Annotated in this window: 225 protein-coding genes, 2 pseudogenes and 1 riboswitch (1 of these 228 only partly in view); of the genes and pseudogenes, 106 read left to right on the top strand and 121 right to left on the bottom strand. The window is 68.9% G+C overall.

The annotated features are described in order from the left end of the window. Positions 1–249: the 5' portion of a hypothetical protein gene (locus tag B0293_RS02325; protein WP_005155966.1), read on the bottom strand. It extends 207 nt beyond the left edge of the window; only the first 249 of its 456 coding nucleotides appear in the window; it begins with the start codon at positions 247–249; its stop codon lies beyond the left edge, outside the window. Between the two features lie 58 nt (positions 250–307). On the opposite strand from B0293_RS02325, the gene B0293_RS02320 reads away from it, so the two are divergent. Next, positions 308–916 (top strand): TetR/AcrR family transcriptional regulator C-terminal domain-containing protein, encoded by a 609-nt coding sequence (locus tag B0293_RS02320; protein ID WP_005155967.1) that lies wholly within the window; start codon positions 308–310, stop codon positions 914–916. 55 nt (positions 917–971) lie between these two features. On the opposite strand, the gene B0293_RS02315 is transcribed toward B0293_RS02320, so the two are convergent. Further along, positions 972–1,406 (bottom strand): hypothetical protein, encoded by a 435-nt coding sequence (locus tag B0293_RS02315; protein ID WP_005155968.1) that lies wholly within the window; start codon positions 1,404–1,406, stop codon positions 972–974. Between the two features lie 177 nt (positions 1,407–1,583). Between B0293_RS02315 and B0293_RS02310 the strand changes: the two genes are divergently transcribed. From B0293_RS02310 to B0293_RS02295, 4 genes are all read left to right on the top strand, one after another. Continuing rightward, positions 1,584–3,305 (top strand): TIGR03767 family metallophosphoesterase, encoded by a 1,722-nt coding sequence (locus B0293_RS02310; protein ID WP_005155970.1) that lies wholly within the window; start codon positions 1,584–1,586, stop codon positions 3,303–3,305. 112 nt (positions 3,306–3,417) lie between these two features. Next, positions 3,418–4,680 carry a C39 family peptidase gene (locus B0293_RS02305; RefSeq protein WP_005155975.1) on the top strand — a complete coding sequence of 421 codons (1,263 nt, stop codon included), beginning with the start codon at positions 3,418–3,420 and terminating at the stop codon, positions 4,678–4,680. 80 nt (positions 4,681–4,760) lie between these two features. Beyond that, complete coding sequence (locus B0293_RS02300) at positions 4,761–5,855, top strand: S-(hydroxymethyl)mycothiol dehydrogenase (protein ID WP_039917507.1); 1,095 nt, start codon at positions 4,761–4,763, stop codon at positions 5,853–5,855. Further along, complete coding sequence (locus tag B0293_RS02295) at positions 5,849–6,496, top strand: hypothetical protein (protein ID WP_039917510.1); 648 nt, start codon at positions 5,849–5,851, stop codon at positions 6,494–6,496. Before B0293_RS02300 ends, B0293_RS02295 begins: the two co-directional genes overlap by 7 nt. Here the strand turns inward: B0293_RS02295 and B0293_RS02290 are convergent. After that, complete coding sequence (locus B0293_RS02290; RefSeq protein WP_005155980.1) at positions 6,474–8,093, bottom strand: FAD-binding oxidoreductase; 1,620 nt, start codon at positions 8,091–8,093, stop codon at positions 6,474–6,476. The two genes, B0293_RS02295 and B0293_RS02290, sit on opposite strands and share 23 nt — an antisense overlap. Positions 8,094–8,190: 97 nt before the next feature. On the opposite strand from B0293_RS02290, the gene B0293_RS02285 reads away from it, so the two are divergent. Both B0293_RS02285 and B0293_RS02280 read left to right on the top strand, forming a co-directional pair. Then, a complete protein-coding gene (locus B0293_RS02285; protein ID WP_005155985.1) occupies positions 8,191–8,754 on the top strand; it encodes a TetR/AcrR family transcriptional regulator in 564 nt (187 codons plus the stop codon). Next, positions 8,751–10,292: a glycerol-3-phosphate dehydrogenase/oxidase gene (locus B0293_RS02280; protein ID WP_005155988.1), complete on the top strand. Its 1,542-nt coding sequence runs from the start codon at positions 8,751–8,753 to the stop codon at positions 10,290–10,292. Before B0293_RS02285 ends, B0293_RS02280 begins: the two co-directional genes overlap by 4 nt. 194 nt (positions 10,293–10,486) lie before the next feature. Here the strand turns inward: B0293_RS02280 and B0293_RS44625 are convergent, their stop codons facing one another. Then, positions 10,487–10,612, bottom strand: coding sequence for a hypothetical protein (locus tag B0293_RS44625; protein ID WP_005155990.1), 126 nt, complete (start codon positions 10,610–10,612; stop codon positions 10,487–10,489). A gap of 262 nt (positions 10,613–10,874) precedes the next feature. On the opposite strand from B0293_RS44625, the gene B0293_RS02275 reads away from it, so the two are divergent. The 6 genes from B0293_RS02275 to B0293_RS02250 are packed head-to-tail and all read left to right on the top strand — an operon-like array spanning position 10,875 to position 14,484. Then, on the top strand, positions 10,875–11,144 hold the full coding sequence (locus tag B0293_RS02275) for a helix-turn-helix transcriptional regulator (RefSeq protein ID WP_005155992.1): 270 nt from the start codon (positions 10,875–10,877) through the stop codon (positions 11,142–11,144). Next, entirely contained in the window at positions 11,141–11,686 is a 546-nt protein-coding gene (locus B0293_RS02270; protein ID WP_005155995.1) for a hypothetical protein, read from the top strand. Before B0293_RS02275 ends, B0293_RS02270 begins: the two co-directional genes overlap by 4 nt. Beyond that, positions 11,683–12,147 carry a hypothetical protein gene (locus B0293_RS02265; protein ID WP_005155996.1) on the top strand — a complete coding sequence of 155 codons (465 nt, stop codon included), beginning with the start codon at positions 11,683–11,685 and terminating at the stop codon, positions 12,145–12,147. Before B0293_RS02270 ends, B0293_RS02265 begins: the two co-directional genes overlap by 4 nt. Then, a complete protein-coding gene (locus B0293_RS02260) occupies positions 12,144–12,374 on the top strand; it encodes a hypothetical protein (RefSeq protein ID WP_005156003.1) in 231 nt (76 codons plus the stop codon). The genes B0293_RS02265 and B0293_RS02260 overlap by 4 nt, the downstream gene beginning before the upstream one ends. Continuing rightward, positions 12,371–13,297 carry an ABC transporter ATP-binding protein gene (locus tag B0293_RS02255; RefSeq protein WP_039917514.1) on the top strand — a complete coding sequence of 309 codons (927 nt, stop codon included), beginning with the start codon at positions 12,371–12,373 and terminating at the stop codon, positions 13,295–13,297. The genes B0293_RS02260 and B0293_RS02255 overlap by 4 nt, the downstream gene beginning before the upstream one ends. After that, the gene (locus B0293_RS02250) at positions 13,294–14,484 is read left to right on the top strand and encodes an ABC transporter permease (protein ID WP_005156005.1); all 1,191 of its coding nucleotides are present in this window, start codon (positions 13,294–13,296) and stop codon (positions 14,482–14,484) included. Before B0293_RS02255 ends, B0293_RS02250 begins: the two co-directional genes overlap by 4 nt. A 79-nt stretch (positions 14,485–14,563) precedes the next feature. On the opposite strand, the gene B0293_RS02245 is transcribed toward B0293_RS02250, so the two are convergent. After that, positions 14,564–15,913 (bottom strand): cryptochrome/photolyase family protein, encoded by a 1,350-nt coding sequence (locus B0293_RS02245; protein ID WP_039917517.1) that lies wholly within the window; start codon positions 15,911–15,913, stop codon positions 14,564–14,566. A 152-nt stretch (positions 15,914–16,065) separates the two neighbouring features. On the opposite strand from B0293_RS02245, the gene B0293_RS02240 reads away from it, so the two are divergent. Continuing rightward, the gene (locus B0293_RS02240; protein WP_005156007.1) at positions 16,066–16,479 is read left to right on the top strand and encodes a hypothetical protein; all 414 of its coding nucleotides are present in this window, start codon (positions 16,066–16,068) and stop codon (positions 16,477–16,479) included. Between the two features lie 93 nt (positions 16,480–16,572). Here B0293_RS02240 and B0293_RS02235 read toward each other — a convergent pair whose 3' ends face one another. The 3 genes from B0293_RS02235 to B0293_RS02225 all read right to left on the bottom strand — a co-directional run bounded on the left by B0293_RS02235 (position 16,573) and on the right by B0293_RS02225 (position 19,669). Further along, positions 16,573–17,889 carry a citrate synthase gene (locus B0293_RS02235; protein WP_005156008.1) on the bottom strand — a complete coding sequence of 439 codons (1,317 nt, stop codon included), beginning with the start codon at positions 17,887–17,889 and terminating at the stop codon, positions 16,573–16,575. A gap of 192 nt (positions 17,890–18,081) precedes the next feature. Further along, entirely contained in the window at positions 18,082–19,023 is a 942-nt protein-coding gene (locus tag B0293_RS02230; RefSeq protein ID WP_005156009.1) for a carbohydrate kinase family protein, read from the bottom strand. A 43-nt stretch (positions 19,024–19,066) separates the two neighbouring features. Continuing rightward, positions 19,067–19,669, bottom strand: a complete 603-nt coding sequence (locus B0293_RS02225) for a TetR/AcrR family transcriptional regulator (protein WP_005156011.1) — start codon at positions 19,667–19,669, stop codon at positions 19,067–19,069. 103 nt (positions 19,670–19,772) lie between these two features. Between B0293_RS02225 and B0293_RS02220 the strand changes: the two genes are divergently transcribed. After that, positions 19,773–20,918 carry an acyl-CoA dehydrogenase family protein gene (locus tag B0293_RS02220; protein ID WP_005156012.1) on the top strand — a complete coding sequence of 382 codons (1,146 nt, stop codon included), beginning with the start codon at positions 19,773–19,775 and terminating at the stop codon, positions 20,916–20,918. Positions 20,919–21,014: 96 nt separating this feature from the next. Here B0293_RS02220 and B0293_RS02215 read toward each other — a convergent pair whose 3' ends face one another. The 4 genes from B0293_RS02215 to B0293_RS02200 form a co-directional block, all read right to left on the bottom strand. Next, complete coding sequence (locus B0293_RS02215) at positions 21,015–21,578, bottom strand: hypothetical protein (RefSeq protein ID WP_005156013.1); 564 nt, start codon at positions 21,576–21,578, stop codon at positions 21,015–21,017. 67 nt (positions 21,579–21,645) lie between these two features. Beyond that, positions 21,646–22,875, bottom strand: coding sequence for an amidohydrolase (locus B0293_RS02210; protein ID WP_005156014.1), 1,230 nt, complete (start codon positions 22,873–22,875; stop codon positions 21,646–21,648). A gap of 11 nt (positions 22,876–22,886) precedes the next feature. Further along, the gene (locus tag B0293_RS02205; RefSeq protein WP_039917590.1) at positions 22,887–23,381 is read right to left on the bottom strand and encodes a GNAT family N-acetyltransferase; all 495 of its coding nucleotides are present in this window, start codon (positions 23,379–23,381) and stop codon (positions 22,887–22,889) included. Then, a complete protein-coding gene (locus B0293_RS02200) occupies positions 23,381–24,286 on the bottom strand; it encodes an aldose 1-epimerase family protein (RefSeq protein ID WP_005156016.1) in 906 nt (301 codons plus the stop codon). The genes B0293_RS02205 and B0293_RS02200 overlap by 1 nt, the downstream gene beginning before the upstream one ends. 103 nt (positions 24,287–24,389) lie before the next feature. Between B0293_RS02200 and B0293_RS44620 the strand changes: the two are divergent. The 4 genes and pseudogenes from B0293_RS44620 to B0293_RS02180 all read left to right on the top strand — a co-directional run. Then, positions 24,390–25,584 (top strand): annotated as a pseudogene (locus tag B0293_RS44620) (AMP-binding protein); the annotation flags it as partial. Positions 25,585–25,687: 103 nt separating this feature from the next. After that, positions 25,688–26,260, top strand: a complete 573-nt coding sequence (locus B0293_RS02190) for a TetR/AcrR family transcriptional regulator (RefSeq protein ID WP_005156019.1) — start codon at positions 25,688–25,690, stop codon at positions 26,258–26,260. Then, positions 26,260–27,090 (top strand): MBL fold metallo-hydrolase, encoded by an 831-nt coding sequence (locus tag B0293_RS02185; RefSeq protein WP_005156020.1) that lies wholly within the window; start codon positions 26,260–26,262, stop codon positions 27,088–27,090. The genes B0293_RS02190 and B0293_RS02185 overlap by 1 nt, the downstream gene beginning before the upstream one ends. Next, complete coding sequence (locus B0293_RS02180) at positions 27,087–27,914, top strand: MBL fold metallo-hydrolase (protein ID WP_005156021.1); 828 nt, start codon at positions 27,087–27,089, stop codon at positions 27,912–27,914. The genes B0293_RS02185 and B0293_RS02180 overlap by 4 nt, the downstream gene beginning before the upstream one ends. 5 nt (positions 27,915–27,919) lie before the next feature. On the opposite strand, the gene B0293_RS02175 is transcribed toward B0293_RS02180, so the two are convergent. The 5 genes from B0293_RS02175 to B0293_RS02155 all read right to left on the bottom strand — a co-directional run bounded on the left by B0293_RS02175 (position 27,920) and on the right by B0293_RS02155 (position 33,326). Then, positions 27,920–29,305 (bottom strand): APC family permease, encoded by a 1,386-nt coding sequence (locus B0293_RS02175; RefSeq protein ID WP_005156022.1) that lies wholly within the window; start codon positions 29,303–29,305, stop codon positions 27,920–27,922. A gap of 95 nt (positions 29,306–29,400) precedes the next feature. Then, positions 29,401–29,991, bottom strand: coding sequence for a DUF3558 family protein (locus B0293_RS02170; protein WP_005156023.1), 591 nt, complete (start codon positions 29,989–29,991; stop codon positions 29,401–29,403). A gap of 24 nt (positions 29,992–30,015) precedes the next feature. Then, a complete protein-coding gene (locus tag B0293_RS02165; protein WP_039917523.1) occupies positions 30,016–31,299 on the bottom strand; it encodes an MFS transporter in 1,284 nt (427 codons plus the stop codon). 374 nt (positions 31,300–31,673) lie between these two features. Then, positions 31,674–32,360 (bottom strand): pyridoxamine 5'-phosphate oxidase, encoded by a 687-nt coding sequence (pdxH, locus tag B0293_RS02160; protein ID WP_005156025.1) that lies wholly within the window; start codon positions 32,358–32,360, stop codon positions 31,674–31,676. Between the two features lie 594 nt (positions 32,361–32,954). Beyond that, the gene (locus B0293_RS02155) at positions 32,955–33,326 is read right to left on the bottom strand and encodes a hypothetical protein (protein ID WP_005156026.1); all 372 of its coding nucleotides are present in this window, start codon (positions 33,324–33,326) and stop codon (positions 32,955–32,957) included. 390 nt (positions 33,327–33,716) lie between these two features. Between B0293_RS02155 and B0293_RS02150 the strand changes: the two genes are divergently transcribed. The 7 genes from B0293_RS02150 to B0293_RS02120 are packed head-to-tail and all read left to right on the top strand — an operon-like array spanning position 33,717 to position 40,576. Continuing rightward, entirely contained in the window at positions 33,717–34,721 is a 1,005-nt protein-coding gene (locus B0293_RS02150; protein WP_005156027.1) for an ABC transporter substrate-binding protein, read from the top strand. Next, positions 34,718–35,677, top strand: a complete 960-nt coding sequence (locus B0293_RS02145) for an ABC transporter permease (RefSeq protein ID WP_005156029.1) — start codon at positions 34,718–34,720, stop codon at positions 35,675–35,677. Before B0293_RS02150 ends, B0293_RS02145 begins: the two co-directional genes overlap by 4 nt. After that, complete coding sequence (locus B0293_RS02140) at positions 35,674–36,462, top strand: ABC transporter ATP-binding protein (protein ID WP_005156030.1); 789 nt, start codon at positions 35,674–35,676, stop codon at positions 36,460–36,462. Before B0293_RS02145 ends, B0293_RS02140 begins: the two co-directional genes overlap by 4 nt. A 2-nt stretch (positions 36,463–36,464) precedes the next feature. Further along, positions 36,465–39,182, top strand: coding sequence for a sensor histidine kinase (locus B0293_RS02135; RefSeq protein ID WP_005156031.1), 2,718 nt, complete (start codon positions 36,465–36,467; stop codon positions 39,180–39,182). Beyond that, on the top strand, positions 39,179–39,604 hold the full coding sequence (locus B0293_RS02130) for a roadblock/LC7 domain-containing protein (protein ID WP_005156032.1): 426 nt from the start codon (positions 39,179–39,181) through the stop codon (positions 39,602–39,604). The genes B0293_RS02135 and B0293_RS02130 overlap by 4 nt, the downstream gene beginning before the upstream one ends. A 20-nt stretch (positions 39,605–39,624) precedes the next feature. Next, complete coding sequence (locus tag B0293_RS02125) at positions 39,625–40,005, top strand: DUF742 domain-containing protein (RefSeq protein ID WP_005156033.1); 381 nt, start codon at positions 39,625–39,627, stop codon at positions 40,003–40,005. Further along, positions 39,983–40,576: a GTP-binding protein gene (locus B0293_RS02120; protein WP_005156034.1), complete on the top strand. Its 594-nt coding sequence runs from the start codon at positions 39,983–39,985 to the stop codon at positions 40,574–40,576. The genes B0293_RS02125 and B0293_RS02120 overlap by 23 nt, the downstream gene beginning before the upstream one ends. A gap of 69 nt (positions 40,577–40,645) precedes the next feature. Here the strand turns inward: B0293_RS02120 and B0293_RS02115 are convergent, their stop codons facing one another. Then, positions 40,646–41,266 (bottom strand): TetR/AcrR family transcriptional regulator, encoded by a 621-nt coding sequence (locus B0293_RS02115; RefSeq protein WP_005156036.1) that lies wholly within the window; start codon positions 41,264–41,266, stop codon positions 40,646–40,648. 91 nt (positions 41,267–41,357) lie between these two features. On the opposite strand from B0293_RS02115, the gene B0293_RS02110 reads away from it, so the two are divergent. Further along, the gene (locus B0293_RS02110) at positions 41,358–42,449 is read left to right on the top strand and encodes a lipase family protein (RefSeq protein ID WP_005156038.1); all 1,092 of its coding nucleotides are present in this window, start codon (positions 41,358–41,360) and stop codon (positions 42,447–42,449) included. Here the strand turns inward: B0293_RS02110 and B0293_RS42865 are convergent. The 7 genes from B0293_RS42865 to B0293_RS02080 form a co-directional block, all read right to left on the bottom strand. Then, positions 42,335–43,603: a hypothetical protein gene (locus tag B0293_RS42865; RefSeq protein WP_143254458.1), complete on the bottom strand. Its 1,269-nt coding sequence runs from the start codon at positions 43,601–43,603 to the stop codon at positions 42,335–42,337. The two genes, B0293_RS02110 and B0293_RS42865, sit on opposite strands and share 115 nt — an antisense overlap. A 172-nt stretch (positions 43,604–43,775) precedes the next feature. Further along, positions 43,776–44,480 (bottom strand): urease accessory protein UreD, encoded by a 705-nt coding sequence (locus B0293_RS02105; protein ID WP_005156042.1) that lies wholly within the window; start codon positions 44,478–44,480, stop codon positions 43,776–43,778. Continuing rightward, positions 44,477–45,184, bottom strand: coding sequence for an urease accessory protein UreG (gene ureG / locus B0293_RS02100; protein ID WP_005156044.1), 708 nt, complete (start codon positions 45,182–45,184; stop codon positions 44,477–44,479). Before ureG ends, B0293_RS02105 begins: the two co-directional genes overlap by 4 nt. Beyond that, positions 45,174–45,848 carry an urease accessory protein UreF gene (locus B0293_RS02095; protein WP_005156045.1) on the bottom strand — a complete coding sequence of 225 codons (675 nt, stop codon included), beginning with the start codon at positions 45,846–45,848 and terminating at the stop codon, positions 45,174–45,176. The genes ureG and B0293_RS02095 overlap by 11 nt, the downstream gene beginning before the upstream one ends. Continuing rightward, complete coding sequence (locus B0293_RS02090; protein ID WP_005156046.1) at positions 45,848–47,569, bottom strand: urease subunit alpha; 1,722 nt, start codon at positions 47,567–47,569, stop codon at positions 45,848–45,850. The genes B0293_RS02095 and B0293_RS02090 overlap by 1 nt, the downstream gene beginning before the upstream one ends. Continuing rightward, on the bottom strand, positions 47,569–47,862 hold the full coding sequence (locus tag B0293_RS02085) for an urease subunit beta (RefSeq protein WP_005156047.1): 294 nt from the start codon (positions 47,860–47,862) through the stop codon (positions 47,569–47,571). The genes B0293_RS02090 and B0293_RS02085 overlap by 1 nt, the downstream gene beginning before the upstream one ends. 11 nt (positions 47,863–47,873) lie before the next feature. Continuing rightward, positions 47,874–48,176, bottom strand: a complete 303-nt coding sequence (locus B0293_RS02080) for an urease subunit gamma (RefSeq protein WP_005156049.1) — start codon at positions 48,174–48,176, stop codon at positions 47,874–47,876. A 291-nt stretch (positions 48,177–48,467) separates the two neighbouring features. Here B0293_RS02080 and B0293_RS02075 point away from each other — a divergent pair, with 291 nt between their 5' ends. Next, positions 48,468–49,619 carry a citrate synthase 2 gene (locus tag B0293_RS02075; RefSeq protein ID WP_005156050.1) on the top strand — a complete coding sequence of 384 codons (1,152 nt, stop codon included), beginning with the start codon at positions 48,468–48,470 and terminating at the stop codon, positions 49,617–49,619. Between the two features lie 51 nt (positions 49,620–49,670). Here B0293_RS02075 and B0293_RS02070 read toward each other — a convergent pair whose 3' ends face one another. Genes B0293_RS02070 through B0293_RS02060 form a run of 3 tightly spaced genes read right to left on the bottom strand, consistent with a single transcriptional unit; the run spans position 49,671 to position 53,512 of the window. Beyond that, the gene (locus B0293_RS02070) at positions 49,671–50,261 is read right to left on the bottom strand and encodes a TetR/AcrR family transcriptional regulator (RefSeq protein ID WP_005156051.1); all 591 of its coding nucleotides are present in this window, start codon (positions 50,259–50,261) and stop codon (positions 49,671–49,673) included. 23 nt (positions 50,262–50,284) lie between these two features. Next, complete coding sequence (locus tag B0293_RS02065) at positions 50,285–51,976, bottom strand: SDR family oxidoreductase (RefSeq protein ID WP_005156053.1); 1,692 nt, start codon at positions 51,974–51,976, stop codon at positions 50,285–50,287. A 36-nt stretch (positions 51,977–52,012) separates the two neighbouring features. Then, complete coding sequence (locus tag B0293_RS02060; protein WP_005156054.1) at positions 52,013–53,512, bottom strand: MFS transporter; 1,500 nt, start codon at positions 53,510–53,512, stop codon at positions 52,013–52,015. Between the two features lie 169 nt (positions 53,513–53,681). On the opposite strand from B0293_RS02060, the gene B0293_RS02055 reads away from it, so the two are divergent. Beyond that, on the top strand, positions 53,682–54,266 hold the full coding sequence (locus B0293_RS02055) for a TetR/AcrR family transcriptional regulator (protein ID WP_005156055.1): 585 nt from the start codon (positions 53,682–53,684) through the stop codon (positions 54,264–54,266). A gap of 60 nt (positions 54,267–54,326) precedes the next feature. Here the strand turns inward: B0293_RS02055 and B0293_RS02050 are convergent, their stop codons facing one another. Then, complete coding sequence (locus B0293_RS02050) at positions 54,327–55,220, bottom strand: endonuclease domain-containing protein (protein ID WP_005156057.1); 894 nt, start codon at positions 55,218–55,220, stop codon at positions 54,327–54,329. A 260-nt stretch (positions 55,221–55,480) separates the two neighbouring features. On the opposite strand from B0293_RS02050, the gene B0293_RS02045 reads away from it, so the two are divergent. From B0293_RS02045 to B0293_RS02025, 5 genes are read left to right on the top strand one after another with little or no spacing between them, the layout of a single operon-like run. Next, positions 55,481–56,308: an ABC transporter ATP-binding protein gene (locus tag B0293_RS02045; RefSeq protein ID WP_005156058.1), complete on the top strand. Its 828-nt coding sequence runs from the start codon at positions 55,481–55,483 to the stop codon at positions 56,306–56,308. Then, a complete protein-coding gene (locus tag B0293_RS02040) occupies positions 56,305–57,129 on the top strand; it encodes an ABC transporter permease (RefSeq protein ID WP_005156059.1) in 825 nt (274 codons plus the stop codon). The genes B0293_RS02045 and B0293_RS02040 overlap by 4 nt, the downstream gene beginning before the upstream one ends. Next, on the top strand, positions 57,126–58,286 hold the full coding sequence (locus B0293_RS02035) for a sensor histidine kinase (RefSeq protein WP_005156060.1): 1,161 nt from the start codon (positions 57,126–57,128) through the stop codon (positions 58,284–58,286). The genes B0293_RS02040 and B0293_RS02035 overlap by 4 nt, the downstream gene beginning before the upstream one ends. Further along, positions 58,283–58,903 carry a response regulator gene (locus B0293_RS02030; protein WP_005156061.1) on the top strand — a complete coding sequence of 207 codons (621 nt, stop codon included), beginning with the start codon at positions 58,283–58,285 and terminating at the stop codon, positions 58,901–58,903. The genes B0293_RS02035 and B0293_RS02030 overlap by 4 nt, the downstream gene beginning before the upstream one ends. 14 nt (positions 58,904–58,917) lie before the next feature. Beyond that, positions 58,918–60,264, top strand: a complete 1,347-nt coding sequence (locus B0293_RS02025) for a serine hydrolase domain-containing protein (RefSeq protein ID WP_039917591.1) — start codon at positions 58,918–58,920, stop codon at positions 60,262–60,264. Here B0293_RS02025 and B0293_RS02020 read toward each other — a convergent pair. Together B0293_RS02020 and B0293_RS02015 are read right to left on the bottom strand one after the other, a co-directional pair. Continuing rightward, positions 60,261–60,770, bottom strand: coding sequence for a hypothetical protein (locus B0293_RS02020; RefSeq protein ID WP_005156063.1), 510 nt, complete (start codon positions 60,768–60,770; stop codon positions 60,261–60,263). The genes B0293_RS02025 and B0293_RS02020 overlap by 4 nt on opposite strands. Next, positions 60,770–61,087, bottom strand: a complete 318-nt coding sequence (locus tag B0293_RS02015; RefSeq protein ID WP_005156064.1) for a hypothetical protein — start codon at positions 61,085–61,087, stop codon at positions 60,770–60,772. The genes B0293_RS02020 and B0293_RS02015 overlap by 1 nt, the downstream gene beginning before the upstream one ends. Positions 61,088–61,202: 115 nt before the next feature. Here B0293_RS02015 and serC point away from each other — a divergent pair, with 115 nt between their 5' ends. Continuing rightward, positions 61,203–62,330, top strand: coding sequence for a phosphoserine transaminase (gene serC / locus B0293_RS02010; protein WP_005156065.1), 1,128 nt, complete (start codon positions 61,203–61,205; stop codon positions 62,328–62,330). Between the two features lies 1 nt (position 62,331). On the opposite strand, the gene B0293_RS02005 is transcribed toward serC, so the two are convergent. From B0293_RS02005 to B0293_RS01985, 5 genes are all read right to left on the bottom strand, one after another. Continuing rightward, positions 62,332–63,531, bottom strand: a complete 1,200-nt coding sequence (locus B0293_RS02005) for a glycosyltransferase 87 family protein (protein ID WP_005156067.1) — start codon at positions 63,529–63,531, stop codon at positions 62,332–62,334. Positions 63,532–63,623: 92 nt separating this feature from the next. Continuing rightward, positions 63,624–64,838, bottom strand: a complete 1,215-nt coding sequence (locus B0293_RS02000; RefSeq protein ID WP_005156068.1) for an ABC transporter permease — start codon at positions 64,836–64,838, stop codon at positions 63,624–63,626. Next, complete coding sequence (locus B0293_RS01995; RefSeq protein ID WP_005156069.1) at positions 64,835–65,521, bottom strand: ABC transporter ATP-binding protein; 687 nt, start codon at positions 65,519–65,521, stop codon at positions 64,835–64,837. Before B0293_RS01995 ends, B0293_RS02000 begins: the two co-directional genes overlap by 4 nt. Next, a complete protein-coding gene (locus B0293_RS01990) occupies positions 65,518–66,618 on the bottom strand; it encodes a peptidoglycan-binding protein (RefSeq protein WP_005156070.1) in 1,101 nt (366 codons plus the stop codon). Before B0293_RS01990 ends, B0293_RS01995 begins: the two co-directional genes overlap by 4 nt. Next, positions 66,615–67,163 (bottom strand): hypothetical protein, encoded by a 549-nt coding sequence (locus B0293_RS01985; protein WP_005156071.1) that lies wholly within the window; start codon positions 67,161–67,163, stop codon positions 66,615–66,617. The genes B0293_RS01990 and B0293_RS01985 overlap by 4 nt, the downstream gene beginning before the upstream one ends. 230 nt (positions 67,164–67,393) lie before the next feature. Between B0293_RS01985 and B0293_RS01980 the strand changes: the two genes are divergently transcribed. The 4 genes from B0293_RS01980 to sepH all read left to right on the top strand — a co-directional run bounded on the left by B0293_RS01980 (position 67,394) and on the right by sepH (position 72,521). After that, positions 67,394–69,199 (top strand): alpha-L-fucosidase, encoded by a 1,806-nt coding sequence (locus B0293_RS01980; protein ID WP_005156073.1) that lies wholly within the window; start codon positions 67,394–67,396, stop codon positions 69,197–69,199. A 464-nt stretch (positions 69,200–69,663) separates the two neighbouring features. Beyond that, positions 69,664–70,323, top strand: a complete 660-nt coding sequence (locus B0293_RS01975) for a response regulator transcription factor (RefSeq protein ID WP_039917534.1) — start codon at positions 69,664–69,666, stop codon at positions 70,321–70,323. Next, positions 70,320–71,486, top strand: a complete 1,167-nt coding sequence (locus B0293_RS01970) for an ATP-binding protein (RefSeq protein WP_005156076.1) — start codon at positions 70,320–70,322, stop codon at positions 71,484–71,486. Before B0293_RS01975 ends, B0293_RS01970 begins: the two co-directional genes overlap by 4 nt. A 189-nt stretch (positions 71,487–71,675) precedes the next feature. Next, a complete protein-coding gene (gene sepH / locus B0293_RS01965; RefSeq protein WP_005156077.1) occupies positions 71,676–72,521 on the top strand; it encodes a septation protein SepH in 846 nt (281 codons plus the stop codon). A 36-nt stretch (positions 72,522–72,557) separates the two neighbouring features. Here sepH and B0293_RS01960 read toward each other — a convergent pair whose 3' ends face one another. Next, a complete protein-coding gene (locus B0293_RS01960; RefSeq protein WP_005156079.1) occupies positions 72,558–72,926 on the bottom strand; it encodes an MmcQ/YjbR family DNA-binding protein in 369 nt (122 codons plus the stop codon). 33 nt (positions 72,927–72,959) lie between these two features. Here B0293_RS01960 and B0293_RS01955 point away from each other — a divergent pair, with 33 nt between their 5' ends. From B0293_RS01955 to B0293_RS01930, 6 genes are read left to right on the top strand one after another with little or no spacing between them, the layout of a single operon-like run. After that, complete coding sequence (locus B0293_RS01955) at positions 72,960–73,778, top strand: hypothetical protein (RefSeq protein WP_005156080.1); 819 nt, start codon at positions 72,960–72,962, stop codon at positions 73,776–73,778. Between the two features lie 36 nt (positions 73,779–73,814). After that, a complete protein-coding gene (locus B0293_RS01950) occupies positions 73,815–74,708 on the top strand; it encodes a hypothetical protein (RefSeq protein WP_005156083.1) in 894 nt (297 codons plus the stop codon). A gap of 32 nt (positions 74,709–74,740) precedes the next feature. After that, entirely contained in the window at positions 74,741–75,196 is a 456-nt protein-coding gene (locus B0293_RS01945; RefSeq protein WP_005156085.1) for a hypothetical protein, read from the top strand. After that, entirely contained in the window at positions 75,193–76,404 is a 1,212-nt protein-coding gene (locus B0293_RS01940; protein WP_005156087.1) for a putative T7SS-secreted protein, read from the top strand. The genes B0293_RS01945 and B0293_RS01940 overlap by 4 nt, the downstream gene beginning before the upstream one ends. Positions 76,405–76,407: 3 nt before the next feature. After that, on the top strand, positions 76,408–77,034 hold the full coding sequence (locus B0293_RS01935) for a hypothetical protein (protein ID WP_005156088.1): 627 nt from the start codon (positions 76,408–76,410) through the stop codon (positions 77,032–77,034). Positions 77,035–77,036: 2 nt separating this feature from the next. Then, complete coding sequence (locus tag B0293_RS01930; RefSeq protein ID WP_039917548.1) at positions 77,037–77,390, top strand: hypothetical protein; 354 nt, start codon at positions 77,037–77,039, stop codon at positions 77,388–77,390. On the opposite strand, the gene B0293_RS01925 is transcribed toward B0293_RS01930, so the two are convergent. Beyond that, complete coding sequence (locus B0293_RS01925; RefSeq protein ID WP_005156090.1) at positions 77,387–77,989, bottom strand: DUF2537 domain-containing protein; 603 nt, start codon at positions 77,987–77,989, stop codon at positions 77,387–77,389. The genes B0293_RS01930 and B0293_RS01925 overlap by 4 nt on opposite strands. A 27-nt stretch (positions 77,990–78,016) precedes the next feature. Continuing rightward, entirely contained in the window at positions 78,017–78,832 is an 816-nt protein-coding gene (locus B0293_RS01920; RefSeq protein ID WP_005156091.1) for a TrmH family RNA methyltransferase, read from the bottom strand. Positions 78,833–79,048: 216 nt separating this feature from the next. Between B0293_RS01920 and B0293_RS01915 the strand changes: the two genes are divergently transcribed. The 3 genes from B0293_RS01915 to B0293_RS01905 all read left to right on the top strand — a co-directional run bounded on the left by B0293_RS01915 (position 79,049) and on the right by B0293_RS01905 (position 81,909). Continuing rightward, on the top strand, positions 79,049–80,548 hold the full coding sequence (locus B0293_RS01915) for a glutamate-cysteine ligase family protein (RefSeq protein ID WP_005156092.1): 1,500 nt from the start codon (positions 79,049–79,051) through the stop codon (positions 80,546–80,548). A gap of 24 nt (positions 80,549–80,572) precedes the next feature. Beyond that, positions 80,573–81,166, top strand: a complete 594-nt coding sequence (locus B0293_RS01910) for a TetR/AcrR family transcriptional regulator (protein ID WP_005156093.1) — start codon at positions 80,573–80,575, stop codon at positions 81,164–81,166. Positions 81,167–81,240: 74 nt separating this feature from the next. Next, positions 81,241–81,909, top strand: coding sequence for a biliverdin-producing heme oxygenase (locus B0293_RS01905; protein ID WP_005156094.1), 669 nt, complete (start codon positions 81,241–81,243; stop codon positions 81,907–81,909). A gap of 72 nt (positions 81,910–81,981) precedes the next feature. Here the strand turns inward: B0293_RS01905 and B0293_RS01900 are convergent, their stop codons facing one another. From B0293_RS01900 to B0293_RS01880, 5 genes are read right to left on the bottom strand one after another with little or no spacing between them, the layout of a single operon-like run. After that, on the bottom strand, positions 81,982–83,844 hold the full coding sequence (locus B0293_RS01900; RefSeq protein ID WP_005156095.1) for an HtaA domain-containing protein: 1,863 nt from the start codon (positions 83,842–83,844) through the stop codon (positions 81,982–81,984). A 1-nt stretch (position 83,845) separates the two neighbouring features. Then, entirely contained in the window at positions 83,846–84,670 is an 825-nt protein-coding gene (locus B0293_RS01895) for a hypothetical protein (protein WP_005156096.1), read from the bottom strand. Then, on the bottom strand, positions 84,667–85,497 hold the full coding sequence (locus tag B0293_RS01890) for a heme ABC transporter ATP-binding protein (RefSeq protein WP_005156097.1): 831 nt from the start codon (positions 85,495–85,497) through the stop codon (positions 84,667–84,669). Before B0293_RS01890 ends, B0293_RS01895 begins: the two co-directional genes overlap by 4 nt. Continuing rightward, on the bottom strand, positions 85,494–86,528 hold the full coding sequence (locus B0293_RS01885) for a FecCD family ABC transporter permease (RefSeq protein WP_005156098.1): 1,035 nt from the start codon (positions 86,526–86,528) through the stop codon (positions 85,494–85,496). Before B0293_RS01885 ends, B0293_RS01890 begins: the two co-directional genes overlap by 4 nt. Beyond that, positions 86,525–87,616 carry a heme/hemin ABC transporter substrate-binding protein gene (locus B0293_RS01880; RefSeq protein WP_039917551.1) on the bottom strand — a complete coding sequence of 364 codons (1,092 nt, stop codon included), beginning with the start codon at positions 87,614–87,616 and terminating at the stop codon, positions 86,525–86,527. Before B0293_RS01880 ends, B0293_RS01885 begins: the two co-directional genes overlap by 4 nt. Before the next feature lie 83 nt (positions 87,617–87,699). Here B0293_RS01880 and B0293_RS01875 point away from each other — a divergent pair, with 83 nt between their 5' ends. From B0293_RS01875 to B0293_RS01855, 5 genes are all read left to right on the top strand, one after another. Further along, the gene (locus B0293_RS01875) at positions 87,700–88,212 is read left to right on the top strand and encodes a hypothetical protein (RefSeq protein ID WP_005156100.1); all 513 of its coding nucleotides are present in this window, start codon (positions 87,700–87,702) and stop codon (positions 88,210–88,212) included. A gap of 226 nt (positions 88,213–88,438) precedes the next feature. Continuing rightward, a complete protein-coding gene (locus B0293_RS01870; protein ID WP_005156101.1) occupies positions 88,439–89,062 on the top strand; it encodes a superoxide dismutase in 624 nt (207 codons plus the stop codon). A gap of 90 nt (positions 89,063–89,152) precedes the next feature. Next, complete coding sequence (locus B0293_RS01865) at positions 89,153–89,911, top strand: arylamine N-acetyltransferase family protein (protein WP_005156102.1); 759 nt, start codon at positions 89,153–89,155, stop codon at positions 89,909–89,911. Positions 89,912–90,128: 217 nt separating this feature from the next. After that, positions 90,129–90,968, top strand: a complete 840-nt coding sequence (locus B0293_RS01860) for an SDR family NAD(P)-dependent oxidoreductase (RefSeq protein ID WP_005156103.1) — start codon at positions 90,129–90,131, stop codon at positions 90,966–90,968. 44 nt (positions 90,969–91,012) lie between these two features. Further along, positions 91,013–91,981, top strand: coding sequence for a hypothetical protein (locus tag B0293_RS01855; protein WP_143254456.1), 969 nt, complete (start codon positions 91,013–91,015; stop codon positions 91,979–91,981). 246 nt (positions 91,982–92,227) lie between these two features. Here the strand turns inward: B0293_RS01855 and B0293_RS01850 are convergent, their stop codons facing one another. Continuing rightward, the gene (locus B0293_RS01850; protein ID WP_039917554.1) at positions 92,228–92,743 is read right to left on the bottom strand and encodes a hypothetical protein; all 516 of its coding nucleotides are present in this window, start codon (positions 92,741–92,743) and stop codon (positions 92,228–92,230) included. Positions 92,744–92,900: 157 nt separating this feature from the next. On the opposite strand from B0293_RS01850, the gene B0293_RS01845 reads away from it, so the two are divergent. Both B0293_RS01845 and B0293_RS01840 read left to right on the top strand, forming a co-directional pair. Beyond that, complete coding sequence (locus B0293_RS01845) at positions 92,901–93,494, top strand: hypothetical protein (RefSeq protein ID WP_005156106.1); 594 nt, start codon at positions 92,901–92,903, stop codon at positions 93,492–93,494. A gap of 112 nt (positions 93,495–93,606) precedes the next feature. Continuing rightward, entirely contained in the window at positions 93,607–94,623 is a 1,017-nt protein-coding gene (locus tag B0293_RS01840) for a hypothetical protein (protein ID WP_005156107.1), read from the top strand. Here the strand turns inward: B0293_RS01840 and B0293_RS01835 are convergent. The 4 genes from B0293_RS01835 to B0293_RS01820 form a co-directional block, all read right to left on the bottom strand. Continuing rightward, positions 94,620–95,057, bottom strand: a complete 438-nt coding sequence (locus B0293_RS01835; RefSeq protein WP_005156108.1) for a hypothetical protein — start codon at positions 95,055–95,057, stop codon at positions 94,620–94,622. The genes B0293_RS01840 and B0293_RS01835 overlap by 4 nt on opposite strands. Next, on the bottom strand, positions 95,054–96,313 hold the full coding sequence (locus B0293_RS01830; protein WP_005156109.1) for an MFS transporter: 1,260 nt from the start codon (positions 96,311–96,313) through the stop codon (positions 95,054–95,056). The genes B0293_RS01835 and B0293_RS01830 overlap by 4 nt, the downstream gene beginning before the upstream one ends. A gap of 110 nt (positions 96,314–96,423) precedes the next feature. Then, entirely contained in the window at positions 96,424–96,855 is a 432-nt protein-coding gene (locus tag B0293_RS01825; RefSeq protein ID WP_005156110.1) for a MarR family winged helix-turn-helix transcriptional regulator, read from the bottom strand. A 67-nt stretch (positions 96,856–96,922) separates the two neighbouring features. Continuing rightward, the gene (locus B0293_RS01820) at positions 96,923–98,380 is read right to left on the bottom strand and encodes an NCS2 family permease (protein ID WP_005156111.1); all 1,458 of its coding nucleotides are present in this window, start codon (positions 98,378–98,380) and stop codon (positions 96,923–96,925) included. Positions 98,381–98,460: 80 nt separating this feature from the next. Between B0293_RS01820 and B0293_RS01815 the strand changes: the two genes are divergently transcribed. Continuing rightward, positions 98,461–98,688: a DUF2530 domain-containing protein gene (locus tag B0293_RS01815; protein ID WP_039917556.1), complete on the top strand. Its 228-nt coding sequence runs from the start codon at positions 98,461–98,463 to the stop codon at positions 98,686–98,688. Between the two features lie 377 nt (positions 98,689–99,065). On the opposite strand, the gene B0293_RS01810 is transcribed toward B0293_RS01815, so the two are convergent. Together B0293_RS01810 and B0293_RS01805 are read right to left on the bottom strand one after the other, a co-directional pair. Next, positions 99,066–101,876: a sacsin N-terminal ATP-binding-like domain-containing protein gene (locus B0293_RS01810; protein ID WP_005156113.1), complete on the bottom strand. Its 2,811-nt coding sequence runs from the start codon at positions 101,874–101,876 to the stop codon at positions 99,066–99,068. Further along, positions 101,866–102,912, bottom strand: coding sequence for a DUF3027 domain-containing protein (locus B0293_RS01805; protein WP_005156114.1), 1,047 nt, complete (start codon positions 102,910–102,912; stop codon positions 101,866–101,868). The genes B0293_RS01810 and B0293_RS01805 overlap by 11 nt, the downstream gene beginning before the upstream one ends. A gap of 49 nt (positions 102,913–102,961) precedes the next feature. Here B0293_RS01805 and B0293_RS01800 point away from each other — a divergent pair, with 49 nt between their 5' ends. The 3 genes from B0293_RS01800 to B0293_RS01790 are packed head-to-tail and all read left to right on the top strand — an operon-like array spanning position 102,962 to position 106,202. Continuing rightward, positions 102,962–103,726 carry a glutaminyl-peptide cyclotransferase gene (locus B0293_RS01800; RefSeq protein WP_005156115.1) on the top strand — a complete coding sequence of 255 codons (765 nt, stop codon included), beginning with the start codon at positions 102,962–102,964 and terminating at the stop codon, positions 103,724–103,726. A gap of 51 nt (positions 103,727–103,777) precedes the next feature. Beyond that, on the top strand, positions 103,778–105,709 hold the full coding sequence (locus tag B0293_RS01795; RefSeq protein WP_005156116.1) for an MFS transporter: 1,932 nt from the start codon (positions 103,778–103,780) through the stop codon (positions 105,707–105,709). A 28-nt stretch (positions 105,710–105,737) separates the two neighbouring features. Continuing rightward, positions 105,738–106,202, top strand: a complete 465-nt coding sequence (locus B0293_RS01790; RefSeq protein WP_005156117.1) for a DUF2771 family protein — start codon at positions 105,738–105,740, stop codon at positions 106,200–106,202. Positions 106,203–106,276: 74 nt separating this feature from the next. On the opposite strand, the gene B0293_RS01785 is transcribed toward B0293_RS01790, so the two are convergent. After that, on the bottom strand, positions 106,277–106,663 hold the full coding sequence (locus B0293_RS01785) for a cold-shock protein (RefSeq protein WP_007033367.1): 387 nt from the start codon (positions 106,661–106,663) through the stop codon (positions 106,277–106,279). 132 nt (positions 106,664–106,795) lie between these two features. On the opposite strand from B0293_RS01785, the gene B0293_RS01780 reads away from it, so the two are divergent. Beyond that, positions 106,796–107,041: a hypothetical protein gene (locus B0293_RS01780; protein WP_077241208.1), complete on the top strand. Its 246-nt coding sequence runs from the start codon at positions 106,796–106,798 to the stop codon at positions 107,039–107,041. Here the strand turns inward: B0293_RS01780 and B0293_RS01775 are convergent. Beyond that, the gene (locus B0293_RS01775; protein WP_005156119.1) at positions 106,977–107,630 is read right to left on the bottom strand and encodes an HAD family hydrolase; all 654 of its coding nucleotides are present in this window, start codon (positions 107,628–107,630) and stop codon (positions 106,977–106,979) included. The two genes, B0293_RS01780 and B0293_RS01775, sit on opposite strands and share 65 nt — an antisense overlap. 95 nt (positions 107,631–107,725) lie before the next feature. Here B0293_RS01775 and B0293_RS01770 point away from each other — a divergent pair, with 95 nt between their 5' ends. Both B0293_RS01770 and B0293_RS01765 read left to right on the top strand, forming a co-directional pair. After that, positions 107,726–108,337: a TetR/AcrR family transcriptional regulator gene (locus B0293_RS01770; protein WP_005156120.1), complete on the top strand. Its 612-nt coding sequence runs from the start codon at positions 107,726–107,728 to the stop codon at positions 108,335–108,337. Further along, entirely contained in the window at positions 108,334–109,305 is a 972-nt protein-coding gene (locus B0293_RS01765; protein WP_005156121.1) for a R2-like ligand-binding oxidase, read from the top strand. The genes B0293_RS01770 and B0293_RS01765 overlap by 4 nt, the downstream gene beginning before the upstream one ends. 204 nt (positions 109,306–109,509) lie before the next feature. Here B0293_RS01765 and B0293_RS01760 read toward each other — a convergent pair whose 3' ends face one another. The 5 genes from B0293_RS01760 to B0293_RS01740 form a co-directional block, all read right to left on the bottom strand. Beyond that, positions 109,510–110,652, bottom strand: coding sequence for a hypothetical protein (locus tag B0293_RS01760; RefSeq protein ID WP_005156122.1), 1,143 nt, complete (start codon positions 110,650–110,652; stop codon positions 109,510–109,512). A gap of 105 nt (positions 110,653–110,757) precedes the next feature. Next, positions 110,758–112,416: an AMP-binding protein gene (locus B0293_RS01755; protein ID WP_005156123.1), complete on the bottom strand. Its 1,659-nt coding sequence runs from the start codon at positions 112,414–112,416 to the stop codon at positions 110,758–110,760. Between the two features lie 122 nt (positions 112,417–112,538). Next, entirely contained in the window at positions 112,539–113,081 is a 543-nt protein-coding gene (locus B0293_RS01750; RefSeq protein WP_157376424.1) for a nucleoside deaminase, read from the bottom strand. Positions 113,082–113,130: 49 nt separating this feature from the next. After that, positions 113,131–113,910 carry a radical SAM protein gene (locus tag B0293_RS01745; RefSeq protein ID WP_077241206.1) on the bottom strand — a complete coding sequence of 260 codons (780 nt, stop codon included), beginning with the start codon at positions 113,908–113,910 and terminating at the stop codon, positions 113,131–113,133. Then, positions 113,897–114,709 carry a hypothetical protein gene (locus B0293_RS01740; protein ID WP_143254455.1) on the bottom strand — a complete coding sequence of 271 codons (813 nt, stop codon included), beginning with the start codon at positions 114,707–114,709 and terminating at the stop codon, positions 113,897–113,899. Before B0293_RS01740 ends, B0293_RS01745 begins: the two co-directional genes overlap by 14 nt. 1,357 nt (positions 114,710–116,066) lie before the next feature. Here B0293_RS01740 and B0293_RS01735 point away from each other — a divergent pair. Both B0293_RS01735 and B0293_RS01730 read left to right on the top strand, forming a co-directional pair. Then, entirely contained in the window at positions 116,067–116,837 is a 771-nt protein-coding gene (locus tag B0293_RS01735; protein ID WP_005156124.1) for a PhzF family phenazine biosynthesis protein, read from the top strand. After that, positions 116,837–117,211, top strand: a complete 375-nt coding sequence (locus tag B0293_RS01730; RefSeq protein ID WP_005156125.1) for a YccF domain-containing protein — start codon at positions 116,837–116,839, stop codon at positions 117,209–117,211. Before B0293_RS01735 ends, B0293_RS01730 begins: the two co-directional genes overlap by 1 nt. A 3-nt stretch (positions 117,212–117,214) precedes the next feature. On the opposite strand, the gene B0293_RS01725 is transcribed toward B0293_RS01730, so the two are convergent. The 7 genes from B0293_RS01725 to B0293_RS01695 all read right to left on the bottom strand — a co-directional run bounded on the left by B0293_RS01725 (position 117,215) and on the right by B0293_RS01695 (position 122,457). Continuing rightward, positions 117,215–118,030 carry a metallophosphoesterase family protein gene (locus tag B0293_RS01725; RefSeq protein ID WP_005156126.1) on the bottom strand — a complete coding sequence of 272 codons (816 nt, stop codon included), beginning with the start codon at positions 118,028–118,030 and terminating at the stop codon, positions 117,215–117,217. Between the two features lie 38 nt (positions 118,031–118,068). Beyond that, entirely contained in the window at positions 118,069–118,863 is a 795-nt protein-coding gene (locus B0293_RS01720) for an HAD-IIA family hydrolase (RefSeq protein ID WP_005156128.1), read from the bottom strand. Positions 118,864–118,873: 10 nt separating this feature from the next. Next, positions 118,874–119,938 (bottom strand): sulfate/molybdate ABC transporter ATP-binding protein, encoded by a 1,065-nt coding sequence (locus B0293_RS01715; protein WP_005156130.1) that lies wholly within the window; start codon positions 119,936–119,938, stop codon positions 118,874–118,876. Then, complete coding sequence (locus B0293_RS01710) at positions 119,935–120,702, bottom strand: ABC transporter permease (RefSeq protein WP_005156132.1); 768 nt, start codon at positions 120,700–120,702, stop codon at positions 119,935–119,937. Before B0293_RS01710 ends, B0293_RS01715 begins: the two co-directional genes overlap by 4 nt. A gap of 85 nt (positions 120,703–120,787) precedes the next feature. Then, positions 120,788–121,549, bottom strand: a complete 762-nt coding sequence (gene modA, locus B0293_RS01705) for a molybdate ABC transporter substrate-binding protein (protein ID WP_005156141.1) — start codon at positions 121,547–121,549, stop codon at positions 120,788–120,790. Further along, complete coding sequence (locus B0293_RS01700) at positions 121,546–121,950, bottom strand: TOBE domain-containing protein (protein ID WP_005156143.1); 405 nt, start codon at positions 121,948–121,950, stop codon at positions 121,546–121,548. Before B0293_RS01700 ends, modA begins: the two co-directional genes overlap by 4 nt. Before the next feature lie 33 nt (positions 121,951–121,983). Further along, positions 121,984–122,457 (bottom strand): MarR family winged helix-turn-helix transcriptional regulator, encoded by a 474-nt coding sequence (locus B0293_RS01695; protein WP_039917567.1) that lies wholly within the window; start codon positions 122,455–122,457, stop codon positions 121,984–121,986. An 89-nt stretch (positions 122,458–122,546) separates the two neighbouring features. On the opposite strand from B0293_RS01695, the gene moaA reads away from it, so the two are divergent. The 4 genes from moaA to B0293_RS01675 all read left to right on the top strand — a co-directional run bounded on the left by moaA (position 122,547) and on the right by B0293_RS01675 (position 125,948). After that, complete coding sequence (gene moaA / locus B0293_RS01690) at positions 122,547–123,611, top strand: GTP 3',8-cyclase MoaA (RefSeq protein WP_052014422.1); 1,065 nt, start codon at positions 122,547–122,549, stop codon at positions 123,609–123,611. Position 123,612: 1 nt separating this feature from the next. Then, positions 123,613–123,867, top strand: coding sequence for a MoaD/ThiS family protein (locus tag B0293_RS01685; protein ID WP_005156148.1), 255 nt, complete (start codon positions 123,613–123,615; stop codon positions 123,865–123,867). 100 nt (positions 123,868–123,967) lie between these two features. Continuing rightward, positions 123,968–124,855: a phosphatidylinositol-specific phospholipase C/glycerophosphodiester phosphodiesterase family protein gene (locus tag B0293_RS01680; protein WP_005156149.1), complete on the top strand. Its 888-nt coding sequence runs from the start codon at positions 123,968–123,970 to the stop codon at positions 124,853–124,855. Between the two features lie 454 nt (positions 124,856–125,309). Further along, positions 125,310–125,948, top strand: a complete 639-nt coding sequence (locus tag B0293_RS01675; protein ID WP_005156151.1) for a transglycosylase family protein — start codon at positions 125,310–125,312, stop codon at positions 125,946–125,948. A 328-nt stretch (positions 125,949–126,276) separates the two neighbouring features. Here B0293_RS01675 and B0293_RS44615 read toward each other — a convergent pair. The 5 genes and pseudogenes from B0293_RS44615 to B0293_RS01645 form a co-directional block, all read right to left on the bottom strand. Then, a pseudogene (locus B0293_RS44615) lies at positions 126,277–127,193 on the bottom strand (molybdenum cofactor biosynthesis protein MoaE). Next, the gene (gene moaC, locus B0293_RS01660) at positions 127,190–127,660 is read right to left on the bottom strand and encodes a cyclic pyranopterin monophosphate synthase MoaC (protein WP_039917570.1); all 471 of its coding nucleotides are present in this window, start codon (positions 127,658–127,660) and stop codon (positions 127,190–127,192) included. Before moaC ends, B0293_RS44615 begins: the two are co-directional and overlap by 4 nt. Before the next feature lie 17 nt (positions 127,661–127,677). Continuing rightward, entirely contained in the window at positions 127,678–129,225 is a 1,548-nt protein-coding gene (locus B0293_RS01655; protein WP_039917572.1) for an alpha/beta hydrolase, read from the bottom strand. A gap of 174 nt (positions 129,226–129,399) precedes the next feature. Next, on the bottom strand, positions 129,400–130,800 hold the full coding sequence (locus B0293_RS01650; protein WP_005156169.1) for an NAD-dependent malic enzyme: 1,401 nt from the start codon (positions 130,798–130,800) through the stop codon (positions 129,400–129,402). 262 nt (positions 130,801–131,062) lie between these two features. Beyond that, entirely contained in the window at positions 131,063–131,245 is a 183-nt protein-coding gene (locus tag B0293_RS01645; RefSeq protein WP_005156172.1) for a hypothetical protein, read from the bottom strand. Between the two features lie 93 nt (positions 131,246–131,338). Between B0293_RS01645 and B0293_RS01640 the strand changes: the two genes are divergently transcribed. Then, positions 131,339–133,582, top strand: a complete 2,244-nt coding sequence (locus tag B0293_RS01640) for a helicase-associated domain-containing protein (protein ID WP_005156175.1) — start codon at positions 131,339–131,341, stop codon at positions 133,580–133,582. Between the two features lie 34 nt (positions 133,583–133,616). On the opposite strand, the gene B0293_RS01635 is transcribed toward B0293_RS01640, so the two are convergent. The 7 genes from B0293_RS01635 to B0293_RS01600 form a co-directional block, all read right to left on the bottom strand. Then, positions 133,617–133,949, bottom strand: a complete 333-nt coding sequence (locus tag B0293_RS01635) for a hypothetical protein (RefSeq protein ID WP_005156178.1) — start codon at positions 133,947–133,949, stop codon at positions 133,617–133,619. Between the two features lie 522 nt (positions 133,950–134,471). Continuing rightward, the gene (locus B0293_RS01625; RefSeq protein ID WP_005156187.1) at positions 134,472–135,071 is read right to left on the bottom strand and encodes a DUF742 domain-containing protein; all 600 of its coding nucleotides are present in this window, start codon (positions 135,069–135,071) and stop codon (positions 134,472–134,474) included. Between the two features lie 6 nt (positions 135,072–135,077). Further along, positions 135,078–135,497 (bottom strand): roadblock/LC7 domain-containing protein, encoded by a 420-nt coding sequence (locus tag B0293_RS01620; RefSeq protein WP_005156190.1) that lies wholly within the window; start codon positions 135,495–135,497, stop codon positions 135,078–135,080. Between the two features lie 440 nt (positions 135,498–135,937). After that, a complete protein-coding gene (locus B0293_RS01615) occupies positions 135,938–136,546 on the bottom strand; it encodes a GTP-binding protein (protein ID WP_007033392.1) in 609 nt (202 codons plus the stop codon). Beyond that, positions 136,527–137,312, bottom strand: a complete 786-nt coding sequence (locus tag B0293_RS01610) for a DUF742 domain-containing protein (RefSeq protein WP_005156194.1) — start codon at positions 137,310–137,312, stop codon at positions 136,527–136,529. Before B0293_RS01610 ends, B0293_RS01615 begins: the two co-directional genes overlap by 20 nt. A 25-nt stretch (positions 137,313–137,337) precedes the next feature. Continuing rightward, complete coding sequence (locus B0293_RS01605; protein WP_085939650.1) at positions 137,338–137,796, bottom strand: roadblock/LC7 domain-containing protein; 459 nt, start codon at positions 137,794–137,796, stop codon at positions 137,338–137,340. A gap of 20 nt (positions 137,797–137,816) precedes the next feature. Then, on the bottom strand, positions 137,817–140,933 hold the full coding sequence (locus tag B0293_RS01600) for a sensor histidine kinase (protein ID WP_039917599.1): 3,117 nt from the start codon (positions 140,931–140,933) through the stop codon (positions 137,817–137,819). A gap of 674 nt (positions 140,934–141,607) precedes the next feature. Between B0293_RS01600 and B0293_RS01595 the strand changes: the two genes are divergently transcribed. From B0293_RS01595 to B0293_RS01575, 5 genes are all read left to right on the top strand, one after another. Continuing rightward, positions 141,608–142,624 (top strand): ABC transporter substrate-binding protein, encoded by a 1,017-nt coding sequence (locus B0293_RS01595; protein WP_005156204.1) that lies wholly within the window; start codon positions 141,608–141,610, stop codon positions 142,622–142,624. Positions 142,625–142,932: 308 nt separating this feature from the next. Then, positions 142,933–143,877 carry an ABC transporter substrate-binding protein gene (locus B0293_RS01590; protein WP_005156207.1) on the top strand — a complete coding sequence of 315 codons (945 nt, stop codon included), beginning with the start codon at positions 142,933–142,935 and terminating at the stop codon, positions 143,875–143,877. 8 nt (positions 143,878–143,885) lie between these two features. Beyond that, positions 143,886–144,656 carry an ABC transporter permease gene (locus B0293_RS01585; RefSeq protein ID WP_005156210.1) on the top strand — a complete coding sequence of 257 codons (771 nt, stop codon included), beginning with the start codon at positions 143,886–143,888 and terminating at the stop codon, positions 144,654–144,656. Next, complete coding sequence (locus B0293_RS01580; RefSeq protein WP_039917577.1) at positions 144,653–145,486, top strand: ABC transporter permease; 834 nt, start codon at positions 144,653–144,655, stop codon at positions 145,484–145,486. Before B0293_RS01585 ends, B0293_RS01580 begins: the two co-directional genes overlap by 4 nt. Positions 145,487–145,681: 195 nt before the next feature. Continuing rightward, positions 145,682–146,560, top strand: a complete 879-nt coding sequence (locus tag B0293_RS01575; RefSeq protein ID WP_005156212.1) for an ABC transporter ATP-binding protein — start codon at positions 145,682–145,684, stop codon at positions 146,558–146,560. A gap of 72 nt (positions 146,561–146,632) precedes the next feature. Here the strand turns inward: B0293_RS01575 and mdlC are convergent, their stop codons facing one another. The 3 genes from mdlC to B0293_RS01560 form a co-directional block, all read right to left on the bottom strand. Continuing rightward, positions 146,633–148,216, bottom strand: a complete 1,584-nt coding sequence (gene mdlC / locus B0293_RS01570) for a benzoylformate decarboxylase (protein ID WP_005156221.1) — start codon at positions 148,214–148,216, stop codon at positions 146,633–146,635. Positions 148,217–148,306: 90 nt separating this feature from the next. After that, a complete protein-coding gene (locus tag B0293_RS01565; RefSeq protein WP_005156223.1) occupies positions 148,307–148,984 on the bottom strand; it encodes a copper homeostasis protein CutC in 678 nt (225 codons plus the stop codon). A gap of 16 nt (positions 148,985–149,000) precedes the next feature. Next, the gene (locus B0293_RS01560) at positions 149,001–151,730 is read right to left on the bottom strand and encodes a sensor histidine kinase (protein ID WP_005156224.1); all 2,730 of its coding nucleotides are present in this window, start codon (positions 151,728–151,730) and stop codon (positions 149,001–149,003) included. 191 nt (positions 151,731–151,921) lie between these two features. Here B0293_RS01560 and B0293_RS01555 point away from each other — a divergent pair, with 191 nt between their 5' ends. Then, complete coding sequence (locus B0293_RS01555; RefSeq protein ID WP_005156227.1) at positions 151,922–152,881, top strand: ABC transporter substrate-binding protein; 960 nt, start codon at positions 151,922–151,924, stop codon at positions 152,879–152,881. Here B0293_RS01555 and B0293_RS01550 read toward each other — a convergent pair. Next, positions 152,878–153,513: an LppU/SCO3897 family protein gene (locus B0293_RS01550; RefSeq protein ID WP_005156230.1), complete on the bottom strand. Its 636-nt coding sequence runs from the start codon at positions 153,511–153,513 to the stop codon at positions 152,878–152,880. The genes B0293_RS01555 and B0293_RS01550 overlap by 4 nt on opposite strands. A gap of 86 nt (positions 153,514–153,599) precedes the next feature. Between B0293_RS01550 and B0293_RS01545 the strand changes: the two genes are divergently transcribed. The 3 genes from B0293_RS01545 (at position 153,600) to B0293_RS42860 (ending at position 156,609) form a co-directional block, all read left to right on the top strand. Beyond that, positions 153,600–155,246, top strand: coding sequence for a DNA repair helicase XPB (locus B0293_RS01545; protein WP_005156232.1), 1,647 nt, complete (start codon positions 153,600–153,602; stop codon positions 155,244–155,246). A 494-nt stretch (positions 155,247–155,740) separates the two neighbouring features. Then, complete coding sequence (locus B0293_RS01540; RefSeq protein ID WP_039919254.1) at positions 155,741–156,496, top strand: DUF4253 domain-containing protein; 756 nt, start codon at positions 155,741–155,743, stop codon at positions 156,494–156,496. Continuing rightward, entirely contained in the window at positions 156,493–156,609 is a 117-nt protein-coding gene (locus B0293_RS42860; protein ID WP_245192056.1) for a DUF72 domain-containing protein, read from the top strand. Before B0293_RS01540 ends, B0293_RS42860 begins: the two co-directional genes overlap by 4 nt. 144 nt (positions 156,610–156,753) lie before the next feature. Here the strand turns inward: B0293_RS42860 and B0293_RS01535 are convergent, their stop codons facing one another. Then, positions 156,754–159,573: an AfsR/SARP family transcriptional regulator gene (locus B0293_RS01535; RefSeq protein ID WP_039919252.1), complete on the bottom strand. Its 2,820-nt coding sequence runs from the start codon at positions 159,571–159,573 to the stop codon at positions 156,754–156,756. 57 nt (positions 159,574–159,630) lie between these two features. On the opposite strand from B0293_RS01535, the gene B0293_RS01530 reads away from it, so the two are divergent. Further along, the gene (locus tag B0293_RS01530) at positions 159,631–160,575 is read left to right on the top strand and encodes an o-succinylbenzoate synthase (protein ID WP_005164297.1); all 945 of its coding nucleotides are present in this window, start codon (positions 159,631–159,633) and stop codon (positions 160,573–160,575) included. A gap of 59 nt (positions 160,576–160,634) precedes the next feature. Here the strand turns inward: B0293_RS01530 and B0293_RS01525 are convergent, their stop codons facing one another. The 4 genes from B0293_RS01525 to B0293_RS01510 all read right to left on the bottom strand — a co-directional run bounded on the left by B0293_RS01525 (position 160,635) and on the right by B0293_RS01510 (position 164,051). Further along, complete coding sequence (locus tag B0293_RS01525) at positions 160,635–161,543, bottom strand: M23 family metallopeptidase (RefSeq protein ID WP_005164295.1); 909 nt, start codon at positions 161,541–161,543, stop codon at positions 160,635–160,637. Between the two features lie 157 nt (positions 161,544–161,700). Further along, positions 161,701–162,396 carry an RlpA-like double-psi beta-barrel domain-containing protein gene (locus tag B0293_RS01520; RefSeq protein ID WP_005164289.1) on the bottom strand — a complete coding sequence of 232 codons (696 nt, stop codon included), beginning with the start codon at positions 162,394–162,396 and terminating at the stop codon, positions 161,701–161,703. A gap of 78 nt (positions 162,397–162,474) precedes the next feature. After that, on the bottom strand, positions 162,475–163,269 hold the full coding sequence (locus B0293_RS01515) for a transporter substrate-binding domain-containing protein (RefSeq protein ID WP_005164286.1): 795 nt from the start codon (positions 163,267–163,269) through the stop codon (positions 162,475–162,477). After that, positions 163,269–164,051 (bottom strand): nucleotidyltransferase domain-containing protein, encoded by a 783-nt coding sequence (locus B0293_RS01510; RefSeq protein ID WP_005164284.1) that lies wholly within the window; start codon positions 164,049–164,051, stop codon positions 163,269–163,271. The genes B0293_RS01515 and B0293_RS01510 overlap by 1 nt, the downstream gene beginning before the upstream one ends. A gap of 117 nt (positions 164,052–164,168) precedes the next feature. Here B0293_RS01510 and B0293_RS01505 point away from each other — a divergent pair, with 117 nt between their 5' ends. Continuing rightward, positions 164,169–164,393 (top strand): PspC domain-containing protein, encoded by a 225-nt coding sequence (locus B0293_RS01505; RefSeq protein ID WP_007033414.1) that lies wholly within the window; start codon positions 164,169–164,171, stop codon positions 164,391–164,393. Positions 164,394–164,573: 180 nt separating this feature from the next. Further along, positions 164,574–166,220: a hypothetical protein gene (locus B0293_RS01500; protein ID WP_005164279.1), complete on the top strand. Its 1,647-nt coding sequence runs from the start codon at positions 164,574–164,576 to the stop codon at positions 166,218–166,220. Positions 166,221–166,535: 315 nt separating this feature from the next. On the opposite strand, the gene groL is transcribed toward B0293_RS01500, so the two are convergent. From groL to B0293_RS01475, 5 genes are all read right to left on the bottom strand, one after another. Continuing rightward, complete coding sequence (groL, locus tag B0293_RS01495; RefSeq protein ID WP_005164277.1) at positions 166,536–168,164, bottom strand: chaperonin GroEL; 1,629 nt, start codon at positions 168,162–168,164, stop codon at positions 166,536–166,538. Between the two features lie 440 nt (positions 168,165–168,604). Continuing rightward, a complete protein-coding gene (locus tag B0293_RS01490; protein ID WP_005164270.1) occupies positions 168,605–170,056 on the bottom strand; it encodes a serine/threonine-protein kinase in 1,452 nt (483 codons plus the stop codon). Positions 170,057–170,111: 55 nt separating this feature from the next. Next, entirely contained in the window at positions 170,112–170,318 is a 207-nt protein-coding gene (locus tag B0293_RS01485) for a cold-shock protein (protein ID WP_005164266.1), read from the bottom strand. Positions 170,319–170,432: 114 nt separating this feature from the next. After that, positions 170,433–171,056, bottom strand: a complete 624-nt coding sequence (locus B0293_RS01480; protein WP_005164264.1) for an AIM24 family protein — start codon at positions 171,054–171,056, stop codon at positions 170,433–170,435. Between the two features lie 4 nt (positions 171,057–171,060). Further along, positions 171,061–171,738 (bottom strand): TIGR00266 family protein, encoded by a 678-nt coding sequence (locus tag B0293_RS01475; protein ID WP_005164262.1) that lies wholly within the window; start codon positions 171,736–171,738, stop codon positions 171,061–171,063. A 75-nt stretch (positions 171,739–171,813) separates the two neighbouring features. Between B0293_RS01475 and moeA the strand changes: the two genes are divergently transcribed. Continuing rightward, positions 171,814–173,007, top strand: a complete 1,194-nt coding sequence (moeA, locus tag B0293_RS01470; RefSeq protein ID WP_005164259.1) for a molybdopterin molybdotransferase MoeA — start codon at positions 171,814–171,816, stop codon at positions 173,005–173,007. Between the two features lie 31 nt (positions 173,008–173,038). Here the strand turns inward: moeA and B0293_RS01465 are convergent, their stop codons facing one another. Continuing rightward, on the bottom strand, positions 173,039–174,283 hold the full coding sequence (locus B0293_RS01465) for an MFS transporter (RefSeq protein ID WP_005160593.1): 1,245 nt from the start codon (positions 174,281–174,283) through the stop codon (positions 173,039–173,041). Continuing rightward, positions 174,280–174,843 carry a winged helix-turn-helix domain-containing protein gene (locus B0293_RS01460; RefSeq protein WP_005160591.1) on the bottom strand — a complete coding sequence of 188 codons (564 nt, stop codon included), beginning with the start codon at positions 174,841–174,843 and terminating at the stop codon, positions 174,280–174,282. Before B0293_RS01460 ends, B0293_RS01465 begins: the two co-directional genes overlap by 4 nt. A gap of 80 nt (positions 174,844–174,923) precedes the next feature. On the opposite strand from B0293_RS01460, the gene B0293_RS01455 reads away from it, so the two are divergent. The 3 genes from B0293_RS01455 to pssA all read left to right on the top strand — a co-directional run bounded on the left by B0293_RS01455 (position 174,924) and on the right by pssA (position 177,382). After that, complete coding sequence (locus B0293_RS01455; protein WP_005160588.1) at positions 174,924–175,205, top strand: GlsB/YeaQ/YmgE family stress response membrane protein; 282 nt, start codon at positions 174,924–174,926, stop codon at positions 175,203–175,205. 476 nt (positions 175,206–175,681) lie between these two features. Then, positions 175,682–176,410, top strand: coding sequence for a phosphatidylserine decarboxylase (locus B0293_RS01445; protein ID WP_005160584.1), 729 nt, complete (start codon positions 175,682–175,684; stop codon positions 176,408–176,410). 3 nt (positions 176,411–176,413) lie between these two features. Next, the gene (gene pssA / locus B0293_RS01440) at positions 176,414–177,382 is read left to right on the top strand and encodes a CDP-diacylglycerol--serine O-phosphatidyltransferase (protein WP_005160582.1); all 969 of its coding nucleotides are present in this window, start codon (positions 176,414–176,416) and stop codon (positions 177,380–177,382) included. Positions 177,383–177,675: 293 nt separating this feature from the next. Here pssA and B0293_RS01435 read toward each other — a convergent pair whose 3' ends face one another. Then, the gene (locus tag B0293_RS01435; protein ID WP_005160579.1) at positions 177,676–178,317 is read right to left on the bottom strand and encodes a TetR/AcrR family transcriptional regulator C-terminal domain-containing protein; all 642 of its coding nucleotides are present in this window, start codon (positions 178,315–178,317) and stop codon (positions 177,676–177,678) included. An 81-nt stretch (positions 178,318–178,398) separates the two neighbouring features. Between B0293_RS01435 and B0293_RS01430 the strand changes: the two genes are divergently transcribed. After that, positions 178,399–179,013: a nitroreductase family protein gene (locus B0293_RS01430; protein ID WP_005160577.1), complete on the top strand. Its 615-nt coding sequence runs from the start codon at positions 178,399–178,401 to the stop codon at positions 179,011–179,013. A gap of 13 nt (positions 179,014–179,026) precedes the next feature. Next, positions 179,027–181,306: an AAA family ATPase gene (locus B0293_RS01425; RefSeq protein WP_005160576.1), complete on the top strand. Its 2,280-nt coding sequence runs from the start codon at positions 179,027–179,029 to the stop codon at positions 181,304–181,306. Between the two features lie 51 nt (positions 181,307–181,357). Here B0293_RS01425 and B0293_RS01420 read toward each other — a convergent pair whose 3' ends face one another. Continuing rightward, entirely contained in the window at positions 181,358–181,996 is a 639-nt protein-coding gene (locus B0293_RS01420) for a LytR C-terminal domain-containing protein (protein ID WP_005160575.1), read from the bottom strand. Continuing rightward, a complete protein-coding gene (locus B0293_RS01415; protein ID WP_005160574.1) occupies positions 181,993–182,304 on the bottom strand; it encodes a DUF3263 domain-containing protein in 312 nt (103 codons plus the stop codon). The genes B0293_RS01420 and B0293_RS01415 overlap by 4 nt, the downstream gene beginning before the upstream one ends. 157 nt (positions 182,305–182,461) lie before the next feature. On the opposite strand from B0293_RS01415, the gene B0293_RS01410 reads away from it, so the two are divergent. Then, positions 182,462–183,034, top strand: coding sequence for a peptide deformylase (locus B0293_RS01410; protein WP_005160573.1), 573 nt, complete (start codon positions 182,462–182,464; stop codon positions 183,032–183,034). Positions 183,035–183,145: 111 nt separating this feature from the next. Here B0293_RS01410 and B0293_RS01405 read toward each other — a convergent pair whose 3' ends face one another. Then, positions 183,146–185,314: a glycoside hydrolase family 15 protein gene (locus B0293_RS01405; protein ID WP_005160572.1), complete on the bottom strand. Its 2,169-nt coding sequence runs from the start codon at positions 185,312–185,314 to the stop codon at positions 183,146–183,148. 295 nt (positions 185,315–185,609) lie between these two features. Between B0293_RS01405 and thiC the strand changes: the two genes are divergently transcribed. Then, positions 185,610–187,253 carry a phosphomethylpyrimidine synthase ThiC gene (thiC, locus tag B0293_RS01400; protein ID WP_005160571.1) on the top strand — a complete coding sequence of 548 codons (1,644 nt, stop codon included), beginning with the start codon at positions 185,610–185,612 and terminating at the stop codon, positions 187,251–187,253. Beyond that, the gene (thiD, locus tag B0293_RS01395) at positions 187,250–188,065 is read left to right on the top strand and encodes a bifunctional hydroxymethylpyrimidine kinase/phosphomethylpyrimidine kinase (protein WP_005160569.1); all 816 of its coding nucleotides are present in this window, start codon (positions 187,250–187,252) and stop codon (positions 188,063–188,065) included. Before thiC ends, thiD (B0293_RS01395) begins: the two co-directional genes overlap by 4 nt. Before the next feature lie 70 nt (positions 188,066–188,135). On the opposite strand, the gene B0293_RS01390 is transcribed toward thiD (B0293_RS01395), so the two are convergent. Both B0293_RS01390 and B0293_RS01385 read right to left on the bottom strand, forming a co-directional pair. Beyond that, positions 188,136–189,653, bottom strand: coding sequence for an alkaline phosphatase family protein (locus B0293_RS01390; protein WP_005160567.1), 1,518 nt, complete (start codon positions 189,651–189,653; stop codon positions 188,136–188,138). A gap of 95 nt (positions 189,654–189,748) precedes the next feature. Continuing rightward, positions 189,749–190,147, bottom strand: coding sequence for a winged helix-turn-helix transcriptional regulator (locus B0293_RS01385; protein ID WP_209437309.1), 399 nt, complete (start codon positions 190,145–190,147; stop codon positions 189,749–189,751). An 88-nt stretch (positions 190,148–190,235) separates the two neighbouring features. Between B0293_RS01385 and B0293_RS01380 the strand changes: the two genes are divergently transcribed. Continuing rightward, positions 190,236–191,159, top strand: a complete 924-nt coding sequence (locus B0293_RS01380; RefSeq protein WP_005160562.1) for an NADP-dependent oxidoreductase — start codon at positions 190,236–190,238, stop codon at positions 191,157–191,159. A 78-nt stretch (positions 191,160–191,237) separates the two neighbouring features. Here B0293_RS01380 and B0293_RS01375 read toward each other — a convergent pair whose 3' ends face one another. After that, positions 191,238–192,257, bottom strand: coding sequence for a phosphatidylinositol-specific phospholipase C domain-containing protein (locus B0293_RS01375; protein WP_005160559.1), 1,020 nt, complete (start codon positions 192,255–192,257; stop codon positions 191,238–191,240). A 109-nt stretch (positions 192,258–192,366) separates the two neighbouring features. Between B0293_RS01375 and thiD (B0293_RS01370) the strand changes: the two genes are divergently transcribed. Together thiD (B0293_RS01370) and B0293_RS01365 are read left to right on the top strand one after the other, a co-directional pair. After that, entirely contained in the window at positions 192,367–193,197 is an 831-nt protein-coding gene (thiD, locus tag B0293_RS01370) for a bifunctional hydroxymethylpyrimidine kinase/phosphomethylpyrimidine kinase (protein ID WP_005160557.1), read from the top strand. Between the two features lie 26 nt (positions 193,198–193,223). Further along, positions 193,224–194,024, top strand: coding sequence for an ion transporter (locus B0293_RS01365; RefSeq protein ID WP_005160554.1), 801 nt, complete (start codon positions 193,224–193,226; stop codon positions 194,022–194,024). Here the strand turns inward: B0293_RS01365 and B0293_RS01360 are convergent. The 4 genes from B0293_RS01360 to thiO all read right to left on the bottom strand — a co-directional run bounded on the left by B0293_RS01360 (position 194,021) and on the right by thiO (position 196,596). Then, positions 194,021–194,455 carry a MarR family winged helix-turn-helix transcriptional regulator gene (locus tag B0293_RS01360; protein ID WP_005160550.1) on the bottom strand — a complete coding sequence of 145 codons (435 nt, stop codon included), beginning with the start codon at positions 194,453–194,455 and terminating at the stop codon, positions 194,021–194,023. The genes B0293_RS01365 and B0293_RS01360 overlap by 4 nt on opposite strands. A 109-nt stretch (positions 194,456–194,564) precedes the next feature. Then, entirely contained in the window at positions 194,565–195,323 is a 759-nt protein-coding gene (thiG, locus tag B0293_RS01355) for a thiazole synthase (RefSeq protein ID WP_005160549.1), read from the bottom strand. 2 nt (positions 195,324–195,325) lie between these two features. Further along, positions 195,326–195,526: a sulfur carrier protein ThiS gene (gene thiS / locus B0293_RS01350; protein WP_005160548.1), complete on the bottom strand. Its 201-nt coding sequence runs from the start codon at positions 195,524–195,526 to the stop codon at positions 195,326–195,328. Continuing rightward, entirely contained in the window at positions 195,526–196,596 is a 1,071-nt protein-coding gene (gene thiO, locus B0293_RS01345; RefSeq protein ID WP_005160547.1) for a glycine oxidase ThiO, read from the bottom strand. Before thiO ends, thiS begins: the two co-directional genes overlap by 1 nt. Next, a riboswitch (TPP riboswitch) is annotated at positions 196,591–196,698 on the bottom strand. Its footprint overlaps the gene before it by 6 nt. 30 nt (positions 196,699–196,728) lie before the next feature. On the opposite strand from thiO, the gene thiE reads away from it, so the two are divergent. After that, positions 196,729–197,394, top strand: a complete 666-nt coding sequence (gene thiE / locus B0293_RS01340; RefSeq protein ID WP_005160546.1) for a thiamine phosphate synthase — start codon at positions 196,729–196,731, stop codon at positions 197,392–197,394. A gap of 167 nt (positions 197,395–197,561) precedes the next feature. Here the strand turns inward: thiE and B0293_RS01335 are convergent, their stop codons facing one another. Further along, positions 197,562–198,287: a hypothetical protein gene (locus B0293_RS01335; RefSeq protein ID WP_039918897.1), complete on the bottom strand. Its 726-nt coding sequence runs from the start codon at positions 198,285–198,287 to the stop codon at positions 197,562–197,564. 151 nt (positions 198,288–198,438) lie between these two features. On the opposite strand from B0293_RS01335, the gene B0293_RS01330 reads away from it, so the two are divergent. Next, the gene (locus B0293_RS01330; RefSeq protein WP_005160544.1) at positions 198,439–199,377 is read left to right on the top strand and encodes a threonine ammonia-lyase; all 939 of its coding nucleotides are present in this window, start codon (positions 198,439–198,441) and stop codon (positions 199,375–199,377) included. Positions 199,378–199,416: 39 nt separating this feature from the next. Here B0293_RS01330 and B0293_RS01325 read toward each other — a convergent pair whose 3' ends face one another. Both B0293_RS01325 and B0293_RS01320 read right to left on the bottom strand, forming a co-directional pair. Further along, on the bottom strand, positions 199,417–200,925 hold the full coding sequence (locus B0293_RS01325; RefSeq protein WP_039918894.1) for an MFS transporter: 1,509 nt from the start codon (positions 200,923–200,925) through the stop codon (positions 199,417–199,419). Positions 200,926–201,016: 91 nt separating this feature from the next. Next, a complete protein-coding gene (locus B0293_RS01320) occupies positions 201,017–201,772 on the bottom strand; it encodes a GntR family transcriptional regulator (RefSeq protein ID WP_005160527.1) in 756 nt (251 codons plus the stop codon). Positions 201,773–201,912: 140 nt separating this feature from the next. On the opposite strand from B0293_RS01320, the gene B0293_RS01315 reads away from it, so the two are divergent. Further along, the gene (locus B0293_RS01315) at positions 201,913–202,956 is read left to right on the top strand and encodes an SIS domain-containing protein (RefSeq protein ID WP_039918896.1); all 1,044 of its coding nucleotides are present in this window, start codon (positions 201,913–201,915) and stop codon (positions 202,954–202,956) included. Further along, entirely contained in the window at positions 202,953–203,945 is a 993-nt protein-coding gene (locus B0293_RS01310; protein ID WP_005160510.1) for an N-acetylglucosamine kinase, read from the top strand. The genes B0293_RS01315 and B0293_RS01310 overlap by 4 nt, the downstream gene beginning before the upstream one ends. Before the next feature lie 84 nt (positions 203,946–204,029). Here the strand turns inward: B0293_RS01310 and B0293_RS01305 are convergent, their stop codons facing one another. After that, positions 204,030–204,713 (bottom strand): DUF3159 domain-containing protein, encoded by a 684-nt coding sequence (locus B0293_RS01305; protein ID WP_005160508.1) that lies wholly within the window; start codon positions 204,711–204,713, stop codon positions 204,030–204,032. A 272-nt stretch (positions 204,714–204,985) separates the two neighbouring features. Here B0293_RS01305 and B0293_RS01300 point away from each other — a divergent pair, with 272 nt between their 5' ends. The 6 genes from B0293_RS01300 (at position 204,986) to B0293_RS01275 (ending at position 209,397) form a co-directional block, all read left to right on the top strand. After that, the gene (locus B0293_RS01300; protein WP_005160505.1) at positions 204,986–205,825 is read left to right on the top strand and encodes an SGNH/GDSL hydrolase family protein; all 840 of its coding nucleotides are present in this window, start codon (positions 204,986–204,988) and stop codon (positions 205,823–205,825) included. A gap of 151 nt (positions 205,826–205,976) precedes the next feature. Further along, positions 205,977–206,693 carry an OmpA family protein gene (locus tag B0293_RS01295; protein WP_245191996.1) on the top strand — a complete coding sequence of 239 codons (717 nt, stop codon included), beginning with the start codon at positions 205,977–205,979 and terminating at the stop codon, positions 206,691–206,693. A gap of 7 nt (positions 206,694–206,700) precedes the next feature. Further along, on the top strand, positions 206,701–207,135 hold the full coding sequence (locus tag B0293_RS01290; protein WP_005160499.1) for a hypothetical protein: 435 nt from the start codon (positions 206,701–206,703) through the stop codon (positions 207,133–207,135). Between the two features lie 92 nt (positions 207,136–207,227). After that, positions 207,228–207,704 (top strand): DUF6932 family protein, encoded by a 477-nt coding sequence (locus B0293_RS01285; protein ID WP_005160497.1) that lies wholly within the window; start codon positions 207,228–207,230, stop codon positions 207,702–207,704. Then, positions 207,701–208,585, top strand: coding sequence for a hypothetical protein (locus B0293_RS01280; RefSeq protein ID WP_005160479.1), 885 nt, complete (start codon positions 207,701–207,703; stop codon positions 208,583–208,585). The genes B0293_RS01285 and B0293_RS01280 overlap by 4 nt, the downstream gene beginning before the upstream one ends. A 161-nt stretch (positions 208,586–208,746) precedes the next feature. Continuing rightward, the gene (locus B0293_RS01275) at positions 208,747–209,397 is read left to right on the top strand and encodes a DUF4190 domain-containing protein (RefSeq protein ID WP_005160476.1); all 651 of its coding nucleotides are present in this window, start codon (positions 208,747–208,749) and stop codon (positions 209,395–209,397) included. Positions 209,398–209,677: 280 nt separating this feature from the next. On the opposite strand, the gene B0293_RS01270 is transcribed toward B0293_RS01275, so the two are convergent. From B0293_RS01270 to B0293_RS01235, 8 genes are all read right to left on the bottom strand, one after another. Further along, positions 209,678–212,467 carry an AfsR/SARP family transcriptional regulator gene (locus tag B0293_RS01270; protein ID WP_005165138.1) on the bottom strand — a complete coding sequence of 930 codons (2,790 nt, stop codon included), beginning with the start codon at positions 212,465–212,467 and terminating at the stop codon, positions 209,678–209,680. A 654-nt stretch (positions 212,468–213,121) separates the two neighbouring features. Continuing rightward, positions 213,122–214,021 (bottom strand): ectoine hydroxylase, encoded by a 900-nt coding sequence (gene thpD, locus B0293_RS01265; protein WP_005165141.1) that lies wholly within the window; start codon positions 214,019–214,021, stop codon positions 213,122–213,124. A 24-nt stretch (positions 214,022–214,045) separates the two neighbouring features. Then, positions 214,046–214,435 carry an ectoine synthase gene (locus B0293_RS01260; RefSeq protein ID WP_005165143.1) on the bottom strand — a complete coding sequence of 130 codons (390 nt, stop codon included), beginning with the start codon at positions 214,433–214,435 and terminating at the stop codon, positions 214,046–214,048. 44 nt (positions 214,436–214,479) lie between these two features. Then, positions 214,480–215,730 carry a diaminobutyrate--2-oxoglutarate transaminase gene (gene ectB, locus B0293_RS01255; protein WP_020631928.1) on the bottom strand — a complete coding sequence of 417 codons (1,251 nt, stop codon included), beginning with the start codon at positions 215,728–215,730 and terminating at the stop codon, positions 214,480–214,482. 38 nt (positions 215,731–215,768) lie between these two features. Further along, positions 215,769–216,260 carry a diaminobutyrate acetyltransferase gene (gene ectA, locus B0293_RS01250; protein ID WP_026467053.1) on the bottom strand — a complete coding sequence of 164 codons (492 nt, stop codon included), beginning with the start codon at positions 216,258–216,260 and terminating at the stop codon, positions 215,769–215,771. Between the two features lie 223 nt (positions 216,261–216,483). Further along, positions 216,484–219,456: a patatin-like protein gene (locus B0293_RS01245; protein WP_005165150.1), complete on the bottom strand. Its 2,973-nt coding sequence runs from the start codon at positions 219,454–219,456 to the stop codon at positions 216,484–216,486. A 324-nt stretch (positions 219,457–219,780) separates the two neighbouring features. Next, positions 219,781–221,025, bottom strand: a complete 1,245-nt coding sequence (locus B0293_RS01240; protein ID WP_005165152.1) for a DUF445 domain-containing protein — start codon at positions 221,023–221,025, stop codon at positions 219,781–219,783. A gap of 7 nt (positions 221,026–221,032) precedes the next feature. Beyond that, entirely contained in the window at positions 221,033–221,815 is a 783-nt protein-coding gene (locus B0293_RS01235; protein WP_005165155.1) for an Abi-alpha family protein, read from the bottom strand. Between the two features lie 80 nt (positions 221,816–221,895). Between B0293_RS01235 and B0293_RS01230 the strand changes: the two genes are divergently transcribed. After that, complete coding sequence (locus tag B0293_RS01230) at positions 221,896–222,765, top strand: maleylpyruvate isomerase family mycothiol-dependent enzyme (protein WP_005165158.1); 870 nt, start codon at positions 221,896–221,898, stop codon at positions 222,763–222,765. Here B0293_RS01230 and B0293_RS01225 read toward each other — a convergent pair. Next, the gene (locus B0293_RS01225; protein ID WP_005165159.1) at positions 222,728–223,126 is read right to left on the bottom strand and encodes a pyridoxamine 5'-phosphate oxidase family protein; all 399 of its coding nucleotides are present in this window, start codon (positions 223,124–223,126) and stop codon (positions 222,728–222,730) included. The genes B0293_RS01230 and B0293_RS01225 overlap by 38 nt on opposite strands. A gap of 81 nt (positions 223,127–223,207) precedes the next feature. Here B0293_RS01225 and B0293_RS01220 point away from each other — a divergent pair, with 81 nt between their 5' ends. Beyond that, positions 223,208–224,137: an AraC family transcriptional regulator gene (locus B0293_RS01220; protein WP_005165161.1), complete on the top strand. Its 930-nt coding sequence runs from the start codon at positions 223,208–223,210 to the stop codon at positions 224,135–224,137. Here B0293_RS01220 and B0293_RS01215 read toward each other — a convergent pair. The 4 genes from B0293_RS01215 to B0293_RS01200 are packed head-to-tail and all read right to left on the bottom strand — an operon-like array spanning position 224,125 to position 227,272. Then, positions 224,125–224,487: a LapA family protein gene (locus B0293_RS01215; protein ID WP_005165163.1), complete on the bottom strand. Its 363-nt coding sequence runs from the start codon at positions 224,485–224,487 to the stop codon at positions 224,125–224,127. The two genes, B0293_RS01220 and B0293_RS01215, sit on opposite strands and share 13 nt — an antisense overlap. Positions 224,488–224,525: 38 nt before the next feature. Beyond that, on the bottom strand, positions 224,526–225,674 hold the full coding sequence (locus B0293_RS01210; protein ID WP_005165164.1) for a dipeptidase: 1,149 nt from the start codon (positions 225,672–225,674) through the stop codon (positions 224,526–224,528). Between the two features lie 9 nt (positions 225,675–225,683). Then, positions 225,684–226,316 (bottom strand): alpha/beta hydrolase, encoded by a 633-nt coding sequence (locus B0293_RS01205; protein ID WP_005165167.1) that lies wholly within the window; start codon positions 226,314–226,316, stop codon positions 225,684–225,686. Then, the gene (locus B0293_RS01200) at positions 226,313–227,272 is read right to left on the bottom strand and encodes a ring-cleaving dioxygenase (protein WP_005165169.1); all 960 of its coding nucleotides are present in this window, start codon (positions 227,270–227,272) and stop codon (positions 226,313–226,315) included. Before B0293_RS01200 ends, B0293_RS01205 begins: the two co-directional genes overlap by 4 nt. Positions 227,273–227,371: 99 nt before the next feature. Here B0293_RS01200 and B0293_RS01195 point away from each other — a divergent pair, with 99 nt between their 5' ends. Then, on the top strand, positions 227,372–227,833 hold the full coding sequence (locus B0293_RS01195) for a MarR family winged helix-turn-helix transcriptional regulator (RefSeq protein ID WP_005165170.1): 462 nt from the start codon (positions 227,372–227,374) through the stop codon (positions 227,831–227,833). Positions 227,834–227,985 lie beyond the last annotated feature (152 nt).

Below are 227,985 nucleotides of genomic sequence, written 5' to 3'. Positions count from 1 at the left end.
CGGCCAAAAAAGCCAGCGCCAGCGGAACCAGACCAGCAGTCCCAGCGCGTTGCCGACGATGAAGACGTCGCCCACCAGCCGCAACGCGCCGAGGTAGGTGGGCGACTCGGCGGTGTCCGCGCCCTTGAGCCGCATGCTCGCTTCGATCAGGTCCAGATCGATGATCGCGTAGTTCTGGAGCGCCGTCCCGAGCACGAAAACGATCGAGCACAGCACCGTGACCAGGCGGATCTTCGGTGTCCAGAGCATCACTTCCCCCGTTCTCTATCAGTGATAGAGACAAATCTATCACTGATAGAGTCCTCGGGTGGCACGCAAAGGCTCGCTGGACCTCGCCAAGATCACCGAGGCCGCCGTCGAGCTGCTCGACGAAACCGGTCTCGCGGAGCTGAGCACCCGGCGCCTGGCGGCGAAGCTCGGCGTCAGCTCACCGACGCTGTACTGGCACGTCAAAGACAAGGCCGAACTGCTCGATCTCGTCGCCGAAGCGATCTGCGCCGACGCGTTCGAGATCGACCGCGACCTGCCGTGGCGCGAACAGCTCGCGAGCGGGCTCCGCCAGTTCCGCGCCCTGCTGCTGCGCCACCGGGACGCGGCCGCCCTGCTGCGCGAACGCCCGCCGACCGGGCCTCATCGGCTGGGCCATATCGAAACGACCGCGCGAATCCTGCTGGAGGCGGGGTTCTCCGAAGAGGACACCGCGGGGATCTCGCGGTTGCTCACGGCACACGTGCTCGCTTCGGTGGAAACCCTCCCGGCGCGGAAGCCGGACGAAGGCTTCCTCGCGCGGCTCGCGGCCTATCCCCACGTGAGCAGGCTCGGCCCGGCTTTCGCGGCCCAGAGCAGCGAAGATCTGTTCGACCTGGGCGTCGAAGTGATCCTGGACGGCCTGGCAGCCCGGCTCCGCCGGTCTTGAGTACCGATTCGGCCCGTGATCAGACACGCCCCCGTTCCCTCAAGAGAGCCAGGCGCTAGTCACCGGAAACGCCCCAGATCGCCAGCTCCACGGCGACGTCGTTCTCGTAGAGCAGCGCGCAGTTCGCGCTCCAGCGCGGGCGGCGTTCGTACGGCAGCCGTCCCGCCTTGTCGAGCTCGTCGAAGCCCTCGACGGACGGCTCCTCGGTACCGAACGCGGCGAGGAGTTCGGCGTCGGTCAAGGGCCGGATCGTGCCGAAGTCGTCCTCGCCGGTCGCGCTGATGAACTCGTGGACGTCGAGCACTGAGTGGGTCCCGGACTCCTGGACACTCTCGACCTCGTAAAGCTCGTCGACCGAGTCCGGGCGGCCGAGTTCGTCCTCTTCCCAGAGGTAGTCACCCTCCGCGAAGACCCGCGCCTTCATCGCGTCCAGCGCCACTTCCGGATCGCCGTCGAACCGGCCGCGGACCGACCAAGCCGAAGCACCCATCGGAGCCACCTCCTCGTACGACAAGCGGCCAGCGTAACCAGAGCCGCCTTGATTCCTTCGTATTCGGCCGAACGTGACAAATCTTCGCATTACCCTTTTCCGGAGTTCACCCCACGGCTAACGTCTTCCGGCATCGTCCGTCCGCGACACCCACCCGCGACGAGTAGGGGCACCGCCATGTCCGACATCTCCAGGCGCACCTTCGCCACGGCAGGCGCCGCCGGCGTCGGCCTGCTGCTGTGCACGCCGACCGCCAACGCGCTCGACCGCGCGCTCGCGCTCACCACGACCCGCGCGACGAGGACCGCCGGCACCACGCTGGAATCCGCGGCCGCCCCGCTGAAGAGCGGACCGGGCTACACGCGGCTGACCGCGGGCCCCGGCTGGCCGCTCGTCGTCCGTGGCGAGCTCGCCGCGCCGAAGTCCGGCCGCGACGACCGCCGCCGCGCGATGGCCTCGTTCGCGCAGTTCACCGACCTGCACTTCACCGACGCCGAGAGCCCGGCGCGGTTCGAGTACCTGCACCCGTTCGTCGGCTCGGCGCACCGGCCGCAGGAGACGCTCGGCCCGGTCGCGACGACGGCGCTGGTGGAGCGGGTGAACAGCCTGAAGGCGGGCCCGTTCACCGGACGGGCGATCGACTTCATGGTCACCACCGGCGACAACACCGACAACCACGAGCTGATCGAGCTCGAATGGTTCCTCAAGGTGCTCAACGGCGGCACGGTGAACCCGACCTCGGGTGACCCGAACACGCACGAAGGCGTCCAGACGTCCGGGTCCTCGCACTACTGGAACCCCGGCAAGCCGCTGGACGACGCGTACACGAAGAAGGGCTTCCCGCAGCTGCCGGGCCTGCTCGGCGCGGCGACGAGCACCTTCACCTCGCCCGGTCTCGACGTCCCGTGGTTCTGCACCTTCGGCAACCACGACGACAGCATCGTCGGCACCGTGCCGGACCTGCCCGTGATGGACGCCTGGTACACCGGCCGGTTCAAGGTGATCGGCAAGGACGAGACGACGTCGCGGAAGCTCGCCAAGGCGATCGGTTCCGGTTCGGGCGTCCCCATCACGGAGCTGTTCGGCGGTTCGGGCACGATCCGCGAGATCACCCCGGACGAGCGACGGCGGCCGTTCAGCACCGCGGAGTTCGTCCAGCACCACCTCGACACCGCCAACACCGGCCCCGGTCCGGTCGGCCACGGGTTCGGCGGGAACAACGCCGACGGGCGGAACGTGTACTACACCTTCCGCATCGCGCCGGGCGTCGTCGGCATCAGCCTCGACACCACGACGATGGCCGGGCTGGCCGACGGGTCGATCGGGCTCGGGCAGTTCACCTGGGTGGAGAACACGCTCAAGCGCAACAGCTCGACGTACTACGACTTCTTCGGCCGCAAGGTCACGCAGAACGTGACGGACGAGCTGTTCATCCTGTTCAGCCACCACACGAGCGACACCATGGGCAACATCCTCCCGGACGCGCGGCACCCGCTGGAGCCGCGACTCAACGGCGACACGTTCGTCTCGCTGCTGAACCGGTTCCCGAACGTGCTGGCGTGGGTCAACGGGCACACGCACCACAACAAGATCACCCCGCACCCCGGCAAGACGGCGAAGCAGGGCTTCTGGGAGATCAACACCGCGTCGCACATCGACTTTCCGCAGCACGCGCGGATCATCGAGGTCGCCGACAACGCCGACGGCACGCTTTCGCTGTTCACGACCCTGATCGAGGCGGAGGCGCCGTACGAGGCTTCGTACTCGGACACCTCGACGCAAGCGCTTGCGTCGCTGTACCGGGAGTTCTCGTACAACGACATCCACGCTTCCCTCGGCGCCGTCGGCACCGCCCAGGACCAGAACACGGAGCTGCTGCTGACCCACCCGTTGGCATGAGCTTGGGCCGCCTGGTCGCGAAAGCGACACAGACTCGGGCAACTGTTTACATACCTCGCGCGAACAGCGAAAATCCCTTCCCTACTGGGTGGATTCGAGGGATGGAGCCGCGATGCGCATACGAGGCCTGGTCACGCTGCTGACGATCGCTACGCTGACAGCGGTGACGGCACAGACGGCGGAGGCGGGCCCCGGCCGTGGCGACGACGAGTCGATCGACTACCACGAATGGTCCGGTCACCACGGTTTCCGTGACGGCAGGCTGGAGGGGCTCGGCCTCGATCACGGCGCGCTGCGCATCGATCGCCCGATCGGCACCATCGAGCACACCGAACCCGTGCTCGGCACCACGAAGACCTACGAATACGGCCAATGGACGTCGAGGAGCCACACGCAGGGCTTCGACGCCTCCCAGCTGGTCGCGTCGTGGAACGCGAAGACACCGGCCAAGACCTGGATCAAGGTCGAGGCGAAGGGCCGTACTTCGTCGGGCACCGAAACAGCCTGGTACGTCATGGGCCGCTGGGCCAGCGGAGACGCCGACATCAAGCGCACCAGCGTCGACGGCCAGAGCGACGCCAACGCCGCGGTCGACGTCGACACGCTGGTGATGAAGGCGGGTGTCGCGCTCCGGTCGTATCAGCTTCGGGTGAGCCTGTACCGCGAAGCCGGTTCCCGCGTCACACCGTCGGTGACGTCGGCCGGCGCCATGACGTCGCTGGTCCCGGACCGGTTCGAGGTCAAGGCGACGAAACCGGGCCGCGCCACCGGGATCGAACTCAAGGTTCCCGCGTACGCCCAGAACCTCCACAAAGGACAGTTCCCGGAGTACGGGGGCGGCGGCGAGAACTGGTGCAGCCCGACTTCCACCGAAATGGTGGCCGAGTACTGGGGCAAACGGCCCAAGCCCGAGGACATGGCGTGGATTCCGGAGGGTTACGTCGATCCGACCGTCGCGTACGCGGCCCGCTACACGTTCGACTACGCCTACGACGGAACCGGCAACTGGCCGTTCAACACCGCGTACGCCGCTTCACTCGGACTGCGTGGGCACATCACCCGTTTGCACTCCTTGAACGAACTCGAGAAGTACATCGCGCGCGGCATCCCGGTGATCACGTCGCAGTCGTTCAAGGCCGAGGAACTCGACGGCGCGGGCTACGGCACCGCCGGGCACATCATGGTCGTCGTCGGCTTCACGAAGGACGGTGACGTGATCGCGAACGACCCGGCCGCCAGCAGCAACGACCGGGTCCGGAACGTCTACAAACGACACCAGTTCGAGACGATCTGGCAGCGCACCAAGCGGTACAACACCACCGGCGGGGTCTCCAGCGGCCCGGGCGGGGTCGCGTACATCATCACCCCCAACTGAATCGTTTCCCCACCCGAGCGGATCTCGCGGCCGGAGTGGATTCCGTGGCAAGCTACGGAGTCGACTACTCGGAGGTGGGTATGCCGTACGAGGTCCAGGGCGTCGTTTCCCGCGCCAAGGGTGAACCGGTCTCACTGGAGTCCGTGACGGTGCCCGATCCCGGGCCCGGCGAGGCCGTCGTCTCGGTCAAGGCATGCGGCGTCTGCCATACGGATCTCCACTACCGCGAGGGCGGGATCAACGACGCGTTCCCGTTCCTGCTCGGCCACGAGGCCGCGGGATTCGTGGCGGCGGTCGGCGACGGGGTCACGGATCTGGAACCGGGCGACTACGTGATCCTGAACTGGCGCGCGGTCTGCGGCACCTGCCGGGCCTGTCGCCGGGGCAGGCCCTGGTACTGCTTCTCGACGTTCAACGCCGCCCGGCCGATGACGCTGGCCGACGGCACCGCCCTGTCCCCGGCGCTCGGCGTCGGGGCGTTCCTCGAAAATACGCTCGTCCACAGTGGACAGTGCACGAAGGTCGACCCCGCCGCCGAACCCGCCGTCGCCGGGCTGCTCGGCTGCGGGGTGATGGCCGGGCTCGGCGCGGCGCTGAACACCGGCGCGGTGAGCCGCGGCGATTCCGTCGCGGTCATCGGCTGCGGCGGCGTCGGTGACGCGGCCATCGCCGGTGCGAACCTGGCCGGCGCGAAGACCATCGTCGCCATCGACACCGACGACCGGAAACTCGCCTGGGCCAAGGACTTCGGCGCCACCCACACACTGAACAGCAAGGGGCTGAGCGAAGACCAGGTCGTCGAGGCGATCCAGGAGTTCACCGATTCGTTCGGCGCGGACGTCGTCATCGACGCGGTCGGCAGGCCCGAAACGTGGCGGCAGGCGTTCTACGGCCGCGATCTGGCGGGCACGGTCGTGCTCGTCGGCGTCCCGACCCCGGACATGCGGCTGGAGCTGCCGCTGATCGACTTCTTCGCGCGCGGCGGCTCGCTGAAGTCCTCGTGGTACGGCGATTGCCTGCCCTCACGCGATTTCCCGATGCTGATCGACCTCTACCTCCAGGGCAGGCTCCCGCTCGACAAATTCGTCACCGAGCGGATCGCCCTCGACGGCGTCGAGCAGGCCTTCGGGCGCATGCACGACGGGGACGTCCTCCGCAGTGTGGTGACGTGGTGAAACTCTTCACCGACGCCGACTTCCCCGCCGACCCGTACCCGGGAGCGCGGCCGGGCCATTCGTTCGTCCACTTCGACGGCGCCGGGCACAGTCTCGACACTGCGCCGGAAGGCTGGCGCGAACGCCAGGCCGTGCTCGCCTACGGCTCGAACGCGTGCCCGTCGAAGATCACCTGGCTGCGGGAGAACATGGGCCTGCGGGGCCCTGTCGTCGTCTGCCATGCGCGCTGCACCGACCTGGCCGCGGTCTGGGCGTCCGGCCTGCGGTTCCGGGACGGGCAGCGGCCTGCCACGCTCGCCTCCGCCCCGGGGGTCGTCGAGGAGCACGCCGTCTGGTTCGCGACCCCCGACCAGCTCGCCGTGCTCAACGAATGCGAGGGCAACGGGCAGCGCTACCGCCTGGTGCGGCTGACCGCCCCGGCCATCACCCTCGACGACGGCACCGTGCTCGACGACGTGGTGGCCTACGTCGGCGCCGCGGACATCCGTCTGCCGATCCTGGTGGACGGCAGGCACATCCGCGTCGCCGACCTCGAACAGCGCCGGGCCGCGGCGCTGCAAGGGATCCCCGCCGAGACGCACGGCCTGGACTGCACGCTGGTCGAAGCCGGGACACTGGTCAGAGAAGCTTCCCGGGATTGAGGATCCCGGCCGGATCGACGACCTTTTTCGCCGCCCGCAACACTTCGACGCCGATCTCGCCGATCTCCGACGGCAGATAGCGCGCGTGATCGGCGCCGATGGCGTGGTGGTGCGAGATGGTGCCGATCCCGGTGATCGCCTCCGACGCCGCCGCCTTCGCGCGCTGCCACTGGCCGATCGGGTCGGCCTCGTCGCGCGCGGTGAGCACGGTGAAGTACAGCGACGCGCCCGTTTCGTAGGCGTGCGAAACGTGGCACATGATGACGGCCCTGCCGAGGGTGGCGGTGAGCGCGGCGCGGACGGCGTCGCGCAGGTCGCTCAGTTCCGCCCAGTACGCGGCGGTTTCCAGGGTTTCGACGCAGACGCCGTTGTCCATCAACGCGTCCCGCTGCCGGGGCCCGGAGAACCGGCCGCGGCGCCAGGATTCGCCGAGCGCGGCGCCGATGCGGACGGCGCCGTACGGCTCCAGCACTCGGGTCGTTTCCTTACGGCGCCGGGAGACCTCGTGTTTCGACGCGCCTTCCCAGCCGACGATCAGCAGGCAAGGCGCTTGGACCCCGCGTGCCTTGAGATACCGGCGCAGCGCCTTGGTCTTCCAGTTGTCGTTGAGTGCCAGCGAAACCTCGCTCTCGTCCACATCGGACAGTCGCGTGACGTCGGCGAGCACGTGCCGCTGGGCGAGCTCGCGGATCGCCGCGGTGCCGTTTTCCCAGCCGTCGAGGACGTAGCCCTCGTAACGGCGGACCTCCGGCACCGGGCGGACGCGGAGGGCGACCTCGGTGATCACACCGAGCGCGCCCTCACTGCCGACGGCGAGGTGGCGCAGGTCGGGTCCCGCGGCCGACGCGGGCGCGACGCCGAGTTTCCACTCACCGCGCGGGGTCGCGAGCCGGACGCCCTTGACCATGTCCTCGAACCGGCCGTAACCCGACGAGGCCTGACCGGCGGACCGGGTCGCGGCGAACCCTCCGATCGTGGCGCGTTCGTAGGACTGGGGCACGTGCCCGAGGGTGAAGCCGTGCCCGGCGAGCAGCCGGTCGGCCTCCGGGCCGGTGACCCCCGCCTGCAGGACCGCGATCCGCGAGACGGGGTCGACGGAGACCAGTTCGCCGAGCCTGGTGAGGTCGAGCGCGATCACCGCGCTCTTGTCCCCGCGCAGCGCCGCGACCCCGCCGACCACCGACGTCCCGCCGCCGAACGGGACGACGCCGACGTCGTGCCGGGCGCAGATTTCCAGCACCGACTGGACTTCGTCGGGATTCCCCGGCAGGACGACGGCGTCCGGTACCGGAAAATCACCGAACCCGCGGCGCCGTACCAAGTCCAGATAGGACAGCCCGCTCGCCCGCGCGAGCCGCTCCCCCGGCGTCACCAGAACGTGTCCGGCGCCGACGAGCTCCTCGAGGTCTCGCTTCGGCTGTTCGCCCAGCAGCGGTTCGGGAACGGACAGCGCCGAATCGGGTGCGAAGGGCGCCGCGGAGCCCAGCGGGCCGATACGCTGGACGAGCCACCGCAGGGCCTTCGCCGGAAGGTGGGCCGCGTCACCCGCCTCGGGCGTCCAGGATCGTCTTAACCGGTGGTCAATAAGCTCGGTCACGACTACAGTGTTACATATGGACGTAAAACGTCACTCACCTGCGGAAACAGGCGTTTCGGCACTGGCGGATACCCGATCCCGCCAGGCCTCGACACGCGTGTCCGACGACGTTCTGCTCGACGCGGCGAAGAAGTGCGTGCTCGCCGTCGGCGTGCGCCGGACCACGCTCGCCGAGATAGCGCGGACGGCGAAGGTCAGCCGGATGACCGTCTATCGCCGTTTCCCGGATGTGCGCAGTGTGCTCGCGACCCTCATGACCCGTGAATTCGGCGGTCTGCTGCAAGGCGCGGCCGAACCCGAGGTCGAACCGGCCCACTTCCGCGAGAAGCTCGTCCAGAGTTCCGTCGCCGCCGTCGTCGCGCTGTCGGGCGACCCGCTGTTCCGCACGCTGCTGGACCTCGACCCCGAACTGGTCCTGCCCTACATCGTCGAGCGGCTCGGGAAGACCCAGCGCTTCGCCGAGGGCGTGATCCTGCACCTGCTGCAGGGCGGCCACGAGGACGGCTCGATCCGCAAGGGCGACCTGCCTTCACAGGCGCGCACCCTGCTGCTGCTCATCCAGTCCTTCACGTTCTCGTTCCGCCCCGCCACCGCGGACGTGAACGAGAAGGCGTTGATGACGGAGTTCGCCCAGGTGCTCGACGCGGCGTTGCGACCGTGACGCCCGGCTCGCTCAACGCTCTGCGACGTGAGCGCGAGCTCGCGTCGCTGGCCGGCGGCGAGCGGGTCGACCTGGTCGTGGTCGGCGGCGGTGTCACCGGCGCGGGAATCGCGCTGGACGCGGCCGCGCGCGGGCTCTCGGTGGCGCTGATCGAGGCGTACGACCTGGCGTACGGGACGTCGCGCTGGTCGAGCAAGCTGGTCCACGGCGGGCTCCGCTACCTCGCCAAGGGCGATGTGGCGCTGGCGCACGAAAGCGCCGTCGAACGCGGGATCCTGATGACCCGCACCGCCCCGCACCTCACCAGGGCGATCCCGCAGCTGTTCCCGCTGTACCCCGAGACCTCCCGTGGTCAGCAGGCGTTCATCATGACCGGCCTCGTCGCCGGTGACGGGCTCCGCCGCGCGGCCAGGACCCCGGCGGCCGTGCTGCCCAGGCCCAGGTCGATCCCGGCCGCGGAGGCGCTGGCGCTCGCGCCCGGCCTGTCGCCCCAAGGCCTGCGCGGCGCGCTGCTGGCCTACGACGGCGCGCTGACCGACGACGCGCGGCTCGTGGTGAGCCTGGCGCGCACGGCGGCGTCACGCGGCGCGAAGATCCTCACGCGGGTCGAAGCCCTCCGGCTCGACGCGGATTCGGTGCTGGCGCGGGACCGGCTCACCGGGCAGGAGATCGAGATCCGTGCCCGTCAGGTGATCAACGCGACGGGCGTCTGGGCGGGCGAGCTGGCGGAATCGGTGCGGCTGCGGCCGTCCCGCGGTTCCCATCTCATCCTGGCTTCGGGGGCGGCACGGATCGGCGCGACGTCGGTCAACGTGCCCGTCCCCGGCGAGAACAACCGGTTCGTCTTCCTGCTGCCGCAACCCGACGGCCGAGTGTTCGTCGGCGTCACCGACGAACCGACCGACGGCCCGGTCCCGCGCGTGCCGTCCGTGCCGGAGTCCGATGTGGACTTCCTGCTCGACGTGGCGTCGAAGGCGTTCACCCGCCCACTGACCCGCGCCGACGTCGCGGGCTCGTTCGCCGGGCTGCGGCCGCTGGTCGAAGGCGGCGGCGGACGCAGCGCGGACCTTTCGCGCAAGCACGCGGTGGTGACCGGCGCCGACGGTGTGCTCACCATCGTCGGCGGCAAGCTGACGACGTACCGGAAGATGGCCGAGGACGCCGTCGACGCGGCGCTGACGCGGTCCGGGCTCCACGCCGGGCCGTCGACCACGTCCCGGCTCCCCTTGCTCGGCGCGCCCCCACGCCACCGTCTGTCCACTGTGGATGCTCCGGCCCGGCTGGTCGCGAAGTACGGCACCGAGGCGCCGCGGGTCGCCGCGCTCGGCGAGGTCGATCCGGAACTGGGGCTGCCGCTGTTCGGCGGAACCGAGATCAGCGCGGCCGAAGTCGTCTGGGCCGTGCGGCACGAGGGCGCGCTCGACGTCGAGGACGTCCTGGAGCGCCGCACCCGGCTCGGCCTGGTCGTCCCCGAGGCGGAGGCCGCCCGCGCCCGCGTCCAGGAGCTCGTCGACAAGTCGCTCGCCGGCCTCGCCTGAGCGCGTTTAGTCCTCTGGATGCGGTGAAGCGCGCCCGCCCGACCCCGTCGCCGGATGTCGCGAAAGCCACTTTCGGGACACCAGACGTCGCGAAAGTGGCTTTCGCGACATGCTCGACCTCCGGCATCTCGCCACGAGGTCCGTGAAGGCCTCCTTGCCTACCCTGAAGGTAGCGAAGGAGAACCGGTATTTGCTTACCGATGCCTGACCTGCGCGAGGTGGTGGTTGCGCGAGTACATCCGGTCGCAGATCTTGATCAACGGAAGATCCGGGACACTCAACGTCCCCGATCTTCCGTTGATCAAGGTCGTGTCTGTCATGCCCCGTGGCAGCCACCCTGACGGGGGAAGATTCCGGACGTTGGACGGCCGGAATCTTCCCCCGTCGACCACACCGCCATCCAGCACAAGCTCCACTCGGCGGCAAGACGAAACAGGGCCCGTCCGTGGAGGATTCAGGACGTTCAACGTCCCGAATCCTCCACACTCGACCGCCAGCCACACCGGTGGATTTAGTCCTCTGGATGCGGTGAAGCGCGCCCTCAACTTGACGAGTCGTTGGGTTTTTGCAACAGTATGTTCTATGAGCCCGGTCAGACGCGGCAAAGAGCTGCCGATCTACAACCGGCTTCCCGTGCTCCGGGCCGAGCGCGGACTGAGCAGGGCCGCCCTCGCGACGGCGGTCGAGGTCAACCCGCAGACCATCGGCGCGCTCGAACGGGGCGACCACTACCCGAGCCTCGACCTGGCGTTTCGCATCTGCGCGGTGTTCGACCTCCCGGTCGAGGCCGTGTTCAGCCGCGAACCGTTCACGCCACTGTCCACTCAGGTCTACCGGGAGGGGGGAACATGAGCGAAGGGCGAGGCCGTCTCGCGACGTACTGGGAGCGCCAGCAGGAGCGTTGGGAAGAGCTGGAACGCAAACGCGCTCTCCGGCTCCCGACCTGGCGCACGAGGAAACGGCGGCGGACGTTGAGCGTGTTCGTGGTGGCGGGCAACCTGGTCCTGATCACCGGCGCCGCCCTGTTCCACAGGGCGCCCGAAGTGGTCTTCTTCGTGTGCTGGTTCGGCGGCAGCATCGTGGCGGGCGGCGCGCACTACCTGTTGCGGATCCTGACCGGCAAGATGAGCAACGGGTTCTCCGCCCGGCTCGACGAGCGCGAGCGGGAATGGCGCCACCGAGCCACGTTCATCAGCTACCAGCTCCTGGTCGCACTGATGATCATCGGGGTGTTCTACGGCCTGATCGTCTCCGGCACCGAGGACGGCGGCGCGCGCGGCGCGATGATGGGCTGCGCGCTGCTGGTCGCCGGCACCACGTTCTCCGGTGTCATCCTGGGCTGGTCGCTGCCGGACGACGATCCGGAAGATTTCGACGAGGAGATTCCGGCATGACCGTCACCAGGACCCGCTCGGACCGGCGGCGGCTCGCCGTCGCCGCGGTGATCGGCCACCTCGTGGTCATCGCCGGAGCCGCGTTGCTGCGCGAGCCGACGTTGTGGTTCGCCGTCGGCATGATGGGCCCCGGGTTGTGCCTGTGCGTCGGCGCCGCGGCCGTGTTGCGCCGCTCCGTCGGCAGACCCGGCTCGGCGGCGAAGGACCTCGACGAGCGCGAACTGCTGCTGCGCAACCGCGCGCACTACGCGGCGTTCCAGGGGATCTGCCTGCTGATGCTGGTGGACCTCGCGTACGGGCTCTACGCGGCCGGGCAGCCGGATTCCGGCTCCTTGCTTTCTTCGATGACAGCGGCGTTGTTCGTCTTCGGTACGTCGCTGCCGGCGCTCTGGCTCGCCTGGAAGCTGCCGGACGACGATCCCGAAGACTTCGCAGACGTCGACGAGGGGATTCCGGCATGACCGGGGACAAGCGGCGCCACAAGGTGTCGATCGGAGTGATCGCCGTCGCTTTGGTGGCGAGCGGGGTGTTCGTCGGCGCGGCGAGGGCCGTATTGGTTTACCGGGCCACTTCGGTGGTGAGCAACGTCAAGCTGGACGGCTTGATCCAGCGCAACCGCACGGTTTCCGGCGTCCATCGGGGGATCACGGCGCTCGTGCGGTATCTCGAGGAGGGGAAGTGGAAATGAGCGAGGGGAAGCTGGAGATCGACCGGATCTCCAAGAAGTACGGCGCGAAGGTCGCGCTGGACGAGGTGAGCTTCGAGGTCCAGCCCGGGGAGCTGTTCGGGTTCGTCGGCAGCAACGGCGCGGGCAAGACCACCACGATGCGGATCGTCCTCGGGGTGCTGGCGGCCGACTCCGGCCAGGTGCGCCTCGGCGGCGCGCCGATCACCCACGAGACCCGCACGCATATCGGGTACATGCCGGAGGAACGCGGCCTGTACCCGAAGATGAAGGTGCTGGAGCAGCTGGTCTACCTCGCCGAACTGCACGGGATGTCGGCCAACGACGCCCACCGCAGCGCCGAGAACTGGATCGCCCGGCTCGGGCTGACCGAACGCCGCAAGGACGAGGTCCAGAAGCTGAGCCTCGGCAACCAGCAGCGCGTGCAGCTCGCGGCCGCGCTGGTGCACGATCCGCGTGTCCTCGTGCTGGACGAGCCGTTCTCCGGTCTCGACCCGCTGGCCGTGGACGTGATGAGCGGGGTGCTGCGCGAAAAGGCCGCGACCGGTGTGCCAGTGGTGTTCTCCAGTCACCAGCTGGATCTGGTCGAGCGGCTGTGTGACCGGGTCGGCATCATCCGAAGTGGACGGATGGTCGCTTCCGGCACCGTCGGCGAGCTGACCGCCGACGCGGGCAACGGCCTCGTCGTCACCGCGCCCGGCGCCACCCCTGGCTGGGCTTCGGCCGTTCCCGGTGTCCGGTCGGTCGTGCAGAACGGCCCGACGACGACCCTCGAACTCGAAGCTGGAGCCGACGACCAGGCCGTGCTCGCCGCGGCACTGGCCACCGGCCCGGTCACCGAATTCACCAAGCGCAGGCGTTCGCTGACCGAGCTGTTCCGCGACGCCGTCGCCGAGAAGCCCGCCGCACAGGGAGTTTCCGCATGAACACCGTCTCCTCATGGCGCGCGGTCTGGCTCATCGCCAAACGTGAACTGAACACCCGGCTGCGCACCCGGTCCTTCGTGATCGGCACCGCCGTCCTGCTGGTCATGCTGATGGGTTACGTCCTGCTGCAGTCCACGCTGGCCGACAGCCAGGACAAGAGCAAGATCGGGCTCACCGGGCAGACCGCCGGGATCGCGCAGCAGCTCGAGAAGGCGGGCGCGGCGATCGGCGAGAAGATCGAGACCGTCACCGTCGCCGATCCGGCGCAGGGCCGGACCCAGGTCGAGAACGGCGACCTCGACGCGTTGCTGTCCGGCAACGCCACCGAGCTGAAGGTGCTCGTCAAGGCCGAACTGGGCACCAAGCTGCGCACCGTGCTGAACGGCGTGTCCCAGCAGGAAGTGCTGAACGGCATCCTCTCCGAGGCCCAGAAGTCCCCCGACGAGGTGATGCGCACGGTCGGGCAGACGCAGGTCGAGGTCGACTCGATCAAGCCGCCGGATCCGGAGAAGTCCCAGCGGATGGTGATCGGGCTGATCGTGGCGGTGCTGCTGTACATGAGCATCGTGACCTACGGGACGCTGGTCGCCCAGGGCGTGGTCGAGGAGAAGTCCAGCCGGGTCGTCGAGATCCTGCTGTCCACCGTCCGGCCGTGGCATCTGTTGCTGGGCAAGGTGATCGGGCTCGGCCTGGTCGGGCTGACGCAGCTGGTGATCATCGGCGGCGCCGGGTTGCTCGTCGCCTCGGCGACCAACGTGCTGACGCTGTCCGGGGTCGCGACGGGCGCGCTGCTGTGGGGTGTGGTCTGGTACCTGCTCGGGTTCCTGCTGTACGCCACCGTCTACGGCGCGATGGGCTCGCTGGTCTCCCGGCAGGAGGACACCCAGTCGGTCATCGGGCCGGTCAACATCGTGCTGATCCTCGGTTTCGTCGTCGGGTTCAACCTGCTGGCGCAGTCACCGGAGGGCACCGGGACCAAGGTGCTTTCCCTGGTGCCGCTGCTTTCCCCGGTGCTGATGCCCGCGCGGATAGCGGCCGGGACCGTCGAGGTTTGGGAGATCGCGCTGTCGCTGGGCCTGACCATGGGCGCCATCGCCCTGTTCACCTGGCTGGGCGCGCGGATCTACCAGAACAGCGTCCTGCGGGTGGGCAGCCGGATCAAGCTGTCCGAGGCCCTGAAGGGCTGATCGCTTCGCGCGTGAAGGCCCCCTTCCCACTGCCACGGTTTTGAATGACCAGCCGAGGGAAGGGGGCCTTCACGCGCGTTCAGGTCCCTTTGATGGCGGCGTAGCGCTCCAGGGCGACCTGGCGTTCGTGGGCGTGGTCGACCATCGGCGCCGGGTAGTCCTTGACGCCCTGCGGTTTGTGCACCGCTTTCCCTTGCACGGAACGGAGTTCGGGGACGTAGCGGCGGACGTACTCGCCCGACGGGTCGAACTTCTCCCCCTGCGTGGTCGGATTGAAGATCCGGAAGTACGGCGCCGCGTCGGTGCCGCTGCCGGCGACCCACTGCCAGTTCAGCTGGTTCGACGCGAGATCGCCGTCGACCAGATGGTTCATGAAGTACCGCGCGCCGAGCCACCAGGGCAGGTGCAGATCCTTCACCAGGAAACTCGCCACGATCATCCGGACGCGGTTGTGCATCCAGCCCTCGGCGAGCAGCTGCCGCATCCCGGCGTCGACGATCGGGAAGCCGGTTCGTCCTTCGCACCACCGCTTGAAAGCCTCGTCGTCACTCTCGTGTTCCATGGCGTCGAAGCGGGAATCGTAGTTCTTGCGCGCGGTTTCGGGACGGTGCCACAGGACGTCGGCGTGGAACTCGCGCCAGGCGAACTCACCGCGCAGCGACTTCGCGCCGGATCCTTCGTTCCCGGCGAGGTCCGCCAGCAGCGTGCGCGGATGGACGCAGCCCCAGCGCAGATACGGCGAAAGCCTTGTCGTACCGGGACGATCCGGACGGTCGCGGTCCTCGTCGTAGGTCTCGAGGTCGCCGTCCAGGAACTCGTGCCAGCGGTCCAGCGCCGCCTTCTCGCCGGGCTCCGGCAGCTCCATTCCCTTGAGCGAAGGGGACTTCGGGAGCTTGACCGACCGCGGCGGCTCCACCCAGTCCACTATGGACGCACCGGTGTCCGCGGGACGCGGCCAGCCGTGGCGCACCCACGCGCGGTAGAACGGGGTGAACACGCGATAGGGGTCGCCGTCCGGTTTGGTGATCCGGCCGGGGGTGATCGCGTACGAGGAACCGGTCTCGGTCCAGGCGATGTCGTGTTCCGCCAACGCCTTCTTGACCTCTTGGTCGCGGCGGCGGCCATACGGGCCGGTGTCCGAGCTGACGTGCACCGCCGCGGCGCCGATCGCGCGGGCGGCCTTGACGACCTCTTCGACCGGGTCGCCCTTGACGAGCATCAGCCGTCCGCCGAGCTGGTCGTCCAGCGCCTTCAGACAGCCGTGCAGGAACGCGACGCGCGGGGCACCGGAGGGCTTGAGGAGCGCGTCGTCGAGGACGTACAGCGCGAGGACGTGCTTGCTGTGCTTCGAGGCTTCCAGCAGGGCGGCGTGGTCGCCGAGGCGGAGGTCGCGGCGGAACCACAGCACTACGGGGGCTTCTTTCGTCACAGGCCAGAGCGTAGTCACTGTCCCGCTGACCGCTACTCGGGCGGGCTTGTTCGCCGATTCGGCCACGGTGGGTCTGTCCGGCACTTAAGGTCGGCAGGACAGCTCCATCAGGTTCGACGAGGGGGAAATGAATGCGCGTACGTTCGAAAACCATGTCCGTTCTGCTGGCCGTCGTCTCGGCGGTGGGCCTGACCGTCGCGATGTCCGGGACGGCCGCGGCCGACGACTGCCAGACGGAGGCGAGCCGGAATTTCCTGTACGGAAACGGGAACGGGAAACAGGCGCGGATCTCGCTGATCAGATGCGCATGGGACGGCGAGAGCAGGTTGACCTACCAGGGCGCCGTCAACGGCGCCAACGTCGGGGACGAAGCCACTTACGGGGACTCCATCAAGCTGGCGTACAAGCCCTACTACGACAAGGGCTTCGTGCCGGGTTCGTTCAAGTTCACCAACAGCCAGGGCTATCAGGTGACGAACCTGTACTACGGCAACCGCGGCGAGCTACAGGCCTGCGCGGACATCCACCTGGAAAGAGGGGGCTGGGAAATGGTCTGCACCTGGTGACCTTCCGTCACTCACCCGGATGAGACGAAGGGGCCTTTCACAGCAGGATCCTGCTGCGAAAGGCCCCTTTCAGCGCGTTCGCGGGAAGGCGGCTCAGCGCTCCGAGATCGGCGCGTAGTTCCGCTCGGCGGAGCCGGTGTAGATCTGCCGCGGGCGGCCGATCTTGGTGGCCGGGTCCTGGATCATCTCGCGCCAGTGCGCGATCCAGCCCGGCAGGCGGCCCAGCGCGAACAGCACGGTGAAGTACTTCGTCGGGAAGCCGAGCGCCCGGTAGATCAGACCGGTGTAGAAGTCGACGTTCGGGTACAGCTTCCGCTCGATGAAGTAGTCGTCCGAGAGCGCGGTCTCTTCCAGCTTCTTCGCGATGTCGAGCAGCTGGTCGCCGCCCTTGAGCTTGGAGAGGATGTCGTCCGCGGTGTTCTTGATGATCTTCGCGCGCGGGTCGTAGTTCTTGTAGACCCGGTGCCCGAAGCCCATCAGGCGGACACCCTTTTCCTTGTTCTTCACCCGCTGGACGAAGTTCGCGACGTCGCCGCCCTCGGCCTGGATGCCCTCGAGCATGTCCAGGACCGCGCTGTTGGCGCCACCGTGCAGCGGGCCGAACAGGGCGTTGATGCCGGCCGAGATCGAGGCGAACAGGTTCGCCTCGGAGGAGCCGACGAGGCGCACGGTCGAGGTCGAGCAGTTCTGCTCGTGGTCGGCGTGCAGGATGAACAGCAGGTCGAGCGCCTTGGCGACGTCCGGGTCGACCTCGTAGGGCTCGGCCGGGAAGCCGAAGGTCATCCGCAGGAAGTTCTCGACCAGGCCGAGCGAGTTGTCCGGGTACAGCAGCGGCTGGCCGACGGACTTCTTGTACGCGTACGCGGCCAGGGTCGGGACCTTGGCCAGCAGGCGGATGGTGGACAGCTCCACGTTCGCTTCGTCGAACGGGTTGAGCGAGTCCTGGTAGAAGGTCGACAGCGCCGATACCGCGCTGGAGAGCACCGGCATCGGGTGCGCGTCGCGCGGGAAGCCGCTGAAGAAGGCCTTGAGGTCTTCGTGCAGCAGGGTGTGGCGCTGGATCTTCTCGGTGAACTCGGACAGCTGCGCCTGGGTGGGCAGCTCGCCGTAGATCAGCAGGTACGAGACCTCGATGAAGGTCGACTTCTCGGCCAGCTGCTCGATCGGGTACCCGCGGTAGCGCAGGATGCCGGCGTCACCGTCGATGTAGGTGATGGCCGACGACGCGGCACCGGTGTTCACGAACCCCGGGTCGTGGGTGATGTACCCGGTCGTCGCCAGCAGCTTCCCCAGCTCGATCCCAGGCGCACCCTCCACCGGGTGGATCACCTTGAACTCGTGCTCGCCATTGGGCAGGCGCAGCGTCGCGGTCTCGCCGGACTGCCCCGCAGCCGTCGTCGCGTCGGACATGTAAGTCCCTCTCACGTTCAGCACGGGCCGGCGGCGCCTGTAGGTTCCACAGGTACGCCCTCTTTCACGCGCGTGACCCATGGCCTCGCTGCACACCGCCCCGCTGGGGTATGAATTCCCCTCCACGCTAGTCGAGAATGGGGTCAACGCGCAGCGGGTGAGTTGCTCACAACAGCCCCTTTGGGACCAGGTTCACACGGCGGAAGCCATATCTTCGGCCGTCGGCGGTTCCGCGCCACTCCTCGAGACCGTGATCGACGCCGCTTTCGCCGCGAATTCGAGCGCCGTACGCCAGCCACCGGCGTCGAGAGTGGACACGTCGCGCACCCCGTTCGAGTACAGCCACGCCAGCAGGGCGCCCTGCACGGTGTCCCCCGCGCCGATCGTGTCGACGACGGCGACTCGGCGTGACGGGACCTGCGCGATTTCCCCCGCCCGTGTGATGACGGACAACCCCTGTGCGCCCCGGGTGAGCACGACGGCGTCGACTCCCTTAGAGGTCCAGACCTTTGCCGCGTCGACCGGATCGGCGCCTTCGGCGAGCCATTCCGTGTCGTCGTCGGAGATCTTCAGCAGGCGGATGTGCGGCAGCCAGGACTCGAACCGCGCCCGGTACGCGGCGGGGTCGGCGATCAGCGCCGCGCGGATGTTCGGGTCGACGACGGTCAGCACGCCGCGGGCGGATTCGCGGCGCAACACGGTTTCGTACGTGCTCGCGCCCGGCTCCAGGACCATGCCGAGGGTGCCGAGCGAGAGCGCCGTCACATTCTCCGGCAGCGGGCCGGGGTCGCCGACGAGCCTGTCCGCGGTGCCCTCGGTGTAGAAGGTGTACTGCGCGGAACCCTTTTCGTCGAGCGCGACGACGGCGAGCGTGGTCGGCTCGTTTCCCCGCTGCAGCAAGGCGGTGTCGACGCCGGAGGCGTGCAGCCGGTCCACCAGCGCGACCCCGAAACGGTCGTTCGAGACGCGCGAGAGGAAGCCCGCCGGGACGCCGAGCCGCGCGGCGGCGAGCGCGACGTTGTAGGGACCACCACCCATCCGGGGCAGCAGCGCGCGCAACCCACCGTCCACAGTGGAATCCAACGGTTCACCAGGAACGAGGTCGACCAGCGCCTCTCCACCCACCACGATCACGGGCGCGATGCTAGCCGAGAAAGCGGTGACACCACCATGATTGTCAGTTCAGGACATTTTTTGTCGCGATTCCGCCAAGGAGAAGTTCCGACAAAGCGGTGAAGGCTTCGGCGTCGGTCACCCCGGCCCGCTGACCGACCACGCCGGTCTGGATTCCCTCGATGATCAAGCCCGCCATTTCCGCGATCAGCCGCGCGTGCACCTCGCGGAAAACACCGTCGGTGACGCCGCGGTCGATGAACGACCGGATCCGCTGGGCGGCGGCACGGCTGTTGAGCTGATACGCGTCCCGCGCCGGCGCGAATTCGGCGATGTCGGTCATGAATGCGGCCGAGGCGCGATTCAGGTATTCGGAGATCCCGGCGAGGTACTCCCCGAGGACCTTGCGGGCGTCGTCGATACCGGCGATCCGCTCCTCCAGGAGCTCGGCCGCGCCCTTGAAAAAGTGGGCGACGACCTTGACCGCGAGCTGCTCCTTGCTGGGCGCGAGCGCGTAGAGCGTCGACTTCGAGCAGTGGAGCCTGGCGGCGAGGTCGTCCAGCGTGAACTGGGAGAACCCTTCGGCGAGGAACAGCGCTTCGAGTTCCGAGAGCAGTGCTCGCTGGCGCGCGGTGGGCTGACGGCGCGGGGTCCTGCTCTCGGTCATCGGATCACTATCCCTTACGCGGACGGTGTACCCCCAGCGCCATCTACTGTACGCTGAATCAGCCCACAGTACTGTTTTGAGTACAGTTCAGCTCGGAGGAATCATGCCGGCGGACCGTCTGCTGCCCAGCACCGAGGCCCGGGATCTGATCGATCTGGCCAAGGAGATCGCCCGCGAAGAACTCACCCCGATCGCGAGCAAGTACGAAGAGACCGCGCACTTCCCGCGCGAACAGTTCAGACTGCTCGGCCAGGCCGGGCTGCTCGGGCTGCCGTACGCGGAGCGCTGGGGCGGCGGCGAACTGCCGTACGAGGTCTACCTGCAGGTTCTCGAGGAGATCGCGGCCGCGTGGATGTCGGTCGGCGTCGGGCTCTCGGTGCACACGATGTCCTGCTTCGCGCTGGCGCACCACGGCACCGACGAGCAGCGCGACCGCTGGCTGCCCGGGATGCTGGAGGGTGACCTGCTGGGCGCGTACGCGCTCTCGGAGACCCACGCCGGCTCCGACGCGGCGGCTCTCTCGACCCGCGCGCGGCTCGACGGCGACCGGTACGTCGTGAACGGCACGAAGGCGTGGATCACCCATGCGGGTGAGGCCGACTTCTACACGACCATGGTGCGCACCAGCGACGAAGGCGGCCAGGGCATCAGCTGCCTGCTCGTTGACGCGGCGACGCCGGGCCTCTCGGCCGCGCCGCCCGAGCGGAAAATGGGTCTCACCGGGTCGACCACCGCGCAGCTGATGTTCGAAGACGCCACCGTCGACGCCGAGCGGCGGATCGGTGAGGAGGGCCAGGGACTGAAGATCGCGCTGTCGTCGCTCAGCTCCGGACGGCTGGGCATCGCCGCCTGCGCCGTCGGGCTCGCGCAGGCCGCGCTGGACGAGGCTCTGGAGTACGCGAAGGGCCGCACGCAGTTCGGGCGGCCGATCATCGAGTTCCAGGGCCTGGAGTTCCTGCTGGCCGACATGGCCGCCACCGTCGAGACGTCGCGCGCGATGTACCTCGACGCAGCCCGCCGCCGCGACCGCGGGCTGCCGTTCCAGCGGCAGGCGTCGATCGCGAAGCTCGTCGCGACCGACGGCGCGATGAAGGTGACCACCGACGCCGTGCAGGTCCTCGGCGGCGCCGGCTACACCAAGGACTTCCCGGTGGAGCGGTACATGCGGGAGGCGAAGGTGCCGCAGATCTTCGAGGGCACGAACCAGATCCAGCGCATGGTGATCGCGCGAGAACTCCGGAAGGGCTGACTCTCCGCGCCGAGCACATGATGCGAAAGCCACTTTCGCAACGTTGAAGGTTGCGAAAGTGGCTTTCACGTCATGCGAGTCCGGTCGCGGCCTGCCTCAGTACCCCTGCGGCCCGAACTGTTGCGGCGGACCACCCGGCGGCGGCTGTTGCGGCTGGTGCGGCCATCCGGCCTGAGGCGGATACGACTGCTGCGACGGCCCGGGCTGCCACTGAGGCCCAGGCTGTCCCGGCGGGTACTGCGGGACAGCCTGCGCGACGTGCGGCTGCGGAGATCCCTGCTGCTGGTATCCCTGCGGCTGGAATGCCTGCTGCTGCGGGAATCCCGGCCCCGCGTTCTGCCCGGCGGCGACGAGCTCACGCGCCTTGCGTCGCTTTCCGCGAATGAGCATCGTCGTGCCCAAGCCGGTCAGCGCGACGCCGACCCCGGCCATCCAGAGACCGTGATTCCGGAACGTCTCGGCCCGCGATTCGGCCGCGGCCTTCATCTCGGCGTAGGTGTCCTCGCCGGTGCTGCGGCCGTTCTTCGTGGTCTCGCAGATGTCCCCGGGCGACATGATCCTGCCGCCGCATTTGATGAGATTCGGATCCTCGCGCGAGAACAGCAAGGTGACGACCAAGAACCCGATCCCGACGACCAGGACGAAGACCCAGCGCTTCATGTGTTACACACCCTCCCCATATGTAACACATGAGAGCACAGGTCACTCGCCCCTGGCAAGAGCGAACTCAGCCCTCGCGGTAACGGCGCTCCTCGGTGACGCCGACCCCGGTCTCCTCGTCGAAGTGGTAGACCTCGCGGCCGCGCACGAACACCCGCATCGCCCGGTTCATCACGTCCAGCGGATCACCCGACCAGATGGCCACGTCGGCGTCGAGGCCCGGCTTCAGCGCGCCGACCTGGTCGTCGAGTCCCAGCATCGCGGCCGGGTTGACGGTCAGCGCCTTCAGCGCGGTCTCCGGGTCGAGGCCGTCCTTCACCGAAAGCGCGGCCTGGTAGACCAGGAAGTTGATCGGCACGACCGGGTGGTCCGTGGTGATCGCGATCCGCACACCGGCCCTGGCGAGGATGCCGGGCGCGCGCAGGGTGCGGTTGCGCAGCTCCACTTTGGACTTGGTGGTGAACAGCGGGCCGAGGATCACCGGCACGTCCCGCTCGGCGAGCAGGTCCGCGATCAGATGCCCTTCCGTGCCGTGGTTGATCACCAGTTTGTAGCCGAACTCGTCGGCCAGCCGGATCGCGGTGACCATGTCGTCGGCGCGGTGGACGTGCTGGTCCCAGTACAGCTCGCCGTCGAGGACCTTGGCCAGGGTCTCCTTGGTCAGGTCGACGTCGAACGGCTTGCCCTCACCGGCGGCGTGGTCGCGCTGGGCGGCGTAGTTGCGCGCGGCGGTGAACGCGTCGCGGATGGTCGACGCGACGCCGAGCCTGGTCGACGGCGTCTGCTTCTTCTCGCCGTACACCCGCTTCGGGTTCTCGCCGAGCGCGCTCTTCACGCTGACACCCTCGGCGAAGATCATGTCGAGCACGGTCCGGCCCCAGGTCTTGACGCCGATCGTCTGCCCGCCGATGGGGTTCCCCGAACCGGGTTTGATGACGACGCTGGTGACGCCGCCCGCGAGCGCGTCGTCGAAGCCGGGCTCGTACGGGTCGATGCCGTCGATCGCCCGGAACCGCGCGCCGTTGGGGTCGGTCATCTCGTTGGTGTCGTTGCCCGACCAGCCTTCGCCGTCCTCGTGGACGCCGAGGTGGGCGTGCGCATCGATGAACCCGGGCAGCACCCAGCTGCCCGCGGCGTCGATCAGTTCGGCGTCGTCAGGGACGTCGACGTCGGCATCCGTGCCGACCGCGACGATCTTTCCGTTCTCGATGAGGACCGTGCCACCGTCGATGGGTTCACCGTCGACCGGGACGACGTAACCACCGACGATGGCCTTGACCTGTGCTTTGTCAGACATACTTTGACACGCTAACGAACTGGGCCGCCCGTCCGCACGCGGGGCTTTTCGAAGTGGACGAGTTCGTAGTGCTCCTCGGGCGTCCGGTGCGTCTCGACGTAGCCGAGTTTCCGGTACATCCGCAGCGGACCGGCACTGCGCTCCCCGGTGAACAGCCGGAACACGATCACCGACGGCGGCATGGCCGCTTCGGCGGCGAGCAGCAACGAACTGCCGAGCCCGTGCCCCTGTCTGTCCGGGGCCACGATGAGCCTGCCGACGAGACCGGCGCCGCCGTCCACGACGATCCGGACACTCGCCACCAAGCGTCCGGATTCCCTGACGCCCCAGGCGAAACACGCGGGATCGCCCAGGGCCTCCTTGGTCTGTTCGAAGGTCTCCAGCAGCGGCGGGAGGTCGATGTTCTCGTGCGCCCGAGCCTCCGGGACGTACGCCGCGCGCTGCAGCGTGAGCACCTCACCCGCGTCCACGGGCCCGAGCCGGAGAGGCGGCGACGGTGATGCCATCAGCGCACCCGGATTCCCCAGCTCCCGGTCCACGAGGACGCGGGCTCCAGCTCGATCAGGTCGGTGCCGGTGTTGAGCGCGTCGGCGGGGCAGGTCATCGGCTCGATCGCCACCGCCCGGCCGCGGCCGACCAGGTCGTCCGGCGTGAACACCTGCGCCCAGTGGAAGTCCGGCCCGGCCCAGACCACCAGCTCCCGCTCCCCGTGCGAAAGGACGTAGTGGTGGTTGCCGTCCTCGGCGACGCTCAGCCCACCGAACGCCGTGTCGAGGTCGACGCCTTCGAGCAGCTTGCCGGACCGGAAGTCGTACTCGGTCCCTTCGACGTCCTGTTCCTCGGCGTACGGCATCTGCTCGTCGCCGAGGTACGGCCGGACCCGGCTCGCGGGCAGTGTCAGGGTCAGCTCGTCGGTGGGCGCGTCACCGACGCGGAAGTACGGGTGCGTGCCGAGCCCGACGCCGATCGGGCTCTCGCCCTCGTTGCGGATCTCGTGCGTGACGACCAGCTCGCGCGGCGAGATCTCGTAGGTGATCGTCGCGCGCAGCGGCACCGGCCAGCCCTCCTGCGCCGGGACGTCGACGGCCAGGGTGATCGACGACTCCGCGTGCTCCAGCAGCTCCCACTCCTCGTGCCGGGTCAGGCCGTGGATCGCGTTGCCGCGTGCCTCTTCGGTGATCGCGAGTTGCTGCTTCTCCCCCTGGTAAACCCACTGGCCGCCCTTGGTGCGGTTCGGCCAGGGCAGCAGCACCTGCCCGGCACCCTTCGGCGGCTTCTCGTCCTCGGCGAACGCCTCGACGTACGGCACCCCGCCGACCTCGAACGCGCGCAAGCCGGCACCGATCTCGGTGACGACGGCGCGCGCGTTGCCACGGGTGATCTCGAACTGTTCTCCGGTGGGATTGGCCATGCCGACGAGGTTACTGTGGGAACGCCACGCCCGGACGAAGGAGACCGCCGCGATGACCGTTCCCGGCTACCCCAGCACCGTCGGTCGCGTCCTGGAGCGGAGCGCGCGGGCCGGACTGGTGCACGTGCCGGTGAACTTCAACGCGCGCGGCGAAGAACTCGAGTACTTGCTCACGCAGTCCGAACCGGCCGCTGCCTTCGTCGACCCCGCGCTGGGGCCGAGCACGTGACTTCCGATCATACGTCCACTTCGGACATTCTCGGCTGGGCGCTGGACGAAACCGTCGTCGATGCTCACCCATCGCGCGCTGGTGCACGAATACTCGTCCTGCGTCGCCGCGCTCGACCTGAGCGACCGCGACGTGCCGCTGCACGCGCTGCCGCTGTACCGCTCGGCGCAGATGCACGTGTTCCTCATGCCGGGGCTGGCCGTCGGCGCGACGAACCATCTCGTCGAGGCGCCCGATCTCGGCGACATCCTCGCGCGGATCCCGCGCCAGGGCGTCACTTCCCTGTTCTTCCCGCCGACCGTCTGGGTGGGGCTGGCGAACCATCCCGGCCTCGCGGACGCGGATCTGCGCGGTCTCACCAAGGCGTACTACGGCGCGTCGATCATGCCGGTTCCGGTACTGCGGGGGCTGCGCTCGCGTTGCCGGGCGTCGGTTTCCACAACTGCTTCGGGCAGTCCGAGATCGGTCCACTTGCGACAGTCCTGCGCCCCGAAGAGCATGACGCGCGACCGGATTCCGGCAGTGACAAGCAGTTCCTTTCGTCGAGACGCGCGTGGTGGACGCCGAGCTGAACGACCTCCCGCCGGGCGAACTCGGGGAGGTCGTGTACCGCTCGCCCCAGCTGTGCACCGGTTATTGGGGCAAGCCCGAGGAGTCGGTGGAGGCGTTCGCCGGTGGCTGGTTCCACTCCGGCGACCTGGTGCGCCAGGACGAAGAGGGCTACCTGTTCGTCGTCGACCGGATCAAGGACGTCGTCAACACCGGCGGTGTGCTCGTCGCGTCACGCGAGATGGAGGACGCGCTGTACGCGCATCCCGCCGTCGCCGAGGTCGCCGTCGTCGGCCTGCCGCACGAACGCTGTATCGAGGCGATCGCCGCGGTGGTCGTGGCGAAGGAGACCGTCGAGGAAGCGGAGCTGATCGAGTTCGCCAAGAAGTCGCTGGCCGCGCACAAGGTGCCGAAGTCGGTGCATTTCGTCGGCGAACTGCCGAAGAACGCGTCCGGGAAACTGCTCAAACGCGAACTGCGGCAACAGTTCGGCGGTTCAGCGTCCGCGATCGGCGTCTAGCCCTTACGAGTCGTGATGTCCCCAATGCCACATTGGGGACATCTCCTCCCGCCAAACCGAGCTTACTAGACCGGTCGTCATAGTTTGAGCTACAGTCGGCCGCATGGTCCGCCGCACCGACACCCGGCAGCGCATGCTCGACTCCGCCGCCGAGCTCTTCCACCAGCAGGGTTACCACGCCACCGGTCTCAACCAGCTCGTCGCCGCCGTCGGCGCGCCCAAGGGATCGCTCTACTTCCACTTCCCCGGCGGCAAGGAGCAACTCGCCGCCGAGGCCATCCGCCAGTCCGCCGACCGGCTCTGCGACCAGCTGCGCACGATCGTCGCGGGCTCGCCCGACGTCGTCACCGGCATCGGGAACGTCATCGACGCGCTCGCGACTTCACTGGAGGAGTCGGATTTCCAGCGCGGTTGCCCGCTCGCGACGGTCGCGCTCGACGCGTCGGGCGACAGCGAGGAGATCCGCAAGGCCTGCGCCGACGGCTATACCTCCTGGCACACCCTCATCGCCGAAGCGCTGAACGAGCTGGACGCCGGAAAAGCAGACCACCTGGCCACCGTCGTCCTCGCCTCGATCGAGGGCGGGCTTCTGCTGGCCAAGACGTTGCACGACACCGCGCCGCTGCGCGCGATCGCCCCTCATCTGACCACCACGATCGAACGGGAGCTGTCCTGATGCGCGTCCACCATCTCAACTGCGGCACCATGCGGCCGATCGGCGGCAAACTCGTCGACGGCAAGCCCGGCCTCTTCCGCCGCGCGGAACTGATCTGCCACTGCCTTCTGCTGGAGACCGACACCGGGCTCGTGCTCATCGAGACCGGCGTCGGCACGCCGACCGTCACCCGGCCGATCGAATGGCTCGGCGCCGGGTTCGTCCGGCTGGTCCACCCCGACAGCGACGACGACCTCAGCGCCACCACGCAGATCCGCAAGCTCGGCTTCGACCCGGCCGACGTGCGCGACATCGTGCTCACCCACCTCGACCTCGATCACGCGGGCGGGCTCGTCGACTTCCCCGGGGCACGGGTCCACGTCCACGCCCGTGAGCTCCAGGCGCTGGAGAAGCCGATCGATCGCAAGGAGGCGAGCCGTTACCGGAAGGTCCAGTTCAGCCACGGCCCGATCTGGAAGTCCTACCGCGCCGACGGCGAGCCGTGGTTCGGTTTCGACGCCGTCCGCGAACTCGAAGGGGTCCCGGACGTGCTGATCATCCCCCTCGCCGGGCACACCCGCGGGCACGCCGGTATCGCGGTCGACACGGGCGACGGATGGCTCCTCAACGCCGGTGACGCCGTCTTCCACGGCGGCGAACTGGCGGAAAAGCCGCACATCCCGTTCGCACTCGGCTTCTTCGAGTCGTACATGCAGACGGAGAAAACGGCACGACTGGACAACCAGCGCCGGCTGCGCGAACTTGTCAGTAACAACGGTGACGAGGTGACGGTCTTCGCCGCGCACGACGCCACCGCATTCGAACGGCTCAGCCAGAGGAGCAGGCTATGAAGGTCCACCATCTGAACTGCGGCACGATGCGGGCGCCGGGAGGCAGGTTCCTCGACGGTCAGCCGGGCCTGCTGCGCCGCTCGGAGCTGGTGGCGCACTGCCTGCTGATCGAGACCGGTGACGGGCTCGTGCTGGTGGACACCGGGTTCGGCCGCAAGGGCGTCGCGAATCCCGGCGCGTGGCTCGGCACGCCGTTCACGCTGATGGTCGGCGCGAAGCCGGTCGAGGTGGAGACGGCGGCCCACCAGGTCGAGGCGCTCGGCCACAAGCCGGAGGACGTGCGGCACATCGTCTGCACCCACCTCGACGTCGACCACGCGGGCGGGCTCGCGGACTTCCCGAACGCCGTCGTGCACGTCCGCACCGCCGAGCACGACGCGGCGACGTCGCCCGCGAACGCGAGCGAGAAGTTCCGTTTCCGCGCCAACCAGTTCGCCCACCGTCCACTGTGGAGCACGTACGACGAGGCCGGGGACGAATGGTTCGGCTTCCAGGCCGTCCGCGAACTCAAGGGCCTGCCGCCGGAGATCTTGCTGGTGCCGCTCGCGGGACACACCAAGGGGCACACCGGGGTGGCCGTCGACACCGGCGACGGCTGGCTGCTGCACGCGGGCGACGCGTACTTCTTCCACGGTCAGATGGATCCGGTGAAGCCGCACTGCCCGCCGGGGATGACCGCGTTCCAGAACATGGTGCAGACGCTGCGCAAACCGCGCCTGGAGAACGTCGAGCGGCTGCGGGAGCTGAGCCGAGAACACGCCGACGAGGTCACCGTGTTCTCGGCCCACAGCCCGGTGGAATACCAGGCCCTCAAACGGGACTGACGCCCTCAGCCGACCGGCGGCTCGATGGGCTGCCGGTCCTCTTCGCTGTGCGTGGCCCGCATGACGAGCCAGTTGATCCCCCACAGCACGACACCGACGCCGAGCAGGATCGCGGCGACCTTGTAGTCGCGCGCGGGCCGCCCGGACAACGGGGTCACCAGGTAGAGGCAGAAGATCGCGGCCAGCACCGGGACGATCGTCGGCGCGCGGAAATGCTTGTGCGCCGACTTTTCCTTGCGCAGGAACAGCACCGCGACGTTGACGATGGCGAAGACGGCCAGCAGCAGCAACGCCGTCGTCCCGCCGAGCACGCTGATGTCCACAAAGGACACGAGGCCGATAGCGATGACGCTGGTGAACACGATCGCCACCCACGGGCTGCGACGGAACGGGTGCACGGTGCCCAGCTGCTTCGGGATGATCCGCTGGTTCGCCATGCCGTAGAGCAGACGGCTGGCCATCAGCATGTTGATCAGCGCCGAGTTGATGACCGCGAAGAGACCGATCGCGGAGAACACTTCGCGCGGGAAACCGGGCGCCCCGACGTCGAGCACCTTCAGCAGCGCGCTGCTCTTGGCCGCTTCCAGGTCGTCGGCGGGTACCAGCAGCGAAGAGGTCACGGAGACCAGGATGTAGATGGTCGCGGCGATGACCATGCCCCACAGCATCGCCTTCGGGAAGATCCGGATCGGGTCCTTGCACTCCTCGGCCATGTTGACCGAGTCCTCGAAACCGACCATCGCGAAGAACGCCAGCGACGTCGCCGAGGTGATCGCCACCAGCATCGTCTGGTTCTCGGTGTCGAACTCGACCAGCCGCGAGGCGTCCCCGTTGCCGTTGAGCACCGCCCACACGCCGACGCCGATGATGATCAGCAGGCCGCCGATCTCGATGCAGGTCAGCACCACGTTGGTCTTCACCGATTCGGAGACCCCGCGGAAGTTGATCAGCGCGAGGCCGATCACGAACAGGATCGCCACCAGCGGCATCGGCGCGGTGATGAACTCGGCGAGATAGGTGTCGCCGAAGGCCTTCGCCGCGGACGAGGCCGAGGTGATCCCCGAACACATCACCGCGAACGCCACCATGAAGGTGAGGAAGCGGATCTTGAACGCCTTGTGCGTGTAGAGCGCCGCACCCGCGGCCTGCGGGTACTTGCCGACCAGTTCCAGGTAGCTGAACGCGGTCATGATCGCGACCACGAAGGCGATCAGGAACGGCAGCCACAGCGCGCCGCCCACCCGTCCCGCCACTTGCCCGGTGAGCGCGTAGACGCCCGTCCCGATGATGTCCCCCACCACGAAGAACAGCAGGAGCTTGGAACCCATGACCCGTTTGAGGCTCGGCTGACCGGCTGGACCGGCCTGTTCCGTTGTCGTCGTGTCCGCCATGCGGCAAGAGTGTGCCGCATCACGTCTGTGGCCGACAGTCCGATTTGGTCAGTTCTTCGTCACGGGTTGACGATGGGCGATTCTGGGTATTCCGGTCAGTTCGCGTCGACCGCGGTCTTCACCAGCGGGACCATCATCTCCTGCGTCATCTTCGCCGGTCCGGTGTAGTTGACCAGTACCGGGACGTTGTCCACGAGTTCGGCGGCCGCCAGCGTCGCGGTCTTGTTCTCGTCGACGTAGTAGATGGCGCCCTCGCCGACACCGGCGACGTCCTTCGAGCCCGGCTTCGCCTTCTTCAGCGCCGTGACCATCTCGGCGGGCTTGATCTTGTTGCCCTCGAAGCGGGTCACGGCGAGAGCGCCGACCTGCTTGCCGGCAGCCGAGTAGACGCAGCTCTTGGCCTTGCCGCCGTTGGCGGCGTTGTCCTGGACCGGGCCCGGCGCGGACGTCACGCCCTGGACGTTGATCGCCTTCGACACGGCCTCGGCGGGCAGCAGCGCGCACGGCTCCTTCGACCCGGCACCGCCGGTGGGAGCGGCCGAAGAGCTCGGCGCGGCGGAGGAGGACGGAGCGGGAGCCTGGCTCGACGGCTTGGCCGCGTTGTCCGATTTCCCGTCCCCGGAAGAGCAGGCGGAAAGGGTCGCGATGACAGCGGCGAACAGGACGATCGCCCGTGAAATACGCATGGGCCCGACGATAGCCCCGGCGAATCAGTCCACCGGGGCCCGGTACCGCCAGAAGGACGGGATCAGCAGCGCGGCGCCGACGACCAGCACGATGACCAGCACCCCGCCGCCGGAAGCGGCGGCCGCGGTGCCGACTCCGGCGGCTGCCCAGCCGTGGGTGAGGTCGGCGATCCGCGGGCCGCCCGCGACGACGACGGTGAACACGCCCTGGAGTCGTCCGCGCATCTCGTCCGTGGTGGCGACTTGCAGGATCGACATCCGGTAGATCGCGCTGACCATGTCGGCGGCCCCGGCGAGCGCCATGAAGAAGACCGCGAGCCACAGCGAGTTCGCGAGCCCGAACCCGACGATGGCGGCGCCCCAGACACAGACCGAGACGATCACGCCGGCACCCTGTTTGCCGATCCTGGTCAGCCAGCCGGAGAAGAGGCCGATCAGCATCGCGCCCGCCGGGAGCGCGGCGTACAGCCAGCCCAGCGCCGGTCCGCCACCGGGCGGGTCGCCGAAGGTGCGCTCCGCCATCTCCGGGATCAGCGCCCGCGGCATGCCCGCGACCATCGCGATGATGTCGACGAGGAAGGACGCCAACAGGATCTTCTGCGTCGCCAGGTACTTGAAGCCGTCGATGATGTCGCGGATCCCGGCCCGCCGCGCGATCTCGCCGAGCGGCGGGATCGGGGGCAGTTTCCAGACCGCGATCAGGGTCAGGGTCAGCGCGACGACGTCGATCAGGTAGAGCGTCGAGAGGCCGAGGACAGGGATCAGCGAACCGGCGAGCAGCGGGCCGAAGACCGCGCCGAAGGTGGCCATCGTGCTGCTCAGCGCGGTCGCGGGCGCGATCAGGCTGTCCGGCACCAGCCGGGCGACGACGGCGCTGCGGGTCGGCATGTTGACCGCGAAGAACGCCTGGTTGACCGCGAGCAGGGCCAAGACGAGCCAGACGGAGCCGATGTTCACGAACGCCTGGAACCACAGGACCGCCGAAGTGACGGTGACGCCGACGTTGGTGATCAGCAGGAGTTTGCGGCGGTCGACGGCGTCCGCGATGGCGCCGCCCCAGAGGCCGAAGACGAGCAGCGGGATCAGGGCGACCAGGCCGGTCAGGCCGACGTACGCCGACGAACCGGTGAGGTCGAAGACCTGTTTGGGGACGGCGACGGCGGTGAGCTGGCTGCCGATGGCGGTGACCGCGGTGGACAGCCAGAGGCGGCGGAACGCGGGGATCTTGAGCGGCCGGGTGTCCACGACGATCGAGCCGAACAGCTTGCGGACACCTTTGCGCTGTTCAACCCCCACGTCATCACTCACAACCCGACAGCTTAGCCGCGCTAACTAACCAACCGCGCGCGATTTATGTCACCCGGTGGCGCGTGAAGGCCCCCTTCCCCGCGTCAGACGTGACGAAGGGCCCCTTCACCACATGAGATGCGGCGAAAGTCCCCTTCAGCCCCCACCTACGCGACGGGCGCGGTGGTCACCCGACGCTGTCGCGCCACAGTCTCCGTGACCCGACGCGTCTCCCGGAAGCGCGTCAGCGCGACGGGAGACTTCACCGCCGCGCGCCCTCTTTTGGGCCGAAGGCCCACGAAAACGCGATGAAGGGGCGCCCTCCGCTCCCAACGCGAGTTGGGTACGGCCCGGCGCCCCTTCGGCGCGCTTTTCGTAAGCGCGCTGGCTAAAAATTACGGCGCGACGCGCTCCACCTGCCAGCCGTCATCGGTGCGGACGTAGCGGAGCCTGTCGTGCATGCGGTCCTCGCGGCCCTGCCAGAACTCGACGACGTCCGGCCGGATGCGCCAGCCGCCCCAGTGCGGCGGGAACGGGATGTTCTCGACGTCGGCGAAGCGGCGCTCGATGCCGTGAAGCGCGGTCTCGAGGGCGCGGCGGCCGTCGACGACACGGGACTGCGGCGAGGCCCAGGCCCCGAGCTGCGATCCTCGCGGCCGGGAGGCCCAGTACTCGGCGGTCTCGGCGACGTTGACCTTCTCCACCTCGCCGCGCACGTGGACCTGGCGTTGCAGGGCGTACCACGGGAAGGTGATCGACGCGTAGCGCGTCGCGGTGAGGTCGTGGCTCTTGGTCGACGTGTAGTTCGTGTAGAACACGACGCCGCGTTCGTCGAGGCCCTTGCACAGGACGGTCCGGGAGGACGGCCTGCCCTCCGGATCCGCCGTGGCGAGCACCATCGCGTTCGGTTCGGCGACCCCGGCGGAGACGGCCTGGTTCAACCAGTCCTGCAGCTGGGCGGTCCAGGTCTCCGCCAGCGCGGACTCGTCGAAGGCGGCCCCTTCGTAGGCCACCCGCATCCCGGGCAGGCGAACGACGGCGTCGCCGTTGTCGGCAGCGCCTTCCTTGATCTCCGGCATCATCCGCCAAACCTCCGTACCCGGTCGGGGCCCTAATTTCGGCTTTGCCGCCGACGGTATTGCCTAGAAGGCGGCGGCGAAACCCACTGAACGGTGACACCCGCCACCCCCTGCCGATCATCTGTGTGTAACCGCTGGACCGCAAGCCGTTACCTCCCGGTTACCTGCCGGGCCCTGATCGATACAGGGCGAGGCGTCCGCCCGCCGGGTCCGGTCGCCGCTTTGTTCCGAATCGCCCCGGCGCCCCGCGGAATCGCACTCACCACCGAGAGGCCGGACCCGCCCGCCGATACCCGGCGCGGGAATTGCCTGGACAGACCCGGTCCGCACAGATCGACAAGGAATCGCCCGTCGACCGGAACCCTTCGCTTTCCTCTTTTCTTCGCCGACCATTCCGGCGACCGAGAACAATTCTTTCGACCATTCACGCCCGGCTCCGCGAGGATGCCCGGCGGAGCGTCCCGTTAATTCTGTCGATTGACAGAAATTACCCGGCGGGGAAACCTCCGCGACACATCCGGGCGAGATGTGTCAGAAGGCCGGTCCCGGGACGGCAATTCGTCCCGAAACCGGCCTTCCCGTCTCACGCCCGGCTTGTCAGTTCGTGACAGTGAACTCCGCGCGGACAATCCAGCCCCAGCAGTCGTACGACGCCGTGTACCGGCCCGGCACCGTCCCCACTGGACCGTCGCCCCGGAGCGCGACACCGATGCCGCCGGTGCCGCCGTCACCCACCACCCGCAAGGGAATCGGCGCGGCGAGACCGTCCGCGGTGAGCGTCGCCGCGAGCTCGCCCGCACCCGACGGGCGCAGGCAATAGATGTCCGCGGTGACCGTCCCACCTGCGACGACGGTGTTCGGGCTCAAGACCAGACTGGACGGTCTGGTCGCGTTCGCCTGCCCCGCTCCGGCCAAGGTGGACACGATCGCCGCCCCCGCGACGCACAACGCGGCCGCACGAAATTTCATCCTCTGCTCCCTCCCGGAAGACGGGCGAAGTTTTCACCCGCCACCCGATGGACGTACGCCGCCCAGGCCAGGGTTGTCCACCTGCCGAGACTCTGCACCTTGGGGCGAACGGCCGGATTTAGCAGAATGTGACAGCAAATCAGGCAAGAGCCGACGATCACACTAGGTAGACCTTGCGCCACTCGATAGGATCGCCGCCGAGAGCAACGGGGTGATCACCTCTATCCAGAGTGTTCAGAGGTTTTGGATGGGACAGCCGGGTGTGCGGCTGATCCGTCCGCTATTGCCGGCCGGGCTTCCGCGAGGAGCTCGACACCGGTCGATCAGTCCTGCGCTCGACCCGCCGGAACTTTCCACGCCCGAGTTACTCCCCTTCCCCAGGAGTGCGTTGTGATTTCCCGTTCCCGTCGTCTCATGACGGCGTTGTTGTGCGCCATTTCGCTCGCAGGCGTGACCGCCCTTTCGGCCTGTTCCGACAGCACGGCCGCCTCCGGCACCAAGGTCACCATCGGTTACAGCGCCTGGCCGGGCTGGTTCCCGTGGGCGGTGGCCCAGGAGAAGGGCCTCTTCGAGAAGAACGGCGTGACCGTCGACCTGAAGTGGTTCGACAGCTACACCGAGAGCATCAACGCACTCTCCTCCGGCGCGATCGACGCCAACAGCCAGACCCTGAACGACACCCTCGCGTCGGTCAGCGGTGGCGCGAAGCTGTCGGTCGTCCTGGTCAACGACAACTCGACCGGCAACGACAAGATCATCGCCCGCCAGGGGATCGCCGACGTCGCCGGCCTCAAGGGCAAGAAGATCGCCGTCGAGCAGGGCACCGTCGACCACTACCTCCTGCTGCTCGCGCTGCAAGAGGCGAAGCTGACCGAAAAGGACGTCGAGCTGGTCCCGCTGCTGACCGACGCCGCCGCGGCAGCCTTCGTCGGCGAGCAGGTCGACGCCGTCGCCGCCTTCGCCCCCTTCACCACGAAGGCGCTCGAACGCCCCGGCAGCCGCGCGATCGCGACGTCCGCCGAGTTCCCCGGTGCCATCCCGGACCACCTGGTCGTCTCCGAGCAGATGTCGAAGGAGCGCAAGAAGGAGGTCCAGGCGCTGGTGAACACCTGGTTCGAGACGATCGACTGGATCAAGCAGAACCGGGAAGAGGCCGTGAAGATCATGGCCAAACGCGGCGCCGTGTCCATCGACGAGTACAAGACCTACGACGCGGGCACCACGATCTTCACCAAGCAGCAGAACCTCGACGCCTTCACCCCCGGCGTCACACCCGCCCACCTCAACTTCCAGGCGGGCAAGATCGTCGACTTCATCCTTTCCAACGGTCTCGCCCAGAACCGGCCCAACTTCGACGCGCTGTTCGACGACCAGTACGTCAAGGCGGTGAAGTGAGCACCACGGACGCGGCGAAGCAGGCCTCTCAGCGGACGGACGCCGCTGACGAGGCCGAAGCGCGGCGTCTCGACGACGAGCAGCGGCTCGCCGAAGCACAGGAGGACAGCCGGAAGGGCGGCGCGCGGCCGGACTGGTCGCCGCTGCCCCGCCGGGCGGGTCTCAAGCCGAACGCGTCCCCGCTGTTCTCGCTCCGGACACCGATCCCCGCCGGCTGGCGGTGGACGCTGGCGGTGGCCTCGTTCGCGATCCCGCTGCTGATCTGGGTGACGCTGAACGCGCTGGGCACCATCAAGCCCCTGTTCCTGCCGACACCGGTCGCGGTGTTCGACGCGCTGCTGGAGATGATCAAGTCCGGCGAACTGTTCAGCGACCTCTGGGCCACCACCCAGCGGGTGCTGCTCGGCTTCGGGCTCGCGGTCCTCGTCTCGATCCCGCTCGGCATCGTGATGGGGACGTTCAACGCGGGACTGGCGCTGTTCGAACCGGTCATCGCGATGCTGCGCTACCTGCCGGCGAGCGCGTTCATCCCGCTGCTGATGATCTGGCTCGGCCTCGGCGAACCGTCGAAGGTCGCGGTCCTGTTCCTCGGCACGGTCTTCTTCAACACGCTGATGACCGCCGACGCCGTGCGCGGGGTGCCGCGTTCGCTGATCGACGTGTCGTACACGCTCGGCGCGCGGCGCGGTGAGGTGCTGCGCAAGGTGATCGTCCCGCACGCGCTGCCCGGCATGATCGACGCGACCCGCGTCAACGCCGCGGCCGCGTGGAACTTCGTGGTGGTCGCCGAACTGATCAACGCCACCGCCGGGCTCGGCCTGCGGATCATGCGGGCGCAGCGGTTCACCCAGACCGACCGGATCTTCGCGCTGCTGATCGTGATCGGCCTGCTCGGACTGGTCATCGACATCGCGCTGCGGCTCCTGCGGGCTCACGTCGGGAAGTGGGCGGCATGACGCTCCAGCTGAAAGCCGTCGCCAAGGACTACACCGTCCGCGGCAAGACCACCCGCGCGCTCGACGGGATCGACCTCGAGATCGCGCGTGGCGACTTCGTCTGCGTGGTCGGCGCGAGCGGGTCCGGAAAGTCGACCCTGCTCTCGCTGATCGCCGGGCTGACCGAACCGTCCGAAGGTCTCATCACCCTCGACGGCGACGCCGTGACCGGGCCGGGCCCGGAGCGCGGCCTGGTGTTCCAGCACGGCGCGCTCTACCCGTGGCGCACGGTGGAGAGCAATGTCGCGTTCGGACTGGAACTGCTCAGCCTCGACAAGGCGGAACGCACGCGCCGCGTCGACTGGTATCTCGAAGAGACCGGCCTCGCGCAGCTGCGGAAGTCGTTGCCCAAACAGCTTTCCGGCGGGCAGAAGCAGCGGGTCGCGATCGCGCGGGCGCTGGCTGGCGAGCCGGACGTGCTGCTGCTGGACGAACCTTTCGGCGCGCTGGACGTCCAGACCAAGGAGGACATGCAGGTCCTGATCCGCCGGATCTGGACCGACACCGGCACCACGGTGCTGATGGTGACCCACGACGTCGAAGAGGCCGTCTTCCTCGGAAGGCGGGTCGTGGTGCTGGCCTCGGATCCGGGCCGGGTGGCCGCCGACATCGCGGTCGACCTGCCCGAAGACCGCGAGCTCGCGGTCAAACGCGCGCCGGAGTTCGTCGCGCTGCGCGCGTCCATCGAAGATCTCGTCCGGGAACAGCACCGCGGACATCTCGGGCGGAGCCGAGAAGAAAGGTGACCATGAGGCACGGGAAGACCCGGCCGGAACGCACCCCGCGTTCCGGGTTGCTCGGCAGACTCGGCATCCGGGGCAAGCTCAACCTGCTCCTGATGTTGCCGCTGACCGCCGTGGTCCTGGTGTCGGTGCCTTACGTCGCCGGTGAAGTCGACGACGCCCGGTCCGCCCGCACCACCGCCGACGTCGCGTCACAGGCCCGCGCCCTCGGCACGCTGGCGTGGGAACTGCAACGGGAACGGCTGCTGACGGCGCACTACATCGCGTCTTCGTCGGCGAGCAGTTCGGCGATGCTGAAGCAGCAGGGCGTCGTCGCGGACACGGTGAACCAGGTTCGCGCGCAGCTGCCGTCCGACGCGCCGGAGGAACTCGCGGCGGCGCTGGTACGGATCGGGTCGCTGAACGAGATCCGGGAGAACGCGCTCCGGCGCGCCGCCTCGCTCGACAGCGTGGCGCGGACCTATCACGCGGTGATCGACTCGGTCATCAACTCGCTCCGCCTGGTCCCGCAGCAGACCAGTGACGCGGAGGGCACCCGGCAGCTGACCGCGCTCGACGCGCTGCTGCGCGCGAACGAGGAGAACTCGTTGCGCGGTATGGCGTTGATCATCGTGCTGGTCACTCCCGACTCAGGTGAGCCGGTGCTGGCAGATGCCAAGCAGCAGTCGTCGCTGTTCCTCGAACGGTTCGTGCAGCAGGCCGACGTCACCCAGGCCACGCAGGTCGTCGCGGTCGAGCAGGGCGAGACGGGCCGCCGGGTCGACTCGCTGGAAGGCAAGATCGCGGAAGCTCGCGGCCCTCAGGCCGTGCAGAACCTGCTGCCGGACATCCTCGGCGCCGTCGACGCCCAGTCGAATCAGCGACGGCTGGCCCAGGACGCGGTCACCACCGGCATCACCGACGCCGCGACCGCGCGTGCGGACGCCGCGCAGAACCTGGCGTGGACGATCGGTATCGGCGCCGGTGTACTGTTCCTGCTGGTCGGTGGTCTCGCGATCGCGGTCAGCCGGTCGATCGCGGATCCGCTGCGGAAGCTGACCAAGGCGGCGACGTCGGTCGCGGACCTCGCCAGCACCGAACTGGTGCGCGTCACCGACACCGAGCAGGCCGAAGAACTCGCGCCGCGCCTGGCCACCATCGACGTGTCCTCCCAGGACGAACTCGGCAAGCTGGCCGAGGCGTTCAACCGGGTCCAGTCCACCGCGGCCGAACTGGTGGAACGGCAGGCCGTCACGCGGCGCAACGTCGGCCTCATGTTCGCCAACGTCGCGAAGCGGACGCAGAACCTGGTCGGCAGGCAGCTGGCGCTGGTCGACGAACTGGAGCGCAACGAACAGGACGTCGCCCTGCTGGCGAGCCTCTACCGGCTCGACCACCTCTCCACCCGTCTGCGCCGGAACGCGGACAACCTGCTCGTCGTTTCGGGAAACCGCGACGAGGCAAGGATTTCCGGGCCGATCGAGCTGTCGACGGCGCTGCGTTCGGCGCTCGCGGAGATCGAGGACTACCAGCGGGTGCGGCTCGGTTCGATGGGCGACCTCCTGCTGTCGTCGCCGTTCGGTTCGGATCTGGTGCTGATCTTCGCGGAGCTGCTGGAGAACGCGACGTCGTTCTCCCCGCCCGAGTCCTTTGTGGACGTCGGCACGAAGATCCTGCCCGACGGCTCCTGCCTGATCGTCATCGTGGACCAGGGCATCGGCATGACCGGCGAAAAGCTCGCCGAGGAGAACCGGCGGCTGGTCGAGCGCGAACGGCTCGAACTCGCGCCGACCAGTGTGCTCGGGCTGTTCGTGGTCGGACGGCTCGCGCGGCGGCACGGGCTCAAGGTCGAGCTGACCGAGACCGAACCCGGCGCGGGCATCACCGCGCGGATCACCGTCCCGTCGGATCTGCTGACCTACCGGGCGCCCGTGCCGAAGTCCGTCCCGGCGCCGCCGGCGTGGCCGACCGCGGAACCGGGCGACGAACCCGAGCCACAGCCGCGATCGCCGCGGCCGCAACCACAGCCGCAGCCCGGGAAGCCGGCCGAGGCGGCCGGACACGAGCCGCCGACACTGGCGATCGCCGGGATGATCCCGCGCGACGGTCTGCCTCCCCGGGACTTCCGCTGGTTCCGCAAGACCGACGGGGAGATCCCGGAGCCGATGCCGATGCCGGAACCCACGCCGCCCGTGCCCTCGCTCACGCCGGTGCCCGCCTACGAAGCCCCCAAGCCGACGCTGACCGCCGATTCCGGGGAGACCCGCGGCGGGCTTCGGCGGCGGGTCAAGGGCGCGCAGCTTCCCGGTGCCCCCGACGCGCCGTCGCGACAGAAGTCCAGGCATGATCCAGAAGCGGCCAAAGCGGCCTTCGACGGGTTCGAGGCCGGACTCGCGAAGGCCACGACGTCTTCTCCCCGGGAAGCCGTACCGCCGCAAGCACCTCCGCCCCCGGTGAGCCCGCCGGCGGGCAACCCGATGCCCATGCCGATGCCGACCCCGACACCGGTGCCCGCCGCCTCGCGCGGCGGTCTCACCCGGCGGGTCCCCGGCGCCCAGCTGGCGCCGGGGCTGGCGAAAGGACCGGCCGCGCGGCACCAGACCGCGCGGGCGGCCCTGAACACCACCAAGCCCAAGGGCATGCGTGACCCCGAGGCCGAGCGTGCCGCGTTCGACGCCTTCAGTGACGGGTTGGAGAAAGCCGTCAACCCGGAGATGGAACAGAGAGAGAAGAGCAAGAGATGACGACCGGAGTCAGCGTCGAAGCCCGGAACTTCAACTGGTTGGTGACGCGCTTCGCACAGAACACGGCGAGCGCGATGGGCGCGATCGCCGTCTCGGCCGACGGCCTGCTGATCGCGATGTCGTCCGAACTGGAACGCGCCAACGCCGACCGGCTGGCCGCGATCTGCTCGGCGATGCTCGGTCTGGCGCACGGCGTCTCCGAGAGCCACCCGCTCGGGTCGCCCGACAAGATCATCATCGAGCTGGAGCAGGGCTACCTGCTGGTCTGCACGATCAGCATCGGTTGTTCGCTCGGCGTGCTCGCCACCAAGCAGGCAAGCCTCGGCACGATCGCCTACGAGATGGCGATGTTCGCCAATCGGGCCACCGAGGTGCTCACCCCCGCGCTGATCGAGGAACTCAAGAAGAGCGTCGGCAGCTGAACTGACGAGGGGAAAAGGGAATGAGCGACGATCAGGTACCACAGCCAAGAGGCGCCGAACAGGGCATCTCACCGCTGCGCCCGTATCTGCTCACCGCCGGCCGCGCGCAGCCGGTGGACGGCACGCTCGAAATCGAGGCACAGGTGCTCACGAGCAGGCTCGGCGCCGCGTCACAAGCGAGGCTGACCTTCGAACGACGGGAGATCGTTTCCCTTTGCCGGGAAACGAAATCAGTCGCCGAAGTCGCGGCGATGCTCGGCCTGCACATCGGCGTGGCCAGGGTGCTCGTGGCGGATCTGGCCGCGCTCGGTTACGTCGTGCTGCGTCGCCCTGCCGGAGCCTTCACCCAGGACCTCGGCATGATCGAAAGGGTCATTCGTGGACTCGAAGCAATTCGCTGAACCGGTGTCGGCCAGGCCGCCGACACCGGTCAAGATCGTCATCGCCGGCGGGTTCGGGGTCGGCAAGACGACCACCGTCGGCGCGATCTCGGAGATCAAACCGCTGACCACCGAGGCCGCCATGACCTCGGCGGGCGCGGCCGTCGACGGAACGGGCGGGGAGGTGCCGTCGAAGACCACCACCACGGTGGCGCTGGACTTCGGCTGCATCACCATCGACGAAGAGGTGAAGCTGTACCTCTTCGGCACGCCCGGGCAGGACCGGTTCGGGTTCATGTGGCACGACCTCGTGCTGGGCGCGCTGGGCGCGCTCGTCATCGTCGACACCCGGCGGCTCGACGACTGCTATCCGGCGGTCGACTACTTCGAGAAGGCCGGGCTGCCGTTCGTGGTCGGGGTGAACGTCTTCGACGGCTCCCTCAAGCACGATCTCGAGGACGTGCGCTGGGCGCTCGCGGTGAGCGAGGACGTCCCGCTGATCACGTTCGACGCGCGGCAGCGGCTTTCGGTGCGGGACGCGCTGCTCGCGGTGCTGCACAACACCTTCCGGCGGGCGTCCGCCGCCTCCTGACGCGTTTCGTCCTCTGGATGCGGTACTTGCGTGTGCAAGGAACGCGTTCAGAGGACGAAACGCGGAGCGTCAGGCGGGGCGGGTGATCGCGGCGAGCATCAGGGCCCGGAGTTCGGCGGCGACGTCGGCGACCGGCAACGGCGGCGTATGCGCCTGCCACTCGCGCAGCAGCCCGGTCGCCGCGCCGACGAGCGCGATCGCCGTCAGGTGGTAGTCGCGGTCCGGCGCCACCCCGTGCGCGGCGGCGTGCCGGGCCTCGGCTTCGATGAACGCGGCCCACCGGTCGACCCATTCCTGGTGCTGCGCCTCCAAAGCGGCGCTGACGCCGACCGCCTCGACGTAGTTCAGCCGCGGCATCCGCGGATCCGAGGTCACCGTGCCGACGAAGACGTCCAGCAGCGTCCCGATCCGGGTGACCGCGTCGGCGTCCCCCAGCCGTTCCAGCGTGCCGGTGACGTGCTCCAGCGCGAGCGCGTTGATGCGCTCGTGCAGGGTCAGCAGCACCTTCTCCTTGCTCTCGAACTCCTCGTAGAAGTTTCGAGTGGAGACGCCGGCGCGGGTACACAACTCGGTGATCTTCGCCTGCCGGTAGCCCGTCGAGGTGAACAGGTCCAGGGCCGCCATGAGCAGGCGTTCACGCCGTTCGGCGCGCCGCTGCTCCGGTGCGACCCCGCCGTACGTGCGGGCCACTCGTCCTCCCCCGATTCGGTAACAGGGATTGCCAGATGCTACCAACACCGCCTACATTGCGAAAATCTCGATTACCAAACTGGAGGCAACGGTGCTTCGGACAGTTCTGGTCTCAGCCCTCGCAGCCACCCTGATCGGCGCGCCCGCCGCGCAAGCCGCGCCGAGCGCGCCCGGGGACCTGGTCGACTACAAACCGGTCATCGCCACCGCCCCGGCGAAGGCCTGGAAACTCAACTACCGCTCCACATCCGCCACCGGGAAGCCGAACACGGTGTCGGGCATCCTGCTGGTCCCGCCCACCCCGTGGACGAAAGGCCCGCGCCCGCTGGTCAGCTACGCCGTCGGCACCCACGGCCTCGGCGACCGCTGCGCGCCGTCGACCCGGCTGACGAACGGGTCCGAGAACGAAGTCCTCCTGATGAGCCAAGCGCTTTCGCGTGGCTGGGCGGTCGTCGTGACCGACTACGAAGGCCTCGGCACTCCGGGCACGCACACCTACGCCGTCGGCCAGTCGGAAGGCCGGGCCGTCCTCGACGCCGCCCGCGCCGCCTCCCGGGTTCCCGAAGCCGGGCTGTCGAAGAGCGGTCCGGTGGGCGTTTTCGGCTACTCACAAGGAGGTCAGGCCGCGGCGTTCGCCGGCGAACTGCAACCGTCCTACGCTCCCGACGTCAACCTGGTCGGCGTCGCGGAAGGCGGCGTCCCGGCGGATCTGAACGCGGTCCTGAAGTTCAACGACGGCGGACCGGCGTTCGGTCTCGTGCTCGGCGCCGCTGTCGGCTACGCGACCGCGTACCCGGAACTGCCTTTCAACGACGTGCTCAACGCGAAGGGCGAGAATGCCGTCGCGAAGGTCAAGGAAGCGTGCGTGGTCGAACTCGGCGCGGCCGCGCCTTTCGCCCGGCTCAACGACTTCACGACCGTGCCGAACGTTTCGTCGGACCCGCGCTGGCAGGCCCGGCTGGGCGAGAACCTGGCGGGCAAGACCAAACCTGGCGCGCCGGTCTACCTGTACCACGCTTCGCTCGACGAACTGATCCCGCTGTCGGTCGGCAAGGGCCTGCGCGACCGCTACCGCGCCCTCGGCGCCGACGTCACCTGGCAGGAATTCCCGCTGCTGGAACACATCGGCGGCGTCTCGGCGGGCGGCCCGGTCGCGATGACCTGGCTGGGCACCAAGTTCTGACGGGGAGTCGGTCCGTGAAGGCCTCCTTGAGGGACTCTGGGTCCCTCAAGGAGGCCTTCACGGACTTTCGAGGACGGATTGGCGCGCAGGTTGCCGTCGCCGCAGACCCAGCCGGTGGACGGCAAGGGCCCGAGATCGGTTTCGGCGAGTATCAGCTCCCGCGGGGTACTGAAAGCCACCAGCCCGTCCTCCAGCAGGAGGATCCGGCCGTGAGAATCGATCTCCTCCGATGTTTCGCACAGCACCCGCTCGCGCGAATCGGCGTAGATGGCGCGCAGTGCCTTGTCCTGCGCGAAGACGACTGCCCCCGAGACGTCGAGCGCGGCCCGCGCGGGGAAGCTCCTCGAAAGCACGGGCCCGTCGATGGTCGAACCGTCCGCGTTCAGCTCGCGAAACCGCAGCGGCCCTACCGGATTCCCGCTCTCGACACACCTGATGGCACCGTCCGGACCGACGAGCAATGGCCCCTCGCTGTCCCAGCGGACGACCTCGATCCCCGATTCGTCGTAGCGCGCCGTCCCGAGCAGGCCGAAACCCCTGTCTCCGGCCAGGAACTCGCCCGGCCCCGCGATCGCGGCGTACTGACCGCCCGCCACCGGTATCCGGTGAACCAGACGGCCGGAGTACCGGTCGAGCAGGTAGGACAGCGACTGCCCGGTGCTCACGTCGAAGAATCCGGTCATGATCCGGTGGCCCGCCACCAACAGCGGATCATGCCTCGACGGCTCGAACTCGAAGGGCATGGCGGGCTCGAAAGGCATGAAGTCCTCTTCCATGCCCGGCGGTCCCCGGTAGCCCAGCGGTTCGGTCGGGATCCGCGTCGACCAGGCAACGGCTCCCGAATGGTCCCGAACGTCGACGCGAATATCGTGATGCCGTGGCGGCGCCGTCGTCCAGGTGGTGCAGAACCCTTCTCGCAGCAGGGTGAACGCCCCCGGCACCTCGTCCGGCCCATGCTCCATCGGGATCCCGGATTCGGCCTCGCCCGCGCCGGTGACGCCGAGGAGGGCGTCGCCGTCGATCAGGAACACCGTGCCCGACTCGGAGACGCGTAGGTGCTTCCTATGGGCAGTCCGGTACAGGGGCCCCTGCCTGTCGCCGTCGAATTCGCGCGACCAGAGCACCTTCCCCGCCAGGTCGACGGCCAAGAGCATCCGGCGTCGCTCCAACGGTTCCCCATAGGTAGAGAGCACATACAACGGCCCCGCCGCCGTGTGGGCGACGACGCTCAGCGGGTAACCAGGCAGGGAAATCCGCAGCGCACCCACAACTCCCCCAAGTCCGTGAAGGCCTCCTTCACTACCTTCAGGGTAGCGAAGGAGGCCTTCACGGACTTTCGAACACTTTGAGCGCGGTCACGGCATCGGGCGCCAGCGACGTCGTGAGTGTCCCACCTGCCGCCAGTGACGTGCGGGACCACCACTCGCCGGAGGCTTCAGGGACCGAAGGGCCGCCGACGACCAGATCGGTCGCCAACACCCGCCGCCCGGCCAGATGCGCGAGGCTGGAGTCCAAAGTGGAATCCCCGATCTCCAGCGTCTGCCGCAACACCGGGACTTCGCCTCGCGTCACGTGCTGCGTGGTCACCAGAGACCCGGGCCGCTCGCCCGCCCGGCCGAGTACGAGCACCTCCCGCGTGTGCAGAAAGGCGTCCTCCGCCAAAGCGGCCCGAAGCACGGCAGAGTGCCGGGCCCGGGCGGTCACGACGGTCGGCTCCGGCAGGTACTCCAGCGAGCCACCTCCAGCCACCTCGACGTCCACAATGGACGAACTGCCCTCGCCGTGCAACCCGGGGAGCGCGATGGTCGCCGCGACCCCGGAAAGGCGTAGCGAAGCACCGGGGCCGACGCGGATGGTCAGCTTCAGCTCGTCGCCGCCCAAGGGTGACGTCGCCGAGTTGACCAGGTGCACCACCGCCGTCGCACCGGTGCCCCGCTTGGGGAGCAGCGTGAGCGGCGCCATCGAGCGCAGCTCACGCAGAACGGTCCGGCCGCCCTCGAAGCAGGCGGTCAGCCGCGCGTGCGCCTTCACCCCGCGGTGACCGGGAGCAGTGAGCGGACCCAGTCCGCGACCGCGGGCGCGTTCGGGGTGTCCACAAGGGACTGCGTGATCACCGGAAGCTCGCCGCGCATCCGGTGCGCGTCCGAGGTCATCACGTCCATGTCCGCATTGACCAGGTGCGCGATGTCGATCTTGTTGATCACCAGCAGATCCGCCGTCGTCACACCCGGCCCGCCCTTGCGCGGCACCTTGTCACCGCCCGCGACGTCGACCACGAAGACCTGGCTGTCGGCGAGCCCCCGGCTGAACACCGCGGTGAGGTTGTCCCCGCCACTTTCGATGATCACCAGGTCCAGCCCGGGGAACCGGTCCTCAAGCCGTTCGACCGCGTCGAGGTTCGCGGTGATGTCGTCGCGGATCGCGGTGTGCGGGCACGCGCCGGTCTGCACGGCCTCGATCCGCTCCGGGTCGAGCACCCCGGCCTTGCGCAGGAAGTCGGCGTCCTCGGTGGTGTAGATGTCGTTGGTGACGACGGCGAGGTTCACCTCGTCGCCCAGCGCCCGGCAGAGCGCCGCGGTGAGCGCGGTCTTCCCGCTGCCCACCGGTCCGCCGATGCCGATCCGGTACGCGCGACCCGTGGTCGGCGCCTGGTCGTAATGATCGGGTTCGGCGGCGGTCGGGTCGAAGTTGACCGGGTGGACGTGACCATGTCCGTGACCGTGCTCAACTGGCAAAGAGACGCACCTCTTCCTTGTGGTGCCGGGCGTGTGCCTCGGCGAACAGATCGAGCGCCGGAGATCCCGGCGCCGGGAGTTCCGCCGGGTCGTCCCCCGCGACCTCGGCCGCGCGCAGGGAAACCTCCCGGACTTCTTCCGCGAGACGGGCCACGACGCCGTTGACGGCGAACGGGTCGAGCCCGAGCAGCCGCACCGCCGCGCTCGCCGGACCGCTGATCGCCAGGTACGCGACAGCCATCGCCGCGTCGAAGGGCACCCCGATCAGCGCGCCGACGATCACCGGATGATGCGGGCGCGGGGTTTCCTTCAGCAGACCGGAAAGCATCGGCGACGGCCACGCCGCCTTGCCCGCCCTCGCCGTCCCCCGCCCTTGCGCGCGGGACGCCTCCCGCTGCGCGAGCGACGGTGTCCTGGCGTCGAGTTCGAGGTCGAGCCGCCGCCAGTGTCCATTTCGGACTCCCCGCGCGGCCGCGTGCGCGGACGCCGCGGCGAACACCGCTGCCAGCGCACCCGCCGTCCGCAGACGTCCGGAGAGGAACCCCGGCAGATCGCGTTCGTGGGTGATCAGCTTCCGGGTGACGGCCTCTTCGAGCCCGCCCGAATGGACGTGCCCGCCCCCGGGGAACCTGGAGTCGGCCAAGATGACCGCGGAAAGATCCATCAGAACAAGAAGTACCGTTGCGCCATGGGCAGTTCGGTCACCGGGCGAGGCTCGATCAGCTCACCGTCGACGTGCACGGCGAAACTGTCCGGCTCCACCCGGATGTCCGGCGTGGCGTCGTTGAGCACCATGTCGGCCTTGCCGCGGGAGCGGGTGTTCGCGATCGGCACGAGCTCACGCGCGATGCCGAACCGTTCCGCCACCCCGTTCTCGATGGCTTCCGGTGCGACGAAGTGGAAGCTGCTCGCGGCCGCGACCGCCGGGTCGGCGCCGAACATCGGCCGCGCCAGCACCGGCTGCGGCGTCGGGATGGACGCGTTCGCGTCGCCCATCGCCGCCCACGCGGGGAAGCCGCCCTTGAGCACGACATGCGGCCGGACACCGAAGAACTTCGGTTCCCACAGCACGAGATCCGCGAGTTTCCCGACCTCCACCGAGCCGATCTCGCGGTCCATCCCGTGCGCGATCGCCGGGTTGATGGTGTATTTGGCGACATAGCGACGAGCCCGCAAATTGTCGGCGGCACCGTCGCCCGGCAAGGCGCCGCGCCGCCGTTTCATCACGTGCGCGGTCTGCCAGGTCCGGATGATCACCTCGCCGATCCGGCCCATCGCCTGCGCATCCGAGCTCATCATGGAGATCGCGCCGAGGTCGTGCAGGACGTCCTCGGCCGCGATGGTCGTCGGCCGGATCCGGCTTTCGGCGAACGCCAGGTCCTCGGGCACGGACGGGTTCAGGTGATGGCAGACGACGAGCATGTCCAGGTGCTCGTCGAGGGTGTTCGCGGTGTGCGGGCGCGTCGGGTTCGTCGACGACGGCAGGATGTTGGGCAGCCCGGCGACCTGGATGATGTCCGGCGCGTGCCCGCCGCCCGCGCCTTCGGTGTGGTACGCGTTGATCGAGCGGCCCCCGATGGCGTCCACAGTGGACTCCAGGAACCCGGCCTCGTTCAGCGTGTCGGTGTGGATCGCCACCTGGACACCGGATTCGTCGGCCACGGTGAGACAGGCGTCGATCGCCGCCGGGGTGCTGCCCCAGTCCTCGTGCAGTTTGAACCCGCCCGCGCCGGCGGCGAGCTGCTCGCGCAGCGCCTCGTGCCGCACGGTGTTCCCCTTGCCCAGCAACAGGACGTTGACCGGCTGGCCGTCCATCGCGCGCAGCATCCGGCCGAGATTCCAGGCGCCGGGCGTGACGGTGGTGGCCTTGCTGCCCTCGACCGGCCCGGTCCCGCCGCCGACCAGCGTGGTCAGCCCGGACGCCAGCGCGGTGCCGGTCAGCTGCGGGCAGATGAAGTGGACGTGGCAGTCGATCCCGCCCGCGGTCAGGATCTTCCCGTTGCCGGACAGCACTTCCGTGGACGGGCCGACGACCAGCGCCGGGTCCACGCCGTCCATCGTGTCCGGGTTGCCCGCCTTGCCGATGCCGACGATCCGGCCGTCGCGGACCCCGACGTCGGCCTTGACGATCCCCCAGTGGTCCAGGATCACCACGCCGGTGATGATCAGGTCGGGCGCGCCTTCGGCCCGGGTCGCCATCCCCTGGCCCATGGATTCGCGGATCACCTTGCCGCCGCCGAACAGCACCTCGTCGCCGCTGCCGGACGGCCCCATGCTGCGGTCTTCGGTGACTTCGATGAGCAGATCCGTGTCCGCGAGGCGGATTCTGTCGCCGGTCGTCGGGCCGAAAAGTTCGGCGTACCGCTCGCGATCGATCGACGGCATCAGGACTCCTTGCGCAATCCGGGCACCGTGCGGTTCCCGGCCAGCGGGACGAGGTCGACTTCGCGTTCGACGCCCGGCTCGAATCGCACCGAAGTTCCCGCCGGCACGTCGAGCCGATGCCCCCGCGCGGCCTCGCGGTCGAATTCGAGTCCGGGATTGACCGCCGCGAAATGGTAGTGCGAACCCACCTGGACGGGCCGGTCGCCGAGGTTCCGCACGAGCAGCCGGACCCGCGGCCTGCCGGGATTCAGCTCGATCGGTCCGTCGCCGGTGATGATCTCTCCTGGTCGCACTGGCGGCCTTCCTAGACGATCGGACCGTGCACGGTGACGAGCTTCGTGCCGTCCGGGAAAGTGGCTTCGACCTGCACGGAATCCACCATTTCCGGGATACCGTCCTGCACCTGCGCCCGCGAGAGGACGGAACGCCCGCTCGCCACGAGCTCGCTCACCGTCCGGCCGTCACGGGCGCCTTCGAGGACGTGGTCGGTGATCAGCGCGACCGCCTCGGGGTAGTTCAGCAGGACCCCGCGTTCCAGGCGTTTGCGAGCTACGTCCGCCGCGACGTGGATGAGCAGTTTGTCCCGCTCCTGGGGGCTCAGGTGCATGAGAAAGGTGTATCACCGGAAACCGCCCGGCGCCGGTTCTCGAAACACAGGATTTACCTCGGCGACCGGTACACGCAAAGTGAACGTCGCCGTAACTCTTCGCGTACGAAGGCCGTTTTCACTGAATCGTTCTCGTAATCGTGACCGAAACCACCACATCTTTCGATTGCCCCTGGACCCGACGTGGAGCAAAGTTTGTCCATCCGTGCGATGAGGCGCGCCTTCGCCGCGTATGTCCCGTCCACGCATGAACACAAAGCCGGGGAATGCGCATCGAAAGGTTTCACCACAGTGAGTACCTCCACGATCAGCACCAATCAACCGTCCGACCAGGTCGACGACGGTTTCCGACCCGGTCTCGAGGGCGTGGTCGCCTTCAAGACCGAAATCGCCGAGCCCGACCGTGACGGTGGCGCGCTGCGCTATCGCGGTGTCGACATCGAGGATCTCGCCGGCAAGGTGACCTTCGGTGACGTCTGGGGCCTTCTCGTCGACAGCCGGTTCGGCCACGGGCTACCGCCCGCCGAGCCGTTCCCGCTGCCGGTGCACACCGGTGACGTCCGGGTCGACGTCCAGGCCGCACTGGCCATGCTCGCCCCCATCTGGGGTTACCGGCCGCTGCTCGACATCAGCGACGACGAGGCCCGCGACCAGCTGGCCCGCGCCTCGGTGATGGCGCTTTCCTACGTCGCCCAGTCCGCGCGCGGCATCGGGCAGCCCGCCGTCCCCCAGACCCGGGTCGACGAGGCCGCTTCGATCACCGAGCGGTTCATGGTCCGCTGGCGCGGCGAGCCCGACCCCGCCCACGTCAAGGCCATCGACGCCTACTGGGTCTCGGCCGCCGAACACGGTCTCAACGCCTCGACCTTCACCGCCCGGGTCATCGCCTCGACCGGCGCCGACGTCGCCGCGGCGCTGTCCGGCGCGATCGGCGCCATGTCCGGTCCGCTGCACGGCGGCGCGCCGGCGCGGGTGCTGCCGATGATCGAAGAGGTCGAGAAGACCGGTGACGCGGTCGGCCTGGTCAAGGGCATCCTGGACCGCAAGGAACGGATGATGGGCTTCGGGCACCGCGTTTACCGCGCGGAGGACCCACGGGCGCGCGTGCTGCGCCGCACCTGCCAGGAGCTCGGCGCGTCGCGCTACGAGGCGGCCGCGGAGCTGGAGCAGGTGGCACTGAAGGAGCTGCGCGAACGGCGTCCGGATCACCCGATCGAGACCAACGTCGAGTTCTGGGCGGCCGTGATCCTGGACTTCGCCCAGGTTCCGCCGCACATGATGCCCGCGATGTTCAGCTCGGCGCGCACCGCCGGCTGGGCCGCGCACATCCTGGAGCAGAAGAAGACCGGGCGCCTCGTGCGGCCCTCGGCCAAGTACGTCGGGCCGGAGCCGCGCAAGCCGGAGGACGTCGAAGGCTGGGACCTGGTCGCCAAGCAGTCCTGAAACGCGTCGTGAAAGGTCCTTTCCCCGCGAATTCCGCGGGGAAAGGACCTTTCACCGCATTTGCGGGACCGAAGAATCGTGACGCGCGGTCGCCGAGAGCATGGCCGTCAGCTGGTCGACCAGCCAGCCGTCGAGCACCTCGCGCGGCACCGCCCGTTCCTGAAGCCAGCTCAGCAGCGCGCCCTCGACCACGGCGGTCCAGCAGCGCAAGGTCAGCAGGAGCATCGGTGGCGGCTCCGGCACGCCCAGCGCGCCGAGGATGAGCTCGACGGCACGGTTGCGGACCTCGTCGATCGCCGCGTCCGTCTCCGAGGTCGCGATCACCGAACCGCTGCGCAGCAACGCGACATACCCCGCGCGGTAATGGTCGGCGACGTCGATCAGCCCGCGGACGGCGGCCCGCAGCCGGGTTTCGGGCGGGCCCTCCTCCAGTCCGGCCAGGCCGTCGATGAGCCCTTCGGTGACCGTCTTCAGCGCCTCGACCTGGAGTTCCCGCAGGCTCGAGAAGTACCGGTAGAACAGCGGCCGCGAGACCTCGGCGCGGGCGATGATGTCGTCCACCGTGACGAGTTCGGGCGCGCGGGAGCCGAACAGGTCCAGCGCGGCGCGGATCAGGTCGTCCCGGCGCGCTTCTGGCGACATCCGGCGAGGACGTCTGGCGGAGGTCACGGGGTGACGTCCAGCTTCGCCGCGGCCCGCAGCAGGCCGGGGGTGAGCCGGGAGAGGACGAGCGCGGCCTTCGCCTCCGGGGTCGACGGCTGGATCGCCTTGTCCTTCTCGACCGCGCGCAGGATGTCGCGCGCGACCCGCTCCGGACCGAAACCGCGTTTCGCGTACAGCTTGCTGCTCGACTTCTGGCGCCGTTTCTGCTCGACGTCGTCGACGCCGACGAACCGGGTGGTGCTGGTGATGTTGGTGTTCACGATGCCGGGGCAGATCGCGGTCACACCGATGTTCTCGGCGGCGAGCTCGGCCCGCAGGCACACGCTCAGGGTGAGCACGGCGGATTTCGTGGTGGCGTAGGCGGAAAGGATCTTCGACGGCAGATAGGCGGCCGCCGAGGCGACGTTGACGATCTGGCCGCCTTCGGCCCGCTCGCGCATCTGCTCGGCGAAGACGCGGCAGCCGTGGATGACGCCCCACAGGTTCACGTCGATGAGGCGTTCCCAGTCCTTGACCGTCGTGTCGAGGAACGGGCCGGACAGGCCGATCCCCGCGTTGTTGACGACGATGTCCGGGACGCCGAACTCCTCCTTGACCTGCTGGGCGAACTTCTCGACCGCTTCGGCGTCGGAGGAGTCCACTGTGTACTCGCCGACGGTGGCGCCCTTGTCCCGCAGGAGTTTCGCGGTGTCCGCGGCGGCGGAGCCGTTGATGTCGGTGATGACGAGGTCGGCACCCCGGTCCGCGAACGCGAGCGCCGTCGCGCGGCCGATCCCGCTGCCCGCGCCGGTGATCAGGATGAGCTTGTGCGCGAACCCGCCCGTGCGGGCTTGTTTGAGCGCGCGGCTCTCTTCACCGCCTTCGACGTGGTCGATCAGCTCGGCGGTGGCGTCGGCGATCACCTGGGGCTTCTCGCGGACCACCCAGTGCGTGCCGACGATCCGGCGGACGCGGAGGTCCGGCGCCCAGCGCCCGATCTCGGTCTGCAGCGGTGTGGTGACGAACTTGTCGCCGGTGGGCGCGAGCACCTGCACCGGGATCTCGGCGTTACGCGGCCTCGGCCGGGAGAGGCGGGTGAACATGTTGGCGCGGTACAGGTTGAGCCCGTACAGGCCGTCCGAAGTGGACGGCGCGGCGGCCGCCGGGTCCATCCGGCCGATCAGCGCGCCCATCGCCCCGGTGCGCCACAGCAGCTGCGGGATCAGGGGGATCTGGAAGCCGAGGATGTAGGTCGAGTGCGCTCCCTGGACGAGCGCGTTCTTGAGCCGTTTCGGGCTCGGGCGCACCTGCGCGCGGAACCACGCGCCCGCGTGATCGAGGCTCGGCCCGGAGATCGACGTGAACGACGCGAGCCGTCCGCGCAGCCTCTCGCCGGTGACCGAATGCCAGGTCTGGATGGAGCCCCAGTCGTGCGCGAGCAGGTGGACCTTGCCCTCGGGCTGGACCTCGTCGACGACCGCGGCGAGGTCTTCGGACAACCGGTCCAGTTTGTAGGACCCGCGTCCCGAAGGCTTGTCCGAGCGGCCCGCGCCCCGGACGTCGTAGACGACGACCCGGTAGCGACGTTCCAGCAGGGCGGCGATGCCGTCCCACATGGAGCCGTTGTCCGGGTAACCGTGGACGAGCACCACCGTGGGCGCGTCGTCGACACCGGTCACCCGGACCGAGAGGCGGACACCGTCGCTGGCCGTCACCCACGTATGAGACATATTGTCATGTTAGACAACCTGTCAATAAGGCCGTTTCTTCAGCACCGCGCGGCCGATCGTCCACACGGTGTCGATCACCAGGACGAAGGTCCAGATCCGGCCGAGGTTCAACAGCCAGTGACCACTCCAGTTCCAGTACCAGCCGGCCTCGTGCGCCTCGCCGAACAAGGCTTCGACGGGCCAGCTGTGACCGGCCATCGCGAGCGCCGCCTGCGCGAGGACGTACACCGCGACATGGACCGTCCAGTTCCGGAGCGGGTTCGCCCGCTTGTTCGCCCCGTCCGTCACCGATTCGGCCTCTTGTGGACTCTCCTCGATCATGCGGGGAGCCGGGTTTTCCTTTTGTGACACCGTTTTTCGGTGTTCCACGGGAAACTCCGCAACTCCGACACGCCGTACGGCGCCACGGACCACGAACGATCCGAAGATCAAGAGCGCCGCCGCGCCGAAGCAGGCGACGCGCCAGCCGGTGTCCGAGCCGTAGAGCTGCCCCGCCAGGAAGGCCCCGGCCGTCGCTCCGAGTAGCGTCGCGCTCTCGTAGATCCCCATGGCCCGGCCGAGGCTCAGCCCGGCCGCCTCGGCGACCACCGCCTGCTCCACCGGGATGGCCGCCGCGAACGCCGCCGCCGACAGGACCCACATGATCGCGAGCACCACCGGGCTCGGCGCGAACGACAGACCGGCGGCGAAGATCGCGCTCGCCACCATCGCCAGTGAGAGCACCCGCGTCCGGCCGACCTTGCGGACGAAGCCGTGCAGGTAGTCCGGCAGCAGGCTGTACACGATGAAGCCGGGAATGAACACCGCGGCGATCTCGCCGAGTTCCAGCCGATGCCCGCGTTGCAGGTGCATCAGGAGCAGCAGGGCGACCCCGGCCTCGGCCATCGCGGTCAACGCGACGAGCGCGAGCATCGGGCGCATCCGTCTGCCCAGTTGCAGCAGTCGCGGCGCGCCTTTCTCGCGGACCGGCGCGGATTTCGCGTTCAGCAAGACCACCGCGGCCACCACGCAGGCGGCCGCGCCGAGCCAGAACACGCCCCGGTAGTCGATCCAGGAGATCGCGGTCAGCGCGACCACGAACGCGATCCACGTGCCGCCGCCCTCGGCCGCGAACAGCTTGCTGAACGCGCCGTCGTCCCTCGCGAGGCCCTCCCCCACGCGGGCCCGCAACGCGACCCAGAACAGCGCGCCACCCGCGCCGCCGAGAACGGCCGCCAGGTACGCGACCCCGATCCCCGGTGTCGCGGCGAAGACCACAAAGGACAGTCCATAGAGGACTGCGCCGACGGCCGCTATCCGGCCCCGGTCGAACCGGTCCGCCAGCGAACCCGCGATCGGCCGGACCACGAACGACACCAGCGTCTCCAGCGCCGTCAACGCCCCGACCTCGGCGGCCGACGCGCCGAGCTGGCTCCCCACCCACAACGGCAGGAGGAAATCGAGGACCTCCGCCGGCCCCTTGGTCAGCGCGGCGGCGAGCTGATTCTCCTCCGCCCGCTTTTTCTGTGCGACTTCGTCCACCCCAGAAACCTCCCCCGTTTCGGATACGACTGTATTCTAAAAAGGGTGAGCGAGCAAGGAGACTTGGCGGGTGGGTCCAGGCGGTCGTGAGTGGCGATTCGGGTTAGAACACGAATCGCCACTCACGACCACCTGCACCGACCGAGTCGACGGAGAGGAAGATGCGGCGGTGCCGAAGATCGTGGACCGGACCGAACGCCGCCGGGAGATCGCCGGCGCCCTCCTGCGGATCGTCGCGCGCGAAGGCGTCGAGGCCGTGAGCGTGCGCTCGGTCGCCGCGGAGGCGGGCGTCTCCGGCGGCGCGGTGCAGAAGTACTTCTCCACCAAGGAAGATCTGTTCCGCTTCGCCCTCGACATGACGAGCGAGTTCCTGGAACAGCGCTGGAACACCCTCGACCAGTCCGGGAACCTGTTGGACCTGCTGCTGCGACTGCTCGTCGAGGCGATGCCGCTGGACGAGCAGCGTCGCGCGGAGGTGATCGTCATCAACGCCTTCACCGCCCGCGCCGCCGTCCTGCCGTCGTGGGCCGAGTTCATCCGCACCGGCTACGACGAACTGGCGGAGATCACCGCTCAGTACATCGCGAAGGCACAGTCGTCAGGCGATGTCCGCGACGACCTCGCGGCCTCCGACCTGGCCGACGCCGTCCTCGCCCTGTCCGACGGCTTCGCGAACCGGATGCTCACCTCCACCGACCCGGCTGCCCTCCTGCCGTCCCTCGAAACCGCCGTCCGGACCCTGCTCACTCCCTAAGGCCTCGCATTTCGTCCTCTGGATGCGGTAGTTGCGCGTGCAAGGACCGCATCCAGAGGACTAAACGCGAGAGTTGAGAGCCGCCCGCACCCGGCGCACCATCGCGCGGGGATCCGTATAGAGCTCCTCCTTGGCAATGACGACGAACTCCCAGCCCTCAGCCTCGATCAACGCTCGCCGGCGCGCGTCCAGACGTGGTTGTTCGCCTTCGAGATGCCAGGCACCGTCATATTCGATGGCGAGCTTGGCCTCGCGGATCGCGAGATCGAGCCTGCCGAGGAACCGGGTCCCGTCGAAGACCTCGACCTGCGGTTCCGCCTCGATGTCGCCGAGCCTCAGCCACACTCTCACCTCCGACTCCGGGATGGACTCCGCTCGCCCGTCCGAGAACGCCAAGGCCTGCCGCGCCCGGACGATGCCGTTGTCGTGTCTTGGTCGCAGGTACGCGTCGAGCGTCGCGCCGTCGATGAATCCGGCGTGGAGCAGCATGTCGAGAAATCCGACGACACGGGGAAAGGAGCGTCGAAGCCGGGTGTCGGTCAAGATGTCCATGGTCATGCGCGACGGAGTCGCGATGAGACCGTCCCGCCATGGTTCGAAGTCCTGGCCGAGAAGTCTCGTCCGGCGGAAGTGCGTTCCGCTCAGGCTGTGGAAGCCCCTCGCCTCGGGCACCACGAACTCGACCGGGTCGTTTTCGAGCGAGAACGGGAACCCGCGCACCGTCGCGGCCGAACATCCCGTCAGAACCGCGCCCTCGGGTGCGACGAGCAGCGCGGCCTTGCAGCGCAGTTCGTGATCTCGCGGTATGCCTACCGGGACATAGACATCCTGGAAGAGCCGGTTGTACGGTCCCGAGCGGAGCTGGGCCCGTGTCAGGTCGCCTTCGCTGACGGCGCGGCTGCCCACGAACGGGCCGGAGAACTCGCAAGTCGTCGCGTACTGGTTTCTGGGCACGACCCGACGATGACATCCGCTGCCGTCACCACCTCGACACCAAGATCACCTTCGGCTCACTTGTCCACAACTTCCCACCCCTGTGCATAACGCGTTTCGTCCTCTGGATGCGGTAGTTGCGCGTGCAAGTACCGCATCCAGAGGACGAAACGCGGGAGGGGTGACGCCGGTGTCCATCGATCGGTTGACAGCCGGGTTCAGTCCTGCGGACGTCCCGGGACACCCGCCCGCCGAAGCACGATCGACGTATGAAAACCGCAGTGGAAGTGCGTGGCCTGCGCAAGGAGTACCCGGGCCACACGGCCGTCGGGGGCATCGACCTCGACATCGAACAGGGCGAGGTGTTCGCGCTGCTCGGGCCCAACGGCGCCGGCAAGACGACGACGGTCGAGATCCTGGAGGGCCACCGCGAGCGGACGTCCGGCGACGTCCGCGTCCTCGGCGAGGACCCGGGGACCGCGGGACGGGCTTGGCGCGCGCGGCTGGGGATCGTGCTGCAGACGGCCAACGACGCCGCCGAGCTCACCGTCGCCGAGACGGTCCGGCACTACGCCCGTTACTACCAGAATCCGCGTGACGCCGAAGAAGTGATCGAGAAGGTCGGCCTGACCGAGAAGGCGGGCGCCCGCGTCAAAAGCCTTTCCGGTGGGCAACGGCGTCGCGTCGACGTCGCGCTCGGGATCATCGGGCGGCCCGAGCTGGTCTTCCTCGACGAGCCCACGACCGGGTTCGACCCGGCGGCTCGGCGCCAGTTCTGGGACCTGATCCGGAGCCTCGCCCACGAAGGCACCACGATCCTGCTCACCACGCACTACCTCGACGAGGCCGAAGCGCTGGCGGACCGCGTCGCCGTCATCACGCGCGGCGCGATCGTCGCCGAGGGGACGCCGCAGACGCTGGGCGGCCGGGCGACCGCCGAGGCCACCGTCCGCTGGGCCGACGAGCGCGGCAGTCACCAGGAACGCACCCACTTCCCGGCCAAGCTCATCCGCGAGCTCTCCGCCGACGGCCGCGAACCCTCGGAGCTGACCGTCCACCGGCCCACCCTCGAAGAGACCTACCTCGACCTGATCGGAGAAGCCCGATGACGACGCTGACCCACCCGGGCAAACTCCCCGGAACCCTTTCGCTCGGCCTCATCCGGGGCTCCGCCGAAATCAAGCAGTTCTTCCGCATCCGGGAGCAGGTGATCTTCACCTTCGCCTTCCCGTCCCTGCTGATGGTCCTGCTCGGTTCGATGCTGAACTCCTCGATGCCCGGCATGGCGATCACGACCGGTCAGGTGCTCGCGGCGGGCATGATCGGGTCCGGCATCGTGTCGACGTCGTTCACCAGCATCGGCATCGGCCTCGCGTCGGACCGTGAGGCCGGCGCGCTCAAACGCCTGCGCGGCACGCCGATGCCCGCCGCGTCCTACTTCCTCGGCAAGATCATCCTGGTCGGCTTCACCAGCATCGCCCAGGTGGTGCTGATGTCGATCGTCGGCACCCTGCTGTTCGACCTGGAGCTGCCCACCGACCCGATGAAGCTGCTGACCGCGCTGTGGGTCTTCCTGCTCGGCGTCACCAGCTGCACGCTCCTGGGCATCGCGCTCAGCTCGGTGACGAAGTCGGTCAGCGGCGCGGTCGCGGTGACCAACCTGATCTACATCGCGCTCCAGTTCATCTCCGGTGTGTTCGTCACACCGATCAGCAACCTGCCGAAGGTTATGGTCACCATCGCCTCCTTCTTCCCGGTGAAGTGGATCTGCCAGGGCTTCCGCTCGGTGTTCCTGCCGGCCGAAGCGGCGACACAGGAAATGGCGGGGACATGGGAACTTCCGATGGTGGCACTGGTGCTGACGGCGTGGTGCGTGGCGGGGCTGCTGCTGGCGAAGCTGACGTTCCGCTGGTCGAACGACGGCAAGTGAACGCCTGGGAGCGGCTGTTCTGGCTCTGGGAGGTCCTCTTCGGGATCACCTTCGTCGCCACGACGGCTCTGATCCTCATCGGGGACGACGCCGCCACCGACAAGACGATCGCGATCCTGTGCCTGGTCGGCGTCGGTGTCACCTACCTGGTCCGGGGCCGCGGCCTCATCAAAGGCCCGGACTACGAGGACACCCCGTGGCTGTTCGTCGGGGTCCTGATGCTCCTGCTGACGGCGGCCACCTTCGCCACCACCACCTCGAGTTTCATCCTGTTCTTCGCCTGCCCGGTGCTCTACATGACGCTGTCGACGAAGACGGCGTCGATCCTCACCACGCTCGCGGTCCTGCTGGGTCCGCTGTCGTCGATCGTCCGGGGCGGCCTCGATCAGCCCGCGCTGCGGATCCTGGTGCCGATGACGGCGATCCTGATCATCTTCAGTCTGCTGGCCGGGCGCTACACCACGCAGATCATCGAACAGAGCAAGGGCCGGGCCGCGCTGATCGAGCAGCTGAAAGCCAGTCAGGCGGAGGTTTCCCGGCTCTCCCGGGAGGCGGGGACGGCCGCCGAACGCGAGCGCATGGCCCGCGAGATCCACGACACGCTCGCCCAGGGGTTCACCAGCATCGTCACGCTCACCCAGGCCATCGAGTCCGAAATGGACACCGATCCGACGGCGGCCCGGCGTCACCTGGAGCTGGCAGCGCGGACGGCGCGGGAGAACCTGGCCGAGGCGCGGGCGATGGTCGCGGCGCAGGGGCCGTCGGCACTCGCCTCCGGCTCACTGGAGGAGGCGTTGCGGCGGCAGGCCGAACGGCTGACCGAGGAGGCCGGGATCGCGGCGACGGTCGAGGTCGACGGCCCGCTGCCCGCGCTGCCGATGGCCACCGAGGTCGTCCTGCTGCGCGGGGCGCAGGAGGCGCTGAGCAACATCCGCAAGCATTCCCGCGCCACTCGGGTCTCGCTCCGGCTGTCCGTTGTGGACGGACGTGTCCGGCTCGGCGTGACCGACGACGGCACCGGATTCGACCCCGCCGCGCCCACCGGCGGCTTCGGCCTGGCGGGGATGCGGGGGCGGGCGGATCAGGTCGGTGGCATCGTGACGTGTACGAGCGAACCCGGTGCGGGGACGACGCTGGAACTGGAGGTGCCCGCGTGATCACGATCATGCTGGTCGACGATCACCCCGTGGTGCGGGAAGGCCTGCGCGGCATGCTGGAGGCCGAACCGGACCTGAGCGTCATCGGGGAAGCGGGTTCCGGCGACGAAGCCGTGGCGCTGAGCCGGGTCAAGCAGCCGGACGTGATCCTGATGGATCTGCGGATGCCCGGTCTCGACGGCGTCGGCGCGACCCGGAAGATCCTCGCGGACCGGCCGGGACAGCGGGTCGTCGTGCTCACCACCTACGAGACGGACGCGGACATCCTGCGCGCTGTCGAGGCGGGAGCTTCCGGCTACCTGCTGAAGGACGCTTCGCGGACGGAGCTGGCCGGCGCGATCAGGGCGGCGTCACGCGGCGAGACGGTCTTGGCGCCCTCGGTCGCCGGGAAGCTGGTGAACCGGGTGCGCAACCCGACGGCGTCGCCGTTGTCGGCGCGCGAGATCGAGGTGTTGCGCCTGGTGGCGCAGGGCAGCACGAACGCCGACATCGGCCGGACGCTCCACATCAGCGAGGCGACGGTCAAGACCCACCTGCTCCGGACGTTCGGGAAACTGGACGTTTCGGACCGCACGGCGGCTGTGACCACCGCTATGCGACTGGGGCTGCTCGGGTAGGCACAATGCGTCTCATGCTTGCCACCACCGAATTGGCGCTGCTACGCCGCCTCGCGCACGAGCAATCCTCGTGCCGCGCCCCGTCCATCGTCGCCGCCGTCGTCCGCGACGGAGAACTCGTCTGGTCCGGAGGGCGCGGTCGCGTCGACGGCGCGGCACCGGGCGCCGACACGCAGTACCGGCTCGGATCGATCACCAAGACACTCGTCGCGACGGCCGTCATGCGCCTGCGCGACGAAGGCAAGCTCGACCTCAACGACCCGCTCGAACGGCACCTGCCGGGCACCGCGTTCGGCTCGGCCACCATCGCGCAGCTGCTCTCGCACACCTCGGGCCTGACCGCGGAATCGCCGGGTTCCTGGTGGGAGCGCACGGTGGGCGCCGACTGGGACGCGCTCGTCGAGAGTCTCAAGGACGGCGCGACGCGGCTGCGGCCGGGCAGCAAGTTCCACTACAGCAACGTCGGTTACGGCGTACTCGGCGAGCTGGTCGCCCGGCACCGCGGGCAGTCGTGGCTCGACGTCGTCCGCGCCGAGATCCTCGGCCCGCTCGGCATGACCCGGACCTCGCCGCATCCGGAAGGCGCGCACGCGAACGGGTTCGCCGTGCACCCCTTCGCCGACCTCCTCATGCCGGAGCCGTCGCCGGACGCGGGTGCGATGGCACCGGCCGGACAGCTGTGGTCGACGATCACCGACCTCGCCCGCTGGACGGCGTTCCTCGGCGGCCACACCGGCGGCGTGCTGAGCGAGCGGACCGTCGCGGAGATGCGCGAGATGGTCACCGTGGACGACGGCGACACCTGGACCACCGGCTTCGGCCTCGGCGTCATGCTGGTCCGCACGGAGGGCAGGCGGCTGGCCGGGCACACCGGGTCGATGCCGGGCTTCCTCGCCTGTTCGCTGATCGACGCCGACGCGCGCATCGGCGCGCTGGTGCTGACGAACTCGACGGCGGGCGTCGGCATCACGCAGCTGTGCCTCGACCTGATGAACCTGACCGAGCAGCACGAGCCGTCGATGCCCGCGGAATGGCTTCCGTCCACTGTGGACCCGAAGCTGCTGGAACTGACCGGGCTGTGGCACTGGGGCCCGACGCCGTACCACCTGCGGCTGCTCCCGGACGGCCTGTTCTCTCTGGCGCCTTCCGACGGTGCGGGCCGCGCCTCGCGATTCGCGCCGGTCGGCGAAGACACCTGGGTCGGCCTCGACGCCTACTACGCGGGCGAAACGCTGCGGGTCGGGCGGGACTCGGCGGGGAAGCCGAACCACCTCGACCTCGCGACGTTCATCTTCTCGCGGACGCCGTTCGACCCGGCCGCGCCCATCCCGGGCGGCGTCGACCCCGACGGCTGGCGCTAGCGGAAGCGGAAGGCGGCGGTCGTGAACTCGCGACCGCCGTCCGCGCACACCAGGGCATCGCCGTAGCGGGCGTCGCCGACGACCCACATCCGGCGCCGTCCGCGCAGGGACTCGGCGAGTTCGTCCGGGCAGTCCTCAATGACGAACTTCGCCGGGTGGCCGCCGACGACGGCCCACCCACGCACGGTGTCCGCGTCCGGGTCCAGCGCGGCGGTGGCCCGCGTCCACGGTCCGAACACGACGTCGAGAACGCCTCGACGACGTCGGATCGTGAACCGCAGCGCCGCCGACCATTGGCGGATCCGCGGCGAAGAAATCTCCCCCGGGAAGTCTCCGTGCACCCAATGCGGCAGACCGGGGGCGAAGACGAGCACGAGCGTCGCCACGAAACCGACGATCGCGCCGATGGTGGCCGTGTCGTCCCAGTCGCGGAAGATCCAGTTGGCGGTGAGCCCGACGAAGTACAGGAACAGGAAGCCCCACCTCGGGCCCCACGGATCGGGCATCAGGCAGCCGGGGTGTGCCCGACGGCCGTCCCCACCGCCGCGATGAACTTGCGGGCGATGCGCTTGCCCTCGCCCCAGTCGACGAAACCGAACTTCAGGCTGGTCTGGATCGCCAGCCCCGAGCCCTCCGCCGTCCGCTCGACCTTCACCGTGACCGTCTGCCCGTAGCTGAACAGGCCCATGCTGGTCGAGAAGGTGACGTAGCCCGCGGCCGCGTCGTAGTAGGGGTTCTTCCCCTTGACCGCGGTGACCCCGCTCTGAAGGGCCTGCCACAACGCCTCAGGGGCCAGGGGGAATCGTTCGTGCACTGTCGCCATGACGCGAGAAGCTACCCGCCGGTCGGCGAGAGCGGGAGCGTGATCCCGATTCCCATATACCGGACACTCGGCACCGACTGTCAGCAGGGTCATCCCGACCTGAGAGACTGGGCACATGACCGACGCACCTGAGTTGACCCTCCCCGCGGACCTGAAGCCTGCCGATGGCCGCTTCGGCTGCGGACCGTCCAAGGTCCGTGACGAGCAGCTCGCCAACCTGGCGAAATCCGGTGCCACCTACCTCGGCACCTCGCACCGTCAGAAGCCGGTGAAGTCCCTCGTCGGCCGCGTGCGTGCGGGTCTGTCCGAATTGTTCTCCCTGCCCGAAGGCTACGAAGTGGTCCTCGGCAACGGCGGGACGACCGCATTCTGGGACGCCGCCGCGTTCGGGCTCGTGCGGGAACGTTCGCAGCACTTCACCTACGGCGAGTTCTCCTCGAAGTTCGCCACGGTGACCAAGGGCGCCCCGTTCCTCGCCGACCCGATCGTCGTCAAGTCCGACCCGGGCAGCGCGCCCGAGATCGCCTACGAGGCCGGTGCCGACCTGGTCGGCTGGGCCCACAACGAGACGTCGACCGGTGTCGCGGTGCCGGTCCGCCGCCCCGAAGGCAGCGACGGCGCGCTCGTCGCCATCGACGCCACCTCCGGCGCGGGCGGCCTGCCGGTCAAGGCCGAGGACTTCGACGTCTACTACTTCGCGCCCCAGAAGTCCTTCGCCTCCGACGGTGGCCTCTGGATCGCGCTGGCCTCGCCCGCCGCGGTCGAGCGCATCGGCGAGATCGGCGCGAGCGACCGCTGGATCCCCGAGTTCCTGTCGCTGACCACCGCGCTCGACAACTCCCGCAAGGACCAGACGTACAACACCCCGGCGGTGTCGACGCTGTTCCTGCTGGCCGACCAGATCGAGTGGATGAACTCGAACGGTGGCCTGGAGTGGACGACCGCGCGCACGCGCGACTCGTCGACCCGGCTGTACGAGTGGGCCGAAAAGACCTCGTACACGACGCCGTTCGTCAGCGACCCGTCGCTGCGTTCGCAGGTCGTCGGCACCATCGACTTCGCCGACGAGGTGGACGCCGCCGCGGTGGCGAAGGTGCTGCGCGCCAACGGGATCGTCGACACCGAGCCGTACCGGAAGCTGGGCCGCAACCAGCTGCGCGTCGGCCTGTTCCCGGCCATCGACCCGGACGACATCACGAAGCTGACCCAAAGCATCGAGTACGTCGTCGAGCGCCTGGGCTGAGCTAGCTTTCCGTGAAGGCCCCCTTCATTGCGCTAGACGCAATGAAGGGGGCCTTCACGTACTTGGAGAAGACAGCGGCCAGCAGGAGCAGCAGAAGGCCGTACAGCACAAAGGATTCCGTCGCCAGCCACCAGCCGAAGCTCCCGGCGGGGCGCGGGGCGAGCCACATCGGCGCGACCACGAACAGCGCCGCCGTGACGACCGCGAGCGCGTAGGAAACCACCGACCGCGTCCACACCAGCAGCACGAGGATCGGCACGCACCAGATCCAGTGATGCGTCCAGGTCACCGGCGAGACCAGCAGGCCGCCGATCGCGCAGGCGGTCAGCGCGAACACCGGTTCCGCGACGCGCACGATCACGAACGCGGTCAGCGCGACCACCAGGACCGCGGCCAGCACCCATACGATCTCTTCCGCCGGGCCGAACCCGAACCGCGCGAGCATCCCGCGCAGCGACTGGTTGCCGACGTACCCGCGGTCGCCGATGCGGCTGGTGTCGAAGAGGACGTTCGTCCAGAACTTCGCCGACGCTCCGGGCGCGACCAGGAACATCAGCAGGCCCGCGCCCAGGAACCCCGCCACGACCCGGGCCGCGGAGCAGAAGTCCTTGCGGAACAAGAAGAACAGGATGAAGAACGCCGGGGTCAGCTTGATCGCCGCGGCGACGCCGATCAGCAGTCCCTTCGTGCGGGCGCGGCCCGGCAGGAGGGCGTCGGCCACGACCATCAGCATCAGCAGGGTGTTGATCTGGCCGAAACCGAGCGTCGACCGGACCGGTTCCATGATCCCGCCGGCGGCCTGCGCCCCGATCGCCGCCAGGACGGCGATGGCGCGGCCGCGGACGTCGGCGCGGTCGGTGAGCGAGCCGTTGAGGGTCGCGACGAAGAGGTACACGACGATCCCGCCCGCGATGATCGACGCGAGCCCGACCAGCTTCGTCGCGACCGCCGTGGACAGCAGCGTGCCGGGTACGAACACCGCCGCCGCGAACGGCGTGTAGGTGAAGGGCAGCCAGCCACCGTGCGTCTGGACCCACGTGCCGTACAGGTCGCCCGAGCCGAGGAGCAGCCGGGAACCACCGACGTAGACCTCGAGGTCCTGGCCGTCGAACACCTTCATGGTGAACAGCACGCCGACTACGACGACTTCCAGCGCGATCAGCGCCCCCGCGAGTTTCCGCCCCGACAATCCCACCAGCACCCGGCGAGATTACCCACCGCCACCACGCAGTTGGTCCTCTGGATGCGGTAGTTGGCAACGCGAACTACCGCATCCAGAGGACGAAACGCGAGCTAGGCGAGGGCCTGGGTGGGCGGGAGCCGGGCGGCGCGCATCGCCGGGTAGGCGCCGGCGACGGCACCGACCAGTGCCGAGACGCCGACCCCGCCGAGCAAGGCGCCGACCGGAAGCACCGCGGGCCACCCCTGGCTCAGCGCATACCCGGACGTCACGAGGACACCGACCAGCACCCCGGCGATCCCGCCGAGCCCGGACAACAGCACCGACTCGGCCAAGAACTGGCCTCTCACCTGCCGTTTCGTCGCGCCGAGCGCACGTCGGAGACCGATCTCCCGGCGCCGCTCGAGCACCGAGATCACCATCGTGTTGGCCACCCCGACGCCGCCGACCAGCAACGCCACCCCGCCGAGCCCGAGGAACAGCGCGCTGTAGGTGTTCTCGGTCAGCTTCTGCGCCTCCAAGGCTTCCGACGGACGACGCACCTCGACCTCGTTCGGCGCCTCCGGGTTCATCGTGTGCGCGAGCACCGAACGGACGTTCTCGACCTGCGCGTCCTTCGCCCGGACGTACACGTTGGTCGGGTGCCCCTTGAAGCCGAGGAGCCGCTTCGCCGCGTCCCAGCCGACCAGCACCGACCGCTCGATCTCGGGCGCCAGCGGCGTCGGCCCGAGGATCCCGGCCACGGTGAACCACTTCCCGTCGAGGAACACCTGCGGCGGGTGGGCCTGGTCGACGTGGTCGATCCCGAGCCGCGCGGCCGCGACCGAACCCAGCACGACGACCGGGTAGTCGCGGGTCGCGTCCCGGAGGAACTGCCCGTCGCGAAGGGAACCGCCGATGACGTCGAGCAGATCCGGCGTCGCCGCGAAAACAGACAAGCCGGATGTCTCGTCCTTGGCGATCTTGTCGCTCCGCCGGACGGACGCGTCGGTCGAGCCGGTCGCGGACGCCGCCGTCACCGGGGCGATCCGCTTCGCCATCGGCACCGCGCTGTCGGGCAGGGTCGCGTCGCCACCGAACATCGTCTTGCCCGGCCCCGCCGAAAGCAGGTTGGTGCCGAGCGCGGCCAGCTGGTCTTGCAGCGCCTTCGCTCCCGACGCCGGGATCGCGAGCACCGCCACCATCGCGGCGATCCCGATCCCGATGCCGAGCGCGGACAGCACCGCGCGCATCGGCCGCGTCCGCATCCCGTGCGCGCCGAGGTTCAGCACGTCACGCGGGCCGAGCCGGGCCGGATCCGGCGTCTTGTCGAGCACCGGTGCGCTCACACCAGCACCCCCGTCCCGGTGTCGAGCCGGATCCGGCCGTCCCGCAGCTCGATCCGCCGCGGGATGCCCGCCGCGATCTCGCGGTCGTGCGTGATGATCACGACCGTCGTCCCCTGCGAACTCAACGTGGCGAGCAGGTTGAGGATCGCCGCGCCGTTGCCCGTGTCGAGGTTCCCGGTCGGCTCGTCGGCCAGCAGGATCGACGGCGAGTTGACGACCGCCCGCGCGATCGCCACCCGCTGCCGTTCCCCGCCGGAGAGCTCGTTCGGGAAATGCCCCGCACGATGCGCGAGGCCGACCCGGTCGAGCGCCGCCAGCGCCCGCTCGTGGCGTTTCCGCCGCGGCACCCCCGCGTACAGCAGCCCCGTGGCGACGTTGTCGACCGCGCTCACCCCCTCGCTGAGGAAGAACTGCTGGAACACGAAGCCGATCCACCGCGACCGCAACGCGGAAAGCTTGCGGTCGGGCAGTTTCGCGACGTCGTGCCCGCGCAGTTCGATGACGCCGCTGGTCGGCCGGTCGAGCGTGCCCATCAGCTGCAGGAGCGTCGACTTCCCGGAGCCGGACGGCCCGAGGATCGCGACCATCTCCCTGTCCTCGATGGACAGTGTCACTTCGTGCAGGGCGCGCACGCCGCCGGGATAGGTGCGCGAGGCGTTGCGCACGGCCAGCACCGGGGTCATGACGTCGTCACCACCCGCATCCCGGCGGTGAGGCCGGTGCCGGTGATCTCGACACGGCCGCCGGAGAACAGGCCGGTCTTCACCGCGACGAGCCGCCGTTTGCCGCCTTCGTCGACCTCGACGGCGTAGCCGCCCTCGGCGAGCGCGAGCAGCGCGCCGACCGGGACCGCCAGCACTCCACTGTGGACTTCCTTGGTGAACCGCACCGAGACCGGCGTCGAATCGAGCGACCCCGCCGCGGCCGGATCGTCCAGCTTGATCCTGACCTTGATCTTCGGCTTGCCGTCGTCCTGCCCGGCGCCGTCCTTGCCGTTCTCCGCGACCTTGCCGACGCCGGTGATCACGCCGTTCGTCGTCTTGCCGCCGGTGATGTCGACCCCGACCTTGTCCCCCTCCTTGGCGATGGCCTGCTTGGCGGCGTCGAGTTTGACCTCGACGATCCGCTCGGTGCCGGTGTACTTCAGCAGGTCGCCGCCGCCGGGGCCGCCGAGTTGCGCGGCGAGCTGCGAAACCCGGATCTCGCCCGCCGCGAGGACGACGTCGCCCTGCCCGAACGTGCCGGTCTGCTCGACCCCCAGCGACTTCTGCCACTTCTTGAGCGCGGCGGCGGTGGCCGAGGTGAACTTCTTGTCGGGCGTGCCGAAACCGCCGAAACCGAGCGCCTTCAGGTTCTCTTCCAGCTGCTTGACGTCCGGGCCGTCCGTGGCCCCGTCCGCGAGGTCACGGAAGAACGGCAGCGTGCCGTAGAACAGCGGGACCGGTTTGGCGTCGACGCCGTACACCGACTTGCCGCGGGTGAGCACGGCGCCCGCGTCCGGAAGGGACGTGATGGTGCCCTGTTTCCGGCCGGAGAGCGAGCTTTCCTCGCCGTAGCCCAGCTTTCCGTTCGCCTCCTCTTCCTCCTGCAGGTCGGTCTTCTCCACCTTCGCGGTCTCGACCGGCGGAGGCGCCTGTCCGACCTGCTGGGCCTCCGACGTGACCCTGGTCAGCACGACCACCGACGTCGTCCCGACCACGACGGCGAGGACCGCCGCGATGATGAACCAGCGCGCCCGGCGCGAACGCCGAGCGCCGCCGGGTCCTTCGTGTTCGCTCATTTCGCCGGGGCCGCCCTCATGGTCATGCCGAGACCACAGGCCTTCGCCGCTTCCTCGAACTTCTTCGGGTCACCGCCCGCGTCGCCCAGCGCGATGGCGCCGCCCTTGCCAGGGTCGGGGTCCGGGAAGTCGATGCCGTGGTCGCGCATGCACTTCGCTTCCTTGCGCATCTTGTCGAGCTCTTCCGGTGACGGCGGCTTGATCTCGCCACCGTTCGGCAGCAGCTTGCGGCACGCCTCGTCCGCGGCCTTCATCTTGTTCTCGTCGGGCATTTCGGTCGCCTCGAAGGTGACCGTGTCCTGGCCGTTGGCGTCCCTCTTGGGCTCCGGCATGTTGACGCCGTGCTCGCGCATGCACTTCGCGAAGTTGCGCCTCTTGTCCTCGTCGGACACGTTGTCGGCCTGCTGCTGCCCGTCACCGGCGCCGGCGGCCGGCGGCGAGGAGATCGAGGCGACCTTGTCGCCGCCGTCCCCGCCACCGCCGCAGCCGGCCACCAGCGCGAAGACCGCTCCGGCGATCAGTGCCGCCATCGGTCGTTTCCGCATCGCTGCTCCTTCGGTCGTCTTGGCGACCCGATTTCTACGGAGACGGCGATTCCGGCGCGGTAAGCGAAGTCGCTTATGCCGTGCTTACGGTCCCAACCAGCGGAACAGAGATCGGATGTATCTAGCCTCTTTACGGGTGAACTAGCGTCCCGACGAACCTTTCGGAGGTTCACATCGGATCTCTGGCTTCTTAGAGTCCCTGGCGACCACACCTCAGCGAGGAGGAGTGCATGAATCGCCGCAAGCCACTCCGGGCCCTGGCGGCCCTCGTCATCGCGACCACCGCACTGGGCGTCCTGCCCGCCGTCACGGAGGCCGCGCCACTCCCGTCGGACCACGCCTACGACGACCCGTTCACCGCCGACCGGACGCGCTGGTGGCGCGACGACCGGTTCGGCCAGTTCATCCATTTCGGCGCGTACTCCCAGCTGCAGGGGAAGTACGTCCGCCCTGATGGAAGCGTTTGCCAGGACGCCGAATGGATCCAGCGGAACTGTCAGATCCCGCGCGCCGAATACGAGCGGATGGCCGCGAAGTTCAACCCGTCCGGCTTCGACGCGAACGCCATCGCGCAGACGGCGAAGGACGCCGGGCAGAAGTACGTGGTGATCACGTCGAAGCACCACGAGGGCTACGCGATGTGGCCGACGAAGGTCAACAAGTTCAACCTTCGCGATCATTCGGCGTTCGACAAGAACCGCGACATCCTCGCCGAACTGAAACGCGCGACGGCCGCGCGAGACGTCAAACTCGGCTTCTACTACTCGATCTGGGATTGGCACGACCCGGACTTCCCGGATCCGGCGACGTTCCCGAAGTACAAGGAGCGGATGTACGCCCAGCTCAAGGAACTCGTCGACGACTATCACCCGGCGGTGCTGTGGTTCGACGGCGAATGGAGCACCGACCGGCCCAACAACCCGTGGACCGAAAGGGACGGCGAGGAGCTGGAGGCGTACGTCCGCAGCCTGGATCCGTCCATTGTGGTCAACAACCGCGTCGGCAAACGCCGGGTGGTCGACGGCGACACGGGAACCCCCGAACAGGAGATCCCGGACAAGCCGGTCGACGGGCAGCTGTGGGAATCGTGCATGACCCTCAACGGCAGCTGGGGCTACGCCGAATGGGACCACAACTGGAAGTCCTCGGCGGATCTGACCAGGAAACTGCTCTCGATCGCCGGGCGCGGCGGCAATTTCCTGCTCAACGTCGGACCCGATCGCCTTGGCCGAGTTCCGCAGGAATCCGTCGACCGGCTGAAGCAGATGGGACAGTGGCTGCGGACGGCCAGGCAGTCCTCCGCCGTCTACGGAGCGGGCGCGCCGGGTCTCGTCTCAGAACCTCAATGGGGCGTCGTCAGCAGGCGCGGCGACAAGCTCTACGCGTCGGTGTTCGATTGGCCCGCTTCGGGCGGTTCGCTGACGCTCGACGCGTTGGCGCCCTTCCGGGTCCGCGACGCGCGAGTGCTCGGGAGCGGGCAGCGCGTGAAGGTCGAGCAGACCTCCGGGAGCGTGAAACTCATGCCGTCGGGCGGCCGGACGAACGATGTCGCGACCGTCATCGAACTGAGCGTCGACCCGCTGCCGCAGGCACCCGCCGGACGCGGGACCGGGCTGACCGCCGAGTACTGGCCGAACGCGGACTTCACCGGGACGCCGACGGTGCGCCGGATCGAACCGGGCGTGAACCACAACTGGAAGTTCACCGGATCGCCCGACGCGAAGATCCCGGCGGAGTCCTTCTCGTCGCGATGGAGCGGCCGGGTCACCGCGCGGGACACCGGGAAGTACACGTTCACCACGGTCTCGGACGACACCGTGCGGCTGTGGGTCGACGGGAAACTCCTGATCGACAACACCACCCCGCACGGGCCAAGTGTCGACAAAGCGACTCTGGACCTGGTTGCCGGGAAGTCGTACGCGATCCGGCTCGAACAGACCGAACGCGGCGGTGAGGCGTCGATGAAACTGCTGTGGTCCAGCCCGAACACACCTCAGCAGGTGATCCCGGCGCGGCAGCTCCACCCCGCCGGCTGAGCCACGCCCACCGTCGCCGGTGATGTCGCGTGCTTGAAGCCGTAACTCGCGTGTTTCCAGACGTAACTCACGTGCTTCCAGCCGGATCACGTGAGTTACGGCCCCAAGCACGCGAGTTACGGCTTCAAACACGTGAGTTCCGGTTTCGACGCCACCCGGCTGGCTGATCCACGCCGCCGGCGGCGGTGTCGCGAGAGCCACTTTCGGGACACCTGATGTCCTGAAAGTGGCTTTCGCGGCACCGAGAGTCCTGCCAAGTCTCGCGAGTGGCCCACGAGACCCGGCCCGCTTCCCGCCAGGCGATCAACCCCATCGGAGCGTGTTGCGAAAGCCACTTTCGCAACGTTGAAGGTTGCGAAAGTGGCTTTCACAACAGCACCAGCCCGCCGATCCGCCGTGGGCCCGGTGGGTCGGCTGATCCGCGCTTATCCCGCGCTTACCCCCATCCGGGGCAGACTGACCCGGTGCGAGTGCTGGTGGTGGAAGACGAGCGGCTCCTGGCGGACACGATCGCCGAGGGCCTGCGACGGTTCTCCATGGCCGTCGACGTCTGCTACGACGGCGGCCAGGCCCTGGACCGGGTGGGGGTGCACGGCTACGACGTCGTCGTGCTCGACAGGGACCTTCCCGTTGTGCACGGCGACCAGGTCTGCGCCGCGGTGATCAGGACCGGCGGCGAGGCGCGGGTCCTGATGCTGACGGCCGCCGCCGACGTCGACGACCGGGTCGCCGGGCTCGGCCTCGGCGCCGACGACTACCTGACGAAACCGTTCGCGTTCGCCGAACTCGTCGCGCGGGTCCAGGCGCTGTCGCGGCGCGCGCGGCCGGCGCTGCCGCCGGTGCTGGAACGCGGCGGTGTCGTCCTCGACCTGCCCCGGCACCAGGCGTCGCGTGACGGCCGGTTCCTTCCCTTGTCCCCCAAGGAATTCGCGGTACTGGAGGTGCTCATGCGCGCCGAAGGAACCGTGGTCAGCGCGGAAGAACTGCTGGAGAAGGCGTGGGACGAGCACGCCGACCCGTTCACGAACGCCGTCCGGGTGGCGATGATGACGTTGCGGCGCAAACTCGGCGATCCGCCGCTGATCGAGACCGTGCCCGGCGCCGGTTACCGGTTCGGGCCGTGAAACCGCTCCGGATTTCCCTGCGCACCAAGCTGACGGCGCTCTACGGCGGGGCGTTCCTGGTCGTCGGGCTCGCGTTGCTGATCGTCAACTACCTGCTGGTGAGCTCGAAGCTGCCGGATTCGGCGGCGTTCGCGACCGACAGCACCGCCGGCGTCGCGATCCAGCGCGCCCAGACGTATCCGATGGACACGGCGACCGTCCTGCCCGCGCAGCGCGCCGAAGCGGTCCAGCTGGTCGCGACCTCGATCACCGAATACCGCTCGGACGTCCTTTCGACCCTGCTGTGGCAATCGCTGGTGGCGCTGGCGATCGCCGGCGCGCTCGCGGTGCTGTTCGGCTGGCTGATGGCGAGCCGGGTGCTGCGGCCGCTGCACGCGATCACCTCGACCGCACGGAAACTCGAGGTCGAGAACCTCGACCGGCGGATCGACCTCGACGGTCCCGACGACGAACTCAAGGAACTCGCCGACACCTTCGACGGCATGCTCGACCGGCTCGCCGTGTCGTTCGACAGCCAGAAACGCTTCGTCGCCAACGCCTCCCACGAACTGCGGACCCCGCTGGCCGTGCAGCGCACGCTGGTCGAGGTGGCGATGGCCGACCCCGACGTCAGCCCCGAGGTCCGGAAACTCGGCGAGCATCTGCTCTACACCAACGAACGCAGCGAACGGATGATCGAGGGCCTGCTCGTGCTCGCCCGCAGCGATCGCGGTCTCGCCACGCGCGGTCCCGTCCGGCTGGACGAGGTCGCGGCGACGGTGATCCGGTCGGCGTCGGCGATGGCCGAGGAAGCGGGCGTCACGGTGGAGTCGCGGCTGCGGCCGCGCACGGTGTCCGGCGACCCCGTGCTGCTGGAACGGCTGATCACGAACCTCGTGCACAACGCCATCACCTACAACCGCAAGGGCGGCTGGGTCCACGTCGACATCGGCGGCGATCCGGCGCTGGTGGTGCGCAACACCGGCCCACAGGTGCCGCTCGACGCCGTGCCCGCGCTGTTCGAGCCGTTCCGGCGGCTTTCCGGCGACCGGACCGGCGACTCGCGCAACGCCGGGCTCGGGCTGTCGATCGTCCGGTCCATCGCCCAGGCGCACGGCGGCGCCGCGGGCGCGGAACCGGGCGGACGCGGCGGCGGACTGGTCGTCCGGATCCGGCTGCCCTAGATTCCCCCGATCGTGACTGTGTGTGTCCAGCGCGTCACGCGGCGGGCCGTGCACTGCTCCGACAGAATGCACTTGCGGTCATGAACAAAATAGTGAGCAGGACACATGACATCGGCGCGCCTCACACGTCAAGGCGACGCGCCGTTTTAACGTGGACACCCACAAAGGTGAAGAATCGGGGAGGCGAGAATGCGAGCGCTACGGGTGGTCGGGCTGCACGAGGACGGTAAGTCCATCGTGTGCGAAGACCCGGCGAGCCGCACGCGCTTCCTGCTCCCCGCGGATGAGAGGCTGCGAGCGGCGGCGAGGGGTGACATCACCCGCCTCGGCCAGATCGAAATCGAGTTGGAGAGCCAAATGCGGCCACGCGAGATCCAGGCACGAATCCGGGCCGGTGAGTCCGTGGAGCAGGTCGCGAGCAGCGCCGGCGTGACCGTGCAGCGGGTCGAGCGGTTCGCGTACCCCGTCCTGCTCGAACGATCCCGCACCGCCGAACTGGCCCAGCGCGCGCACCCGATCCGCGAAGACGGCCCCGACGTGCAGACCCTCGGCGAGGTCGTCGCGCACTCCTTCGGGCAGCGCGGCCACGACTACAGCCAGGCGACCTGGGACTCCTGGCGCGGCGACGACGGCAAGTGGGTCGTCGTGCTGAGCTGGAAGGCCGGCCGCTCGGACAACCGCGCGCACTGGGCGTTCGCTCCCGGCGCGCACGGCGGCACCGTGCAGGCACTCGACGAGAACGCCGAAGTCCTGCTCAACCCCAACGCTTACCGCGCCCCGCGCACGGTCAGGGCGCTGGACCCCGCCAAGGAACCGGCCGTCCAGCCCACTTTGGATTCCGCTCCGGACGAGCCGGTCGCGAAGGTGATCGACGCGCCGATCGCGGAGCCCGACGAAGACGTCGAGCCACCACTCCCGGCTGACGAGCCGGAGGAAGTGGCCGAACCCGCCCCACGGGCGAAGGGGAAGAAGAACCACCCCATCGTTCCATCCTGGGAAGACGTCCTACTGGGCGTCCGATCGCAACGAGGTTGACTTCGCACGTAATGGCCCCTTCCGGTGGAGGGGCCATTACGTGCGTCCGGGGACCTGCGCGATCAGGTACTTCGGCGCCACGAGGCAATAGGCGTCGGTGACGATCCGCTCGATCTCGGCCCAGTCGACGTCGACGTCCAGCCGGACCCCGATCCAGCCGCTGTGCCCGACGTACGGCGGCCGGAAGAATCGCTCCGGCTCGGCGCCCACCAGTTCCTCCTGCGCGCCGGGCGGCGCCGGGCACCAGAAGGCGACCTTGTCGTCTTGATGGTGGTGGTCGGCGTACTTGACGAACGTCTTCTTGCCGCGCACGAACCACGCCGGCTCGCCGTGACTGAGACGCTCGGTGGCTTCCGGCAGCGCGAGGCAGAGCCGTCTGAGTGAAACGAGCGGGTCACCGGCCATGGATCTCAGTATCCTCGTGCCGGGGGGATGTTCATGCAGGATTGGTACACCCGCGCGGTCCGGTTGCGTTCCGAGGTGTTCACCGGGACGCCGTACGCCCACGTGTCGCCGATGCAATGGCAGATCGACCCGGCGAGTCTCCGCGGGATCGCCCACGACCGCGGCTACGTGGAGATCCCGTCGATGTTCCAGGGCTGCCTGAGTTTCCAGTTCGCGCCGCGGCAATTCTCGCAGCCGCCCGCGTTCGACGGCCCTGACCGGCCGGACAAGGACCGGGAACGCTGGCTGCTCAACCATCTCAGCGGTTCGGACCGGGTCTGGATCAGCCTCAAGCACGCGAACCTCTCCGCCCGGCGAGTCGCGGAAGTCGCCGGGTCGGAAGGCCTGCGTGTCGCGGCGGACTTCAGCGACCGGAACGACCGGATCCTCCTGCTCAGCCGCGATCCGTCGGCACCGTGGCTTCCGTTGCCCGCCCCGGTCGGGGTCCGGTTCCGCTATGCCTGGCTGAACTACATCGCGCCGGTCACGGTCTTCCTGCTCCTCGCCATCGCGGCGATGATCGTCGGCGCGCCGGACCAATTCGAGAACCCGGTGTCCTCGCTGCTGTTCTTGGCGGCTTTCATCGGCGCCATCCCGGCCGCTTTCACCACCAGTCTCTTCCCGCGCACCGCCCGCGTCGGCTGGCTCGCGCGGGAATTCGACGGCAGCCAGCACGTGGAATTCGCGCTGCGGTCCTATCAGATCTCGCCGGAACTGGTCACGCAGATCGCCGGGTATCACGGTTACGTGCTTTACGCGCAGACCGCGACACAGGCGGGCGGGCCGATCCTGAAGTTCTCCAAACGCGTCTGACTCGGTTACCCTCGGCGCCGGGGAGGGTGATCGTCGGTGTACCTGTCGCAAAACGGCATTCAGCCGGTCTCTCTGGGCGTCGACTGGGCGTGCAGGCTGGGCGCGTTGCGGTATCTGCATTTCGACGGCCGCCCTCTCGTGCACGTCTCGCCCACCGAATGGGTGATGGATCCGCAGGTGATCCGGCAAATGGCGGCCGACCGGCGGTATGTCGAAATCCCTCCCCCGGATCCGAATGTCCTGAGTTTCCAGTTCGCGCCGGACAGCTTTCCAGGACGGCTCTTCGACGTCTGGCAGCCGAACCCGGATCCGGCCGCGCAACGCCGCCTGCTCAAACGGATCCGCGGCAAGAACGAGGCTTGGCTCAGTCTTCGGGACGTGAACCTGGCCCGCCGGTTTGTCGCCGAACTCGTCCAGCAGGACGGCATGGTCGTCACGCGGGAACTCGTGACCAGTGCCGACCGGCTTCTCCTGGTGCGGCGTGACCCCGCCGCCCCTCCCGCCCACCGATCCGGCTTCCACCCCGGCTCGCCGAACTTCCCTCTGTTCACCGGCTTGGTCGCCGGCCTGCTCTGTTGTGCCCTCATCCTCATCGGCAACCTGACCCCGCACGAATGGTTGTTCTACCTCGGCGCCGTGCTGCTGCTTCCCACGATCGTGGCCGGCGCGCTCTGGAATTACCTGGTGCCGCGTTCCACCCGGGCAGGCTGGCTCGCGAACCGGTTCGCCGCCGGTGATCCGGCGGTACAGGTCAACTCCATCGCCTACGGGCTCGACCCGGAGCTCGTCGCGCAGATGGCCGCCGGTTTCGGCTACTTCCACACCTCTTGGATCCGGCACAAATACGAGTGGCAGAGCGAAATCGTCTTCGTCCGGGGAACGCTCACGAACGGGCGATCGTCAGACCCCGGGGCGATCGGGCGGCCCTAAGCTTTCGAAAGCGATCCACAGGGGAGGGTGGCATGGCCGGGTACACGGTGAAGATCGCCGAACTGGGGAAACTCATCGGCGATCTGGAAACCGGCGCCGACCGGATGGCGGACGCGAACAAGAAACTCTCGGGCGGCGGCGCGTGGGGAGCACTGGGCAACGAGGATCTCGCGAAATCCGGAATGGACTTCGAAGAGGCCTGGGAATTCGGTATCGGAAGGCTGGGTGAAGCCGCGGAAGGCGTCACCGCAAGGCTGAAAACGGCCCAGCAGAAGTACCAGAAGATGGAAGAAGAGTTCGGCGGCGGCCTGAACAAGCTCGCGGAGCTGATTCCCGATCCGGCCGACGGCCCGTCAGCCGGTGGCACGCCGGAACCCGATGGCCGGGGTGGCCCCGACCTGTCACCGCGTTTTCCGCTCGACGACGGCGGTCCGGTCGGCGGCGGCTACACCGGTGGCATCACGGACATCCTCGGAGGTGGCCGGTGACCGGGAACCAGTACCCCGCGCTGGGCTTCGACCCGGCTCCCGGCGACGTCGGAGGCGTCGGTGATCTGGCCGGGAAGTACCGCACGGTCAGCCGCGACCTCGCGGAGGCCGACACCATGCTGCGCCAGATCGTCACGAAGCAGGGAATCTGGACCGGCGAGGCCAGCGAGGCCTTCGCCCGGCGGTTGGGGCCGCTGCCCGAGTACCTCGACGGCGCGGCCCGCTCGATGGCACAAGCAGCGTATGCGCTCGAAGGCTGGGCTCATGACCTAGGCGAGATGCAACGTCAAGCGGCCGATCTGGAACAGCGGGCCAAGGCCGCTGCCCGAGCCGCCGAGCAGGCTCGCGCCAACCCCGACTTCGCGCTGACGAACCGGACCTTCACCGACCAGCAGTCCTTGCAGATCGCTCAGAGCCTTCTGGACAACGCCGGGAGGCAGCTTCAAGCGGCCATCGACGCCTGCACGGAGATCCAGGAGACCGCGAAGAACCTGCTCGAACAGCACACTTCGGCCGCCGTGCGTGTCGCGGATCTGCTCCGGAAGGCGAAGGAACTCGCCCCCGACGAGCCCGATCTGCTGGACGACGTCGTCGACGCGGTCACCGGGGTCGTCACCGAGCTCGTGAACGCGACCGCCGACGCCGTGGACGCGGCCTGGGATTTCGTCCAGGACCACGCCGAGGTGCTGTCGAAAGTCTCCGACGTCGTGGGAGACGCCGGAAACGTCCTCGGGCTGGCCGGGGAGTTCATTCCACCGCCTGTCGGCGAGGTCGTCTCGGCCGTGGGAACCGGCCTCGGGGTCGTCGCGACCGCGGGGCACCTCACCGCCGCTGCGGCAGGCGCCGACGTCTCACTGGAGACGCTCGCGTTCGACGTGGCGGGCGTGACCACTTCCGCGCTCGGCGCCATGTTCCCGAACAGTCCCTGGATCAAGCCCGTCGGTCTCGGCTTGGTCGGCGCGCAGGCTCAGACCGACGCAGGCACCGAGCTCGCGGGTATCGGCTTCGAAGGACCGATCGACGACTTCAAGAACTACTGGTGGCCGAAGGACGCGGGCCAAGCCGCCATGGCGGCGAGTTCGATCTTCACCGGGATGCCCGCCCTGTGGGGTGCGGTCGCGGTGGCCAACGCCACCGAAGCCGGGATCGAGGCGGACGAAAAGCCCGAACGGCGACGCGAACGCGCGGAAGACAAGGCTTGGAGCTGATCGATGACCTCGACCGAAACAGGTCTGCTCCTGGACCTGCCGCCCGGCTTCATCGGCATGCCCGTGACGAACGACGACGAAGCCAACGCCGGGATCGCGACGGCGGTCGGGCAGAAGGTAGGCGCCGCCACCGGGACGAGTGCCGAGCAGTTCAGTGATCACCTGCTGTCGCTGACCCCTTATCTGAAGAACAACGGCATCCGGTTGTACGGAAGGTTCGCTGTCGGTGAGGGGCCGGAATCCATCGCCACGCTGACGCTGGGGACCGTCTCCTGGTCCGCTGCCCGGCGAGAACGGTCGACAGTGGACCGCGACGTGGCGACGGCCGCGTTGCTGGACGTCTACCGCCGGAATCATCCGCGGGCGGACGCCCGTCCGGTGCGGCTTCCGATCGGTCCGGCGCTGGCGGCGATCGAGGTCGGCGAATTCCGCCTGCCGCCCGAGGTCACAGGGCAAGCGGCCGAGGTGGTCCGTCTCAAGGTCAGAGCCGAGTACCAGATTCCACTGCCCGGTGACGAAGGTTTGGTGATCCTCGCGGTGACCGCCGACTCCATGACGGCCTGGCCCGCGATCGCGGACGCGACCGCTCGCCTGGCACACAGCCTTCGTCCAGCCGACACGGAGAAATGAGCATGGCGGAACTCAGCAACCCCCAGCTGATCGAGGAAATGCGCTGGCAGTTGCGCGAGATCGAAGCGCGCAAAGCCGAGAACGTCAAAGCGCTGGCCGGGCTTGCCGCGTCGGGCGGGGTGACGGAGGTGACGTCGCCCGACGAGGCGGTGACGGTGACCGTCGGCCCCGGCGGGGTGATCGGCGAGGTCCGGCTCACCGACAAGGCGATGAGCGTGGGCGCGGGCGCGCTCGGCGCGGTCATCACCGCGACGATTCACCGGGCGCTGACCGGTGATCCCGCGCCCCGGCCGAAACGTCCGGCACCGGCGGAGGTGGAGCACGACGAGCCGGCCGACACCGTTTTCGATCTCTAGAAGACGACGATCAGCACGCCGATCCACGCGATCACGATCCCCGCGGCCGCGCCGAACGACGCCCACCGCACGATCGGCACCCGCCGCGCGAGCCACAGCGACGGGGTGATCCCGGCGGTCACGACGGCGGACGCGAGCAGCGCGAGCCAGCCGTTGGTCTCGCGCGCGAGGGTGTTCGCCAGTGCCAGCATCGCCACGACGACCACGGCCGCGACGAACGCGGAGATGGTCAGCCCGGTCAGCCACGGCGTCGGTTCCCCGGCGGGGTCCGGCGTGCCGAAGAGACGGCGCGCGAGTTGACTGCGGGGTGCGGGCGTGGGCGGGTCGACGATGACGCCTTCGCCGGAGACGGGGTCGACGAACCGGACCGAGGTGCCCATCGTGGCGGCGACCCGCTGGGCGAGCTGACGGCCTCGCTGGGAGACCACGGAAACGGCTTCGGTGCCGGAGTCGCCGACGACCGACGCGACACGCGCCCATTCGTGCAGCGCCTGGGCGAGGTCCGAACCGATCGCGAGTGAGTGCGGGTCCACCTCGCGCGCGCTTTCGCCGCCCGGCCCGGCCAGCACCGCGCGTCCCTCACGGATCCGCAATTCCATGGGTTCTCCTCGTGATCGCTCGGGTGCTCACGATAGCGGTGGACGCGTCTCGTAGAACGCGATCGCGCCCGCCGTGGCGACATTCAGCGAATCGACGCCTTCCGGCATCGGGATCCGCACCGCGACATCCGCGGCGGCGATGGCCTCGCCGGTCAGGCCGGGGCCTTCCGCACCCAGCATCAACGCGACCTTCTCCGGAGTTTGATCCCGTAACTGGCGCAGCGAAACGGAATCCGCACGAGGAGTGAGGGCCGCGATACGGAAACCGCGTTCCCGCAGCAGTTCCAGGTCATCGGGCCAGGAGCCGAACGTGGCGAACGGGACGCGCAGCACATGCCCCATCGAAACGCGGACGCTGCGCCGGTACAACGGGTCCGAACAGCCGGCGCCCAGCAGGACCCCGTCGACGCCGAGCGCGGCCGCGTTGCGGAACAGCGAGCCGAGATTCTCGTGGTCACCGACGCCTTCGAGGATCGCGAGCACCCGCGCGCCGTCGATGACGCTTTCGACCGTCGGCGGCGGGACGGGCCGGTCCGCGACGGCGAGGATCCCGCGATTCAGGTGGAATCCGACCGCGTCGGCCATCGTCTCGGCCGAGGTCACGTAGCCGGGGACGTCGATGCCGTCCAGGTCGTCGCCCAGTTCACGGAATCGCCGTTCCACTCCGAGCAGGGCACGGACCGGATAGCGGGATTTGAGCAGGCGTTCGACGACGACGGTGCCTTCGGCGATCACGAAGCCACGCCCACCCGGCCTATCGGGTCGCCGATCGGCTGTGGACAAGTCGCGGAAATCGTCGAGCCGCGGGTCGCCGGAGTCGTCGATGGTGATCAGTTGAGCCACCAGGAGAGTGTGTCATCCGCCTGCCGCGCACCCTTTGCGTCCGAACGTCCAGGACCAGGTAGTACGAATGGAGGTTTTTTGCTGTAAGTTAACCCCTAGTGACAGAGAGCACCAGTTTGGCCGCTAGCCGGGCGACGGCGATGCGTGAAACCGTTGGGCCGCCTGGCAGTCCCGCCTGGATCCCGCGGAGCGTGGCCAATGAGGAGCTCGACGAACATGGGTAAGAATCTTTCGGCGGACCCCTGTCAACCGCAAGATCGCGGACGGTACCGCCGAAAGGTCCAGCGCTGTCTCGACACCCTGGCCAGAATGCTCACCGACGGGAGCTTTTCCTTCCCTCGCAAGAACATCGGGCTGGAAGTCGAACTCAATCTCGTGGACGCCGAGCTGCGTCCGTCGATGACGAACACGACGGTGCTCGAGGCGTTGAACGATCCGTCGTTCACCACCGAACTCGGCCAGCACAACCTGGAGCTCAACGTGCCGCCGCGGCCGCTGGCCGGCGAGTCCGCGCTCCAGCTGGAGGAAGATCTCCGCGCGTACCTGGGCGCGGCCGCCCGCACGGCCGAGGAATCCGGCGCCTCGCTGGCGATGATCGGCATCCTCCCGACGCTGCGGCACGAGCACTTCGACCAGAAGTGGCTCACCAACAACGCCCGGTATTCGCTGCTCAACGACCGGATCTTCGCCGCGCGCGGTGAGCGCACGGTGCTTTCGATGGAGGGCGCGCCGCTTCCCGGCAGACAACCCGAGCGTCTGCGCAGTTACTCCGAATCGATCCTTCCCGAGGCCGCCTGCACCTCCGTCCAGCTCCATCTCCAGGTCGCGCCGGAGGAGTTCGCGGCGCATTGGAACGCGGCGCAGGCGCTGGCCGGGGTCCAGATCGCGGTCGGCGCGAATTCGCCGTTCCTGCTCGGCAAGACACTCTGGCACGAGACGCGGATCCCGCTGTTCCTGCAGGCCACGGACACCCGGCCGGAAGAACTGAAGAACCAGGGCGTGCGGCCGAGGGTGTGGTTCGGCGAGCGGTGGATCACGTCGATCTTCGACCTGTTCGAAGAGAACGTCCGGTACTTCCCCGGTCTGCTGCCCGAGACCGACCGGGAGGACCCGATCGAAGCGCTCGACTCCGGCCAGGCCCCGAAGCTCACCGAACTGCGGATGCACAACGGCACGGTCTGGCGCTGGAACCGGCCGGTCTACGACGTCGTCGACGGCATGCCGCATCTGCGGGTGGAGAACCGCGTCCTGCCCTCGGGCCCGACCGTCGTCGACATGGTCGCGAACGCGGCCTTCTTCTACGGCGCCCAGCGGGCGCTGGCCGAGGCCGACCGTCCAGTGTGGACACAGATGTCGTTCCAGGCGGCCGAGGAGAACATGTACGCGGGCGCGCGCCGGGGTTTCGACGCGCAGCTGTACTGGCCGGGCATCGGCTGGATCCCGCCGGACGAGCTGGTGCTGCGGGTCCTGTTGCCGCTGGCGCACGAGGGATTACGCCGATCGGATGTTTCGGATGCGGCGAGAGAGCGCTATCTGGGCGTCATCGAGCAGCGCTGTCTCACCAGGCGGACCGGTGCGGCGTGGCAGCGCGAGTTCGTCCTGCGCATGGAGGAGCGCGGCGCCGAGCGGGAGACCGCGCTGAACCGGATGCTCGGGCGGTACCTGGAGCTGTCGGCCACCGACACTCCGGTGCACACCTGGCCGCTGGAGGCCTAAGGTTTCCTCCCAGGGAGGTGGCTCGTGCCCAAGATCATCGGCCGGTCGCTGGAGGAGCACCGGCGCGAGGTCCGCAGCAGGGTGTTCGACGTCCTGCGCGGGCAGCTGTACGAGCGCGGATTCGACGCGGTCACGCTCGCGGGGGTCGCGGCCGAAGCCGGTCTCGGCCGGACGGCGATGTACAACCACTTCCCCGACAAGGAGAGCCTGCTGGTCGCCTTCGTCGAGGACGAGGCGACGCGGTACGTCGAACGGCTGACCGCGGCCGTCGCGACCGCCGACACCCCGGTCGCGAAGCTTTCGACGTTCGTCCGGCTGCAGCTGCGGGTGCTGGCGGAGTACCACTTGCCGCCGGGGACGGCGCTCGCGTCGGCGCTGGCGCCCGCCGCGTACCGGCGGATCAGCGCGCACGCCGATCCCATCACCGGCCAGCTGCGGGAGATCCTCGCCGAAGGGGTGCCGGAAGAGGACCCGGACGTGCTGATCCCGATGATCACCGCCGCACTGGGCAGCCGTCAGGTCGTCGACGTGCCACCCGAACGACTGGACGACGCGATCGAAGGAGCGGTCCGATTCGTGCTCAGAGCGGTCGGCATGACCGAGAATCGTGAAGATTAGGGTAGCCTAACTCGGGGTTGTGCCTTACGCTCTTTCTGACAGCATGTCAGATCGATGCTTTGGAGGCTGTGTCCATGCCGGTGACCACCGACGTCGAATCCGGGCCGTTCTCCGCGAACCTGCGCGCCTCCACCATGGCCGCCCACGAGCGGGCCAATCACTCCGAGTACATGAACGCGCTGCTCGGCGGCGAGCTCTCGCTCGAGGGGTACACCCGGCTGGCCATCCAGTACTACTTCATCTACCAGGCCATCGAGCGCGCCGCCGACAAGCTGGTGAACGACCCGGTGGCGGGCAAGTTCGTCTTCGAGGAACTGCGGCGGGTGCCGAGCCTCGAACGCGACCTCGAACACCTCGTCGGCCCGGACTGGCGTGAGACCGTCCGGCCGCTGCCATCGACGGAGCGTTACGCACGGCGCGTGGCCGAGGCGTCGGACTGGTCCGGCGGGTTCGTCGCGCACCACTACACCCGCTACCTGGGCGACATCGCCGGCGGCCAAGTCATCCGACGGCTGCTGGAGCGCAAGTACGAGGTGCGCGAGGCGGGGTCGCTGTTCTACCACTTCGACCAGCTGGGCAGCGCGCCCAAGTTCCGGGACGACTACCGCGCACAGCTGAACTCGGCGCCGTGGAGCGAGGACGAACGCGCGCGGCTGATCGAGGAGGCGATCGTGGCCTTCGAATGCAACATCGCGGTGTTCGACGAGCTGGCGAGCGAACTGGACGCGTACCGGGCCGCTTGACCTCGCGAGGCGTCGGTGCGGGTGGTCGTGAGTGGTAAGTGTCGTTAGAACGACACTTACCACTCACGACCGCTACGCCGTCCTGCGCCTGACCACCAGCACCAGCGCCAGACCCACACCCAGCAGCACCAGACCGCCCAGCAGCCAGACGCCGCTCTCGACACCGGTCGAGGCCAGCGCCGAGTCCGGCCGGTACTTCACGTCCGGCACCAGATCGTCCGAGCCGGAGCCTGAGCCGGGACCCGCACCGGGCCCGGAACCGCCAGGCAGGTTCGCGCACGAGGCACCGAGTGTCACCGTCGCCTCGTCGAGCACCTCCCCGACCTTGTAGAACTTCGCGAACGCCTCCGCGTTGCCCAGGGTGACCTTGACCCCGGCGACGCTCAGCACCCCCGCACCCTCGGTGGTCTTCGCCGCCGCGAGGTCCAGCGCGGCGAGTTCGACGCCCGGCTGGCTGATGGGTGGCGACGGCGCCCCGCTGGTCGTCTTCAGTTCCACGTCGGCATAGAGCTTGCCCTTCCCCTGCGCCACGACCACTTTCGGCCGTCCGATCGACAACTCGAAGGAGTGGCTCGGATAGGTGAAGGTCACCTTGCCCCGGAACTGCGTGGTGAACTCGGTCGCCGACTTGTACTGAGCGTTGTCGAAGCCCCACCGGTAGGCCCCGCTCGGCGGACCCGTCCCGTCGATCTTGTCGATGTCGGTGATCTCGACACCGTCCGAAGCGGTGATCGCCGTGCCCGAGCCGATCGCGACGTAGCGGCGGAAGCTCTGTTTGAAGCCCCACAACAGGTTTCCCTGCTTCGCGGAATCCGGCGTGAGCACGCACGCCGAAGACGTCGTAGTGGCCGGAACCGAACTCGTCGGTGTCGAAGTGGGCACCGAAGTGGGCTGGCCGGACGTGGGCGCGGGGCCGCTCTTGCCCGGGAAGGCGATCCGACCCGCGTCGAGGACTTCGCCCTCGTTGTAGAACCCGGCGAACGCGCCCGCACCCTCCTTGGTCAGGCTCGCCGACTCGATGTCGACGACGACGTCGTCCCCCACCTGACGCGGCGCCTTCAGCTTGAGGTCGGCGAAGACGACGTCGGACAGCGCCCGCGTCTTTTCGGGAGCGGTCTTGGTCCCGTAGAAGGAATACCCGATCTTCGCGGTGAGCTTCCCGGTGCCGTCGCCCGCGATGGTGATCCGCGGGTCGGCGAGGGTGAAGTCCCAGATCATATGTGCTTCGAACGTGTACTTGACCTGACCGGTGTACGAGACCGAACCCTTGCCGGAGTCCCCTGTGGACGATCCGTACTTCCATTTGTACGGGAACGGCTCGACGTTCGGCGCCGAGGAATCCAGGGTCGCGCCGTTCGACGGCGTCACCGTGCCGCCGCCCCTGGTGATGTAGTTCCGCCAGGCATACCTGATCCCCCAGCCCAGACCGGCCGCGGTGTCACCCGGCCCGGGGTCCGGGTCGCCGATCCCGGTGAACTTCAGCGGCGTCGTGCTGTCCCAGGTGAGCGCCGGGGTGTCCCAGCCGAAGACGAAGACGCTGAACGGCTGCGTCTTGGCGCTGTAGGTCGTGCCACTCGCGACGTACTCGGCCTTGACCGTGACCGAGTACTCCCAGCTCCCGTCTTGTCCAAGCGGGATCTGGGTGCCGACGGCGTCCTTCTTGATCACGCGACTGACCTGGAAGTCCTTACCGGTGCGGTCGCGGACGTCGGCCTTGGCCGGGCCCACGCGCAGGCCGAAGCCCTTTCCGTCGTTGGCGGCAGGATCGAATCCGGTGCCCTTGACGACGATCTTCGTGCCGGCCGGATCGAGCCCGGTGCCCGGGGTCACGGTCACCTTCGGGGTGAACGGATCGGCGGCGATCGCCGGGGTGACGGCGATTCCGGCCACCAGCGCCGCACCGGCCAGCGCGGCGCCCCATCTTCGCAAGGACAATTCATTCACCTTCCGCGTTTCGGGTCCGCTTGCGGGCCCGGATCAGGGGGACGGCGAGCGCGGCGATCAGCACCACGCCCGCCACGACGGCGATCCACCACCACGAACCGGATTCCCCGCTCTGCGCGGCAGGCTGCACGGTCGGAGCCGGAGTCGCCGCGGGCGTTGAATCCACAGTGGACACAGGTGACGCCGAAGAGGACGCCGGCGCCGCGCTGGAGGAGAGCGGCGGCGCCGACGAAGTCGGCGGGGGTGGCGGTGCGACGGCCTGCGTCGTGGGTGCGTTGGGCACGGCGAACGTCACCGGGGTGAAGGTCTCGTTGTTCGCGTTGACCACGCCGTGCGCGCCGACCGTGATCAGTCCACATCGGACCTTGAGGCAGTCGACGTCGACGACCTTCCCGGTCCGGTCGGCGGCTTTGAACCGCGCGCCCGGGATCACGAGTTTCGCCGACCATGTCCCGTTCGCGGCAAGCTCGCCGTTGGCCGCGGACGCGGTGTCGCTGCCGGGAAAGGCGAGGAATCGCTGGAAACCGTTGTTGTCCTTGGTCTCCTTGTCCTTGACGTACCGATACGTCTCGCCCGCGGCGCCGCCCTGGCTCGGCTGCCACGCGCCGTCGGCGACCCAGCCGAACAACAGGTAGATCCCGCCGTACCCCTTCGGCACGGACTGGAATCCGGTTCCCTTGACCTGCAACGAAGTCGCGTAGTCCGGGTCCGCGGAACCCGGCGAGAAGGTCACGTCCGCGCCCGCCGCGGAGGCGGGCGAGGGTGCGGCGATCATGAGCAGCCCGGCTGCGACGGCCACTCTGGACAGCTGTTTCATCGGCGCTCCTCGGCCGCTCGGTGGGGCAGGACGATCGGTTTCCCGGTGCGGGGATGGGTGAGGACTTCCACGGGATGCCGGTAGACCTCGCTGAGCAGCGACTCCGTCAGCACTTCGGCGGGCGTGCCCTCGGCGGCGAGTTCCCCTTCCGACAGCACCGCGACCCGGTCCGCGTACGCGGCGGCGAGGCCGAGATCGTGCAGGACGACGAGGACAGCGTCCCCCGCCTCGGCCCGCGCTGTCGCGAGCGTCAGGATCTCTTCGCTGTGCCGGAGATCCAGGGCCGCTGTCGGTTCGTCGAGGAGCAGGACTCCCGCCCGCTGGGCGAGCACTCGCGAGAGCGCGGCCCGCGCCTGTTCGCCGCCGGACAACGTGGTGAACCGGCGACCGGCGAACTCGGTCATTCCCGTCGCCTTCAGCGCGGCCGCGATCTCGGTCTCGTCGAAGTCCTCGGCTTCCGTTCCCTCCCAAGGGGTCCGGCCCATCCGGACGACCTCGTCGACGGTGAACGGGAAGGTCACGGTGTTCTGCTGCGGCAGGACCGCCCGCAACCGCGCGAGTTCGATCCCGCTCCAGCCGCCCAGCTCCCTCCCCGCGACGAGGACACGCCCCGAATCCGGCCGGAGATCCCCGGCGAGCACGCCGAGCGTGGTGGACTTGCCCGCGCCGTTCGGGCCGACGACCGCGAGGACCTCACCGGCGTGCACCCGCAGAGAGACCTCACGGAGCAAGGTTTTACCGTCGACCGCATAGGAGACGCGATCGAGCTCGGCACCGTGTTCGGCGAGTTTCGGCAAGGCGTTGTCACGCCGGGAGAAGAACTTCACGCCCACCCTCCCGAACGCCGCCGGGTGCGCAGCAGGAGCCAGAAGAAGAACGGCCCGCCGACGAGCGCGGTCAGCATGCCGATCGGCAGATCCGCGTAGGTGAACAGGGTTCTGGCGCCGAGATCCGCCGCGGCGAGCAGCAGCGCGCCACCGAAGAGGCTCGCCGGGATCAGCACGCGGTGCCCGGGGCCGAGCAGCATCCGCAGCCCGTGCGGCACGATCAGCCCGACGAACCCGATGATCCCCGAATACGAAACGGCCGCCGCCGCCATCAGCGCGACGATCACGACCGCGCCGAGCCGCAGTTTCTCGACGTCCACGCCGAGATGCCGGGCCTGTCGTTCGCCGAGCGCGAGGAGGTCGAGTTTCCGGGACAGCGCGATCGACCCGGCGACCCCGACGGCGACCAGCGGCAGCACGGTCACGACGTACGGCCAGCGCGAACCGGCCAGCGATCCCAGTTGCCAGAACACGATCTGCTCGCGGGCGGCCTGGTCGGCGGAGAACATCAGGAACGAGATGATCGCCATCGTGACCGCGTTGACCGCGACACCGGTCAGGATCAGCGTGACCACCTCGGAGCGCCCGCGCGATCGCGAAAGCACGTAGACCAGCAGCGTCGTGACGAGCCCGCCGGCGAAACCCAAGGCCGGTGTGGTGAAAGCGCCGAAGAACGTCCAACCGGCCACAATGGACAGACTCGCGCCGACGGCAGCGCCGGACGAGACACCGACCACGGCCGGTTCGGCGAGCGGGTTGCCGAACACGCCCTGCATCACCGCGCCGCAGACCCCGAGCACCCCGCCGACCAGCAACGTCATCACCACGCGCGGGAACCGGACCTGCCACAGCGCGCCCTCGGCGAACGGGTCGAGCCGCGTTTCCGTGAGCCCGAGCCGGTCCAGTACCGAATCGAAGACCTGCGACAGCGGGATGCCGAACTGCCCGCTGCCCGCGGAGACGAGCGAGATCGCGACGACACCGGCGATGAGCACCGCGAACACGGCGGTCACCTTGAACCCGCGGTTCATCCGGCGGCGTCCGGGGCGTAGAGGGCCCGCGCCAGCGCGTCGAGCACCCCGGCCGTCAGCGGTCCGAAGCTCAGGATCTGCGAGTCCGCCATGTCGACGATGCGGCGGTGCTGCCCGGCGGGGGTCTGCGCCACCCCGGGCACCTGGAGCGCGCCGTCGACCCCGCCGACGGATTCGAGCCCCTTGGTCATCATGAGGATCACGTCGGGTTTGGCCTTGGCCAGCGCCTCCGGGTTGACCGGGTGCATCCCCTCGATCCCCGCCTCGGTGGCGACGTCGACCGCGCCGAGCGCGCCGATCAGCGAATCGGCGCCGGATCCCTTACCGAACAGGTGATACACACCCGCCTGCCCGCGCATGTACAGGAACACGACGCGGAGTTTGCGGGCCGGATCTGCGGGAACGAGCCTCGCGATCTCCGCCTTCTTGGCGTCGACGTCGGCCGCGAGCCTGGTGGCGAGCTTCTCGCCCGCTTCGGGCACGCCCAGCGCGGCGGCGACCTGGCGGACGAGGTCGCCGACGTTCTCCATCGAGCGTTTCGCGTCGACGACGACCACGGGCACGCCGGACGCGCGCAGCTGCAGCACGACGTCCCAGGGGCCCAGTGTCGTGTCGGTGATCACCACGGTCGGGCGCAGCGCGAGGATCGCTTCGGCGTTGAGCCGGTGGCCGTTCACGGTGACCAGCGGCAGCCGCGCGGCCGACGGGAAGCCGGTGGAGACGTCGCGGCCGACGACGTTGCCGCCGAGGCCGAGGCCGAACACGGTCGCGGCGAGCGTGCCGGACATGTCGAAGGCGAGGATCCGGCTGGTGTCGGTCACCGTGACCGGCGTGCCCTGGTGGTCGGTGATCGCCGCCGGGAGGTGCTGGACCTCCGGTTCCCCGCCGGTGATGTCCGCTTGCGCGAGCCTCGCGGTGCTCGGACCGGCGTGGGTTTTCGGCTCCGGCAAGGGCGTGACCTGCGAAAGCGGTCGCAGGTCGGCACCGGTTCCGGCCGCTTTCGTGTTCGCCGACGGCGGTGACGAGCAACTGCTGACAACGATGACGAGGAGCACGGCGATCGTGGGCAGCAACCCCCTTGACAACATTAGGTAAGGCTAACCATATTCACTCCTTGATAGGTAAGCCTTGCCTAAGGCTGTGACCTCCTTGTGATCGAAGGGAACTTCCCATGTCGAAGAGATCGGTCCTGCTCCGCGCCGCACTGGTCACGACCGCCGCGACCGCGGCCGTCACCGCGCTCGCGGCCCCCGCCTCGGCCGCGCCGGGCAGTGCGACCCACAACGGCAAGACCCTCTCCGCCTCCAATGCCACCGGACTCGCCGCAGCCGGCGAGACCATCACCGTCACGGGCAGCGGTTTCAACTCCGCGGAGGGTTACTACGTCGCACTGTGCGCCGTGCCCGAGGACTACAGCTACGGCACCAAACCGAGCCCGTGCGCGGGCGGCGACGGCCAGGGCGGGACCGGCGTCGGCCCGTCCGCCTGGGTCACCAATTTCCCCGGCGGCTCCTCGCCGATCGCCGCGAACGGCACCTTCACCACGCAGATCCGCATCGCCGAGGTCAACAACGGCCTCGACTGCTCGAACCCTTCGGTGACGTGCGCGATCATCTCGCGCCGCGATCACTTCGCCTCGAACGACCGGAACTCGGACGTCTTCATCCCGGTTTCCTTCTCCTGAGCCGAAAGTGCCATCGGCCCTCCTTCGATGACCGCCGTCACATCGCCTTGACCTCCAGCTAACTGGAGCTAGCAGGGTGGGTTTCAGGCAGTGGCCCCACCGGGTACTGCCGGTAAGAACGAGTCGTTCCACCTGGGGAGAAACGCGGCGCCCCCGGTCGCCGCAAACGGGTGAAGACGACTAAGTTCGTCCTTGGAAACTCGTGTCGAAGACAGAAGGAGGGCCGATGGCCCGCTACGTGCTCCCCGATCTCGACTATGACTACAGCGCCCTGGCGCCGCACATCTCGGGCGAGATCAACGAGCTGCACCACAGCAAGCACCACGCGACCTACGTCAAGGGCGCGAACGACACGCTCGACAAGCTCGCCGAGGCCCGCGAGGCCGGCAACTTCGGTGACATCGTCGGCCTGCAGACCACGCTGGCGTTCCACCTCGCCGGGCACGCCAACCACGTCGTGTGGTGGAAGATCCTCTCCCCGGAAGGCGGCGACAAGCCGACCGGCGAGCTGGCCGCCGCGATCGACGAGGCGTTCGGCTCCTTCGACAAGTTCAAGGCGCAGTTCACCGCGGTCGCCACCACCATCCAGGGCAACGGCTGGGCCGCCCTCTCCTGGGACCCGATCGGCAAGACGCTGATCACCCAGCAGCTGCGCGACCACCACAACAACCTGGTCCTGCCGACCACGCCGATCCTGCTGGTCGACGTCTGGGAGCACGCGTTCTACCTGGACTACAAGAACGTGAAGCCGAAGTACGTCGAGGCCCTGTGGAACATCTTCAACTGGGCCGAGATCTCCAAGCGGTTCGACAACGCCGTCGCCGGTGGCAACGGCCTGCTGCTCGGCTGACCTCCCGCCACGAATCGGGGCTCTTCCTTATCGGGAGGGCCCCTTTTCCGTTCTTGACCTCCAGCGAAGTCGAAGTGTCAAGGTGGTCGCATGGACGTCGCCGCATATCTCGATCGCCTCGGGCTGGACCACCCCGCCACCGCGGACGTCACCGCGCTGAGAGTGCTACAGGAGCGCCACCTCGCGGTGGTGCCGTTCGAGAATCTGAGCATCCACCTCGGCGAACCGATCGTCCTGGACACCGAGGCGCTGTTCGACAAGATCGTGCGGCGGCGGCGTGGCGGTTTCTGTTACGAGCTCAACGGGCTCTTCGCCGCCTTGCTGCGGGAGCTGGGTTTCGACGTCAGCCTGAAGGCCGCGAAGGTGTTCCGGCCGGACGGCACCCTCGGACCGCCCTTCGACCACGCCCTCGTGCGCGTCGAACTGGACGAACCTTGGCTGGCCGACGTCGGCTTCGGCCGGTTCAGCCGGTTCCCGCTGCGGCTGTCCGCCACCGAGGCGCAGGCCGACCCGGACGGCGAGTTCCTGATCCTCGACGCGCCCCACGGTGACATCGACGTCCTCCTGGACGGCAAGCCCCAGTACCGGATCGAACCGCGGACGCGGGCGCTGGACGAGTTCGTCCCGACGGCGTTCTGGCAGGCGACGTCGCCGGACTCGCATTTCACGCAGGGGCCGACCTGTTCACTGCCGGGCGGCCACGGCCGGGTCACGCTCGCGGGTGACAGGCTGATCGTCACGACCCACGGCGTCCGCGAGGAGACCAGGCTTTCGGGTGCTCAGGAGATCCTGGACGCCTACCGGAAGGAGTTCGGGATCGAACTCACCCGAGTGCCGGGACGGCCTTGACCGGATCGACGAGGTCATCGACCATGAACCCCCGGAATGAACGAAGCCCCGCCTCCGGGGGTGACCCGGTTGCGGGGCTTCGTCCGTTCCCGAACTGACTGCCGCTCCCACCACGAAGCGGACATGTATGAGGTTAGCCTAACCTCATCTGCTCGGGCAAGAGGTTCGCCTGAGAGACGCCGATCTCACCCTTACGAGTGACGGCACACTGGATCCCATGAGTCATCTGAGCGGTAAAGCCGTGGTGATCACCGGCGCCGGACAGGGTCTGGGCAGGGCTTTCGCCCATCACGCAGCTTCGCACGGGGCCGCCGTCGTCGTGAACGACGTGGACGGCGACCTCGCGCGGGAAGTCGCCGGGGAGATCCGGTCGCTCGGCGGACGCGCCGTCGCCCATGGACACTCGGTCGCCGAAGCCGGCTCGGCCGCCGCGCTGATCGATCAGTGCGTCACCGAGTTCGGCACGCTCGACGGCCTGGTCAACAACGCCGGCGTCAACTACCGCGCCGACCCGTGGGCGGACGACCCGGTCCGGATGCGCGAAGTGGTCGAGGTCAACGTGCTGGGCACGCTGTTCTGCGGGACCGCGGCGGCCGGGGTGATGTGCGAGCGCGGCGGCGGCGTGATCGTGAACGTGGGCTCCGGCTCGATGATCGGCCAGCGGCGCGCGGCCGCGTACTCGGCCTCGAAAGGCGCCGTCGCCTCCATGACCGCCTCCTGGGCGGCCGACCTGGCCGAACACGGCATCCGGGTCAACGCGATCGCGCCGGTGGCCTGGACGCGGATGGCCTGGAAGGACCCGAGCGTCGTCCAGACCCCGGAGCACACGCCGGACCGGGTGGCCCCGCTGGTGACGTACCTGCTCAGCGATCTTTCGGCGGGCGTCACCGGGCAGATCCTGCGGTTCCGCGGCGACCTCCTCTGCGTCCTCCGGCAGACCGCGATCAAGGATCCGGTCCTCGAACGGGACGCGTGGACCGTCGAAGACATCGCGGACGCGGTGGGCGGCGAGCTGCGGGAGGCGTTGGAGCCGCCTCCCACGTCCAGGTGGAAGTGATCGTTCCGCGTCCCTGACCGGCGCTTTTGGGTTAGCGTGCGCGCGTGACCACATGGGGTGTCAAAGGTTTAGTGGCGTTCTTGATCGCCGGGCTCTGCGCCGGGTGCATGGCGAAGGTCCCCACCTACGAAGAGGGACTCGGGCCGAAGGAACTGCCGAAGGAGTGGCCGACGGCGAACGGCCGCCCGCTGCGCCCCGTGCCGATGCCGTCCGGCGAGTTCCTGCTGGCGCTGCCGAAGGAGACCACCGCCCAAGTGCTCTGCCAGGCGACCCCGGAGGAGCGCTGGAAGCGGCTGATGGGTGGCGACGTCGCACGTGAGGTGGAGAACGGCGAGTCCTGCCATGCCGTCGGCCTGGACAGCTGGGTGCGGATCACCTTGAACCGGACCGGTGTGGCCGACTCGATCGGGCTGGGCACTCGCAAAGAGGTGAGCATCGCCGGACACCCGGCGACGGTCGTCGTGGGCAGCTCACCGTCCCTTGTGGAGGTCAAGCTCGCCGACGCGCGTGTGCTCCGGCTCGAGACCAGCTGGACGCGGGTCCCGCCGCGGCAGGACCAGAGCGAAGGCCTGCTGCTCGGGCTGACCGAGTCGGTCCTCGACGGCGCTTTCGCTCCCGGTCCGAAGCTGCCCGCCGCCGACAAGCGGGACGTCATCGAACGGAAGGCCGTCGAACCGGGCGCGGGGATCGTCGACGCTCCGCTTCCGGAGATCTCGTGGAAGTTGTGCACGCAGCTCGAGCGGGCGATGGGGCTTCCCGCAGGAGCCGCGGAGCCGTACAGCGACGGGAAGTGCACGACGTCATCCGTTCGGGTCGAGAACACCGCTGTCCGTTCTGAGCTCCGTGGCGACCCGGTGGCCGGCCGTCCCGCCTCGGAGAGCTCCGGGGAGCTGAGCGTTCTGCTGACGGACAACGGTTCCGGGCAGGGGCTGAAGTTCTCGTGGAGCGGCGGCACGAAGGCGGTTCTGCGGGAACTGGCGGAGAAGGTGGTGCGGCCGCTGCTGGGCTCGTGAGTGATTCGGGTCGTTAGAGCCAACCGGGTCTCAGCTACCTACTGGGTTCTGGCTGCGGTGGGTCGTAGGTCCGGTCCGTGAAGGCCTCCTTGAGGGACCCAGGGTCCCTCAAGGAGGCCTTCACGGACTTGGAGGTCGTCCCCGTGCACCAGCGGTTACCGCGGTAACGCGGGCGACCAAGGTGCCGCGCCGTAGTCGGTCAAGGGGGTCGTGAGTGGTAAGTGACGTTAGAACGACACTTACCACTCACGACACCTGACCACGGCGCCGGTGGTAGTGCCACGTCACGACGGCGAGCAGCGGTCCCCAAGACAGCAGGGGCAGGTAGACGGCGGCGATCAGCCAGTCCGCCCAGGGCTCACCCGCCATGTCGGCGTTGAAAGTCGTGTAGACGAACAGCGCGGCGTAGATCGTCGTGGCCAGGACTCCGAGCGAGGAGACCACCACGACTTTGCGTGCCGAGACGGTTTTGCCGCCCACGAAGGGGATCCAGCGCGGCCAGGTCTCGCCCCACGGCTGGATGAGGCCGAGGGCGAGGAAAGCCACGGCTTCGGAGAACACCGCGAGGAACACCAGGTAGAGCGATCCCCATCCGGGCGTCTTCATCGCGTCCATTTCGGACTGCGCCAGCCCGAACGGGATCCCGACGGCGAGCCCGAGTCGCCAAACGCCGGACGGGATGTTCACCAGGGCGACGGTGTGGGCCGACCACTTCGCCCACCGGGGCACTCCAGGAACGCTTCGGAACGCTGTGCTGGTCATGTCTTGAAGCATCGTCGGACGCTCTTCGGATCGGCTCCCTCTGGCGATCCTTCGTGCTCCCCCGCGAGAGGGGCCGGCCGTCGGCTTTTGCCTGTGCGCAAGGACGTCACACTCGGCCGATGATCTTCTTGTCGGTCCTCTCCGGAACAATGACCTGATGACCAGCCACGTGTTCGTCGACGAGAGCAAGGAAGGCGGCTACTTGGTGACGGCCGCCGCCCTGCTCTCCGGCGACCTCACGTCGGCCCGGCGCGCCATGCGAAGTCTGGTACTGCCGGGGCAACGCCGTCTGCACTTCACTCATGAAAGCGACGGGCGCCGGAAGCGCATTCTCGACACCATCGCCGATCTCGGGCCGGTGGCGAGAATCTACGACGCGTCCGCGCATCACCGACGTCGTCAGCGCGAGGCCTGCCTTGATGTACTGATCGAGGATCTCGCGAGTGCCGGGGCGCGCATGCTCGTCCTGGAGAGCGACGAGTCGATCGTGGAACTGGACCGGAAGACGCTCTATCGAGCAGTCCGGCAGCACGGGTGTCACGACGTCCTCGAATACCGGCATCTACGCGCGTTCGAAGAGCCTCTGCTCGCCGTTCCGGACGCTCTGGCCTGGTGCTGGCAGCGTGGCGGCCAGTGGAAGGCGCGGGCGAGGGAAATGGTGGAAGAGGTCAGGACCGTATGGTCCGGATACGCGAAACCCGGCCCACCCACCGTCCGGAAGGCTGCCGGGTCCACTTCACCGGTTTACTAACCAGCGCTGTCCGAAGTCTACCGCAACCCCTCTCGCGGGCCCACCCTCCGGATCCACCCATCGGGTTGGCGTTTCGCCGGACAGCGGGCCTCCGAGGAGCTAGCTTCACCTCGTGGCCACCCCGAACGACTACCGCGCCATCGCCCGCAGGACCGACCGTCCGATGTGGATCTGGGCGGGCTGCGCGCTGACCAGTGTCCTGCTGATGTTCGGCGTGGGCATCTTCGTCGCGATCACCCTGCTGAACAAGGACGACACCGGCGCGGAAGCCAAACTCCCCGAGGTCTGGCCGTCCAAGCCCGAGAACGCGCTCCGGCCGGTCCCGATGCCGACGGGTGAGATGGTGGCCGCGCTGACGGACGAAACCGCCGCGCAGGTGCTGTGCCAGGCGATCCCGGAGCGGCGCTGGGAGGAGATCCTCGGCGACCGCACGCTCCGGGAGGCGGGCAGGGCCTGTCACGCGGTCACCACGCAGCTCGACGTCAGCGCGCAGATGATCCCCGCGCTGCCCGAGGACACGAGCCGGGGCGCGCCCGTCAAGACCACCGTCGCGGGCAAGCTCGCGCTCATCGCCGCCGACAAGGACGGCACCAGGCTGAGCGTCGAACTCGTCGAAGTCGCGCCGCACAACGGCGCCTCGCCGGTGCTGCTCGTCTCCTTCCGTGGCAGGACCATCGACACCCCCGAGACCGAGAGCAAGGCGAGGGCACTCGCCGAAGCGTTGATCGCGGGCGCGATGCCGCCCGGTCCGTCGTTGCCGAAAATCGGCGAGGACGGCGAGATCGCGCCGCAACAGGTCGAAGCCGGGCCGCTCAAGGACAAACCGCTCCCGGTGATGTCCTGGCTGCTGTGCGGAGAACTCGGCCGCGCGCTCGGCGTCCCCGCTGACAAGGCGAAACCGACCTTCTTCGCCTCGTGCGTACTGAACGGCGTGACCGCGGACTACAGCGAGTATTCCGCGGTCGTCTCCCCGACCACGACCATCGCCGGGCTGCCCGCCCAGGTCGACGAGCGGGGCGTCATCGTGCAGCTCACCGACGATCCGGACGGGAAGACGCTGAAGTTCAAGGGCACCGGCGATCTCCAGGCACTCGCCGAGAAGATGGTGCCGCCGCTGCTCGGGCGCTAGGCGCGGTAGTTCGACAGCAGATCCCGAAGGAGGGTCTCGTACGCCTTCCGCTCGAAACGAGCGCCGGTGAACTTGTACTCCTCGGAGTCCTCGAAGGGCTCGTAGTCCGTCTGCCAGCCGAAAGTCCGCCACTCGACCACGTCGTCGCCGAAGACGACCTCGACGCTGTAGGCCCCGCAGCCGAGATCACCGCACCGTGGGCAGAACACCAACGCGACCCGGCCGTCGTCGAAATCGCCCGGCAGGTCGCCCAGCAGCCGTGACAGCGTCGCGACTGCGGCCTCGCGCCATCCGTTGCCGTCCAGGAACAACGGCGTCTGATGCTGTGTGGGAACCAGATCGCGCAGCGCGACGCCGTCGATCGTCCAGTCCAGGGACCGGGCCCCACCGTCGTTCCACCGCGTCACCGGCGGTTCGACACCGAGTCTGTTCACACTCGCTCCCTCTTCAGCACGCGCAGCCCGTTCCCGAACCGCCGCACCGGCAAGCTCACCCCGCCGCGCCGGATCAGCACGACAGCGCAGGCTACCGCGGCGAGCGCCGAGATCGCGCCGCCGATGTAGAACGGCGAGCGGCCACCGAAGGCGTCGGCCATCCAGCCGGTCATCGGACCGCCGATGGGATTGCCGCCGATCAGCACCAGCACGTACAGGCCCATCACGCGGCCGCGCATCTCCGGGCTGACCGCGGTCTGCACCAGCGCGTTCGCCGTGTTCAGGAAGGTGATCGTGGCGAAGCCGAGCGGGATCAGCGCGAGGCCGAAGGTCAGGTACGTCGGCATGAACGCGGTGATCACCTCGAACGCGCCGAGCAGGAAAGCCGAGACCAGCAGCAGCCGCACGCGGGGACCGCCGCGGGTGTTGCGGCGGGCCGACATCAGCGCGCCGGTGAAGGTGCCGACGGCGACCAGCGTCGACAGCAGGCCGTAGCCGTCGGCGTTGGTGTGGAAGACGTTCGCGGCGACGATCGGCAGCGAGGTGAAGTACGTGATGCCGAATGTGCTCACGAAGAACACCAGCACCATCACGGTCATCAGGTCGCTGCGCCGCCGGACGTAGCGCAGCCCTTCGACGAGCTGCCCCTTCTCGCGCGGGATGGCCGGACCGCGGAAGAGCTTGTCCGGGTTCATCATCACCAGCGCGGCGATGACGGCGCCCGTGCTCACCGCGTTCGCCATGAACAGCCAGCCGGTACCGACCCAGGTGATCGCGAAACCCGCGATGGCCGGGCCGACGATGCGGGCCATGTTGAAGATCGAGGAGTTGAGCGCGACGGCGTTGGTGACCTTGTCCCGGCCGACCATCTCGGCGACGAACGACTGCCGCGCGGGCACTTCCAGCGAAGCGGTGCAGCCCAGCGTGAAGCAGAGGAGGTAGACGTGCCAGAGCGCCGCGATCCCGCTCAGATCGAGCGCGCCGAGGACGATCGCCTGCGCCAGCACGGCGATCTGGATGCCGATCAGCAGCCGCCGCTTGTCGACCCGGTCGGCCAGCACCCCGGCCCACAGCGAGAGGAACAGCGTCGGCGCGAACTGGAGCGCGACCGCGACGCCGAGCGCGATCGGGTCGTTGCCGCTGAGGGTGAACACCAGCCAGTCCTGCGCGATGCGCTGCATCCAGGTGCCGATGTTCGAGATGACCTGGCCGGTGAAGAAGAGCCGGTAGTTACGGACCTTCAGCGAGGAGAACATGCTCCCGCGCGGCTTCTCGCGCGCGGGCGGGGGCGGGGGCGGAGCGGGTTCCCGGGTAACGGTGGTCTTGGAAGGACACTCTGTTTCGTTACCCGTGGTCGTCACCGCTGTTAGTTCCCCGCCATCCTGTCGATGATCTCGGCGGCGCGAGAGAGCACTTCACGTTCCTCGGCGCTCAACTCCGCCAATTGCTTGTCCAGCCAGATCTCCCGCGCGGTGATCTGTTCGACCACGTAGGCCCGGCCGCGGCCGGACAACTCGACGATGGCCTGGCGGCCGTCCGTCGGATGCGGCCTGCGCTCGACGTAACCCATCTCTTCGAGCGCGGCGATCACCCTCGTCATCGAGGGCGGCTGGACGCCTTCCTTCGCGGCGAGCTGGCCAGGGGTCAGCGCGCCGCATTTGTGCAGCGTCGACAACGCGGAAACCTGGGTCAGCGAGATGCCGTCACCGGCACGCTGGGCCCTGAGCCGTCGATTGAGCCGCACCACCGCGAGACGCAGGCGGCTCGCCAATGAGCGCTCGTGCGTGTCTCCGGACATATAGTTAGCATACCTCACGATCGGATCATCGGCCCGTGAGATCGCCCACGGGTGACATAACCGCTGGTCAGTTGAACGCCGCTTGGATCGGGCCGACCGCGAAGTAGGCCACGAACATCGCCGCGATGGCCCACATCAGCGGGTGGATGCCCTTGGCCTTGCCGGACACCGCGCGGAGCACGACGTAACTGACGAAGCCGGCACCGATGCCGTTCGCGATCGAGTAGGTGAACGGCATGACCACGATGGTCAGGAACGCGGGCAAGGCCACGGTGAAGTCGGCGAAGTCGATCTCCTTGACCTGGCTCATCATCAGCGCGCCGACGACGACCAGCGCCGGGGCGGCGGCCTCGACCGGGACCACCTGATAGAGCGGCGTCAGGAACATGGCCGCGATGAAGAGCACGCCGGTGACGACGTTCGCGAGCCCGGTCCTGGCGCCCTCGGCGATCCCGGACGCGGATTCGACGAAGACGGTGTTCGAACTCGACGACGCGAAACCACCCGCCACCGCGGCGGTGCCGTCGACGAACAACGCCTTGCCGACGTTCGGCAGCTTGCCGTCCTCCGGGAGGAGGCCGCCCTCCTTGGCCAGCCCGGTCATCGAGCCCATGGTGTCGAAGAAGTCCGCCAGCACCAGCGTGAACACCAGCAGCACGACGGTGATGATCGGCAACCGCGTCCAGGCGCCGAAGGAGACTTCACCGACGAGCGACAGGTCCGGCAGGCCGAGGACCTGATCCGGCAGCGCCGGGTAGCCGAGGTTCCAGCCCAGCGGGTTGACGCCCTTCGACGGGCCGACCTTGGTGATCGCCTCGACGACGATCGCCAGCACGGTCGAGGCGAGGACGCCGATCAGGATCGCGCCCTTGACCCGCTTCGCCACCAGGATGCCGGTGACCAGCAGGCCGACGACGAACACCAGCGTCGGCCACGACGCGATCGAGCCGTCGATGCCGAGCCCGACCGGCACGGTCGTCTTCGCGTCGTCCGGGACGCGGCGGACGAATCCGGCGTCGACCAGGCCGATCAGGCAGATGAACAGGCCGATGCCGACGGCGATGGCCGATTTGAGCGGGGCGGGCACGGCGTTGAACACCGCGGTCCGGATCCCGGCGAAGACCAGCAGGACGATGACCAGGCCCTCGATCACCACCAGGCCCATCGCCTCGGGCCAGCTCATCTGCGAGGCGAAGGTGACCGCGATCAGGCTGTTGATGCCCAGTCCGGTGGCGATGGCGAACGGGTAGTTCGCGACCAGCCCCATGACGATGGTCAGCACCCCGGCGACCAGCGCGGTCACCGCCGCGACCTGCGGTACGGGCAGGATGTTGCCGAGGACGTCCTTGTGCGCGCCGGCGTCGTCGGCGGAGAAGCTGCCGATGATCAGCGGGTTGAGCACGACGATGTAGGCCATCGTGAAGAACGTGACGACGCCGCCGCGGATCTCCCGCCCCGGTGTCGAGCCGCGCTCGCTGATCTTGAAGAACCGGTCCAGTGTGGACCGGGTGCGCTGCTCCGCCATCGCGTACCACCCTTCGCCCGTTGCCGGGTACCCTTCCCCACGTGGGCGAATCGATCAATTCCGGGGAAGTAAACGGTTCATTGCGGCCAACGCCGGAGCTGCCGAAGCGGCTGACCGACCTGACGCCGGTCGTGATCGTAGGTACCGCGCTCTGGGCCGTCGCGACCGTGGTCCTGTTCTTTGTGACCGACGGCATCTGGGTGCAGACGGCGTTCTCCGGCCTCGTGCTCGGCTTCATCGGCCTCGCGATCATCGCTTGGCAGCGCGCCGCCGCCCGGCGCGGCTCGAAGAGCGCCCAACGCCTCTGAGCTCTCGCGTTCAGCGCCTCTGGGTTTCCCGCGCTTCGTCCCTGTGAGGTGCCCGCCGCCGGGGGTAGGTGGCCTCTTGGGGATGTTGCGAAAGCCACTTTCGCAACCTTCAGTGTTGTGAAAGTGGCTTTCGCAACGCCTCCCACCGGCCTCCCCGGGGCCGCCCGGTGTCGCGAAAGCCACTTTCGGGACGTCTGATGCCTCGAAAGTGGCTTTCGCGACACCGGAAGCCGGAGCGCGGGTGAGTGCGGCAACACGACACCTTTGCCTTACCTCTCAACGAGCTCCCGCATTCAGCGCCACTGGGTTCCCCACGATCAGTCACCTACTTGCGATGCTCGCGGAGCGCACACATCGCAATTAGGTGACGAAACGCGTCAGTTCAGGAGCGCCGAGGGTGAGGGGTCTTCGAGCAGCGCGGTGAGGATGTGGCGGTCGGCCCAGCGGTCCGTGGCCCAGGCGAAGGCGCGCCCGAGTCCTTCCGGGGTGTCGGCGGCGTGCAGCCTGCCGTCGGACCACCAGGCGACTTCGTGCTCCGCGTCCTCGAAGGTCACCGTCAGCGCCTCGTGCAGCAGCACTCCGCCTTCGGGCAGTTCGACGCCCAGCTGATCGGCCGCCATCCGAAGCGCGGACAGCTCCGTCCACGGCACGTACTCGCCGTCTTCGGTGACCTTGGCGTCGAGACCGCTCGCCACCGGCAGGTCCAGCAGCTCCGCCAGCGAGGCGGCACCGCTCGCCGCGACGACCATCCGTTCCGGCGTCAGCACGGCGGCGAACCACGGCACGTCGAGCACGACGGCGTCGCGGGCGTCGACGGCCGAACCGTCCGCGGCCCGGACGCGATCCGGTACCGGAACGTCCACTGTGTACTCGGCGAGCGCCGCGTGCGCGCGGGAAGCGAGGCCCGGGCTCACCTTGCGCTCGGGATCACCCAGCCGGTCCAAGAGGTCTTCGACGTCTTCGGCGTCCGTTCCCAGCTCCGTCCGGACACCGGCGGCGAGCAGGATCTCCTTGCCCAGCCCCGAATCCGGGACGACGTCGTAAAGCCCGGCCAGCGTGGCCGCTTCCGGCATGCGCCAATCGAGCGGCACGTGCCCGTCCAGCAGCGCGTACCGCGCGAGCCACCAGCCGGTGTGCCCGCCGGGCTCGGTGAGGGCGCGCCAGGTTTCAGGACGGGCCGCGAGCAGGCGCAGCGCCTCCGGCCAGGCGTCGTCGCCGACGAGGTCGAGGTCCCGCACGGCGAGCACCCGCGACGGCGGCCGCTCCCGCGAGTCCCACCAGTCGTGCTCGTCGGGCAGGCCGTGCTCGGGCTCCAGCGGTTCGTCGTCGGTGATGATCGCGAACGAATCGAGAACACCGACCGCGACGAGCGTGGCGACCGGCCAGTCTTCGGCGAATTCCTCGTCCAGCACGGACAAGGCGCCGTCTTCCTCGAACACCTCGGGGTCGAAGATGTCGCCCAGCGGTGACGTGGGCAGGACGAGTTCGTCCGCGCGCCGCCAGCCGTCCTCGCTCGGCAGCGCCAGCGCGCCCGCCCATTCCGGGGCTTCGTCGCCGACCTCGGCGATCAGGCGGAGCACCGCGCCCGCGAGCGCCATACCGTCCAAACCGGACCGGACGTCTTCGACACTGCGCTCGACGGCGGCGCTCAGCGCGTCGGCTTCGAGCAGGTCGCCCGCCTCGGCGTGCTTGGCACCCAAGCGTTCCAGCAGCGGGTGCGCCGCGGCCGGATGCACGAGCCGCAGGCCGATGATGTCCACATCGGACAGAAGTTCGAGCAGCTCCGCCGAGCCGCCGACGAGCAACGCGTCGCGCACGCCGGGCAAGGTGCGGCCGTCCGACATCGGTACCGGCAAGGCGCCGAGGTCGTCCTTGGCGAGGTCGTGCGCTTCGAGTGCCGGGAGCAGCACGTCGTACAGCGACCGCCACCAGGCCGGTTCTCGCTGGGCGCCGGTCAGCAGTTCGATGGCCTCGGCGGGCGAAAGCGACTGCGCGCCGACCACGCGAAGGTCCACACCGGACAGTGAAATCAGCCCGGGAACGAGATCGGCCAGCAGCGGCGCGAGCCCCGGCACGTCCACCGACAGGACACGCGCCTGACGTCCCGGCAAGTCGTCACCTGCTTGCGCGGGAAGCCAGGGAAGGTCGGCGAGGTTTTCGAGGATGGCTTCCCGCAGCGTTCCGTCCACAGTGGAACGCGGGAAGGTCGCTCCGGGCACGAGCGTCAGACGTTCCTTGGCGGGCAAGGAACAAACGAGAGCGACGTACTCGCGTGCGGCGTTCTTCAGCGCCGCCGTCAGGTCCGGCCCCGGCAGCGCGCGACGACGGGACGGCTCGATCGGCAACGTCGCGATCAGCCGCGCGGGCAGGGAAAGCTCGTCGTCGGTGGGCGTCGGCGCGTGCAGGACGTCGTCCGCAAGCGGCCGCGGCGAACCGGACGCGTCCAACGGAACCGCCCAGACGACGTCGCCGCGATGGACCTGCCAGTGCTCGGCGGAACCGTCCGGCGACGAGAGTTCGACGACGCCGTCGCCGACGTCCGTACGGCGCCAGGCGCCGCCCTCGACCTCGATGCTCTCCAGCCAGGACAGCGTGAGCAGGAGGTCGCCGATGTCGTTCTTCAGGTCCGCCAGCAGCGCGGGGACGTCGACGCCTTCGCGCAGCGGAAGCCGGACCTCGGTGGTGAACCCTTCGGGTACGGGAGGTTCGCCGTCCCCGACCGGCCACGGAAGCCGGAGCACGGGGACGTCGCCGGTGCGGCCGGCCTCGGTCCGCGTGCGTTCCGCGGAGAACGCGACCCCACCGGTCGCCGAGACGATCCGCGGTTCGGCGGAAACCGTGAGCACCGCGGCGAACCCGACGCCGAACCGGCCGACGGTCTCCTCGCCCTTGCCGGAAGCACGAAGCGAGGCAAGGGATTCGACGCCCCGGGCGTCCAGCGGCGCGCCGGTGTTCGCGAACCTCAGCTCACCGTCCACAACGGACACACGGAGCCTGCCACGCTCACCGGCGGCCAAGGCGGCGTCGGCGGCGTTCTGCGCCAGCTCGACGAACAACCGGTCCCGGTAACCACCGACGCGCAGATCGTTCTCGGTGTTGGTGTCCTCGGTGAACCGCGTCGGCGAATCCGCCCACGCTCGCAGGACGGCGGCGCGGAGCCGCTCGGTCCCGAACGGGTCAGTGCTCACTGGCGCTTTCGGCTTCGGCCTGCGCTTCGACGACGGTTTCCGGCTCGGTCTCGGCGGCTACCTGCTCGACGGCCGGGGCGGCGGCCTCGGGCTCGACCTCCGGCTCGACCTCCGGCTGGACCTCGGCGGTCTCGGGCACCTCGGCGACCGGGGCCTCGGACTCGTCGACGACCGTGGCTTCCGCGGGCTCGGCCGCAACGGCTTCAGCGACCTCGGCCTCGGGCGCGGCGGTCTCGGCAGCGGCGGGCTCAGCCGCGACGGGCTCGGCGGGCGCCTCGGGCGCGGGCTCGAAGTCCATCAGCGAGTCGTCGTAGACCAGTTCCGCCACCGGCACCGACGAGGTCACCTCGACCTCGATCTCGGAGTGCGCGCCGCAGCCGTACTCGATGTCGACGACGTGGCCGTCCGCCGGGGAGATGTCGTTGGTGCACGCGCCGAAGGCCGCGCTGAGCGACCCCGCGAGCGACACGAAGAACCCGCAGCTCCCGCAGACGTCCGGCGCGCTGCGCGCCATGTCCGAACGCGGGCCGAACTCGCCGCCGTGCCAGCGGGCGGCGGCGTCGAGCCTGCCGTGCCGGGACAGCACGTGGACCCGGCCGAGGCCGGTCTCCTTGGCGACCGCTTCGACCGCGGGGTCGTCGGACTCCAGGTACGCCGGGGCGAGCCGGGGGTCGTCCTTCTCCACCGGGAAGATGTCGCCGACGCCGAGGTCGCCCGCCTGGACGCGGCGGTCCCACGGCACCCACGCCGGCGCGACCCGCGCGTCCGGACCTGGGATGAGCACGACCTCGCTGACCGTGACCGGCTCGTCCTCACCGGCGAGCGCGACCGTCACCGACCAGCGCCAGCCGCGATACCCCGTCACGGTCGCCTCGAACAGGTGGCTCGCGGAAACCGCGTCCTCCCGGTCCACGCCGACGTGCGCGCCGACCTGTTCGGCACCGGCGTCCTCCAGCACCGCCGCGCGGGCCTGATCGACCGCCTCGGCGAGTTTGCGCTGGATAGAGCCGTCGTCCAGGGTCAACAGCAGGGTCATGCCCCCATTCTGCCGCACGCGATATCGCGGTCCGTGTCAGGCTGTCCGCGTGCGCACGCTGATGACCACCTCGCTCCTGCTGGCCGCCGTCCTCGGTGGCTGCGCCGCCGCGCCGGGGAGCGACGCCGCGCCGCCCGCTCCGGAGAAACTGAAGGTGCAGGTCCTCTCGGAACTGCCCCACGATCCGGGCGCCTTCACCCAGGGCCTCGAGTTCTCCGGCGAGACGCTGTACGAGGGAACCGGCCTGGTCGGGAAGTCGTCGATGCGGGCCGGGCCCGCGGGTGCGGCGCCGTCGGTCCGGCAGGAGCTGCCGGGACTCTTCGGCGAGGGCATCACCGTGCTCGGGCCGACGGCCTGGCAGATCACCTGGCAGGACGGCGTCGCGATCGAACGCGACGCCAAGACACTGGCCGAGCGCAGGCGCGTGACCTACACCGGCGAGGGCTGGGGCCTGTGCCACCAGAACGGCAGGCTGGTGATGAGCGACGGCTCGTCGAGGCTGACCTTCCGCGATCCCGTGTCCTTCGCGCCGACGGGCAGCGTCGATGTCGGGCGTGACCAGCTGAACGAGCTGGAATGCGTCGGGGACTCGGTGTACGCGAACGTCTGGCAGACCGACCGGATCCTGCGGATCGACGCCGCGACCGGGCGGGTCACCGGCGAGATCGACGCGTCGGGGCTCCTCACGCCCGGGGAACGGGGTTCCGCCGACGTCCTCAACGGCATCGCGGCGGTGCCCGGGACCGGCGAATTCCTGATCACCGGCAAGCTCTGGCCCAAGATGTTCCGGGTGAAGTTCGTCCCGAACTCCTAGAAAGCAGTGGTGAACGCGCGAAGCGACCCCCGCGTAAGGCAGGATTGGCTGGTGGGAATCTTCGGCTCGAACTCTGGACCCGACGGCACGCGTTCCGGCCGGTCGGGCAAGGAGCGCGGCCGCAAGAGCAAGCGCAAGTGGACACCGGAGCCCGGCGCCCCGCAGGCGCGCAGCTGGTCCGCGCCGCCGCCCACCCGGGTCGACCAGCAGCCGGTGCCGCCGCCCCCGCCGCGTGCGGCCCGTCCTCAGCCCCAGTACCAGCACCAGCCGTATCCGGCCGGGCCGACCGCCGACGAAGCGCGGACCGGCGCGATCCCGATGGGGCACCACCAGCCGCCGCCCCGGCCACCGCACACGCCTCCCCGGGGCGCGCGGCCGTACCCGGATCCCGCGCAGCGGCAGACCGAACCCGTCCGGCGTCGTCCTGGCGGGTTCTACGACGAGCATCCGCCGGGCAGCGGCGAGTACGACCACTACGACACCGGCGGCTACGCGGGCGAGCCACGTGAAGTGCCGGAGCCCCCGCACGAGAACCCGACGACCGCGGTCCCGCCGCGAGCGGGCTCCCTGCCGAAGATGCCGAAGAAGATCACGGTCACCCGGGTCGCGGCGATGCGCAGCCGTCAGCTCACCGGGCAGGCCGTCGGCGCCTTCCAGCGCGCGACGAAGGCGGACGGCGCCGACAAATCGGGCCTGACCTCGCTGACGTACGCGGTGATGCTGAACTACGCCAGCGACGCCGCGATGGCGATCGCGCTGGCCAACACGCTGTTCTTCGCCGCCACCAGCGGGGAGAGCAAGGGCAAGGTCGCGCTCTACCTGCTCATCACGATCGCCCCGTTCGCGCTGGTCGCGCCGGTGATCGGCCCGGCGCTGGACAAGATCCAGCGCGGCCGCAGGCTCGCGATGTGCGTGTCCTCGGCGGGGCAGGCGCTGATGGCCGTCGTGATGGCGCTGCACTTCGACGACTGGCTCCTGTACCCGGCGGCGCTCGGCATGATGGTGCTGTCGAAGTCGTTCACCGTGCTCAAGTCGGCGGTGACGCCGCGGGTGCTGCCACCCGAGATCACGCTGTCGAAGACGAACGCCCGGCTCACCGTGTTCGGCCTGGTCGCCGCCGGCGCGTTCGGCGCGCTGGCCAGCGGGTTCAACGCGTTGTGGGGTTCGCAGGGCGCGCTGTGGTTCACCGTGGCGATCTGTATCGCGGCCGCGGTGCAGTCGATGCGGATCCCGGCCTGGGTCGAGGTGACCGAGGGCGAGGTGCCCGCGTCGCTGTCCGCGCATCCGGAGCGGCGGGTCAAGAAGCAGCGTCAGCCGATGGGACGGCACATCGTCGTCTCGCTGTGGGGCAACGGGTCCGTCCGGGTGCTGACCGGGTTCCTGATGATGTTCTCCGCGTTCGCGGTGAAGGCGCAGACCGAGGGCAGCGGGCAGAGCCCGTTCAACCAGCTGCTGCTGCTCGGTGTCATCGGCGCCGCGGCCGGGGCGGGCGGTTTCCTCGGGAACGCGCTGGGTTCGCGGCTGCACTTCGGCAAACCGGATCAGGTGATCCTGGCCTGCGTCGGGGCCTGCCTCGGTATGTCGATCATCGCGACCGTGGCGGCCGGGCTGGCGACGGCCGCGATCGTCGCGCTCGTCGGCGCGACCGCGAGCGCGCTGGCGAAGATCAGCCTCGACGCCGTCATCCAGGAAGACCTCCCGGAGGAGTCGCGCGCGTCGGCGTTCGGCCGGTCCGAGACCGTGCTGCAGATGGCCTGGTGCTTCGGCGGCGCCGTCGGCCTGCTGCTGCCGCCGACGTACTGGATCGGGTTCCTGGTGCTGTCGATCCTGCTTGCCGTCGGGTTCACGCAGACGTTCATGGTCCGGCGCGGCACCTCGCTCGTCCCGGGCCTCGGCGGCGACCGGCCGCTGCGCCCGGAGCCGACCAGCGAATCGCCCATCCCCTCGGAGGCCGGTGACTCCCGGTGGCGGCCGGGCTCGTAATCTGCACCGTATGCGGCGACTTCGTATTTTGGCCCTGCTCGCGGCGGGTGGTTTCGTGGTGGCCGGTTGCTCGGCCCCCGGCCCCGAAGAGGTGACCTTCTTCGCCGACGGGAAGGCGGTGAACGTCGCCCCGCTGGCGTCGTGCGACATCAAGAGCGCCCAGTGCACCACCAGGCCCGACTCCGCGGGCAAGCTGCGGGTCCGGCCGGGGAAGCCGGTGCAGATCTCGGTGCCGAGCGCGATCGCGGAAACGCCGTGGAAGGTCACGGTGCAGTACGTGAACGGCCAGGGCGAGCCGCAGGAACTCAAGCAGGACATCATCACGTCGCTCGACCGGTTCGCCTACACCGTGACGACGCCGAAACCCGACGACCAGATCCTCGTCGTCGAGGTCGCGCAGGCTTCGGTGATCAGCCAGACCGGACGTCCCGAGGACGCCGAAGCGGTCACGACGGCGATCTGGTCGCTGCAGGTCGAGGCACCGGCCGCCTGAACCGCAGCAAGGCCCCTTTGCTCACGCCTGGCGTGAGCAAAGGGGCCTTGATGCTGTCAGGACCGCGCGGCCGATCAGGGATCGAGGTCCCGGGCGACGGCGCGCATGATCTCGGCGATCTGCTTGGTGTGCTTGCGGTCCGGGTAGCGGTTGCGCCGCAGATCCGGCTGCACCTTGAGCTCCAGCAGCTTGATCATGTCCTCGATGAGCCCGTGCAGCTCCTCGGCGGGACGACGGCGCGCCTCGGCGACCGAGGGCGGCGGGTCCAGCAGCCGGACGGAGAGCGCTTGCGGGCCGCGGCGGCCGTCGGCGACACCGAACTCGAGGCGCTGGCCCGCCTTGAGCCCTTCGACGCCCTGCGGCAGCGCGGCTTTACGGATGTAGACGTCGGCGCCCCCATCCTGGGTGACGAAACCGAAACCCTTCTCCGCGTCGTACCACTTGACCTTGCCGGTCGGCACTTTCCTCACCAATCCTTTGCTGTCCCGCTCACGACGAACGCGCCCGGGGGCGTACCCAGGGCGCGCGTCCCATAAGCGTATCTCGACACATGCCCTGTGGAGAAGCGGATACCGGCGGATACCCTCTGGTTCATGGAGACCGCAGTTAAGGAGGCCGCTGTGGCCGTCCCCGAAAAGCCCCGGAAACCGATCCTCATGCGCGTGGGCATCGGCCTTTTCGCGCTGGGCATGATCGCCGTCACAGCGGTTTTCGTGATGTTCGCCGCCGGGCTGGAGAATCTTCCGGTGTGGCTGTCCGCCGCGGCGGGCGTCGTCACTCCGCTGGGTCTGGCTCTCGGCTTGATCGCCCTGGTGCGCGAAGCCCGTCGAAAGAGCTGAACCACGCGGGGAACTCGGCCAGCGAGTCGAACACCACCTCGGCTCCCTCCGCGAGCAGCTCGTCCTTGGTGCACGGGCCCGTCGTGACCCCGACGGGCACCGCGCCGGCGGCCAGCGCGCCGCGGACGTCGCCGACGTGGTCCCCGACGTAGACACCGGCGCCGTGCTCGGTGAGCGCGGCGGCCTTCTCTGTCGACCACAGCTCGCCGACCAGGACGTCGACCTCGAAGCCGAGGGCGTCCAGGTGGAGTTTCGCGTTGGGCCCGTACTTGCCGGTGACGACGACGGTGCGCCCGCCCGCCTCGCGGACCGCGTGCAGCGCTTCGGCCGCCCCGGGCAGCGCGACCGTCACCGGGACGACCGTCTCCGGGTACATCGCGCGGAACCGCGTCACCAGCTCGGGGATGCGCTCCTCCGGCGCCCCGAAGCCGCGCAGGCTGTCGTCGAGGGGCGGGCCGAGGTTGGCCGCGAAGAACTCGCCGTCCAGCGGCAGGCCGGATTCCGCGCCGAGCGCGTTCATGACCGCGACCATGCCCGGCCGCGGATCGATCAGTGTCATGTCGAGGTCGAACCCCACGGTGATGCCCACACCGGCCACGTTAGCCGCCGCGGGCGACTGATTTACACAGGCCAGGTTCCCGTCAACGCCGTTGACATGGACACGATCTGTGTCAAGCTGGGAATGTGGGCGAGATCACGAGCTTCTCCGACCGGACCAAAGCCTCTCTGCGGGAGGCACTGCTCGACGCGGCCACCGAACTGCTCACCGAACACGGCTTCACGGCACTGCGGATGGCGGACGTCGCCGCGCGCGCCGGGGTGAGCAGGCAGACCGTCTACAACGAGTTCGGCAACAAGGCCTCGCTCGCCGAGGCCGTGGTCCTCCGGACGACGTCGGAGTTCCTGGAAGGCATCCGGCTGCGCGTCCAGGACGCGCGGCACCTGCTCGACGGCATCCGCGAGGCCGTCGTCTACACGATCGAGCACGCGCGGGAGAACCGTCTGGTCGCCGCCGCGTTGGGCACGGGAGCGGGCGAGGACCTCCTGCCGCTGCTCACCACCAAGGGCGAACCGATCCTGACCGCGGCCACCGAGGTCGCGGCCGGGCAGTACCGCGAGTTCGAGCCGTCGCTCTCCCCGGAATCGGCCGCGCTGCTGGCGGAGACCGTCGTCCGGCTTTCCCTGTCCCATCTCGTCATGCCGACGCATTCGGCCGACGAGGCGGCGGCCTCCGTCGTCGCCGTGCTGGCGCCGTCCATCGGGGCGCTGACCACCGATTCGAAGGGGATCTCATGACCGACACGCTTCCCGAGCTGCGGACCGGGTTCTCCTCGTTACGCGAGGGCGGGCTGAACTGGGACTCGTTCCCGCTGCGGCTGTTCGCCAAGGGCAACAAGAAGTTCTGGAACCCCGCCGACATCGACTTCTCCCGTGAACGTGAGGGCTGGGACACCCTCAACCCGGAACAGCAGCGGTCGACGACGTATCTGGTGGCGCAGTTCATCGCGGGCGAAGAGGCGGTCACCGAGGACATCCAGCCGTTCATGCGGGCGATGTCCGCGACCGGGCGCTTCGGCGACGAGATGTACCTGACGCAGTTCTGTTTCGAAGAGGCCAAGCACACCGAGGTGTTCCGCCGCTGGATGGACGCCGTCGGGCTGACCACGGACCTGCATCCCTATGTCGCGGAGAATCCGCACTACCGCAAGCTTTTCTACGAGGAGCTGCCGCAGTCTTTGCGCGCGCTGGAGGCGGATCCCAGTCCGCTCAACCAGATCCGCGCGAGCGTCACCTACAACCACGTCATCGAAGGCAGTCTCGCGCTGACCGGGTACTACACCTGGCAGCTGATCTGCACGCAGCACGACATCCTGCCGGGCATGCAGGAACTGATCCGCCGCATCGGCGACGACGAACGCCGTCACATGGCCTGGGGCACCTTCACCTGCCGCCGTCACGTCGCCGCGGACGACTCGCTGTGGGACGCGGTGCAGCAGCGGATGGGCGAGCTGCTTCCGCACGCGCTCAACATGATCCAGTGGGTGCAGGACCAGTTCGAGGAGATCCCGTTCGACAACGATCCGCAGGAGATCATCCAGTACGCGGCGGACCGGGCGCAGCGGCGCCTCGGCGCGATCGAGTCCGCGCGCGGGATGCCGGTGGAGCAGATCGACCTCGACTATTCGCCCGAGAACCTCGAAGAGACCTTCGGCGAGGAAGACGCGAAGGCGATCGCCGCGGTCGCCGCCAACTCCGCGGCCTGACGTGCTGTGAAGGCCTCCTTGAGGGACTCTGGGTCCCTCAAGGAGGCCTTCACGGACCGGTGTTCGGTGGCGATCAGCGGGGCGAAGGCTCGGAAGCGTTGCGAAAGCCACTTTCGCAACCTTCAACGTTGCGGAAGTGGCTTTCGCAACACCCGAGGTCGGCGTGCGGGCGGGCGGCTGACCACGCCACCTTTGCCTTACCCCTCAATACCTCGCGGGCCAATAGACGGCGTGCCAGTCACCGCCCGCGGTGACCGCGCCGCCCGCGATCGTCCCGTCCAGGCCGATCAGCTCCGCCCGGCTGTACCCGCCACCCGGAAGCGTTCCGAGGTCGGTCCGCACGCCGTTCGCGTCCCAGAGCACGGCGTTGCCCGCGATGCCGACGACGCGGCCCTGCCCGTCGATGTCCATGGCGTTGCCGCCGGTGCCGGTGGTGGAGAGCGAGGTCATCGTGCCGTCGGCGGCCCAGCGCACGGGCGAGTAGAGGGATCCGTTCGGGGAGTCGACGTAGCCCATGCCGACCGAGACCCCGGATCCGTTGAGGGCCAGCACATCCGTGGCGTACGAGTTGATCCAGCCGAGTTCGATCATGCGGCCGTCCGCGGTCCACTTCACCGCCGCGTACCGGCCGTTGATCGTCGTCCGGCCGACGATCTCGCCGGAGGCGTTCAGCTCCTTGAACCAGCTGAGTTCGCCGTCCGGGCCGAACACGGTGACCGCGCCGGTGGCGTCCCAGCGCAGGACCCGGAAGCTGCCGTCGTCCGCCTGGAGCTGCCCGGCGACGAACCGGCCGTCCCGGCTGATCGCGGTCGCGGAGTAGTGCCCCGCCAGAGGCGGCGCGGCGAGCACCGAGACGTTCCCGGCCGAGTCCCAGCGCAACCCGCGTCGACGGCCGTCGCTCGTCGAACCCGTGCCGACGACGATGCCGGTCGAGCTGATCCCGTTCGCTTCCGAGGCCGAGCCGCCCGGCGGCGCGGGCAGCTGGGTGATCGAACCGTCCGTGGACCAGAGCACGGCCCGCAGATTCGACAAGCCGGCGATCACCCCGCTCGCGTTGACCGCTTTCGCCACCGCGAACCCGCCGGGCAGAGGCTGCAGCTGGGTGACCCGGCCGGCCTTGTCCCATTTCACCGCGACGCACGAGTGCGAGTGCGGTCCGTTGGCGCAGGACTCCCCGATGAGCTGCCCACGGTCACCGATCGCCGTCACCGACGTGTCCTCGGTACCGGGCATGACGCCGAGTTCGATCGGTCCCGCCGCCGCGGTCGCCACCGCGGGCAGGGACAGCGGAAGGGCCACGGCCACTACGGCCATGGTGATCAGGCGTTTTCCCCGTTTCACGAACATGGTTCCCCTACACGGCTCCCCATCGCCCCGCGCTCTGCGGGAACTTTCTGCCGCTAAGGGGACACGCCCTACATGTGTGACAGGTTGCCTCGAAGTGTCAACTTGTCAGGCGTGCTTCGTGGCGTCCGCCGCCTCCAGGCCGAGGATGCTGATCGACCGCTCCCGCATCTCGACCTTGCGCACCTTGCCGGTCACCGTCATCGGGAACTCCTCGACGACGTGGACGTAACGCGGGATCTTGTAGCGCGCCAGCTTCCCCTCGCAGAACTCCCGCACCGCTTCGGCGGTCAGCGGCGCCGCGCCCTCGCGCATGCGGACCCACGCCATCAGTTCCTCGCCGTACTTGTCGTCCGGGACGCCGATGACCTGCGCGTCGAGGATGTCCGGATGGGTGTAGAGGAACTCCTCGATCTCGCGCGGGTACAGGTTCTCCCCGCCGCGGATGACCATGTCCTTGATCCGGCCGGTGATGTTGACGTAGCCGTCGGCGTCCATGATCGCGAGGTCGCCGGTGTGCATCCACCGCGCCGCGTCGATCGCCTCGGCCGTCTTGTCGGCCTGCTCCCAGTAGCCGAGCATCACCGAATAGCCGCGGGTGCAGAACTCGCCCGGCTCACCGCGCGGCACGGTCAGCCCGGTCTCCGGATCGACGACCTTGACCTCCAGATGCGGCCCGACCCGCCCGACCGTCGACACCCGCCGCTCCACCGAATCGTCCGCGCGGGTCTGGGTGGACACCGGCGAGGTCTCGGTCATGCCGTAACAGATCGACACCTCCGCCATGCCCATCCGGTCGATGACCTGCTTCATCACCTCGACCGGACAGGGCGAGCCCGCCATGATCCCGGTGCGCAGCGAGGAAAGGTCGTGGGAGGCGAAGTCCGGGTCGGCCAGTTCGGCGATGAACATCGTCGGAACCCCGTACAGGGAAGTGCATTTCTCCGCCGCGACGGCTTCGAGGGTGGCCTTCGGTTCGAACGCGGGCGCCGGGATGACCATGCACGCGCCGTGCGTCGTCGCCGCGAGATTGCCCATCACCATGCCGAAGCAGTGGTAGAAGGGCACGGGGATGCACACCTTGTCGGCTTCGGTGTAGTTGCAGAGTTCGCCGACGAAGTAGCCGTTGTTGAGAATGTTGTGGTGGGACAGCGTGGCGCCCTTGGGGAAACCCGTGGTGCCGGACGTGTACTGGATGTTGATCGGATCGTCCGCGGAAAGCTCACTCTGCCGCTGGGCGAGCCGCGCCGGGTCGGCCTTGCCGCCGATCTCCAGTACCGACGGCCAAGCGGGGCTGTCCAGCAGCACGACGTGTTCCAGCGCCGGGCATTTCGGGCCCGCCTCGGCGATCATGCCCGCGTAGTCCGAGGTCTTGAACGAGTTCGCGGCCACGATGAGCTTGATCCCGGCCTGGTTCAGCACGTACTCGAGCTCGTGCGAACGGTACGCCGGGTTGATGTTGACCAGGATCGCGCCGATCTTCGCGCATCCGTACTGGACACAGGTCCATTCCCAGCGGTTCGGCGACCAGATGCCGACGCGGTCGCCCTTCGCGATGCCGAGGTCCAGCAGGCCCAGCGCGAACGCGTTCACGTCGGCGGCGAGTTCGGCGTAGGTCCAGCGTTTCCCGGCCGCGCGGTCGACGAGCGCGTCCCGGTCGCCGAAGGCGGCGACGGTGCGATCGAAGTTGTCGCCGATGGTGTCCCCCAGCAGCGGGGTGTCCGAGATTCCCGATGCGTAGCTCGGTAAAGCGGGGGCGTCGGACATGGAGACTCCTGCGTTCGGCGGTAGCGACGCGTCGAGTCTAGGAACGCGGCGTGACCGCGGCCACCTGCAAGTGGAGACCCGCGCCACCTCAGGGGAAACCCGGAGGCCGGGCGAGGCCGGACTCAGCCCTGACCACCGCCGGCGACAGAGCAGCCCGAGGATTCGGCATCGACGGCTGAATTTTCATTGAGCGAAAATAAGGCCTTGCATTCTTTGCGTCGCACTTCCTCGTAAACCTCAAGACGCGGTGTCCCCATAGTAACCACACGCCGCACGGGAATTTCGATCTGCCGCCAGGTGAAGACATCGTCAGGATGCTCGGCCGCCCATTGAATCGCATCCATCTGCGTGGCACCGAACACGACGCCCGACATCTTTGCCCAGATGGCAACCGACGTGCACATAGGGCAAGGCTCCAGCGTGCTCACAAGATATGCACCCTCGAGATAACGAGATTTCATCCGTCTGGCCGCGTGCCGCACCACAATCATCTCGGGATGCGCACTGGGATCATCATTATCGCCGATCAAGCTGCTTCCCGACTCTGCCAGGATTTCTCCATTCAGCACCACAAGTGCGCCCAGTGCATAATTTCCTGCACGAGACGCCTTTTCGGCCAGCTCGATACACCGGCCGACTTCGTTTTCGAAACCAGAACTCTTCAAGATACTTCTCACTTTCCGAATAGGGAGGACCAGCATGTGATCCTCGAAGTCAAGGTGCCAGAAGTTCGCTTAGTCCACAGACTCTTTCGTCAAGCTTTTCACTGGATCTCTCGATCCACAGCGTGCCATCGTTCTCGATAACCCAGTATTCACGACTCCAGAAGTCTACACATCTGACATCCAGCCGCCCTTTGAAATCATCGGCCAGCAGGGCCACATCGGCACGAACAGCCCGCAAGCTGTCTTCGCCGATTGAATTTTCCTCCCCTTTCACAGCTCTACCTCGTGGAACCACAGGCAAGAAGCTGATCTTTCGGGCTCCACATGAAAGCGCAAACGCAGCCATGGGACCCATCAAGTCAACCGTACTCGACGTGACGACCGTATGAATAGAGAATCTGATCCGACTCTTACTACAGGCTTCCATGCTCTCGAGAATCTTCCCGAAAGACTTCACCCGGTAAACGTCATCGTTCGATGAATCAGGGCGATGCACACTGAATTTGAATTCAGCGCCAACGTCACGGGCGGCGGCAACCACTTCCGAACTCAGACTTATTCCATTTGTAACGACTACCACCTTCGGCAAAACCGATCCGATAGTATCGATTATATGGGCCAGATCACTTCGCATCGTCGGTTCACCGCCCGACAATTTCAGAGATCGAACCCCTCTCACCTTCAGCGCGATAGCGATACCTTCAAGATCTTCCGAAGACAGCTCGACATGACTTGTATTCGGAGCTTGACAGAAGGAGCAGACCGCATTGCACCGTCGGGTTATGCGTACACATACCGAACTGGGGAACCGGCGCTCAAGTCGAGTCATGGCCAACTACCATCTCTTCAGTCAAGGTGAGCATATTCATAATCTGCGACATTTGATCCGCGAATTGCTGCGCGCACTCGAGGCAGAACTCAATTCTCGACTCTTTTTCCAGCTCAGGAACATCGTCGACCCCATAGAATACGATCACCCCATGAGGCGAATCCTCCTCGTTGTGCCTGTTGGTCTCCGGGTCGAGCTTGAGGACCGGACAGGACAAAACCCAGCGCTGGCGCGGCTCGATCATTTGAGCAACGCGGGTATCGTAAAGCTTGTGATGGTCTTCAGGCAGGTCTTCGTAAATTGGACGCCGCTCACGATAAGACTTTCCGCTGACAATATGCGGCGTATCCACGGAAACCCGCGTAAAGCCAAACTCCCGAGGCATCGAGATATTCAAGATGGCCAGGTCGCGATCTTGCTGAATATAGGTAATCTGATCTTTCTCCACAGCCTCGAAGTAACGGGCATTACAGGAGATATTCAGAGCCTTCGACACCAGCTCACAAACGATCCGTAGAGTGCTTTTCAGAAGGCGTCGCTGCCGTTGTCGCAGAACTTCCAACCGTCGTTCGAACCGCTCAGCCTCCACTGCCCGCCTCCTTCGCGTAAGGTATTCACTTCCAACAAGAGCGATGGATCCTCCGACAAGCAACAGGTTGCCCGCCCTGAGCTCTTGAACAGATCCCCACAAGCCATGATCTTCGAGTTTGTCTGAAAGAATATTCACCCAGATGCCCAGCAGTACGGCAGAGATAAGCGTGGCGAAGAACCTGAAGGCGTTCCAGGGTGATATTCGCACGGCGACTCCCTTTATAGAACCTCAGACCAGATACGCGACCGGCACCCGATCGAGATCGTCACCGATGCACTCAACCGACACGAAGCACCGAATTCGATCCGAAGAAATTCCCACGTCGTTGCCCGCGATGAGGCGAGGACAGCCATCACGTTCATCCGCACGTGCGCGGTCCCGGGAAGCACCTGGCCTGGCTGCGACACATCTCGATCGACGATGCCCGGCCGACCACCTCTGGGGGAAGTTCCAAAATTCTTCACATATTTTCGCGCCGCGTGACTGCCTCATCCCAGTCAATCAGGCACCTTCTCTCAAACTGATCTCTTCCAGGTCTCATGGCGGGCACTGGTCAAACAGCGTAGCGCGCAGAGGTTGAGACCAGCGAGTTACTCACAACTTTCCGCCATATTGGCTAACTCTCCGCAAGAACGGACACTCAGAGCGATGATAGGCCCGGCACGGCAGATACTGCCGCACGACGGTCTTACGGCTGCGGATTGCTCGGTACCGAGGGGGCGGCACGGTTAGCATTAATGATCTATTCCTGCAAACAGCCGATCGCCGTCGCCATAACGCCGACGATGTAGCGCACAGTACCCGATCAGCAGGCCTGGCGGCATCGATACCAGTTCCTCCATTGGCCAGGTGCGAAACCATCGACAGAGTCTCGCAACCGCGAGCCCGACAATGAGATTTCGAGCCGCAAGGCAGGTCTCATTGGAGATCGTGCTCTTGGAGCGAGAACCCACGAGTCCCTGGTTCACCACTCTCAATACCAAGATGGCAAGAAGAAAGGAATAGCCATGTTTTCGCTGGTTGAGCCAAGGATACTCTTGGCCCCGTCCAAGACTACGAAAGATACTTCAGCGCCGATATGAGCACTTGGTCATCGAAACAACCCCAACGCTATACCGGCAGTCGAGAATGCAGGGAATCCGGCACTCAAGCCCTCCACCGACAGACCTAGGTCCGCAAACCCGGAAAGAACCGTATATACCGTTTCTCCACACTTCGGAAGCTGATCCGCCTACCTCGGACAGCGCTACCGGCCGACCTTGCCCCGGGCCGACGAGAAGTGCGACCGCTCCAGTGCGCGTCGAAGTGTCCATATCGCTCTGCTGGCACTCATTATTCGATGACTCGTTGTTCAACAGTGGGACCGTCCTTGAAAAGGACCAGTCGGCACCGCAGGACTCGTTCACTCAAACAGGTCATGCACAGCCCGCGATAGTCCACGGCAGCCGCTCAATGACTCGTGGCTACATGTCGACTTGACCGCGGCCACCTGCAAGTGGAGACCCGCGCCACCTCGGGGGAAACCCGGAGGCCGGGTCTCGCCGGGCCCGATATCGTCGAAGGCATGCGCCTCTACATCGTCGATGCCTTCACCTCCGAGGCCTTCGCCGGTAACTCCGCCGGCGTCGTGCTGCTGGACTCGCCGGGCGACGCGGACTGGATGCAGTCCGTCGCGGCCGAGCTGAAGCACGCCGAGACGGCCTTCGTCGAGGTCGACAGCGTCGACAGTGAAGGGCCGAAGTCGCTTCGATGGTTCACGCCGGAGACCGAGGTCGACCTGTGCGGGCACGCGACGCTGGCGACCACGCACGTCCTCGGCGGAGAGCAGACCTTCACGACGAGAAGCGGCGAGTTGCGCTGCCGCGCCGAAGACGGCTGGGTGTCGATGGACTTCCCATCGGATCCGCCACGCGAGTCGGACGACGACCTGTCGTCGATCCTGCCGGGCGTCTCCTTCGAGTACGTCGGGCGCAGCCTCCAGAACCTCTTCGCGGTGGTGGACGACGCCGCCTTGGTGCGCTCGCTCGCGCCGGACCTGGCCGCGCTGCGCGCGCACTGGACCGGACGGCTGATGGTCACCGCCCCGGGCGACGTCGAGGGGATCGACTTCGTCACGCGGTTCTTCGCGCCGGGCGTCGGTATCGACGAAGACCCGGTCACCGGGTCCGCGCACTGCGTCCTCGCGCCGTACTGGGCCGCGCGCCTCGGCCGGCACGAGCTCGTCGGCGAGCAGGCCTCGGCACGCGGTGGCATCGTGCGCATGAGTCTCGAAGGTGACCGCGTCCTGCTTTCCGGGCAGGCGGTCACCGTGGCCAGTGGGGAGTTGCACGTCTGATGCGCCTGATCCTGAACGTCATCTGGCTCGTGCTGTGCGGCCTGTGGATGGCACTCGGCTACATCGTCGCCGGCGTCATCTGCTGCATCCTGATCGTCACCATCCCGTTCGGGCTGGCGTCGTTCCGGATCGCGGCCTACGCGCTCTGGCCGTTCGGCCGCACCGTGGTGGACCGGCGCGACGCCGGGGCCGCGTCGACGATCGGCAACGTCATCTGGTTCATTTTCGCCGGGCTGTGGCTCGCGATCGGGCACGTGCTGACCGGGGTCGCGCTGTGCATCACGATCATCGGGATCCCGCTGGGCGTGGCGAACTTCAAGATGATCCCGGTCTCGCTGATGCCGCTCGGCAAGGAGATCGTCGAGATCCCCTAGGTCTCAGTCTTCGGGCTCCCACGGCAGCGGGATGATCAGGCAGGGACCGCCGACGAACAGACCGCCGTCGATCCCCAGCGCCTTCCCGCCCGCGTAGAGGTACGGCCCCTCGATCTGCGCGGGGTGGATCCCGAGCTGGTCGGCGATGACGCTGTGCCCGTGCACGATCCGCTCGCCGCCGAGCCGGTCCATGAGCTGCTGCGCGACATCGGCGCCTTCGGGGCCGCGGAAGGCGTAGCGCGTGGTCATCCGCCGCCACACGTCCCACCAGGACTCGATGTCACTGCCTTCGAGGATCTCGCGGCCGCGTGCGTTGATCTCGTCGATGTCCTCGCCCCAGCCGAGGTACTCGAGCGTGTCCGAGTGCATCAGCAGGTGGTCCGCGGCGAGCGTCAGCATCGGGCGCGAGGTCAGCCATTCGATGTGCTGCGGGGTGAGCCTGTCCTGGTCTTCGAGCAGCCCGCCGTTGATCTCCCAGCTGCGGGCGAAACTGCGCGGCCCGAAGTCGGACGGCACCTCCGTGTCGCCGAAGTGGTACATCCCGAGCAGCAGGATCTCGTGGTTGCCCAGGAGTGTCCCGCAGTGCCCGCCCGCCGTGGCGGCCTGCCGTTCCAGCCGCATCACCAGGTCGATGACGCCGACACCGTCGGGGCCACGGTCGACGAAGTCGCCGAGGAACCAGAGGGTCGCTTCACCACCGGCCCAGTCGTCGTCGGAGTCGAGCAGCCCCTTCTCCCGGAGCGCCTCCGCCAGCTCGTCCCGGTGTCCGTGCACGTCACCGACCACGTAGGTCGGTGACGCGGGCTGATCGTCGTGCATCTCTGTGACGATAATCCCTCCGTCCGCCGCCGACTCGCTCAGCCTTCGCCGAACGGGTCGCCGGTCCGCCCCACCAGATCGGCGATCGAGTCGATGATCATGGTCGGCCGGTACGGGTAGTGCTCGGCGCTCTCCCTGCTGGAGATGCCGGTCAGCACCAGGATCGTCTGCAATCCGGCCTCGATTCCCGAGTGGACGTCGGTGTCCATCCGGTCGCCGATCATCAGCGTCGACTCCGAATGCGCGCCGAGCCGCCGCAGCGCGGAGCGCATCATCAGCGGGTTCGGCTTGCCGACGTAGTACGGCGAACGGCCGGTCGCCTTCTCGATCAGCGCGGCGACCGAACCGGTGGCGGGCATGGAACCCTCCATGCTCGGGCCGGTGGCGTCGGGGTTGGTGGCGATGAACTTCGCGCCGCCCTCGATCAGCCTGATCGCGCGGGTTATCGCGCTGAAGCTGTACGTGCGCGTCTCGCCGAGGACGACGTAGTCCGGGTCGCGTTCGGTCAGCACGTAGCCGACCTCGTGCAGCGCCGTGGTGAGCCCGGCCTCGCCGATCACGAACGCCGAGCCGTTCGGCCGCTGCGACGCGAGGAACTTCGCGGTCGCCAGCGCGGAGGTCCAGATGGCCTCCTCGGGGATGTCGAGACCGGTCCGCTCGAGCCTCGCCCGCAGGTCACGCGGGGTGTAGATCGAGTTGTTGGTCAGCACCAGGAAGCCGATGTCGTTGGCGCGCAGCTCCTTGAGGAACTCGTCCGCGCCGGGCACGAGGTGCTCCTCCTGCACCAGCACGCCATCCATGTCGCTGAGGTAGGTCCAACGGCGCTCGTTCATGGACCCCACCCTAATGTTCGGCGACCGCGTGAACAGCCACAGAGGCCGCCTTGACCGAAAGATTGACCGGTGTCCCGGGTTCGAGCGCCAGTTCGGCGACCGCGGCCGGGGTCAGGTCGGCGGCGAGGCCCGCCGCCCAGTCGTCGCCGCGGGACCGGACGCGGATCACCGGTCCGTGGGGTTCGAGCGCGTCGACGAATCCCTCGACGGTGTTGCGCGGACTGCCCCGGTGCTCACCGTCCTTCAGGTACACAGCGACGGCGCTGGGCGGGAAGACGGCGACAGCCGCTTCGCCCTCGACGACGTCCTCAGCCGGGATTCCGGCCAGCTGTCCGCCTGACGTGCGCAAACCGCCTTCGACGGCGGTTCCGGGCACCAGGTTCAGCCCGGCGATCCGCGCGGTGAACGCCGTGCGCGGCGCGGACAGGACCTTGCGGGTTTCGCCGCGTTCGACGATCCGGCCGCCGTCGAGGACGGCGACGTGATCGGCCAGCGCCAGCGCGTCGAGCGGGTCGTGGGTGACCAGCACGGTCGGCGGCCCTCCCCGCAATACCCGCCGAAGCAGGCCGCGGATGGCCGGCGCCGCGTCGATGTCGAGAGCGGCGAAGGGCTCGTCGAGCAGCAGAAGCCCCGGCTCGGCAGCCAGGGCCCGCGCGATCGCGACCCGCTGCGCCTGCCCGCCGGAGAGCTGCGCGGGCCGACGTCCGCCCAGTTCGAGCGCGTCCACTTCGGTCAGCCACTCGCGTGCGCGCTTCTTCGCCTCGGCGCGCCCGGCGCCGGTCGAGCGCGGCGCGAAGGCGACGTTGTCCAAAGCGGACAGATGCGGGAAGAGCAGGGCGTCCTGGGAGAGTAAGCCGATCCCGCGCGCGTGCGGCGGCAGGCCCGCCAGGCCGCGGCCGTCCAAAGTGATCCGTGCGCGGTCGGGCCGGAGCAGGCCGGCCAGGCAACCGAGCACACTGGACTTCCCCGAACCGTTCGGCCCGAGCAGGGCGAGGACGCCGCCGTCGGGGACTTCGAACCCGACGTCCAGGGTGAACTCGCCCCGCCGGAGGGCGATCTCCGCCGAAAGGGTCACGACCGGACCCCTTCGAGCGCGCGAGGCCGGGCGAGCGCGATCACCGCGACGGCGACCAGGATGAGCAGCAACGCGAGCGCCACGGCGCTGTCGACGTCGACCTCGGCCTGGGTGTAGACCTCCAGCGGCAGCGTCCGGGTGACGCCTTCGAGACTGCCGGCGAAGGTGATCGTCGCGCCGAATTCGCCCAGCGCCCGCGCGAAGCTCAGCACGATGCCCGAACCGAGCGCGGGCAGCAGCAGCGGCAACGTGACCCGGCGGAACACCGTCCACGGCTTGGCGCCCAGCGTCGACGCGACCCGTTCGTACCGGTCACCGGCACCGCGGAGGGCCCCTTCGAGGCTGACCACGAGGAACGGCATCGCGACGAACGTCTGCGCGACGACCACCGCGGCCGTGGTGAACGGCACCTGCTCACCGGTCAGCGCGGTCACCAGGACGCCCAGGAAACCCTTGCGGCCCAGCAGGTACAGCAACGCCAGCCCGCCGACCACCGGCGGCAGGACCAGCGGCAGCAGCACCACGGCGCGCAGCACGCGGACGCCGCGCGCCCCCGACCGCGCGAGCACCACGGCGAGCGGGACGCCGAGCAGCACGCAGGCCACAGTGGACAGTCCGGCGGTGATCAGCGAGAGCTTGAGCGCGTTCAGCGAGGACGTCGAGGTGATGAGGCCCGGGAAGCGGCTCAGGTCCGAGCGCACCAGCAGGCCGACGACCGGCAGCACCACCAGCGCCAGCGCGCAGATCGCCGGCGGCCAGAGCACCCACGGCACCCCACCCCCCGCATTTCGTCCTCTGAACGCGGTAGTTGCGTGTGCATCTACCGCGTCCAGAGGACGAAGTGCGGGATCAGGGCGCGCCAAAACCGACCTTCGCCAGTTCCTTCTTGCCTTCGGCGCTGAGGATGAAGTCGGTGAACTGCTTCGCGAGAGCCGCCTGGGGAGCGTCCTTCACCACCGCGATCGGGTAGTCGTTGATCGCGCCCGCCGCCTCGGGGAAGTCCACTTTGTCCACCTTCGCGGCCGCGGACGTCGCGTCGGTGACGTAGACCAGTCCGGCGTCGGCGTCGCCCGACTGCACCTTCGCGAGCACCGACTTGACGTCCTGCTCCTCGCTCGCGGGCTTGAGCGTGACCCCGGACGCCTGCTGGACCTTCTTCGTCGCCGAACCGCACGGCACCTGCGGCGCGCAGACGACCACGGTCAGCCCGTCCTTCGCGAGATCCGCCAGCCCCTTGACGCCCTTGGGGTTGCCCTTGCCGACCGCGATGGCGAGCCGGTTGGTGGCGAACACCGACGGCTGCCCGTCGATCACCTCGCCCTTGGTGGCCTTGTCCATATTGGCCTGATCGGCGGAGGCGAACACGTCCGCTTTCGCTCCCTGGGTCAGCTTCTGGACCAGCGCCGAGGAGCCCTCGAAGCTGAACTTCACCGTCACCCCGGCGTGCTGCGCCTCGAACTGCTTGCCCAGCGCCCCGAAGGACTCGGTCAGCGACGCCGCCGCGAATACGGTCAGCGTCTTGGCCTCCGCCTGCTGGGCGGCGGGCTGCTCCGAACCGCAGGCCGTCGCGGCCAGTGCCAGCGCGAACAAGGCGGGGACGAGTCTCCTCATCGGCTTCCTTCCGGGGTTTCGATCACGACGGTGGTCGCCTTGACGACGGCGACCGCGAGCACCCCGGGCCGCAGCCCGAGTTCACGGACGGCTTCGGCGCTCATCAGAGAGACCACGCGATGCGGGCCGCATTGCAGTTCGACCTGTGCCATCACCTTGTCCGTGACGACCTCGGTGACCAGGCCGACGAACCGGTTGCGCGCGGAGCGGCCGACGTTCGACGGATCCTCGGGCTGTTCCGCCTGCGCCTTGGCGAACGCGGCGAGTTCGGCGCCGTCGACGACCTTGCGGCCCGCCGAGTCGTCGAACGCGGTCAACTGGCCCGCGCGCACCCAGCGGCGGACGGTGTCGTCGCTGACGCCGAGCAGACGAGCGGCCTCAGACAACCGAAATTGCGGCATGCTTGGGAGGTTACTTCCGCAGATGCGGAAAAGCTATGTGCGGGAGGAATTGCCGGGGAGTTCGTCGCGGAGGCCATCGAGCAACGCGCTCTGGAAACGTTCGAGCACTTTCCGTTCCCCGGGAGAGAACTCCTCAAGGACCGTCTTCATGTTCGTGTACGCGGATTCGAAGAGCGGCGCGTGGCGGTCCATGGCACCGGGAACGACCTCTATCAGGACTTTCCGGCGGTCGGCGGTGTCGCGGACACGGCGGGCGAGAGCCGCCTTCTCCAGCCTGTCCATGACGCCGGTCACAGCCCCGGTCGACAGCCCGGTCAGTTCCGCGATCCTGCCCGCTGTCAACGGTCCCGGCGCCTGACCGACGAGTTCGAGCACCTTGTGATCGGTGGCCGACAGCCCCATCCGCTCGGCGATCCTGGCGTGCCGGAGCACGGTCAAGGTGCTGGTTTCCCTGCCGAGGTGGGCGAACCGGGCCAATTCCTCCGCCGAAAGCGGATATTTCGCCATCCGGAAAACCCTTCGGGAAGAAACCGATTCGCTGCGAAAGCGATTCTAGACAGTCGGCTTTCGCCCGCTTCGGGGTTAGTCTGGTGACAATGACAGCAGTCGATCTCGGGTTTCCCCGTGTCCCCGGTACACGCGGCCGCCCCAGCGTGCCCAGGCCGGACAACCCCGCTCTGATCGACACCTTCGGCCGCGTGGCGACCGACCTCCGGGTGTCGCTCACCGACAAGTGCAATCTGCGCTGTACCTACTGCATGCCCGCCGAAGGGCTGGAGTGGATGCCGAGCGCGGACGTGCTGACCGACGACGAACTCGTGCTCCTGCTGCGGATCGCCGTCGAACGGCTCGGGATCACCGACATCCGGCTCACCGGCGGCGAGCCGCTGCTGCGCCAGGGCCTGGAGAAGATCGTCGAACGGATCGCGGCGCTCGAACCGCGGCCGCGGCTTTCCATGACCACCAACGGGATCGGGCTCGCGAAGCGCGCGAAGTCGCTCGCCGACGCCGGGCTGGACCGGATCAACGTCTCGCTGGACACCGTCGACCGCGCGCTGTTCGAGACGATCACGCGCCGCGACAGGCTGTCGCACGTGCTGGCCGGCATGGCCGCCGCGCGTGAGGCCGGGCTGGACCCGGTGAAGGTCAACGCGGTGCTGATGCGCGGGCTGAACGAGGACCAGGCCGTGCCGCTGCTGAAGTTCTGCCTCGCCGAGGGCTACCACCTGCGGTTCATCGAACAGATGCCGCTGGACGCGCAGCACGGCTGGAACCGGCGCGACATGATCACCGCCGAGGAGATCCTCGGCATGCTCGGCGAGGAGTTCTCGCTGTCGCCGTTCCCCGCCGCGCGGGGCGGGGCACCCGCCGAACGCTGGCTGGTCGACGGCGGCCCCGGCGACGTCGGCGTGATCGCGTCGGTGACGCGGCCGTTCTGCGGCGCCTGCGAGCGGACGAGGCTGACCGCGGACGGCGCGGTGCGCTCGTGCCTGTTCAGCAACGACGAGACCGACCTCCGCGCCCTCGTGCGCGCGGGCGCGCGCGAAGAAGAGGTGGCGGACGCCTGGCGGGCGACCATGTGGGGCAAGCTCGCCGGGCACGAGATCAACGAGGCCGGCTTCGCGCAGCCGATCCGGCCCATGAGCGCGATCGGCGGCTGACATGGTGACCATCGTGGTGCGGTACTTCGCGTCGGCCCGCGCGGCCGTGGGCTTCGACGAGGAGAAGGTGACCCTGCCGGACGGCGCCCGCGTCGCCGACGCCGTCGCCCACCTTCGCGAACTCCACCCGGAGAAGCTGGCGAAGCTGCTCGACGCGGTCTCCTATCTCTTGGACGGCGTCGCGGTGCGGGATCTCACGCGGCCGCTGACCGACGCGGCCGAACTGGACGTCCTGCCCCCGTTCGCGGGCGGCTGACCTGCGCTGACCTGCGCGAATCGCGAAAGTGATAGCAAAGGTCCCTTGCTCGCCGTTTCGAGTTCACCGTCCGGACGCCGAAGCCGCCGAGGATGCGCCAGTGATCACTCCCCGCCGTATCCTCGCCGCGCTGCTCGCCGCGGTCGCCGCCACGAGCCTGGCGACCGCCCCGGCCTCCGCCCACGAACGTGGCGTCCGGCCGTTGCCGCAGGCGCACAGCCACAACGACTACGAGCACACGCGTCCGCTCCAGGACGCGCTCGACCAGGGCTTCACCAGTGTCGAGGCCGACATCTACCTGGTGGACGGGCAGTTGCTGGTGGCGCACGACCTCGCCGACACCCGCCCCGACCGCACCCTGGAGTCGCTCTACCTGGAGCCGCTGCGCAAGCGCGTCCTCGCCAACCACGGCGGCGTCTACCGGCAGAAAGCCCGCTCCGAGGCACGCTTTCCCGCCGAGGAGCCATCAACGCAGTTCCAGCTGCTGATCGACGTCAAGGGGGACGCGAACAGCACCTACGCGGCCCTGGAGAAGCGGCTGTACAACCCTCGCTACTCCTTCCTCTTCTCTCTGTACGCGTTCGGACACGTCCAGAAGCGGGCCGTCACCGCGGTGATCTCCGGCGGGCGCCCCAAGGACGTGATGCTCGGGCAGAAGTTCCGGCTCGCCTTCTACGACGGCCGCGTCAAGGACGAGAACGACCTCGGCATCGGCTCGGACCCCAAGGTGACCCCGCCGGTCTCCGACTCCTGGAGCGAGCTGTTCACCTGGACCGGCGCCGGTGAATTCCCGGCGGCCGAGCGCGCGAAGCTGCGCGAAATCGTCGAACGGGCGCACAAGGCGGGTCAGCGGGTCCGTTTCTGGGCGACGCCGGATGCGCCTGGACCTGCACGGGAGGCGCTTTGGAAGGTACTGGCCGCCGCCGGAGTCGACCACCTGAATACGGATGACCTGTCAGGGCTGGCGAACTTCTTGAGGGCTCGCTAAAGTGCGCGGCCCATTCGCGCGCGAAGGCGCACGAATGGGCCAGTCAGCCCTTAATCCACGTGATGCAAGCCTCACGATCCGTGAATTATCTCGGCCAGGAAACGGTCCGGTAACGGCCCGCTGACCTGCATAAACAGTCGAATCGTTATGGGTTGCGTGCTGTTACTGTGATGTAGGTCACAGCTCGAATAATTTCCGCTCGGGCCGTTCGTTACGTACCGTCGCTTTTCGGTTGGCCCCGACCGACCACGCAACACCGGGAACCCGTAGCGCCTAGCCCTGTCCAACGGATTCCCGGACCCAACCCCGAGCGAAAGCATTTCCGGACAGGGACGAGGGGACCGAGCCGACGCGGCGTGCGTCAGGCGAAGTCAGCCGGCCTGAGACGGCCGGCCAGACCCCTGGGTCTTCCCTCAGCACAGACTCGTAGGCGCAGGGAGCGAGATTTACTCACATGTCGTACCGAGGCAAGCACCGCAAGATGTCCGCCGCTACCCGCCACATCGCTCGCGTCGCCATCGCGGGCGTCGCGGTCGGCGCTCCCCTCGCAATCGCCGCGACCCCCGCGTCGGCGACCAACTGGGACGCCATCGCGCAGTGCGAGAGCAGCGGAAACTGGAGCACCAACACCGGTAACGGCTACTACGGTGGTCTGCAGTTCTCGCAGAGCACCTGGCGCGCCTACGGTGGCACCGGCAGCGCGCACGGCGCTTCGCGTGAGCAGCAGATCGCCGTCGCCGAGCGGGTCCTCCAGGGCCAGGGCATCGGCGCGTGGCCGAACTGTGGCAAGAAGGGCGGCTCCGCCAGCCCCGCCAAGGCCAAGTCGAGCGCCCCGAAGGCCACCAAGAAGGTGACCCCGAAGAAGTCGACCGCCCCGGTCCAGAAGCAGCAGGCTCCGGTCCAGGCGCCGGCCGCCAATGTCGCCAACTCCAACCCGGCCGGTGACTACACCGTCGTGGCGGGCGACACGCTGTCCAAGATCGCTTCCAAGTTCAACGTCCAGGGTGGCTTCCAGAAGCTGCAGGACCTGAACAAGGAATTCGTGCCGAACGCCGACTTCATCGTCGTCGGTCAGAAGCTCGCCACCAAGTGAGCTCTTGAGCACCAGTGAGCCGTGATGCCCGCGGGATTCCCCGCGTGGCCACGTCACGGCTGACAAGGCCCCACCGCGCCATTCCCCCGGCGGTGGGGCTTTGTCGTGTGCGCGTGTCGTCCATCCAGTCACACGTGTCGTCCGTCGGATCACACGCGTCGTCCGGCCGGCCACGCGTAGCGGCCCAGCTCGGTACAGGTGGTCGGACCCCCTCGCGCCCCCTTGCCCGGCGCGCTCTGGTGAGTCGGCGGTGTTGCGAAAGCCACTTCCGCAACCTTGAAGGTTGCGAAAGTGGCTTTCGCAACGTCCGAAGCGGTCCGCAGGCTCGCTACGGCGAGTTGACCCACTCGTCGCTGCCGTCGGTGAAGTGCTGGTGCTTCCACACCGGCAGCCGCGCCTTGACCTCGTCGACCAGCTCCGAGCAGGCGGCGAACGCCTGGCCTCGATGCTCGGCGGCCACGGCGCACGCCAGCGCGACGTCCCCGATGGCCAGCGCGCCCAGCCGGTGGCTCACCGCGACCGCACGCACCCCGGTCCACTTCCCTGAGAGGTCCGCGACGACCTCCGCGAGCACCTCCGAAGCGCTGGGGTGGCCTTCGTAGGCGAGCCGTTCCACCGATCGCCCGCCGTCGTGGTCCCGCACGACCCCGCCGAAGGTGACGACGGCGCCCGCGGCCGCGTCGTCCACCAGCCGGGCGTGCTCCTCGACCGAAAGCGGCTCGTCGACCACCGCGGTCCGTGCGACCCGAACGCTCACTGCTGTGCCTCCCGTGGGTGGTCGCCGCCCGCCAGCTGGTCGACGGCGTGGTCGAGGATCCCGTCCAGTACGCCCAGGCCGTCCTTCACGCCGCCGCGCGAGCCGGGCAGGTTCACCACCAGGGTCCGTCCGGCGACACCGGCGACCCCGCGCGAGAGCACGGCCGTGGGCACCTTGGGCAGTCCGGCGGCCCGGATCGCGTCCGCGACGCCGGGGAGTTCGTAGTCGAGGACGGCGCGCGTGACGTCCGGGGTGCGGTCCGTCGGCGAGATGCCGGTGCCGCCGGTGGTCACGATCACCTGGACTCGGGCCGCGACGGCGGCCCGCAGGGCCTCGCCGACCGGTTCCCCGTCCTCGACGACCACGGGCTCAGGCACGTCCCAGCCCCGTTCGGTCAGCCAGGCCGTGATGACCGGACCGGTCGTGTCCTCGTAGACGCCCTTCGCGGCGCGATTCGACGCCACGATCACCCTCGCGACCCGGTTCACGGCCGCTCCCAGGTCCCGGTCTTGCCGCCGTCCTTGCGGATGAGGCGGACGTCGTCGAGGGTCGCCGCCGGATCGACGGCCTTGATCATGTCGTGCAGGGTCAGCCCGGCGACGGCGACGGCGGTCAGCGCCTCCATCTCGACGCCGGTGCGGTCGTTCGTCTTCGCCGTCGCGGTGATGTGGACGGCGGTCTCGTCGAGGGCGAACTCGACCTTCACCCCGGACAACGCGATCTGGTGGCAGAGCGGGATCAGCTCGGGCACCTTCTTCGCGCCCATGATGCCCGCGATCCGGGCGGTCGCGAGGGCATCGCCCTTGGGTAGCCCGTCCGTCGCCAGCAGGCCGAGCACCTCGGCCGTGGTGTGCACGGTGCCGCCCGCCAGCGCGGTGCGGGCGGTGGGCGTCTTGCCGGAAACGTCGACCATACGGGCGGCGCCCGTATGGTCGACGTGGCTGAGTTCACTCACGCCCAGCAGGCTAGTCCTCAGAAGACTCGCTGCTTCGAGCGAACCTCGTCGAGCGCCTTCTCGCGTTCCTGGCGCTGCTCCGGCGACATCGAGCCGAAGTACCCGCCGTTGTCCGCGGCGCAGGCCGTGTCGTGCGCGGGACGCTTGCCGTCCACGAGGAACCGGTTGACGGCGTTGTTGCCGCAAGCGTTCTCCGAGCCCAGCCAGACCCCGTGCCCGCCGTCGTCGACCGACACCATCCGCGCCCGGTCGCCGAGCGCGCGCCGCATCTCCTTGGCCCCGCCGAGCGGCGTCGCCGGGTCACGCAGGTTCTGCACCATCAGGATGTTCGACGGACCCCGGTCGCCGATCCGCACCTGCGGCTCGATCGGCTCGGACGGCCAGTAGGCGCACGCCCAGATGTTCGCCGCGGCCGCGCCGAACATCGGGTACTTCACCCGGTCCTTCTCGACAGTGCGCTGGTAGGTCTCGACCTTCTCAGGCCAGTTCACGTCGTTGCACACCACGTGCAGCTGCGCGGCGAGGATCTGCGCCACGTCGATCTGCCGGGTCTGCGCTGTCTGCTTCATGACGCCTTCGCCGTCGAGCGCCTGCCACTGCTGCGCCAGCACCGGGAAGGAACTGGTCGAGTACAGCGCGCCGAACGTGCCCGCCCGGAAGGCCGCGCCGTCCACACCCGGAACGACGCCGGTGTCGAGTTTGTCGGCGAGTTCGTAGAACTTCGCCGTCACCTGCTGCGGAGTCCGGCCCAGGCCGTAGCTCGCGTGCCGCGCCGCGGCCCACTTCGCGAAGTCCGGGAACCGGTCCTGGAAGCCCTCCGCCAGCCGTCGCGATCCTGTCGGGTCGAGGCCGCCCGGCCCGACCACGCTGTCGAGCACGACGCGATCGGTGTTCTGCGGGAACAGCGTCGAGTACACGGCGCCGAGGTAGCTGCCGTACGAGACGCCGTAGTACGAGAGCTTCTTCTCACCGAGGGCTTCGCGGATGCGGTCCATGTCGCGGGCCGTGTTGGCCGAGGTGATGTACGGCAGGTTCGCGGCGGTCTTCGATTCACCGCACTGCTTCGCGACGACCGCCACGGTCTTCGCCCGTTCCGCCACCGCCGCGGCGTCCCGTGCGTATGGCGGGACGTTGCTGGCCGCCTGCGCGGGCGTGAGGTCGCAGGTGACCGGCGTGCTGCGGGCGATCCCGCGCGGATCGAACCCGATGACGTCGTACGCGTCGAGCACGCTCGCCGGCATGCCCGCGGCCCGCAGTTCGGCGGGCATGGACAGTCCCGGGCCGCCGGGTCCGCCCGGGTTCGTCAGCATGATGCCGCGCCGCTTCGCGGGCTTGGTGCTCGCGAGCTTCGAAACGGCGATGTCGATGGTCTTCCCGCCCGGGTTCCGGTAGTCGAGCGGGACCTTCAAGGTGGTGCACGTCAGCCCTGGCGCGGCCGCGTCCTCCGGACACGGCCCCCACTTCACCGGTGAAGCCGCAGCGGACGCCGTTGCCGGTACGAGTACCGCCAAAGTGGCCGCCGCGGCCGTGAGTGTCCCGATCCTGCTCAGGACAGAGCGATTCATCCCCAACCCCCGTCATGATCGACTTCTTGGTCGAAATCGAGCCTAGGAGCGGGGCGTGTGCGGAGTCGTCACCCTGAGGTCGGCCCGCGGATCGGCCTCAGTGATGACGGATGCCGCCGAATGGAGCAAGGGACCTTTGCTATCGCGCCCCGACGCCCCTTCGGCGGGTTTTCGTCAGCGCTCGGCAGATTTCACAGCCTTGGCGGCCTTCTTGACGGCCTCGGCGACCGCCGGGGCGACAGCGTTGTCGAAGACGCTCGGCACGATGAACGAGGCGTTCAGCTTGCCGTTGTCCACGACGTCCGCGATGGCGTCGGCCGCCGCGAGCAGCATCGAGTCGTCGATGTGGTGCGCCTGCGCGTCGAGCAGGCCGCGGAAGACGCCGGGGAACGCGAGCACGTTGTTGATCTGGTTCGGGAAGTCGCTGCGGCCGGTGGCGACCACGGCGGCGTGCTTGCCCGCTTCGAGGGGGTCGATCTCCGGGTCCGGGTTGGCCAGCGCGAACACGACGGCGTCGGACTTCATGGTCGCGACCTGCTCGGCCCCGAACAGGTTCGGCGCGGAGACGCCGATGAACACGTCGGCGCCGACGAGCGCCTCGTGCAGCGTGCCCGCCTGCTGCTCCTTGTTGGTGTGCTCGGCGATCCAGGTCAGGTTGTCGTCGAGGTTGCCGCGCGCGGAGTGCACGATGCCGTCGATGTCGGCGGCCACGATGTCGCCCGGGTTCTTGCGCAGCAGCAGGCGGATGATCGCCGAACCCGCCGCGCCGACGCCGCTGACGACGATCTTGCAGTCTTCGATGTTCTTCCCGACCACGCGCAGGGCGTTGCGCAGCGCGGCGACGACGACGATCGCGGTGCCGTGCTGGTCGTCGTGGAACACCGGGATGTCGAGCTGCTCACGCAGGCGCTTCTCGATCTCGAAGCAGCGCGGCGCGGCGATGTCCTCGAGGTTGATGCCCGCGTAGACCGGCGCGAGCGCCTTCGCGATCATGATGATCTCTTCGGTGTCCTGGGTGTCCAGGCAGACCGGCCACGCGTCGACGTCGGCGAACTTCTTGAACAGCGCCGCCTTGCCCTCCATCACCGGGAGCGCGGCGGCCGGGCCGATGTTGCCCAGCCCGAGGACCGCGGAACCGTCGGTAAGCACCGCGACGGTGTTGCGCTTGATGGTCAGGCGGCGCGCGTCCTCGGGGTTCGCGGCGATCGCCTGGCAGACGCGGGCGACACCCGGCGTGTACGCGCGGGAGAGGTCGTCACGGTTACGGAGCGCGACCTTGGGGCTGACCTCGATCTTGCCGCCGAGGTGGATCAGGAACGTCCGGTCGGAGACCTTGCGGACGCGGACGCCCGGCATCGAGTCCAGCGTCTGCGTGATGTCCTGCGCGTGGTTCTCCGACAGGGCGTTGGCGCTGATGTCGACGACGATCGAGTCGGGGTGCGACTCGACGACGTCGAACGCGGTCAGCACGCCGCCGACCCGGCCGACGGCGGTGGTCAGGTCACCCGCCGCGGTGGACGACGCGGGGGCCTCCACCCGGACGGTGATCGAATATCCGGGACCGGGAACCGGCATGGCACTACCCCCGCTGAGGAACGCTCGAATAGGTCGATCGAAAACCTACTCCCGTGACGACCGCCACGAACCCTCGCAGGGGGTAACTGGCGAGTAACTCGCGCGCTGACGGAAAGCCGCCGAAGGGGCAGCCCGAACCAGCCTCACCAGCCCGAAGAGGGCGCCCCTTCATCGGATTTCCGTGGGCCTTCGGCCCGAAAGAGGCGCGCGAGAGGGCCTGTTCGGGCGCTGAGCGCCCTCGGCAGGCCAGGCCAGTAGCTTTCTACCGGTTGATCTCGGTCTCGGGGTGCACGTAGGGCACCGCCTCGAGCGGGAAGGTCACGTCGCCGAACGGGGACAGTGCGCCCTGCCGATCCGATGCGAGCTCGGTGACGGGGTGCTCCCCGTCCTCACCTGGCCACGTCGGGTCGATCCCCGCGCGCTTCTTGTTCTCGCCCTTCGCCACAACGTCCTCCCGAGCATGGTCAAGCCGTTCTCAAGGGACAGTCTGCCCGAACGTGACTGCCGGACCTGCACCCGCCCGGTATCCTGGTCCTCTATGCCCGCGCCCTCCCTGGCGGACTGGCTGCGCCAGGAGTCCGACGACGCCCTCGCCGCACTGCTGCGCACGCGTCGCGACCTGTCCACGCCACCCCCGTCCGACACCATCGTGCTCGCCACCCGGGCCGGCACGCCGGGTTCCGTCGCGCGCGCCTGCGAAGACCTCGACACCTTCACCCTCGCCGTGCTCGACGCGCTGCTGCTCGCCGGAGCGGACACCGGCCCGGTCACCGCCGCCGAGGTCGCGCGGCTCACCGGCACCGAGATCGGCGAGGCGCTGGCCCTGCTGCGCACGCGCGCGCTGGTCTGGGGTGAGGACGACGCGCTGCGCGTCCCGCCGTCGGCCCGTGACGCGCTCGGCCCCTTCCCCGCCGGGCTGGGATCGTCGTCGCCCTCGCTCGCCGGAACGGACATCGAGGCCGCGCTCGCGGAGGTCGGCGAGGACGAGCGAGCCCTGCTGACGACGCTGGCCGCCGGACCGCCGATCGGCCGCACCCGCGACGCGTCGGCCGAGGTCCCGCTGGAGCGGGCGCAGAATCCGGTCCAGCGACTGCTCGCCCGGGGACTGCTGCTGCGCCGGGACGATCAGACCGTCGAGCTGCCGCGCGAGATCGGGATCGCCCTGCGCGGCGGGTCGGTGTTCGACCCGGCGTCGCTGCGCGAACCGGAACTCCCCGTTCATCCGCATCAGCGGTCCACAGTGGACTCGACGGCGGCGGGCGAGGCGATGGAGTTCTTGCGCCAGACCGAAACCATGCTTCGCTCGTGGTCGGAGACACCGCCGCCGGTGCTGAAGTCCGGTGGGCTCGGAGTCCGCGAGCTGAAGAAGCTCGCCAAGGATCTCGACGTCGACGAGACGCGGGTGACCCTGCTGGCGGAGATCGCCGTCGGCGCCGGGCTGGTGGCCGACAGCGAGGCGACCTCGCCGGAATGGGTGCCGACGACGCTCACGGATTCATGGCTCGCGTCGCCGACCGCGCAGCGCTGGATGACGGTCGCGCAGGCCTGGCTCGAACTGCCCCGGCTGCCCGGCCTCGCCGGCGGGCGGGACGCGAAGGACAAGCCGATCGCGCCGCTTTCGGAGGATCTGCGCCGCCCGCTGGCGCCCACGTCGCGGCGGCGGATCCTGCTCGCCCTGGCCGCGCTGCCCGAAGGCGCCGGGGTGAAGAGCACCGAAGAGCTGGTCGCCGCGCTCGCCTGGCGCGCGCCGCGAAGGGGCGGGCGGCTGCGGGACGAGACCGTGCGCTGGACGATGGCCGAAGGGGCCGCGCTCGGCCTGCTCGGGCTCGGCGGGCTGACCACGGCGACGCGGGCGCTGCTGGCCGAGGACCGGCCCGGCGCTGTCGAGGCGATCCTGGACGCGCTGCCGCGTCCGGTGGACCACGTCCTGGTCCAGGCCGACCTGACCGTGGTCGCGCCGGGACCGCTGGAAGCCGACCTCGCGGCCGAGATGACCGCCGTGGCCGACATCGAATCGGCCGGGCACGCGACCGTCTACCGGATCACCGAGACCTCCGTGCGGCGCGCGCTCGACACCGGGCGGACCGCGGGTGAACTGCACCAGCTGTTCGCGGCGAAGTCGGCGACGCCGGTACCCCAGTCGCTGAGCTACCTGATCGACGACGTCGCCCGACGGCACGGGCGGCTGCGCGGCGGGGCCGCCGAGTCGTTCCTGCGCTGTGACGACGCGTCGCTGCTCGCGGAGGTCATGGGCAGCCCTGTCGCGACCGAGTACGGCTTGCGCATGATCGCGCCGACGGTGCTCATCAGCGCGTACCCGCTCGCCGAAGTCCTCGACGCCCTTCGCGCCGCCGGGTTCGCTCCGGCCGCCGAAGGACCCGACGGACGCGTCATGGACATCAGGCCGTCTGGACGTCGCCTGCCCGCGAAGGCGCGTGCCGCGCGTCGGGCCCCTGGCGAGCCTGCCGGTCTGACGGACGACCAGGTCGGCAAGATCGTCGCGCACGTCCGGGCCGGTGACGCCGCTTCGGCTCGTCGCCGCGGCGAGACGGTGCGCGCGCCACAGGGAGGCGGCGCCGGGGACACGTCCGCGACGCTGGCGTTGCTGTCCCAGGCGACCATGGAACGCCGCGAGGTGTGGATCGGGTTCGTCGACTCACGCGGGACGGCGAGCCAGCGGGTGGTGCGGCCGAGGCGGGTCGGCGGCGGGGTCCTCGAAGGGACCGACAACGAGCGGTACCCGCTGCACCGGATCACCTCGGCCGCCCTCGTCGAAGACTGACCTCCGCACGCATTTCGTCCTCTGGATGTGGGAGCTAGACGAGTTGTTCGGTACGGAGGTCCTTCAGCACCATCGACATGGCTTCGCCGTGTGTCGGCCAGTCCGGCGTCCCGATCCCGGCCGAGTGCAAAGCGGACCGAACGGCGGCATGAGCTTTCGCGATGGCGTGTGAGAGATCGTCGCCGGACACGTCGGCCTCGATCTCCATGACCGCTCGCCCCGCATCCGCGGAGACCGCGCTGTCCACGAAACCGTCGAGGCAGCGTTCTTGTTCGAGCAGCGCTCGCATCACCTTGTCGCCATAGCCGAAGAGATCACCATCGCCGTCGGCGATGAACACCCAGTGCGCGTGGACCGTCACACCCATCAGGAACCCCCCTCGATCTCGTAGCAAGGTTGACGCAGCAGCCAGGACACCGCGTTCTTTCCGTAGTTGGCACCGCTCGGAGTCAGGTGGATCCAGCGCTGGTGCTGCCCGCAAGGACAGCGGACGGTGTAGTAGGTCGGCGGGTCCAGGATCCTCCATCCTGCCCGATGGAAGTGCTCCAGAACAGCTTCCAGATCCTTCCTAGGACGCTTTCTCCAGTACCCCACCGGCTACTCCTCGACCAGGTTAACGCAGATCAGGACGACCGGCGTCCCCCTGAGATCCCGTTCACGGACGACCGTGGTTCTATCGAGAAAGCGACCCAGTCTGCTACCGAAAGTGCCGGCAAGCCACCTCAAAGTAGTCACCTTGAGGACGACTTGCACCGGAGCAACTGCTTGACGTCCCCAATGCCACATTGGAGACGCTGAGCGTCTCCAATGTGGCATTGGGGACACCGCACGAAAGCACGAGAGCGCGAGAGCGGCCGAAAGCGCATTTAGAGGACGAAACGCGCGAAACCTAAAGGGCCCGGAGGCCTTGAAGCACCCGCTCCATGAAGGCGCGCGAGGAGGAGTCGCCCATGATCAGCTCCGTCTGGTGGATCAGCACCAGGTTCGCGTCCGCCATGTCGCCGACGAGCACCTTCACGACGCCCAGCGGCAGCCGCAGGTGCGCGGCGATCTCCGCGATCGACCGGGTGTCCAGGCAGAGGTCGCAGATCTGCCGGTGCTCGGGAGTCCGCACGCCGCGGTACCGGCGGCCGTCCTCGCTGGTCGACACCAGCGCCTCCAGCGCCAGGTCGTGCGCGGTACGGGTGCGGCCGCCGGTGCGCGTGTAGGGCCGGACCCGGGAGCCCGAAGACGGCAGGTAGACCGAAGCGGGCGCGGCGGCGCTTTCCGTCCTGGAGGGCGGCGGCGACTGGCGGATCGGCGAAGGCATCGACGCGGGCAGCGGAGGCGTCGGGACCGGCTCCGGTGGCTTGGCCGCGCGGCGCGGCATGACCGTGCTGATCGAGCTCAGCTCGAACCGGCTCGGCGAATCGAAAGCCTCACGCTCGGTGCCCTGGTAGAGGGAGTCCCAGCCGGCGGGGTCCGGTTCGGTGAATCCGGTGATCTTCATCGGCGGCTACCCACGTACGCCGCCCTGCAGCTGCGCCCGCAGCTCGGGGGTGATCTGCTGCCCGACCCGCTCGACGAGCAGGGTCATCTCGTAGGCCACGGTGCCGATGTCACAGGTCGGCGCGGCCAGGACGGCGAGTGACGAGCCGTCGGCGACCGACATGAGGAAGAGGTACCCGCGCTCCATCTCGACGACGGTCTGGTTGACTCCGCCCGCGTCGAAGCAGCGCGCCGCACCGGCGGTGAGGCTGATCAGACCGGAGGCGACCGCGGACAGCTGTTCGGCGCGCTCCTGCGGCAGCCCGTCCGACGGCGCGAGGAGAAGCCCGTCCGCGGAGACCAGCACGGCGTGCGCCGCACCGGGAACCCGGCGCGCGAAATCCGTGATGAGCCAGCCGAACGAGCTCTGCTGCCCGGATGCCGTCACAAGTCCCTCCTCGCTGCGTCAAGACCACCTGGGCGGCGTGGTCCGGGCGTCTCCCGGTGACCAGCACAGACCAGCACCGATCCGGTACGGCCGAGCCCGAAGACGCCTCCACCCAGCGTATTCGTCCCGCCGATCGTGTCGAGCCCGCCACCCTGCCGCTCGCGTTAACCGAATGTGAACGTCCAGCCGCTCACCGCGTCGACACATGGCGAACCACGCATTCGTGGGTCACCCCGTGGTGGCCCGCTGCGACCAGGTGTGAATCGGTGTCCACGCAGGTCACCGACGTTTCGTCCACCCGATCGGGGGCTGCTGACACCGGATCGTGCGAAAGGGATCGCCCCGCGTTCAATCCGGCAGGTGGCACCACTCCCCGAAGCGGGTGAAGCCTGCCGAGTTCACTCCAACGGCCGCATCCGCTCCGGGCTTTCGTCTGTGTTCTACCCCGCGCGCAACGCCGAATCGTGTGCGATGGCGTGCTGCACGACCGAGATCAACACCTGCTTGGCGGACTCACGTTCCCGGGCGTCACACGCCATGATCGGCACGGACGGCGAGATCGTCAGCGCGTGCCGGACGTCCTCGATCTGGTGGTGCAGCAGCCGGTCGAAGCAGTTGATCGCCACGACGTACGGCAGCTTCCGGTTCTCGAAGAAGTCGATCGACGGGAACGCGTCGGCGAGCCGCCGCGTGTCGACCAGCACGACGGCACCGATGGCGCCGACCGCGAGGTCGTCCCACATGAACCAGAACCGGTGCTGGCCCGGCGTACCGAACACGTACAGCACCAGGTCCGAGTCCAGCGAAATCCGGCCGAAGTCCATGGCCACGGTCGTCGTCGACTTGTTCGGGGTGGCCGAATTGTCGTCGACGCCGGTACTGGCCTCGGTCATCATGGCCTCGGTGGTCAGCGGATCGATCTCCGATACCGCCCCGACCAACGTGGTCTTCCCCGAGCCGAATCCGCCAGCGACCACGATCTTGGCCGACGAAGTCGGTCCGGTCACCTGCGGCGCATTCGCGTCGGAGTCAAATTCTCCGAAGCCCACTGAGCACCCTCTCCATGAACTCGATACTGGGCCGGTCACCCACGTTCTGGCTGGCAGTGTGCACCAGGACCAGGCCGAGGCCGGCCACGTCTCCGATCAGCACCCGGACCACGCCGAGCGGCAGGCGCAGCAGCGCCGCGACTTCGGCGACGGACCGGGTGTCCAGGCAAAGGTCGCAGATCGACCGGTGTTCGGGGACGCGTACCCGGTCGAGTACCCGTCCCTGTTCGCTGGTCGAGATCAACGCCTCGATGGCAAGGTCGTACGTCGGCTTGGTCCGGCCCCGCGTGCGGAAGTACGGCCGGACCAGTCCGGAGGATTCGACGTCGGTGGTGTACTGCTCGTCGACGAACTCGTTCTGCGCCTGCTGCGGCAGTGCCGCGGCGAGCGGGTCGGCGGCGGCCGCGGCCGCCCTCCGTTCCTCTTCCTTGTCGAAGGAGAACCGGGCGAACTCGCCCGAGTCGTAGAGCGGACCACTGCCACCACCGAACAGTTCCGCCCCGGGGCCGCCGAGGAGGCGTTCCCGGTAGTCCGAGACGCTGAAATCGGCGGGTCCCTGTCCCGCGTTCGAATCGGTCAGCCAGCGGGAGGCTTCGTCCGGGTTCACGGGGTCGTTGTCCGACCCTTGTGCCCGGCGCGATCGCCATTCGCGGTCGACCCGGTCCCGGAAGGACGTCCAGTCCTCCCGGCCGTCGTCACGTTCCGACCACCCGCCGTTGAAGTCGTCACCGAGCCGGCCATCGCCCCTCAAGCGCCCGTCGTCCACGGCATTCTCCTCGGTTCCCGGTCGCTCAGCGGCGGACCGACGCGCCCTGCAGCTGCGCGCGCATCTCCGGTGTCAGCTGTTGCCCCACCCGTTCCACCAGCAAGGTCATCTCGTAGACGACCAGGCCGATGTCACTCTCCGGCGATCCGAGGACCGCCAGGCAGGAACCGTCGGACACCGACATCAGGAAGAGGAAGCCATTGGCCATCTCGACCACCGTCTGCGCGACCGTGCCGCCTTCGAACACCTTGGCCGCACCGCGCGCGAGGCTGGTGAGCCCCGACGCGACCGCGGCCAGCTGATCCGCCCTGTCCTTGGGGAGCCCCTTCGAGGAGGCCAGCAGCAAACCGTCCGCCGACACCACCACGGCATGCGCCGCGCCCGGGACCCGGTGCACGAAATCCGTGATCAGCCAGGCAAAGCTGCTCGTGTGTCCTTTACCCTGCGCCTGGCCGCCAGGCTGCGCCGGACCACCCGGCTGCATCGCACCCGCCCGTGTCACTGTCACTCCTTACTGCTGTCATCGGCAGGGGAACCCGCACCCCTGCCAGTCACCGGAACGCCGTTGTCATCCAGCGCATCGAGCGGGCGTTCCTTCAACGCGTGCCGTCCCGACTTGTAGCCCTGTTGGAAGCTTGCCATCCGACTACGGGCCGCCGTCGCCGAGCGGGCGATCGCGCCCGTTCCCGGCATTCCGGAGGTCTTGTCGGCAAACGAGTCTTCCTTCTTCGGCTCGTTCCCGCCGATCGAACCGGGGACGAGGTACTGGTTCGGCACCCGTTTGGGCAGGCCCGCCGGGGTGATCTCGTCGTTCCGATCTTCGTACAGGACCTGTGCCGCTTGCCAGCCGTCGTCCGACGCGCTGCGCCAGCCATTGTCCTGGAGCACCGTCTCCGGCGGAACACTCTGCGGCGTCCGAGTGGGCAAGGCCTCTTCGGGTGCGTCCTCGACGGCCGAATCAGCCTCTTCGGCGCCGTTGCGGGTCTGCTCGGGGACGTCGGACTCGACCTCGACCGGCTCGGTGTAGGTGGTCGGGGTGTCGGCCCCGGCCTCGTCGCCTTCGCTGAACCAGCGGGAGAGCACCGACTGGTAGATCGGCAGCCGCCGGGTGGGCACGTCGTCCTCGAGCGCCGACTTGCCGGTGTCCTCGGGCTCCTCAGGCTGCCTCTGCGGCTCGGGGGTCACCGGGACGTACTTCGGCTCCCGCTTCGGCAGCACGAGCGGCGCGAACTGGGTGTCCGTACCGCTGGAGGCGCCGTCGCCGTTCGACGGCGGGAAGTCGTCCGCCGTCGGCCACGCCGGGGTCTCCTCGGCGGGGGCCGCGGGGCTGAGGAACGGCCCCGCCGCGTTCTTGCCCGCCACCAGGTCGTCGAGACTGATCGGCTGGTCGAGCGGGACGAGCCCGCCCTGCTGCGCGACCGGCTGCGGCGCCGGCGGCTTCGACGGCGGCGGCGGGGTCATCTCCAGGCCGCGGTCGGAGGCGGGGACGCTGGGCAGCGAGCTCGACATCTCGGAGACCGACGGCATCGACGGCATCGAGGTTTCCGAACGGTTCGGCGGGGGCGGGGTGTTCCGCGCGCCGGGCCGCATCTGCGTGAGCAGTTCGGCGGGCACGACGACCCGCGCGATCACGCCGCCCTCGATGTCCTCGTTCTCCCGGAGCCGGACCTCGATGCCGTGGCGGCGCGCCAGGCGCGCGACCACGTACAGGCCCATTCGCCGGGTCACCGAGACGTCCAGGTCCGGCGGGTCGGCCAGCCGCTGGTTGACCTCGGCGAGCCGCTCGTCGGTCATGCCGACACCGTGGTCGGTGACCTGGATGGCGAGCGCCTTCTTGCGGGTGATCACCGCGCGGACGGTCACCTTCGTCTCCGGCTCGGAGAAGTAGGTGGCGTTGTCGAGCAGTTCCGCGAGCACGTGCACGAGGTCGTGGATCGTCAGGCCCTGGACGGCGACCTCGGGGACGATCCCGATCTCGATCCGGGCGTACTGCTCGATCTCCGAGACCGCGGCGCCGATGACGTCGGCGGCGGGCACCGGCTTGGGCACCGACTTCGCGAGACCGGCGCCCGAGAGCACCAAGAGGCTTTCACCGTTGCGGCGCAGCCGCGTGGCGAGGTGGTCGAGTTCGAACAGGCTGGCCAAGTGGTCCGGGTCCTGCTCGTCGGCTTCCAGCCGGTCGATGACGCCGAGCTGGCGTTCCACCAGCCGCTGCGACCGGCGGGACAGGTTCACGAAGATGCCGTTGACGTTCTCGCGCAGGAGGGCCTGTTCGGCGGCCATCTTGACGGCCTGTTCGTGGACGACGTCGAACGAGCGCGCCACTTCACCGATCTCGTCACGCGAAGTGACGGGCACCGGCTCGACCGACCGCTTCGAGGCGTTGACCGGGTCCGGGTCGTCCAGGATCGCTTGCACGGTTTCCGGCAGCCGTGTGTAGGCGACGTCGAGCGCCGTCTTCCGCAGCACCCGCAGCGGGCGCAGCATCAGGCGGGCGATGACGAGCATCAGGAACAGCGCCGCGAGCAGGGCGAGCAGCACGATCGCGCCGCCGATCCAGGCGGAGTTGATCGCCTGGGTGGCCAGTTCGTCGGCCTGGGCCCGCAGCTGGCCGAGCAGGTTGGTCTCGACCGCGCGCAGCTTGTCCAGCGCGACCCGGCTGTCGTTGCCGAGCGCGACGTTGTCGATCGACGGCGTCTGGTTCTGCTGGTACAGCGAGAACGCCATCGTGGTGATCCGGCGGCGGTCGTCGACCTCGGGACCGGAGAAGGTGTCCGAGTAGAGCTGACGCTGCTCGGGGCTGGCGTTCGCGAGGAAGGCCGCCGTCGAGGCGTCGCCGCTCGCGACCGCCGAGCGGGCCTGGTCGAACAGGTCGCCGGGGAACGAGGAGCGGAAGGAGGCGATCAGCAGCGCCGCGTCACCGCGGGCGATGAACTCCTTGCTCTCACTGATGGCCTGCACGGTGACGCCGAGCCGGAGCACGTCGCGGTTCGCCACCGCGGTGGTCACCTCGCGGCCGAGCTGGACCAGCGAGTCGAGGATGCCGGAGTAGGCGATCAGGACCGGGGTGTCGCTCAGCAGCGACGTGTTCATCGCGCCGCGCAGCGGGCGCAGGCCGTCGAGCCGCTGCAGACCGCGCGCGTAGCGATCCCGCGTGTCCTGGTCGTCCGGGTTGATCTGGTTCGCCGAAGCCCGCAGGTCGTCGATGGCGCGGTCGACCTTGGCGATCTGCGCGTCGAGACCGTTCTGGCGCGACGTGTCGTTCGAAGCCTTCAAGGCGACGGCGAGCGCGCGTTCGCTCTGCAGCTCGTGGACCACGAGTGTGATCTTGTCGGCGAAGGCGACCTGATCGGCCGTGTCCTGGAACCGGGCGGCCTCACCGCTGTCGTCGATCACGCGCAGCGTGCCGAGCGCGAGCGCGGTCAGCGTTGGAATGATCAGGACGGCCGCGAGCTTGGATCGCAGTCGCCAGTTACGCAGGCCCAGGAACGACCCGGCCTTCCCGCCAGGACCGTCTCCGGTTTCCCGCGCAGGGGCCCCTCCCACCCCCGCGGTGTCTTCGTTCGGCACCGCCGCACCACCATCATCTTCATCCGGGCCGGGAAAGCCCATTTTGGACATGCCGTTCTCGTACTGGCCGTACTGCTGCTGTCTGGGCCGGTTGTCGGAGACCACTACCCGCACTCTCCTGCCGTCGGGCAGGCGGACGCGGGACGCGAGTGCTCACTCCGCGGAATGAGTAAGTCGTCTTTGACGCGGTCTCTCAAGTGCACTTGGCCGAATTCCCGCCTTGCGTCATTGGTCTGTTCGGCCTAACCCGCCAGTGCACGGGCGCGCACCAGTGAAGCACGGACGTGTCCGAAGTGTTCAACACCGGGTTCTTGTTCAACACAGAGTGCCTTGCACCTCGGGAAAGGTCCAGAGCGTTCGGCCATCCAAGGCACTCTCTTTCACTACATCAGTGGTCCACACCTCACTACCGGTGCATGAGGGTAGCGAACGGTAGGCCCAGATGTAACCCTTTGGACAAGACCTCCAAGAAGACACCGGACGGGTCTTGACCTGTCCGCGCCAAGTCGTCAACAAGTCCCCGGCACGAACACGCCGAGTTGTGTTCACTTCTGACAAACAGCCTGTTCGGGTGATGGTTACCACTTGGGATCATGGGATGACCACCCATTGTGAGAGCGTTGTCCGTTCTCTACAGTGGGCCCGTGACTCCGGACAAAGAGTCACTTCCGAATTCCGTACCAGGCCACGTCATCACGTGACCTTCCCTCGATCAGGAGCACCACTTGCTTTCGAAGAAGGCCTTGAGCGCCCGTCTGGGACGGCGCGGGGCGATCGCGCTCGCGATGGCGGCCGTCGTCACGACGTCGGTCGGTGGCTGCGGCCTGCTCGGCGGGGACGAGTCGTCCTCCTCCGGCGGCTCCGGGAACCTCGAGAAGTCGAAGATCAAGGTCGCCGTGATGTCGACCATCGACCTCGCGCCCCTGCGTCTCGCCCAGGACGGCGGCTACTTCAAGAACGAAGGCCTCGAGGTCGAGGCGATCGAGGCCGGCACCGGCCAGATCTCGCTGACCAAGCTGATCAGCGGCGAAGTCGACATCGCGTACGCGAGCTACACGCCGTTCTTCATCGCGATGAGCAAGAACACCGCCGACATCAAGCTGGTCGCGGACGCCTCCTCCGCCGGTCCCAAGAGCACGATGCTGGTCACGCTGCCGACGTCGTCGGTGAAGAGCGTCAGCGACCTGGCAGGCAAGAAGATCGGCATCACCGCGCCGAACACCGTGTCCGACACGCTGTCCAAATCGGTCATGAAGGACCACGGCGTCGACACCAGCAAGGTCCAGTGGGTGCCGATCCAGCTGCCGAACATCGGCGCCGCGCTCAAGAACGGCGACATCGACGCCGGCTTCCTGACCGAACCGTTCATCACGCAGACCGCCAAGCAGGCGGGCACCGTCCCGGTCGTGGACACCGCCACCGGCGCCACCCAGGACTTCCCCACCGCGGGCTACGGCTCGCTCGGCAAGTTCGTCTCGGAGAACCCGAAGACCGTGGCCGCCTTCCAGCGCGCCATGCAGAAGGCCACCCGCGACGCGGCGGACCGCTCCAAGATCGAGCCGCTGCTGGTCAAGTACGCCAGGATCGACCAGGACACCGCCGCGCTGACCACGCTGCTGACCTTCCAGTCCACCCTGGACCCGCGCCGCATCCAGCGGGTGCCGGATCTGCTCCTGCAGATGGGCGCGATCCCGACCAAGATCGACGTCGGCCCGATGATCGCGGCCCAGGCCACCAGTTGATGACCCGCGGTTACTCCGAATAGCCGTTCCACGCGGAATTCGATCACTGAAAGTAATATTGTCCAAGCGGGTGATCATGGTATCGGGCGAATGGCCTAAAATGATCACCCGCTCACGACACCCATTGTGAGCAGGTGGGCAAATCTCTAAGGTGACCGCGTGCCTGGCGAAATGAAGCCACGACACGGATGAAAAAACCCCAACGGTGATTCATTGTTTCCGAGGAGCTGGCTTTGTTTCGAAACGCCATGAGCAGGAGTGGTGCACGTAGAGGCCGGAGTGCCGTCGGCGTCGCCTTGAGCGCGCTCATGCTGGCCACGTTGGGCGCCTGTGGCGCCCTCGGCGGCGAGGACACGTCCAAGGCGTCCGGCGGTGACGGTGCCGTGGAGAAGGCGAAGATCAAGGTGGCCGTGCTGCCGGTCGTCGACCTCGCCCCGCTGCGGCTCGCGCAGGAAGGCGGGTACTTCAAGGCCGAAGGCCTGGAGGTCGAAGCGGTCGACGCGCCCAGTGGTCAGCAGTCGATGACCAAGATGATCGGTGGCGAGGTCGACATCGCCTTCTCCACCTACATGCCGTTCTTCGTCGCGAAGAGCAAGGGCGCGGCCGACATCCGGCTCGTCGCCGACGCCGTCTCCGCGAGCCCCAAGAGCAACGCGGTCGTCACGGTGCCGAACTCGTCGGTCAAGACGATCAACGACCTCGCGGGCAAGAAGATCGCGATCACCGACAAGAACACCGCGTCCCACCTGCTCACCGTCTCGGTGATGAAGGACCACGGTGTCGACACCAGCAAGGTCCAGTGGGTGCCGATGGCGCTGCCGAACATCGCCGCCGCGCTCTCGTCGGGCCAGGTCGACGCGGGCTACCTGCCCGAGCCGTTCCTGACCCAGGCCTCCAAGGTAGTCGGCGCGACCCCGGTCGTCGACATCGCGACCGGCGCCACGCAGGACTTCCCCCTGGCGGGCTTCGGCGCGCTCGGGTCCTTCGTGGACAAGAACCCCAAGACGCTCGCCGCTTTCCAGCGTGCGCTGACCAAGGCCGTGCGCGACTCGGCCGACCGTTCCAAGATCGAACCGCTGATCGTCAAGTACGCCAAGGTCGACGCCGAAACCGCGTCACTGCTCACGCTGCCGACGTTCGGGTCAACGCTGGACCCGCGCCGCCTGCAGCGCGTGCCGGACCTGTTGCTGCAGACCGGCGTGCTGACGGCCAAGCTCGACGCCGCCCCGATGCTCGCCCCTCAAGCTGGATAAAGGTAAAGGTGCCACGACTTCTCCGTGCCCTGGCCGGTCTGGCCGGTTTCTTCCTCCTGTGGGAAGTGATCGTCCAGGCCGGCCTGGTCCGTAAAGAGTTCCTCCCCCCGCCGTCCGTCGTCCTCGTGACGATCGTCGAACAGTTCGGGGAGACGCAGTTCATCCGGGATCTGATCGCCACGTTCCTCGCGTGGGCGATCGCGCTGCTGATCGCCGTCGCGGTCGCCGTGCCCGCCGGTCTGCTGCTGGGCAGCATCCCCGGTCTGCGCACCGCGACCGCGGTGATCGTCGAGTTCCTGCGGCCGATCCCCGCCGTGGCGCTGATCCCGCTGGTGCTCCTGCTGATCGGCGGCGGCCCCGAAGCGAAGATCACGCTGGCCGTGTACGCGTCGTTGTGGCCCATCATGTTCAACACGATCTACGCCCTCGGCGAGATCGACCCCGTACTGCTGGAGACCGCGAAGGCCTGCGGCACCGGCAAATTCCGGACGCTGACGTCGGTGGCGCTGCCGCACACCGCGCCGTTCGTGTTCACCGGTGTCCGGCTGTCCGCCAACATCGCGCTGATCGCGGTGGTCAGTACCGAGTTCCTGGCGGGCGCCAAACTCGGCATCGGCAACTTCATCATGCAGGCCAGCACCGGTTCCACCCGGTTCGACCTCGTGCTCGCCGGCACCGTGGTGGTCGGCGCGCTCGGCTTCCTCATCAACGGCGGACTCGAAATGATCGGCAGGCGGGCGTTCCGCTGGAGCACGGTCGACCGGGAGGCGGTCTCGTGACGACCCTCACGCTGACCAGCCGCGTCGGCAGGCGCGTGGGCCGGGGCCTCGGCATCCTGGTCCGCAACTGGCTGCTGTTCTTCGCCCTGCTCGGGCTCTGGGAGCTCGCGACCCGGCTCGCCGAAAGCCCGTTCTTCCCGCCGCCGACCGAAATCGTGTCCGCCTCGGCGAAGCTGTGGTTCACCGGTCCGGCCTCGCAGCTGTTCCTGACCGACACCGTGTTCGACAACGTCCTGCCGAGCCTCGGCCGGACGCTCGGCGGCTGGCTGCTGGCCGGCGTCCTCGGCGTCGCGCTGGGTGTCGCCTTGGGACGGTCGAAGCACGGGATGGACTACGTCGGACCGCTTTTCGCGTTCTTCCGCTCGGTTCCGCCGCCCGCGCTGATCCCGGTGTTCATCGTCCTCTTCGGACTCGGGCCGGGGATGCAGACCGGGTCGATCATCTTCGGCGCGATCTGGCCGGTGCTGCTCAACACCGTGGACGGCGTCCGGTCGGTGGACCAGGTGAAGATCGACACCGCGAAGTCGTTCCGGACGCCGCGGTCGTACTGGGTGCGCTCGATCGTGCTGCCCGCCGCCGGGCCGAAGATCTTCGCGGGCCTGCGGCTGAGCCTCTCGATCTCCCTGCTGCTGATGGTGATCTCGGAGCTGGTCGGCTCCTACAACGGCATCGGCCGGTCCCTGATGGACGCCCAGCAGGCGTTCGACTTCCCGCTCATGTGGTCGTGGCTGGTCCTGCTCGGGATCCTCGGCTTCGGGTTCAACGCGGCCTTCCTGGCGGTGGAGCAGAGAGTGCTCCGCTGGCAGCCCACCCGCAACGGCCGTATCTAGTTCTTTCTCGCTGATCGGCGGAGCAGAGGGATGCAGCGGAAAACGACCATAGGCGCGAAGCCGCCCCGGCCGCAGGCCCCGCTATCGCGGTGGCAGGGCGCCGGACCGCACAACTCGACAAGCGTCACGAACGAGCGCCCTGCCGACGTCGATCGCGGTCGCGGCTTCGCCTCAAGGACACGAAGGGTCAGCAAGATGTCAACCATGCTCGAAGTCTCCGGGCTGAACCACCGGTACGGCGCGGGAGAAAAGGCGCACGTCGCGGTCAACGACCTGTCGTTCACCGTCGAAGCGGGACAGCTCGCGAGCATCGTGGGCCCGTCGGGCTGCGGCAAGTCGACGCTGCTGCGCTGCATCGCCGGGCTGATCAAGCCGACGTCCGGCCGGGTCAGCCTGCACGGCGAAGCCATCTCCTCCGGCGTGCCCGACGACCTCGCCGTGGTGTTCCAGGACTACAGCCGCTCGCTGTTCCCGTGGCTCTCGGTCGAGAAGAACGTCGAGTTCCCCTTGCGGTGGCGTAACTTGAGCCGCTCGGAGCGCCGTACGCGGGCGCGGGACTCGCTGGAGTCCGTCGGGCTGTCCGGGGTCGGCTCGAAGTTCCCGTGGCAGCTCTCGGGCGGTATGCAGCAGCGTGTGTCGATCGCGCGCGCCCTGGCCAGCCGGCCCGCCCTGCTGCTGATGGACGAGCCGTTCGCGTCGGTCGACGCGCAGACGCGGTTCGAACTCGAGGACCTGACCCGGCGCGTTCAGCGCGAGAACGGGAGCACGATTCTCGTGGTCACGCACGACATCGACGAAAGCGTGTACCTGTCGGACCGGGTGCTCGTGCTGTCGAAGTCGCCCGCCACGATCGTCGCGGACCTGCCGGTCGGGCTGCCCGCGGAGCGGGACCAGATCACCACGCGCGAGTCCGCCGAGTTCGTGACGCTGCGCGGCGAGGTCGCGCGGCTGCTGCACGGTGGTGCGCCTGAAGCCGTCACCGCCGCTTCGGACGCGGCCGAGTACGAGCTGGCGCAGCAGGAAGCCGCCGCCGACGCCGCCGAGGCCTCCACCGAAGCCCGCGCCAAGAGCTGATTCACAAGTACATGAAGGCCCCCTTCCTTGCGATAGGCGCAAGGAAGGGGGCCTTCATGTACTTCCCGAGGCTCAGTAGAGCGTGCGCGGGTTCGCGTCGATGCGGACGTGCACCAGATGCGGGCGCTCGTCCGGCAGCGCGGCTTCCAGCGTCGGCTTGAGGTCCTCCGCCTTCTCGACGACCGAAGTTCCCAGGCCGAGGCTCTTCGCCAGCGCGGGGAAATCGATGCCGCCGAGGTCGACGCCCGGCACCTTCTCGCCACCGGCCGCCTCACCGAGGATGCGCACGGCGGCGTACTCCGAGTTGTCGAAGATCACGAACGTCACCGGCAGGTTGTGCTGCGCCGCCGTCCACAGTGCCTGGACGCAGTACATGCTCGACCCGTCGCCCAGGATGGCGACGACCTTGCGCTCCGGGCGGCCCAGCGCCGCACCGACGGCGGCCGGGAGACCGTAGCCCAGGGTCCCGCTGGCGACGGTGAGGAAGCCGGTGTCAGTGGACCTGATCGGCAGGTGGTCGTGCAGTTCGTTGCGGTGGCTCGGCGTCTCTTCGACGACGATCGCGTCATCCGGCAGGACTTCCGCGATCGTGGCGTAGGCGAAGCCGGGCGTGATCGGCGTGGCCGCGGCGGGCTTTTCCAGCCGGGTGCGGGGTTTCGGCGTCTGACGCGGCGCGGCCCGGTCCAGCAGGGCGCGGATCGCGAGCTTCGGCGTCGCCCGGATACCGGTGCCCTCGGCGGCCCTGGCGAGGATCTGCTCGTCGTCGCTGATCAGGAACAGCGGCGGCAGCGCGGTCTCCGACTCGCCCCGGTACACGTGGTAGGTGAACGCCGGGGCGCCGATGACGACCACGAGGTCGTGCTCGACCAGCGCGCTCGCGAGCATTTTCCGTTCCGGCTGAAGGAAACCGAAGAACTGCGGGTGGTCTTCGGGGAAGGAGCAGCGCGCGCCCATCGGCGGCGCCCAGACCCCGGCGCCCACCTTCTCGGCCAGCGCGACGACGTCCGGTACGGCGCCCTCGCCGTCGATGCCGGGGCCGACCACGATCGCCGGGTTCTCCGCGGCGTCCAAGGCGGACACCAGTTCGTCCACAGCGGACGGGTCGGGCGCGAAGCCGCGGATCGCCGGCCGGGAGACGATCGGCTTCGAGGTCTCGACGTCCCAGTCGTCCACGGGCACGGAGACGAACACCGGACCCATCGGCGCCTGCGTCGCCATGTGATACGCCCGCGCCAGCGCCGCCGGGACGTCCTCGGCCCTGGCGGGCTCGCAGCTCCACTTCACGTACGGCTTGGGGAAGTTCGTCGCCTCGACGGCGCCGAGGAAGGGGTCGTCCGGCAGCAGCGACCTGGTCTGCTGGCCCGCCAGGATGATCAGCGGGGCGTTGTTGCGGTAGGCGGTGAAGATGTGCCCGAGCGCGTGGCCGACGCCGCCCGCGGAATGCAGGTTCACCAGCGCCGGCCGTCGCGCGGCGCGGGCGTACCCGTCGGCCATCGCGACGACGGACGCCTCGTGGAGCGCGAGCACGTAGGTGAAGTCGTCCGGCCATTCCGTGAGGAAGGCGATCTCGGTCGTACCGGGATTGCCGAAAACCGTGGTCAGGCCCAGTTCGCGCAGCAGTTCCCTGGTCGCGTCACGTACGGTGCGGGTAGCCATGGCGCACACGGTATCTGGTCGGACGGCGATAGTTGAAGATGCAACCTCATATCACCGTGTGTGGTCTGGACCTGACCCGGTGTTCCCGGCTTACTCCTTGACCAGGGCGGCCCATTCGCGGACGGCGGCGACGTCCACATCGGACTCCCAGCCGCCGGGCCGGACCGCGCTGCCGACGTGGAAGGCGCGCACCCCGCCCGCCCGCAGCAGATGCACCTGCTGCGCCCGCAGGCCACCGCCGACCAGCAGCTGGGGCCCGTCTTCGCGCCGGGCGAGCCGCTGCAGGACCGAGAGACCGTGCGCCACGCCGTGCGGATGCCCGGCCGCGAGCACCGTGTCGCAGCCGAGCGCGGCCAGCTGGTCGTAGGCGCGCAACGGGTCCCGCGCGCGGTCGATGGCCCGGTGGAACGTCCACGGCAGACCGTCGAGCTCCTTGACCAGCGTCTCGCAGGCGTCGACGTCGATTTCGCTGTCCAGATCCAGGAAGCCGAAGACGAACTCCCGCGCGCCCGCGTCGAGCAGCCGCACGGCGTCCGCACGCAGCCCGTCGAGGTCTCCGGCGGCGAAGGACATGTTGTCGCGCACCATGACCCGTACCGGGAGATCGGTGGCGGCGAGCACCTCGAGCAGCGTCCCGACCGACGGCGAAAGACCGTCGCTGGCCATGTCGCTGACCAGTTCGAGGCGATCGGCCCCGCCTTCCTGTGCGCGCTCCGCGTCCGCCGCGGTCAGCGCGATCACTTCCAGCAGGCCGGTTTTCGGGCTCATGGACCTTCCAATTCGCTCAATCCGAGGGGTTGTCGTCACCCCTGGCGTGGCGACCGCGCCGGAATCCGCCTTGCAGGCTGGTCATCCGTTCGCGGACCGCTTCGGGGGAAAGTGAGAGTATCGGCCTCTCCCCTCGCGGCTTCTCCGGCCTGTCGTCCTGCGATCGGGCTTCGGGGACGACGGCGGGCAGTACCGGCCAGGTCTCCTCCGCCCCGTCCTCCTGTTCCAGCTCGGCGGACGTCGGCCAGGCGGGCTCCGGCCCGGGCTCCGGCGCCTTCTCCTTGGACTCCACAGCCTCGGACTCCACCGGCTTCGGCTCCAGGGGCTTCAGCGTCGGCTCGGTCGGCTCGTCCGGATCCGTCGCGGGTGCCTCGCTCGCGGCCTTCTCCGCCGACGCTTCCGCCTCCTTCACCGGTTCGAACGACGGCAACGACGGCGGGCCGGGCTCGGTGGGCGAAGGCCCTTCGCGCGGGCCGCCGTGGTCGAACCACTGCGAAAGCACGCTCTGGTATTTGGGCATCCGCTCGGTCGGCGAGTCCAGTTCGAGGTGGGTGACGGCGTCGTCGTCCGCCGAAGGCCACTCCGGCTGGGTCTCCCGCTCGACGACGGGCGCGCGGCGCAGCGGCCCGGGATCCAGCACGGGCGCGAACCGCGACTCGTCGGCGCCCTCCTCCGGTTCGGGCAGCGGCGGGACTTCCAGCGGCGGTTCGGGTTCCGGCTCGGGCGCGGCGGCGACGGGCGGGGGTTCCGGCATCGGGGCGGGCCGGGGCGCTTCGACGATGAGCCCGGCGGGCACGACGACCACCGCGGTGATCCCGCCGCCGTCGGCCGACCGCAGCCGGACGTCGATGCGATGGCGGACGGCCAGCGTCGCGACCACGAACAGGCCCATCCGCCGCGAGACCTCGACGTCGACGTCCGGCGGGTTCGCCAGCCGCGTGTTGGTCCGGTCGATCTCCGCCTGCGGCATCCCGGCGCCGTGGTCGGTGATCTCGATCTGCCATTCGCCGCGGTCGGTCTCGTGCCCCTCGACCTGCACCATCGTGCTCTGGTCCGAGTAGCGGGTCGCGTTCTCCAGCAGCTCGGAGACCACGTGCACGAGGTCGTTGACCGCCTCGCCGCGGACCGCGATCCGCGGCGCCGCACCGAGTTCGATGCGCTGGTAGTGCTCGACCTCCGACAGCGCGGCGCCGATGATCTCGTCGGCGACGACGGCACCGCCGTCCTCGCGGACGACGTCCGTTCCCGAAAGCACCAGCAGGTTCTCGCTGTTGCGCCGCATCCGCGTCGCGAGGTGGTCGAGTTCGAAGAGCCCGGCGAGCGTGTCGGGATCCTGTTCGTCGGCCTCCATGCGGTCGAGCACGGAAAGCTGGCGCTCGACGAGATCCTGGCTCCGCTGCGACAGGTTCACGAACATCGCGTTGATGTTCTCCCGCAGCATGGCCTGTTCCCCGGCGAGCCGGACGGCCTCGCCGTGGACCGCGTCGAACGCCCGCGCCACCTGGCCGAGTTCCTCGCGGCTGAACACCGGGACCGGCGCGACAGCCAGCCGTCGCCGCAGGTTCTCCGGCTGCGGCTCGGGATCGCTCAGCAGTCCTTCGACGGCCGCCGGGAGCTGGTGCTCGGCGACCTGGAGCGCGCTGCGGCGCAGGATCCGCAGCGGCCGCAGCAGCGAACGCGCGATGATCACGGAGAGCACACCGGCGACCACGAGGACGCCGAGCACGATGCCGCCGTCCCAGATCGCGGACGTTCTCGCTTGTGCCGCAAGGGTGTCCGTACGTTCTTGCAGCTGCACGAGCAGCGCCTGCTGCACCTGGTGGGCCAGATTGACCGTGTAGGTGGCGGAGGTGTCCCACTGGTTCGCGTCCAGCCCGCCGAGCCCTTGGTCGTTCTCGGCGCGGATGAGCGCCGACTCCACCATGTCGTTGCCGATGTCGACGATCAGGCCGATCACCGTGTCGTCGTACATCCGCTGCTGTTCGGGCGTCGCGAAGGTGCGGTAGTCGTTGCGGGCGGCGGCGAGTTCGGCCTCGGCGCCGAGCAGCGCGCGGGTCCGGTCCCGGTTGAGGCCGCCCTGGGCGAGCGCGGCGGCCAGGATCGCGCGCTTGACCGACATCTGGTCCTTGACCCGCGCGAGCGCGTTGCCCGCGAGCCGGAGCTTCCCCAGATCCGGGTCGGACACGTCGGCGGCGGTGGAATCGCTGATGTCGAGCAGGCCGGAGATCAGTTCGCTGTAGGAACGCAGCACCGCGTCGGCGGGAAATGCCGAGTGTTCCGCGGAAAACCTGAGCCCGGTCAGCACGCGCAGCCTGTCGCTGGTCAGCTGGAGGCTGGTCGCGGCCTTGTCGCCGAGCCTGCTCTTGCTCTCGCCGAGCGTGCGGTCGAACGTGCCGATGGCCTCGTCGACCCGCTTGCGCTGCTCGGTCAATTCGGACACGTCGCCCTTGCGGTTGCCCGCGACGAACCGAACGGTGAGGTCCCGCTCGCGCTGCAGCTGGTGCACGGCCTCGGCGACGGTGCTGTCGACCCGGCCGCGGGTCGCGAATTCGGCCAGCTGCCGGGCATCCCGCAGATCCGAGTTGACCCGGAGCCCGACGAGGGCGACCACCGCGAGCGCGGGAATCAGGAGTACCACGAAGAGTTTGGTACGCAGGTGCCAGTTCCGCAGCCGCCAGCGGCCACCGACGCGAGGGTGCCGTTCCGCCGCGTCGCCCCCACGGGGACGCTTGTCGCGACGGGCCACCTGGTTTCCTTTTCCCACCACGGGACCCTTTCCCATGGCTGACATCGGGGACGAGAGCCCGAACCTACTGTAGAGTAACAAGGTTCGAGAACGATCGAAAGCCGCGCAATCCGGCGTCTCCCGCACGCGATCGTATGGGGCCCGGACCATACGATCCAGAAGGAGGAGCACATTCTCTCGGTAGGTGAGCGGTGGCGAAGATGCGCGTCTTGACGATTCCGCTGGTAGCGGCTCTGCTGGCGACGGCCGGTTGCGGAGTGTTTTCCGGCGGTGACGCAAGCACCGACGCGCCACTCGAACGGACGGAACTACGGATCGGCGTCGGAAGCCCCATCGACACGGCGCCCTTGAGGGTCGCCGTCGCCGAGGGGAAGTTCACCGCCGCCGGCCTTTCCGTGACCCTCGTCGACGTCCCCGCCGACCAGGCGATCGGCAAGCTCTCCGCGGGCGAGATCGACCTGGCGTTCGCCAGCGACGTCTCCATCTTCCGCGCCGCCGCGGCCGGGACGGCGTTGCAGCTGCAGGGCGAGGCGTACACCGCCGGCCGCAACACCATGGCGCTCGTCACACTCCCCGGCTCCGAGTACACCGAGCCGACGCTCAAGAAGTCGCCGAAGATCGCGGTGAACATGCTCGACGACGTCGGCGTGCTCGCGGCCCGCTCGGTCCTCGGCACCGCGGGGGTGGACGTGAACAAGATTCAGTTCAAGCAGAATCCGTTCGACCGGATGCCGCAGGCGCTCCAGGCGGGCGAGGTCGACGCCGCGTGGATGGTCGAGCCGTACATCACCAGGGCCGAGAAGGAACTCGGCGCGAGCATCCTCGCCGACGGCGCGCGCGGCGCGACGCTGGACTTCCCGATGTCCTCCTACGTTTCGACCGGGAGCTTCGGCCAGGGCAACGCCCGCACGCTCGCGGTCTTCCGGGAAGTCCTCGGCGAGGCACAGGTGCGGGCCGCCGACCCGGTCGTCGTCCGCGACGCGCTGCCGTCGTTCTCCGACATCGACCGGACCACGGCGTCACTGATCTCGCTCGGGACCTACCCGGTGTCGCTCAACGGCATCCGGCTGCAGCGGGTCGCCGACCTGATGCACAACTCCGGCATGATCGGCGCCCGCCTCGACGTCCAGTCGATGGTGCCGCGCTCTTAGATGTTCTCCCCGGTCGGCCTGAGACACACCGTGCGCTCGGGCGGCCCGGTGTAGTGCAGCTCGGTGTCGTCCGACTGGCAGGCGTCCTCCGACGGCCCCAGCCTCACGATCGCCCGCGCCTCCGCGCTGATGTCGGTGCAGCGGACCTTCGCGATCCGCGTCTCGTGCACGACGTCGCGCAGGCAGTCCCCGCTGTCGACGTTCAACGCGAGGCAGAGCGTCTTTTCGGCCCTCTTCCTGGAAGAACTCCCGTACAGCTCGAACTGGACGTAGTCCGAGTCGCGGCACGCGGCCGAGCCGGGGCGCACGTCGTCGATGCGGAAGGTCGCGCGGTTCGAGGAGCAGCTGGTGGTCGTGTAACTCTGGCCGCCGCCCGCCTCGTCGGTCAGGTACAGGCATTTCCCCGCCTCGACCGTGGCGAACTTGCCCGACTGCGAGATCCCCCAGGCGACCAGGCTCCCCACGCCCAGCGCGGCGACGACGCCCAGCACGATCGACACTCTGGCCAGGACGCTCAGCGGCGCCGGCTTCGGGAACGGCGTCGGCGGCCCCACCTCCGGCATCGCGGGCATCGGCGCGGGCGCGTTGAACGGGTCGTACTCGGGCGTCCCGCCGGTCGGTGTAGTCGTCAAGGTCCCCTCCTCCTCACCTGCCGCACATCCTTCCACCAGCGGTGCCGCGGCGGGTGCCGGTGTGGCCGGAACGTATAAAGGAGGGCGTGACCGATGGCCCGCTGATCGTCCAGTCCGACAAGACCGTCCTGCTCGAGGTCGACAACAGCCAGGCCGACGACGCGCGGATCGCCATCGCGCCGTTCGCCGAGCTGGAACGCGCGCCCGAGCACGTCCACACCTACCGGATCACGCCGCTGGCGTTGTGGAACGCCCGTGCGGCGGGCCACGACGCCGAACAGGTCGTCGACGCGCTGACGACGTACTCGCGGTTCCCCGTGCCCCAGCCGCTGCTCATCGACATCGTGGACACGATGGGCCGGTTCGGGCGGCTCCAGATCGCCAACCACCCGGCACACGGCCTGGTCATGTCGACCATCGACCGCGCGGTGCTGGAGGAGATCCTGCGGCACAAGAAGATCAGCCCGATGCTGGGCGCGCGGATCGACGAGGACACCGTCATCGTGCACCCGTCCGAACGCGGACGGCTCAAGCAGGCGCTGCTGAAGGTCGGCTGGCCCGCGGAGGACCTCGCCGGTTACGTCGACGGTGAGGCGCACCCGATCGACCTCGCCGAGACCAACTGGGAACTGCGCGACTACCAGCGCAAGGCCGCGGAGGCGTTCTGGGCGGGCGGGTCCGGCGTCGTCGTGCTGCCGTGCGGCGCGGGCAAAACCCTCGTCGGCGCCGCGGCCATGGCGCACGCGAAGGCGACGACGCTGATCCTGGTGACGAACACCGTCGCGGGCAGGCAGTGGAAGCGGGAGCTGATCGCGCGGACCTCGCTCACCGAGGAGGAGATCGGCGAGTACTCCGGGGAGAAGAAGGAGATCCGGCCGGTCACCATCGCGACGTATCAGGTGGTCACGCGCAAGACCAAGGGCGAGTACAGGCATCTCGACCTGTTCGACTCGCGGGACTGGGGCCTGGTCGTCTACGACGAGGTCCACTTGCTGCCCGCGCCGGTGTTCCGGATGACCGCCGACCTGCAGTCACGGCGGCGGCTGGGGCTGACCGCGACCCTGGTGCGCGAGGACGGCCGCGAAGGCGACGTGTTCTCCCTGATCGGCCCGAAGCGGTACGACGTCCCGTGGCGTGACATCGAAGCGCAGGGCTGGATCGCGCCGGCGGAATGCACCGAGGTCCGGGTGACGCTGACGGACGCCGAGAGGCTCGCGTACGCGACGGCCGAGGCCGAGGAGCGGTACAAGCTGGCGGCGACCGCGGACACCAAGACCAAGGTGATCAAATCCCTGGTGGACCGGCATCCGGGCGAGCCGACCCTGGTCATCGGGGCCTACCTCGACCAGCTGGAGATGATCGGCGACGAACTGGACGCGCCGGTGATCCAGGGCGCGACGCGGAACAAGGAACGCGAGGAGCTGTTCGACGCGTTCCGGCGCGGTGAGATCAGGACGCTGGTCGTCTCGAAGGTCGCCAACTTCTCGATCGACCTGCCGGAGGCCTCGGTCGCGATCCAGATCTCCGGGACGTTCGGCTCGCGGCAGGAGGAGGCCCAGCGGCTCGGGCGGCTGCTGCGGCCCAAGGGCGACGGACGGCAGGCGCACTTCTACTCGGTCGTCTCGCGGGACACCGTCGACACGGAGTACGCGGCGCACCGGCAGCGGTTCCTGGCCGAACAGGGCTACGCGTACCGGATCGTGGACGCGGACGACCTGCTGCGCCCCATGTAGCCCACGCGGCCCCCCACTCGCCTGAAGTACATGAAGGCCCCCTTCCTTGCGCCTATCGCAAGGAAGGGGGCCTTCATGTACTCGGCAGGACGTGACCGAGGGCCTTCACGCGCGGCCTTCTTGCGGCTGCTGGCGCATGTGGGGCGACCGTGGCGATCGCCGGTTCCGTGAAGGCCTCCTTGAGGGACTCTGGGTCCCTCAAGGAGGCCTTCACGGACAGAACCCAGCTCACGACCACCTGGACCTGTGCGACACCCCGGCGAACATGTTGCGAAAGCCACTTTCGCAACCTTCAACGTTGCGAAAGTGGCTTTCGCAACGCTTCGGCGCCGCCACAGTGCGTCCACTGTGGACGGTGCCGCCGGGGCCGATGTGACACCAGGGGCGGATGGGGCGACAGCCACGAGATCCCGCAAACGGGGTATCGAAAACTGTCGGTGCTTCGAACTAGTGTTCGGGTAGAGTTGACCGAACACCAGTTCGAGGGGAAGCCGATGACGATCGCACCGTTCCGCCCGGGTACGCCGCCCGTCCAGACCTTGCCTCCCGGCCGCTGGCATGGCCGGATCTGGGTTTCCGACCTGCCGTTGGCCAGGCCGGAGCGCTACACCGGCTGCGTCGCCGAGTTCGACCGCTCCGGGCTGTGGCCGGTGCTGATCCCGCACGACCAGCGGTTCGCGGCCAACGGCGAGGACTGGATCGACGACCGCGGCAGGCTCGCCCCCGCCGACCACCGGATCTCCTCGGTGGACCCGGGCGAGGTGCTGGCCCGCTGGTGGGACACGTCGTGCTGTGACGGCGCCTGCCTGCGCCCGTTCGGCGCGAAGTTCCCCGGCCTCGCGCGGCGTCCGTCGCGCCGGGCGGATCCGCTGGCGGAGGCGGGCAACACCGGGTCGGTCCTGGCCGCGCGCGGGCAGCACCGGCTCGCGCTGGTGCAGACCGAGCGGCCCGCCGACATCCCGGCGATCCTCGGCTGGACCGGCATGATCAAGGCGACCGATCAGGTCCACGAGCTGTCCGCGGTCCTGCGCAGCTGGGAAGACCGCTTCGGCGCCACGCTCACGGTGCTGGGCTTCGACTCGATGGAGCTGTCGGTGGCCGCGCCGCCGCGCACCCAGGGCCGGGCGCTCACCGTCGCCGCCGAGCACCGGTCGTTCTGTCTGCCGTCGTTCGCCGGTCAGCCGGGCAATCTGCGCGAGTTCGCCTCCAGCCTGGTCCAGACCCGCCGGTGGCGGTTCTCGTGGGCGTGAGCGGGCGTTCGCGCCGGAAGCTCCGGCACGCCGCCGAAGTACGGCATCCGAGCTTCGCCGAACCCGACAGCCTCGCGCTGTTCCGCGAGCACGGCATCGCGCTCCTGTCCTGAACCGCGCGAGCTGCACAGTCAGCGCACAGTGAGCGGTGTCCTGTTAAGTAGCGCGCGAGGTCACGGGCGTACTCGCGTGCTGCGACTGGGGGTCGGCACGCCGGGCGCCCGTGCCTCACTCACGTCTGCTCGGCTTTGACCGCTTCACCGCTTCACCGTTTCACCGACGAGCGACGCGAGCTTCGTCCGGACGTCCTCGGCGTCCGGATGCGCGAGTTCGGTCAGCACCCGCACCGAACGCAGCCAGCAGTCCCGCGCCGACGAGGGATCGCCGAACCGCAGATGGATTCCGCCGAGCTGGGCCAGCACGTCGGCCGCCTCGTAGAGCTCGCCGTGGGCGAAGAACATCTCGACGGCCCGCTTCATACAGGCGATGCCTTCGTCGTGGCGGCCGAGCCCGACCAGCGCGGTTCCCTTGGTGTGCAAGGTGAAGCGGGCTTCGTCGGGGAGCGCGTGCGTTTCCAGCGCCAGTGCCTGGTCGGCGAAGCCGAGCGCCTGCTCGAAGCGGCCGGCCTGGGTGCAGATGTCGCCGAGGGCCTGCAACGCGCTGGCCTCCATGCCGGAGCCGACGTTGGACTCCCGGATGAGCCGCAACGCGCGCGTCCCGTACTCCCAACCCGTGTCGGGGTCCTGGCTGGCCAGCGTGAGGTTGTAGAGCGCCCGCGCTTCCCCCTGCCGGTCCCCGACCTGCCGTTGCAGCTCGACGACCTGCTTGAGGTAGACGATGCTTTCGTCGTACTGGCGGGCGACTCCGCAGGCCACGCCGAGTCCACTGAGGATGGCGGCCTCGCCCGAGCGGTCCCCCAGATCGCGGGCCGCGCGGAGCGCCACGCCGAACACCGAACGCCAGTCCTCCAGCCGGGCCCGCACGATGAAGTACGACTGGAGCAGCCACGCCAGCTGCCAGCACTCCCGGTACCGCCGCTCCCGGTAGGCGACGTTCACCGCGGCGATGAGGTTTCCCGCCTCCTCGTCGAACCAGTCCAGCGCCTGTTCGTAGTGCCCGAACTTCAGTCCCGCGCCGTCGAACCGCTCCGGTTCGACGAGCCGGTAGTGCCGGTCCGAACGCAAGAGTCTCGACGCGTTCAGCGCGGACGCCAGCGACGCGTGGAGCAGCCTGTCCAGCACTCCCGTCCGCGCCTCGGGCCCGTCGACCTTGGCCGAGAGTTCGGCCGCGTACGCGCGGATGAGGTCGTGGAACTGATACCTGCCTGGTCTGGACCGCGCGATCAGGTGCGCGGAAGCCAGCTTCACCAGGTCCGCGTGCGCCTCGGCGATGTCGACCCCGGCCACCGCCGCGGCCGCGGGCACGCTGAAGTCGCCGCCGGTGGGCAGGCCGAGCAGCCGCAGCATCCGCGCGGCCCGTTCGTCGAGCGCCCGGTACGAGTACGAGAAGACGGCCCGGATGTTCGTCTCGTCGCCGTCGGCGAGGTCGAACGAACCCAGCCTGTCCTGTTCGGCTTCCAGCAGCCGGACGAACTCACTCAGCGGGAGATCCGGGAACTGCGCCGCCCGCACCGCGAGGATCCGGATGGCCAGCGGCAGCCCGCCGCAGTACCGGACGAACCGTTCGGTGGCCTCGGGATCCTCGGTGACCCGGTCCAGCCCGATCGTCGAGGCGACGAGCGCGATCGCGTCCTCTTCCGGCAGTTCCTCCAGCGCGACCCGCCGGGCGCCGTGGGTCGCGACGAGCGCCTGTAGCTGCCACCGGCTGGTCACCAGCACCAGGCAGCCGGGGCCGGGCAGCAGCGGGCGGATCTGCTCGGTGCTCGCGGCGTTGTCGAGCAGGATCAGCATCCGGCGGCCTGCGCTGTGGCTGCGCCAGGTGGCCGCACGCCCGTCGACGTCGGCGGGGATCCGGTCGGCGGGGACGCCGACGGAAACGAGCATGGTCTCGAGCGCGGTGGCGGCCTCGACGGGCTCTCCTGGACCGTATCCGCGCAGGTTGAGGTACACCTGCCCGCCCGGGAAGCGCTCGCCGACCTCGTGCGCGAAATGGACGGCGAGGGTCGTCTTGCCGATGCCGCCCATGCCCTCGATCGACGCGATGGACGTCGACCGCTCGGTGTCCAGCGCCTCCGGGACGAGCCCGTGCAATGCCTTGAGATCGCGCTGACGGCCGGAGAACACCCGGAGGTCGGCGGGAAGCTGACGCGGGATCAGCGGTTCGCTGCCGAGCCGGTACCGCGTCAGCTCGGAGTCCAATGTGGTCTCGACGGTCTCTTCGCCGGTCAGGATCGCCTGGTGCGCCCGCTGCAACGAGGCTCCGGGGTCCAGGCCGAGTTCTTCGGCCAGCACCGCGCCGATCCGGCGGTAGACGTTCAACGCCTCAGCCTGCCTGCCGGATCGGTAGAGCGCGAGCATGAGCTGCTCGTGCAGCCGCTCCCGGAGCGGATTCTCGCGGCACAGCCTGGTCAGCTCGGGGATGACGGTGGCGTGGTCGCCGAGGGTGATGAGCGCGTCCGCCCACTGTTCGCGGGCGCGCAGCCGCTCTTCGCCCAGCTGGTCGGCTTCGTCCCGAAGCAGCGCTTCGGAGTGGACGTTCTGGAGCGCCGGACCGCGCCATTCGGCCAGCGCGGCGGCGAACCGATCGGCGGCCTGGCGCAGGTCGCCGTCCCTCGCGGCTTCGGCTCCCGCCGAGGCGAGCGCCCGGAAACGGGCGAGGTCGAGCAGGCTCTCGTCGAGTTCGAGCAGGTAGCCGCCACGTTCGGTGCGAAGGACGACCTCGTCGCCGAGCGCGCGGCGGACCCGCAGGACGTAGGTCTGCAAGGCGCCTTTGGACCGCCGCCGGTCGTCCGGCCACAGCCAGCGGCCCAGCTCCTCGACCGACACGACCGTGTTCGCGCGCAGCAGCAAGCCCGCCAGCACGATGAGCGGCCTGCTGCCGCCCAAGGGCACCGGCAGCCCGTCCGCCGTGACCTCGGTGGGTCCCAGCACGCGAAAGTCGAGTGCCACGCCGCTCATTCTGTCCGGAATCGGGTGAAACGGCACGCGATTCCACCGGTGGCATGATCGGTGCCGATGGACGTCTACTCGATCCCCCTGCGCACACGGTTCCGCGGCATCACGGTCCGTGAAGGACTGCTGATCCGCGGTGAAGCGGGCTGGGGCGAATTCTGCCCGTTCTCCGACTACTCGGACGCCGAAAGCGCGCCGTGGCTCGCGTCCGCGCTGGAGGCGAGCGAACGCGGGTGGCCGTCGCCGGTACGGGACAGCGTCGAGGTGAACGCGACCGTCCCGGTGGTGTCCCCGGAGAAGGCGTACGAACTCGTGTCCGCGTCGGGCTGCCGGACGGCGAAGGTCAAGGTCGCCGACCCGCGGACGAGCCTCGCCGAGGACTGCGCGCGGGTGGAGGCGGTGCGGGCGGCGTTGGGCTCGGGCGGCGCGGTCCGCGTCGACGCGAACATGGCCTGGGACGTGGACACCGCGGTCAAGGCCATCGGCGAACTGGACCGCGCGGCGGGCGGGCTCGAATACGTCGAGCAGCCGTGCCCGTCGATCGAAGAACTGGCCGATGTCCGGCGCCGGGTCGGCGTGCGGATCGCCGCGGACGAATCGATCCGCCGGGCCGAAGATCCGCTCAAGGTGGCCGTGGCGGGAGCCGCCGACATCGCGGTGCTGAAGGTCGCGCCGCTGGGCGGGGTCCGGCGCGCACTGGAGGTCGCGGAAGCCTGCGGCCTGCCGTGCGTGGTGTCCTCCGCCGTTGAAACGAGCGTCGGGCTCGCCGCCGGACTGGCTCTCGCGGGCGCACTGCCCACCTTGGACTTCGCCTGCGGGCTGGGCACGATGTCCTTGCTGACAGGAGACGTCTGCACTGAATCACTGTCCCCTGTGGACGGACGTCTGCCGGTGCCGCGGCGGGCTCCCGCGCCTGACGTGTTCGCCGATCACGCCGCCGATCCGGACGTCCGGGCCGCTTGGGAAGACCGCTTCACCCGCGTCCGCACCCACCTCCCGACGCCGTGAAAAGGTCCTTTCCTCGCGGATTTCGCGAGGAAAGGACCTTCATGGCAAGCGAGACGGGATCAGCCGCAGTGTTCCAGCGGGGATTCGTAGCTGGAGGACCCCGCCGAGCCGCCCCACCTGACGCACTTCGCGCCGGCGGCCGCGCTCACCGGACCCGCGTAGTACTCGAAGCTGCCGGAGTCGGTCTTCCTTGCCGCGCCTTCCACTTCGAGGAAGGCGGAAACCGCGCTGGCAGCCCCGACCGAAGTGGCCTTGATGGTGGTGACGCAGTTGTTCTTGTTCGTGCTGTTGTACAGCAGGTACGTGGTCGCGGCGCTGCCGAGTGCCTGCGAATCGATCACCTTGTAGCCGTCGCCGCACACCTCGACGGCGTCGTACGGGTTGGGATTCCCGTTGCCGCTACAGGTGTTCTTGGAGGTCACGTTGGCGTTGGGGTAGCCGAACTTCACGCCGTTGAAGTACGCGGGCTTGATGTTGCTCGGCCATGAGGAGTCGTTGGTGCGGACCTCGTAGTGCAGATGCGGGCTGATGTTGTTGCCCGGCTTGGAGGTGTTGCCGACCTCGCCGATCTTCTGCCCCTGCGCGACCTGCGCGTTGAGCCCGACCGAGCGGACCTTCAGGTGTGCGTAGTAGGTCGACCATCCCCCACCGTGGTCGATCTTCACCAGGTTGCCGAACCCGTTGTCCGACCCCTGGTGCGCCGAGATGACGACCTTGCCCGCGGCCGCCGCGACGACGGTGTCGCCCAGGTCCGCCCCCGCGGAGCTGCCGCGGTTGAAGTCGATTTCGTACGCCTTGTGCGCGCTGGAGTTGTCGTTGTCGCCGTTCCACACCTGGTTGCAGGGGAACGGAAGCTGGAAGTTGGGACGGGGCCCGACGGCGGCTTCGGCCGACGTCGCGGTGATCGCGAGTCCGGCCATGCCCAGCAAGGCGGTGGCGGCCGCGGTGACCGCTCGTCTGAATCTCATCGGATGTCCTTTCTCGGCGTTTCGCGAGAAGCGTCCCGAAAGGGCGTACAAGCGAGATACAAACGACCACGAGCCCTCCCGGCCGAGGGGACCGGGAGGACTCGTGCCGCCGCCGCACCGGATCTGTTCGCGCCTTCCCCGATCCGGTGCGGGTGTCTCAGCCGACCCGCTCGATGGTGGCCCGGCGGATCAGGAATTTCCCGGGTTCGCGGACCTGTTCGAAGGCCGCGTTGTTCAGCAGCGCGCAACTGCCGGAAGTGCCGGTGACCTCGACGGTCGTGGACTTGTCGTTGTCCAGGTTCGTCACCTTCAGCTTGGTGCCCTCGGGGAACTCGCCGCTGGACGCGGCGGGCGCGCCGCCCTCGCCGGACAGCGTCACCGTGGAGCCCTGGCAGACGACCTCGCCGTCCCCGCCCGCGGCGGCGTCCTCCTGCCCGGCGGCCGCGTCCTCCTGCATGGCCGCCTCGTCCTCACCCGCCATGGCGTCGTCCATCCCGGCGTCCTTTTCGGCGGCCTTCTCCGCCTCGTCGGCGGCCTGGTTCTGTTCCTGCTTCCCGCCATCGGCCTGCACGTCCCCGGCGCAACCGGCGGCCTGGCGGCGCTGCTGGATGAGGTCGACGACGGCCTGCCGGTTCGCGATCCGCGCAGCGGAAAGGGCGTCCGGTTTCGCCTGCTGACCGGCGATGAAGTTGAGGTTGTTCCGGAGGGCGGTGTCCAGTCCCTGACAGTTTTCCGCGGCCTGTCCGTCCGGAGTGCTGACCGCGAACATCGCCGCGGCGATCGCGGCCACCCCGAGGACGGACGCGACGCCGATCGTCGCCCGCTTGCGGTGTTTCCCGGCGCTTTTCATCATCCGTGTCTCCTCCGGTCTGGTTCCTCCTCACCCACATCCAGGGATACGGCCGGATAACGAAAGTGGTTCAAACCGATTTCAGCCGAGCCACGGTTTCGCGATCCGCGCGTAGGTGCCGTCGTTCAGCGCGAGGTGCAGCCACTGGTCGGCCCATTCCTTGAACACGACGTCGCGCGGCAGCAGGTACGCCTTCTCCGAGAAGGTGAACGGCTCGTCGGGATGGACCGCGCACAGCCGCGGGTTCTGCTTTGCCTGCCAACGGGTTTCGGTCGCGTCGGTGATCATCAGATCGGCGCGGCCCGCGATGATCTCGGCGAAGATCGTGTTGTTGTCCGAATGCCGCACGATGGTCGCCCGCCGGAGGTTGGCGTCGGCGAACTGTTCGTTGGTACCGCCCGGATTCACGATCGCGCGGACGCCGGGCTGATCGATCTGCTCCAGCGTCTGGAACCGTTTTTCGTTCTCGCACAAGGTGATCGGTGTCTTGCCGTCCCGAAGGTAGGGGACGGTGTAGAAACCCTTCTTCGCCCGGTCCAGTGTCACCGACACCCCGCCCATCGCGAGGTCGCACTTCCGCCCGACGTCGTCGGCGATCGTCTTCCAGGTGGTCTGGACCAGTTGGAGCCGGACGCCGAGCCGCCGGGCGAGGTCGCCCGCGAGATCGATGTCGATCCCGCTCCACGCGCCGCCGGCGTCCCGATAGGTGAACGGGCGGTAGTCCCCCGTCGAGCAAACGCGGATCTCGCCGCGCGTCTGGACGACGTCGAGCCTGCTCCGCGCGCCGTTGTCTTCGGGCGCGGCGCTGGCCGTGCCGATTCCCAGCACGGTCAGCACCGCGATCCCGAACGTGAGCGCTTTCGCCTTGATCGTCATCAAGGCATCTTCCACGCCCTCAGGTAGGCCTGCACGAGCCAAGCGTCGACCCAGCCGGTGTCCGGCTCCTCCGGCAGCGGCGACGCCCCGCGCACCAGCTCGTCGAGCCGGTGTTCGAGGGACTCGGCCGCCTCCAGCGCTTCGTCACGGGTCTTCCTGCCCTGCCGCAGGTCACGAAGCCAGCCCAGCCACGGTTCCGGCACCGGGAGCGTGATCCGCCCGGTCTCCAGCAGCTCCACGCCCTGCACGCCGAGGCGCACCATGTGCATGGCGAACTTCGTGTCGAAGCCGTATTTCTCGATCAGCTCCTGCCTGCCCGCCTTGCCCCGCAGCCCCAGCATCCGCTCGCGCTGGGCGCGGGAGTAGCCGAGGAACCGCAGGCCCGCGACGCGCGAGACGATCCGGTGCGCGTTCTCGCGCAGTTCGGCGCCGAGCTCGTCGATCGCGACGATCTCGGTCTCCGGCACGAACAACGGCAGCAGGACGGTCGGGTTCCCGTTGAGCGCCAGGCGCAGCCACTTGCGCAGCGAGTAGACGGTCAGGTCGAGGTCGCCGGGACCGGACCGGACGCCTTCCGGCTGCGTGCGGAAGATGTACTGCTCGAACCGCTTCAGGCCGATCACGTGGCTCGGCGGCTCGACGCAGATGCCGAGTTCGTCCCGGTCGTCCTGGCCGAGCACGGCGGTGCCGTGCAGCCCGGACCCGACCTGGCAGCGCAGGATCGTGCCCTGCTCGGCGATGGCGGCGAATTCGGGGCTGTCGTGTTTCACCCGAGAAGTCATACCGGCGACGACACCCGCCGGTCATCCGGTTTTCGGGTCTCTCAGGGTCGGATTCCAGGGTCGTCCCAGGGCCGTTCCCCGATGTGCCAAGGGTCGGTCCCGGGCGAACATTGAGCCATGACGAACAGCGTGTACACCCCCCAGGCCACCAAGAAGCTCTACCGCAGCCGGACCGACAAGATGCTCGCGGGCGTCGCCGGCGGCTGGGCCGCCTACCTCGGCGTCGACGCCGCGATCCTGCGCATCGCCCTCGTGGCGGGCGTCTTCTTCACCGCCGGATTCGCGATCCCGCTCTACGCCGCCGCTTGGCTCCTGACTCCGGAGCAGCCGGGCGAATCCTGATCGAGGGCGGACGCCGCGCGCAGGGGACGCGGCGTCCGCCCAGGGGGCAGGGGGATGCACGAAAGGCCCGGACATGGGGATGTCCGGGCCTTTCGTGTTTCCGGGTTCGGGCGCGCGATCCCGCTTTCGTCGTTACACTTCCCTCGACTTTGTCACAGGGAGCGGGAAGCGGGGGCCTCCATGGCCGGCAAGTACCTCAGCCTCAGCGAATACAAGAGGATGCTGGAAGAAGCACTGAACGACTTCCACAAGGCGCTCACCAAGCGCTGGATGGAAGACGCCGTCGACGCCATGATCCACCTTTCGCCCGCCGTGCCGTGCTCGACGGAATCCTGGGCCTGGCAGTGGCCCCCGGAGGCGTACGGGCATCTGTCGGGCTCCGAGGACTTCTGCGGGTTCCTCACGTGGGTCGAGGACGGCATGAACGGCAGCTTCCGGGAGGTCCACTGCGACGGGCACAACCCCCAGACCGGGAACGACATCGAGTGCCATGTCGAACGGAACCTGGCGCAGATCGAGCGGCTGGCCTGGAACCGGCGGCAGGAGGTCGCCAAGTTCGTCCCGCAACTGGAAGGACCCGACCTCGCGAAGCTCGAGGCCGCCCACGACACCTACCTCAAGGTCGCGGGCAACCTGGGCTTCGAGGACACGGAACGGAACGTGACCAGCCTGCTCGGACAGCGCGAGGTCGTCGAGAACGTCCAGTGGCTGGCAGGCCGGACTGGTGAGGAACAGCTGTGGTTCACCGGATGGACCGGACTGGCCGCCGCGACCTTCAAAGCCGGGTTCTTCGCCTCCGTGGCACCGACCCTGCAGAACCAGTCGCTCGTGCTCGCCAGCCTGGCGACCCTGTACTCCACCCGTGCCACGACCATCGAGGCGACTCGCCGCAACATCATCCGCTGCATATCCTGGGCCACCCCGAAACTCGACGAGAAGATCACCGTCAAGACCTTCGATCTGGGCGACAAGATGGACACCCTCGATCGCGTGCGATCGACCCTCGGGGTGGTCACGAGCCTTTCGAAGGAGCTCGGCAAGGTCATGTCGCCGATCGGTACCGCCCTCGGCCTGCTCGGCTACCTCGGCGGCATCGCCCAGGAGATGACCGAGACGCGCAACGCCATGAGCCTCCAGGACATCTTGCAGGGGCTGGACACCTCGCTCCACGAGCAGCACGTCGCGCTGGACACCCTCGAAGAGGACTTCACCGCGGACGTGACCCGGCTGCAGCGGGCGATCGCCGAGGTACACAGCTTCAACCTGGAGCTCTACGACCTCACCGCGAACTCCGCGACGGGCAGGCCCGAAAAACGACGGTTCGAGGTCGACCTCAAGTTCGTCATGGACATCGCGAAAGCCTGTTTCGACGCGGCCGAGTCCTATTCGGCGCAACTGCGGACACTCATGGCGGCGGACGCGGCCGACCGGCACCTCTCCGGCCGTGACTGGGCGACGTGCACGGGTGACGACACGACCCTGGAGATCCGTGACGCCCTCGAACAGTTCATGAGGACAGCCTGCGCGCGGTTCCTGCTGGCGGGCGAACAGGTCATGAAGGCCGCCGAGGCCTACGCGAACACCGACGCCGAAAAGAAGGCGATCCTCCAGGAACTCCTCAAGGACTGGAAGAACGAGGGGATCGCCAAGAACCGGGGCAGGATCGACCCCAACCCGGAGACCACGGAACGGGAAGATCCGGGCAAGGAGGCCGAGGGCACCGACCGGAGCGGCCTCGAACCGCGGAAGCCCGAAGAGCCGAACTCCCTCAACCCGTACGAGAAGGACCGGAAGAAGGACGGCGAGGAGTACCAGATAGACGGCTAGGCCCAGCGGGGGTCGTGAGTGTTTCTGGCCGTTCTGTTGCGGGGTAAGGCAAAGGTGGCGTGTTCAAGTCGCTCGTCCTACGTCGGCCCCGGTGTTGCGAAAGCCACTTTCGCAACCTTCAACGTTGCGAAAGTGGCTTTCGCAACACCTCCGGGCCCCCGCCCCAGTGCTAGTCCGTGAAGGCCTCCTTGAGGGACCCAGAGTCCCTCAAGGAGGCCTTCACGGACTTGGCCCGCGCCCACACCACCCTCCGGGCAAAGGAAAAGCCCGGACGCGCGAGGCGCGTCCGGGCTTTCCGGTGTTACGGGCTCGAACTCAGAAGTCCATGCCGCCCATGCCACCGGACGGGTCGGCGGGAGCGGCCGAGGCCTTCTCCGGCTTGTCCGCCACGACGGCTTCGGTGGTCAGGAACAGCGCCGCGATGGAAGCGGCGTTCTGCAGCGCGGAGCGGGTGACCTTCGTGGGGTCCGGCACGCCGGCGGCGAGCAGGTCCTCGTAGACACCGGTGGCGGCGTTGAGGCCGTGACCCTGCGGGAGGGACTTGACCTTCTCCGCCACGACGCCGCCTTCGAGGCCGGCGTTGATCGCGATCTGCTTGAGCGGCGCCTCGACGGCGACCTTGACGATGTTGGCACCAGTGGCCTCGTCGCCCTCGAGCTTCAGACCGGCGAAGGCGGCCTCGGCGGCCTGGATGAGAGCGACGCCACCACCGGCGACGATGCCCTCTTCGACGGCGGCCTTGGCGTTGCGCACCGCGTCCTCGATGCGGTGCTTGCGCTCCTTCAGCTCGACCTCGGTGGCGGCACCGGCCTTGATGACGGCCACGCCGCCGGCCAGCTTCGCCAGACGCTCCTGGAGCTTCTCGCGGTCGTAGTCCGAGTCCGAGTTGTCGATCTCGGCGCGGATCTGGTTGACGCGACCCTGGATCTGGTCGGCGTCGCCCGCACCCTCGACGATGGTGGTCTCGTCCTTGGTGATGACGGCCTTGCGCGCCTTGCCCAGCAGGGAAAGGTCCGCGTTCTCCAGCTTGAGGCCGACGTCCTCGGAGATGACCTGGCCACCGGTCAGGATCGCGATGTCCTGCAGGATCGCCTTGCGGCGGTCACCGAAGCCCGGGGCCTTGACGGCGACGGACTTGAAGGTGCCACGCATCTTGTTGACGATCAGGGTGGCCAGAGCCTCGCCCTCGACGTCCTCGGCGATGATCAGCAGCGGCTTGCCGGACTGGATGACCTTCTCCAGCAGCGGCAGGACGTCCTTGACGGTGGAGATCTTGGAACCGAAGAGCAGGACGTACGGGTCCTCGAGCTCGGCTTCCTGACGCTCCGGGTCGGTCACGAAGTAACCGGAGATGTAGCCCTTGTCGAAGCGCATGCCCTCGGTGAGCTCGAGCTCGAGCCCGAAGGTGTTGCTCTCCTCGACGGTGACGACGCCTTCCTTGCCGACCTTGTCCAGCGCCTCGGCGATGAGCTCGCCGATGGTGCGGTCCGCGGCGGAGATCGACGCGGTGGCGGCGATCTGCTCCTTGGTCTCGATCTGGACGGCGGCCTTGTGCAGCTGCTCGGTGATGGCCTCGACGGCCGCCTCGATGCCGCGCTTCAGGCTGATCGGGTCGGCCCCGGCGGCGACGTTGCGCAGACCCTCGCGGACGAGAGCCTGGGCGAGCACGGTGGCGGTGGTGGTGCCGTCACCCGCGACGTCGTCGGTCTTCTTGGCAACTTCCTTGACGAGCTCGGCCCCGATCTTCTCCCACGGGTCCTCGAGCTCGATCTCCTTGGCGATGGAGACACCGTCGTTGGTGATCGTCGGCGCGCCCCACTTCTTTTCGAGCACGACGTTCCGGCCCCGCGGGCCGAGGGTCACCTTGACGGCTTCGGCGAGGGTGTTCAAGCCGCGCTCGAGACCGCGGCGGGCGTCCTCGTCGAACGCGATCAGTTTGGCCATTGCGGTGTGGTCCTCCGGTATTGGGCGCCACCGCCGCGCTGTGGTCAGCGGCGGCAGCAGGACTCTTCCTCGGCCAGGCTCGGTGCCCGCGACGGACGACCCACCCGTTCAAGGGTGCGGCCTCACCGTCCCGACCTTCAGGCGGGCGGTCGGTGACCGCCTGCCTGGCACTCGACGGCGTCGAGTGCCAATGCCGTGTTTAGCACTCTCCAGGGTCGAGTGCAAGAACCGCAGGTCAGTGTCTATGCCGCGCGCTGACCCAAACCTGCCGGACGGGCGGCTCCGAGTCTTGACAGCCGGAAGCGTGACAGGGCCCGCCCATCAGGTTTGAGTGGGCCTCCGGCCCGAAGGACGGCGCGCGGATGAAGTCTCCGTCGGGCGCGGGCGCCCTCCGAAGACCTTGTGGCCGAGCCCACCGACACCTGCCGGCTTCGATCAGTTCAGTTGCTCGGCTTGATCGAGATCGACGTCGGCGGAGCCTTGGCCGACGACCCCGGAGCCTGCGACTGCGAGTTGCCGGGACCGACCGGGATGTTCGGCGCGGTGGTCTGCGGGCCGTTGCCGCTGTTCGAATCACCGAAGATGAAGATCGCGGCGACGATCGCGCCCGCGACCACGAGGACGCCGACGATGATCCAGATCCACTTGGCGCCGCCGCCCTTCTTGGGCTGCTGCTGGAAGCCGCCCTGCTGCTGGGGCGGCGGGCCGTAACCCGGCGGCGGGCCCTGCTGGAATCCGCCCTGCTGCTGGAAGCCGCCCTGTTGCGGCGGCGGGCCGTAGCCCGGGGGCGGTCCTTGCTGGTAGCCACCCTGCTGGAAACCGCCCTGCTGGGGCGGCGGGCCGTAACCGGGCGGCGGGCCTTGCGGCGGGAGACCCTGCGGTCCGGGTCCCTGCTGGCCGTAGCCGGGCTGCTGTCCTCCGTACGGGTGCACGGGGCCCCCCTCTCCCTGTGGCGGCGTGTTCTGCCGTGGCGCTTGCTGCGGTACCGCCTGCTGGACGGTCGCGGCCGCCGCCTGCCCTGGCGGGCCCGGGGGCTCGGTCGAAGTCGCCAGCGGCCCCAGGGCACGCCTGGCGGCCGCGATCATCTCAACACAGTTCGGGTAGCGATCGGCGGGATTCTTCGCCATTCCCTTCCGGACGACCTCGTCGATGCCCGCCGGGAGGCCGACGATCCGCGAGATGGCCGGGGGCTCGCCGTTCAGATGCCCCTTGATGACGGTCTGCACGTCGCCCTTGAAGGGCGGGCTGCCGGTCAGGCAGGCGTAGAGGACACAGGTGAGCGCGTACTGGTCGGTGCGGCCGTCGAGCGGCTCACCGCGCAGGTGCTCGGGGGCCGCGTACGTCGGCGAGCCGAGGAAGTCGCCGCCGCGGGTCCGGTGCCCGGTGGCGCCGCGGCGGGTCAGGCCGAAGTCGGCGACGTAGACGTGCTCGCGGGAGGTCTCCTTGCTGGTGACCAGGACGTTCGCCGGTTTGACGTCGAGATGCACGAGACCCCGGTTGTGCAGGGTGTCGAGCGCGTCGGCGACCTGGTCGAGCATGGTCAGCGCGCGGGCGGGCGCGATCGGTCCACCGGAGATCAGCCCGGCGAGGTCCCCGCCGTCGACCATCCGCATGGCGATGTAGAGCATGCCTTCGAGCTCGCCGAAGTCGTACAAGGGCACGACGTTGGCATGGTCGATCGCGGACGTGTTCCGCGCCTCGTCGACGAAGCGTTCGCGGAACTCGGCGTCGGCCCCGAGGTGATCACCGATGACCTTCAGTGCCACCTTGCGTCCGAGCCGCACGTCCGTGGCCTTGTAGGTCACGCTCATGCCGCCCTTGCCGAGCACACCGTCGATGCGGTAGTTGCCCAGCCGGCGACCGGTCAGGTCCCCCGACTCATCGCCTGTCACGCAGCGCAGCCTAACGCGCCAGTTCCCGAAGCCGCCGGGGGTCGCCCGAAGTCCTCTACGAGACCTTGCGTACGTCCGCCGCCTGACTCCGCCCGTCACGGCCGGACTGGACTTCGAATTCCACGCGATCGCCCTCGTCGAGCGTCCGGAATCCATCGGCCTGAATGGCCGAGTAGTGGACGAAGACGTCGGGCCCCTCAGTGGATTCGATGAATCCGTAGCCCTTCTCCGAGTTGAACCACTTGACGGTGCCGACTGCCACGGCGCCCTCCCTCAGCACGGGACCCGCCACCCCTGTCTGCCCCGGACGGCGGTTTGAAGTGCAGTTCACGCTACCCGAATTACCGGCGGCGGCAATGCTCAATTCGTCCCAAGGTCACCCGCGAGAAAGACGCCTATTGCGCGCTTGCACGAGGACGCGTCCTGGGCCTGCGAAGTCCAGGGCGAGCCCTTCGCCGGTGCGGACCGACTGCGGACCGGACTGGTCCACCGCGCGGAGACGGCACTGCACGGTGTCCGGATACGCCAGCAGGAAGTCCGGCCGCACGGTGACGAGTTCGCCCGCGGTGAGCTCGAAGGCGTCGACAGGGCCCTGCGCGGCCAGCACGAGCGGGCCGCTCCCGCTGTAGTGCTCCAGGAAGCCGGAATCCGCGCCGAAGAGCTTCTGCAGCGGCGCCCAGCCGGGGTCCTGCCGGATGGTCGCCGGCCGGGCGAGGATCGCGTCCCGGCTCACGCACCAGCCCGCGCCGCCGGTGAACTCCAGCGGGTAGACGTCTCCGGCGGTCAGCGGCGCGAAGTCGATCCAGCCGCCGCCCTCGGGCGCGTTGAACACCGAGGGCGCGGCCTTGCCCGCCCGGGAACCGCCGCGCGCGGGCACGGTTTCGGTGATGCCGAAGCTGCTGGCCAGCATGGTGTCCCCGGCGGCCTGGACGGCCTCGCCGGGGGACAGCAGCACGCGTGCGACCCCGAAGTTCGGGGTGTGCCTCGTCTGGACGCGCATGCGCTCAGCGGGAGGGGACCTGGGCGATCACCCAGGCGGACAGCGCCGACGGGTTGCGGGTCTGGGTGAGCAGCTGGCCCGGCCCGGCGAAGTCGAAGACGAGGCCTTCACCGCTCTTCATCGACTGGATGACGCCCGTGGCGACCTTGCGGATCTGGTACTGGACGGTGTCGGCGAACGCGACGACGTGCCCGGTGTCGATGGTGATCACCTCGCCCTGCTGGAGGGTGACCGTCTCCAGCGCGCCGTAGCAGGCCACGACCAGCGGGCCCTGTCCCGTCGCGTGGGTGAGGAAGCCGCCCTCGCCGCCGACGAGGTTCTTGAGCCCGCCCCATTTGGTCTCGGTCTGCACGCTGTGGGAGGACGCGAGCCAGGAGCCGCGGGTGACGCACCAGCCGGTGCGGCCGTCGAGGTTGATGACCTGCATGTCGCCCGGCAGGTTCGCGGCGACGTCGACCCAGCCGCCGTTCTGCGGGGCGGTGTAGGTGGAGATGAAGAAGGACTCACCGGAGAGGAAGGCGCGGCCGAGGCCCTTCATGATGCCGCCCTGCGCCTGGGACTGGACCTGCACGCCGTAGCTCGTCGCCATCATCGCGCCGGACTCCACCTGCGCCGGTTCACCGGGCGCCAGCATGAGCCTCGCCACCGCGAACGACGGCTGGTGACGGATCTGAACCTGCATGTCTTCTTCTCCCCGGGTGGTTCGTTGTGACGCGCAGAGTCTTGCATGCGGGGCCCGAGGCGGGAGGATGGTCCGGTGATCTCCGTCGACGCCCACCGTGAGACCGTCACCGGCCTGCTCGGAAACGCCCCAGTCCTCCGCCTCCCGCTCGCCTCCGCCGCCGGGCTCGTCCTGGCCGAGGACGTCCTCGCGGGGGTTTCGCTGCCGCCGTTCGACAACTCCGCGATGGACGGGTACGCCGTCCGCGCCGAGGACATCGCCGAAACTCCGGTGACGTTGCCGGTCGCCGACGACATCCCCGCGGGCCGGATCGAGATCGCGAAGCTGGAGCCGGGTACCGCTCACCGGATCATGACCGGCGCCCCGTTGCCGCCCGGCGCCGACGCGGTGGTGATGGTGGAGCACACGGACGGTGGCGTGACGGACGTCCGGATTCTCAGGACGGCTGTCCCGGGCGCGCACATCCGGCGTCGAGGCGAAGACGTCGTCGAGGGCACGGTGGCGCTCTCGGCGGGGACGGTGCTGGGCCCGGCGCAACTGGGGCTCGCGGCGGCCGTCGGGCTCGCCGAGGTCCCCGTGTACAAGCCGCTGAAAGTGCTCGTCGTGTCCACCGGGACCGAACTCGTCGACGCGCCGGAACCCTTGCGGCACGGGCAGATCTACGAGTCGAACAGCATCATGCTGGCGTCCGCGATCCGCTCGCTCGGCTGCGAGGCCGACGTCGTGCGCAGTGTCGTCGACGACGTGGCCGAGTTCCGCGCGGTGATCGAGCCGCGGCTGGCGGACGTCGATCTGCTGGTGACCTCGGGCGGGGTCAGCGCGGGCGCGTACGAAGTGGTGAAGGACGCGCTGACCGGACAGGGCGTGGAGTTCCGGAAGATCGCGATGCAGCCGGGCGGGCCGCAGGGCTGCGGACGGTGGAACGGCGTGCCGGTGGTGACGCTGCCGGGGAACCCGGTGAGCGTGCTCGTCTCGTTCGAAGCGTTCCTGCGGCCGGCGTTGCTCGCGGCGATGGGGCACACGGGTGTCGACCGGCAGAAGGTGCGGGCCCGGCTGACCGAGGCGATGAAGTCCCCCGCCGGGCGGCGTCAGTTCCGGAGGGGCTTCTACACGCATTCCGAGGGCGAGGTCACCGGGATAGTCGGACCGCGCGGCGGGCCGGGATCGCATCTGCTGGCTTCGTTCACGCAGGCGAACTGCCTGATCGTGCTGCCGGAGGACGTCGACTCGGTGGAGCAGGGCGACGAAGTGACTGTCCTGCTCCTCTGACTTCCCGGCCCCGCGGATCGCGTTTAGCGGGCTAAACGCGATCCGCGGGGAAGTCGCGGCAGCGGCCGATCGGCGTGAACAGCAGGGCGAAGACGGCGACGACTTCGAGCCCGGCCATCAGGCCCAGCGTCTGCCGCACTCCGGCGAGCTCCCCGAGGAGCCCGCCGAGCAGGCCGCCCAGCGCGATCGCGCCGAAGCTCAGCACGGACATGCTCGCGGTGACCCGGCCGAACATCGCCGCCGGGACGTAGCGCTGTTTGAAGGTGGCGTTGAGGACGTTCGAGCCGACGACCCCGGCGCTGAGCGCGAACCCGGCCACGACGAAGTAGGCAAGCCCCCAGCCGCCGTTCGCCAGCGGCCCCAGCAACATCATCAACGCTCCGAAACCCTCGCAGAGCACGAAAGCGCGCGCGGTGCCGATCCGCGCGGCGAGTTTGCCCGACAACGCGGCGCCGAAGACGCCCCCCGCGCCGACGAGGGCGAGCACCAGCCCGACGGCACCCGGCCCCACGCCGAGGTCGCGGGCGAGGAACACGACCTCGATCGACTGGTAGCCCATGAGCGCGACGTTCGAGACCGCGCCGAAGACCGCGAAGACGCGCAAGTACCGGTCGTGGACGACGAAAGTGAGGCCGTCGCGGATCTCGTCCCGCAGCCGCGAACGCGCCTTGGCCGGGCGGGCGGGCTCGCGGTACCGGATGGATCGCAGGCACAGCACCGAGATCCCGAAACTGACGGCGTCGGCGAGCACTCCGGTGACCGCGCCGAAGCCCTGCGCCAGCAGACCGGCGAGGCCGGGTCCGCCGATCTGCGCGGCGGATTCGCTGCCCTGCAATTTCTCGTTGGCTTCCTGGAGTTGCTCCTTGTCGACCAGCGAAGGCAGGTACGCGCGGTAGGCCACGTTGAAGAAGACCTTCGCGGTGCCGCCGGCCAAAGCGACGACGAGCAACTGGGTCATCGTGAGCAGGCCGGACCACGCGGCGACCGGAACGCTCAGGAACACCAACATGGAGAAGGTGTTGCACGCCAGCATCACCGGCCGTTTCGGCCACCGGTCGACCCAGGCGCCGGCGGGCAGGCCGATCAGCAGCCAGGGCAGCCAGGCGGCCGCGGTCAGCAGCCCGACCGCGAAAGTGCTCGCCTGCAAGGTGACCACCGCGACGAGCGGCAGCGCGACGACGGCGATCGAACTGCCGAGCACACTGGTCGTCTCGCCGGTCCACAGCAGCCGGAAATCCCTGGAGCGCAGCAATCCGCCGCGTTCGCGGACGCTCACGGCCGGGCCGGGACGGCGCGGGTGGAGATGAAGACGGGACGGCGTTCCTGGCCGTCGTCGGGGATCTCACGGCCGCTGTAGGACTTGATCAGCTCGTGGACCTTCTGTTCGAGTTCGGCCAGTTCGGCGACGGACATCTTCGCCCAGCTGTCGGTGGCGAAGGCGGCGCGATGCCACTCCTCGGGGTAGGTCTCGCGTTCGGCGAACCATTGGCGCGCCATGGAAACCTGACGTTCGAGGGCGAGGGATTCGGCGGCGGCCGCGACCGGGTCGTCGGGGAAGTCCGACGGCGACCAGGAAACCGCGTAGCCCACGCGGCGCCACCAGCGCTCGCGCCGGTCCCGGGCGAGCTCCGGTGCCTCTTCGACCAGATCGCTGGCGGCCAGCACCTTCAGGTGATGGCTGACGTTCCCCACCGCCTGCCCGGTCCGCTCGGCGAGCACGGACGCCGTGCTCGGACCGTCGAGGCGGAGGACGTCGAGCAGGCGGCGCCGCAGCGGGTGGGACATCGCGGCGAGCACCTTCGAGTCGTGGACTTCGTGGACTTCACGGTCGGCCATGACGCACAACAGTACTTGCACAAGAATTCTTGTACAAGTGTCGTTGTGCGCTACTCCATCCGCGTCGGTAATCTCGGGGTATGGGTTTCTTCTCGTGGATCGTGTTCGGCGCCATCGCCGGGTGGCTGGCCAACATCGTGGTGGGCGGCCCGGGCAGGCGGGGCGGCTGCCTGTTCAGCATCCTGGTCGGCGTGCTCGGCGCGGCGCTGGGCGGTTTCATCTACCGGCTCGCGACGGGCACCGAACGGTCCTTCGAATTCGACTTCCCCAGCTTCGGTGTCGCCATTCTCGGCTCGATCGTGCTGCTCGCCCTGCTGCGGCTGGTACAGGGCTCCAACCGGAACGACTCTTATCGCCGGTGACCAGTGGGGTAACCGTTGGTAACGGTTTACTCGCGACCGGTGATCATCAGCGTTCGGCGCACTAGTGTGGGACGTTCGCTCAGTTCCAGCGGCCGCGTCCGGGTGCATGTGCCGTCGGGGGGCATATGCATCCGGACGCTCGCGCCTCGGCGATGAGCGAGACGGCGCGGACGGGGTCGACCAGTGTCGGCATGGGCGCCGCCGAAATGTCCCTCTTCCAGGCTCGGAACAGCTCAGCGAGTCGCTCGCCTGCGGGGTCCGGGCTGGCGGGCATTCGCGGGTCCTCAAGGTCGGCGATCGGCATCAATCACCTAGAGTTATCGCTTATTTCCACCTTCCGTTACCGGGATGTGGTGCCTCCCACCCGGGCCGGGGAAACCCTTCCGGGGGAGGCCACGGCCCGGCCCCGGACAGGGCGGTAGCGTGGTGCTCTTCCTGTCCCGACCCCCCGACACGAACTGCGGTGAACCCGACCAATGAGCGGCAACCGGCCGGAAGCCACTGGTAATCCCCTCGCGCACGCCGTGAAGCTGGCCCGCGAGACCGTTCCGCCGATGCACCCGGCCGGCAGGCCGTTCGTGTTCGGCGGTCTCGCCGCGACGCTGGTGCTGCGGAGGTTCTCCAAGCGCCTCGGTGTCGTCGGCGCGCTCGCGACGGCCGCCACGGCCGCTTTCTTCCGTGAGCCCAAGCGCGTCCCGCCCGCAAAGCCGGGCCTCGCGGTCGCGTCGGCGGACGGTCTGGTGTCGCTGATCGAGGAGGCCGTGCCGCCGCCCGAGCTGGGGCTGCCCGCCGAACCGCGGATGCGGGTGAGCGTGTTCCTGTCGGTGTTCGACGTGCACGTCCAGCGGATCCCGGCGTCGGGTGTGATCGAACGGGTCGCGTACCGGCCCGGGAAGTTCCTGTCCGCGGACCTGGACAAGGCGAGCGAGGACAACGAGCGCAACTCCGTGCTCATGCGCACCGAAGACGGTCACGAGCTCGTCGTGGTGCAGATCGCCGGCCTGGTGGCGCGGCGCATCCTCTGTGAGATCCGCGAGGGTGACAAGGCCGTCGTCGGCGCGACGTACGGCATCATCCGCTTCGGCTCGCGAGTCGACCTTTATCTGCCGCCGGGCAGCAAGGTTCTCGTCTCGAAGGGCCAGCGCACGATCGGCGGCGAGACCCCGATCGCCGAGCTGCCCACGGCGCCGCACCCGGAAGGCTGATCCATGGTCCGCGTGACCACTCCCGGTGTCCGGCTGCTGCCGAACGCCATCACGGTGCTCGCTCTGTGCGCCGGTCTGTCGTCGGTGCAGTTCGCGCTGATCGGCAACTATCCGATGGCGATCGCGTCGATCGGGATCGCCGCGGTGCTCGACAGTCTCGACGGCCGGATCGCGCGGCTGCTGGACGCGACGTCGAAGATGGGGCAGGAGCTCGACTCGCTGTCCGATGGCATCTCGTTCGGTGTCGCGCCCGCGTTGGTGCTGTACGTGTGGCACGCCGAGGGCGAGCGGATCGGCTGGGTGGCGTCGCTGATCTTCGCGGTCTGCATGATCCTGCGGCTGGCGCGGTTCAACACGCTGATCGAGGACACGGAGCAGCCGCCGTACGCGGGCGAGTTCTTCGTGGGTGTGCCCGCGCCCGCCGGTGGTCTGCTGGCGATGCTGCCGCTGATCCTGGAGCTGCAGTTCGGGCAGGGCTGGTGGTCGCATCAGTACACGGTGTGGGTGTGGACGATCGCCGTCGCCGCGCTGCTGATCAGCCGGATCCCGACGCTTTCGCTGAAGACGGTGAAGGCGCCGCCGAAGGCGATCGCGCCGCTGCTGGTCGGGGTGGGCCTGCTGGCCGCCGCGATCATCCAGTTCCCGTTGGTGGCGCTGGCGATCGCGCTGGTGCTGTACCTGGCGCACATCCCGTACTCGGTGTACCGGCAACGCTGGCTGGCCAAGCATCCGGAGGCGTGGATGGCGCCGCCGCGGGAACGGCGCGCGATCCGGCGTTCTTCGAGCCGCCGACGGCTGGGCCTGCGCCCGCCGCTGCGGCGCGTGGTGGCCGGTGCCGCCCAGCGCGTCCGGCTGCAACGGGGCGAACAGCACGTCGCGCGCGCTCCGCGCACCCTCACCGACAAGGACCGGGACAACACCCGGGGCCCGCGGCGCCGCTCATGGCGGCGAATCGGCCTCCGAAAGCGCTGATCCCCGCCTGATCCCCCGCTGTTCTCCAGCTGACTGCCCACCCCCAGCCCCCCGCCCGTCCCTGGGGGACGGCCCCGCGCCCAGCGTATCGGGCCCCCCGGACGGGACCTGGGGAAACAGGGGCGGGGAGCGGGAGTTGTCCACAAAGAGGTGGCCCTGTGGACAACCTGGGGACAAACGCGAATATCGCTCGCCCACTCGCCGGGTCCGGGACGTTGCGAAAGCCACGTTCGCAACCTTGAAGGTTGCGAACGTGGCTTTCGCAACGCACCCAGGAGCGCGCGCCCCGAAGCTCAGCCCACCGAGGCGCGCAGACCGCCGATCACCAGGTCCAGCTGGAACTCGAAGTCCTGCAAGCAGTCACCGTCCAGCAGTGACGGCAGTGCCCGGTGCAGCGAAGGCAGCCCGTCCGCCGTCACCGACCGCTGGAACCACGCCACCACCGGCTCGGCCCGCTCCAGGTCCGAAGCGTCCGCCACCCCGGAGAGTCCCACCGTCTCGGTCAGCACGGCGCCGAACACCAGCCCGATCAGCGACCGGTAGCCCCGCGCGGCGCCACGCTCGTCCAGCCCGGCGTCCAGCAGCGCCGCGAACATCGCGTCGATGAACTTCAGCGCGCCGGCCGAACGCGGATTCGCCGCGTCGGTCGCCAGCGCCCGCACCACCACCGGATGCCTCGAAAACGCCGTGTACAGGCCATGGGTGAGCGCCCGGAGCCGCTCGTCCCAGGGCCCGGGGCCGGGCAGCGGCACGCTCTCGAAGACCCGCGCGGTCAGCCCGTCGAGCAGGTCCCCCTTGTTCGCGACGTGGTTGTAGAGCGACATCGCCTCCACGCCGACGTCGGCGGCCAGTTTCCGCATCGAAAGTCCGGCCAGTCCGTGCTCGCCCGCCAGCCGCAACGCGGCGTCGAGCACCTTCTCCCTGCTCAGCGCCATGTGTCCCACTTTACCCGCACCCCCTTACGCCGTAAGTGCTTACATCGTATGCTTACGTCGTAAGTCACCTGGAGGGATGTCATGGACACCGAAACTCTGCTCACCACCACCCGCTCCGTCCGCCGCAAACTCGACCTCGACCGGCCGGTCGAAGAAGGGCTGCTCGAAGACTGCGTCCGCGTCGCGCAGCAGGCACCGGCCGCGGGCATGCTGCTCGACGCCCAGCGCTGGGTGATCGTCCGCGACCCGGGGCTGCGCACGGAGATCGCGAAGATCGTCCGTGCCGAGGCGATCCCGACCATGGCGAAGTACGGCCACCTCACGACCGAGGCCGTCATGCGGTCGGCCCGCCACCTCGTCGACAACCTCGGGCGCGTCCCGGCTCTCGCGATCCCCTGCATGATCGGCCGCCCGCCGGAGGACCCCGTCGTCCAGAACGGTTACTACGGCTCGGTGTACCCGGGGATCTGGAGCTTCCAGCTCGCGCTGCGCTCGAAGGGGCTCGGCAGCTCGATGTGCGCGTACCACCTGCCCGCGCGCGAGGCCGAAGTCGCGGAGCTGCTCGGGATCCCCGCCGACGTCACGCAGATCAGCCTGCTCGCCGTCGCGTACACGACCCAGCGCGACTTCTCCCCGGGTGCCCGGCGACCCGCCCGCGAGATCCTGTCCTTCGACCGCTGGGAACGGTCCGCGTAGATAGGGTGGCGGGGTGAGCGCACCCCAGATCACGCTGACCGTCCGGCACACCCCGTCCGTCCTGGACTCCCGCCGCGGCGTCGTCCGGCTGCATCCCGAAGTCCTCGACGCGCTCGGCCTGATGGCCTGGGACGCGGTCCGCGTCACCGGCGCGCGGGTCAGCTCGGCGCTGGCCGCCCCGTCGGACGCGGAGGGGGTGCCGGGCGTGATCCTCGTCGACGACGTCACGATGTCGAACCTCGGCGTGACCGAGGGCTCGGAGGTGGTCGTCGCGCCGGCGGAGGTGTCCGCCGCGAAGACGGTCACCGTGGCGGGCTCGCGGATCGCGAGCGTGTCGCTCTCCCCGCACACCCTGCGGCTCGCCCTGATCGGCAAGGTGCTGACCGTCGGCGACGCCGTTTCCCTGCTCCCCCAGGATCTCGCGCCCGCGCCGGGCTCCGACGTCCCCGCCGTCCGCGGCCAGCTTTCCCGCGCCATCGGCATGACGTGGACGAACGAGCTGCTCACCGTCACCGCCACCGAGCCGTCGGGGCCGGTCGCCGTCGGACCGTCCACTGTGGTCAGCTGGCGCGGCGGCGCCCGCACCGGCGAGACCGAGCCCGCCGCCGCTCCGGCCAGGGCCGGGACGACGCTGGTCCGCAGCACGCCCGCCACCCCGCACGAGGATTTCATCGACGCCGAGATCGTCGAGGACGAGCAGATCGAGGAGGTCGCCGAGGAGTCCGTGCCGCCGCTGTCGGATCTCGCCGGATCCGAATCGGCCGCGCGCAAACTCGCCGAGTGGTTCGACCTGGCCTTCCACCGCCCGGAACTGCTGGCCAAACTCGGGACGTCGGCGCATCTCGGCGTCCTGCTGTCCGGCCCGGAAGGCGTCGGCAAGGCGACGCTGGTCCGCGCCGTGGCGCAGGCCGAGAAGGTGCGGGTGGTGACGCTCGCGGCGCCGAACATCGCCGTCCTCGACCCGAACGTGGCCGCCGCGCGGCTGCGCGAGGCGATCGAGCAGGCCACCCGCGACGAAGACCCCGCCGTCCTGATGATCACCGACATCGACGCGCTGCTGCCCGCCTCTCAGCCGCCGCCGCTCGCGACGGTCGTCCTCGACGACCTGCGCAAGGCCTTGCGCAGCAAGGGCTTCGCCGTCGTCGCCACCACCGGGCGCGCCGAGTCGGCCGATCCGCGGCTGCGCGCCGCCGACCTGCTCGACCGCGAACTGGGCCTGCCGCTGCCGGACTCGAAGACCCGCACGGAACTGCTGCGCGTGCTCCTGCGCGAAGCCCCGCTGGAGGCCGGTGTCGACGTCGGTCCGATCGCCGAACGCACCCCGGGCTTCGTGGCCGCCGACCTGATCGCGCTCCGCCGCGACGCCGCCCTCCGCGCCGCGTTGCGGCAGCGTGACGTCGACGAGCCGCGGATCTCCCAGCAGGACCTGCTCGACGCGCTGACCACCGTCCGCCCCATCTCGATGTCCACTTCGGACAATCTGGCCACCGGCGGGCTCACCCTCGACGACGTCGGCAACATGATCGACGTCAAGCAGTCGCTCACCGAGGCGGTGCTGTGGCCGCTGCGCTACCCGGATTCGTTCGCCCGCCTCGGTGTCGATCCGCCGCGCGGGGTGCTGCTGTACGGGCCGCCCGGCGGCGGCAAGACGTTCCTGGTCCGTGCCCTCGCGGGCACCGGCGCGCTGAACGTCTTCGCGGTCAAGGGCGCCGAACTGATGGACAAATGGGTCGGCGAGTCCGAGCGCGCGGTGCGGGAACTCTTCCGCCGCGCCGCCGAGGCCGCGCCGTCGCTGATCTTCCTCGACGAGATCGACGCGCTCGCCCCGCGCCGCGGCCAGTCCTCGGACTCCGGCGTGTCGGACCGGGTCGTCGCGGCCCTGCTCACCGAACTGGACGGGGTCGAGCCGATGCGCGAGGTCGTCGTCCTCGGCGCGACGAACCGGCCGGAGCTGGTCGATCCGGCCCTGCTGCGGCCGGGACGGCTGGAGCGCCGCGTCTACGTCCCGCCGCCGGACGCGCACGCGCGTGAGGCGATCCTGGCCGCCAGCGCCAAGAACACGCCGCTCGCGTCCGATGTGGACCTCGCGGCGTATGCGGCCACTTTGGACGGTTACTCGGCGGCGGACTGCGCGGCGCTGATCCGGGAGGCCGCGCTGACCGCGATGCGGGAGTCGCTGGAGGCCAAGGAGGTCACCGCCGCGCACCTGGCGAAGGCGGCCAAGACCGTGCGGCCTTCGCTCGACCCGGCCCAGCTGGCGGCTCTGGAGGCCTACGCGCAGAACCAGGTCTGAGATACATGAAGGCCCCCTTCCAGCAAGGAAGGGGGCCTTCATGTACTGCGGCTAGGAGCCGCCGCTCTTGTCGTTTTCGTCGTAGTCCTTGGTGAGGATCACGATCACGCCGGGAGCGGCGTTTTGAATGCCTTCGAACCTCGGCTGGGCCTCGATGCCGAACTCCAGCGCCAGTGCCTTCGCCGCGGCCTCCTCGTCGGTGCCCGGCCGGAAGTAGGCCGCGGACTTCGGGAGCTTGCCCTGGTGGGGGCCGACCTCGGTGACGTTCCAGCCGGAAGCGCGGAAGTCGTTCGCGGCCCGCTCGGCGAGGCCCTGGATCAGGCTGTTGTTGTAGACGCGCACCGTCACCCACTTGTGTGACGCCTGCTGGTCACCACCCGGCTGTCCAGGACCGGGCTGCCCGGTCTGCCCCGGCTGGCTCGCCGGGGGCGCGGAGCTCGCGGGCGCGCTCGACGGCGGCGCCGAAGAGGCGGGCGGCGAACTGGCCGGAGGTGTGCCCGACGGCTGGGACGAAGGCGGGGTCGCGCCGTCCGACGTCGTGGGCGTCGTACCGGGCGGCGTGGCGGTGTCCGAATCACCGCCACCGCTGGTCAGGGTGATCCCGCCGATCACGGCGGCGATCACGGCGACACCGACCAAGGCCAGTCCGGCGGCCTTCATCGGCCGGGACAGACCCGAAAACAGACTCATGAGAGATCGATCCCCAGTCGCCGGGCCGCGCGATTGCGCTGCCGGGCCGCTCGCGTCTTTCGCAGGCGCTTCACCAGCATCGGGTCGGCCTGCATGGCTTCGGTCTTCTCGAGCAGCCGGTTCAGCAATTGGTAGTAGCGAGTCGACGACATCGAGAAGCGTTCGCGGATGGCCTGTTCTTTCGCGCCGGCGTACTTCCACCACTGACGTTCGAACGCGAGCATGTCGAGCTCGCGCTCGCTGAGGCCGTTCACGGTCTCCGACGGGGACGGCTGGTCGGGCTCGGCCATCGACTCCGCGGCGTCCATCCGACTCCTCGCAATCAGGTCAGTGCTCGGCGGCGTGAAACCACAGGCTTGTCATTCCGCGGCGCCATTAGACCACGGAACCAACGCCCGGCCTCGGTATCGGCGTCGGCGCGTCATGGGTAAGGGTGTACCAGAAGGGTCCGACTAAACTGCGCGCGTGACCGTCCATCCCATCGTGATCGCCGGCGAGCCCGTGCTGCACAACCCGACTCGGGAGATCACCGAGTTCGACGCCAAGCTGCGCACTCTCGTCGACGACATGTTCGAGACCATGTACGCCGCCGAAGGGGTCGGCCTCGCGGCCAACCAGATCGGCCTCGACCAGCGCGTGTTCGTCTACGACTGCCCCGACGACGAGGGCACGCGCCACAAGGGCGTCGTGGTGAACCCGAAGCTCGAGACGTCGGAGATCCCGGAGACGATGCCGGATCCGGACGACGATTGGGAAGGCTGCCTGTCGGCTCCCGGCGAGTCGTACCCGACCGGACGCGCTTCGTGGGCGAAGGTCACCGGCTTCGACGTCGACGGGAATCCGATCGAGGTCGAAGGCACCGGCTACCTCGCGCGCTGCCTCCAGCACGAGACCGATCACCTGGACGGCTTCATCTACCTCGACCGGCTGGTCGGGCGCCACGCCCGCGCGGCGAAGAAGATGCTCAAGGCGAACAAGTGGGGCGTTCCGGGCAACTCCTGGCTGCCGGAGGCGCAGCCCGAGCCCGCCGACGACTGAAGGCAGCCGAAGGGGCCCTTCACCTCATCTGACGCGGTGAAGGGCCCCTTCACCTCATGACATGCGGCGAAGGGCCCCTTCAGCCCCCGCCAGAGGACACGAGGCAAACGCCTAGCAGCCCAAGAAGTGACACCTCACCACCCGGGGCTGCTCGATCACCTTCCCGGCCTCCACCGACCAGGCCAGCCGCAGGTACTGGGCGTGCGTCCAGGCCAGCGGTGTCGCGGACGCCGTCGGAGTGCCCGCAGGGAAGCCCGTCTGCCCCGAAGGCGCGTTCTCGTCCCAGACCTGCTCCGGCATGGTGTCCCCGGAGCTGCTGACGCGACCCAGGTCGCGAAGCCGCTTCGCGGCCGTACCCCGGTCACCGGCGGCCAGGTCGTACTCGCCGCGTTCACCCGCGAGCAGCGGCCACAGTCGCCCGTAAGTGGTCCGGCTTTCGGCCGGGAACGTGTAGTCCCAGGGTGAGCCGTCGGCCTTCTCGCCGTACCCGTCCTTCGTGTAGCGGTGCCAGAACTGCCCCGTCGGAGTGGTGAACGCGATGTCGGCGTCGGTGACCTTGATGCTGTTCCTGATCACCGGATCGTCGGCCCGGTAGATACCCAGCCGCACCAGTTCGAGGAAACCGGCGTCGGTCACGGCACGCTGGTCCATGGTCACGCTGGAATTGCCGAGGTTGTACTTCGTGCCGTTGTTCGCGTCGCCGTCCTTGGTCAGCCGGACGAAGTACGGATCCTTCGACAGCGGACCGTTCGTGGTCACCGTCCAGCGGGCGAGTCGCGCTTTAAACGCGTCGGCGGTGTCGAGGTAGCGCTTCGCGTCGGCGGCGGCGCCGTTCGCCTCGGCGAGATCCGCCGCGCAGACCAGCCCGGCGATGACGGCCGCGATCGTCGAGGGCGAGTAGCCGTCCTGTTCCTCCCAGCGTTCCTGCTGGCTGTACGGCGACGAGTGCCCGTTTTCCGCCTTGTAGGACAACAGGAATTCCGCGGCCTTGCGCACACCCTGCCAGGTTTTGCCATCGGTGCGGCCGAGCTGCTGCGCGAGCACGATCGGCAGCGCGGTCTCGTCGAGCTGGATGGACGTCCAGTACGGCGTGCCGTCGACGTGGCTGTTCTGCGGCAGATGCCCGTCCGGCAGCTGCTGCGTGCCGAACATGTAGTCGACCGACCGGTCGGCGGCGTCGCGATCGCCGGCGGCGAGCAGGCCGGTCGCGATCTGATAGAGATCACGCGGCCAGACCAGGTGATACGTACCCGACGGCGACCATTCCGGGTCGTTGTTCCCGAACCGCCACGGCATGCTCGGCGACGCGATGAGCGCACCCCGGTGGATCTTGTCCTCGCTCGCCGCGAGCATGAGCACGGACGCCTGGTAGAGGTCCCGTTCCTGCTTGGTCTTGAGCGACGACGGCGCGTCCTTCACCTGACGGAGGTACTGCTTCCAACCGCGGTCGTACGCGCGGGCGACGTCGGCGAATCCGCGTCGCAGCGAGGCTTTCGCGTTCGTGAGCGCGCCGGAGTCCTTCGGGCCCATGCCGAGCGAAAGTGTGAAGTCCCGCGAGCGCACACCGTCGGCGGAGGTCTGCCCGGTGATCAGCACGTTGCCCTTGGCCGCGGTCGCGTAATCCTTGAGCGTGAAGGATTTCGTCAGCTGGGTGAGGCCGTCGGAGGAACCCGAGTAGCCCACGGAAGTCCGTGAGAACGCCGGTTCCGCGGTCAGCGCGGCCGCCGTCTTCGCGTCGGAGGACACCGCGCTCGTGCCGTCGGTGCGCGCGGAATCGTCGGAACCCTCGTTGGTGAGATCGGGATCCGCGACCGCGTACACCTGGTACGGGCGGCCGGTCAGCGATACGAAGTCGACGTCGATCAGCACACTCGCGCGCGCCGGGTCGGTGACGTAGGTCTTGCGGAGCTTCCAGCGGCGCTGGTCGTCGGTGATCGTCTGCTCGTAGGTGAGGCCTTCGGCGCGGCGCACCTGCTGCGCCTTCGCCGACGAATCGACGGTGGCGAAGCTCTTCCCGTCCGTGACGACGAGGTCGAGCGCCCGGACGCTCGGCGTCGACAGATCCGGGTAGTAGACCTCGGACATCCGGCCGCTTTGGAGCGTGAACCAGACGTTGCTCGCCCTTTCGCGGGCGGTGCCGAAGCCGGTCTTGTCCGCCGGGAGCCAGCTCGGATGGGCGCCGGGCGCACCGGGCGCCTCACCGCCCTGGGCCGCGGCCACCGCCGGGACCAGCCCCGCGATCAGCACTCCTGCCAGTGCCGGGAGCATGAGTTTTCGCATCTTCACCCCAGACTTCTGTAACGGTGCAGAACCTCCGGGATTCTGTCGTGAATCCCCCGCTCGCACATGCTCCAAACCGGTGAACCGCTAACGCTGTCGACTTGTCTCCAGGTGGTTCACCTCAGGGCGGGTTGATTGCGGCGGCCCCGGCGTGGCATGGTCGGGGCACAACCAAACAACCGCGGGAGCTCGCGCCATGGCGGGCTGAGAGGGCGGCTGGTGTCTTTCCAGAAGACCCGGCGCCGCCGACCGCATGAACCTGACCGGGTAATGCCGGCGTAGGGAGTGAACGTCGTTGACGACTCTTGAGAACGAGTCTGCCATCACGCCGACCGTCACCACCGGACCGATCACCGGTTCGCGGAAGGTCTACCACCGGACGGAATCCGGTCTCCGGGTCCCCGCGAGGCGGATCGATCTTTCGAACGGCGAGCATTTCGACGTTTACGACACTTCCGGCCCGTACACCGACGACGACGCGCAGATCGACGTCCACAGTGGACTGCACCGGCTGCGCGCCGGCTGGGCCGACGGTCGTGAGCACAACACCCAGCTGGGCTGGGCGAAACAGGGCGTCATCACCCGCGAGATGGAGTACGTCGCGGCACGCGAGCGCTGCTCGCCGGAATTCGTGCGGGACGAGGTCGCGCGCGGTCGCGCGGTGATCCCCGCCAACCGCAGGCACCCGGAGACCGAGCCGATGATCATCGGCAAGAACTTCCTGGTGAAGATCAACGCCAACATGGGCAACTCGGCCGTCTGGTCCTCGGTGGAGGAAGAGGTCGACAAGATGGTGTGGGCCACCCGCTGGGGCGCCGACACGATCATGGACCTCTCCACCGGCAAGCGGATCCACGAGACACGCGAGTGGATCATCCGCAACTCGCCGGTCCCGGTCGGCACCGTGCCGATCTACCAGGCGCTGGAAAAGGTCAACGGGGAGCCGGAAAAGCTGTCGTGGGAGGTCTACCGCGACACGATCATCGAGCAGTGCGAACAGGGTGTCGACTACGTCACCGTGCACGCCGGGGTGCTGCTGCGCTACATCCCGCTGACCGCGCGCCGGGTCACCGGCATCGTCTCGCGCGGCGGCTCGATCATGGCGGCGTGGTGCCTCGCGCACCACAAGGAATCCTTCCTGTACACCAATTTCGCGGAACTCTGCGAGATCCTGCGCGAGTACGACGTCACGTTCTCCCTCGGTGACGGCCTGCGCCCCGGCTCGATCGCCGACGCGAACGACCGCGCGCAGTTCGCCGAACTGGAGACGCTCGGCGAGCTCACGCACATCGCCCGCGAGCACGACGTCCAGGTGATGATCGAGGGCCCCGGCCACGTGCCGATGCACAAGATCAAGGAGAACGTCGAACTCGAGGAGAAGCTGACCGGCGAGGCGCCGTTCTACACCCTCGGCCCGCTCGCGACCGACATCGCGCCGGCGTACGACCACATCACCTCGGCCATCGGCGCGGCGCAGATCGGCTGGTACGGCACGGCGATGCTGTGCTACGTCACGCCGAAGGAGCACCTGGGCCTGCCGAACCGCGACGACGTCAAGACCGGCGTCATCACCTACAAGATCGCCGCGCACGCCGCCGACCTCGCCAAGGGGCACCAGTACGCGCAGGAGTGGGACGACGAGCTTTCCAAGGCCCGCTTCGAGTTCCGCTGGAACGACCAGTTCAACCTGTCGCTGGACCCGGACACCGCCCGCGCGTACCACGACGAGACCCTGCCCGCGGAACCGGCGAAGACGGCGCACTTCTGCTCGATGTGCGGGCCGAAGTTCTGCTCGATGCGCATCACCCAGGACGTCCGCAAGTACGCCGAGGAACACGGACTGTCCACTGTGGAGGCGATCGAGGCGGGCATGTCGGAGAAGTCGACCGAGTTCGCCGAGCAGGGCAACAAGGTGTACCTGCCGGTGGTCAATCCGTGACCGAAACGCCCCGGACCGCCCTCACCATCGCCGGATCGGATTCCGGCGGTGGTGCGGGCATCCAGGCCGATCTGCGGACCTTCTTCGCCAACGGGGTGCACGGGATGGTCGCGCTCACCGCGGTCACCGTGCAGAACTCGCTGGGCGTGCAGGGTTTCAGCGAGATCCCGGTCGACGTCGTCACCGGCCAGATCAAGGCCGTCGCCGGGGACATGGGCGTCGACGCGGCGAAGACCGGGATGCTCGCGACGGCCGAGATCATCAACGCCGTCGCCAAGACGCTCGACGAGGTCCACATCGGACGTTCGTCGGGTACGCCGTTCGTCGTGGACCCCGTCGCCGCGTCGATGACCGGGCACGCGCTGCTGCGCGAGGAGGCGCTGGAGGCGATCCGCACCGAGTTGTTCCCGCGCGCCACGCTGATCACGCCGAACCTCGACGAGGTTCGACTGCTGACCGGCGTCGAGGTGACCGGGCCCGCGACCCAGCGGGAGGCGGCGGAAGCGCTGCTGGAGTTCGGTTCGGAGTGGGTGCTGGTGAAGGGCGGGCATCTCGACGCGACTCAGGATTGCGTGGACCTGTTGTCCGACGGCGGTTCCTGGGTGGAGCTGAGCGGGCCGCGGTTCGACACGCGGAACACGCACGGCGGCGGGGACACGATGGCTTCGGCGATCACGTCTTCGCTGGCGAAGGGGGCCGACGTGCCGACGGCGGTCGCCGAGGGGAAACGGTTCATCGAGCGGTGCGTGGCCGAGTCTTATCCGCTGGGCGCGGGCGTTGGCCCGGTTTCGCCCTTCTGGCGACTGTCGTAAGTCCGTGAAGGCCTCCTTGAGGGACCCAGAGTCCCTCAAGGAGGCCTTCACGGACCACTCCAGTGCCGGGTCAGCGGGTGGTGAGGCGGGGAGCGTCCACCGCCCAGTACCAGTTGTTGCCCGCCGCGTAGAGCCGCCAGGTCAGCTTCACCGAACGAGCCCCCGCGGGTACCTTCACCGAAGCCGACGTCGGTACCGAAAGCACGTCACCGCCCTTGTTGGCCGTCCCCGATTCCGGCCCGTAGGCCAGCACGTTCTGCTCCGGCCCGCCGTCGAACGACGCCGTCAGCGCACCCCGCTGCGTCCCCTCCTGCCGGTAGTGCGACACGAACGAGACGTCCACAGTGGACTTACCGGAGACGTCGAGACCCGGTGAGACAAGCGAGGAATCGAAGGTACCGCGCGACGAGGGTGAGCCCTTGTCGTCCCACTCGTCCGGGTCCGCGACCGCGAAGACGCCACGGGCCCGCGCGTTCGCCTCACGCTGCTGGCCGGGGGCGGTGCGGGTCCAGAAGTCGTCGGTCGTGAAGGCCCAGCCCTGCCACTCCGTCACGCCCGCGGGCATCCCGGCGGCGTTGCGCACGGTCCAGCCGCCCGGTGCGTCGTGCGTCCAGCCGAGGACTCCCGCCGGGACACCGGTTTCGTCCTGCCGGGGCTTCAAAGTTGCCGTGTCGAAGACGTCCGCGGGCGCGGCGCCGAGCGGGTAGCCGTCGTAGACCGCCGGGGCCGCGACACCCAGATGGCGCAGCACCGTCGGCGCGATGTCGACGATCTTCGGTGCCACGGCGGGGGTTCCGGCCGGGACGGCGCCGCCCGCGGCGATCACGAACGTCATCCGCTCCTCGGGGCTGTCGCCGCCGTGACCGCCGGACGCCGTGTGGCCGTGGTCGGCGGAGATCATGATCAGCCAGTCTTCACCGGCGCGGTTCGCGCGCGCGTCGACGGCGGCGAGCAGGCGGCCGATCAGTGCGTCGTCGGTCCGCAGCGAGGCTTCGTACTGGGCGGAATCCGCGCCATGGCCGTGACCGGCTTCGTCTGTCTGTCCGAAGTAGACGAAAGACGCGTCGGCCTTGTCCTGCTTGAGATGCTTCTCCGCGTCGACGGCGACCTGCTCATCGGTCTTCTCGTAGCCCGCGCTGTCACCGTTCTGGACGAACTTGCGGTCCTGGCCGGTGCGCAGGATCTTGTCGCCGATCGGCGTCCAGTCGACGGCCGCGTAGGTGTCGAGCGCCGGGTTCGCGGTTTCGGCACGGGCGAGCCAGCTCGGATGCGAGGCGAGGTCGTTGCCGGCGAAGGAGTTCTCCTTCACCTTGTGCTTGTCCGGCCAGACGCCGGTGAGGATCGTGGACCAGCCGGGGCCGCTGACCGTCGGCGCCATCCCGCTGCCGTACAGGGAACTGCGCGAGGCATAGCCGCGCTGCACCAGCGCGTGGACGTTGGGGGTGTCGGCGGCCATCAGCTTGTCGAACCGGGCGCCGTCCAGGCCGATGACCAGCACCTTCGGCGTTTTGGCCGCCGCGGCGGCCACACCGGACGTCAGCCCGGCGACGGCCACCAAGGCCGACAGGAGGGAAAGCGTTCTGCGCACGAAAGCCTCCAGATAACTTGTTCGAACCAATTGTTCGTCAAGTTAGTGCGCCGAACTGTCTTCCCGATGAAGTCCGCGTGCCCCCGTGAAGGACTTCAGCCGACGGGCTCCATCACCCGCGAGTCGTAGCCCTTCCGGGATTCGAGGATCCCGTCGAAGTTGGCGACCGACCATTCACTGACCGCCATGAGCAGCGTGCTCGCGCTCGAACCGCGCTCGGTCAGCGCGTACTCGACGGTCGGCGGCGTGGTCGGGAAGACCGTGCGCGTGACCAGGCCGTCGCGTTCGAGGGCGCGCAGGTTCTGGGTCAGCATCTTCTGGCTGATCCCGCCGACCGCGCGGCGCAGTTCACCGAACCGGTGCGGCCGCCGGGACAGCGCGCCGAGCACCAGCGCGGTCCACTTGTTGGCGAGCAGATCGAGGACGTCGCGGCACGGACAGTTCCGCAGATAGATGTCCCACGGCGATTCCGGCACTTCACAGGTAGTTTCCATCAGGTACCTAGTTTACCTTTAAGTGCCTTCTAGCGAGAAGTGACCAAGCGGCCGATCATGGAAAGCACCAACAACGGAGGAGCTTTCGATGCGCGTCGTGACCCAGCAGCGGCTTGGTGGCCCTGAAGTGCTGGAGGTGACCGAGACCGACCGTCCGGCCCCCGGCCCGACCGAGGTGCTCGTGCGGGTGCGCGCCGCCGGGATCAACCCGGTCGACTGGAAGACCCGGGCCTACGGCGTGTTCATGGGCGAGCCGCCCTTCGTCCTCGGCTGGGACGTGTCCGGGGTCGTGGAGGAACTCGGCGTCGGCACGACGCGCTTCACCGTCGGCGACGAGGTCCTCGGCTTCCCGTGGTTCCCCCGGCAGGCCGGTGGTTACGGCGAATACGTGACCGCGCCCGCCCGCCAGTTCGTGCGCAAACCCGCCGGGCTGAGCCACGAACAGGCCGCCGGGCTGCCGCTCGCCGGGCTCACCGCGTGGCAGGGCCTGGTGGACATCGCCGACCTCCGGCCAGGACAGCGCGTGCTGATCGACGCGGCCGCGGGCGGTGTCGGGCACCTCGCCGTCCAGGTGGCGAAGGCGCGCGGCGCGTACGTCCTCGGCACGGCGAGCGCCGGGAAGCACGACTTCCTCCGCGAACTCGGCGTCGACGAGCCGATCGACTACCGCGACGAGACCGCGACGGCGTCCGGCGTGGACGTCGTGTTCGGGCTGGTCGGCGAGGAAAGCGACCTGCGCTGGCTGGACGCGGTCAAGCCGGGCGGGCTGCTCATCGCGGTCCCCGGTGGCGTGAGCGAGGCCGTCGCCGCCAAGGCCGGAACGCTCGGCGTGCGGACGTCGGGGATGCTCGCCGAACCCGATCAGCTCGGCCTGCTGGCGCTGACCGAACTGATCGAGAAGGGCGAACTGCGCGTCCACGTCGAGCAGACCTTCCCGCTGGCGGACGTCGCCAAGGCGCACGAAGTCGGCGAAGGCGGCCGTGTCACCGGGAAGCTCGTCCTGACCGTCTGACCCCACGCGTTTAGTCCTCTGGATGCTGTAGTTGCACACGCAAGAACCGCATCCAGAGGACTAAACGCGGTCGTGGAGCTAGCCGCGCGGAAGTACCTGCGGCAGCACGGTGGTCAGCCCCGTCCAATCCGAGGTCAGCACCGAAGCGTGGTTCTTCGCCAGCAGGGCCGCTCGCGCGCTCGCCTGGTCCACCGTGGGGGCACGGGAGTCGATGGCCGGCGCGACGTTGTGCGCGTCGGTCATCACCACGTAGTAGTGGTTGTCGTCGTACCAGCCGGGCCCGGTCTGCGTCAGGAACGCGGTGGCGTCGCCGTCGAAGACCACGAACCACGGCCGCAGCCCGGCGTCGGCGTACTTCGTGCGCGGGTCGCCGGGTGCCGCGCCGTGCACCGTCGGGAAGATCTGCACCTCGCCGACGCGGCCCGCGTCCTTGAGCGACCGCAGATATCGCCCGTACTCGACGTCGGTCTTGAGCGTGTCCGTCGGATTTCCCTCTTCGACCGTGCCGGGGATGATCTCGATGATCACCTTGCCCCGCAGCGCGTCCAGGGACGGCCAGTTGTCCGCTTTGGCCGCGTCGTCGAGCGTCGCGTACCCGCCGAGCAGGTCCGCCGGCCGGAACACCGTACTGCCCAGATGTGCCCGGATGGACGCGTCGAGTTCGTCCGGGCCGAGGCCGCGGTTGTCGGCGAACCCGGTCTTCATCTCCAGTTTGAGCGTGACCGGTTTGCTGTCCGGATGCGCGCCCAGCCAGACGCGGATGTCATCGAGGCAGTGTTCGAGGTTCTTGTTCCGCCCACCGGAGTACAACTGCGACGGCGTACTCGCCGCGACGCAGTTGTTGTTGTTCCCCAACGGGTTCGAGTGACTCACTTTCCACTCGCGAGTGATGATGTTCGGCCAGACGTCGAGTTCGATCAGCGAGGTACCGGCGTCCAGCGAGCGCGCCAGGTAGTCGTAGGCACCGGTCTCGTAGGTGTTGTGGACGCCGACCGTTGTCACGTGGGAGACCTTGGCGGCGTCGGCGTTCGCGACCGTTCCGGACAGCGAAGCCGCCAAGATCACGCCGACGAGGGATACCGCGGGGACGAGTTTCATCCGAGCCCTTTCGCACGCGGGAAGTGCCTTGGCTCACACACTGTGCCACCGTGATCGGGTGCGGCCGAACCCCTGTTGAACCAAAAGGACCAGTCGGGAAAATGAACTCATGAGCGAGAACCCGAGCCCGCCGTCGGCGCTGACCATCGCAGGCTCCGACTCCGGTGGCGCCGCCGGCCTCCAGGCGGACCTGCGCACGTTCCTCACCTGTGGCGTGCACGGCCTGGTCGCGGTCACCGCCGTGACCGTCCAGAACACCCTCGGCGTGCACGACCGCACCGACATCCCGGCGGCCATCGTCGCCGGGCAGATCGAGGCCGTCGCCGCCGACATGGGCGTCAACGCGGCCAAGACCGGCATGCTCGCCTCGGCCGAGATCATCCACGCCGTCGCCGCGGCCTGTGACAAGGCCGAGATCGGCCGCGACGCCAAGGTGCCGTTCGTGGTCGACCCGGTCGCGGCGTCGATGCACGGGCATCCGCTGTTCGACGAGGCCGGCCTGGTGGCGCTGCGCGACGAGCTCCTGCCGCGCGCGACCGTCCTCACGCCGAACCTCGACGAGGTCCGCCTGCTGACCGGCATGACCGTGACCACCCGCGAGCAGATGCACCAGGCGGCGGTCGTCCTGCACCGGCTCGGGCCGAAGTACGTGCTCGTGAAGAGCGGCCATCTCGTCTCCGACCCGGAATGCGTGGACGTGCTCTTCGACGGCTCCACGTTCGTCGAACTGCCGGGCGAGCGGTACGCGACGCAGCACACGCACGGCGCCGGGGACACCATGGCGTCGGCGCTGACGGCCGGTCTCGCGAAGGGGATGTCCGTCGTGGAAGCGGCCCGCTACGGCAAGTGGTTCGTCTCACACGCGGTCGAAAACGCCTACCCCATGGGCGCGAAGGTCGGTCCGGTTTCGGCGTTTTGGCGGCTTGCGCCGGAGCATTGAGAAGCCGTCCGGTTACGATCTGTGCCGTGACCGGACGCGAAACGGTGGCCAGGGTCGTCGAAGACCGCCGCTTCCAGAACTTCATCATCGCGGTGATCGTCTTCAACGCCATCACACTCGGCCTTGAGACGTCGACGAGAATGCTCGCGGAGTACGGGAGACTCCTGCACACGGTCGACTACATCGCGCTCACGATCTTCGTGCTCGAACTCTGCGCGAAGCTGTACGCCTACCGCACGAAGTTCTTCCGTGACCCGTGGAACATCTTCGACCTGCTCGTCATCGGTATCGCGGTGATCCCGACGACCGGCCCGTTCGCGGTCCTGCGGGCGTTGCGGGTCCTGCGCGTGCTGCGGCTGATCTCCGTCGTGCCGTCGATGCGGAAGGTCGTTTCCGGGCTGCTCACGGCGATCCCCGGGATGGCGTCGATCGCCGCGCTGCTCGCGCTGATCATCTTCGTCGCGGGCGTGATGGCGACGAAGCTGTTCGGCGTGATCTCGCCGGACAACTTCGGCGACCTCGGCACCTCGTTGTTCACGCTGTTCCAGGTGATGACCGGTGAAGCGTGGCCGGACATCGCGAAAGAGATCATGAAGGAAGCGCCCTTGGCATGGGTGTTCTTCGTGGTCTACATCCTCGTGTCCAGCTTCGCGGTGCTGAACCTCTTCATCGCCGTCGTGGTCAGCGGGATGGAGGACGAGCTTCGCCAGGACATCCGCGAGGAAGAGGCGAAGCAGACAGAAGCCCAGGCTCAGGCGAACACGGAGATCCTGGACGAGCTCCGCGCCCTTCGTGCCGAGGTCGCGGAGCTACGCCAGAACGCCTAGCGGTCTTCGTCCGCGATGAGCGCTTCGAGAGCGGGAAGAGCCGCCGCGAGCGCCGCCTGGTGCTCCGGGGTCAGCCGGTCGAGGCGCGTACCCAGTTCGCGGACGCGCGTCGACCGGACACCGGAAACCAGCCGCTCGCCCTCTTCGGTGGCCTTCGCGAGCCAAGCACGCCTGTCGATCGGATCCGATTCACGGCTGACGTAGCCCGCTTCGACGAGCGAAGCGACGATCCTCGACATGGTGGCCGCGGCGACGCCTTCCTTCGCCGCGAGATCACCCAGACGGAGCTGTCCGTAGTTCACGAGCGTCGCGAGCGCGGAGATCGCACCGTGGCCCGGTCCGGGCACGCCCGCCTGCCGCAGTGACCGTGACAATCGGCCCACCGCCAGGAACAACCTGCCCGAAACATCCTGGACCGCTGACGTGGTCACCACTGGCTCCTCTGGGTACACGGCGACGGGTGCGCCGCCGGAGAGTGCCGTCAACCATACGGGCTCCCCCTGCGTACTCCCGGTTAAGGCCGTGAACCGTACAAAAGGGTTATCGAGGCGGACTCGAAGCGTGCGCCCAGAACCGCTGGGGGATCCTGCCCGCGCCGGCGGCCAGCCGTCCGGCGGTGACGGCGGCACGCATCGCCGACGCCATCCGCTCTGGATCCGCGGCCCTGGTGACGGCGGTCGAGAGCAGGACGGCGTCGCAGCCGAGCTCCATCGCCAGCGTCGCGTCGGACGCCGTGCCGATACCGGCGTCGAGGATCACCGGGACCCCGGCGCGCGACACGATCAGCTCGATGTTGTGCGGGTTCCGGATGCCGAGGCCGGTGCCGATGGGCGCGCCGAGCGGCATCACGGCCGCGCAACCCGCCTCCTCCAGCCGAAGGGCCAGCACCGGGTCGTCGTTGGTGTAGGCGAGCACGGTGAAGCCGTCCGCGGAGAGCTCTTCGGCCGCTTCGACGGTCTCGAACGGGTCCGGCAGCAGCGTGCGGTCGTCCGCGTGGACCTCCAGCTTGATGAGGTCGGTTTCGAGTGCTTCGCGAGCGAGCCGGGCGGTGAGGACCGCTTCGGCGGCCGTCCGGCAGCCCGCCGTGTTGGGCAGCAGCCGGATGCCGAGCCGCCGAAGCAGTTCGAGCACGCCGGAACCGCCTTCGGCGTCGGCCTTGCGCATCGCGACGGTGGTCAGCTCCGTGCCCGACGCGACGAGCGCGCGTTCCAGTACGGCGAGGTTCGACGCGCCCCCGGTGCCGATGATCAGCCGCGATGAGAGCTTGTGCTCGCCGATGACGAGGTGGTCGCCGTCCATTTTCAGCCTCCTTGCACAGCGGTGAGGATGTCGACGCTGGCGCCCTTGCGCACCACGGCTTCCGGCCATTCGCCGCGCCGGACGACGACGCCGTCCACCGCGACCGCGACGCCCTTCGTCGCCGTGCCGAGCGCTTCGAGCACGCCCTCGACGGTGGTCCCGTCGGGGAACTCGCGCCACTGGCCGTTGACCTGGATCTCCATCACACCCGCTCCTCGCTGCGCCGCGACGGCGCGGCCGCCGCGACCTCGTCCGGCAACGGTCCGCCGTCCAGCCAGGCGACCGCGGCGTCCGCGGTGACCGGGGCCATCAGGAGACCGTTGCGATGGTGGCCCGTAGCGGCGAAGACGCCTCCGCCCAGCTCACCGATGAAGGGCATCGTGTCGACACTCGCCGCGCGAAGCCCTGCGGCGGTCTCGACGAGTTCGTACTCGGTGATGCCCGGGAAGACGCGCTCCGCGCCTTCGAGCAGCTCACGGACACCCCGGACGGTGACGGTCTCGTCGAAACCGGCCTCGTACTGGGTCGCGCCGAGCACCAGCCCGCCGTCGTCACGCGGGACGAGGTAGATCGGGCGGCCCTCGACCATCGCGCGGACGGTCCTCGTCGGCGACGGCAGGCAGCCCCGGCGCGGCCGCAGGCGGAGGATCTCGCCTTTCAGCGGGCGGACGGCGTCCGCGAGCGCGGGATGCAGGCGTCCGGTCCAGGCGCCGGCGGCGAGGACGACGTCACCCAGTCCGTCGAGGTCCGTGACGGTCTCGCGGCGGAACTCGACGCCGTGCCGTCCGCAGGCGTGTTCGAGCGATCGCAGCAGCCTTCTGTTGTCCACGGCCAGATCGCCGGGCACCAGCAGTCCACTTCGGACGGACCCGGCGAGACCGGGTTCGGCGCGCCGGACCTCACGGCCGGTCAGCCGCTCGACCTCGCGGCCCAATTCGGCGAGGTACGCGGCGAGCATTTCGAGGTTGCCCGAGTCGGCGCTGTCCAGCGCGACGACGAGCGTGCCGTGCGGCGAAAGACCCGGGTCGACACCCTCTTCGGCCAGGTCACGGGCGAAATCCGGCCAGCGCCGCAGCGACGCCTCGCCGAGGGTGAGGACGTCCTCCTCGCCGGGCCAGGCTTCGGTGACCGGCGCGAGCATCCCGCCCGCGAGCCACGACGCGCCGCGGCCCGGCTCGGGGTCGTACACGGTGACGTGATGGCCGCGCGCGGCCGCGCGCCAAGCGACGGAGAGGCCGATGACCCCGCCGCCGACAACCGAAAGTTCTCTCATGACAATCACGCTCCCTGCGCCGGCATGACCCGGATCAGGTTCCACGGTCGGAGCGGTTTCGGCTCCCTCTCAGCCCGTCCTCGGGCTCCCGTGCGGACCACCCCACCGTAGCGCGCGGGTACCGTCGCCGCCATGCCCACCCTGTCTGATCCGCGGATCCGCGCACGGCTCGCGAACGCCCGCCTGTACCTCTGCACCGACGCCCGGTCCGCCCGCGGCGATCTCGCCGCGTTCGCCGACGCGGCGCTGGCGGGCGGCGTCGACATCATCCAGCTGCGGGACAAGACCGGCGGCGCCCCGATCGAGGCGAAACACGAGATCGCCGCGCTGGAAGTGCTGGCGGAGGCGTGCGAGAGGCACGGCAAGCTGCTGGCGGTGAACGACCGCGCGGACGTCGCGCTGGCCGTCGGCGCGCACGTGCTGCACCTGGGCCAGGACGACATCCCGGTGCCGCTGGCGCGGGAGATCCTCGGCGACGACGTGGTGATCGGCCGATCCACCCATTCGGCCGAACAGGCCAAGGCCGCCGCCGAAGAACCCGGCGTGGACTACTTCTGCACCGGCCCGTGCTGGCCGACGCCGACGAAGCCGGGACGATCGGCTCCCGGGCTCGACCTGGTGCGCTCGACGGCGGCGTTCGGCACGTCGCGACCGTGGTTCGCGATCGGCGGGATCGACGCCGGTCGGCTGCCCGAGGTACTGGACGCGGGCGCGTCGCGGATCGTCGTCGTCCGGGCGATCACCGAGGCCGAAGACCCCGAAGCGGCCGCTCGCACGCTTCGCTCCGCCCTCCCCTGACGAGTGCGCGTCGTCCAGCCAGTCACGTGGAGTTGCCCCCTGGGAGCAACTCCAACTGTGTGGATTTTGGTGCGTTGGACGCGCAGAAATCCACACAGTCCCGCGTGCCACCCGGCAGGACACGTTTGCCCTACCCCTCAATAACCCGAATCGCCACTCACGAGGGGTCAGGGGGCCGGGGTGCCGGAGGCCTGGGCCGGGGCCGAGGGGGTCGTCGAGGGCGCCTGAGACGTCGAAGGCGTCGTGGACGGCGTCGTCGGGGGCGCCTGGGTGGTCGTGGGCGCGGTCGGCGTCGTCGTGGGGGTCGGCGTGGTCGACGGCGTCGTCTCGGGCCGGTCGCCCTGGGTCTCCGAAGGAGACGTCGCGGGCGGGGTGTCGTGCTTGTCCTGCCGCTCCTGGTCCTGCCCGCCGCCGACGATCTTCCCGAGGGTCGTGCCGGTCCCGCCGCCGAAGGTCTTCCCGGTCGCGCCCTCGAAACCGGTGATCGCGACGAGCGCCACCACGAACGCCACCACGCTGACCCCGGCGATCACCGCCCAGCGCGGTTTGAACTTCCGCCCGGACGGCTCTTCCTCCTCCGCCGGGGTGAGCCGGACGGTCTCCTGCTCCGACGGGTCGAGCACCTTGCGGCGGCCGGGAACGGTCAGCACCATCCCCGCCTTGAGCGCCGCGTCCTTCGTCCGCTGGAGCGAACGCAGGTACAGCTCGCCGCCGAGCGTGGTGATCACGCTCGCCAGCCCGGCGCCCGCCACCGTTCCCGCCACACCCAGCGTGGAACCCAGCAACGCCGCGGTGATCGCGGCCATCGCGGCCGCCGTCACCTGGACGATCCTGCCCTGCTTCTCCGTCTTTTCGGTCTTCCCGGCGTCCTTTTCGGAGGTCTCCTTGGTCATGATCCCGTTCTGCAAGCTAGTCGGTCTTCACCCAGTCCTAACGAATAAGGCGCGCGGGATGCTCCCTTCGTTGTCCGCACGTGAGGAGCGCCACGCCGTCTGTCCAAAAAGGACTGTCCATGGTTCACAACTCCTTGACATAATCGGGCGTATGGACCTGGTTTCGATCGAGGAGATCCGCGACGCGGCGAGCCGTGTCAAAGGCGCCGCGGTGCGCACACCGTTACTGGAACAGTCTTGGGCGCCGTTGTGGCTCAAACCGGAAAGCCTTCAGCCGATCGGCGCTTTCAAGGTGCGCGGCGCCTACAACGCGATCGCCGCGCTGGACGAGGATCGGCGCGCTCGCGGCGTCTGCGCGTTCTCCAGTGGCAACCACGCGCAAGCGGTCGCCTACTCGGCGAAGCGCTTCGGGATCCCCGCGACGATCATCGTCCCGGACGTCGCGCCGCGCGCCAAGGTCGAAGCCACCAAGGCGCTCGGCGCCGAGGTCATCGAGGTCCCGATCGACCGCCAGGAGTCCACCGCGCTCGCCGTCGCCGAAGAACGGGGCCTCACGTTCATCCCGCCGTTCGACCACCGCGACGTCATCGCCGGACAGGGCACCGTCGGCCTGGAGATCGCCGAGGACCTGCCGGACGCCGGTGTCGTGCTCGTGCCGCTCAGCGGCGGCGGGCTGGCCTCGGGCGTCGGCGCGGCGATCAAGGCGCTGCTCCCCGGCGCGAAGGTCATCGGCGTCGAGCCCGAACTCGCGGCCGACACCGCCGAGGGCCTGCGCGCGGGCAGGCGGATCGAATGGCCGATGGACCTGCGGGCCCGCACCAGCGCGGACGGCCTGCGCGCCCAGCCGTCGGACCTGACCTTCGCCCACCTTCAGGCGGTGCTCGACGACGTCATCACGGTCTCCGAGGAGGAGATCCGGGACGCCGTCCGGACACTGGCGCACCGCGCCCGCCTGATCGCCGAACCGAGCGGGGCCACCGCGACCGCCGCGTTCCTCTCCCACCGCGGCGCGCTGCCGCCGGGAAAGGTCGTTTCGGTCGTTTCGGGCGGGAACATGGACCCGGCGACGCTGGCCGGCCTGCTGGCCTGAACCGGTGGGTTAGCCGTAACTCGCGTGCTTGAAGCCGGATCACGCGTGACCGGCGGGGCGGACGTGCGTCGGTGGCGAGTCGACCCCGCAGTGGAGGCATTCACCCGGGTGCGGTGACTCGTCCTCGGCTTCGGGGGAAGCAGCCGTGTCGAGGACACCGTTGTGGATGCCGAGCGCGATCAGCCCGCCGCCGATCGCCAGCGCCGCGCACACCAGCAACGCCGTCCGCCAGCCCGCGGTCAGCGCGACCGGGTCGGTGTAGGCGGCGCCGGAGAGCCCGGCGACGGCGGGCAGCACGGCGATCGCGAGCAGGCCGCCGGACCGGGCGATGGCGTTGTTGACCCCGGAGGCGACGCCGGCGTACCGGTCCGGCGCGGCGGCGAGCACCGTCGCGGTCACCGGCGCGACGACCGTCGCCAGCCCGGCGCCGAAGACGACGACCGCGGGCAGCACCGAGCCGAGGTACGACGAGCCCGGCCCGACCCGCATCAGCAGAAGCATGCCGACGCCGACCAGGATCGGGCCCACGACCAGTTGCGCGCGCGGCCCGATCCGCTGCGCGAGCGCGCCCGACCGGCCGGAGAACAGCAGCATGATGACGGTGATCGGCAGCCCGGCGAGCCCGGCCGCGGTCGGCGAATAGCCCAGCGACACCTGGAGTTGCATGACCATCAGCATCATCACGCCGCCGAGCGCCGCGTAGACGACGAAGGTCAGCGCGTTGGCGAGGCTGAACGTCCGGTCGCGGAACAGTTTCGGCGGCACCAGCGGATCGGCCGAGCGGTGCTGGATCACCAGGAACGCCCCCAGCCCCGCGACGCCGAGCACGATGGCCACCAGGACGACGACGTCGCCGATGCCGCGTCCGGGCGCCTCGACGAGCGCGCCGGTGAGCCCCGCGAGGCCGATCGCGCCGACGGCGGCCGCGGTGAAGTCCGGATGCCCGGTCGCCTCCTCGTCGCGGGACTCGGGCACGTACCGGCGGGCCAGCAGGACGCAGACGGCGGCCAGCGGCAGGTTGATCAGGAACGCGAGGCGCCAGGACCACACCTGCACCAGGACGCCGCCGAGCAGCGGGCCGATGGCCGCCGCGATCCCGCCGAGCCCGGACCACGCGCCGATCGCGCGGGCCCGGTCGTCGTGGGCGAAGGACGCTTGGAGGATGGCGAGCGAGCCGGGCGTGAGCAAAGCTCCCCCGATCCCTTGGAGGATCCGGGTCGCGACGAGCATCTCGGTCGTCGTCGCGGCGGCGCACAGCCCGGACGCGACCCCGAACCAGATGACGCCGACGACGAACATCCGGCGGCGGCCGTAGCGGTCGCCGAGCGAACCGGCGACGAGGATCAGCGCGGCGAGCGCGAGCAGGTAGCCGTCGAGGATCCATTGCAGGCCCGCGACGGACGCTCCGAGTTCTTCGCCGATCCTCGGCAGCGCGACGTTGACGATCGTCCCGTCGAGCATCGCCATGCCCGAGCCCACGATGGTCGTCGCGAGCACTCCGCGCGCCACCGGCGTCCCCCAGCGGATTCCCGCCGCCGTGTCAGTCATGGGACGACTGAAGCACGGCGGACGGTGCCGGGCCACCGCGAAATCGGCGGGTTTTCCGGGAAAGCGATCTTTCCCGGAATTACCTGACTCGTCAGGGAAGTAGCGTAGTGACGAATTTGTAACGGTCTCCCCGGTAGATCGCGCGCGCGAACTCGACCGGTTTTCCGTCGGTGGCGAAAGAATGCCTCGAAAGGAGCAACATCGGCATTCCGACGTCGGCGCCGAGCATCTCCGCCTCGTGCGGTCCGGCGAGCGCGGTCTCGATCGTTTCCTCGGCCCTTTCCAGCTCGACGCCGTAGTGCTCCCTCAGCACGGCGTACAGCGAACCACCTGCGGAAACGTGTTTGCGCAAACCGCGGAAGCGGCCGAGCGGGAGGTGCGTGGTCTCCAGTGCCATCGGCTGTGAATCGGCCAGCCGGAGACGGCGAAGGCGAAGAATCTTCGCTCCGACGCGGATTCCGAGAAGTTTCGCCAGGTCGGCTTCGACCGGGAGTTCGTCGATCTCCAGGAGCTTGGACGACGGCTTGAGGCCCTGCTTGCGCATGTCCTCGGTGTAGGACGACAGCTGGAGGCGCTGCGCGAGTTTCGGCTCGGCGGCGAAGGTGCCCTTGCCCTGCACGCGGTGGAGCCTGCCCTCGGCGGTGAGGTCGGCGAGCGCCTGGCGGACCGTGGTGCGCGAAACGGTGAATTCTCCCGCGAGCGCCCGCTCCGTCGGAATCGGCGACCCGGGCGGCAACGCGTCGAGCAGATCGAGCAGATGCTGTTTCAGCGCCCAGTACTTGGGTTCGCGCTGACCGCGCATCCCAGCCGTAGCGCCCGCCTCACTCGCGGTGGTTGTCTCCAACATGACCGACTCCCTAAGCCTTCCCACTCGAACGCGCACCGTCCCCGCTAGGAAACGTACCCTTCACCACAAACGTCCATTCGGGCTAGCATTGGTCTAGACCTACTCGGGGGACGAAGTACGTCCCGGTGGAAGGGAACGAGATGACCGAACAGCGCCCCGGCGAGCACATGGCCGCGGAGATCTCCCAGCAACCCGCCATTCTGGCAGGAATCGTGGAGCGACAGGCCGAAATCGCCGAGGTGGCCGAAGCCATCTCCAAGCGCCCGCCCAGGTTCGCACTGCTCGCCGCCCGCGGCTCCAGCGACCACGCCGCCCTGTATGCGAAGTACCTGATCGAAGTACTCCTCGGTCTCCCCTGCGGTCTCGTCTCGCCCTCCACCGCGACTTTGTACGGCGCCCGTCCCGATCTGCGGGACGTTCTCTTCATCACAGTAAGCCAAAGCGGCGGTTCGCCGGATCTCATCGAGGTCACCGAAACCGCGCGTCGCCAGGGAGCGCTGACCGTCTCGGTCACCAACACCCCGGAATCGCCGCTGCGCGCCGCCGCCGAGCTCGGCGTCGACATCGGCGCGGGGCTGGAAAAGGCCGTGGCCGCCACGAAGACGTACTCGGCCACCTTGCTCTCCCTTTACCTGCTGATCGACGCGGTCCGCGGCGGCAAGGGCGAGGACGCGGAGAAGCTGGGCGAACTCGCGCAGCAGACCCTCGACGGCGCGGACGAAGGCGTCCAGCGCGCGGTGGACCGCTACCGCTTCGTCGACCGGGTGCTCACCACCGGCCGCGGCTACTCCTACGCCTCGGCGCTGGAAGGTTCTTTGAAACTGGCCGAAACCAGCTACCTCGCGGCCCGCGCGTACAGCGGCGCGGACCTGTTGCACGGCCCGGTCGCGGCGGTCGACGGCGAGACCGCGGTGCTCGCCGTGACGAGCCAGGGACACGGCGTCGGCGCGATGCAGGAGGTCCTCGAGGCCGTCGGCAAGCGCGGCGCGGACGTGCTCGCGGTCGGCTCGGCTTCGGCCGACGTCCCCGCGGCGCTGCGGATCGGTGTCGCGCCGTCCGCCGAAGAGGTCGCGCCGATCCTGGAGATCCTGCCCATCCAGCGGATCGCGCTCGGCCTTTCGCTGGCGCGCGGCGGTGACCCGGACAGCCCCCGCGGGCTGCTCAAGGTGACCAAGACCCGGTGACCCACGTCATCGGTGTGGACGCCGGAGGCACGTCGACGCGAGCGATCGCGGTCGACGCCTCCGGCGTCGTGCTCGGCGCCGGGCGCGCGGGCGGGGCGAACCCCAACTCCCATCCGCCGTCGGAAGCGGCGGCGCGGATCGCGAGCGCGATCACCGAAGCGCTGGGCGGGCTGGACCCGGCCGCGACGGCGGCGTGCGTCGTCGGCATGGCGGGGGTCAGCAAGCTGAGCGACCCGGCGATCGCGGAGATCTTCGAAACCGCTTGGAAGGGCTTGGGGATCAGTCCGGTGCGGACGGTCCCCGACGCCGAGGTCGCCTACGCGTCGGCCACTTCGGCGCCGGACGGTTCGGTCCTCGTGGCGGGCACCGGGTCGATCGCCGGGCGGGTCCGGGGGCGGCGCATGGTTTCCACCGCGGGCGGCTACGGCTGGTTGCTGGGTGACGAAGGTTCGGCGTACTGGCTGGGCCGCGAAGCCGTTCGCTCCACATTGGATGTTCTGAGCCTCGGCGGCGAACCCGGACCGCTCGCGCGCGCCGTGCTCGCCGAAGCGCTCGGTCCGTCCGCAGTGGACTCAGCGGACTCGGGCGACCGCGCCACACCTCGGGCCACGCTGTGGCGCGCGCTCATCACGAGCGCCAACTCCGAGGCGCCGATCCGGCTCGCCAGGTTCGCCCCGCTCGTCAGCGAGGCCGACCGCGCGGGCGACCCGGCGGCGGACGGGATCACCACCCGCGCGGCGGCCCATCTGGTGACGAACGTCATGGCCGCGCGGGATCCCGGCGAGACCACGCCGATCGTCCTGGTGGGCAGCGTGTTGTCGCCGGAGGGCCCGGTCGGGGCGAAAGTCCGCGCCGCACTCTCCGGGCTCGAAGCCCTGACCAGCACCGACGGTGTCCTCGGGGCAGCGTGGCTCGCGGCCGTCGACGCCTACGGAGAAGGGGCCCCACGGCCGGTGTCCGCAGCGGAAAACACCAAAAACGCGCCCTAAAAGCCCAAACCATCGACTCGGGGGCCGAACTCCGGGTACCGTAGGACCCGGCCCCCGGACCCTCCCCCCTCGCCGGGGGCCGCCTTATGTCCTGGGTAGCCCGTCGGGCGCCGGATCCGAGGGGTCCCCGTTCTCCTCCACGACCCGCAGACCGGGATGTTCCGGGGGCAGCGTGCGGTACAGCACCCAGCCGCTCACGGCGACCGTCACGGCGACCAGCGGCCAGGAGAGCACCGTCCGCGCGACGCCGAGCGCGACCACCTGCCCGCTCCACCACAGCGAGCCGTACACGACCACGCGCAGCGTGTACTGCAGGAAGACCCACACCCAGCTCGCCCGCGAATACGCGCGCAGCAGCGCGGGATCGCGGCGCCAGCGGGTCTTCTGCCCGATGACGAGGCCGACCACGACGCCGAGCAACGGCCACCGGACCACGATGCTGGCCGCCCACAGCAGCGCGCTGGCCACATTGGACAGCAGCTGGATGAGGAAGAAGTCCTCGGCGCGGCCGGTGTGCAGCGCGATCAGCGCGGCGGCGATCACCGCGGCGAGGCTCACCACGACCGCGCGGGCCTTGTCGCCGCGCGCGACCCGGAACCCGCCGAGCAGCACCGCCACCCCGATGGCCACACCGGCCCCCCAGGCGATCGACTGGCCGGCGATCAGCCAGCCGAGGACGAAGGCCGCGGGCGGGATGCTCGCGTCGATGGCGCCACGCCGCCCGCCGAGGATCTGGGCGAGCGACTCGCGCGGGGGTCGTGAGGTCACCCTTACAGCCTGCCGGATCCATGACCCCGGACACCCGGGCGGGGAGACGTTCGCCACATACCGTGTCCGTTTCACGCCTACTTGAGGTGAATCTCCGCAGTCCAGGAGTGTCATCCGGGTAATGGAGATGCATGGACGTCCGACAAAATAAGAGACTGTGTCAACGGGCTGAACCACGGGTTTCGGTCAGGCGGGATTGCAGGGGCGCTCTCAGCTGTTAGTTGTGGTGTACAAGTACCAACCGGGGGCACACGGACGGAAGGGGACCCAACGTGTACGGATTCGACAGCTATGTGGCGATCGGTGACAGCTTCACCGAAGGGCTCAACGATGATCTGCCCGACGGCACCTTCAGGGGCTGGGCGGACAGGCTCGCGGAGATCCTGGCCGAAGGCAGGCCCGATTTCCAGTACGCGAACCTCGCCCTCCGGGGGAAGATGCTCGACGAGATCCTCGAAGAGCAGCTGCCCATCGCGCTCGCGGTCAAGCCCGACCTGGTCACGCTGTGCGCGGGCGGGAACGACATCATCGTGCCCGGCGCGGACGTGGACGCCGTCGCCGCGCGGCTGGAGGCGGGGGTCGCCAAGCTGCGCGAGGCCGGGATCCCGGTGCTGATCTTCAACGGCCCGGACACCAAGTACCTGTCCGTGATGCACGTCCTTCGGGGGAAGGTCGGCATCTACAACGCGCATCTGTGGGCGATCGCCGACCGGCACGGCGCCAAGATGGTCGACATGTGGGCGATGGCCCCGCTGCACGACCGCCGGGCCTGGAGCGACGACAGGCTGCACTTCACCCCCGAGGCCCACCGGCGGATCGCGCTGCGCGCGGCCGAGGTCCTCGGCGTCCCGGTCGCCGACGACTGGCGCGAGCCGTGGCCGGCGTCCGAGCAGCCGAGTACCTGGATCACGTCGCGCCGCTCCGACCTCGAGTGGACGAAGGCGCATCTGCTGCCGTGGATCCGGCGTCAGCTCAAGGGCGAGTCCATGGGCGACGGCCTGTCCCCGAAGCGCCCCGAGCTCGCGCCGCTGCTCCCGCTGGAGCAGATCGAGCCGGCGGGCGTCGCGCTCCCGGCCAAGGACCTGCGGGAGATCCACCACCACGCGAGCTGAAGGGGACTTTCCCTCATCAGGCGCCACGAAGGGGCCCTTCACCGCATCCAAAGCGGGGAAGGGCCCCTTCGGCCTTCTCTGGACGTCACCCGACCGGGTTATGTCCTGATCGTCCGGTGCACCCGCGCCGTACGCGGCTTACAGTCCCTTCATGCCCGGTACACGCTGGAGCCGCTTGCTGCCTACAGCGCTGCTGGTCACGCTCGCCTTGACGGCGATCTCCGTCTGGTCGACCTCGGACGACATCGAGGCCGCCCTGGCGGCGCGCGCGAAGGACGCGCTCGCCGACGTCGGCGTCACCGGCGGCGAGGTGACCTTCTCCGGCCGTGACGCGAACCTCACCGGCTTCCCGCCCGACAAGGCCGCGCAGGCGATGGACGCCATCCAGCGGATCGACGGGGTCCGCACGGTCGAGATCTCCGGCGACACCGCCCCGCCGGCCGGTCCGGTGACGACCAGCGGCGAGCCGTCGAGCCCGCCGCCCGCTCCGCCGAGCCCGCCGAGCCCCACGACTCCGGCCAAGCCGGCGGACAAGGCCGGTTTCCAGGCCGAGATCGACCGCCTGCTGGCCGCCACGCCGATCACCTTCGAACCGGACACGACCGACCTCACCGCGGACGGCGAGCGCGGCGCGCTGGAGATCGCGAAGCTGCTGACGGACGCGCCGCGCGAACTGCGGTTCCGGATCACCGGAACGGTGGCGACCGGTTCGGACAAGAAGCTCTCCCTGAACCGGGCGTTGACGGTGGAGCGGCTGCTGGAGCGCAACGGGGTCAAGCGCGACCAGGCGTACTCCACTCAACGCAGGACCTCCGACGGCGCGAGCGGCGAGGGCCGCCGCGTCGACATCACGGCAGAACAGAGGTGATGGCTGAATGCTCTGGCTCTTCGGGCAGATCTGGCTCTGGCTGCTCATCTCCTTCGCCCTCGGCTGTGGGGTCACCTGGCTGATGATGCGCGGCGAACGACGTGAGCACACCGAGCCCGAGCCCGCCGTCCGCGAGCCGGAACGCGCCGTCCACGCCGAACCCGAGCCCGAGCCGGTGCCCGAGCTGCTCTCCACCGAGCAGACACAGTTCCTCCCGCCCGCGCGGATCCAGGACGACGACGAGCCGTACGACCAGGAGGCGGAAGGCCACCGCGAGGGTCAGCTGCACCCGGAGCCGGTGCGGGCCTACCACCCGGACGAACCGGAACCGGCGGGCCGGAACGGCGAGGGCGGCCACGAACCCGAACCGGTCTGGCCCAGCGACGAGGACTGGCCACCGGCCGGGCGAGCGGCCGAGCACCGGCCGGGGCAGGGCGGCTGACACTCGCCTGGTAAATTCGGCTACGCACTGTGAGCGTGACGCCGGGTACGTTTCTTCGTTCGGGAGCTCCGGCACACGAAGGAGGCTCCGATTTGGCGCTCCCCTATTGGACGCCGCACAACCTGCTGCCTCCGGGCCGCCATCCCGCCGATCTCGCCGACGTCTACGAGCGGCTGGTCTTCGACGCGCCGCATCAGAACGACCGGGAGATCCTGTTCAGCGCGCTGAACAGCTACCTGGGGGTCGCCCGGCGGATCATGCCGACCGGCCGCGCGTGGATCGGCGGCGATCTGACCGCCAGGACCCCGCACACGCCGCTCGGGCTCGACGTGGTGCTGATCCCGGACGAATGGGGCGCGCTGAAACGGCTCGACGACGCGGGCCGCTCGGCGCTGTACGGGCTGCTGACGCTGCGCGGGGTCATCGTCGGCCAGCCCGCCATGTACCTGGACCAGGTCCAGCCCGTCGGCGGCATGCTCGACGGCTTCCTCTGCCGCCCCGGCGACGAGGAGATCTGGGAAGAAGTGTGGGCTGCCGGTGGCAGGGGGATTCCGGAAGTGATCTGGTGAGGAACGAATTCCGGCGCATCGCCGACGAGATCCCCGGCGGCACCTGGCTCGACGACCTCGCCCGCGCTTCGGCGATGGCCGCGTACGCGAAGTTCGAGCGGACGTCGCGCTCTCCGCTGCTTCGCGTGTCCGTGATCGGTGAGTCGCATCTCGACGCGTACACCTTCTCGGACATCAGCCGCGCGCTGCAGGACGCGACGGCCAAGATCGGGCACATCATCCGGAACCCGTCGGGCGAGGTGACCTTCGTCCAGCCAGCGGACCGGGAGAAGGCCCCGCTGATCCAGCGCGGCCAGGCGGGCAACGCGATCTTCTTCGGCTTCCCCGAACCGGCGCTCGACGACGCGCTCATCCACGACGGGATCGAGTCGCTGTCCGAACGCGCGGTCAAGGAACTGTGCGACTTCCTGCCCGCCAACGGTTCCGACGACGGCGCGCTGGACGCGGTACTGCTGCAGCGCGACACCGTCCGCAACGCGGTCAGCGACATCGTCAACGCTGTCAGCAAGCACGCCGGGATCGGCATGGCGCTGACCCCGACCGCCGGCGACGATCTGACCCGCAGCATGACCACCGAGCAGGCCCGGATCCTGTCCGGGAGCCTGCGCGAGTCACGGGAGGCCGTCGGCTACGAGACGGTCAGCGGCAGGCTGGACGGCGTCCGCACCCGGCGCCGGATCTTCTATCTCGAACGCGAATCGGGCGGCACGATCCAGGGCGCGGTCGCGCCGGATCTGCTCGACGAGATCAAGGAGAACCTGGACCGGCCGGTGACCGCGCGGCTGCGTGTCGTGCGGACGACGACCATCGACGGCCGCCGCGGCCGCCCGGTGCACGAACTGCTGGAGATCACCCCGGAAGTCAGCCTGTTCGATCAGTGATCGGGTTTCCGATATTTGGTGATACCACATTTCTCGTCAGAAAATATCGATGACCGCTTGATCATCGTGGAATGATGACTTTTTCCGGCAGGTAACAATTTCGGCCATTGCCCCGAACGATGGGTTAACGTCTTCGGACGGAAGCCTCCGAAAGGGCACGTATGCCGACCGATCCACCACTCCCGCACCCGCCGGCGACCCGCTACGGCCCGGGGTTCGCCACCCACGGAACCCGTCATCGAAAGCCCAAGAACGGCCTGGTCATCGCCGGTTTCCTGGTCGGACTGGCAGCGCTCGGGGTCGCCTTCGTCCCGGTCGCCGGGGTAGCCGCTTGGCCGCTCGCCGTGACCGGATTGGTTCTTTCCGTGATCGGTCTTACCAAAATCAAGAAGGGCGAAGCAGACAAGAAGGGAATGGGGATCGCGGGACTCGCGCTTTCCGTCGCCGGTTTGCTGGCCGCGAGCGGGTTACTGGTCTACACCAACTTCTTCGCTACCGGTCAGTCGGGACTGCACATCCCGGCGGTCGCCGGGGACAAGCACACCGTCGAGTTCGTCGTCAGCGCGTCCGGCGGCGCGACCGTCCGGTTCGGTTCGCTCAACGACCAGCGGAGCGAGACGACCCCGGCCAGCACCGACGAATGGCGCGGGACGGCGTCGTTCAACTCGGGCGACTACCTGCTCACCGTCACCGCGGACACCAGGAACGCGTCGGTCAGCAACCAGATCGCGTGCACGATCCTGGTCAACGGCCAGAAGGTGGCGGAGAACAAGGGCCAGACCATCGCCCTGTGCACCGCGAGCACCGGCTGATCTCCGACACGTTTCGTCCTCTGAATGCGGTACTTGCGCGGGCAACTACCGCATTCAGAGGACGAAAGGCGGATTACCCGCCTGGCGGCCGGCCGGTATCGCCCCCACCTCCACCGGCCGGACCGCCACGAGCCGCTCCTGGCGGCTCTTCAGACGGCACCCGAAGGGGCCGCCCGAGCGCCGATCCTTATCGCATGCCCCTCCCCTAGGGCTCGATCGACGCTGAACGGGACCCTACGCGCGTGTGCGGCGAGGCCACTAAGAATCCGCTAAGGATCACTCACGGACCTTCGCCGAGGCCCGACAGTTCCGCACGGACCAGCGCGGCGAGCTTCGGATTCGCGTCGGCCAGGATTTTCAACGCGAGCGCGAACTGCTCGCGGGCACCGTCCACATCCGACCCGGCCCGCAGCACCCTGCCCAGCGTCAGCCGCAGCACGCCTTCCTGGAGGACGAACCGCCTGCTGATCGTCAGGTCGACGGCTTCCCAGACGTACCGTTCGGCGGCGGCGAGTTCGCCGATCCGCATGCTCAGCTCGGCCAGGTTGTTCAGCGAGACGACGACGTAGCTTTCGTCGCCGAGGGTCCGGTCGATCTCCAGCGAGGCGACCTGGTGCCCGATCGCCTCGATGAACCGCCCGGACCGTTTTTCGGCCTCCGCGCAGTTGTTGAGCGCTTGGCCGCGCAGTTCGAGATCGCCGGTCAGTTCCGTCTCTTCGATCGCCCGCCGCAGCGTCCCGATGGCGTCGTCGTACCGTTCCAGCAGGGTCAGCGCGGAGCCGAGGTGGATGTTCGCCGAGACCATCAGCCGGTTGTCGCCGATCGCGCTCGCGAGTTCCAGCGCGCGTTCGGCGTCGGCGAGACAGCCCTGCGGGAGTTCGAAGGTGAGGGCGATGGCGCAGCGGGAGATCAGCATCCAGCATTGGCCGAGGACGTCGCCCGATGCCTCCGCGGCCGCCAGTCCGATCTCGACCAGCCGCGTCCAGTCGTCCAGCAGCGGGTACACCGCGCGGTAGGTGTGCGCGACCCTGGCCAGCTGCCAGACGTCGTCGTGGCGCCCTCCCGCACGGGCCGCTTCGAGGACTTCGACGAGGTTCTCCCATTCCGCGGTGAACCAGTCCTGCGCCTCGGTGAAGGAGTTCAGCGGCGGTGCCTGCGCGTCGGTCAGCTCGCCGGTGAAGTCGAGGGGATCGACGATCCGCAGCATCTTCCGCCGGGCCCGGTCCGCGACGGACTGGTAGTACCGCACGGACCGGGTCAGCACGTCCTGCCGGTCTTTCTCGTCGAGCTCGTTCTCGGCCAGCTCACGCAGGAACAGGCGGACGAGGTCGTGCGGTACGAAGGAGTCGCGGCCGGTTTCGGAGAGCAGGTTGTGCGCCGTGAGCACCCGCAGATGCCGCCGTGCCTCGGCGACGGTGATCCCGCCGATCGCGGCCGTCAGATGGGATCCGGCCGAGACGACCGGGACGACGCCATGCCGCAGGAACGTGTTCGCGACGTCGGACGGCAGCCCGCGGAACGAGACGTCGAACGCGGCGCGGACCCCGTCGTCCGGCCCCTCGACGTCGAGCGCGGCCAGCCTGGTGCGTTCGTTGCCGAGTTCGTCGACCAGGTCCTGCGCGGACCACTGCGCGCTCGCGGCGAGCCGGGCCCCCGCGATCCGCAGCGCCAGCGGGAGATACCCGCAGAGCCGGGCGAGCGCGTGGTTGAGGTCGAAACCGGCGGGCCCGGCGAGTTCCTCGATCAGCCGGACGGCGTCGCCGGGCGCGAGCGTGCCGAGGACGCGCAGTTTGGCCGCGTTGGACACGGCGAGCCCGTCGAGCCGCGACCGGCTGGTCACCAGCGTCATCGACCGCGAACCGGGCGGCAGCAACGGCCGGACCTGTTCGGCGGAGCGGGCGTTGTCGAGGATCACCAGCATCCGGCGGCCGGCGATCATCGAGCGGTAGAGCGCGACGCGTTCGTGGACCTGCTCCGGGACGCCCTCGGCGGGGACGCCGAGCCCGAGCAGGAACTGGGCGAGCAGGTCGGCGGGCTCCAGCGGCGGGTGATGCGGGTCGAAACCGCGCAGCGAGGCGAAAAGGATGCCGTCGGGGAAACGGCGGGCGGCGCGGTGCGCCCACCAGACTACGAGGCTGCTCTTGCCGATCCCGGCGGTCCCGGTGACCACGCCGACGGCGGTCTCGCCCGCTTCGGCCCGCTCGGCGAGGACGTCGAGCCAGGCCAGATCGGCCTCGCGTCCGGCGAGGTTCGGCACGGCGGGCGGCAGCTGCTGCACGGGCGCCGTATCGGCCTTCGCGTCCTCGACGACCTTGACCGGCAGGTCGTCGTTCAGGACGCGTTCGTGCAGCCAGCGCAGGTCCGCGCCGGGTTCGACGCCGAGGGTCCGCAGGGTCGCCCTCGACACCGTGCGGTAGAGCTCGAGCGCGTCGCCGCGGCGCCCGGCGTGATACAGCGCGCGCATGAGCTGCCCGGCCGTGCGCTCGGCGAGCGGATTCGACCGGACCATCGGGCTGAGTTCGACGATGAGTTCCGCGTGCCTGCCGAGTTCGAGGTCCGCGTCGACCCTGGCGCCGTGGACGGCGAGCCGCAGGTCCTCCAGTTCGGGGGCGCGGACGGAACCCGGCACTCCGGCCAGCGCGGGTCCCTGCCAGAGCGCGAGGGCCTCGGCGAGCAGCTCGGACGCCTTCTCCGGGTCCTCGGTCGAGGACTGTTCCAGCAGCGCGCGGGCGCGGTGGACGTCGATCCGGGCGGGTTCGACGGTGAGCTGGTAGCCGGGCGGCGCGGTGAGGATCCGGGCGCCGCGCGGATGGTCGCCCTGGATGTCGCGGAGCACGCGCCGCAGGTGGGAGACGTTGCCGTGGACGATCGTGCGGGCGGTGGCCGGCGGGTCGTGCCCCCAGAGCGCGTCGATGATCTCGTCGAGCGCGACGACCTTGTTGACTTTCAGGGCCAGCAGCGCGAGCAGGCCGCGAACGCCGGGACCGCCGACGGGGACGGGCCGCTCGCCGTCGAGGAGCCGCACGGGACCGAGGAGCTGGAAACGGGCAGGGGAACCGTTTTCGCCCATGGCAAGCACCCCTCCTCCGATCTCTCCCCTTACCGGAGTAGCCAACCTACCGCGCGAAGACGCCGCCAACCAGAAAACACGGGGAAAGAGAGACATAGCAGGACACAACCGACCCCGCGAATTGATCCAGCTTGGTCGGGGTGCGTTCCCTCGCCGCGAAGGGCGAGTTTCCGAGGGAAGGGGGCCTTCACACGCCGGCGATCGCTGCTTTGGCCTGGAACCGGCGGACTGTCTCCCCGGAAGCGCGTCAGCGCGACGGGGAGACTTCACCCCGCGCGCCTCTTTTCGGGCCGAAGGCCCACGAAGACGTTTTGTAGGGCGCCCTTACCTCTCAACCGCCGCCCGCCCACGATCGGGCGCCCTGCGAAACGTCTTCGTCAGCGCGCGGAAAAAATAAGGCTCCGTGCCATCAGTCCCGATCTGATGGCACGGAGCCGGGGGATGTCCGATTTGGGCCGCCTGGGGGCGCGACCCACACCGGACATCGGCGTCCACGTCCGTCCGGGTGGGCTCACCCCGAGCGAAGAACCCGTTCGACCGTCGACAACACCTACGTGAGCGAGCCCACTGGCCCGCTCACGTGGCGACAACGTAACAGGGCGCACACTGGTGGCTACAGGCGCCCCGGTATGGCCTTCGCTACCTGCGGTTTCGTCAGCGTGTCAGCGGGGTCGAGTCGCGGCCGGCGATGAACGCGGGGCGGCGTTCGATCGCCGAGAACGGCTCCTGCAACGCGTTCTCGACGCTGTTGAACACGACGAAGATGTTCGACCTCGGGTACGGCGTGATGTTGTTCGAAGAACCGTGCATCACATTCGAATCGAACCAGAGCGCGGAACCGGCTTGTCCGGTGAATTGATCGATTCCGTTTTCGGCGGCGAGTTTGGTGATGTCTTCCTCACTCGGGACACCGACCCGCTGCTCTTTCAGTGAACTCTTGTAGTTGTCTTCCGGGGTTTCCCCGGCGCATTGGACGAAGGTCCGCTGCGACCCCGGCATCACCATCAGCCCGCCGTTGAACGGGTAGTTGTCGGTGAGCGCGATGGAGCAGCTGACCGCCCGCGGCGACGGCATGCCGTCTTCGGCGTGCCAGGTCTCGAAGTCCGAGTGCCAGTAGAACCCGGTGCCCTTGAAGCCGGGCATGTAGTTCACGCGGCTCTGGTGGATGTACACCTCGGAGCCGAGGATCTGCCGTGCCCGGTCGAGCACGCGTGGGTCGCGGACGAGCTCCGCGATCAGTTCGCTGGTCTCGTGGACGTCGAAGATGGAGCGGACTTCACCGGTCTTGGCTTCGGTGATGACGCGCTCGTCGTCGCGGTGGTCCCCCGACGACATCCGCACGAGTTCCTGCCAGTACGTCTGGATCTCGCCAGGCGACAACAACTGGTCGACGACGGTGTAACCACGGGCCTCGTGGTTGGCGAGGGTGGCCGCGTCGAGCGGTCCATCGGCCTCGTTGCCCCAGACGGTGGGGTGCGTCCTGGGCAGGTGTTCGGGCTTACCCGTGATGCGGGTCGGGTAACTGTCGTCGACTCGGGTGTCGGTCAGCGTCAAAGCGGTCGCCTCCTCGAGCGATTCCTAGGGTTCGGTGACGAGCGGGTACACGCCGTTCTCGTCGTGGACCTCACGGCCGGTGACGGGCGGGTTGAACACACAGACGCACTTGATCTCGGTCCGGGGCCGGACCTGGTGCTTGTCGTGGTCGTTGAGCAGGTACAACGTGCCCGGCTTCAGCTGGAAGACCTCGCCGGTCGCGGTGTTTTCGAGCTCTCCCTCACCGGAGGTGATGAAGACCGCTTCGATGTGGTTCGCGTACCAGAAGTCGTTGACCGTCCCGGCGTAGAGCGTGGTCTCGTGCACCGAGAACCCGACGCCTTCCTTGGCGAGCACGATGCGCTTGCTTCGCCAGTTCGGGGTCTTGATGTCGGCGTCGGTATCGGTGACCTCGTCGAGTGTTCTGACAAGCAACGGAAAACTCCTTCTCGTTCTTGGTTGAGGGCGGTCGGTTCGGGTCAGCTGAGGACGGTGGCGACGGCCTCGTCGATGATCGACAGGCCCTTCGTGAGCTCGTCCTCGGTCAGGGTGAGCGGCGGGAGCACCTTCATGACCTCGCCGTCGGGGCCGGAGGTCTCCATGAGCAGTCCGCGCTCGAACGCGGCGGCGCAGACCTTGCCCGCGAGGTCGCCGTTGGCGAACTCGATGCCGCGGGCCAGGCCGCGGCCCTTCGCGAACAGGTTCGCGTCCGGGTAAGCCTCGACGATGCCTTGGAAGGCGGCGGCGATGCGCTCGCCCTTGGCCTTGGTCGACTTCTCCAGCTCGTCGTCGCTCCAGTAGACGCGCAGCGCCTCGGTCGCGGTGACGAACGCCGGGCTGATGCCGCGGAAGGTGCCGTTGTGCTCACCCGGCTCCCAGACGTCGAGGTCGGGGCGGATCAGCGTCAGCGCCATCGGGATGCCGTAGCCGCCGATGGACTTCGACAGGCAGACGATGTCGGGTTTGATGCCCGCGTCCTCGAAGCTGAAGAAGGGGCCGGTGCGGCCGCAGCCCATCTGGACGTCGTCGAGGATCAGCAGGATGCCGTGCTTCTTGCACAGGTCGTCCAGCGCCTTGAGCCATTCGATGCGCGCGGCGTTGATGCCGCCCTCGCCCTGGACGCCCTCGACGATGACGGCGGCGGGCTCGTTCAGGCCGCTGCCGGAGTCTTCGAGGAGCTTCTCGAAGTAGAGGAAGTCCGGGATGGAGCCGTCGAAGTAGTTGTCGTACGGCATCGGCGTGGCGTGCACCAGCGGGACGCCCGCGCCGCCGCGCTTCATGGAGTTGCCGGTCACCGAAAGGGCGCCCAGCGTCATCCCGTGGAAGGCGTTGGTGAAGTTGATGACCGATTCCTTGCCGGTCACCTTGCGCGCGAGCTTCAGCGCGGCCTCGACCGCGTTCGCGCCACCGGGGCCGGGGAACACGACCTTGTAGTCGAGGTCGCGCGGCTGGAGGATCTTCTCCTTGAACGTCTGGAGGAAGTCCCGCTTGGCCACGGTGAACATGTCGAGCGCGTGGGTGACGCCGTCACGGGCGATGTAGTCGATCAGGGCCCGCTTGAGCGCCGGGTTGTTGTGCCCGTAGTTGAGCGCGCCGGCGCCGGCGAAGAAGTCGAGATAGGCCTTGCCGTCTTCGTCGTACAGGTAGCTTCCCTGGGCCCGGTCGAACACCACGGGCCAGCCACGGCTGTAACTGCGTACTTCGGATTCGAGTTCCTCGAAAATACTCATCACGTTTTCTTTCTCCCTGGGATCCCCGGTTTTACGTCCTAGTTGTTGCCGAGCGGACCGATTCGGTACAGGTCCTCCTGCTCATGCGTTCCTTCCTCGGCCGGGAAATCCGTCGCGGAGAACAGATCCTGGCGCTCCAAGGTGGCGTCCCATCGCTTGGCGAACGAGGCGAACAACCGGATCGAAGCCTCGTTGTCCGGAGTGATCGTGGTTTCGAGGTAGCGGACCCCCTGGGCGACGAGCTGGTCGAACAGCTCGTCGAGCAGTGCCCCGGCCAGGCCTTTTCCGCGCTGGGACGCGTCGACCGCGACCTGCCAGACGAAGCCGGTGTCCTGCTTCCGATACCCGATCACGAAGCCGACCGGCTCGCCGTCGACTTTCGCGACGACCGAGGTGTCGGCGAAATCGTGGCACCACAGCATATAGGCGTAAGGCGTATTGAGATCGAGCTTCTTCGAATCGCGGGCGATTCTCCAGAGCGCGGCACCGTCTGCCTTGGTCGGGTTTTCGATCAAGTGCTTTCCGGACATGTCCAAGAAACGTACCGGAGGATTCGGGCGCGGTCAGATCAGCGCGGCGGCGGCAACGCGGCTACCTGCAACAACCCCGAAACACACGTGACAAAGGTAACGGTAACGTTTGAAGCGCAGCGCTTGTGGGTAAGGCCGCTTGGAGACGGTCTCACTGGATGTGACGATACCAACCGTTGCCACTTCGTCGCAGGGTCAGGGCGCGATTCGCGGCCCGATTCCGCTATTTACGACTCCGCCTGCGACGGGTGATCGAGCCGAGCGGCGTCCAGACAGCGGGCAACAGGAGCAGCAGGCAGACGACCAGCCACCAGACCGGCGCCTCGCCGCGCCGCCAGCCCGCGACGACGTCGCCGAGCAAGCCGAACAGCGGGTCACGGACCGGGGGCAGGAACGCGGCGAACAGCAGGGCCGCTCCCACCAGCACGGCCAGCACCGTGAGCACCATGCGCCACGTCTTGCGCAACGTCATCAGGCTGACCGCCAGGAACACGAGGGCGCCCGCGGCCACCGGGACACCGACCCACTGCAGGACCGGGCCGCCCTGTCCGCCGATGACGAACCCGGCCAGCACGGTGATCAGCGCGGCGAGCACGTTCCACGGCGACGGCAGGGTGGCCGCGCCGCGGGTGATCCACCAGGCGCTGCGCCCGGCCGCCTGGGCGAAGGTCGCGGCGGGCTGGACCGTTTTCGGCATCCGCGTGGCCCCCGCGGCCGCGTTGAGCCCGGCGGCACCCGCCTTGACCAGCGTCTTCGTCAACAGCATGGTCCCGCGTTCGTGTTCGAACCGCTCGCCGGAGACCTGGCAGGCCTGGAACGCGCGCTGGGTCTGCTCGTCGGTTTCCGGCTCGTTCTCGAGGAGTTTCCTGAACCGTTCCGACGGTCTCCCGTTCCCCTTGGCCTTTTTCGCGTCGTGTCCGCTGTGGAGGCCGACGCAGGGCAGTTCCTCGCGCGCGATCTCCAGCTGCCGGACCCGCGCGAGCACCATCGCCGTCACCGGCATGCTGATCGGGAGCGCGGCTTCGCCTTCCACGTCGGCGAGTTCGCCGTCGAGCCCGAGGAAAGCCAGCTCCTCGGCCAGTTGCGCACACAGCGCGTCCGCTTCCTCTTGCGCCAGCCCGTCTTCCGTACCGGGACGGCGCCAGCCGATCTTCGTGAAGGTGTCTCGCACCCGCGTCCGGAACGCCTCCCGTCCGACGACGTCGCGCAGCAGCCGCAGGCGTTTCGGGTCGAGCAGGCACTGGACCAGCCAGCCCGCGCCGTCGACCCGGCCCCACATCCAGTCGTTGGCGCGCCAGGACGCCTTGTAGAAGGCGCCGAAGTAGTCGGCCTGCATACCGGTGAGCTTGGTCCACGAACGGCGTCGCTTCATGTCCAGCAGCGTCCGGGAATCCGCGCTCACCTGGACGAGGTCGACGCGCTGGTCGACCGACGGCGGTTGCGCCAGCAGCCCCCGGGTCGCGATGTGCAGGCGCACCAGACGCGAGCTGACGATGGGATCGCCCGCACTCTTGCCGTCGGACGTCAGCCCGGTCCACGCCAGCAGCGTGCTGACCGTGTCGGCGGCTTCGGTCTCGGGTTTCCCTTGCGCCAGCGGCAAAAGGATCGGCGTCGCCTGCCGGAGCGCGGCGATCACGAGCGGCCACGCCTCCTTGAGCGTGTCCGACCGGCCCAGCTCGGCCCACTTCTTGGCGAGCCCCTCGATCCAGGCCGCCAGCGTGTCCTCGGACTTGGGCGGATCCTGCTGGTTGACCCAGGCCGCGATCCGGTCGCCCCGGGCGGCCTTGTGCCTGGCCTCGTGCAGCAGCACGCGGCACTGGTTGAGCTGGGTCGCCCGCTCCGGCGACGGGTCGAGCCGGAAGCCCGCGTTCACCAGCTGCAGGCCGGTCGCGACCGAATCGTCGAGCGCGGTGGTGCGGAAGGCGATCAGGTCGTCGAGTTCGCAGGTGTCCTTCGGCGGCTCGGCGGGCAGGCCGTCACGCAGGCCCGCCGCCGCGGCCGCGCGCAGCTGTGCCGCCGTACCGGACGCCCACTGGCGGCCCTGATCCTCCACATCGGACAGTGAAAGCCTGCGGGTCGCCTCGCGGACCAGCGCGGTGGCGTCCTCCTGGACCCGCCTGTCGCGGTAGTCGTTCATCAGCCGCTGGTCGACCAGTGTCTCCGGGCCGCCCCGAACCCCCATCGCGGCAAGGGAAACGCGGGTTCCCCTGGTCCGGACGACGGCGTCGTTGTGCCGGGTCAGGTCTTCGAGTTCGGCGCTGATCGTCTGGCTCAGCACGGTGCCGACGACCTTGCTCATCGCGCTGCCCAGCAGCGGCGGCCGCTCGGGGTCGACCGCGACCCGCTCGGCTTCGCGTTCCGCCGTCGGCACCACGTACAGCAGCAGGCGCCGGACGTCCGAATGCGACTGTCGTTCGAAGATCTCCCGCAGCGCCGGGCGCAACGGCTTGTTCAACAGCACGCCGCCGTCGGTGAGCCAATGCGACCGCGAGACGTCGGTGTACTTGGCCATGTCCGGATGCAACGGCCCGGTCTTCTCGCCGATCGGCATCCGGGAGAGTTCGAACGCGCCGGGGAACGACGCGGTGGACCGCGCCGCGAGCGCGAGCGGACCGACCACGTCGTCCGTCCATAACGGACCATCGAAGCGGAAGAGCAGGCGATGTTCGGTGTCCCGCACCAGGTTCCCGAGCGCGTCGTCGAACCTGGTCGTCTCGCCGTCGATCATCGTGCCGGTGAGCAGCACGGTGATGTCGGGACAGTCGGGTTTCACCGTCGCCTTGTCGGTGATCCGGTGCAACGCGTCCTTCAGGTCTCCCAGCAGGACTTTGTCGCCGTCGAGCAGCGAGCGCGGTTCCTTCTCACCGGGATCGCGGATCAGGTTGTCGAGCGATCCCGTGCTGATCCACGTGTCGCGCAGCACCTGCGGACTCGACCGGAACGCCTCCGCCAGCCCGAGGCACGCCGCGTTGATGCCGCCCGCGCTCGTGCCGGTGAGCACGTCGAGCGAAACGGTGGCGTTGAGCAGGTCGAGCAGGGCGCGGTACGGCCCTTCGGATTCCGGCGCTCTCGACGCTTGAAGCAGATGCGAGGTCTCGGTGGCGACCCCGCCCATCCAGACCGCGAGGCTCGCCCCGCCCACCATGGTCATCGCCAGCCGGATCTCCTGCGGCCACGGGCTCCCCGCGTCGGCCATGTGCGCCCTCCCCAAGGCTCAGTGCACGAGCACTGTAGACCGGACGGTGGAACCGGTGTACCGCCGTTGGTGCCGAAATTCGTTCACCCGTAAGGGCAATTTCATCCGGCTGGAGCGCCAAGCGGGACGTCGGGCGGGACGTCGGGCGGGGCGTCGGGCGGGGAGAGCCACTTTCGCAACCTTGAAGGTTGCGAAAGTGGCTTTCGCGACATCGCCGCCAGGCCCGGCGGGCGAGGGAAGGCCGCAAGTAGCTGACGAATTGCGGTAGTTGAGCAAGCGAACTACCGCATCCAGAGGACGAAACGCGGTAGGGGAGCCGGGGTGTCAGGCGGCGAAGTGCTCCAGCAGGAGGACTTGGGCCTCACCGACGGCGAAGCCGAGGACGGCGCCGGTCGCGATCAGGATCCATTCGTCCTGCTGGAAAGCCGGCCGCAGCAGGCCTTCGAACTCGCGCGGTGACAGCTCCTTCATCTTGGTCACCAGCACGTTCCGGATGTCCATCGCGTCGTTGGCGTAGTCCTCGATGTACCGCATGGTCTCGGGCAGCTTGTCCATGATCTTCTCGGCGATGTTCAGCTTCATGTCCTGATACCGCCTGCTGCCGACGGCGAACACCACCAGCGGTTTCCCGACGCCGACGCGGCGCCCGAGCTGTTCGTCGAGCTGACGCTGGATGAGCCCGAGCACCCGGTCCGACAGCGGTCCGTGCAGCACCGCCTCGATCACGTTGTGCGGGGTGATGATCTCCTTCGCGATCAGCGCGCCGTACGCCTCCGCGACCTCGCCGCGCCGCTTCAGGAACAGGCCCTGCCAGCGCACGCCGAAGTACCGGCGCTCCTCGATCGGATAGAAGATCATGCGCAGCGCCAGCCAGTCGGTGAACCAGCCGGTGAAGAGCCCGAACAGCGGCATGATCAACGGGAATTTGAACAGCACCCACGCGATCATCTGGATCACGCCGATCAGCCCGCCGAAGAAGATGCCGGAGCGGGCGATGAACTTGAACTCCTTGTCGCCCGCCTCCTGGAAGATCCGGTTCAGCAGCCGTTTGTCCTTGACCAGTGCGGTGACCACCATGCCCTTGAGGTCGAACACACTGTCCACATCGGACTTGATCAGTTCCAGCACGGCCGCGACCATCTTCGGCGTCTCGGCCTGGACGCGCTGGATCACCAGCCGCTGCATCCCCACCGGCAGCGATTCCCACAGCCCCGGCTGGTAGTGGGCCGCGACGTCGCGCACGATGTCCTCGACGGCGGCCTGGAGCGGTTTTTCGATCTCCCGCGCGATTCTCTGCGGATCGAGCCGGGCGACGACCTCCGCCGGTTTGATCAGCTGTTCGGTCATCGTGTCGCAGGCGATGCTCGCCATCCGCGCGGCGCGCTTGGGCACGATGCCCTGCCAGCCGAGGAAGGGTTTGATGCCGATGAACTCGACCGGCTGGAACATCATCCGGATCGCGACGAGTTTGGTGGTGTAGCCGATCAGGGCGGCGACGACCGGGATGGAGACGTAGATCGGCCAGTGCTGGGCGAAGTCGGCGAGGATGCCGTCGAGGAACGCGCCCATGCCGGGGTCAGCCGGCGCTCGGGTCGCAGGCCTGCCAGAACTGGGCGCCGAGGCGGGAAATATGGACCGTGCGCTTCACGAACTTGGCCCGCTTGACCGACTTCTCCGCCTCACGGACGGTCTCGTCGGTCAGCAGGATCTCGTACTGCGTCTCCAGCGCGGGCACCTCTTCGTCCAGCTCGACCAGGCCGAGCCCGATCAGCCGGGTCAGGTAGCCGGGCACCTGGTCGGGCAGCGAGACCCCGGCGGCCTTGCCGACGGTGGAGGCGTTGCGCAGCACGAACCGCCCGGCGCCGCCGAGGTTCGTCCGCTCGGCGACGTCGACCGCGGGGAACGGCGAGCCGTCGGAGAGCGCGGAAAGGATGCGGGCCTCGTCCGGCGTCAATTGCCGCAGGATGATCGCGTAGAGGTACTCGCGCGCCCGCTCGCGGCCGAAGCCGATCGAGTGGTTGAGCAGTTCGGCCATCGCCGCGCGGAGCGGTTCGAGCTGGGCGCGCGTGTGCACGAGGGTGATGGTCGCTTCGACCGGGCGCGCGCCGTTGGTGTCGGGGCGGTTCATCGCGGACGCGGCGGTGAGCGCGGCGTGGTACGGGTCGTCGACCTCGTCGAGACGGCGGCGCAGCTCCGAGAGCAGCTGCCGCTCGCCCTGTTTGACGATCTGTTCGGCGAGTTCGACGCCGGGGAGCTTGCGGGTGAACTCGAATCCGGTGCGGGCGGCCCAGCCCGCCAGCTGCCCCGCGCGTTTGGCGAAAGCGGCCAGGTCGTCACCGGCGGGTCGATCGTTGCTCACGGACACTCCCCTCGCGTTCGCGCTGATGCTACCTGCGAGTAGGCCGAACGGCCGAGAATGTGATGGACCTGGGTGTTTGGATGGTCACCATGAGCTTCACGCGCTGGGGTCCGCCGATCGACGTCCTCCCGTTGTTCGCGCGGGAGGAACAGGCCTTGATGGACGTCCTCACCGGGCTGGACGCCCAGCGGTGGGCCGCGCCGACGGCGTGCACGGGCTGGACGGTGCACGATCTCGCCGCCCACATCCTGGGCGACAAACTCGGCAGGCTGTCCCGCGACCGCGACGACTACCGGACGACGGCGCCGCGCGAGGGCGAACGGTTCGGCGACTTCATCGACCGGATCAACGACGAATGGGTGGTCGCGTGCCGCCGGCTGTCCCCCGAAGTGCTGTTCGCGATGCTGGTGGACAGCACCTCGCAGATCGCGGAGATGTTCGGCCGCGCCGACCTCGACGCCGTCGGCGAGCCGGTGAGCTGGGCCGGTGACGAACCGGCGCCGGTCTGGCTCGACGTCGCCCGCGAGTACACCGAGTTCTGGGTGCACCAGCAGCAGATCCGAGAGGCCGTCGGGGCGCGAATGCTCGACGAAAGCGAGTTCCGCGGGCCGGTGATCGACACCTTCATGCGGGCGCTGCCGCACACCCTGCGTGACATCGAAACGCGGACGGGACGGCAGGTCTCCTACACCGTCACCGGCCAGGGCGGCGGGAAGTGGACGGCGCAGCGGACCGCGGACGGCTGGGCGATCGACCGCGTCGCGCCGACGTCACGGGCACCTTTGGCCTCGGTGACGACGGACGCGGACACGTTCTGGCGGCTGTGCACCCGGAATCCGGCGGACCGGGACCGGGTCACCGCCAAGGGCGACGAAAACGTTTGCGCGGCCGTGCTCGGGATGACGTCGATCATCACATCGAGTAGCGGCTCACCTTCTCCGGCCGGATGACGAGCCGGACGAGGTCCAGGGTCTGGATCCCGGCGAGTTCACCGGCGTGGGCCGGGTCTTCGAGGTCCCAATAGCGCTCGGCGAGGCGGGCGGCCAGCTCGTGCGCCCCGTCGGGCTCCACCGCGGCGCTCCCGGCGACCGAAACCCAGCGTTCGCGCTCGCCCACCGGTGCGGCGACGACGATCGAGGCGCGGGGATCGGCGTTCAGCTTCCGCACCTTGGGCGAGTCGCTCGGCGTGAACAGCTGGATGGCGCCGTCGTCGGCGGCTTCGAACCACACCGGCCGAACCGGACCGTCGGCCACGGTCAGGAATCCGTGCAGGGGGCGGCGGAGAAACTCAAGATCTTCGGCGGTCAGCATGGGCTCGATTCAACCCGGCCGGCTTGGACGTGCCCATAGGCGAAAAGCCGGATCGCCTGTGTATTCGTCTAGCCTCGCCCCGTGGACGTCTTCAGTGACCTGATCCGCGGGGTGCGCTCCCACGGTTCGCTGTTCGGCAGTTCGACGCTGTCCCCGCCCTGGTCACTGCACTTCGTGGACGGCGCGCCGCTGACCCTGTGCGCCGTGCTCACCGGCGCGGGCTGGATCGTGCCGGAGGACGGCCGGCCCGAACTGCTTCGCGCGGGCGAGACGATCATCGTGCGCGGCCCGGCGACGTTCACTTTCGTCGACGAAGTCGACACTTCCGCCGAGCCGATCGTGTGTGGTGAGGCCTGCGCGACGCCCGAACTGGGCGGGACCAGGCATCGGCTCGGCTGGGTCGACGACCCCGGCGGCGAGACGACCTTGATCGTCGGCGCGTACCCGGTGCGCGGCGAGATCGGCCGCCCGCTGCTGGACGCGCTACCCGTGGTGCTGCGGGTGGACGCCGGGGGCGCGGGCGATCCCGTGCTGGACCACCTCGCCGCCGAGGTCGCCATCGACGCGCCGGGTCAGCAAGTGGTTCTAGACCGGCTGCTGGACTGGATGCTGGTCTGCTCCCTGCGCGAATGGTTCGACCGGCCCGGCGGCGAGCCCCCGGCGTGGTGGGCGGCCCAGCGGGATCCGGTGGTCGGCGACGCGCTGCGCCTGCTGCACGCGGAACCGGCGGCGCCGTGGACGGTCGGCGCGCTGGCCGGGCGGACCGGGGTCTCGCGGTCGACGCTGGCCAAGCGGTTCGCCGACCTGGTCGGCGAACCGCCGCTGACCTATCTCACCCGCTGGCGGATGACCCTCGCGGCGGATCTGCTGACCGGCGAGGAATCCGCGACGATCTCGGACATCGCCCGCACCGTGGGCTACTCCGACCCCTTCGGGTTCAGCGCGGCGTTCAAACGCGTGCGCGGCGTCAACCCGAGCGAGTTCCGGCGCGGCGCCCTTCAGCGCAGCTGATGCCGGGACTTCTTGGCCTGCTTGCGCAATTGCAGGATCCGGGCCCCGCCGACGAGCGCGACCAGCGCGCCGCCGGCGATCACGGAGAACAGCATCGCGACGGCCAGCGGCATGCTGCCGGACATGCCCAGGAAGTGGACGGTCGCCGTGTCCTGGTTCTGCAGGATGAACACGAGCAGGAACACCAGCACGATCAGCGCCACGATGACGGCGATCCACGTGCCGCTCACCCTGGTCCGTTTGAGCTTCGGGCCCGCCTGGAATTTCCCGCTGTGGCGCGCACCGCCGGTTTCAGGCGGTGTAGCGGGCTCGACCGGAACCCCGGCGGCACCCTCCTGCGGCTGCGTCATGCAGGACAGTGTCCGCCGAAGTGCGCGCGCCCGCGCCCTCAAGCGTCCGAACGGGTGACCTCGTCCGCCGCGCGCAGCACGCGCAAGGTGTTCTTCCCGGCCAGCTTCGCGCAATCCTCTTCGCTCCAGCCGCGTTCCAGGAGCGCGGCGAACAGCACCGGATACTTCGAAACGTCTTCGAGGCCTTCGGGCAGCGTCGCGACTCCGTCGTAGTCCCCGCCGAGACCGATGTGGTCGACTCCGGCCACTTCGCGCGCGTGCTCGATGTGCGCGACGACGTCGCCGATGGAGGCCTTCGGCTTCTCGGGGCCGCCGCGCTCCTCGGTGAACTTCGTGCGCTGGTCGATGTTCCGGTAGTCCCGGCCGGCGGCTTCCATGTCCTGACGCAGCTGGTCGTCCCACTCGGAGACCTTCGGCGAGATGAAGCCCGGCACGAACGTCACCATCGCGACGCCGTCCTTGGCGGCGAGGGTTTCCAGGACGTCGTCGGGGATGTTGCGAGCGTGGTCGTTGACCGCGACGCACGAGGAGTGGCTGAAGATCACCGGCGCGGAGCTGACCTCCAGCGCGTCGCGCATCGTGCTCGGCGCGACGTGCGAGAGGTCGACCAGCATGCCGATCTTGTTCATCTCGCGGACGACGTCACGGCCGAAGTCCGTGAGCCCGTTGTGCGCGGGTTCGTCGGTGCCGGAGTCGGCCCAGGTGGTGTTGTAGTTGTGCGTCAGCGTCATGTAGCGGACGCCGAGGCGGCGCAGGATCCTCAGCACGCCAAGGGATTCGGCGATGCTGTGACCGCCCTCGGCACCCAGCAGCGACGCGATCTTGCCGTCGCGGAAGGCGGCCTCGGCCTCGTCGGCGGTGTCCACGAGGGCCAGGCGATCGGGGTAGCGCTCGGCCATCTGGTGCACGATCTCGATCTGTTCGAGCACCGCCGTCACCGCGCTGTGCCCCTCGAACTGGCAGGGCACGTAGACGGACCAGAACTGCATCCCGAGCCTGCCTTCGGCGAGCTTCGGGAAGTCGGTGTGCAGATGCGGCTGGCGGACCGTGAGATCCGTGCCCGCGACGGCCTCGACCGGATCCGGCCCGGTCGTGACCCGCAGCTCCCATGGCAGATCGTTGTGCCCGTCCGCGAGGAGGACCTTTTCGAGCAGGGCCTGGGCGCGGACGAGGTCCCCGTTAGTCATCGGACGATTTTACGTTCGCGTGCTTTGCTCTCCCCGTGCCGGGTTGAGCCACCCCGCGGCCGCTACCAAACCGTTGCCGGTCACCTGATGCCCGCCGGGATGCCGGTGCGCGACGACGTCCGCGTCGCGTTCGCGCAGGTCACGGACGAGCGTCTCGGCCGACGCCAGCGGCGCCATCGGATCGTGTTCGCCGTTCGACAGGAAGACCCGGGTGCCGGACAGGTCGTTCCGCGGCGGCTCCGGGAGCGGCGACATCGCCGCGAACAACGCGGCCTCCCGGACGGCGTCCGGGCGGAGCAGGGTCACCGCGGCGGCGATGTTGGCGCCGTTGGAGAACCCGATGGCCACCAGCCGCCTGTCGCCGAGGCCGTACTCCTCGCGCGAGGAGACCACGAAGTCGGCCAGCTGGCCGGCGCGGAAGACGACGTCCTCGTGGTCGAAAACGCCCTCTCTGAGCCGCCGGAACCACCGCGCCGCACCGTGTTCCGACACCGGTCCGGCCGGCGCGAGCAGCGCCGAATCCGGGCTCAGCTGACGGGCGAGCGGCACGAGATCGTCCGGCCCGCCGCCGGTGCCGTGCAGGAGCAGCAGCACCGGCTCGTCCGGCGATCCTTCGACGTATTTGTGTTCGAGAGCGCTCATCGCGGGTTGTTCTCGCTCGGGAGGTCCAGCTTCGGCAGCATCGCCTCGATGTCCTCGCGCTTGGGCTCCAGCCACGGCGGCAGCTTCAGCGCGCGGCCGAGTTCGAGCAGCGGCTCGTCGATCGCGAACCCGGGTTCGTCGGTCGCGACTTCGAGCAGGGTGCCGCCCGGCTCACGGAAGTAGATCGAACGGAAGTACTGACGGTCCAAAATGGACGTCACGTTCACGCCGTCGTCGATCAGTTCGTCGCGCCACGCGGCCTGGGTCGCCTCGTCCGGCGCGCGCCAGGCGACGTGGTGCACGGTGCCCGCCGCCACCAGCCCGCGCGGGGCGTCCGGCGTCACGAGGACGTCGACGAGCGCGCCCGGCCCGCCTTCACCGGCGGAGAACCGCAGGCGGTTGCCCTCCTGGTTCACGAAGGTCAGGCCGAGCCCGTCGGTCAGCATCCCGGCGGTGGCGTCCTCTTTGGACACCGAGAGCGTGACGGAGTGCAGGCCGCGGATCGCGTGCTCGGCGGGGACGAGTTTCGTGTCCCACGGGTCGCGCGGGTCCCCCTGCGGATGGGCGACGAGGGCGAGCTTCAAGCCGTCCGGATCGGCGAAGGTGAGCGTCTCCTCGCCGTCGGAGTTGCGGATCTGGCTCGTCTCGACCCGGTTCTCGGCGAGGTGCCGCTTCCACCAGCCGAGGGAGGTTTCCGGCACGGAGAACGACGTCGTGGTCGCCTGTCCGGTGCCGTGCCGGCCCTTCGGCGCGTCCCGCCACGGGAAGAAGGTCATCAGCGAGCCGGGCTTGCCGTGCTCGTCGCCGTAGTAGAGATGAAAGGTGCCGGGGTCGTCGAAGTTGACGGTGGTCTTCACCAACCGCAAGCCGAGGGCCCGGGTGTAGAAATCCACGTTGCGCTGGGGATCGCCACCGATGGCGGTGACGTGGTGCAGGCCCGAGGTCTTGATCGACATGGTGCCCCTCCTCCGGTAGCCGGTGAAATCAAGCTAACCCGATAACCTCTCGCGCGCAAGATATATTCCAGGAAGAGTTCTTGGTGTACCCTCGCTCGCGTGACTGTGGCGAAACCGGAGGAACCGAACGACGACGAAGTGGTCACCTGGTGGGGCCTGGTGATCGAGGGCTACCTGGCCACGCAGAACAAGCTGATGGGCGAGATCGCCGAACGGTTCGGCCTGGCGCCGGCGTCGTTCGACATCCTGATCAGGCTCGTGCGCTCACCGGAACACCGGATGCCGATGACGCGGCTCGCGGTCGAGGCGGCGTTGTCCAGCGGCGGGTTCACCAAGGTCGCGGACCGGCTCGTCGCCGCCGACCTGATCTGCCGCGTGCCCAGCCCGGACGACCGGCGCGTCACGTTCGCGGCGCTCACCGAGCACGGTCTCGACGTCGCGGAGCGGGCGCGGGAGGCGTGCGCGGAGATCCTGCGGCGCATCGTCCTGGCCCCGCTCGGGGACGACGCTTCCGGCCTCGCCGAGGCCATGCGCACCTTACGGACCGTCAACGGCGCTTGAGTTACGCCTTCAAGCACGCGAGTTCGCCGTTCAAGCACGCGTGTCGTCCGTCTGATCACGCGAGTCGTCCATCCGGTCACGCCGGCCCGGAGTGCGGTTTCGGCGAACTCGCGTGCTTGGAGGCGCAACTCGCGTGATCAGCTGGACGACAC

Source organism: Amycolatopsis azurea DSM 43854 (assembly GCF_001995215.1).
GTDB classification, from domain to species: Bacteria; Actinomycetota; Actinomycetes; order Mycobacteriales; family Pseudonocardiaceae; genus Amycolatopsis; species Amycolatopsis azurea.
This window is presented reverse-complemented; position numbering and strand designations above follow the sequence as displayed.

Coding starts and splice junctions, on each gene's coding strand:
- B0293_RS02315 (WP_005155968.1), bottom strand. CDS start 1,406: ATGGGTGCTTCGGCTTGGTCGGTCCGCGGCCGGTTCGACGGCGATCCG.
- B0293_RS02310 (WP_005155970.1), top strand. CDS start 1,584: ATGTCCGACATCTCCAGGCGCACCTTCGCCACGGCAGGCGCCGCCGGC.
- B0293_RS02305 (WP_005155975.1), top strand. CDS start 3,418: ATGCGCATACGAGGCCTGGTCACGCTGCTGACGATCGCTACGCTGACA.
- B0293_RS02300 (WP_039917507.1), top strand. CDS start 4,761: ATGCCGTACGAGGTCCAGGGCGTCGTTTCCCGCGCCAAGGGTGAACCG.
- B0293_RS44625 (WP_005155990.1), bottom strand. CDS start 10,612: ATGACAGACACGACCTTGATCAACGGAAGATCGGGGACGTTGAGTGTC.
- B0293_RS02275 (WP_005155992.1), top strand. CDS start 10,875: ATGAGCCCGGTCAGACGCGGCAAAGAGCTGCCGATCTACAACCGGCTT.
- B0293_RS02270 (WP_005155995.1), top strand. CDS start 11,141: ATGAGCGAAGGGCGAGGCCGTCTCGCGACGTACTGGGAGCGCCAGCAG.
- B0293_RS02265 (WP_005155996.1), top strand. CDS start 11,683: ATGACCGTCACCAGGACCCGCTCGGACCGGCGGCGGCTCGCCGTCGCC.
- B0293_RS02260 (WP_005156003.1), top strand. CDS start 12,144: ATGACCGGGGACAAGCGGCGCCACAAGGTGTCGATCGGAGTGATCGCC.
- B0293_RS02255 (WP_039917514.1), top strand. CDS start 12,371: ATGAGCGAGGGGAAGCTGGAGATCGACCGGATCTCCAAGAAGTACGGC.
- B0293_RS02250 (WP_005156005.1), top strand. CDS start 13,294: ATGAACACCGTCTCCTCATGGCGCGCGGTCTGGCTCATCGCCAAACGT.
- B0293_RS02240 (WP_005156007.1), top strand. CDS start 16,066: ATGTCCGTTCTGCTGGCCGTCGTCTCGGCGGTGGGCCTGACCGTCGCG.
- B0293_RS02235 (WP_005156008.1), bottom strand. CDS start 17,889: ATGTCCGACGCGACGACGGCTGCGGGGCAGTCCGGCGAGACCGCGACG.
- B0293_RS02225 (WP_005156011.1), bottom strand. CDS start 19,669: ATGACCGAGAGCAGGACCCCGCGCCGTCAGCCCACCGCGCGCCAGCGA.
- B0293_RS02220 (WP_005156012.1), top strand. CDS start 19,773: ATGCCGGCGGACCGTCTGCTGCCCAGCACCGAGGCCCGGGATCTGATC.
- B0293_RS02215 (WP_005156013.1), bottom strand. CDS start 21,578: ATGAAGCGCTGGGTCTTCGTCCTGGTCGTCGGGATCGGGTTCTTGGTC.
- B0293_RS02210 (WP_005156014.1), bottom strand. CDS start 22,875: ATGTCTGACAAAGCACAGGTCAAGGCCATCGTCGGTGGTTACGTCGTC.
- B0293_RS02205 (WP_039917590.1), bottom strand. CDS start 23,381: ATGGCATCACCGTCGCCGCCTCTCCGGCTCGGGCCCGTGGACGCGGGT.
- B0293_RS02200 (WP_005156016.1), bottom strand. CDS start 24,286: ATGGCCAATCCCACCGGAGAACAGTTCGAGATCACCCGTGGCAACGCG.
- B0293_RS02190 (WP_005156019.1), top strand. CDS start 25,688: ATGGTCCGCCGCACCGACACCCGGCAGCGCATGCTCGACTCCGCCGCC.
- B0293_RS02185 (WP_005156020.1), top strand. CDS start 26,260: ATGCGCGTCCACCATCTCAACTGCGGCACCATGCGGCCGATCGGCGGC.
- B0293_RS02180 (WP_005156021.1), top strand. CDS start 27,087: ATGAAGGTCCACCATCTGAACTGCGGCACGATGCGGGCGCCGGGAGGC.
- B0293_RS02175 (WP_005156022.1), bottom strand. CDS start 29,305: ATGGCGGACACGACGACAACGGAACAGGCCGGTCCAGCCGGTCAGCCG.
- B0293_RS02170 (WP_005156023.1), bottom strand. CDS start 29,991: ATGCGTATTTCACGGGCGATCGTCCTGTTCGCCGCTGTCATCGCGACC.
- pdxH (WP_005156025.1), bottom strand. CDS start 32,360: ATGATGCCGGAGATCAAGGAAGGCGCTGCCGACAACGGCGACGCCGTC.
- B0293_RS02155 (WP_005156026.1), bottom strand. CDS start 33,326: ATGAAATTTCGTGCGGCCGCGTTGTGCGTCGCGGGGGCGGCGATCGTG.
- B0293_RS02140 (WP_005156030.1), top strand. CDS start 35,674: ATGACGCTCCAGCTGAAAGCCGTCGCCAAGGACTACACCGTCCGCGGC.
- B0293_RS02135 (WP_005156031.1), top strand. CDS start 36,465: ATGAGGCACGGGAAGACCCGGCCGGAACGCACCCCGCGTTCCGGGTTG.
- B0293_RS02130 (WP_005156032.1), top strand. CDS start 39,179: ATGACGACCGGAGTCAGCGTCGAAGCCCGGAACTTCAACTGGTTGGTG.
- B0293_RS02125 (WP_005156033.1), top strand. CDS start 39,625: ATGAGCGACGATCAGGTACCACAGCCAAGAGGCGCCGAACAGGGCATC.
- B0293_RS42865 (WP_143254458.1), bottom strand. CDS start 43,603: ATGCTCTTGGCCGTCGACCTGGCGGGGAAGGTGCTCTGGTCGCGCGAA.
- B0293_RS02095 (WP_005156045.1), bottom strand. CDS start 45,848: ATGGATCTTTCCGCGGTCATCTTGGCCGACTCCAGGTTCCCCGGGGGC.
- B0293_RS02090 (WP_005156046.1), bottom strand. CDS start 47,569: ATGCCGTCGATCGATCGCGAGCGGTACGCCGAACTTTTCGGCCCGACG.
- B0293_RS02080 (WP_005156049.1), bottom strand. CDS start 48,176: ATGCACCTGAGCCCCCAGGAGCGGGACAAACTGCTCATCCACGTCGCG.
- B0293_RS02070 (WP_005156051.1), bottom strand. CDS start 50,261: ATGTCGCCAGAAGCGCGCCGGGACGACCTGATCCGCGCCGCGCTGGAC.
- B0293_RS02040 (WP_005156059.1), top strand. CDS start 56,305: ATGACGACGCTGACCCACCCGGGCAAACTCCCCGGAACCCTTTCGCTC.
- B0293_RS02025 (WP_039917591.1), top strand. CDS start 58,918: ATGCTTGCCACCACCGAATTGGCGCTGCTACGCCGCCTCGCGCACGAG.
- B0293_RS02020 (WP_005156063.1), bottom strand. CDS start 60,770: ATGCCCGATCCGTGGGGCCCGAGGTGGGGCTTCCTGTTCCTGTACTTC.
- B0293_RS02015 (WP_005156064.1), bottom strand. CDS start 61,087: ATGGCGACAGTGCACGAACGATTCCCCCTGGCCCCTGAGGCGTTGTGG.
- serC (WP_005156065.1), top strand. CDS start 61,203: ATGACCGACGCACCTGAGTTGACCCTCCCCGCGGACCTGAAGCCTGCC.
- B0293_RS01995 (WP_005156069.1), bottom strand. CDS start 65,521: ATGACCCCGGTGCTGGCCGTGCGCAACGCCTCGCGCACCTATCCCGGC.
- B0293_RS01990 (WP_005156070.1), bottom strand. CDS start 66,618: ATGAGCGAACACGAAGGACCCGGCGGCGCTCGGCGTTCGCGCCGGGCG.
- B0293_RS01985 (WP_005156071.1), bottom strand. CDS start 67,163: ATGCGGAAACGACCGATGGCGGCACTGATCGCCGGAGCGGTCTTCGCG.
- B0293_RS01980 (WP_005156073.1), top strand. CDS start 67,394: ATGAATCGCCGCAAGCCACTCCGGGCCCTGGCGGCCCTCGTCATCGCG.
- sepH (WP_005156077.1), top strand. CDS start 71,676: ATGCGAGCGCTACGGGTGGTCGGGCTGCACGAGGACGGTAAGTCCATC.
- B0293_RS01960 (WP_005156079.1), bottom strand. CDS start 72,926: ATGGCCGGTGACCCGCTCGTTTCACTCAGACGGCTCTGCCTCGCGCTG.
- B0293_RS01955 (WP_005156080.1), top strand. CDS start 72,960: ATGCAGGATTGGTACACCCGCGCGGTCCGGTTGCGTTCCGAGGTGTTC.
- B0293_RS01945 (WP_005156085.1), top strand. CDS start 74,741: ATGGCCGGGTACACGGTGAAGATCGCCGAACTGGGGAAACTCATCGGC.
- B0293_RS01935 (WP_005156088.1), top strand. CDS start 76,408: ATGACCTCGACCGAAACAGGTCTGCTCCTGGACCTGCCGCCCGGCTTC.
- B0293_RS01930 (WP_039917548.1), top strand. CDS start 77,037: ATGGCGGAACTCAGCAACCCCCAGCTGATCGAGGAAATGCGCTGGCAG.
- B0293_RS01925 (WP_005156090.1), bottom strand. CDS start 77,989: ATGGAATTGCGGATCCGTGAGGGACGCGCGGTGCTGGCCGGGCCGGGC.
- B0293_RS01915 (WP_005156092.1), top strand. CDS start 79,049: ATGGGTAAGAATCTTTCGGCGGACCCCTGTCAACCGCAAGATCGCGGA.
- B0293_RS01905 (WP_005156094.1), top strand. CDS start 81,241: ATGCCGGTGACCACCGACGTCGAATCCGGGCCGTTCTCCGCGAACCTG.
- B0293_RS01895 (WP_005156096.1), bottom strand. CDS start 84,670: ATGAAACAGCTGTCCAGAGTGGCCGTCGCAGCCGGGCTGCTCATGATC.
- B0293_RS01885 (WP_005156098.1), bottom strand. CDS start 86,528: ATGAACCGCGGGTTCAAGGTGACCGCCGTGTTCGCGGTGCTCATCGCC.
- B0293_RS01880 (WP_039917551.1), bottom strand. CDS start 87,616: ATGTTGTCAAGGGGGTTGCTGCCCACGATCGCCGTGCTCCTCGTCATC.
- B0293_RS01875 (WP_005156100.1), top strand. CDS start 87,700: ATGTCGAAGAGATCGGTCCTGCTCCGCGCCGCACTGGTCACGACCGCC.
- B0293_RS01870 (WP_005156101.1), top strand. CDS start 88,439: ATGGCCCGCTACGTGCTCCCCGATCTCGACTATGACTACAGCGCCCTG.
- B0293_RS01865 (WP_005156102.1), top strand. CDS start 89,153: ATGGACGTCGCCGCATATCTCGATCGCCTCGGGCTGGACCACCCCGCC.
- B0293_RS01860 (WP_005156103.1), top strand. CDS start 90,129: ATGAGTCATCTGAGCGGTAAAGCCGTGGTGATCACCGGCGCCGGACAG.
- B0293_RS01850 (WP_039917554.1), bottom strand. CDS start 92,743: ATGACCAGCACAGCGTTCCGAAGCGTTCCTGGAGTGCCCCGGTGGGCG.
- B0293_RS01845 (WP_005156106.1), top strand. CDS start 92,901: ATGACCAGCCACGTGTTCGTCGACGAGAGCAAGGAAGGCGGCTACTTG.
- B0293_RS01830 (WP_005156109.1), bottom strand. CDS start 96,313: ATGTTCTCCTCGCTGAAGGTCCGTAACTACCGGCTCTTCTTCACCGGC.
- B0293_RS01825 (WP_005156110.1), bottom strand. CDS start 96,855: ATGTCCGGAGACACGCACGAGCGCTCATTGGCGAGCCGCCTGCGTCTC.
- B0293_RS01820 (WP_005156111.1), bottom strand. CDS start 98,380: ATGGCGGAGCAGCGCACCCGGTCCACACTGGACCGGTTCTTCAAGATC.
- B0293_RS01805 (WP_005156114.1), bottom strand. CDS start 102,912: ATGACCCTGCTGTTGACCCTGGACGACGGCTCTATCCAGCGCAAACTC.
- B0293_RS01780 (WP_077241208.1), top strand. CDS start 106,796: ATGGAGACCGCAGTTAAGGAGGCCGCTGTGGCCGTCCCCGAAAAGCCC.
- B0293_RS01765 (WP_005156121.1), top strand. CDS start 108,334: ATGACCGACACGCTTCCCGAGCTGCGGACCGGGTTCTCCTCGTTACGC.
- B0293_RS01760 (WP_005156122.1), bottom strand. CDS start 110,652: ATGTTCGTGAAACGGGGAAAACGCCTGATCACCATGGCCGTAGTGGCC.
- B0293_RS01755 (WP_005156123.1), bottom strand. CDS start 112,416: ATGTCCGACGCCCCCGCTTTACCGAGCTACGCATCGGGAATCTCGGAC.
- B0293_RS01745 (WP_077241206.1), bottom strand. CDS start 113,910: ATGACTCGACTTGAGCGCCGGTTCCCCAGTTCGGTATGTGTACGCATA.
- B0293_RS01735 (WP_005156124.1), top strand. CDS start 116,067: ATGCGCCTCTACATCGTCGATGCCTTCACCTCCGAGGCCTTCGCCGGT.
- B0293_RS01730 (WP_005156125.1), top strand. CDS start 116,837: ATGCGCCTGATCCTGAACGTCATCTGGCTCGTGCTGTGCGGCCTGTGG.
- B0293_RS01725 (WP_005156126.1), bottom strand. CDS start 118,030: ATGCACGACGATCAGCCCGCGTCACCGACCTACGTGGTCGGTGACGTG.
- B0293_RS01720 (WP_005156128.1), bottom strand. CDS start 118,863: ATGAACGAGCGCCGTTGGACCTACCTCAGCGACATGGATGGCGTGCTG.
- modA (WP_005156141.1), bottom strand. CDS start 121,549: ATGAGGAGACTCGTCCCCGCCTTGTTCGCGCTGGCACTGGCCGCGACG.
- B0293_RS01700 (WP_005156143.1), bottom strand. CDS start 121,950: ATGCCGCAATTTCGGTTGTCTGAGGCCGCTCGTCTGCTCGGCGTCAGC.
- B0293_RS01695 (WP_039917567.1), bottom strand. CDS start 122,457: ATGGCGAAATATCCGCTTTCGGCGGAGGAATTGGCCCGGTTCGCCCAC.
- moaA (WP_052014422.1), top strand. CDS start 122,547: ATGACAGCAGTCGATCTCGGGTTTCCCCGTGTCCCCGGTACACGCGGC.
- B0293_RS01685 (WP_005156148.1), top strand. CDS start 123,613: ATGGTGACCATCGTGGTGCGGTACTTCGCGTCGGCCCGCGCGGCCGTG.
- B0293_RS01675 (WP_005156151.1), top strand. CDS start 125,310: ATGTCGTACCGAGGCAAGCACCGCAAGATGTCCGCCGCTACCCGCCAC.
- B0293_RS01655 (WP_039917572.1), bottom strand. CDS start 129,225: ATGAATCGCTCTGTCCTGAGCAGGATCGGGACACTCACGGCCGCGGCG.
- B0293_RS01650 (WP_005156169.1), bottom strand. CDS start 130,800: ATGCCGGTTCCCGGTCCCGGATATTCGATCACCGTCCGGGTGGAGGCC.
- B0293_RS01640 (WP_005156175.1), top strand. CDS start 131,339: ATGCCCGCGCCCTCCCTGGCGGACTGGCTGCGCCAGGAGTCCGACGAC.
- B0293_RS01635 (WP_005156178.1), bottom strand. CDS start 133,949: ATGGGTGTGACGGTCCACGCGCACTGGGTGTTCATCGCCGACGGCGAT.
- B0293_RS01625 (WP_005156187.1), bottom strand. CDS start 135,071: ATGAAGATCACCGGATTCACCGAACCGGACCCCGCCGGCTGGGACTCC.
- B0293_RS01605 (WP_085939650.1), bottom strand. CDS start 137,796: ATGCAGCCGGGTGGTCCGGCGCAGCCTGGCGGCCAGGCGCAGGGTAAA.
- B0293_RS01600 (WP_039917599.1), bottom strand. CDS start 140,933: ATGTCCAAAATGGGCTTTCCCGGCCCGGATGAAGATGATGGTGGTGCG.
- B0293_RS01590 (WP_005156207.1), top strand. CDS start 142,933: ATGCTGGCCACGTTGGGCGCCTGTGGCGCCCTCGGCGGCGAGGACACG.
- B0293_RS01575 (WP_005156212.1), top strand. CDS start 145,682: ATGTCAACCATGCTCGAAGTCTCCGGGCTGAACCACCGGTACGGCGCG.
- mdlC (WP_005156221.1), bottom strand. CDS start 148,216: ATGGCTACCCGCACCGTACGTGACGCGACCAGGGAACTGCTGCGCGAA.
- B0293_RS01565 (WP_005156223.1), bottom strand. CDS start 148,984: ATGAGCCCGAAAACCGGCCTGCTGGAAGTGATCGCGCTGACCGCGGCG.
- B0293_RS01540 (WP_039919254.1), top strand. CDS start 155,741: ATGACGATCGCACCGTTCCGCCCGGGTACGCCGCCCGTCCAGACCTTG.
- B0293_RS01535 (WP_039919252.1), bottom strand. CDS start 159,573: ATGAGCGGCGTGGCACTCGACTTTCGCGTGCTGGGACCCACCGAGGTC.
- B0293_RS01530 (WP_005164297.1), top strand. CDS start 159,631: ATGGACGTCTACTCGATCCCCCTGCGCACACGGTTCCGCGGCATCACG.
- B0293_RS01525 (WP_005164295.1), bottom strand. CDS start 161,543: ATGAGATTCAGACGAGCGGTCACCGCGGCCGCCACCGCCTTGCTGGGC.
- B0293_RS01520 (WP_005164289.1), bottom strand. CDS start 162,396: ATGATGAAAAGCGCCGGGAAACACCGCAAGCGGGCGACGATCGGCGTC.
- B0293_RS01515 (WP_005164286.1), bottom strand. CDS start 163,269: ATGACGATCAAGGCGAAAGCGCTCACGTTCGGGATCGCGGTGCTGACC.
- B0293_RS01510 (WP_005164284.1), bottom strand. CDS start 164,051: ATGACTTCTCGGGTGAAACACGACAGCCCCGAATTCGCCGCCATCGCC.
- B0293_RS01505 (WP_007033414.1), top strand. CDS start 164,169: ATGACGAACAGCGTGTACACCCCCCAGGCCACCAAGAAGCTCTACCGC.
- B0293_RS01500 (WP_005164279.1), top strand. CDS start 164,574: ATGGCCGGCAAGTACCTCAGCCTCAGCGAATACAAGAGGATGCTGGAA.
- groL (WP_005164277.1), bottom strand. CDS start 168,164: ATGGCCAAACTGATCGCGTTCGACGAGGACGCCCGCCGCGGTCTCGAG.
- B0293_RS01480 (WP_005164264.1), bottom strand. CDS start 171,056: ATGCGCGTCCAGACGAGGCACACCCCGAACTTCGGGGTCGCACGCGTG.
- B0293_RS01475 (WP_005164262.1), bottom strand. CDS start 171,738: ATGCAGGTTCAGATCCGTCACCAGCCGTCGTTCGCGGTGGCGAGGCTC.
- B0293_RS01460 (WP_005160591.1), bottom strand. CDS start 174,843: ATGGCCGACCGTGAAGTCCACGAAGTCCACGACTCGAAGGTGCTCGCC.
- B0293_RS01455 (WP_005160588.1), top strand. CDS start 174,924: ATGGGTTTCTTCTCGTGGATCGTGTTCGGCGCCATCGCCGGGTGGCTG.
- B0293_RS01445 (WP_005160584.1), top strand. CDS start 175,682: ATGAGCGGCAACCGGCCGGAAGCCACTGGTAATCCCCTCGCGCACGCC.
- pssA (WP_005160582.1), top strand. CDS start 176,414: ATGGTCCGCGTGACCACTCCCGGTGTCCGGCTGCTGCCGAACGCCATC.
- B0293_RS01435 (WP_005160579.1), bottom strand. CDS start 178,317: ATGGCGCTGAGCAGGGAGAAGGTGCTCGACGCCGCGTTGCGGCTGGCG.
- B0293_RS01430 (WP_005160577.1), top strand. CDS start 178,399: ATGGACACCGAAACTCTGCTCACCACCACCCGCTCCGTCCGCCGCAAA.
- B0293_RS01420 (WP_005160575.1), bottom strand. CDS start 181,996: ATGAGTCTGTTTTCGGGTCTGTCCCGGCCGATGAAGGCCGCCGGACTG.
- B0293_RS01415 (WP_005160574.1), bottom strand. CDS start 182,304: ATGGACGCCGCGGAGTCGATGGCCGAGCCCGACCAGCCGTCCCCGTCG.
- B0293_RS01405 (WP_005160572.1), bottom strand. CDS start 185,314: ATGCGAAAACTCATGCTCCCGGCACTGGCAGGAGTGCTGATCGCGGGG.
- B0293_RS01385 (WP_209437309.1), bottom strand. CDS start 190,147: ATGGAAACTACCTGTGAAGTGCCGGAATCGCCGTGGGACATCTATCTG.
- B0293_RS01380 (WP_005160562.1), top strand. CDS start 190,236: ATGCGCGTCGTGACCCAGCAGCGGCTTGGTGGCCCTGAAGTGCTGGAG.
- B0293_RS01375 (WP_005160559.1), bottom strand. CDS start 192,257: ATGAAACTCGTCCCCGCGGTATCCCTCGTCGGCGTGATCTTGGCGGCT.
- thiD (WP_005160557.1), top strand. CDS start 192,367: ATGAGCGAGAACCCGAGCCCGCCGTCGGCGCTGACCATCGCAGGCTCC.
- thiG (WP_005160549.1), bottom strand. CDS start 195,323: ATGGACGGCGACCACCTCGTCATCGGCGAGCACAAGCTCTCATCGCGG.
- thiS (WP_005160548.1), bottom strand. CDS start 195,526: ATGGAGATCCAGGTCAACGGCCAGTGGCGCGAGTTCCCCGACGGGACC.
- thiO (WP_005160547.1), bottom strand. CDS start 196,596: ATGAGAGAACTTTCGGTTGTCGGCGGCGGGGTCATCGGCCTCTCCGTC.
- thiE (WP_005160546.1), top strand. CDS start 196,729: ATGCCCACCCTGTCTGATCCGCGGATCCGCGCACGGCTCGCGAACGCC.
- B0293_RS01335 (WP_039918897.1), bottom strand. CDS start 198,287: ATGACCAAGGAGACCTCCGAAAAGGACGCCGGGAAGACCGAAAAGACG.
- B0293_RS01330 (WP_005160544.1), top strand. CDS start 198,439: ATGGACCTGGTTTCGATCGAGGAGATCCGCGACGCGGCGAGCCGTGTC.
- B0293_RS01325 (WP_039918894.1), bottom strand. CDS start 200,925: ATGACTGACACGGCGGCGGGAATCCGCTGGGGGACGCCGGTGGCGCGC.
- B0293_RS01320 (WP_005160527.1), bottom strand. CDS start 201,772: ATGTTGGAGACAACCACCGCGAGTGAGGCGGGCGCTACGGCTGGGATG.
- B0293_RS01315 (WP_039918896.1), top strand. CDS start 201,913: ATGACCGAACAGCGCCCCGGCGAGCACATGGCCGCGGAGATCTCCCAG.
- B0293_RS01295 (WP_245191996.1), top strand. CDS start 205,977: ATGCCCGGTACACGCTGGAGCCGCTTGCTGCCTACAGCGCTGCTGGTC.
- B0293_RS01290 (WP_005160499.1), top strand. CDS start 206,701: ATGCTCTGGCTCTTCGGGCAGATCTGGCTCTGGCTGCTCATCTCCTTC.
- B0293_RS01275 (WP_005160476.1), top strand. CDS start 208,747: ATGCCGACCGATCCACCACTCCCGCACCCGCCGGCGACCCGCTACGGC.
- B0293_RS01270 (WP_005165138.1), bottom strand. CDS start 212,467: ATGGGCGAAAACGGTTCCCCTGCCCGTTTCCAGCTCCTCGGTCCCGTG.
- ectB (WP_020631928.1), bottom strand. CDS start 215,730: ATGAGTATTTTCGAGGAACTCGAATCCGAAGTACGCAGTTACAGCCGT.
- ectA (WP_026467053.1), bottom strand. CDS start 216,260: ATGTCCGGAAAGCACTTGATCGAAAACCCGACCAAGGCAGACGGTGCC.
- B0293_RS01245 (WP_005165150.1), bottom strand. CDS start 219,456: ATGGCCGACGCGGGGAGCCCGTGGCCGCAGGAGATCCGGCTGGCGATG.
- B0293_RS01240 (WP_005165152.1), bottom strand. CDS start 221,025: ATGGGCGCGTTCCTCGACGGCATCCTCGCCGACTTCGCCCAGCACTGG.
- B0293_RS01230 (WP_005165158.1), top strand. CDS start 221,896: ATGGTCACCATGAGCTTCACGCGCTGGGGTCCGCCGATCGACGTCCTC.
- B0293_RS01225 (WP_005165159.1), bottom strand. CDS start 223,126: ATGCTGACCGCCGAAGATCTTGAGTTTCTCCGCCGCCCCCTGCACGGA.
- B0293_RS01215 (WP_005165163.1), bottom strand. CDS start 224,487: ATGACGCAGCCGCAGGAGGGTGCCGCCGGGGTTCCGGTCGAGCCCGCT.
- B0293_RS01210 (WP_005165164.1), bottom strand. CDS start 225,674: ATGACTAACGGGGACCTCGTCCGCGCCCAGGCCCTGCTCGAAAAGGTC.
- B0293_RS01205 (WP_005165167.1), bottom strand. CDS start 226,316: ATGAGCGCTCTCGAACACAAATACGTCGAAGGATCGCCGGACGAGCCG.
- B0293_RS01200 (WP_005165169.1), bottom strand. CDS start 227,272: ATGTCGATCAAGACCTCGGGCCTGCACCACGTCACCGCCATCGGTGGC.